This is a genomic window from Nitrospirillum viridazoti CBAmc, from assembly GCF_000730165.1.
Lineage (GTDB): Bacteria > Pseudomonadota > Alphaproteobacteria > Azospirillales > Azospirillaceae > Nitrospirillum > Nitrospirillum viridazoti.
The window spans coordinates 595,172-825,071 of the sequence record NZ_CP022112.1; the positions used below are offsets into that span (position 1 = coordinate 595,172).

At 68.0% G+C, this 229,900-nt stretch carries 197 protein-coding genes (2 of these 197 cut by a window edge); 100 read left to right on the forward strand and 97 right to left on the reverse strand.

Features of this window, described 5'->3' with window-relative positions; all coding sequences use genetic code 11:
* From Y958_RS24470 to Y958_RS24480, 3 genes are all read left to right on the forward strand, one after another.
* On the forward strand, positions 1-1,354 hold the 3' portion of the coding sequence (locus Y958_RS24470; RefSeq protein ID WP_088874530.1) for an NHLP family bacteriocin export ABC transporter peptidase/permease/ATPase subunit. The gene continues 803 nt to the left of window position 1, outside the view; the window shows 1,354 of its 2,157 coding nt (coding positions 804-2,157); its start codon lies beyond the left edge, outside the window; it ends in the stop codon at positions 1,352-1,354.
* Positions 1,351-3,540 (forward strand): NHLP bacteriocin export ABC transporter permease/ATPase subunit, encoded by a 2,190-nt coding sequence (locus Y958_RS24475; RefSeq protein ID WP_088874531.1) that lies wholly within the window; start codon positions 1,351-1,353, stop codon positions 3,538-3,540. Before Y958_RS24470 ends, Y958_RS24475 begins: the two co-directional genes overlap by 4 nt.
* 66 nt (positions 3,541-3,606) lie before the next feature.
* On the forward strand, positions 3,607-4,428 hold the full coding sequence (locus Y958_RS24480; protein WP_088874532.1) for an isocitrate lyase/PEP mutase family protein: 822 nt from the start codon (positions 3,607-3,609) through the stop codon (positions 4,426-4,428).
* 7 nt (positions 4,429-4,435) lie between these two features.
* Here the strand turns inward: Y958_RS24480 and Y958_RS24485 are convergent, their stop codons facing one another.
* Positions 4,436-5,104 carry an O-methyltransferase gene (locus Y958_RS24485; RefSeq protein WP_088874533.1) on the reverse strand — a complete coding sequence of 223 codons (669 nt, stop codon included), beginning with the start codon at positions 5,102-5,104 and terminating at the stop codon, positions 4,436-4,438.
* A gap of 94 nt (positions 5,105-5,198) precedes the next feature.
* Between Y958_RS24485 and Y958_RS24490 the strand changes: the two genes are divergently transcribed.
* The 8 genes from Y958_RS24490 to Y958_RS24525 all read left to right on the forward strand — a co-directional run bounded on the left by Y958_RS24490 (position 5,199) and on the right by Y958_RS24525 (position 12,608).
* Entirely contained in the window at positions 5,199-5,831 is a 633-nt protein-coding gene (locus Y958_RS24490) for a TetR/AcrR family transcriptional regulator (protein WP_088875215.1), read from the forward strand.
* Between the two features lie 268 nt (positions 5,832-6,099).
* Entirely contained in the window at positions 6,100-6,705 is a 606-nt protein-coding gene (locus Y958_RS24495; RefSeq protein WP_088875216.1) for a hypothetical protein, read from the forward strand.
* The gene (locus Y958_RS24500; RefSeq protein ID WP_088874534.1) at positions 6,702-7,787 is read left to right on the forward strand and encodes an XRE family transcriptional regulator; all 1,086 of its coding nucleotides are present in this window, start codon (positions 6,702-6,704) and stop codon (positions 7,785-7,787) included. The genes Y958_RS24495 and Y958_RS24500 overlap by 4 nt, the downstream gene beginning before the upstream one ends.
* Positions 7,788-8,204: 417 nt before the next feature.
* The gene (locus tag Y958_RS24505; protein WP_088874535.1) at positions 8,205-9,668 is read left to right on the forward strand and encodes a capsule assembly Wzi family protein; all 1,464 of its coding nucleotides are present in this window, start codon (positions 8,205-8,207) and stop codon (positions 9,666-9,668) included.
* Positions 9,669-9,758: 90 nt separating this feature from the next.
* On the forward strand, positions 9,759-10,415 hold the full coding sequence (locus tag Y958_RS24510; RefSeq protein WP_186291592.1) for a TetR/AcrR family transcriptional regulator: 657 nt from the start codon (positions 9,759-9,761) through the stop codon (positions 10,413-10,415).
* A 2-nt stretch (positions 10,416-10,417) separates the two neighbouring features.
* Positions 10,418-11,089, forward strand: a complete 672-nt coding sequence (locus Y958_RS24515; protein ID WP_088874537.1) for an exopolysaccharide biosynthesis polyprenyl glycosylphosphotransferase — start codon at positions 10,418-10,420, stop codon at positions 11,087-11,089.
* Between the two features lie 233 nt (positions 11,090-11,322).
* Complete coding sequence (locus tag Y958_RS24520) at positions 11,323-11,868, forward strand: RNA polymerase sigma factor (protein ID WP_244909682.1); 546 nt, start codon at positions 11,323-11,325, stop codon at positions 11,866-11,868.
* A complete protein-coding gene (locus Y958_RS24525; RefSeq protein ID WP_088874538.1) occupies positions 11,865-12,608 on the forward strand; it encodes an anti-sigma factor family protein in 744 nt (247 codons plus the stop codon). Before Y958_RS24520 ends, Y958_RS24525 begins: the two co-directional genes overlap by 4 nt.
* A gap of 3 nt (positions 12,609-12,611) precedes the next feature.
* On the opposite strand, the gene Y958_RS24530 is transcribed toward Y958_RS24525, so the two are convergent.
* Positions 12,612-13,994 carry a DUF1329 domain-containing protein gene (locus Y958_RS24530; protein WP_186291593.1) on the reverse strand — a complete coding sequence of 461 codons (1,383 nt, stop codon included), beginning with the start codon at positions 13,992-13,994 and terminating at the stop codon, positions 12,612-12,614.
* Between the two features lie 206 nt (positions 13,995-14,200).
* Here Y958_RS24530 and Y958_RS24535 point away from each other — a divergent pair, with 206 nt between their 5' ends.
* Complete coding sequence (locus Y958_RS24535) at positions 14,201-15,748, forward strand: DUF1302 domain-containing protein (RefSeq protein WP_186291594.1); 1,548 nt, start codon at positions 14,201-14,203, stop codon at positions 15,746-15,748.
* Here the strand turns inward: Y958_RS24535 and Y958_RS24540 are convergent.
* Positions 15,745-17,784: an NAD(P)-dependent oxidoreductase gene (locus tag Y958_RS24540; protein WP_088874541.1), complete on the reverse strand. Its 2,040-nt coding sequence runs from the start codon at positions 17,782-17,784 to the stop codon at positions 15,745-15,747. The genes Y958_RS24535 and Y958_RS24540 overlap by 4 nt on opposite strands.
* A 119-nt stretch (positions 17,785-17,903) precedes the next feature.
* Here Y958_RS24540 and Y958_RS32885 point away from each other — a divergent pair, with 119 nt between their 5' ends.
* Complete coding sequence (locus Y958_RS32885; RefSeq protein ID WP_088874542.1) at positions 17,904-19,697, forward strand: ATP-binding cassette domain-containing protein; 1,794 nt, start codon at positions 17,904-17,906, stop codon at positions 19,695-19,697.
* On the opposite strand, the gene Y958_RS24550 is transcribed toward Y958_RS32885, so the two are convergent.
* Both Y958_RS24550 and Y958_RS24555 read right to left on the reverse strand, forming a co-directional pair.
* On the reverse strand, positions 19,670-21,154 hold the full coding sequence (locus Y958_RS24550) for a hypothetical protein (RefSeq protein WP_088874543.1): 1,485 nt from the start codon (positions 21,152-21,154) through the stop codon (positions 19,670-19,672). The two genes, Y958_RS32885 and Y958_RS24550, sit on opposite strands and share 28 nt — an antisense overlap.
* Before the next feature lie 6 nt (positions 21,155-21,160).
* Positions 21,161-22,060, reverse strand: coding sequence for a nucleotidyltransferase domain-containing protein (locus Y958_RS24555; protein WP_145727627.1), 900 nt, complete (start codon positions 22,058-22,060; stop codon positions 21,161-21,163).
* A 125-nt stretch (positions 22,061-22,185) separates the two neighbouring features.
* Here Y958_RS24555 and Y958_RS24560 point away from each other — a divergent pair, with 125 nt between their 5' ends.
* Positions 22,186-23,604, forward strand: a complete 1,419-nt coding sequence (locus tag Y958_RS24560; RefSeq protein WP_186291595.1) for a B12-binding domain-containing radical SAM protein — start codon at positions 22,186-22,188, stop codon at positions 23,602-23,604.
* Here Y958_RS24560 and Y958_RS24565 read toward each other — a convergent pair.
* From Y958_RS24565 to Y958_RS24575, 3 genes are all read right to left on the reverse strand, one after another.
* On the reverse strand, positions 23,596-24,873 hold the full coding sequence (locus tag Y958_RS24565; RefSeq protein ID WP_088874546.1) for a glycosyltransferase: 1,278 nt from the start codon (positions 24,871-24,873) through the stop codon (positions 23,596-23,598). The two genes, Y958_RS24560 and Y958_RS24565, sit on opposite strands and share 9 nt — an antisense overlap.
* 63 nt (positions 24,874-24,936) lie before the next feature.
* Positions 24,937-26,379, reverse strand: a complete 1,443-nt coding sequence (locus Y958_RS24570) for an O-antigen ligase family protein (RefSeq protein WP_088874547.1) — start codon at positions 26,377-26,379, stop codon at positions 24,937-24,939.
* A complete protein-coding gene (locus Y958_RS24575; protein ID WP_088874548.1) occupies positions 26,376-27,608 on the reverse strand; it encodes a polysaccharide biosynthesis protein in 1,233 nt (410 codons plus the stop codon). The genes Y958_RS24570 and Y958_RS24575 overlap by 4 nt, the downstream gene beginning before the upstream one ends.
* A gap of 147 nt (positions 27,609-27,755) precedes the next feature.
* On the opposite strand from Y958_RS24575, the gene Y958_RS24580 reads away from it, so the two are divergent.
* The 11 genes from Y958_RS24580 to Y958_RS24630 all read left to right on the forward strand — a co-directional run bounded on the left by Y958_RS24580 (position 27,756) and on the right by Y958_RS24630 (position 40,382).
* Positions 27,756-28,775, forward strand: coding sequence for a GumC domain-containing protein (locus Y958_RS24580; RefSeq protein ID WP_088874549.1), 1,020 nt, complete (start codon positions 27,756-27,758; stop codon positions 28,773-28,775).
* 3 nt (positions 28,776-28,778) lie between these two features.
* Complete coding sequence (locus Y958_RS24585) at positions 28,779-29,720, forward strand: glycosyltransferase family 2 protein (protein WP_088874550.1); 942 nt, start codon at positions 28,779-28,781, stop codon at positions 29,718-29,720.
* Between the two features lie 28 nt (positions 29,721-29,748).
* Positions 29,749-32,706, forward strand: a complete 2,958-nt coding sequence (locus Y958_RS24590; protein ID WP_145727626.1) for an SLBB domain-containing protein — start codon at positions 29,749-29,751, stop codon at positions 32,704-32,706.
* Positions 32,707-32,798: 92 nt separating this feature from the next.
* A complete protein-coding gene (locus tag Y958_RS24595) occupies positions 32,799-34,304 on the forward strand; it encodes a B12-binding domain-containing radical SAM protein (protein WP_088874552.1) in 1,506 nt (501 codons plus the stop codon).
* Complete coding sequence (locus tag Y958_RS24600) at positions 34,301-35,701, forward strand: B12-binding domain-containing radical SAM protein (RefSeq protein WP_186291596.1); 1,401 nt, start codon at positions 34,301-34,303, stop codon at positions 35,699-35,701. Before Y958_RS24595 ends, Y958_RS24600 begins: the two co-directional genes overlap by 4 nt.
* On the forward strand, positions 35,694-36,500 hold the full coding sequence (locus tag Y958_RS24605; protein WP_186291597.1) for a class I SAM-dependent DNA methyltransferase: 807 nt from the start codon (positions 35,694-35,696) through the stop codon (positions 36,498-36,500). The genes Y958_RS24600 and Y958_RS24605 overlap by 8 nt, the downstream gene beginning before the upstream one ends.
* A 15-nt stretch (positions 36,501-36,515) precedes the next feature.
* Positions 36,516-37,988 carry a B12-binding domain-containing radical SAM protein gene (locus Y958_RS24610; RefSeq protein ID WP_088874554.1) on the forward strand — a complete coding sequence of 491 codons (1,473 nt, stop codon included), beginning with the start codon at positions 36,516-36,518 and terminating at the stop codon, positions 37,986-37,988.
* A gap of 1 nt (position 37,989) precedes the next feature.
* Positions 37,990-39,000 (forward strand): radical SAM/SPASM domain-containing protein, encoded by a 1,011-nt coding sequence (locus tag Y958_RS24615; protein WP_088874555.1) that lies wholly within the window; start codon positions 37,990-37,992, stop codon positions 38,998-39,000.
* Positions 39,001-39,008: 8 nt separating this feature from the next.
* A complete protein-coding gene (locus Y958_RS24620; protein ID WP_186291598.1) occupies positions 39,009-39,719 on the forward strand; it encodes a methyltransferase in 711 nt (236 codons plus the stop codon).
* A gap of 73 nt (positions 39,720-39,792) precedes the next feature.
* Entirely contained in the window at positions 39,793-40,065 is a 273-nt protein-coding gene (locus tag Y958_RS24625) for a ribbon-helix-helix domain-containing protein (RefSeq protein ID WP_088874557.1), read from the forward strand.
* Positions 40,062-40,382, forward strand: coding sequence for a type II toxin-antitoxin system RelE/ParE family toxin (locus Y958_RS24630; RefSeq protein ID WP_088874558.1), 321 nt, complete (start codon positions 40,062-40,064; stop codon positions 40,380-40,382). The genes Y958_RS24625 and Y958_RS24630 overlap by 4 nt, the downstream gene beginning before the upstream one ends.
* 14 nt (positions 40,383-40,396) lie before the next feature.
* Here Y958_RS24630 and Y958_RS24635 read toward each other — a convergent pair whose 3' ends face one another.
* Positions 40,397-41,449 carry an amidohydrolase family protein gene (locus Y958_RS24635; protein ID WP_088874559.1) on the reverse strand — a complete coding sequence of 351 codons (1,053 nt, stop codon included), beginning with the start codon at positions 41,447-41,449 and terminating at the stop codon, positions 40,397-40,399.
* Positions 41,449-42,234, reverse strand: coding sequence for a YdcF family protein (locus tag Y958_RS24640; RefSeq protein ID WP_088874560.1), 786 nt, complete (start codon positions 42,232-42,234; stop codon positions 41,449-41,451). The genes Y958_RS24635 and Y958_RS24640 overlap by 1 nt, the downstream gene beginning before the upstream one ends.
* An 80-nt stretch (positions 42,235-42,314) precedes the next feature.
* Between Y958_RS24640 and Y958_RS24645 the strand changes: the two genes are divergently transcribed.
* Complete coding sequence (locus Y958_RS24645; protein WP_088874561.1) at positions 42,315-42,977, forward strand: class I SAM-dependent methyltransferase; 663 nt, start codon at positions 42,315-42,317, stop codon at positions 42,975-42,977.
* A 1-nt stretch (position 42,978) separates the two neighbouring features.
* On the opposite strand, the gene Y958_RS24650 is transcribed toward Y958_RS24645, so the two are convergent.
* From Y958_RS24650 to Y958_RS24665, 4 genes are all read right to left on the reverse strand, one after another.
* The gene (locus Y958_RS24650) at positions 42,979-45,498 is read right to left on the reverse strand and encodes an MtrB/PioB family outer membrane beta-barrel protein (protein ID WP_088874562.1); all 2,520 of its coding nucleotides are present in this window, start codon (positions 45,496-45,498) and stop codon (positions 42,979-42,981) included.
* On the reverse strand, positions 45,495-46,733 hold the full coding sequence (locus Y958_RS24655; protein WP_211098772.1) for a DmsE family decaheme c-type cytochrome: 1,239 nt from the start codon (positions 46,731-46,733) through the stop codon (positions 45,495-45,497). The genes Y958_RS24650 and Y958_RS24655 overlap by 4 nt, the downstream gene beginning before the upstream one ends.
* Positions 46,730-47,149, reverse strand: a complete 420-nt coding sequence (locus tag Y958_RS24660; RefSeq protein ID WP_004272033.1) for a c-type cytochrome — start codon at positions 47,147-47,149, stop codon at positions 46,730-46,732. Before Y958_RS24660 ends, Y958_RS24655 begins: the two co-directional genes overlap by 4 nt.
* 125 nt (positions 47,150-47,274) lie before the next feature.
* A complete protein-coding gene (locus Y958_RS24665) occupies positions 47,275-47,868 on the reverse strand; it encodes an NADH dehydrogenase ubiquinone Fe-S protein 4 (protein WP_088874563.1) in 594 nt (197 codons plus the stop codon).
* Positions 47,869-47,993: 125 nt separating this feature from the next.
* On the opposite strand from Y958_RS24665, the gene Y958_RS24670 reads away from it, so the two are divergent.
* On the forward strand, positions 47,994-48,989 hold the full coding sequence (locus tag Y958_RS24670) for an SDR family oxidoreductase (RefSeq protein ID WP_088874564.1): 996 nt from the start codon (positions 47,994-47,996) through the stop codon (positions 48,987-48,989).
* A 30-nt stretch (positions 48,990-49,019) separates the two neighbouring features.
* On the opposite strand, the gene Y958_RS24675 is transcribed toward Y958_RS24670, so the two are convergent.
* Positions 49,020-49,940: an NADP-dependent oxidoreductase gene (locus Y958_RS24675; protein ID WP_088874565.1), complete on the reverse strand. Its 921-nt coding sequence runs from the start codon at positions 49,938-49,940 to the stop codon at positions 49,020-49,022.
* A gap of 169 nt (positions 49,941-50,109) precedes the next feature.
* Between Y958_RS24675 and paoA the strand changes: the two genes are divergently transcribed.
* Genes paoA through paoC form a run of 3 tightly spaced genes read left to right on the forward strand, consistent with a single transcriptional unit; the run spans position 50,110 to position 53,976 of the window.
* Positions 50,110-50,814: an aldehyde dehydrogenase iron-sulfur subunit PaoA gene (gene paoA, locus Y958_RS24680; RefSeq protein WP_088874566.1), complete on the forward strand. Its 705-nt coding sequence runs from the start codon at positions 50,110-50,112 to the stop codon at positions 50,812-50,814.
* Positions 50,811-51,776, forward strand: coding sequence for an FAD binding domain-containing protein (locus Y958_RS24685; RefSeq protein WP_088874567.1), 966 nt, complete (start codon positions 50,811-50,813; stop codon positions 51,774-51,776). Before paoA ends, Y958_RS24685 begins: the two co-directional genes overlap by 4 nt.
* A gap of 4 nt (positions 51,777-51,780) precedes the next feature.
* On the forward strand, positions 51,781-53,976 hold the full coding sequence (gene paoC / locus Y958_RS24690; RefSeq protein WP_088874568.1) for an aldehyde oxidoreductase molybdenum-binding subunit PaoC: 2,196 nt from the start codon (positions 51,781-51,783) through the stop codon (positions 53,974-53,976).
* 69 nt (positions 53,977-54,045) lie between these two features.
* On the opposite strand, the gene Y958_RS24695 is transcribed toward paoC, so the two are convergent.
* Together Y958_RS24695 and Y958_RS24700 are read right to left on the reverse strand one after the other, a co-directional pair.
* Positions 54,046-54,546, reverse strand: coding sequence for a RidA family protein (locus Y958_RS24695; RefSeq protein WP_088874569.1), 501 nt, complete (start codon positions 54,544-54,546; stop codon positions 54,046-54,048).
* A 95-nt stretch (positions 54,547-54,641) separates the two neighbouring features.
* Positions 54,642-55,391: a creatininase family protein gene (locus Y958_RS24700; RefSeq protein WP_088874570.1), complete on the reverse strand. Its 750-nt coding sequence runs from the start codon at positions 55,389-55,391 to the stop codon at positions 54,642-54,644.
* Between the two features lie 179 nt (positions 55,392-55,570).
* Here Y958_RS24700 and Y958_RS24705 point away from each other — a divergent pair, with 179 nt between their 5' ends.
* The gene (locus Y958_RS24705; protein WP_186291599.1) at positions 55,571-57,484 is read left to right on the forward strand and encodes an AsmA family protein; all 1,914 of its coding nucleotides are present in this window, start codon (positions 55,571-55,573) and stop codon (positions 57,482-57,484) included.
* On the opposite strand, the gene Y958_RS24710 is transcribed toward Y958_RS24705, so the two are convergent.
* Together Y958_RS24710 and Y958_RS24715 are read right to left on the reverse strand one after the other, a co-directional pair.
* Positions 57,481-58,872 (reverse strand): ATP-binding protein, encoded by a 1,392-nt coding sequence (locus Y958_RS24710; protein ID WP_088874572.1) that lies wholly within the window; start codon positions 58,870-58,872, stop codon positions 57,481-57,483. The two genes, Y958_RS24705 and Y958_RS24710, sit on opposite strands and share 4 nt — an antisense overlap.
* Positions 58,859-59,539 (reverse strand): response regulator transcription factor, encoded by a 681-nt coding sequence (locus Y958_RS24715; RefSeq protein ID WP_088874573.1) that lies wholly within the window; start codon positions 59,537-59,539, stop codon positions 58,859-58,861. Before Y958_RS24715 ends, Y958_RS24710 begins: the two co-directional genes overlap by 14 nt.
* 166 nt (positions 59,540-59,705) lie before the next feature.
* Here Y958_RS24715 and Y958_RS24720 point away from each other — a divergent pair, with 166 nt between their 5' ends.
* From Y958_RS24720 to Y958_RS24735, 4 genes are all read left to right on the forward strand, one after another.
* Positions 59,706-60,719, forward strand: a complete 1,014-nt coding sequence (locus Y958_RS24720; RefSeq protein ID WP_145727625.1) for a YncE family protein — start codon at positions 59,706-59,708, stop codon at positions 60,717-60,719.
* Between the two features lie 125 nt (positions 60,720-60,844).
* Entirely contained in the window at positions 60,845-62,245 is a 1,401-nt protein-coding gene (locus Y958_RS24725) for a TolC family protein (RefSeq protein ID WP_088874575.1), read from the forward strand.
* Complete coding sequence (locus Y958_RS24730) at positions 62,242-63,282, forward strand: efflux RND transporter periplasmic adaptor subunit (protein ID WP_088874576.1); 1,041 nt, start codon at positions 62,242-62,244, stop codon at positions 63,280-63,282. Before Y958_RS24725 ends, Y958_RS24730 begins: the two co-directional genes overlap by 4 nt.
* Entirely contained in the window at positions 63,279-66,323 is a 3,045-nt protein-coding gene (locus Y958_RS24735) for an efflux RND transporter permease subunit (protein WP_088874577.1), read from the forward strand. The genes Y958_RS24730 and Y958_RS24735 overlap by 4 nt, the downstream gene beginning before the upstream one ends.
* Here the strand turns inward: Y958_RS24735 and Y958_RS24740 are convergent.
* Positions 66,313-66,861 (reverse strand): inorganic diphosphatase, encoded by a 549-nt coding sequence (locus tag Y958_RS24740; RefSeq protein ID WP_088874578.1) that lies wholly within the window; start codon positions 66,859-66,861, stop codon positions 66,313-66,315. The genes Y958_RS24735 and Y958_RS24740 overlap by 11 nt on opposite strands.
* 10 nt (positions 66,862-66,871) lie before the next feature.
* Positions 66,872-67,057: a hypothetical protein gene (locus tag Y958_RS24745; RefSeq protein WP_088874579.1), complete on the reverse strand. Its 186-nt coding sequence runs from the start codon at positions 67,055-67,057 to the stop codon at positions 66,872-66,874.
* Between the two features lie 302 nt (positions 67,058-67,359).
* Here Y958_RS24745 and Y958_RS24750 point away from each other — a divergent pair, with 302 nt between their 5' ends.
* From Y958_RS24750 to Y958_RS24760, 3 genes are all read left to right on the forward strand, one after another.
* Complete coding sequence (locus Y958_RS24750) at positions 67,360-67,773, forward strand: hypothetical protein (protein WP_088874580.1); 414 nt, start codon at positions 67,360-67,362, stop codon at positions 67,771-67,773.
* Between the two features lie 177 nt (positions 67,774-67,950).
* Positions 67,951-68,580 carry a flavin reductase family protein gene (locus tag Y958_RS24755; RefSeq protein WP_088874581.1) on the forward strand — a complete coding sequence of 210 codons (630 nt, stop codon included), beginning with the start codon at positions 67,951-67,953 and terminating at the stop codon, positions 68,578-68,580.
* A gap of 227 nt (positions 68,581-68,807) precedes the next feature.
* The gene (locus Y958_RS24760) at positions 68,808-69,320 is read left to right on the forward strand and encodes a flavin reductase family protein (protein WP_088874582.1); all 513 of its coding nucleotides are present in this window, start codon (positions 68,808-68,810) and stop codon (positions 69,318-69,320) included.
* Positions 69,321-69,459: 139 nt separating this feature from the next.
* Here the strand turns inward: Y958_RS24760 and Y958_RS24765 are convergent, their stop codons facing one another.
* The 3 genes from Y958_RS24765 to manD form a co-directional block, all read right to left on the reverse strand.
* Entirely contained in the window at positions 69,460-72,336 is a 2,877-nt protein-coding gene (locus tag Y958_RS24765; RefSeq protein WP_088874583.1) for a TonB-dependent receptor, read from the reverse strand.
* 385 nt (positions 72,337-72,721) lie between these two features.
* Positions 72,722-74,041, reverse strand: a complete 1,320-nt coding sequence (locus Y958_RS24770; protein WP_186291600.1) for an MFS transporter — start codon at positions 74,039-74,041, stop codon at positions 72,722-72,724.
* 99 nt (positions 74,042-74,140) lie between these two features.
* Complete coding sequence (gene manD, locus Y958_RS24775; RefSeq protein WP_088874585.1) at positions 74,141-75,346, reverse strand: D-mannonate dehydratase ManD; 1,206 nt, start codon at positions 75,344-75,346, stop codon at positions 74,141-74,143.
* 478 nt (positions 75,347-75,824) lie between these two features.
* Here manD and Y958_RS24780 point away from each other — a divergent pair, with 478 nt between their 5' ends.
* From Y958_RS24780 to Y958_RS24800, 5 genes are all read left to right on the forward strand, one after another.
* A complete protein-coding gene (locus tag Y958_RS24780) occupies positions 75,825-76,544 on the forward strand; it encodes a GntR family transcriptional regulator (protein ID WP_244909683.1) in 720 nt (239 codons plus the stop codon).
* A 138-nt stretch (positions 76,545-76,682) separates the two neighbouring features.
* Positions 76,683-79,073: a glycoside hydrolase family 3 N-terminal domain-containing protein gene (locus Y958_RS24785; protein WP_244909684.1), complete on the forward strand. Its 2,391-nt coding sequence runs from the start codon at positions 76,683-76,685 to the stop codon at positions 79,071-79,073.
* A gap of 5 nt (positions 79,074-79,078) precedes the next feature.
* Entirely contained in the window at positions 79,079-81,964 is a 2,886-nt protein-coding gene (locus Y958_RS24790) for a glycosyl hydrolase 115 family protein (RefSeq protein WP_088874586.1), read from the forward strand.
* Between the two features lie 24 nt (positions 81,965-81,988).
* Positions 81,989-82,945: a polysaccharide deacetylase family protein gene (locus Y958_RS24795; RefSeq protein WP_088874587.1), complete on the forward strand. Its 957-nt coding sequence runs from the start codon at positions 81,989-81,991 to the stop codon at positions 82,943-82,945.
* A gap of 24 nt (positions 82,946-82,969) precedes the next feature.
* A complete protein-coding gene (locus tag Y958_RS24800; protein WP_088874588.1) occupies positions 82,970-84,220 on the forward strand; it encodes an SGNH/GDSL hydrolase family protein in 1,251 nt (416 codons plus the stop codon).
* A gap of 4 nt (positions 84,221-84,224) precedes the next feature.
* Here the strand turns inward: Y958_RS24800 and Y958_RS24805 are convergent, their stop codons facing one another.
* A complete protein-coding gene (locus tag Y958_RS24805) occupies positions 84,225-84,617 on the reverse strand; it encodes a DUF1636 family protein (RefSeq protein ID WP_186291601.1) in 393 nt (130 codons plus the stop codon).
* 145 nt (positions 84,618-84,762) lie between these two features.
* On the opposite strand from Y958_RS24805, the gene Y958_RS24810 reads away from it, so the two are divergent.
* On the forward strand, positions 84,763-85,926 hold the full coding sequence (locus tag Y958_RS24810) for a winged helix-turn-helix domain-containing protein (protein WP_088874590.1): 1,164 nt from the start codon (positions 84,763-84,765) through the stop codon (positions 85,924-85,926).
* On the opposite strand, the gene Y958_RS24815 is transcribed toward Y958_RS24810, so the two are convergent.
* Together Y958_RS24815 and Y958_RS24820 are read right to left on the reverse strand one after the other, a co-directional pair.
* Complete coding sequence (locus Y958_RS24815) at positions 85,909-86,493, reverse strand: DUF4865 family protein (RefSeq protein WP_088874591.1); 585 nt, start codon at positions 86,491-86,493, stop codon at positions 85,909-85,911. The genes Y958_RS24810 and Y958_RS24815 overlap by 18 nt on opposite strands.
* A 101-nt stretch (positions 86,494-86,594) precedes the next feature.
* Positions 86,595-87,509, reverse strand: a complete 915-nt coding sequence (locus Y958_RS24820; protein ID WP_088874592.1) for a LysR family transcriptional regulator — start codon at positions 87,507-87,509, stop codon at positions 86,595-86,597.
* Positions 87,510-87,614: 105 nt separating this feature from the next.
* Here Y958_RS24820 and Y958_RS24825 point away from each other — a divergent pair, with 105 nt between their 5' ends.
* Positions 87,615-88,451 (forward strand): oxidoreductase, encoded by an 837-nt coding sequence (locus Y958_RS24825; protein WP_088874593.1) that lies wholly within the window; start codon positions 87,615-87,617, stop codon positions 88,449-88,451.
* A 19-nt stretch (positions 88,452-88,470) separates the two neighbouring features.
* Here the strand turns inward: Y958_RS24825 and Y958_RS24830 are convergent, their stop codons facing one another.
* On the reverse strand, positions 88,471-89,046 hold the full coding sequence (locus tag Y958_RS24830; protein ID WP_088874594.1) for a helix-turn-helix domain-containing protein: 576 nt from the start codon (positions 89,044-89,046) through the stop codon (positions 88,471-88,473).
* 82 nt (positions 89,047-89,128) lie between these two features.
* On the opposite strand from Y958_RS24830, the gene Y958_RS24835 reads away from it, so the two are divergent.
* The gene (locus Y958_RS24835) at positions 89,129-89,653 is read left to right on the forward strand and encodes a GNAT family N-acetyltransferase (protein WP_088874595.1); all 525 of its coding nucleotides are present in this window, start codon (positions 89,129-89,131) and stop codon (positions 89,651-89,653) included.
* Between the two features lie 26 nt (positions 89,654-89,679).
* Here Y958_RS24835 and Y958_RS24840 read toward each other — a convergent pair whose 3' ends face one another.
* Complete coding sequence (locus tag Y958_RS24840; RefSeq protein WP_088874596.1) at positions 89,680-91,179, reverse strand: CoA-acylating methylmalonate-semialdehyde dehydrogenase; 1,500 nt, start codon at positions 91,177-91,179, stop codon at positions 89,680-89,682.
* A 100-nt stretch (positions 91,180-91,279) separates the two neighbouring features.
* Between Y958_RS24840 and Y958_RS24845 the strand changes: the two genes are divergently transcribed.
* Complete coding sequence (locus Y958_RS24845) at positions 91,280-92,185, forward strand: LysR family transcriptional regulator (RefSeq protein WP_088874597.1); 906 nt, start codon at positions 91,280-91,282, stop codon at positions 92,183-92,185.
* Here the strand turns inward: Y958_RS24845 and Y958_RS24850 are convergent.
* The 7 genes from Y958_RS24850 to Y958_RS24880 all read right to left on the reverse strand — a co-directional run bounded on the left by Y958_RS24850 (position 92,169) and on the right by Y958_RS24880 (position 104,223).
* A complete protein-coding gene (locus Y958_RS24850; protein ID WP_088874598.1) occupies positions 92,169-94,253 on the reverse strand; it encodes a phosphocholine-specific phospholipase C in 2,085 nt (694 codons plus the stop codon). The genes Y958_RS24845 and Y958_RS24850 overlap by 17 nt on opposite strands.
* Positions 94,254-94,279: 26 nt before the next feature.
* Complete coding sequence (locus Y958_RS24855) at positions 94,280-95,527, reverse strand: histidine-type phosphatase (RefSeq protein ID WP_186291602.1); 1,248 nt, start codon at positions 95,525-95,527, stop codon at positions 94,280-94,282.
* A 23-nt stretch (positions 95,528-95,550) separates the two neighbouring features.
* On the reverse strand, positions 95,551-96,699 hold the full coding sequence (locus tag Y958_RS24860) for a hypothetical protein (protein WP_088874600.1): 1,149 nt from the start codon (positions 96,697-96,699) through the stop codon (positions 95,551-95,553).
* Positions 96,699-99,653, reverse strand: coding sequence for a TonB-dependent receptor (locus Y958_RS24865; protein WP_186291603.1), 2,955 nt, complete (start codon positions 99,651-99,653; stop codon positions 96,699-96,701). The genes Y958_RS24860 and Y958_RS24865 overlap by 1 nt, the downstream gene beginning before the upstream one ends.
* 46 nt (positions 99,654-99,699) lie before the next feature.
* Positions 99,700-100,707 (reverse strand): FecR family protein, encoded by a 1,008-nt coding sequence (locus tag Y958_RS24870; RefSeq protein WP_088874602.1) that lies wholly within the window; start codon positions 100,705-100,707, stop codon positions 99,700-99,702.
* Positions 100,704-101,252, reverse strand: a complete 549-nt coding sequence (locus tag Y958_RS24875) for an RNA polymerase sigma factor (protein WP_186291604.1) — start codon at positions 101,250-101,252, stop codon at positions 100,704-100,706. The genes Y958_RS24870 and Y958_RS24875 overlap by 4 nt, the downstream gene beginning before the upstream one ends.
* A gap of 160 nt (positions 101,253-101,412) precedes the next feature.
* On the reverse strand, positions 101,413-104,223 hold the full coding sequence (locus Y958_RS24880; RefSeq protein WP_244909685.1) for a TonB-dependent receptor: 2,811 nt from the start codon (positions 104,221-104,223) through the stop codon (positions 101,413-101,415).
* Positions 104,224-104,456: 233 nt separating this feature from the next.
* Here Y958_RS24880 and Y958_RS24885 point away from each other — a divergent pair, with 233 nt between their 5' ends.
* Together Y958_RS24885 and Y958_RS24890 are read left to right on the forward strand one after the other, a co-directional pair.
* On the forward strand, positions 104,457-104,687 hold the full coding sequence (locus tag Y958_RS24885) for a DUF4160 domain-containing protein (protein ID WP_088874605.1): 231 nt from the start codon (positions 104,457-104,459) through the stop codon (positions 104,685-104,687).
* A complete protein-coding gene (locus Y958_RS24890) occupies positions 104,680-105,108 on the forward strand; it encodes a DUF2442 domain-containing protein (RefSeq protein WP_088874606.1) in 429 nt (142 codons plus the stop codon). The genes Y958_RS24885 and Y958_RS24890 overlap by 8 nt, the downstream gene beginning before the upstream one ends.
* A gap of 22 nt (positions 105,109-105,130) precedes the next feature.
* Here Y958_RS24890 and Y958_RS24895 read toward each other — a convergent pair whose 3' ends face one another.
* The 6 genes from Y958_RS24895 to Y958_RS24920 all read right to left on the reverse strand — a co-directional run bounded on the left by Y958_RS24895 (position 105,131) and on the right by Y958_RS24920 (position 113,958).
* The gene (locus Y958_RS24895; RefSeq protein ID WP_211098774.1) at positions 105,131-105,592 is read right to left on the reverse strand and encodes a hypothetical protein; all 462 of its coding nucleotides are present in this window, start codon (positions 105,590-105,592) and stop codon (positions 105,131-105,133) included.
* A 108-nt stretch (positions 105,593-105,700) separates the two neighbouring features.
* Positions 105,701-107,749 (reverse strand): hypothetical protein, encoded by a 2,049-nt coding sequence (locus tag Y958_RS24900; protein WP_088874607.1) that lies wholly within the window; start codon positions 107,747-107,749, stop codon positions 105,701-105,703.
* Between the two features lie 89 nt (positions 107,750-107,838).
* Complete coding sequence (locus Y958_RS24905) at positions 107,839-109,344, reverse strand: tryptophan halogenase family protein (protein WP_088874608.1); 1,506 nt, start codon at positions 109,342-109,344, stop codon at positions 107,839-107,841.
* Between the two features lie 84 nt (positions 109,345-109,428).
* Positions 109,429-112,242, reverse strand: coding sequence for a TonB-dependent receptor (locus Y958_RS24910; protein WP_088874609.1), 2,814 nt, complete (start codon positions 112,240-112,242; stop codon positions 109,429-109,431).
* 208 nt (positions 112,243-112,450) lie between these two features.
* Complete coding sequence (locus Y958_RS24915) at positions 112,451-113,425, reverse strand: FecR family protein (RefSeq protein ID WP_088874610.1); 975 nt, start codon at positions 113,423-113,425, stop codon at positions 112,451-112,453.
* Positions 113,422-113,958 carry an RNA polymerase sigma factor gene (locus tag Y958_RS24920; RefSeq protein WP_211098775.1) on the reverse strand — a complete coding sequence of 179 codons (537 nt, stop codon included), beginning with the start codon at positions 113,956-113,958 and terminating at the stop codon, positions 113,422-113,424. The genes Y958_RS24915 and Y958_RS24920 overlap by 4 nt, the downstream gene beginning before the upstream one ends.
* A gap of 269 nt (positions 113,959-114,227) precedes the next feature.
* Here Y958_RS24920 and Y958_RS24925 point away from each other — a divergent pair, with 269 nt between their 5' ends.
* Entirely contained in the window at positions 114,228-115,850 is a 1,623-nt protein-coding gene (locus Y958_RS24925) for an ABC-F family ATP-binding cassette domain-containing protein (RefSeq protein WP_088874612.1), read from the forward strand.
* Here the strand turns inward: Y958_RS24925 and Y958_RS24930 are convergent, their stop codons facing one another.
* The 13 genes from Y958_RS24930 to kynU form a co-directional block, all read right to left on the reverse strand.
* The gene (locus Y958_RS24930; RefSeq protein ID WP_088874613.1) at positions 115,851-116,849 is read right to left on the reverse strand and encodes an FAD:protein FMN transferase; all 999 of its coding nucleotides are present in this window, start codon (positions 116,847-116,849) and stop codon (positions 115,851-115,853) included.
* Positions 116,846-117,367 carry a nitrous oxide reductase accessory protein NosL gene (locus tag Y958_RS24935; RefSeq protein WP_088874614.1) on the reverse strand — a complete coding sequence of 174 codons (522 nt, stop codon included), beginning with the start codon at positions 117,365-117,367 and terminating at the stop codon, positions 116,846-116,848. Before Y958_RS24935 ends, Y958_RS24930 begins: the two co-directional genes overlap by 4 nt.
* Positions 117,367-118,197: an ABC transporter permease gene (locus tag Y958_RS24940; protein ID WP_088874615.1), complete on the reverse strand. Its 831-nt coding sequence runs from the start codon at positions 118,195-118,197 to the stop codon at positions 117,367-117,369. Before Y958_RS24940 ends, Y958_RS24935 begins: the two co-directional genes overlap by 1 nt.
* Entirely contained in the window at positions 118,194-119,117 is a 924-nt protein-coding gene (locus tag Y958_RS24945) for an ABC transporter ATP-binding protein (protein ID WP_088875223.1), read from the reverse strand. The genes Y958_RS24940 and Y958_RS24945 overlap by 4 nt, the downstream gene beginning before the upstream one ends.
* Before the next feature lie 11 nt (positions 119,118-119,128).
* Positions 119,129-120,496 (reverse strand): nitrous oxide reductase family maturation protein NosD, encoded by a 1,368-nt coding sequence (locus Y958_RS24950; RefSeq protein WP_088874616.1) that lies wholly within the window; start codon positions 120,494-120,496, stop codon positions 119,129-119,131.
* Positions 120,497-120,501: 5 nt separating this feature from the next.
* Positions 120,502-122,466, reverse strand: a complete 1,965-nt coding sequence (nosZ, locus tag Y958_RS24955; protein WP_088874617.1) for a TAT-dependent nitrous-oxide reductase — start codon at positions 122,464-122,466, stop codon at positions 120,502-120,504.
* A 45-nt stretch (positions 122,467-122,511) separates the two neighbouring features.
* The gene (locus Y958_RS24960) at positions 122,512-124,686 is read right to left on the reverse strand and encodes a NosR/NirI family protein (protein WP_088874618.1); all 2,175 of its coding nucleotides are present in this window, start codon (positions 124,684-124,686) and stop codon (positions 122,512-122,514) included.
* A gap of 260 nt (positions 124,687-124,946) precedes the next feature.
* A complete protein-coding gene (locus tag Y958_RS24965; protein WP_088874619.1) occupies positions 124,947-125,693 on the reverse strand; it encodes a ferritin family protein in 747 nt (248 codons plus the stop codon).
* A 66-nt stretch (positions 125,694-125,759) separates the two neighbouring features.
* Positions 125,760-125,996, reverse strand: coding sequence for a hypothetical protein (locus Y958_RS24970; RefSeq protein ID WP_145727622.1), 237 nt, complete (start codon positions 125,994-125,996; stop codon positions 125,760-125,762).
* Between the two features lie 65 nt (positions 125,997-126,061).
* Entirely contained in the window at positions 126,062-126,232 is a 171-nt protein-coding gene (locus Y958_RS24975) for a twin-arginine translocase TatA/TatE family subunit (RefSeq protein ID WP_004274227.1), read from the reverse strand.
* A gap of 273 nt (positions 126,233-126,505) precedes the next feature.
* Complete coding sequence (gene kynB / locus Y958_RS24980; RefSeq protein ID WP_088874621.1) at positions 126,506-127,150, reverse strand: arylformamidase; 645 nt, start codon at positions 127,148-127,150, stop codon at positions 126,506-126,508.
* Complete coding sequence (gene kynA, locus Y958_RS24985) at positions 127,147-127,998, reverse strand: tryptophan 2,3-dioxygenase (protein WP_244909686.1); 852 nt, start codon at positions 127,996-127,998, stop codon at positions 127,147-127,149. Before kynA ends, kynB begins: the two co-directional genes overlap by 4 nt.
* Entirely contained in the window at positions 127,995-129,230 is a 1,236-nt protein-coding gene (kynU, locus tag Y958_RS24990; RefSeq protein ID WP_088874622.1) for a kynureninase, read from the reverse strand. Before kynU ends, kynA begins: the two co-directional genes overlap by 4 nt.
* A gap of 132 nt (positions 129,231-129,362) precedes the next feature.
* Here kynU and Y958_RS24995 point away from each other — a divergent pair, with 132 nt between their 5' ends.
* From Y958_RS24995 to Y958_RS25025, 7 genes are all read left to right on the forward strand, one after another.
* Positions 129,363-129,824 carry an Lrp/AsnC family transcriptional regulator gene (locus tag Y958_RS24995; protein WP_088874623.1) on the forward strand — a complete coding sequence of 154 codons (462 nt, stop codon included), beginning with the start codon at positions 129,363-129,365 and terminating at the stop codon, positions 129,822-129,824.
* Between the two features lie 117 nt (positions 129,825-129,941).
* Positions 129,942-130,253 (forward strand): hypothetical protein, encoded by a 312-nt coding sequence (locus tag Y958_RS25000; protein ID WP_088875225.1) that lies wholly within the window; start codon positions 129,942-129,944, stop codon positions 130,251-130,253.
* Entirely contained in the window at positions 130,250-132,628 is a 2,379-nt protein-coding gene (locus Y958_RS25005) for a membrane-bound PQQ-dependent dehydrogenase, glucose/quinate/shikimate family (RefSeq protein ID WP_088874624.1), read from the forward strand. Before Y958_RS25000 ends, Y958_RS25005 begins: the two co-directional genes overlap by 4 nt.
* A 187-nt stretch (positions 132,629-132,815) precedes the next feature.
* Complete coding sequence (locus tag Y958_RS25010; RefSeq protein ID WP_088875226.1) at positions 132,816-136,304, forward strand: chemotaxis protein CheB; 3,489 nt, start codon at positions 132,816-132,818, stop codon at positions 136,302-136,304.
* A complete protein-coding gene (locus Y958_RS25015; protein WP_088874625.1) occupies positions 136,288-136,686 on the forward strand; it encodes a response regulator in 399 nt (132 codons plus the stop codon). Before Y958_RS25010 ends, Y958_RS25015 begins: the two co-directional genes overlap by 17 nt.
* 159 nt (positions 136,687-136,845) lie before the next feature.
* Complete coding sequence (locus Y958_RS25020) at positions 136,846-138,015, forward strand: zinc-dependent alcohol dehydrogenase (RefSeq protein WP_040850348.1); 1,170 nt, start codon at positions 136,846-136,848, stop codon at positions 138,013-138,015.
* A gap of 37 nt (positions 138,016-138,052) precedes the next feature.
* A complete protein-coding gene (locus Y958_RS25025; protein ID WP_244909687.1) occupies positions 138,053-138,859 on the forward strand; it encodes an SDR family NAD(P)-dependent oxidoreductase in 807 nt (268 codons plus the stop codon).
* A gap of 8 nt (positions 138,860-138,867) precedes the next feature.
* Here the strand turns inward: Y958_RS25025 and Y958_RS25030 are convergent, their stop codons facing one another.
* From Y958_RS25030 to Y958_RS25085, 12 genes are read right to left on the reverse strand one after another with little or no spacing between them, the layout of a single operon-like run.
* Positions 138,868-139,131 (reverse strand): cytochrome C oxidase subunit IV family protein, encoded by a 264-nt coding sequence (locus tag Y958_RS25030; RefSeq protein WP_088874627.1) that lies wholly within the window; start codon positions 139,129-139,131, stop codon positions 138,868-138,870.
* 1 nt (position 139,132) lies between these two features.
* On the reverse strand, positions 139,133-139,744 hold the full coding sequence (locus tag Y958_RS25035) for a cytochrome c oxidase subunit 3 (RefSeq protein WP_088874628.1): 612 nt from the start codon (positions 139,742-139,744) through the stop codon (positions 139,133-139,135).
* Positions 139,737-141,350 carry a cytochrome c oxidase subunit I gene (gene ctaD, locus Y958_RS25040; RefSeq protein ID WP_088874629.1) on the reverse strand — a complete coding sequence of 538 codons (1,614 nt, stop codon included), beginning with the start codon at positions 141,348-141,350 and terminating at the stop codon, positions 139,737-139,739. The genes Y958_RS25035 and ctaD overlap by 8 nt, the downstream gene beginning before the upstream one ends.
* Positions 141,347-142,318 carry a cytochrome c oxidase subunit II gene (gene coxB, locus Y958_RS25045; RefSeq protein ID WP_088874630.1) on the reverse strand — a complete coding sequence of 324 codons (972 nt, stop codon included), beginning with the start codon at positions 142,316-142,318 and terminating at the stop codon, positions 141,347-141,349. The genes ctaD and coxB overlap by 4 nt, the downstream gene beginning before the upstream one ends.
* Positions 142,315-143,085, reverse strand: a complete 771-nt coding sequence (locus Y958_RS25050; RefSeq protein WP_088874631.1) for an SCO family protein — start codon at positions 143,083-143,085, stop codon at positions 142,315-142,317. The genes coxB and Y958_RS25050 overlap by 4 nt, the downstream gene beginning before the upstream one ends.
* Complete coding sequence (locus Y958_RS25055) at positions 143,082-143,459, reverse strand: hypothetical protein (protein ID WP_088874632.1); 378 nt, start codon at positions 143,457-143,459, stop codon at positions 143,082-143,084. The genes Y958_RS25050 and Y958_RS25055 overlap by 4 nt, the downstream gene beginning before the upstream one ends.
* Entirely contained in the window at positions 143,456-144,460 is a 1,005-nt protein-coding gene (locus Y958_RS25060) for a hypothetical protein (protein ID WP_088874633.1), read from the reverse strand. Before Y958_RS25060 ends, Y958_RS25055 begins: the two co-directional genes overlap by 4 nt.
* Positions 144,457-145,029 carry a c-type cytochrome gene (locus Y958_RS25065; RefSeq protein WP_088874634.1) on the reverse strand — a complete coding sequence of 191 codons (573 nt, stop codon included), beginning with the start codon at positions 145,027-145,029 and terminating at the stop codon, positions 144,457-144,459. Before Y958_RS25065 ends, Y958_RS25060 begins: the two co-directional genes overlap by 4 nt.
* Complete coding sequence (locus Y958_RS25070; RefSeq protein ID WP_088875227.1) at positions 145,026-145,580, reverse strand: DUF3341 domain-containing protein; 555 nt, start codon at positions 145,578-145,580, stop codon at positions 145,026-145,028. Before Y958_RS25070 ends, Y958_RS25065 begins: the two co-directional genes overlap by 4 nt.
* Positions 145,567-146,931: an NrfD/PsrC family molybdoenzyme membrane anchor subunit gene (nrfD, locus tag Y958_RS25075; RefSeq protein ID WP_088874635.1), complete on the reverse strand. Its 1,365-nt coding sequence runs from the start codon at positions 146,929-146,931 to the stop codon at positions 145,567-145,569. The genes Y958_RS25070 and nrfD overlap by 14 nt, the downstream gene beginning before the upstream one ends.
* On the reverse strand, positions 146,928-149,837 hold the full coding sequence (locus Y958_RS25080; RefSeq protein WP_088875228.1) for a TAT-variant-translocated molybdopterin oxidoreductase: 2,910 nt from the start codon (positions 149,835-149,837) through the stop codon (positions 146,928-146,930). Before Y958_RS25080 ends, nrfD begins: the two co-directional genes overlap by 4 nt.
* A gap of 5 nt (positions 149,838-149,842) precedes the next feature.
* Positions 149,843-150,505 carry a cytochrome c3 family protein gene (locus Y958_RS25085; RefSeq protein WP_088874636.1) on the reverse strand — a complete coding sequence of 221 codons (663 nt, stop codon included), beginning with the start codon at positions 150,503-150,505 and terminating at the stop codon, positions 149,843-149,845.
* Between the two features lie 302 nt (positions 150,506-150,807).
* Between Y958_RS25085 and Y958_RS32945 the strand changes: the two genes are divergently transcribed.
* From Y958_RS32945 to Y958_RS25095, 3 genes are all read left to right on the forward strand, one after another.
* A complete protein-coding gene (locus tag Y958_RS32945; protein WP_246136754.1) occupies positions 150,808-151,461 on the forward strand; it encodes a flavodoxin family protein in 654 nt (217 codons plus the stop codon).
* A 5-nt stretch (positions 151,462-151,466) separates the two neighbouring features.
* Positions 151,467-151,889, forward strand: coding sequence for a flavodoxin family protein (locus tag Y958_RS32950; RefSeq protein ID WP_246136753.1), 423 nt, complete (start codon positions 151,467-151,469; stop codon positions 151,887-151,889).
* A 176-nt stretch (positions 151,890-152,065) separates the two neighbouring features.
* Positions 152,066-154,138 carry a methyl-accepting chemotaxis protein gene (locus Y958_RS25095; RefSeq protein WP_088874637.1) on the forward strand — a complete coding sequence of 691 codons (2,073 nt, stop codon included), beginning with the start codon at positions 152,066-152,068 and terminating at the stop codon, positions 154,136-154,138.
* Here the strand turns inward: Y958_RS25095 and Y958_RS25100 are convergent.
* The 3 genes from Y958_RS25100 to Y958_RS25110 are packed head-to-tail and all read right to left on the reverse strand — an operon-like array spanning position 154,125 to position 156,653.
* Positions 154,125-154,565 (reverse strand): hypothetical protein, encoded by a 441-nt coding sequence (locus Y958_RS25100; RefSeq protein ID WP_088874638.1) that lies wholly within the window; start codon positions 154,563-154,565, stop codon positions 154,125-154,127. The two genes, Y958_RS25095 and Y958_RS25100, sit on opposite strands and share 14 nt — an antisense overlap.
* A gap of 56 nt (positions 154,566-154,621) precedes the next feature.
* Positions 154,622-155,239: a response regulator gene (locus Y958_RS25105; protein WP_088874639.1), complete on the reverse strand. Its 618-nt coding sequence runs from the start codon at positions 155,237-155,239 to the stop codon at positions 154,622-154,624.
* A 31-nt stretch (positions 155,240-155,270) separates the two neighbouring features.
* On the reverse strand, positions 155,271-156,653 hold the full coding sequence (locus tag Y958_RS25110) for a histidine kinase (protein WP_088874640.1): 1,383 nt from the start codon (positions 156,651-156,653) through the stop codon (positions 155,271-155,273).
* Positions 156,654-156,883: 230 nt separating this feature from the next.
* Between Y958_RS25110 and Y958_RS25115 the strand changes: the two genes are divergently transcribed.
* Positions 156,884-159,301: a TonB-dependent receptor gene (locus Y958_RS25115; protein WP_088874641.1), complete on the forward strand. Its 2,418-nt coding sequence runs from the start codon at positions 156,884-156,886 to the stop codon at positions 159,299-159,301.
* A 91-nt stretch (positions 159,302-159,392) separates the two neighbouring features.
* On the opposite strand, the gene Y958_RS25120 is transcribed toward Y958_RS25115, so the two are convergent.
* The 3 genes from Y958_RS25120 to Y958_RS25130 form a co-directional block, all read right to left on the reverse strand.
* Positions 159,393-160,394, reverse strand: a complete 1,002-nt coding sequence (locus Y958_RS25120; RefSeq protein ID WP_088874642.1) for an Ldh family oxidoreductase — start codon at positions 160,392-160,394, stop codon at positions 159,393-159,395.
* Between the two features lie 96 nt (positions 160,395-160,490).
* On the reverse strand, positions 160,491-161,816 hold the full coding sequence (locus tag Y958_RS25125) for a PQQ-dependent sugar dehydrogenase (protein ID WP_088874643.1): 1,326 nt from the start codon (positions 161,814-161,816) through the stop codon (positions 160,491-160,493).
* Entirely contained in the window at positions 161,813-162,313 is a 501-nt protein-coding gene (locus Y958_RS25130; RefSeq protein ID WP_211098777.1) for a DUF2231 domain-containing protein, read from the reverse strand. The genes Y958_RS25125 and Y958_RS25130 overlap by 4 nt, the downstream gene beginning before the upstream one ends.
* Positions 162,314-162,573: 260 nt before the next feature.
* On the opposite strand from Y958_RS25130, the gene Y958_RS25135 reads away from it, so the two are divergent.
* The 4 genes from Y958_RS25135 to Y958_RS25150 all read left to right on the forward strand — a co-directional run bounded on the left by Y958_RS25135 (position 162,574) and on the right by Y958_RS25150 (position 168,112).
* Positions 162,574-164,277, forward strand: a complete 1,704-nt coding sequence (locus tag Y958_RS25135; RefSeq protein ID WP_186291605.1) for a tyrosinase family protein — start codon at positions 162,574-162,576, stop codon at positions 164,275-164,277.
* A gap of 188 nt (positions 164,278-164,465) precedes the next feature.
* Positions 164,466-165,845, forward strand: a complete 1,380-nt coding sequence (locus Y958_RS25140; protein WP_425600694.1) for an ISNCY family transposase — start codon at positions 164,466-164,468, stop codon at positions 165,843-165,845.
* 124 nt (positions 165,846-165,969) lie between these two features.
* Positions 165,970-166,335, forward strand: coding sequence for a helix-turn-helix domain-containing protein (locus Y958_RS25145; protein ID WP_088874645.1), 366 nt, complete (start codon positions 165,970-165,972; stop codon positions 166,333-166,335).
* Between the two features lie 52 nt (positions 166,336-166,387).
* Positions 166,388-168,112, forward strand: coding sequence for a M61 family metallopeptidase (locus tag Y958_RS25150; RefSeq protein WP_186291606.1), 1,725 nt, complete (start codon positions 166,388-166,390; stop codon positions 168,110-168,112).
* Positions 168,113-168,280: 168 nt separating this feature from the next.
* On the opposite strand, the gene Y958_RS25155 is transcribed toward Y958_RS25150, so the two are convergent.
* The 3 genes from Y958_RS25155 to Y958_RS25165 all read right to left on the reverse strand — a co-directional run bounded on the left by Y958_RS25155 (position 168,281) and on the right by Y958_RS25165 (position 171,376).
* Positions 168,281-169,429 (reverse strand): S41 family peptidase, encoded by a 1,149-nt coding sequence (locus Y958_RS25155; RefSeq protein ID WP_088874647.1) that lies wholly within the window; start codon positions 169,427-169,429, stop codon positions 168,281-168,283.
* Positions 169,430-169,738: 309 nt separating this feature from the next.
* Positions 169,739-170,224: a TspO/MBR family protein gene (locus Y958_RS25160; RefSeq protein WP_088874648.1), complete on the reverse strand. Its 486-nt coding sequence runs from the start codon at positions 170,222-170,224 to the stop codon at positions 169,739-169,741.
* Between the two features lie 96 nt (positions 170,225-170,320).
* Positions 170,321-171,376 carry a DUF5700 domain-containing putative Zn-dependent protease gene (locus tag Y958_RS25165; RefSeq protein ID WP_145727621.1) on the reverse strand — a complete coding sequence of 352 codons (1,056 nt, stop codon included), beginning with the start codon at positions 171,374-171,376 and terminating at the stop codon, positions 170,321-170,323.
* 241 nt (positions 171,377-171,617) lie between these two features.
* Between Y958_RS25165 and Y958_RS25170 the strand changes: the two genes are divergently transcribed.
* Genes Y958_RS25170 through Y958_RS25180 form a run of 3 tightly spaced genes read left to right on the forward strand, consistent with a single transcriptional unit; the run spans position 171,618 to position 174,612 of the window.
* Positions 171,618-172,928, forward strand: a complete 1,311-nt coding sequence (locus Y958_RS25170; RefSeq protein WP_244909691.1) for an ethanolamine ammonia-lyase subunit EutB — start codon at positions 171,618-171,620, stop codon at positions 172,926-172,928.
* Positions 172,929-172,933: 5 nt separating this feature from the next.
* Positions 172,934-173,719 (forward strand): ethanolamine ammonia-lyase subunit EutC, encoded by a 786-nt coding sequence (eutC, locus tag Y958_RS25175; protein ID WP_088874651.1) that lies wholly within the window; start codon positions 172,934-172,936, stop codon positions 173,717-173,719.
* Positions 173,720-173,733: 14 nt separating this feature from the next.
* The gene (locus Y958_RS25180) at positions 173,734-174,612 is read left to right on the forward strand and encodes a carboxylesterase family protein (RefSeq protein WP_145727620.1); all 879 of its coding nucleotides are present in this window, start codon (positions 173,734-173,736) and stop codon (positions 174,610-174,612) included.
* Here Y958_RS25180 and Y958_RS25185 read toward each other — a convergent pair.
* Positions 174,584-175,231: a TetR/AcrR family transcriptional regulator gene (locus Y958_RS25185; protein ID WP_088875230.1), complete on the reverse strand. Its 648-nt coding sequence runs from the start codon at positions 175,229-175,231 to the stop codon at positions 174,584-174,586. The two genes, Y958_RS25180 and Y958_RS25185, sit on opposite strands and share 29 nt — an antisense overlap.
* A 95-nt stretch (positions 175,232-175,326) precedes the next feature.
* Entirely contained in the window at positions 175,327-176,367 is a 1,041-nt protein-coding gene (locus Y958_RS25190) for an LLM class flavin-dependent oxidoreductase (protein ID WP_211098779.1), read from the reverse strand.
* Between the two features lie 373 nt (positions 176,368-176,740).
* Between Y958_RS25190 and Y958_RS25195 the strand changes: the two genes are divergently transcribed.
* The 4 genes from Y958_RS25195 to Y958_RS25210 all read left to right on the forward strand — a co-directional run bounded on the left by Y958_RS25195 (position 176,741) and on the right by Y958_RS25210 (position 181,817).
* Entirely contained in the window at positions 176,741-179,119 is a 2,379-nt protein-coding gene (locus Y958_RS25195) for a TonB-dependent receptor (RefSeq protein ID WP_088874654.1), read from the forward strand.
* A gap of 13 nt (positions 179,120-179,132) precedes the next feature.
* Positions 179,133-180,422, forward strand: coding sequence for an MFS transporter (locus Y958_RS25200; RefSeq protein ID WP_088874655.1), 1,290 nt, complete (start codon positions 179,133-179,135; stop codon positions 180,420-180,422).
* Positions 180,423-180,590: 168 nt separating this feature from the next.
* Positions 180,591-181,367 (forward strand): cyclase family protein, encoded by a 777-nt coding sequence (locus Y958_RS25205; protein WP_040850271.1) that lies wholly within the window; start codon positions 180,591-180,593, stop codon positions 181,365-181,367.
* A gap of 186 nt (positions 181,368-181,553) precedes the next feature.
* The gene (locus tag Y958_RS25210) at positions 181,554-181,817 is read left to right on the forward strand and encodes a hypothetical protein (RefSeq protein ID WP_040850272.1); all 264 of its coding nucleotides are present in this window, start codon (positions 181,554-181,556) and stop codon (positions 181,815-181,817) included.
* A gap of 65 nt (positions 181,818-181,882) precedes the next feature.
* On the opposite strand, the gene Y958_RS25215 is transcribed toward Y958_RS25210, so the two are convergent.
* Complete coding sequence (locus Y958_RS25215; RefSeq protein WP_088874656.1) at positions 181,883-182,686, reverse strand: AraC family transcriptional regulator; 804 nt, start codon at positions 182,684-182,686, stop codon at positions 181,883-181,885.
* A 172-nt stretch (positions 182,687-182,858) separates the two neighbouring features.
* Here Y958_RS25215 and Y958_RS25220 point away from each other — a divergent pair, with 172 nt between their 5' ends.
* The 3 genes from Y958_RS25220 to Y958_RS25230 all read left to right on the forward strand — a co-directional run bounded on the left by Y958_RS25220 (position 182,859) and on the right by Y958_RS25230 (position 184,887).
* The gene (locus Y958_RS25220; protein WP_338039515.1) at positions 182,859-184,124 is read left to right on the forward strand and encodes an MFS transporter; all 1,266 of its coding nucleotides are present in this window, start codon (positions 182,859-182,861) and stop codon (positions 184,122-184,124) included.
* A gap of 89 nt (positions 184,125-184,213) precedes the next feature.
* Positions 184,214-184,501: a type II toxin-antitoxin system ParD family antitoxin gene (locus Y958_RS25225; RefSeq protein WP_088874657.1), complete on the forward strand. Its 288-nt coding sequence runs from the start codon at positions 184,214-184,216 to the stop codon at positions 184,499-184,501.
* Positions 184,498-184,887: a type II toxin-antitoxin system RelE/ParE family toxin gene (locus Y958_RS25230; protein WP_186291607.1), complete on the forward strand. Its 390-nt coding sequence runs from the start codon at positions 184,498-184,500 to the stop codon at positions 184,885-184,887. Before Y958_RS25225 ends, Y958_RS25230 begins: the two co-directional genes overlap by 4 nt.
* A gap of 70 nt (positions 184,888-184,957) precedes the next feature.
* Here the strand turns inward: Y958_RS25230 and Y958_RS25235 are convergent, their stop codons facing one another.
* Positions 184,958-187,054: a S9 family peptidase gene (locus Y958_RS25235; RefSeq protein WP_088874659.1), complete on the reverse strand. Its 2,097-nt coding sequence runs from the start codon at positions 187,052-187,054 to the stop codon at positions 184,958-184,960.
* Positions 187,055-187,427: 373 nt separating this feature from the next.
* On the opposite strand from Y958_RS25235, the gene Y958_RS25240 reads away from it, so the two are divergent.
* The 6 genes from Y958_RS25240 (at position 187,428) to Y958_RS25265 (ending at position 194,077) form a co-directional block, all read left to right on the forward strand.
* Entirely contained in the window at positions 187,428-188,423 is a 996-nt protein-coding gene (locus Y958_RS25240) for an ABC transporter substrate-binding protein (protein WP_088874660.1), read from the forward strand.
* 74 nt (positions 188,424-188,497) lie between these two features.
* Positions 188,498-189,319 (forward strand): ABC transporter permease, encoded by an 822-nt coding sequence (locus Y958_RS25245; protein ID WP_040850280.1) that lies wholly within the window; start codon positions 188,498-188,500, stop codon positions 189,317-189,319.
* Positions 189,320-189,322: 3 nt separating this feature from the next.
* Positions 189,323-190,114, forward strand: a complete 792-nt coding sequence (locus tag Y958_RS25250) for an ABC transporter ATP-binding protein (RefSeq protein WP_088874661.1) — start codon at positions 189,323-189,325, stop codon at positions 190,112-190,114.
* Positions 190,077-191,909, forward strand: a complete 1,833-nt coding sequence (locus Y958_RS25255; RefSeq protein WP_088874662.1) for an ATP-binding protein — start codon at positions 190,077-190,079, stop codon at positions 191,907-191,909. The genes Y958_RS25250 and Y958_RS25255 overlap by 38 nt, the downstream gene beginning before the upstream one ends.
* Positions 191,893-193,227, forward strand: a complete 1,335-nt coding sequence (locus Y958_RS25260) for a sigma-54-dependent transcriptional regulator (RefSeq protein WP_004271838.1) — start codon at positions 191,893-191,895, stop codon at positions 193,225-193,227. Before Y958_RS25255 ends, Y958_RS25260 begins: the two co-directional genes overlap by 17 nt.
* Before the next feature lie 13 nt (positions 193,228-193,240).
* A complete protein-coding gene (locus Y958_RS25265; protein WP_088874663.1) occupies positions 193,241-194,077 on the forward strand; it encodes a beta-keto acid cleavage family enzyme in 837 nt (278 codons plus the stop codon).
* Between the two features lie 9 nt (positions 194,078-194,086).
* On the opposite strand, the gene Y958_RS25270 is transcribed toward Y958_RS25265, so the two are convergent.
* The gene (locus tag Y958_RS25270; protein ID WP_088874664.1) at positions 194,087-194,281 is read right to left on the reverse strand and encodes a helix-turn-helix domain-containing protein; all 195 of its coding nucleotides are present in this window, start codon (positions 194,279-194,281) and stop codon (positions 194,087-194,089) included.
* A gap of 141 nt (positions 194,282-194,422) precedes the next feature.
* Between Y958_RS25270 and Y958_RS25275 the strand changes: the two genes are divergently transcribed.
* The 8 genes from Y958_RS25275 (at position 194,423) to Y958_RS25310 (ending at position 203,515) form a co-directional block, all read left to right on the forward strand.
* On the forward strand, positions 194,423-195,070 hold the full coding sequence (locus tag Y958_RS25275) for an XRE family transcriptional regulator (RefSeq protein ID WP_186291608.1): 648 nt from the start codon (positions 194,423-194,425) through the stop codon (positions 195,068-195,070).
* 157 nt (positions 195,071-195,227) lie between these two features.
* The gene (locus tag Y958_RS25280; RefSeq protein ID WP_145727619.1) at positions 195,228-195,533 is read left to right on the forward strand and encodes a hypothetical protein; all 306 of its coding nucleotides are present in this window, start codon (positions 195,228-195,230) and stop codon (positions 195,531-195,533) included.
* Positions 195,534-195,826: 293 nt separating this feature from the next.
* Positions 195,827-196,318: a MarR family winged helix-turn-helix transcriptional regulator gene (locus Y958_RS25285; RefSeq protein ID WP_088874667.1), complete on the forward strand. Its 492-nt coding sequence runs from the start codon at positions 195,827-195,829 to the stop codon at positions 196,316-196,318.
* Positions 196,315-198,402 (forward strand): FUSC family protein, encoded by a 2,088-nt coding sequence (locus Y958_RS25290; RefSeq protein ID WP_145727618.1) that lies wholly within the window; start codon positions 196,315-196,317, stop codon positions 198,400-198,402. Before Y958_RS25285 ends, Y958_RS25290 begins: the two co-directional genes overlap by 4 nt.
* On the forward strand, positions 198,399-198,614 hold the full coding sequence (locus Y958_RS25295) for a DUF1656 domain-containing protein (protein WP_088874669.1): 216 nt from the start codon (positions 198,399-198,401) through the stop codon (positions 198,612-198,614). The genes Y958_RS25290 and Y958_RS25295 overlap by 4 nt, the downstream gene beginning before the upstream one ends.
* Before the next feature lie 19 nt (positions 198,615-198,633).
* On the forward strand, positions 198,634-199,635 hold the full coding sequence (locus Y958_RS25300) for an efflux RND transporter periplasmic adaptor subunit (protein WP_186291609.1): 1,002 nt from the start codon (positions 198,634-198,636) through the stop codon (positions 199,633-199,635).
* A 164-nt stretch (positions 199,636-199,799) separates the two neighbouring features.
* On the forward strand, positions 199,800-201,290 hold the full coding sequence (locus Y958_RS25305; RefSeq protein ID WP_088874671.1) for a tetratricopeptide repeat protein: 1,491 nt from the start codon (positions 199,800-199,802) through the stop codon (positions 201,288-201,290).
* Positions 201,287-203,515 (forward strand): tetratricopeptide repeat protein, encoded by a 2,229-nt coding sequence (locus Y958_RS25310; protein ID WP_088874672.1) that lies wholly within the window; start codon positions 201,287-201,289, stop codon positions 203,513-203,515. The genes Y958_RS25305 and Y958_RS25310 overlap by 4 nt, the downstream gene beginning before the upstream one ends.
* A 266-nt stretch (positions 203,516-203,781) precedes the next feature.
* Here the strand turns inward: Y958_RS25310 and folD are convergent, their stop codons facing one another.
* The gene (gene folD / locus Y958_RS25315; RefSeq protein WP_088875232.1) at positions 203,782-204,690 is read right to left on the reverse strand and encodes a bifunctional methylenetetrahydrofolate dehydrogenase/methenyltetrahydrofolate cyclohydrolase FolD; all 909 of its coding nucleotides are present in this window, start codon (positions 204,688-204,690) and stop codon (positions 203,782-203,784) included.
* Positions 204,691-204,928: 238 nt separating this feature from the next.
* Here folD and fucP point away from each other — a divergent pair, with 238 nt between their 5' ends.
* Both fucP and Y958_RS25325 read left to right on the forward strand, forming a co-directional pair.
* Positions 204,929-206,260, forward strand: coding sequence for an L-fucose:H+ symporter permease (fucP, locus tag Y958_RS25320; RefSeq protein WP_088874673.1), 1,332 nt, complete (start codon positions 204,929-204,931; stop codon positions 206,258-206,260).
* 11 nt (positions 206,261-206,271) lie between these two features.
* The gene (locus Y958_RS25325) at positions 206,272-207,081 is read left to right on the forward strand and encodes an amidohydrolase family protein (RefSeq protein WP_088874674.1); all 810 of its coding nucleotides are present in this window, start codon (positions 206,272-206,274) and stop codon (positions 207,079-207,081) included.
* Here the strand turns inward: Y958_RS25325 and Y958_RS25330 are convergent.
* The 5 genes from Y958_RS25330 to Y958_RS25350 form a co-directional block, all read right to left on the reverse strand.
* Positions 207,078-208,409: a phospholipase D-like domain-containing protein gene (locus Y958_RS25330; protein WP_186291487.1), complete on the reverse strand. Its 1,332-nt coding sequence runs from the start codon at positions 208,407-208,409 to the stop codon at positions 207,078-207,080. The genes Y958_RS25325 and Y958_RS25330 overlap by 4 nt on opposite strands.
* Before the next feature lie 92 nt (positions 208,410-208,501).
* Positions 208,502-209,230, reverse strand: a complete 729-nt coding sequence (locus Y958_RS25335) for an SDR family oxidoreductase (protein WP_088874676.1) — start codon at positions 209,228-209,230, stop codon at positions 208,502-208,504.
* Between the two features lie 135 nt (positions 209,231-209,365).
* A complete protein-coding gene (locus Y958_RS25340; protein ID WP_088874677.1) occupies positions 209,366-210,571 on the reverse strand; it encodes a UxaA family hydrolase in 1,206 nt (401 codons plus the stop codon).
* Position 210,572: 1 nt separating this feature from the next.
* Positions 210,573-210,890, reverse strand: coding sequence for a UxaA family hydrolase (locus Y958_RS25345; protein WP_088874678.1), 318 nt, complete (start codon positions 210,888-210,890; stop codon positions 210,573-210,575).
* The gene (locus Y958_RS25350; RefSeq protein ID WP_088874679.1) at positions 210,887-211,930 is read right to left on the reverse strand and encodes an aldo/keto reductase; all 1,044 of its coding nucleotides are present in this window, start codon (positions 211,928-211,930) and stop codon (positions 210,887-210,889) included. The genes Y958_RS25345 and Y958_RS25350 overlap by 4 nt, the downstream gene beginning before the upstream one ends.
* 180 nt (positions 211,931-212,110) lie before the next feature.
* Between Y958_RS25350 and Y958_RS25355 the strand changes: the two genes are divergently transcribed.
* Together Y958_RS25355 and purU are read left to right on the forward strand one after the other, a co-directional pair.
* Positions 212,111-212,941, forward strand: a complete 831-nt coding sequence (locus Y958_RS25355; protein WP_088874680.1) for an IclR family transcriptional regulator — start codon at positions 212,111-212,113, stop codon at positions 212,939-212,941.
* 121 nt (positions 212,942-213,062) lie between these two features.
* Positions 213,063-213,941 (forward strand): formyltetrahydrofolate deformylase, encoded by an 879-nt coding sequence (purU, locus tag Y958_RS25360; RefSeq protein ID WP_088874681.1) that lies wholly within the window; start codon positions 213,063-213,065, stop codon positions 213,939-213,941.
* 61 nt (positions 213,942-214,002) lie between these two features.
* Here purU and Y958_RS32890 read toward each other — a convergent pair whose 3' ends face one another.
* The 4 genes from Y958_RS32890 to Y958_RS25380 form a co-directional block, all read right to left on the reverse strand.
* Complete coding sequence (locus Y958_RS32890; RefSeq protein ID WP_088874682.1) at positions 214,003-214,662, reverse strand: hypothetical protein; 660 nt, start codon at positions 214,660-214,662, stop codon at positions 214,003-214,005.
* 318 nt (positions 214,663-214,980) lie between these two features.
* Positions 214,981-215,400, reverse strand: coding sequence for a hypothetical protein (locus Y958_RS25370; protein WP_088874683.1), 420 nt, complete (start codon positions 215,398-215,400; stop codon positions 214,981-214,983).
* 281 nt (positions 215,401-215,681) lie between these two features.
* A complete protein-coding gene (locus tag Y958_RS25375) occupies positions 215,682-216,095 on the reverse strand; it encodes a hypothetical protein (RefSeq protein ID WP_088874684.1) in 414 nt (137 codons plus the stop codon).
* 224 nt (positions 216,096-216,319) lie between these two features.
* Complete coding sequence (locus tag Y958_RS25380; protein ID WP_088874685.1) at positions 216,320-216,766, reverse strand: MaoC family dehydratase; 447 nt, start codon at positions 216,764-216,766, stop codon at positions 216,320-216,322.
* A 191-nt stretch (positions 216,767-216,957) separates the two neighbouring features.
* On the opposite strand from Y958_RS25380, the gene Y958_RS25385 reads away from it, so the two are divergent.
* The 4 genes from Y958_RS25385 to Y958_RS31585 all read left to right on the forward strand — a co-directional run bounded on the left by Y958_RS25385 (position 216,958) and on the right by Y958_RS31585 (position 219,456).
* Positions 216,958-217,731: an AzlC family ABC transporter permease gene (locus Y958_RS25385; protein WP_186291488.1), complete on the forward strand. Its 774-nt coding sequence runs from the start codon at positions 216,958-216,960 to the stop codon at positions 217,729-217,731.
* Complete coding sequence (locus tag Y958_RS25390) at positions 217,728-218,048, forward strand: AzlD family protein (protein ID WP_088874687.1); 321 nt, start codon at positions 217,728-217,730, stop codon at positions 218,046-218,048. The genes Y958_RS25385 and Y958_RS25390 overlap by 4 nt, the downstream gene beginning before the upstream one ends.
* 84 nt (positions 218,049-218,132) lie before the next feature.
* Complete coding sequence (locus Y958_RS25395) at positions 218,133-218,996, forward strand: pirin family protein (protein ID WP_088875233.1); 864 nt, start codon at positions 218,133-218,135, stop codon at positions 218,994-218,996.
* Between the two features lie 4 nt (positions 218,997-219,000).
* Positions 219,001-219,456 carry a hypothetical protein gene (locus Y958_RS31585; protein ID WP_145727617.1) on the forward strand — a complete coding sequence of 152 codons (456 nt, stop codon included), beginning with the start codon at positions 219,001-219,003 and terminating at the stop codon, positions 219,454-219,456.
* A gap of 10 nt (positions 219,457-219,466) precedes the next feature.
* On the opposite strand, the gene rraA is transcribed toward Y958_RS31585, so the two are convergent.
* A complete protein-coding gene (gene rraA / locus Y958_RS25400; protein ID WP_088874688.1) occupies positions 219,467-219,943 on the reverse strand; it encodes a ribonuclease E activity regulator RraA in 477 nt (158 codons plus the stop codon).
* 190 nt (positions 219,944-220,133) lie between these two features.
* Between rraA and Y958_RS25405 the strand changes: the two genes are divergently transcribed.
* Positions 220,134-221,474, forward strand: coding sequence for an MFS transporter (locus Y958_RS25405; protein ID WP_244909599.1), 1,341 nt, complete (start codon positions 220,134-220,136; stop codon positions 221,472-221,474).
* Positions 221,475-221,570: 96 nt separating this feature from the next.
* Positions 221,571-221,948, forward strand: a complete 378-nt coding sequence (locus Y958_RS25410; protein ID WP_088874689.1) for an SRPBCC family protein — start codon at positions 221,571-221,573, stop codon at positions 221,946-221,948.
* 137 nt (positions 221,949-222,085) lie between these two features.
* Here Y958_RS25410 and Y958_RS25415 read toward each other — a convergent pair whose 3' ends face one another.
* The 3 genes from Y958_RS25415 to Y958_RS25425 all read right to left on the reverse strand — a co-directional run bounded on the left by Y958_RS25415 (position 222,086) and on the right by Y958_RS25425 (position 226,572).
* Entirely contained in the window at positions 222,086-223,951 is a 1,866-nt protein-coding gene (locus Y958_RS25415; protein ID WP_244909600.1) for a phosphoenolpyruvate carboxykinase (GTP), read from the reverse strand.
* 543 nt (positions 223,952-224,494) lie between these two features.
* Complete coding sequence (tcuC, locus tag Y958_RS25420) at positions 224,495-225,793, reverse strand: MFS transporter (RefSeq protein ID WP_088874690.1); 1,299 nt, start codon at positions 225,791-225,793, stop codon at positions 224,495-224,497.
* Positions 225,794-225,804: 11 nt separating this feature from the next.
* Positions 225,805-226,572 (reverse strand): substrate-binding domain-containing protein, encoded by a 768-nt coding sequence (locus tag Y958_RS25425; RefSeq protein ID WP_244909601.1) that lies wholly within the window; start codon positions 226,570-226,572, stop codon positions 225,805-225,807.
* Between the two features lie 149 nt (positions 226,573-226,721).
* On the opposite strand from Y958_RS25425, the gene Y958_RS25430 reads away from it, so the two are divergent.
* A complete protein-coding gene (locus Y958_RS25430) occupies positions 226,722-227,618 on the forward strand; it encodes a LysR family transcriptional regulator (RefSeq protein WP_088874692.1) in 897 nt (298 codons plus the stop codon).
* A 7-nt stretch (positions 227,619-227,625) separates the two neighbouring features.
* Here the strand turns inward: Y958_RS25430 and Y958_RS25435 are convergent, their stop codons facing one another.
* Both Y958_RS25435 and Y958_RS25440 read right to left on the reverse strand, forming a co-directional pair.
* Positions 227,626-228,528 (reverse strand): hydroxymethylglutaryl-CoA lyase, encoded by a 903-nt coding sequence (locus tag Y958_RS25435; RefSeq protein ID WP_088874693.1) that lies wholly within the window; start codon positions 228,526-228,528, stop codon positions 227,626-227,628.
* A protein-coding gene (locus tag Y958_RS25440; RefSeq protein WP_088874694.1) for an acetyl/propionyl/methylcrotonyl-CoA carboxylase subunit alpha crosses the window boundary here: on the reverse strand, positions 228,525-229,900 show its 3' portion. The gene runs 673 nt beyond the window's last position; only the last 1,376 of its 2,049 coding nucleotides appear in the window; its start codon lies off the right edge, out of view — the gene reads right to left on this strand; it ends in the stop codon at positions 228,525-228,527. The genes Y958_RS25435 and Y958_RS25440 overlap by 4 nt, the downstream gene beginning before the upstream one ends.

The window sequence follows — 229,900 nt, forward strand, 5'->3', positions numbered from 1 at the left end:
CGCCAACGACCGCGTGGCCCATTTGCTGGCGGGTGATCTCGCCACCAACGCTGTCAACGTCCTGTCCGTCCTGTTCTACGCCGCCATCATGGCCACCTACGACGTGGGCCTGACCCTGGCCGGCATCGCCATCACGGCGCTGAACCTGCTGGTCCTCAGGGCCATCGCCCGCAAGCGGCGGGATGACAATCTGCGGCTGCTGCAGGACCGGGGCAAGCTGATGGCCGTCACCATGGGGGGCGTCGAGACCATCGAGACCCTGAAGGCCACGGGCGGCGAGGGGGATTTCTTCGCCCGCTGGTCCGGCCATCTGGCCAAGGTCATCAATGGCGAACAGCGGCTGGAACTGAACACCCGCCTGCTGGCCGTGCTGCCCAACCTGCTGAACGCGCTGGTTTCCGTCGCCATCCTGGGGCTGGGGGGCCTGCGGGTGATCGACGGGCGCATGTCCATCGGCATGCTGGTGGCCTTCCAGGGCCTGATGGCCAGCTTCACCCAGCCGGTGACCAACCTGATGGGCCTGGCCGGCAAGCTGCAGGAGGCGCAGGGCGACATGGCCCGCCTGGACGATGTCCTCAACTTCCCCGCCGCTGTTGGCGGGTCTGTTGGCGGCGCGCCGGAGGGTGGGGCGTTGGTGGGGCGGCTGGAACTGCGCAACCTGCGCTTCGGCTACAGCCGGCTGGAGGCGCCCTTGATCGAGGATTTCAGCCTGACGCTGGAACCCGGCCGCCGCATCGCCCTGGTGGGCGGCTCGGGCAGCGGCAAGTCCACCGTGGCCCGCCTGGTCACCGGCGTGTTGAAACCATGGGAGGGGCAGGTGCTGCTGGATGGCATTCCACGCGATCAGATCGCCCGCGACCGGCTGCATGCCACCCTGGGCAGCGTCGACCAGGACGTCTACCTGTTCGCCGGCACCATCCGCGACAATCTCAGCCTGTGGGACGGCACCCTGCCGCCGGAGGAGATGGTCAGCGCCGCCCGCGACGCCGCCATCCACGACGTCATCGCGGCCCGGACCGGCGGCTATGACGCGCCGGTGGAGGAGGCGGGGGCCAACTTCAGCGGCGGGGAGCGCCAGCGGCTGGAGATCGCCCGCGCCCTGGCCGGGCGGCCGCGCGTGTTGGTGCTGGATGAGGCGACCTCCGCCCTGGATCCGGTGACCGAGAAGGCCATCGACGGCAATCTGCGCCGCCGTGGCTGCGCCTGCCTGATCGTGGCCCACCGCCTGTCCACCATCCGCGACTGTGACGAGATCATCGTCATGGATCGCGGGCGCATCGCCGAACGGGGCAGCCATGACACGCTCATGGCCCTGGGCGGCCGTTACAGCACCCTGATCGCGACCGACCAATGACCGATATGCCCCTCGATCAACGGCTACAGGACAAGGCCCGCGCCGACGGCCGCATGTTCGCCTCCTCCATCGGCGACCTGGCCCAGGTGCTGGCCGGGCAGGCGGCGGATTCCGCCGTCCTGCTGGGCACGGGCGACGCGCTGGTCGACGCCTGCCGCCAAGTCTTCCGCGCCGCCGGCATCACGCCGGCCGTGTCGGCCCCCGCCGCCGATGACCCCATCCAGCGCCTGGAAAGCCTGGCCCGCCAGGCCGGTGCCGCCTGGCGTGTCGTCGCCCTGACCGGCCGCGACTGGTGGCGGGACGGCGCCATGCCCCTGCTGGCCTTCCGCAAGGACGGCGGGCCCGTGGCCCTGCTGCCGGTCGCGCGCGGTGACGGGCTGTGGCTTTGGGACCCCGCTGCCGGCACGCGGGTGCGTCTGGATGCCCAGCAGGCGGCCGGGCTGGAGACCCAGGCCTTCGTCTTCTACCGGCCCCTGCCGGATGAGCGGATCACGCTCTGGGACCTGGCACGTTTCGCCCTGCGCGGCAGCGGCCGCGACATCGCCCGCCTGCTGCTGCTGGGCGCGCTGGGCGGCGTGCTGGGCCTGGGCGTGCCCGTGGCCACCGGCGCCCTAATCAACACCGTCATCCCGGCGGGGGAGCCGGGGCGGCTGGGACAGTTCATCCTGTTGTTGCTGACCGCCACCCTGGGTGTCAGCGCCTTTGAGCTGACCCGCGCCATCGCCCTGCTGCGGGTGGACGCGCGGGCGGCCATCGGCGTCCAGGCGGCGGTGATGCAGCGCGTGCTGCGCCTGCCGGCCCCCTTTTTTCGGACTTATGCGGCGGGCGACCTGACGCAGCGCATCTTCGGCGCCACGCAGATCCTGCACAGCATCAGCGAAAGCGCCCAGTCGGCCCTGACCAGCTGGATCTTCAGCCTGGCCAGCTTCGCCTTCCTGTTCACCATAGACTGGCGGCTGGGCCTGCTGGTGGCGGTGCTGGCCGGCATCGCCATGGCGGCGGCGGTGGGCATCAACCTGCTGCGCCTGCGGCTGGAGCGGCGCATGATCGCCGTGCAGGGCGACCTGGCCTCCCGCGTTTTCCAATTGCTGACCGGCATGGCCAAGCTGCGCGCCAACGGCGCGGAGAAGCGCGCCTTCGCCCTGTGGGCGACGCGCTTCGCCCAACAGAAGACGCTCAGCTTCGGTGTGCAGCGCCTGGGCAACAGGCTGGAGGTGTTCAACGCCGGCTACGTCGTCCTGGCCTCCCTCTGCCTGTTCGCGGCGGTGGAGGCTGCGACGCCGCTCAGCACCGGAGCCTTCGCCGCCTTCAACGCCGCCTTCAGCCAGTTCTTCGCCGCCACCCTGGCCATGACCATGGCACTGACCAACGCGCTGAGCGCGGCCCCCCTCTATGAACGCCTGCGCCCCCTGCTGCAGGCGATGCCCGAACCCAACCGGGTGCAGGCCGCCCCGCGGCCCTTCACGGGCGCCATCGACATCAGCCATGTCAGCTTTCGCTACAGCGCCGACGGCCCGCTGATCCTGGACGACGTGTCGATCAGCATCCGCCCGGGGGAATTCGTGGCCATCGTCGGCGCGTCCGGGTCCGGCAAGTCCACCCTGTTCCGCCTGCTGCTGGGGTTCGAGCGGCCGCAGGGGGGCGCCATCTATTACGACGGCCAGGATTTGGCGGGCCTGGATCTGGGCGCGGTGCGCCAGCAGCTGGGCGTGGTGCTGCAGAACGGCAAGCTGATCCCCGGGCCGCTGTCGTCCAACATCATCGGCGCCTCCACCCGCCTGACGGTGGACGACGCATGGGAGGCGGCGCGCCTAGCCGGCCTGGACCAGGATATCCGCGCCATGCCCATGGGCATGCACACGGTGATTGCGGAGGGGGGCGGCGTCATCTCCGGCGGGCAGAAGCAGCGGCTGATGATCGCCCGCGCCATCGCCGGCCGGCCGCGCATCCTGCTGTTCGATGAGGCCACCAGCGCCCTGGACAATGCCACCCAGGCCATCGTGACGCACAGCGTGCGCGCGTTGCAGGCCACCCGCGTGGTCATCGCCCACCGCCTGTCCACCATCATCGAGGCCGACCGCATCTTCGTCATGGACCAGGGGCGCCTGGTAGAAAATGGCAGCTATGCTGACCTTATTGCCCAGGGCGGCGTTTTTGCCGATTTGGCGCGGCGCCAGATGGTGTGATCGTCATCCTTGCCGACAGGGCGGCGGCGGACGGACAGTCCGCCCCCAACGGGAGGGAAACGGACCATGACACGCACCATCACGGAAAAGCGCGCGGCCTTCCGCGCCCTGCATCAGGACGGCTGCTTCCTGCTGCCCAACCCCTGGGACGTGGGCAGCGCCCGGATGCTGCAGCACTTGGGCTTCCAGGCCCTGGCCACCACCAGTTCCGGCTATGCCTGGACGCAGGGCCGGCCGGATTACGGCGTGACGCGCGACGACGTGCTGGCGCACCTGCGCGCCCTGGTGCCGGCCACCGACCTGCCGGTCAATGCGGACTATGAGTCCGGCTTCGCCCATGAAATCAGCGATCTCGCGGCCAATGTTCGCATGGCGGTTGAGGCTGGTGTCGCCGGCCTGTCGATCGAGGACATCCGCGCTGACGGCCAGCCCGGCCATTACGACACCGCCACGGCGGTGGAGCGTATCCGCGCGGCGCGGAAGGCCATCGACCAGGTCGACGCGCAGGCCGTGCTGGTCGCCCGCACTGAGATCCTGTTGAGCGACCCATCCCGCGTGGCGGAGGCCATCGACAAGATGGTGGCCTTGGCCGACGCGGGCGCCGATTGCCTCTACGCCCCCGGCCTGGTCGAGAAGGCCGACGTCATGGCCCTGGTCCGCGCCGTGGCGCCCAAGCCGGTAAACCTGCTGGTCATGCGCCCCGGCCCCAGCCTGGCGGAAATCGCCGACTGGGGCGTGCGCCGGGTCAGCGTCGGCGGCGGATTGGCGCGCGCCGCCTGGGGCGGCTTCCTGCGCGCGGCGGAGGGGCTCCAGGCCGGCTCCTTCGACGGCTTGGCCGCCGGCGCTTCCGGCAAGCAACTCAACGAGATCTTCGCCAATTTCACCTGACGGGGCTTCAGCGGAGCTTGAGCGATAGCTCAACATCCTCGCCGAAGGGCAGGGAGAGATAGCCGTTGGCGGGGTCGCGCACCCGAGCCAGATAATCCGGGCTGTGGTCGGCGTTGTCGGCCAGGATGTAGGCGCCGGGTCGCAGGCGGCCTTCCACCAGATCCAGGATCTCCGGATACAGGGCCTTGGCGCCATCGAGCAGCAACAGATCTATGGTCTGCGGCAGGTCGGTGGCCAGGGTCTGCAGGGCGTCGCCCTCACGGATTTCCACCAGGTCGATCAGGCAGCCTTCCGTCAGATTTTCCCGCGCGCGGGCGACCTTGGATGGCTCGAACTCCGTGGTGATCAGCCGGCCGCCGCCATTGTCGCGCAGGGCCGCCGCCAGATGCAGGGTGGACAGGCCGAAGGAGGTGCCGAACTCCACGATCGTGCGTGCGTTCGAGCCGCGTGCCAGCATGTACAGCAGCGTTCCCGCCTCACGCGACACCGCCAGGGGCATGTCCTTCAGGGCGCTGTAGAACCTGCGGTACTCGGTCTTGCTGCGCATCAGGTGGGTATGGTCGCCGCGCGCCATCATGTCGGCCACGCCGGGAATGGAGGAGGGCGTGATCCGGGCGGCCTCCGCGAACAGGCGGTCCAGCAAGGATGCCACGGGGGCGGTGGTCAGGGTGCTCATGGGGATAAATCCGGGTTGACGCGGCGCGGTCTTGCGCCGCCCTCAAAATACGACTAATTCGTCATGTTCCCTATTCGCATTGCCCCGGCCCGCCATGCCCGACCGCGCCAGCCCCCGCATTTCCTCACGAAAGCAGCCGCAGCAGGCCCGCTCCGCCGGGCTGGTCGCCACCATCCTGGAGGCGGCGGTTCAGGTTTTGGCGAAGGAGGGGGCGGCCCGCTTCACCACCGCCCGTGTGGCGGAAAAGGCGGGCGTCAGCGTCGGGTCGCTGTACCAGTATTTTCCCAACAAGGCCGCCATCCTGTTCCGCCTGCAAAGCGACGAATGGCGGCAGACCGCCGACATGCTGCGCGCCATCCTGGAGGATCGCGCCCGGCCGCCGCTGGACCGGCTGCGCGCTCTGGTCCACGCCTTCCTGAAGTCGGAGTGTGAGGAGGCGGCGATGCGGGGCGCCCTGGCCGATGCCGCCCCCCTCTACCGCGACGCGCCGGAGGCCAAGGAGGCGCGGGGATCGGCCGACGATGTCGTCGCGACCTTCATGCGTGAGGCCTTGCCCAACGCCAGCGACGCCGTGCGCGCCATGGCGGGCGATCTGATCAAGACGACCGTGAGCCAAGTGGGCAAGGACTATTCCGAAACCCCGCGCACGGATGCGGAGATATCGACCTATGCCGACGCCATGGCCGACATGTTCTGCGCCTATCTCCGCAGCTTGGATCGGGGCTGAGCGGACCCGTAGACTGAGAAAGTTTGGCCCATAGCATGAGAATTGGGGGGCTCACCTTATGGGCCAGCGCGTCCTTGGGTCTGGGCGGGTTAGGGGAGTGGCGGCTATGGAGCCGGAAGCGGATGGTCGACTGTCGGATGTGCCATTCTGGCCTTCCTTGATCTCTTGCCCTAGCCAAGTTGACGAAAATTAAAAAATGCACAGAAAATCGGTTGACGAATTTCCGCTTTTGCACAATTATAATGGCCTTATTACGCGGAGTATCAGCATGAGCCATCCCTTGCCTTCGGTCTTTCACCCAAGCTTGACCACGGTCCGCCTTGAGCAGGTCGCGCGCTGGCTTTTGGATGAACTGTATGCGACTGAGGATGATCTCACCCGCGACACGGACAACGGCTACACGCGTGGCTGCACCACTTTCGGTCGCCAAAAGAATCGCGTCGTGAAGGAATGGCGCTCCCGCCAGTTTGAGTGGCTTGGTGTGCTCAACTCCAATAACGATCTGGTTTTTACTATTGGTGACGTACCTTGCCGCTTCAGCAATGATGATGCCAGCAACCCCTCAAAGGATGCCGTGCTAACGGCTAATCGCCATCAGTTGGATTTTTTTACTGAGGCTGATAAGGGGAAGCCTGCACGTTTCTGCTTCGTGATTGATCGCACTCGCGGTCATGACGATAGCGTTGATCCCCGCGTCGAGTTTCTCGGCTTTGCGGCAAGCGGCGAGATTGTATGTCGCTGGATTTCCAGCGAAGTGCGTGTCTTCCGCATTGAAGGTCAGGCTGAACTGCCGTCGGCGGTCGAAGTCAATAAGCCGCAGGTTACGCCGAAGCGGCGTGATGAGGGTGATGTGAACGCTTCTGTCACAAAATGACCCAGTTTGTCGGTGCAAATCTGCGGTTACTCCGCTTGTTCCATGACCTTTCCCTCGCCGAGTTGGGGCAGAAGGTCGATGTTTCGAAGCAGTTCCTGAGCCGGGTAGAAAGCGGGGCCGAAGCTGTTTCTGAGCAGCTTCGCATGGCGCTTGCCGATGAGCTTGACGTTCTTCCGGATTTTTTTTCGCACCCTGACCTTGATCCGATTTCTGAGGAGCAGTGCCACTTCCGTCGACAACTGACGACCAAAGTTGCGCTACGACAAAGTGCCAGGGCAAAGGGCGAGATGCTTAAGCGGGTAGTCAGCTATCTCGATGAACATGTGGATTTGCCACCTTTTAAGGTCATGGAAGCAGACCCCACATCGCCCGAATCAATTGAGCGTGGTGCTGAGAAATTCCGATCGCTGTTCAGTCTTGGCTTAGGCCCTCTCAGCAACGTGACTAGGATTGCGGAGAACGCCGGTGCAGTAGTCATGAAGATCGACGGTTTAGCAGCAGAAATTGACGCTATTTCATTTTCTACTAAGCATCCGCTAATCGCGCTGAATAAACATGGTCGCTCTGTCTGCCGTGAGAGATTCGGAATTGCTCATGAACTAGGACATTTTTCTTTACACATTGGAATTTTGACCGGGGATAGGTTGACTGAAACGCAAGCGAACAGGTTCGCGAGCGCGTTGTTGATGCCTAGGTCTACGTTCGCTACTGAATGCCAGAGCGCAATCCGTGGTTCACGGCTTAACTGGCCGCGTCTAGCTGAATTAAAGATGCGCTGGGGGGTGTCTAAGGCGGCGATCCTATTTCGAGGGCGAGAACTGGGTGTGTTTTCAGATGATCAGGCGAGGGCCGGGTATATCGGGCTTAATCGGCACGGTGAAGCCATACAGGAGTATGAGGATAACGTCATGGCGCCGGAGAGTCCTGAAGTTCTCACAGAAAGTCTGGACTTAATAAGCGGTCAGATGGGAATTCCAATTCCTGCGATTTCTAGATCCCTATTTATCAAACCCCGGTTGCTGGATAGAATTTTGGGTCGAGATCCAGTGCCGCAGCCTAACAACGTAACCAGTATTTTTTAGTGTGGGAAGGTTTGCATTTTTACATCTGTAAGAACATGCCCTTATTTGATCAAATCCTCCTGCACAAAATTCCTTGTCGCCGAATGTAGAGGTTAACGAACGGCCGCTTTCGGGAAACGCCCTGAGTCCCGAGAACGACTATTATGGAGCGCGAAGCGGACAGAAGCGGTTTTCTCAAACTACAGCGTCAGGACGGCCAGATTTTGCATCGGTGGGGTCAGGCTTTGTTCAGGAGATGCAGCAACATTGCCTGAGCTTTGGCGGTCCGCCTCGCCGCCATTCTCATGGTATGGGTCAGCCCACACCGGGGCCGGGTCCGTATACGAAGTTACGTCCTATCCCGCCGTTTTCCCTTGGTTTTAAGGTGGCGCGCGGCCCCGCTGGCGGGGCCGGGTTCGGCCATGTGGGACCCTGAGGATGCGGACCGGGGCGATGGGCCGGCGGCTGGCCGGCGCGCTGTTTCTTTTGCTGGGCACGACGGGTTTGGCCGGCGCCTCGCCTTGGGGCGAGGTGGGCGATAACCCGTTGCGGGGCGATATCGAAATGCTGGCGGCGGCCGGCCTGATCGATGGCGTCACCACGCAATGGCCCTTACCCTGGACGGCCATCGTGCCGGCGCTGAAGGCCGCCGATCTGGACGCCCAGCCGGATGCGGTGCAGGCGGCGGCGCTGCGCGTGCTGGGCCGCGCCACGCGGGAGAACCGGCCGGGTTTCAGCACCAGCGCCAGCCTGGACCTGACCAATGCACCGGCGCTGGTCCACGGCTTCGACAGTCTGGGCCGGGGGGAGGGACAGACCCAGGTGGCGCTGTCCTACAGTTCCAACACCGTGGCCGCCCGGCTGGCCGTGGGCAGCTACACCCAGGACTTCAAGAACGGCGCCACCAAGCTGGCGCTGGATGACAGCTATCTGGCGGTGAAGGCGGGCGACGCCCTGGTCTACGGCGGCTGGCTGACCCACTGGTGGGGACCGGGCTGGATCTCGGCCCTGACCCTGTCCAACAACGCCCGGCCGATGCCCCAGGTGGGCATCCAGCGCCTGGACACCTCCCCCTCGACCTGGCCGGTGCTGGAATGGCTGGGGCCGTGGCAGGCGGAGTTCTTCCTGGGCCTTCTCGACGGCCCGCGCCTGCAGAAGAACACGGTGTTCGACGCCCTGCGCGTCACCGTCAACCCGGCCCCGGGCTTGGAGATCGGCCTGGCGCGCACGGGGGAAATCTGCGGCCAGGGGCACCCCTGCGACCCGGCGGAGTATTTCCAGCTGAACAACTCCCCCACCGACGTCAACCGGACCAATGACGAGGGCGTGGTGGACATCAAGTACAGCCATGACCTGTGGGGTGTGCCGGTCCAGGCCTATATGCAGCTGATGAACGAGGACAGCTCCCCCATTACCCATTCCGGCACCAGCCATTTGTTCGGCGCCACCGCCTTCATACCCCTGGCGGGCCGCCCCCTGCGGCTGACGGCGGAGTATGCCGACAGCATCTCCACCACCGACATCTTCAGCTTCGCCAGCCGCATCTACGGCTTCTCCTACACCAACGGCGGCTACCCCGATGGCATGCGCTATCGCGGCCGCACCATCGGCTTCAGCCTGGACGACGACTCTCGCCTCTTGTCCCTGCAGGGCAGTTGGACCGATGCCGATGGCTGGACCTATGAGATGACGCTGCACCACGCCGTCATCGGCACGGCGCAGTCGGCCGGCGCCAACATCGTCAGCCCCGCCCCCGTCAAGGTGAACATCCTGGAAGGACGCCTCAGCCTGCCGTTCCGCCACTTCACCCTGGACCTGCGCGGCAGCGTCCAGGACGACCAGGCGCGGCCGGACCATGGCGTCCTGCCGGCGGTGGAGGCGGCGCTGCGTATTGCGCTGTGAAAATAGCGCCGGCTCATGGGAATAAACCCGCGGTCCGTATCCGTCATGGGAATGAGGGGAGACATCCCCACGTTGCCTGTCGGAGGATCCATGCCGTCCATCGTCGCCTGCGCCAAGACCACCACCCCGCGCGATCGCGTCCGCGATGTCGCCGCCGGCCTCTTCGCCGACCGGGGGTTAGACGGGTTCAAGATGCGGGACCTGGCGCAGCGCCTGGGCGTCAGCGTCATGACGCCCTACCGCTATTTCGAGAATAAGGAGGCCATCCTGGCCTGCGTCCGCGCCCACGGCTTCGCCTGCCTGGCCGACGCGCTGGACCAGGCGCGGGGCGGCGGCACGCTGGAGGAGCGGGTGGCCGGCCTGGCCACGGCCTACGGCGCCTTCGCGACGGCCGAGCCCGCGCGCTATCGCCTGATGTTCGCCCTGGCGCCGGCCCAGGTGCCCGGGGTGGCGGAAGTGCGGCGCCAGGAACGCCGGGTGGAGGATGCCTTCGCCGCCCACGCCGCCGGCTTCGCGGTGGTGGGGCCGTCGTGTGCCGATCCGGTCGCCGATCCGGTCGCCCTGGGCCGCCTGCTGTGGTCCACCCTGCACGGCGTGGCCGTCCTGCACCTGGGCGGCCAGCTGCCGCAGGCGGACCTGACCGACGCCCTGTGCCAAGCCGCCCGGGCGCTGGTCATCGCTTGTGCCGGGACCGGCCCTGCCGTTATCACACCCGCCGGGACCACATTTGCCGGGACCGCCGCGTGACCATGACGGCGCCCCAGCCGTTGCGGATGCCGGAGCCGGCGCCGCGGGCCGAAGTGGTCGAGGTGCCGCCGCGCCGCGCCCGGCGGCACCTGACGCCCAAGCGCGCGCTGGACATGGCGCTCAGCCTGGCGCTGTTGCTGGCTTGCCTGCCGCTGCTGGGCCTGATCGCCCTGCTGATCCGCCTGGACAGCCGGGGGCCCATCCTGTTCCGCCAGCAGCGCATCGGCCTGGCGGGCCAACCCTTCCACATCGTGAAGTTCCGCACCATGCACGTGCTGGAGGATGGCGCCGACGTGGTGCAGGCCACCGAGGGCGACCCCCGCGTCACCCGGGTGGGCGGCGTCCTGCGGGTGACCAGCCTGGACGAGCTGCCGCAACTGCTGAACGTGCTGTCGGGGGAGATGTCGCTGGTGGGGCCGCGGCCCCATGCCGCCGCCCATGACGACTATTACCGCGCCCGCATTCCCAATTATCTCTACCGCCAGAACGTGCGGCCCGGCATCACCGGCTGGGCCCAGGTCAACGGCGCGCGCGGGGCGACGCCCCAGGTGGCGGACATGCAGGCGCGGGTGGACCTGGACGCCTGGTACGTGGACAACGCGAGCCTGACCCTGGACCTCAAGATCCTGGCGCGCACGCCCCTGGTGGTCCTGAGCCGGCGCAAGGCGTGCTGACGAAGCCCGGCACTATTTCGCCGACACTATTTCGAACGCATAGCGGTTGCCTCGGGGAATAAACGCGGAAGGCCATCCGTCTTAGGGATGAGAGGACCGTGATCCACCGGGGAATTGGCCCCTGGGATGCCGGTGAAGATGGACGTAAGCTGATGCGGCGTAGGCACGGGCGCGAGGTTTCCCATTGGTTCGACATGGCCCGTGTCTGGCCCCGCGTCGGAGAGCCCTAAGCCGTGCCCCAGCAATTCGCGAACGCCCTGGTCATGCAGTTGCCGGCGCTGAGGCGATATGCCTTGGCGCTGGTGGGCAATGCCGCGCTGGCGGATGATCTGGTCCAGGATTGTGTGGAACGCGCGCTGCGCCAATCAGCGCAATTGCGGGAGTTGCCCCGCATCTCCGGCTGGCTGCGGCGTATCTTGCGGAACCTGTACACCGACGAGATCCGCCGCGGCAACAGCCGGGGGGAGGAGCAGGACATCACCGAGTTGGCCGACCATGTGGAACTGAGCGCGCCGCCGACCGACGTCGGGGCCGCGCGGGACTTCGTGAAGGCCGTCAGCCGGCTGACGCCGGAGCATCGGGAAATCCTGCTGCTGTCCAGTGTCGAGGAACTGAACTATCGCGAGATCGCGGAGGAGTTGGGCATCCCGGTGGGTACCGTGATGTCGCGCCTGGCGCGAGCCCGTGAGCGGTTGCGTAGCGTGATGCAAGGCGAGGGCGCGGAAATCATCCCGCTGCCCCTGGGCCAACAGCACCCAGTATCGAAAGACCGAAAGTGAGCGACCATACCCCCAACCATCCCTCCATCGCGGAGGTCGACCTGCACGCCTTCCTGGATGGCGAGTTGCCGGAAGACCGCGCCCGCGTTGTCGAGGCCGCCCTGCTGGCCGACCCCGCCCTGGCCGAGCGCCTGGCCGGGTACGAGGCCGACAAGGCCATGATGAAGCGGCTGTACAGCCCGCTGATCGACCGGCCGGTGCCGCAGCACCTGGTCGACCTGGCGCAATCTGCCGCCAATGGGCACGCCGCCCGGCCCTGGGCCGACTGGCGCCGCCTGGGCGCCGTGGCCGCCGTCGTGCTGCTGCTGGTGGGCGGTGGCACCTATCTGGCGGGCCGCCCGGCAGGCGGGCCGGCCGGCGATGTCGTGCAGATGGCGCTGGCGGCACGCGATGTGCCGGCGGCTGTGCCCAGCGACCTCGCCCCCTACAACGCGGCGCTCAGCCGCGTCGTGGCCCTGAACATCAAGGTGCCTGACCTGACCCGCGCCGGCTATCGCCTGGCCGGCGTGAAGGTGGAGGGGCAGGCGGCCACCGTGGCCTACCGCGACGCCGACGACCGGCTGTTCACCATCTACCTGCGCCATTCCGACGGCACGGTGCGCTTCGACCAGTTCAAGCGCGACAAGCTGCGCGTCTGCATCTGGCAGGACGACCAGCTGAGCATGGTCATGGCCGGGGAGATGTCGGCCGCCGTGATGCAGAAGCTGGCCAGCATGGCCTATGTCGGGCTGACGGCGTGAGGATTAGCGCACCGATCTTGCCGAGAGGCTATCCGGGCTGAACAGCGTGGCGGGGTGCGGGGCGGTGACGGTGTAGGGCCTCGCCTCGCCATTGAAGGCGAAGGTGTAGGCGTAGCCGCCCAGTTCGAAGTCATGGATGAACTGGCTGCCGATCACCACCGCCGGCACGTCCGGCATGAGGTACATGGTGGCCTGCCCGAACTTCCACAGCTTGCCTTGCTCGTCCCAGGAATCCCCGTAAACCGCCATCCAGGTGTCTTCGTCGAGGTAGAGCCGCCGATGCGGGACAACGTCATGCGCGCCAGCGGCCAGGGTGCCGTCCACCACCCAGACGCGGTGCAGCTCATAGCGCAGCGCGTCGGGGTTGGGGTGGGTGCGGCCCAGCACCTCGCCCACCGGCTTGGCGTACAAGCGGTTGTTGTTGTAGGGCACGAACATCTCGGCCTTGCCCACCAGCTTGAAGTCATAGTGGTCCAGGCCGCCGAAGAAGATGTAGTACTCGTCCTCGCTCATATAGCCGGCGGCGTCGGTGTCCGGCACGTCGTAGGAGATGGCCGGCGCCTTGCGCACGCGGTGTTCCCCCGGCAGCAGGCGCCAGGCGGCGAAGTCGTGGCGCTTGATGTTGATGGGCTGCCAGTTGAGGTAACCTTCGCCCGCGCGGGAGGCCGGGGCCACGGCCAGATGCAGCGTCTTGAAGTAATAGCCGCCGTAACTGTCGGGCGTGGCGTCGCGGTAGTAATAGGGGAAGTCGGCGACTTCCTTGTAGCCGCTGGCCTTTTCCACCACCCCGTCCGCCGGCACGACATAGGTGCTGACCGTCACCTCGCGCGCGGGGCCCCAGTATGCCAGCAGGTGGTTCCACATGGCCTGGAACCCATCCTTGGGGATGGGGAAGGGGATGCCGCCCACGGCCCCCTCCACCCCATAGGCGATGCCTTCCGGCGCCGGCCGGGCGCGCGTGGCGTTCAGCCGGATGTTCTCATAGACCCAGTCGGGGGCGGCGGCCGTGCGGTGGCTGGGATAGATGTCCATGCGATAGTCGGCGTCGCGCTCGAACAGGTGCTTGGCCCCCTCCGGCAACCGGTCGGCGTAATCGCGGAAGTTCTTGGCGGTGATGGAGAACAGCGGTTTTTCCGCCGCGAACGGGTCCGGGCGCGGGCCGGCAGGCGCAGGGCCCGGCGCGCTCAATCCGCCCGTCCAGGCCGGAATGCTGCCGTCCGCGTTGCCCGCCCGCTCCGCGCCCACCGGGGTCAGTCGGGACTTCAGCTGTGCCGCCTCCTGCTCCGTCACCTGGGCGCGGGTGCTGGTGGGCTGGCAGGCCAGCGCCAGCGTGGCCAGCAGCACGGCGGCCAGCGATATGGGGGACGGGACGGCAGTAGATCGCATGGGCTCGCGTACGGCGCCTGGTGGTGTAAGGGGCTGCGCGCCGGCGTGCCGGGATTTCCCGTGTTTCGGCCGGCGCCGGCGATGGGTGCCGGGGATCATGGCGTGCGGCCCTTGGCGACACAAGCGGGATGTGGCGCTGGCGCATCCTGTCGCGGGGTATGGTAGTGTCGATGCGGCAAGCCTTTGATGGATTGAGCCAAAGCGCAATGGCGTCCCGCGTTCTCGGCCTATTGGTCTTCCCCGTCCTGTGCCTGGCCGCTCCTGTCCGCGCGGCGGATCTCTATTCCGGCGACGGACTGGATCTGCGCTGGGACAACACGGTGCGCTACACGATGGCGGATCGCATCGGCCCTCGTAAGGGGGCTTTGCTGACCAACACCAACTGGGATGACGGCGACCGCAATTTCGGCCCCGGCCTGGTCTCCAACCGGCTGGATCTGCTGTCGGCCCTGGACCTGGGCTGGGGCGACTGGGGCGTGCACGCCAGTGCCGCCGCCTGGTACGACACCGCCTATCAGGGCCGGACGGATGACGCGGACCCGCAGGCCATCAACGCCTCCACCGCCACGCCCGGCCACTTCGCCCCGGCGGTGCGCGACCTGCAGGGCCAGCACGCCGAAATGCGCGAGGCCTTCGCCCATGGCGCTTTCACCCTGGCCGGCATGCCGGTGTCGGTGCGCGTGGGCCGGCAGGCCCTGGTGTGGGGTGAAAGCCTGTTCTACGACACCAATTCCATCGCCGCCGCCATGGCGCCGGCGGACTACAGCCGGGCCGTGGGCGGGCCCAGCGCCTATACCAGCGACATCTACCGGCCGGTGGGGCAGGCGGCGGTGACGGTCCAGCCCTGGCCCGAGGTGGCCCTGTCCTTCTATGACCAGTTCGAATGGCGGCCGACGCGCCAGGCCGGCAGCGGCAGCTATTTCAGTTACCTGGACTATCTGGGCGCCGGCGCCGACCGCCTCTATGTCGGGCCCGGCCGCTACCTGGCCCGCCAAGGCGACCGCACGCCCGGTGCCGATGGCCAATTCGGCGTGTCGCTGCACGCCACCGTGGACGGGGTGGATTACGGTCTCTACGCCCTGCGCTACAATGCAATGGACCCGCAGTATGTCGTCGGTCCCGACGGCGACGCCTCGGCCCCTGGCGCGGCCGGCTATTACCGCCTGGTCTATCCCGGCAGCGTCCACCTCTATGGCGCCAGCTTCAGCGCGTCCCTGGGAGACAACACCGTGACGGGCGAGGTCTCCGCCCGGCACAACATGCCGCTGGTGCTGCCGCCGCCCTTCGTGAGCGGGTCGGTGACGGAACGCTATGCCGCGTACGTCCGGGGTGACATGGTGCACGGCCAACTGTCGCTGACCACGGCCCTGGGCCGGTCCAGCCTGTGGGACAGCGCCGACGTGAATGCCGAGGCGGCGGTGGACGACGTGGTGGGTGTCGTGCGCGACGATGACGGCAACCAGTGGCACCAGGTCGCCACCAAGGCCCGCGTGCTGTTCGAACCGCACTACTTCCAGGTCCTGCCCAACCTGGACCTGACGGTGCCGTTGGGCCTGGGCTACAACATCACGGGCCACAGCCTCAGCTACTACGCCCAGAACGCCGGTGCCGGCGACCTGACGGTGGGGGTGACGGCGACCTACCGCAGCGTGTGGAAGGCCAACCTGACCCTGACCCATTATATCGGCGCCCCTAGCCAGCAACTGCTGGCGGATCGCGATTTCGTGGCCCTGGGTCTGGAACGGACGTTCTAGCTCATGCTGCGCAGGCGCGCGGGCGTCAGGATGTCGGTCGCCCCGCCATCCAGCAGGCGCGCCACCTTGGCCACCACCTCATCCGCCGCCCGGGCCTGCATGTCGGCGCTGCCGCCGGCGATGTGGGGCGTCAGGAAGACATTGGGCAGGCGCCGCAAGGGGTGGCGGGGCGGCAGCGGCTCTTCCTCAAAGGTGTCCAGGCAGGCGAAGATGTCGCCCCGGCGCAGGCGGTCCAGCAGGGCCGTGGGCTCGATCAGGCCCCCCCGCGCCACGTTGATCAAGACGGCACCGGGGCGCAGGCGGGTCAGTTCGGCCGCCCCCAGGGTATGCCGGGTGGCGGGCGTCAGGCCCCGGTGCAGGCTGACGATATCGGCCGCCAGTACTTGATCCAGGGCGGCGGCGCTGGCGCCCGCCTGGCGGATGTCCGCTTCGGCGGCGTTCTCGGACCACACCAGCACTCGGGCGCCGCAGGCGGTTAGGCGCCGAGCGAAAGCGTAAGCGTTGGAGCCCCAGCCGACCAGGCCCACCGTGGCGCCGGTCAGGTCGCGGGCTTGCGGCGGCCGGCCGCGCCCGTCGCCGCCCAGGCGCGCCTTCATTTTCTGCGCCAGGGGCAATAGGCCCAGGCGCGTTAGCGTGGGCTTCAGCCGCCGGGCCAGGCCGCGCAGACCTCGGAGCGGTGGCACCACTCCCCAGCCGCCATCACGCATGACCGCATCACCCTGGAAGGCACGTCGGCGGCCCAGGATGGCCAGGCCCAGCGCGAACTCCGCCACGCTGTCGGCATGGGCGTCGCTGGCGTTGACCACGGCCACGCCCCGGGCCAGCAGGTCGTCGGCGCCGAAACGCGCCACCGACAGGCCGGCGACGCCCACCACCGCCAGATTGGGCAGGCGGGCGAGCAGGTCCGGCGCCAGTGGCAGGGCGCCCCGGCCCAGCAAGGCGGCCACCACGTCCGACCGCGTTTCCGTCATGTCGCCCGGGGTGACCAGGCGATAGCCAGCCAGCAGGGGCGACAGGGCGGCCCCCCAATGTCCATCCACCAGGATGGTGCGTTCCGCGGGCGCGGGCGCCGTGGTCGCCGCCGCCAAGAACGGGGGGACGGCGCCGATGTGCCCGCGCTCGATCAGGTCGCACAGGTGCAGGGATGGGACCAGGGCGGCCAGGCTGTGCGGCGGCTCCGTCCCCGTGCGGATGGCGTCCAGGAAAGCGTCGTGCTCCAGGGCGAAGCTGGTCATGCCGCCGGGGAAGGCGGTGGTGAGGGGGCGGCCATCCGTCTGCACGGTCAGCGCCGTCTCGGTGACAGCACAGCTTTCGCCGGCGGCATGGAAGGCGTAGTCCTCGCGCCGGCACCCGGCGGCGTTGTCGCAAAGGAAGGCGGCCTGGGCGCCGCCCGGCCAGCGCATCAGGGCGCTGAATGTCTCACCCGAGGCATGGGCCGTCAGATGGTCCGGCAGGCCCCCCATCATCCACAGCAGGGCGTCCAGGGCATGGATGCCGTTGGCACCCAGCCAACTGGTGGCGCCGAAGCCCGGCGGCTGGCCTGCCAGGGGCTTGTGGAACACGGCCTCCGCCTGGCGCCACCCGGCCAGGCCGGCGCGCGCCCGGGCGGCGCGCAGCGAGGGGTAGAAGCGGCGGTTGTGGCCACCCGCCGCCACAACTCCCCGGGCACGGGCCAAGTCGGCCATGGCCTGGGCCTGGGCGGCGCCGGGCGCCACTGGCTTTTCCACAAACAGATGTTTGCCCTGGCTCAAGGCCCTCATTCCATATTCGTAATGAAGCTGGGCGCTGGCGTAGATGTGGACGGCGTCGATATCGTCGCGGGCCAGGGCCGCACCTGCATCCCCGGTGCTAGCGCCAAAGCCGAAGGTGGCCGCCGCCGCGTCCGCCCGTGCCCTGTCCAGGTCGCAGACCAGGGCGAGGTCCATCAGCCCCCGGTCGCGCAGGGCGGCCAGCACGGGCATGTGGACCTGGGTTGCCATCGGGCCGGCGCCGATGACCAGGACCCTCAGGGGTGGGATGGGGATCGCGGAAGACATCACCCTTGAAGACGGATGGCGGCGCCTGCTTATTCCCCACCCGGTGAAATATATAGTTGCGGTGTCCGACCCCGATTTGTGCCAAGAAATCAGCGCGTAACCAGGGATTCCTCATCATCATGGACAAGCGTGGCGCAGGGCGTGAGCTGGCCCGGTCGGCCTGGGACTTCTTCCGGGATTTCCGGGTCCACGCCGGCGGCGACGGGCTGAAGGCCGCCATCCTGATCATGCTGGGCGCGGGACTTGAGGGCGTGGGCCTGGTGCTGCTGGTCCCCCTGCTGGATCTGGTGGTGGGGGGCGACCGTGGGGGTTGGGCAGCGGCGCTGGCGGGGCGTTTGCCGTGGCGGTCCGCCGGCGACGACCCCCTGGCCCGGCTGCTGCCGCTGCTGGCCTGCTTCGCCCTGCTGGTGGGCCTGAGGGCGGTTGTGCTGTGGCACCGGGATGTACTGCTGGCCACCCTGCGCATCGGCTTTGTCGAGGCGCAGCGCACGCGGCTGGTGGCCCGGCTGGTCGCGGCACCCTGGACGCGGCTGTCGACCCTGCCGCATGCCCGGGTTAACCACCTGCTCAGCAGCGACATCATCCTGACCGGCGCCTGTGCCCACTTCATGCTTCAGGGCGCCACCTCCCTCTTCCTGCTGCTGGTGCAGTGGGGGCTGGCCTGCCTGTTCTCTGTCCCCCTGGCGGCCGTCACCGGTGCACTGTTGGCGGTGGCCACCCTGGCCCTGCTGCCACAGCTGGCGCGGTCGCGCCGCCTGGGGCGCGAGGTGGCCGACGCCAATCTGCACCTGGCCACCAGCGGCGCCCAATTCCTGGGGGGGCTCAAGCTGGCGCTCAGCCAGAATATGCAGCAGCGCTTCGCCGATGAGTTCAACGGCACCCTGGGTCGGCTGATGGGCCGCCAGGTCGCCCTGACCCGGGAACAGACCAAGGCGCAGTTGGCCTTCACCACGCTGGCGTCCCTGGCGGGCGCCGCCGCCATAATGGTGGGGGTCTGGGCGCTGGACGTGCCGCCGGCGGTGCTGATTGTCTTCGTGCTGGTGCTGGCGCGGATGAGCGCGCCGGCCGCCCAGTTGCAGCAGGGCGCGCAGCAGTTCGCCAACTTCCTGCCGTCGTACGAGAAGATCCGGGCGCTGGAGGCGGAGTTGGCCGGCGCCGCGCCGGCGGCGGCGGCCGAGATCGGGGCCGGCGGCGCATTCGCCGGCCCGCAGCCCATCCGCTTCCACCAGGTCAGCTACCGCCACCCCGGCGGCGACCGGGGTGTGTCCGGCCTGGACTTGACCCTTGAGGCCGGCAGCTTCGTGGGGGTGACGGGCGCCTCCGGTGCCGGCAAGACCACCTTCGCCGATCTGCTGGTCGGCCTGACGGTGCCCGATACCGGCACCATCACCGTGGGCGACCGGACCCTGGCCGGTGCCGCGCGGCGGCAATGGGCGGCCGCCATCGCCTATGCCCCGCAGGATACCTTCCTGTTCCACGACAGCATCCGCGCCAACCTGGCCTGGGCCAACCCCTCGGCCAGCGAAGCCAACATGCGCGCCGCCCTTGGCCTGGTGGGCGCCAGCGCCCTGGTGGACCGCCTGGACCAGGGGCTGGACACGGTCGTGGGCGCCCAGGGTGGCCTGCTGTCGGGCGGGGAACGCCAGCGCCTGGCCCTGGCCCGCGCGCTGATGCGTGAGCCGCCTTTGCTGGTGCTGGACGAAAGCACCGGCGCCATCGACATCGCGGGCGAGCGCGCCCTGCTGGCCGGCCTGGCGACGCTGCCGTGGCGGCCCACCATTGTGCTGATCGCCCACCGGCGGGAAAGCCTGATGCTGTGCGACCGCGTCCTGGAATTCGCCGAGGGCCGTGTCGTCGCCGACCGCCGAATGGGCACGCCCGCCGCTCAGGCGTCGGCCCACAGGGCGCGGTAGCTGGCGGCGATCGCCTCCAGCCGCCGCAGGCCGACGGCCAGGTTCGGGATTTGGGCGGCACGGCGCGATCGTGCCTTGGGCAGGGCGGCCAGCGTGGGGATCAGGGCATCCAGGTCCGCCACCACCCGGGCATGTCCCGCCTCCGCGAGGTGGCCGAAGGGGCCGGTGGCGTCGGCGCTGAGGAACAAGGCCGGCACACCGAAGGGTACCGCCTCCGCCGCCACGCCGGAGGCCAGCGACACCACGGCGTCCATATGGCGTAGCAGGGCTGGCAGCGGCAGGGCCGAGGCGGATTCCATGCGGATGTTCGGGCCGCGCAGCGCCAGCAACCGGGCATGGCGCCGGTCGTCCCTGGGGGCGGCGGCGGGGTGCCGGCGGATCCACCAGCGCCATTCCGGCGGGCCCGCGGCGATGCGATCGGCCACCGCATCCCAAATCGCGGACGGACCGGTGGTTTGCAAGGCCACCAGGATATCGCGCTGGGCGTCGCCGCCGGCGGCCTGGCGGAACCTCTCATCCCAAGCCTGGGTGCGCGGATCGGCATCGTCGAGAAAGGGGCCCAGGCGGGGATGGCCCCCGGCCAGGGCCTGATGCCAATGCCCGTCCGTCCAGGTGCTGATGTGGGCGGCATCGGCCGGGTCCCAGGTCCAGAACAGCGCGGGCAGGGTGGTATAGCCTTGCGCTGGCACGCCCGCCCAGCCATAGGCCTTGTGCCGTCCGCCTTGGGGGCAATGCTGCACATCCACCGACAGGATGCCACGCCGCCGGCAGGCGAGCGCCAGGGCGGATCCCAAGCCGGCATACCAGGTGGTGGTGAAGGCCAGGCGCGGCCGGGCGATGTCCAGCACCAGGCCCAAGGCCTGGGCCCGGGCGCGCAGCCCCATGGCACGCCGCGCCAGGCGTTCCGGCCGCAAGGAGGGCGCCGGCACGCCCTGGCGGGCCAGGAAGTCCACCACTTCAGCATGCTGCGGCAGATCCAGCGGCGCGCGAACCAGCGGGGCCAGCGCGCGGGCGGCGCTTGCGATCAAGTCGATCTTCAGGGTGGGCCGGCGCCAGGGCGTGCGCCGGCCGGGTTGCAGGTGCAGGCAGCGGGCCCCGTCGCCCTCCAGCACCGCCATGAGGGGTTCGCCATAGCGATCCTCCCAGGCGCCGTCGATGCGCTCCACCGATACGCCGTCGCCCAGGAACAGGATGTCGGCCCGGTGGGGCCGGAGGATGACGTTGTCCCGGCGCCCCAGCGTCGCCAGCGGCTGGGCCAGAGTGCGCAAGCCGCGCGCGACCCGGGATGGCCGGCCGGCCTGAGGGTCGGCCACATGCTGGCGGTAGAGGTCCAGGTACAGGTCCATGCGCGCCAACGGCCACAGATGGGCGTCGCCGCTGGTCCAGCGGCTGACGGCAAAGCGTGTCTCGATCTCCGCCACCAGGGCCAGGTACTGGGTGTGGAAGGGCGTCGCCATGGCCGCCTACCGGGCCGCCAGTTCATCCATGCGCGCCTGCCACGCCGCCTCGATCTTCAAGCGCATCTCATCCCACATGCTGTGGGATTCCCGGGTGGAGCGGGTCCAGGCGCCCTTCAGCCGGTCGGTTTCATTGAAGCGGTGGATCTTGCGCCGCGCCTCCAGTCCCTCCAGCGCGCGGCCCAGGGGGCTGGCCAGCAGCCATTCCCCGGCGCGCTTCAGGGCGGTGGTGTAAGGGACGCAGTTCAGGCTGCCTAATGGCGCCCCCACGGCGTTGGGCAGCCAGTCGGCTGTCCAGGCGTTGGCCTCCCGCACCGTCTCATACACGTCCGGGCCATACAGCGGGATCATCTGGCACAGCTCCTGCGCGTCATAGAGGCTGCGGCGCGCCAGGGGCAGGGCCGCCAGCGACAGGAAGGTGTTGGGGCAGAACAGGCCGTTCGCCAGCTTGGCGTCGGCCAGGGCCAGCAGGCGGCAGAAGGCGCGCGTGCGCCACATGGTGCCGGCGTCGGTCACCAGCAGGAAGTCGATGTCGCCGTCGGGGGGGAAGTTGCCGGCGGCCAGCGAGCCCGTCATCGCCACCATGCGCACGTTGGGCAGGCTGGCCAGGAAGCGGGCATAGCGTCGCGCGGTCGGCCATTGCCGGCGCGACAGCTCCCGCCGGGTACGGCGGATGGCGAACAGGTCGGCCCGGCCGCGCAGAGCGTGATAGGTGCCGTCCGTTTCCAGGTGGCGGGCCAGGGCCGGGCCGCCCAGCGCGTGCTGCACGTCGCCGGGCGTGCAGCGGATGCCATGCAGGTAGCGGTGGATTTCAGGCACAGACACCGGGAAATGGAAAATATCCCGGTAGGCGATCGTCGAGTAAATCGCCGTTTCCAATTTATTCATCGTAAGGACGACGGTCATGAAATCCCCTGTCGGCCGATCAATATCGGCGTCCGCACATTCAGATTATTTATTTTAAAAGGCGCATTGTTTATTTTATTTATGCTGGATATGCTGCGCCATCGATGTTTGATTTTTGGTGGATCATGGCCATCCGACACAAGGTCGTCCTTTACAACCCGGCGGCTGTCTTCCACACCATGCCGTTGGGCTTGTTGGCCATCGGTTCCAACCTTGATTCCGCGCGCTTCGACGTGCGCATCGTCGACGCGCGGATCGAGGCGGACCCCTTGGGCGCAGTGCTGCGGGCCATCGACGGCGCATTGTGCTTTGGCGTTACCATGCTGACCGGCCGGCCGCTGGGCGACGCGCTGGCCGTGCTGCGGGCGGTGAAGCGGGCGCGGCCCGACCTCACCACCGTGGCCGGCGGCTGGCATCCCTCCCTGTTCCCGGTGGAGACGCTGGACGAGCCCAGCATCGACATCACAGTGGCGGGGCAGGGCGAGCGCACCTTCGCGGAGATCATGGATCGTCTGGCCGAGGGCGATGATGTTGAGGGCATCGCCGGCGTCGCCTACCGTGACGGTGACCGCGTGGTGCGCACCAAGGCGCGGCATCTGGAAAGCCTGGACGCCTTCGCCCCGCCCAACTTCGACCTGATCCCGGTCGAGCGGTACTTCGAGCTTAAGGGCCGGCGGCAGCTGGACTACATCGGCTCCATCGGCTGCAACTTCCGCTGCGCCTTCTGTGCCGACCCCTTCGTCTATGGCCGCGACTGGAAGGCGACCTCGGCCAGCCGCATGGGGGTGGAGATCGAAGCGCTGTGGCGCCGCTATCGCTTCACCGACCTGAATTTCCAGGACGAAACCTACTTCACCCACCGCCACCGCGTGGCCGACATCTGTGAGGAATTCTTGCGGCGAGGGCTGGACTTCACGTGGGCTGGCACCATGCGCGCCGACCAGGGCGTGCGCCTGCCGGACGAGATCTGGCGCCTCTGCGTCCGGTCCGGCCTGCGCCGCGTGCTGGTGGGGGTGGAGACCGGGTCGCACGAGATGATGAAGCGCATCAAGAAGGACACCACCATCGATGCCATCCTGGAAACGGCAGCCAAGTGCCGGCAGCACGACGTTGCCGTCATCTTCTCCTTCATCGTGGGCTTCCCGGAGGAGACGGAAGCGCAGGTCGAGGCGACGCTGGGCCTGATCAAGACCCTGCGGGCCATGAGCCCCAAGTTCGAAACACCGCTGTTCTACTACAAGCCCTATCCCGGCTCGGCCCTGGCCGCCGCCGTGGCGGACCAGACCCCGCGCACCTTGGACGACTGGGCACGGTTCGACTATGTGGCGGGTCCGGCCGGCACCTGGGTGCCGCCGCATCTCTACCGCCGCATCGAGCGCTTCAAGTTCTACAATAAGTACGCTGCCGGGCCGGTGGCCACTGGCCAGGGGGCCGGCCGGCTGCTGCGCCGGGTGGCGCGCTGGCGCATCGACCATGACGTCTACGCGGCACCGGTTGAGAAGTTCCTGGTCCAGCATCTGCGCCCCGAACCCTCCTTATCCTGAGGCTTGTTCCGCGTCGATTAAGGAGGCGCCGGCCGGTGCCTCCCGCGTCGCGGACTTGGGCCGCAGGGCCATTTCCCAGGCGCGCTCGAACCCCGCCGGCGACAGGGCGCGGCGCACGAACGCGGCCCCCTTGCGCGCGGCGTCGGCCCACAGGTCGGCATAGGCCTCAGGCTGCGTTAGGTAGGGATCCCATTGGTCCTCGGACAGCGTCAGGGGATATCCGGGGGCCCGCAGCCCCTCCATGGCCGTGCGGTTGCCCAGCACGGGGCAGCCCCAGGCCCAGGCCTCCGCCACCTTGGTCTTGATGCCGCCGGCCACCAGCGCCGGCACCAGGGCGATGCTGCCTGGCCGGTAAACCTGGGCCAGGTCGTCGGCATAGCCGTGCCAGTGCACGCCGGGCACATTGGCCAGGGGGCGGGTCTGGCGGCCGTGGATGTGCAGCGGCGTGGCCGGCTTCAGGCGCCGCCATTGATCCAGCAGGAAATCTATAGCCGTGCGGTTCTGCAGCTGCCGATCACTGCCGATGAAGACGAAGCGAAGGGGCGCATGGCCGTGCCCCCAAGGCTCCGCCCGCAGGGGCACGCCGGGCGGGATGGCGCGCACCACCGGCGGCCCGTCCTTGGACTGTGCCTCCGGGGGCGCGTACCGGCACAGCATCTGCCGTTCCACCGGCGACAGCAGCACCGTGGCGCTGGAGGCCAGCATCACCTCCCGCTCCGCCGCCGGCAGGGTGCGGGCCTCATAGGCCGTCACCAGGCGGGCCAGCGGTCCTTCCGCCAGGCGGCGCGCCCAGCGGGGAAAGTGCGGGCCGACATGGCCGGTCAGCAAGGGCAGGCGGTGATGGCGCAGATAGGTCATGCGCCGCGACATCAGGTCGTCGAAGTCGGTGACGATGTGCAGGTCGGGCAGGGCGCGCCGCAGGGTGCGCAGCAGGGTCTGGCAGCGCACGGTGTCGAGGTAGACGGCATCGAACGCCCCCGCCGCGATGCGCGCCGCCACCCGCTCCGCCTCCCCCGGGCCGGCGTACAGCAGGCATTGCAGGGGTGGCGGCCGCCCGCTCGCCAGGCCCGCCAGCCAGGCGGCGGCGGCGCCCAGGCGGTCGGCCCTGCCGCCCTGCAGCACGGAATGCAGGGTGATCACCTCCACCGTATGCTGGCGGCGCAGGGCCACCAGGATGTGACCCATGATGGGGGTGCGGCCGTTGCGCTGGGCCAGGTCGCGGGTCGTCACGAAGGCGATCCGCAAGGCGGGTCTGGAATGGCTGTCCATGGGTCTACCTGAGGCGGGCGCATCCCATGTGCGCCTATCCCCAGGACGGATGGCGGTGCCGGTCTATTCCCTGACTTGAGGCAAATGATTCATGGCGCAGCAGAGGGCCAGCGGAATCCACAGGCCGGCGTCGACGAAGGTGTCCTGGTTCAGGAAGCTGAATCCTAAGGCCGCGGCGCTGGCCAGGCGGAAATAGCGGTGGAAGGCGTCGTGCGGCCGGCCGCGGAACAGCTGGCGCCAGAAGAAGACGATGAACAGGGCGAAGCCCACCACCCCGGTTTCCGACAGCAGGCGCAGGAACAGGTTCTTGGCATTGCCCTTTTCCGGCGAATTGGGGTCCAGCCAGCCGATGCCTTCCTTGGCCCCCTGGGTGAACAGCTGGGTGGTGAAGGCCCAGTCGGGGGCGTATTCGCCGAAATAGCGGTAGTTGTTGCCCAGGGACACGCCGAAGACGGGATGGTCCAGCCAGGTCAGGCCGGCGGCCTCCGCCGCGGCGAAGCGGCCGGCCAGGGCCAGGGCGTCGGTGACGCCGGTGGCGACATCCCCGCCGGCCAGGCTGTTGAGGTCGGCGGACTCCGTCAGGTAGGCGACCGGCCCCATGACATAGGTGGCCCCCGCCCCGGCGCCCAGGCCGCTCATGGCCACCACCGCCCCGCCGCCCGCCACCAGCACGCCCAGAAAGGTGGCCGCCGCCAGGATGCGGCCGCGCAGCGCGGCGAAGAAGACGCTGAGCCCCAGCATGGCGACGATGCAGGCCAGACCGAAGCGGGAGCCGGAGAACAGCAGGCCGCCGATGGCGACGGCGAAGCCGCCGGCCAGGCGCAGGGCGTGGCCGGGCAGGGCCGGCAGCCCCACCCCCTCCTGCCGCGCCATGGCGCGGGCGATCAGGGCCGGGATCAGCAGCACGATGATCTGGGTGGCCAGCCACGACGGTTCGAACGTCATGCCCTGGGCACGGTTGACCAGGCCGTCATAGCGCACGGCGATCAGGTCGGTGAGGGCCTGGACGACGCGCAGCAGCTCCCCATGCTGGGCCATGGCCACCACCTGCACGCCAGCGAAGGCGATGGAGACGCCCATGCCGATGAACAGGAAGCGCAGGGTCATGCGGATGTCGGCGGCGTTGCGGATCTGCAGCCGGGCCACGACGTAGAAGGCCAGGCCCACGCCCCAGGTCAGCAGGGCGCGGACCAGGCTGTCCAGCGGGGTCTGGCCCTTGAAGGCGTCCGGTGGCTGGACCATCACGACGCCCAGGCCGCTGACGACGATGTAGAGGGTGAACAGGCCCAGCGCCGCGAAACCGTCGCCTGCCAGACGGGGCCGCTGATTCAGCACCACCAGGCGGTAGGCGGCCAGGGTCAGCAGCAATGTTGCCGGCACGATGGCCAAGGGCCGGGCCAGCGTGCCGTTGCCGAAGGGCAGCAGCGGCGTGGCCGAAACCGGCACGCACAACAGCAGCGCCTGCCATAGGCGTCGTTCGATGGGCTGTAGCGGATCGGCCGTCATGATGACGCCAGGGCGGGCCGCGCCACGGTCAGGGGGCGCAGGCGCAGCAGATAGATGAGGCCGACGGCGGCCCGCAGGGCGCCGGCGGCCACCGAGGCGACGCAGGCGCCGCCCAGTCCCAAGCGCCAGGTGAGCCAGCTGCCCACCGTCAGGCCGAACAGGGCGGGGTAGAACTGCATGCGGAAGACGGCGCCGCTGGCACGATAGCCGCGCAAGGCGGCGCTGAACAGCGTCGCCGCCAGATAGCAGGCGTAGGCCAGCGCCAGTAGGCGCAGCTCCCCCGGATGCGCGGCGTAGGCGCTGTCGCGGCCATAGAACAACCGGGCGGCCCAGGTGGGCGCGGCCAGGATGACCAGGAACAGCGGCCCGACCAGGCCGGCCGCCACCAATCCGCGCCGACCCACCAGGCGCAGCAGGTCCGGGAAGCTCAAGGTGTCGCGGGCGCGCGCCACCTCCGGCACCAGGACGTTCTCCATGCCGAAGATGACGGGGCTGGCCACGGCTACGACGTTGGCCAGCGCCACCAGGGCGGCGGCTCCGGGCGCATCGTCGTGCCAGGCCAGCAGCCACAGGAACCATTGCGTGGACAGGGCCGCCAGCAGGTTGGCGCCCAGCACCGGCGCGCCCAGGCGCCAGTGGTCCGCCATCTCGGTCCGCAATCCGCTGGCGGCGGCTTGCCCATTCCGTTCCAGGTGCCGGGCCGCCGGCAACGCCGCCAAGGCCGAGGCGGCGGCGACCAGCAGGAACACCCCCTCGATGGCGAGGTTGGCGCGCAGGGCCCACACCGCTACCAGCGGCCCCAGGTAGCGCAGGGCGTCCAAGGCGATCAGGGGTATGTGCCGGCTCTCCGCCAGCAGGGCGCGCCGCACCACCTCTTGCAATTGCCAGCAGACCAGGGCGGCCCCGGCGGCCGGCAGCAGGCCCAGGTGGCCGACACTGGCCGTGGCGACGCCCAGGAGGGGCAGGAAGGCCAGGGCGCAGAGGGGCGTCAGCAGCAGGGCCACCGCCAGGGGCCGGCCGCCGGGGGCCGGGCGCACCGACAAGGGGTAGGTCACCAGCGCCTGGTGCAGGGTGTTCAGCACCAGGATGAAGGACAGCACCACGGAATAGGCGCCGTATTCCGCCGCCGGCAGGCTGCGGGCCAGCGTCACGTTCAGCGCGAAATTGCCGAAGCTGACGATGGCCTGATCGGCCAGCCCGCCGGCAAGTCCCAGCCCCGTCCTTTTCACTGATGCACCCGATGCGGTGAAGACCTTCGAAGTGGGGGCAGAGTGGTCCGGCCGCGCCTCGCGGGAAAGCACTATATTTTTCCGGAATTGGGGAATATCGGCCGACCGCCATCCGTCGTTCTGCCAGGTTTCAGGCGATCGGGGGCGATGACGGTGGGTGTGGATACTCCAGATTTGGCATGGGCCGGCCGCACCGTCCCCGATGGCGCGTCCGATGGCGCCTGGGTGCCGCGCGGCCAGGGGGGCGATGGGCTTGGGGGCGACGGGCTGGGGGGCGACGGGCTGGGGGGCGATGGCCTGGGCCTGTTCCTGGGCCGCCTGCGCCGCCACTGGTTTCTGGCCGCCTTCCTGTTCCTGGCCAGCGTCGGCGCCTCCGTCGCGGCCGCCTTCCTGCTGCCCTCCTACTGGCGGGTGGAGGTGCTGGTGATGCCGGTATCCAAGAGTGGTGCCGGCTTCGGCAACCTGGATCTGGGCAGCGCCTCCGGCCTGTTGGGCGGTCTGGGTGGGCTGGGCGGCGTCGCCGGCCTGCTGGGCAAGTCATCCTCCTCCAACGAGGATGAGGCCATGGCCGTGCTCGGCTCCCGCGAGCTGTTCGACACCTATGCCGCCCAGCAGGACCTGCTGCCCATCCTGTTCGCCAGCAAGTGGGACGCGGCGGCCAAGCAATGGAAGGTGCCGGCGGACGAGGTTCCCACCCTGCGCCGGGGTTTCAAGCTGTTCAACCGCAGCATCCGCGACATCACCCTTGACCGGCGCAGCGGCATCGTCACGCTGGCCATCACCTGGAAGGACCGCGACCTGGCGGTGCGCTGGGCGCGCGACCTGATCGCGCTAACCAACGCCCAATTGCGGGACCGCGCCTTGGCCGACGCCAACCGCAACCTGGCCTATCTGCGCACCGCCATGGCCAACGCCCAGAAGGAAGGCAACAGCAACGCCCTGAACGCCGCCCTGGTCAGCGCCTACGAACGCACGCTGCAGAATTACATGTACGCGACGGGGCAGACGGAATTCGCCTTCCGCATCATCGATCCGCCCACCGTGCCCGACGTGCGCGAACGGGTGTGGCCCAACCGGCCCCTGTTCCTGGCCCTGGGCGTCATCCTGGGCGCCCTGCTGGCCGCCGGGGCGGCGCACTTGCGTGGCCGGGCTGTGGAGCGCCGCTGACGAATGCGCGCGTCCAAGATCGCCATCCTGGTCCCCAGCTACAACGGCGGCGCCCTGCTGGCCGAGACGGTGGCCTCCGCCGCCCAGGCCGGCGTGCCGCCAGACTGCTATGAGATCGTGGTCTGCGACAACGCTTCCACCGACGGCAGCGCCGACGCCTTGCCGGCTCGCGATGCGCAAGGGGCGGCCATCACCGTGCGCCGCAATGCCCAAAATCTTGGCCGTGTCGCCAACTGGAACCTCGCCGTCGAGGTGGCGGAGGAAATGGGCTTCGGCTTCGCCCTGTTCCTGATGGTGGGCGACCTGGTGCATGGGACGGGCCTCACCAAGTTGCGCGACCGCATGGTGGCCGCCGGCGCCTGCCTGGGGATCGGCAGCTACGAGATCGTGGATGAGACCTTGCGGCCCCAGCGGGTAGCTCGCCGCATCGTGTGGCGGGGCGCCACGGGCCTTACGGCGCAGGCCTTCCTGGCCCAGTCGCTGGCCAGGGGCGCCATGCTTTACGGTCCCCTGGGCGCCAATCTCTATTGGCTTGGGGGCGGCGCGCATCTGCGCTTCGACCCGTCGGACGAAAGCCACACAGACCAGTTGGCCACCGCCGTCTTCACCCGCGTGGCCGGGGGTGGGGTGGTCTATCTGGACCAGCCCATTTCCCGCTGGCGGGCGCGGCCCGGCCGCTTCCACAGCGGCATGGAACCCCGGGGGCGGCTGGCCAGCGACGTGCGGGTCATGGAATGGGCCTGCCAGGCCGCCCGGGTGGCGCCTGACTATCCCAAGATCCGGGCCAGCCTGCTGCTGCGCGGCGCCTGGCTGACCCGGGGCGACCTCAGGGCCGCCTGGGCCTGGTCCGGCGCCCTGGTGCCGGCCGCCCCCTCCTGGACTTGGTTATTCCGCCTGCTGTGCCGGCAGGCGTTCCACAAGACACCCTGGCTGGTGAAGGCCTGAAACGATGACGAAAATGAATGGGGCGACGATGAGCTCAGGCCGGAAATGGGCCCGCCACGCCATGCTGCTGGCGGCGTTGGCCTCCAGCGTGACGCCGGGCCTGGCGCAGGCGCAGGGGCTGTCGCAGCTGCTGGGCGGCGGCAACGGCAACGACCTGACCGGCGACCTGCTGCGCACGGTGCAGCAGCGCCTGACCGGCCAGTCCACCATACCCTCGCTGCAGCCCGACGTTCAGGTGCAGAACCCGGCCGTTCAGCAGGGCCCCCAGGCCTATGGCCCGCCCTCGGCCATCGAACGGCTGATGAGCGCCCGCGCCGGCCAGCCCATCCGCCAGTACGGCTATGAGGTCTTCGGCCGGGGCGCCCCGGTGGTGGTCAGGCAGAGCGGCGCCCTGCAGGACGGCTACATTCTGGGCGAGGGGGATGAGATCGTGCTGACCCTGCGCGGGCAGCAGAACGCCAGCTACCGCACCCGGGTGGACCGCGACGGCCGGGTGGTGTTCCCCGGCTTGCCGCCCGTCGCGGCGGCCGGCCGGTCATTCGGCGGCTTCCGCGAGGATCTGGAGGATGCGGCCGGGCGCGCCCTGACGGGGACGGAGGTGCTGGTGTCCGTCGGCGCGGTGCGCCAGATTGCCGTGCGCGTGACGGGGGAGGTCAACGCCCCCGGCCTGTTCAACCTATCCGGCCTGGCCACCGCCATGGATGCCCTGTCCCTGGCGGGCGGTATCAAGAACACGGGCTCCCTGCGCGACGTGCAGGTGGTGCGGGGCGGCCGCAGCTTCCGCCTGGATCTGTACACCCTGCTGATGGGGGACGCCGCCGGCCGCGACATTCCGCTGGCGGAAGGGGACCGCATCGTCGTGCCCTTGCAGACCAGCGCCGTGGCCGTTGTCGGCCAGGTGAAGCGCCCCGCCATCTATGAACTGCCGGCCGGGCAGCAGGCCACGCCGCTGTCCTCCCTCATGGCCATGGCGGGGGGCACGGAGGTACGCGGCAGCTACCGCTACTCCATCCTGCGTACCCGCGACGATGGCAAGCGGGAGATGGTGCAGGTGGGTGCCGGCGGCGGCGCCACGGTCCATGACGGCGACGTGGTGTTCGTGGCGCCCACGGCCGACATCTCGCTGGCCAAGGTGGAGTTGCGCGGCGCGACCACCCTGAACGGCAGCTATCCCCTGGAAACGGTGCGCTCCCTGCGCGGCCTGCTGGCCTCCAGCGACATGTTCGCGCCCGCGGTGGGGCGGCCCTTGCCCTATCTGCTGGCCGACGCCGTCATCCGCCTGGATCCGGCGACCCTGCAGCGCACGGTCATCCCCTTCGCCGTGTCCGACGTGCTGGAGGGCAAGGCCGACATGGCCCTGCAGTCCAACGACGTCGTCTACATCACCAACGTGGCGGAGATGCGCTACATCGCCCACAAGGCGGGGGACCTGCAGCGCAACCCGACCCGCAAGGTGAACGACCATCCCGACCCGGTGCCGCCGCCGCCGGTGCCTGATGCCAACGCCGCCCTGCAAGTCCAGGCGTTGCCGCCCGGCCTGGCGGCGGATCCGCGCCTGGCGCAGCTGGCGGCCATACAGGGCATCCAGCTGCCGGCCGGCCAGTCGGGCGGGGCCGGGCAGGGTGCCGCCCTGCTGGCCGCCAACCCGACCTATGCCGCCTACGCCGCCAACCAGCTGGGCCAGCAGAACCCGGCGCTTCAGGACCAGGGCCCGCCCAAGCCGGAGGAGGAGCGGCTGAACCCTGGCATTGTGGCGCCGCCGGATATTCTCACCGCCCAGGACGGCAGCACCGCCCGGGCGGATGACGATCAGGACCAGACGATGACCCTGCCGGCCGGTGCCGGGCCCCTGAGTGCCAGCCAACTGGGTGTCAGCCAGGCCCAGCATTCCCGCCGGCCGCCCCTGCGCCTGTTCGTCGGTCTGGATGACGATACCCGCCGCCTGCTGGTCGGCACCCTGACCAACTACCACGTCACGGTGGTGGGCGAGGTCAACAGCCCCGGCGATTTCCTGGTCATGCCCGGCGCCACGCTGGACAAGCTGGTGCAGGCGGCGGGCGGCCTGACGCCCAAGGTGGATCTGCACGCCTTCGAGGTCACCTCCGCCGATATCGACAATGCGTCCGGCCTGTCGCGCACCGTGCGCCACAGCTATGGCCTGCCGGTGGCGCAGTTCGCGCAGGTGGCGCTGAAGCCCTTCGATCGCGTGCGCTTCAACCCCGTTTTCTCCGACCGCGACACGGGCGACGTCACCCTGTCGGGCGAGGTCAAGTTCCCCGGCGGGTATGAGATCTTGCGCGGCGAGCATCTGTCGTCCGTCCTGGCGCGGGCTGGCGGCTTCACGGACGCCGCCTACCCGGCCGGCGTGGTGTTCCTGCGCCAGTCGGTGGCGGAATCCCAGCGCGACACCCTGCAGAAGGAGGCGGATGCGCTGGAGCGCCAAATCATCTCCATCGTCGGCAATGTCAGCGGCAAGGTGCAGGTGACGGATGGGGAAATCGCCTACGTCACCCAGATGATCGGCCGTCTGCGCCAGGGCATCGGCCCCGCCAGCGGCCGGGTGGCGGTGCATGTCGACCCGAGGGAGATTGCGGCCCATCCGGAACTGGACCTGGTGATGGAGCCGGGCGACCAGCTGGTGGTGCCGCGCCAGCCCAGCGCCGTGGTGGTCTCGGGTGAGGTCATGGCCCCGGGCGGCATCCAGTTCCGCAGCGACCGCAGCGTGGACGACTACATCGCCATGGCCGGCGGCATGACGGAAATCGCGGACGACGACCATGTCTTCGTGGTGCAGCCAGACGGTTCCGCCATCCAGGTGGACGGTGGCGGCTGGCTATCCAGCCCGCCGAAGCTGGCGCCCGGCTCGGTCATCGTCGTGCCGCGCAAGCTGCGCCACTTCACCTGGGACAGCATCCTGATGGACATCATCCAGGTCACCAGCCAGCTGGCCATCACCGGCGCCTCGCTGGCCGTGATCTCAAAGTAAGCCTGCGGGGAATAAAGGGCCCCCGGTTTCCGTCCTTGGGTTAAGGGCGGGCCGGGGGCCCGTTCCATTCTTCCTCCGCGATGGGATGGCGGATGCCTCGCATATTAGTCGGCAGTGTTTATTTCCTGCGCCTGGATCCGGCGCGGTGGGCGGAACATCAGCCGTTCCCGCCGCTGGGCACCCTCTATGCCGCCGGCACGCTGCAGGCGGCCGGGCATGAGGTGCATTTCTTTGACGCCATGATCGCCCAGGCCGTGACGGAGTGGTCGGCGCGGGTGGCGGAAGTGCGGCCGGAGGTCGCCGTCCTCTATGACGACAATTTCAACTACCTGTCCAAGATGTGCCTGTCGGCCATGCGGCTGGCGGCGCTGGAGATGATCGCCGCCGCCACGGCTGTGGGGGCCAAGGTCGCCATCTGCAGTGCCGACGCCGCCGACCATCCCGACCTCTACCTCGACGCCGGTGCCGGCGCCGTCATCGTGGGCGAGGGGGAGTTAACCTTGGCGGAGCTGACGGCCGCCTGGCGCGATGGTGCCGATGACCTGTCCGCTGTCAAGGGCCTGGCCTGGCGCAAGGGCGCGGAAACCGTACGTAATCCCAAGCGTGAGGTGCTGCGCGATCTGGACGCCCTGCCGCCGCCGGCCTGGGAACTGGTGGACATGGATGCCTACCGCCAGGTCTGGCGCCGGCACCACGGCTTCTTCGCCCTCAACCTGGTCACCTCGCGCGGCTGTCCCTATTCCTGCAATTGGTGCGCGAAGCCCATCTGGGGCCAAGGCTACGCCGTGCGCGGTGCCCGGGCTGTGGCGGAGGAATTGGCGCGCCTGGTCTGCCTGGCAGCACCCGACTACATCTGGTTCATGGACGACATCATGGGGCTGAAGCCCCGCTGGTGGGGGGAGTTCGCCGCCGCCATCGACGATCTGGGCGTCAAGGTACCGTTCAAATGCCTCAGCCGCGCCGACCTCGTGCTGCGCGAGGGCGCAGTCGACGACCTGAAGCGCGCCGGCTGCGACATCGTCTGGCTGGGGGCGGAGTCCGGCAGCCAGAAGATCCTGGACGCCATGGACAAGGACCTGTCGACCGGGGAGATCGCGGAGGCGACGGCGAAGCTGAAGGCCGCGGGCATCCGCGTCGGCCACTTCCTGCAATTCGGCTATCCCGGCGAGGGCATGGCCGAAATCGGCCAGACCCTGGCCATGCTGCGCGCCACCCGGCCGGATGAGATGGGCATTTCCGTCTCCTACCCCCTGCCCGGGACGGTGTTTTATGAGCGGGTGCAAAGCCAGCTGCGGGACAAGCGGCATTGGGACGTGTCGTCCGACATGGCCATGCTGTACCGGGGCCCCTACACCACCGCCTTTTACCGCCACCTGCACACTTACGTGCATCGTGACTTCCGTGTGCGCCGGGCGGTGGCGCAGTTGCGGGAGGCCGTGAGGGGCCGGGCCGAGGGCGGCGATCATCTGCGGGCCCTGGCCTTCGTCGCCTATTGCGGCGTGGCCATCCCGTTGTCCTGGGCGCGGCTGCAGCTGCTGCGCCTGATGCCCCATCCGGCGGCCCCCCGGGTGATGACCGCAGGCAGGGCGGCGCCGTGACCGACATCCTGCTGACCCACGGCTATTTCCTGATGGCGGATCCGGCGGAGCGGGCGGTGATGAAGCCCTATCCGCCGCTGGGCCTGCTCTACATCTCCTCCCACCTCAAGGCCCAGGGCTTCGGGGTGGAGGTGATGGACACCACTTTCATGGACATGGCCGCCGCCCAGGCCACCTTGGCGGCGAAGCGGCCGGCGGTGGTGGGCATCTACGTCAATCTCATGACGCGCGGCAACGCCCTGCGTCTGGCGGCGGCGGCCAAGGCAGCGGGCGCCACCGTCATTTTCGGGGGGCCGGAGCCCGCCAACTACGCCGAGGAATACCTGGCGCGCGGTGGCGACATCGTCGTGTCGGGGGAGGGGGAGCTGACCCTGGCGGAGCTGATCCCCCATCTGGCCCGCCACGGTCTGACGGAACTGGAGCAGGTTCACGGCATCGCCTATCGCGGCGAGGACGGCGGCGTGTGCTGTACCCCGGCGCGCAAGCAGATCGCTGACCTGGACGCCCAGCCCTTCCCCGACCGGGGCGCCATCGATCTGGAGCGTTATCTGCAGACCTGGAAGACGCACCACGGCGTGCGCTCCGTCTCCCTGATCGTGGCGCGGGGCTGCCCCTACACCTGCAACTGGTGCAGCCATTCCGTCTTCGGGCACAGCCACCGCCGCCGATCCCCCCAGAACGTGGCGGATGAGATCGAGTTCATTCGCGACACCTATGCCCCGGACCAGCTGTGGTTCGCCGATGACGTTTTCACCATCAACCAGAAATGGCTGGAACAGTTCGCGGCCGAAATGAAGCGCCGGGGCCTGCGCTACCCGTTCGAGACCATCACGCGTGAGGACAGGCTGAACGAGCGGGTGGCCGACCTGTTGGCGGAACTGGGCTGCTACCGCATCTGGATCGGGGCGGAAAGCGGCTCACAGCGCATCCTGGACGCCATGCAGCGCCGGACCAACGCCGTGCGCATGCGCGAGATGATCGCCCTGGTGCAGGATCGGGGCATCCGCGCCGGCACCTTCATCATGCTGGGCTACGATGGCGAGACCTGGCAGGACATTGACGAGACGGCCCGCCACCTGCGCCTGTCGGCGCCCGATGACGTGCTGACCACCATCAGTTATCCCATCAAGGGCACGCCCTATTACGACAAGGTGGCGGACCGCATAGCCGGCGGCGGCGCCTGGCAGGAGAGCAGCGACCGCGCCCTGACGGTGGTGGGGCGCAAGTCGCGCCGCTTCTACCGCCATGCCCAGCACTGGCTTGCGGCGGAAAGCCGCCTGGGCCGGCTGGAGGCCGCGCCCCGCCGCGACCTGCTGCGGCATGCCAAGGCGCGCGCCTCCTCCGCGCTCAGCCGCCTTGCCATGTACGCCACCCGGCATGAGGTGGAACATGGCTGAGGCCCTGTTGCAGCCGGCGGCCTTCGACCGCTTCGCCGACGATTACGACGCCGGCTTTGCCCACAGCATTCCCGGCCGCTGGCTGCGCCATGCCGTGTGGCGGCAGGTCGGCGCCCACCTCCGGCCGGGCATGCGCGCCCTGGACCTGGGCTGCGGCACGGGGGAGGACGCCCTGTGGCTGGCCCATGCCGGCACCCAGGTGACGGCGGCCGACGGGTCCCCCGCCATGCTGCGGGTGACGGCCGATAAGGCGGCGCGCCTGGGCATGGCCGACAGGGTCGTCACGCGCCGGATCGACCTCAACGCCCCCGCCGACCTTTCTCCGGCGGATGGTGGCGGCCCCTATGACCTGGTGCTATCCAACTTCGGCGCCTTGAACTGCGCTATTGACCTGGCGCCCTTGGCCGACGCCCTGCGCCGGGCGGTGGCACCGGGCGGGGTGGTGGCCCTGGTGGTCATGGGACGCTTCTGCGCCTGGGAAACCCTGTGGTACGGGGCGCGCCTGCGCCGTACCGCTGTGCGCCGCTGGTCTGGCCGCTCCACCGCCGACATTGGCGGCGCCACCATCCCCATCCGCTATTGGACCCCAGGCGACATCGCCCGCGCTTTCGCGCCGGCGTTCCAGCCGGTCTCCGTCCATCCGGTGGGGGTGTTCCTGCCGCCATCCGACCTGTTCGCCGGGCTGGAGCGTCATCCCCGCCACCTGACTCGCCTGATGCGCTGGGAGACCCGGGTGGTCGGCCGTTCGTGGCTGGCTGGGCTGGCCGACCATCATCTGACCTTGCTGCGGCATGTTTAAGGAAGCGACCGCGCCATGATCCTGTTCTACAACCCCGTCAGCTCCGCCTCCAAGAAGCCGGTCCTGCCCATGTCGTTGCTGGCCATCGGCGCCATGCTGGAGGGGGTGGAGGAGTATCGCATCGTCGATGGCAACCTGGTGCCGGATGGCTTGACGGCCTTGCGCCAGGCGCTGGTCGAGACCAAGGCCGACATCCTGTGCGTGACGGTGATGCCGGGGCCGCAGCTGTCCAACGCCTCCCCCATCTGCCGGGCGCTGAAGGCGGAGTTTCCTCACGTCACCATACTCTGGGGCGGCTATTTCCCCACCCTGCACGGCCAGATCGTGATGCAGGAGGCTTACGTCGATTATGTCTTCCGAGGCCATTGCGAACTGGCCTTTGGCGAGTTCGTCGCCAAGGTGCGGGCGGGGGAGGATGTGACCGGCCTGCCGGGCCTGGGCTGGCGCGATGCCGAGGGCAAGGTGCACCTGAACCAGAAGCCGCCGGTGCCCGACATCAACGCGCTGCCGGACTTCCCCTATCACCGGGTGGATATGGACGCATACGTCCGCTCCTCCTTCTTAGGATCCCGCACCATCGCTCACCACGCCAGCTACGGCTGCCCCTTCCAGTGCAATTTCTGCGCGGTGGTGCACAAGGTGAACGGCCGCTATTCCGCCCAGACGGCGGAGCGCACGGCCGCCGTGGTGGAAAAGCTGGTGCGCGAGCACGGCGCCACGGCGGTGGAATTCTACGACAGCAACTTCTTCGTCCATGAGGCCCGCTGCGCCGAGTTCGCGGAGCGCATCACCCACCTGGACATCGGCTGGTGGGGCTTCGGCCGCGCCGACACCATGCTGAAGTTCAGCGACGCGACCTGGGCCAAGATGCGCAAGAGCGGCCTGAAGATGGTGTTCATGGGGGCGGAATCCGGCGACCTGGAAACCCTGAAGCGCATGAACAAGGGCGGCAAGCAGGACGGCAACGCCATCCTGGCGGTGGCGGAAAAGATGCGCCGCCATGACGTGGTGCCGGAGATGTCCTTCATCATCGGCAACCCGCCGGACCCGGCGAAGGATGCCGAAAACACTATCCAGTTCATACGGATGCTGAAGAAAGTTAATCCGGCGACGGAGATCGTGTTCTACATCTACAGCCCCGTGCCGGTGGAGGGCGCCATGCTGCAGGAGGCGCAGGCAGCCGGCTTCGAATACCCCAAGGACGTGGCGACCTGGACCGAGGCGAAGTGGGAGAAGTTCGCCCAGCACCTGTCGTCCAACCTGCCGTGGATGAACGACGACATCCGCCGCAAGATCGGCAATTTCCAGCGGGTGCTGCACGCCCGCTACCCCACCATGACCGACACCCGCCTGACCCGCACGGGGCGCTTCGCCCTGCGCACCATGGCGGCTTGGCGCTACAAGACGCAGTTCTACGACTTCCCCATCGAACTGCGCCTGCTGGACAAGGTGTTCCCCTACCAGCGTCCCGAAATCCAGGGATTCTAGGATGGGCGCCCTTCCCCTAGCGCGCGCCTGGCGGGGCCGGCGCCTGGCCCGGGTGCCGGTGGTCACCCTGATGCCGCACAGCCGCTGCAACTGCCGTTGTGTCATGTGCGACATCTGGAAGGCCAACCGCAACGGCACCAGCCTGGAACAGGCGGCGATGGACCGTCTGGTGGAGGATTTCAGCGCCCTGGGCGTGCGCTGGGTGGTGCTCTCGGGCGGGGAGGCGCTGATGCACCCCAACCTGTGGGGCCTGTGCGCGGCGCTGAAGACCCTGCCGCTGAAGATCACCCTGCTCAGCAGCGGGCTGCTGCTGGAACGGCACGCCGCCGACATCGTGGACTGGTGTGACGAGGTTATCGTGTCGCTGGACGGGCCCGAGGCCACGCATAACCGCATCCGCGGCATCAAGGGCGCCTACGCCTCCCTGGCCGCCGGCGTGGACGCGTTGCGCCGTCGCCGTGCCGATTATCCTGTGGCGGCGCGCTGCGTCATCCAGCGCGGTAATTTCCATGAGCTGCCCGCCATCGTCGATGCCGCCAAGGCCATCGGCCTGGACAGCATTTCCTTCCTGGGCGCTGACCTCACCTCCACCGCCTTCAACCGGCCGCAGGCCTGGGCGGAGGGCCGGGTGGAGGAGGTGGGCCTGGCACCTGCGGAATGCGACGCCCTGGATGTCGCCATCGATCAGTTGGCCGCCAGCCATGGCGGCGACTTCGCCGGCCGCTACATCCAGGAAAGCCCGGCCCGTCTGCGCCGCATCAGCGCCCGGTACCGTGCGGCCCATGGCATGACGCCGCCGCCACCCGTGCGCTGCAACGCGCCTTGGGTCTCCACGGTGGTGGAGGCCGACGGCACGGTGCGGCCCTGCTTCTTCCATGACCCCATCGGCAGCCTGCGCGACGGCACCCTGCCGGAAATCCTGAACGGCCCTGTGGCGCGCTCCTTCCGCGCCGCGTTGGACGTGGACAGCAATCCCGTCTGTCAGCGCTGCGTCTGCAGCCTCAAGCTATGAGTACCGCCATGGCCATTCCCCAGCCGGCCCCGCCGCCCCCGCCCGTTTCCACCGCCACCCGCCTGTTGTGGACGCCCTGGACGGCGGCCAAGCGCGCGGTGCTGCGCCGCCGCCTGGGCCGGGCGGTGTTCGAGAAGATCCGGGGCCGCTCCTTCGTTGTCTGGCCGGGGGTGTTCAACCCGGTAGTCTTCCGCACCGGCCGCTTCCTGGCGGAATTCATCGCCACCAGCCAGCTGCTGGAACCGGCGGAGGGGGCGACGGCGCTGGACATGGGCACCGGCTGCGGCGTGTTAGGAATCTTTGCGGCCTTGCGCGGCTATCAGGTGACGGCGGTCGACGTGGTGCCCGAGGCGGTGTCCTGCGCCCGGGCCAACGCCATCCTGAACCGGGTGGCGGTGGAACTGCACCAAGGCGACCTGTTCGCCCCCGTGGCTGGCCGCACCTTCGACGTCGTGCTGTTCTCCTTGCCGAAGTTCCGGGGCACGCCCACCACGACGTTCGAACAGTCCTGGCGCAGCCCCGACGTCATCGACCGCCTGGCCGCCGAACTGCCCGCTATGCTGAAGCCGGGTGGCCGGGCCTACTTCGTGCTCACCAGCCACGGCGACTGCGCCGGCATGCTGAACGGCCTGGCCCAAGCCGGGTTGGTGGTGGAACGGGTTCTGTGGCGGCACTTCGGGGTGGAAACGCTGGCGATCTATTCCGCGACGCTGCCCTAAGTTCAGGCGGCGGCTGGACGGCGAGTGGCCATTGGAATAGGATTAAATCATATTCCGGCCAAGGAGCCAGCACATGCGGACCACCCAGCAACTGAGCATCACACTGCCCAACGAAATGGCGGAGGCGGTAAAGGCCAAGGTGCAGGCCGGCGAATACGCCAGTGAAAGCGAAGTAATCCGTGATGGACTCCGGGCGCTGATGGCGCGAGATCGGGCTGTGGAAAACTGGCTGCACAGTGAGGTTGGTCCCGCCTATGACGCGCTGAAGGCTGATCCGTCCCGAGCCGTCACTGTCGATCAAGTGCGCGCCCGCTTGGCAGCTGAACATGCGAAAAGGACGCGATGATCTATCGCGTTATCTTTAGCCTTCAAGCCCAGGAACAGCTGGCTGCGCTGTATCGCTATATAGCGGACGCAGCGTCACCGGACATCGCGGCCCAGTATACCGAAGCAATCGTAAGTTACTGTGAACGCCTTTGTGCTCATCCATATCGCGGCACCATGCGTGACGATGTGCGACCCGGCCTGCGCATCACCAATTACAGAAAGCGCGTGGTGATCGCTTTCGGCATAGAAGCGGACTTGGTGTCTATTGTTGGCGTTTTCTATGGCGGTCGGAATTACGAAGCCATACTGCGGGATGACGCTGACGATGGTGGATAACATTGACTGGTCCGTCAGATAACCGATAGGTCACCGCAGCCGAACCGTGACAACAGCGCCGTCGTGTCCAACTGAGGCCGCAGCGCCGCCAGCAGATCCGTGACGTTCATGCGCACGTGCTTGGCCTCGCCGCCCACCACCAGGCGGCCGAAGCCCGGCGGGGCGCCCAGGCTGTCATCCACCAGCACCGGCTGTCCGGCGCGGACCACCAGCAGGATGTCGGCGGGTGTGAGGGCGAAGAAGGCATCCCACGGGTCGTCGGCGGTGCGCCGGGCAATGACCAGATCGTCGGGGGCGGCGTGCCGCCAGAAGCGGGCGGCGCGGAAGGTCAGGCTGGCGAACAGCTCCGCATCCGCCACGCGGCCCCGGGCCAGGCGCAAATGATCCCATAGGGTGCCGGGGGCGGAGATGGTGGCGTCCGTGCCGAACAGCAGCTGCGTGTGGCGCAGGGCCGCCGCCGCGTCCGCCGTGCGGCCGAACAGGAACAGGTTGCTGGCGGGGCACCACACCAGCGCGGCCAGCCGCTGGAAATCCTCACCCTCCAGGCTCACGCCGTGCACGCCGGCGACGGCGCGGCGGAACAGGTTCTCTTTCAGGAAGGCCAGGGCGCGGCGGCGGCTGTCGGCCGTCACGCCTTCCGCCAGGTGCGTCACCGCCGGTCCCAGCCCGGCCATCCAGCGCCAGGGGCTGGCCAGTTCCGGCGAATGCAGGTCCTGAAAGGATGCCAGCACGCGGATGGGCCCGTCGACCGGGGCGCCACCATGGTCGGCCACGGCCGTTACGCCCCATAACAGATTCTTCAGCAGGCCGACCTGGACGCGCAGGCGGGCGGGGATGGCTTCGATGCGGGTGACCAGCGCACGGTTCGCCTGCACGTCTTGGCTCCAGCCCAGGAAGTCGTCGTAGGGCGGGGAACCGGTGGGGGGATAGCAGTTGAAGGCCAGGTGGTCGTGGGAATTGACCAACCCGGGAAAGGCGATGCAGTCGCCCAGCCGCCGGCCGTAGGTCGCCGCCAGATCCGCCAGGCTGGCCGGGGGCGCGGTGGGCCCCATCCAGTGCGGCGGCATCACGGTGTCTCCGGCCCGGCATGGGACAGGCGATAGGCCAGCAGGCCCAGCGCCTCATGCGCCGCCAGATCCAGGTGCGCCAGGTTGGCGGCCAGGGACAGATGGGTTTCCGGCCCCCGGGCCGTGGTCAGATAGTCGGACGGCCAGGGCGTTACCCGCCAGCCCACGCGGGATGCCGACAGCATGGCGCGTGGCATGTGATAGGCCGACGCCACCAGCAGCCAGGTTTGCCCCGGCGCCGGTTGCGCCATCCGCTTGGCCAGCACCAGATTTTCCAGGGTGGTGCGCGACTGCGCCTCATAGCTCACCCGCGTGTCGTCCAGGCCCAGGTCAGCCAGCACGTGGCGCGCCACCTCGGCCTCCGGCAAGCCAGCCGTGCCCAACTCACCCGATCCGCCGCTGAAGACTACGCGCGCCTCCGGATGGCGCCGCGCCAGGGCGGCGGTGGCCAGCAGGGTGCCGCCGTCCGGACCCACGCCCGGCACCCCCCGGTCGCGCAGCACCTCGCCATTCAGGCCTTCGCCCAACACCAGGATGCCATCGATGGCGGTCGGCTCCGCCGGCCGGGGGTACAAGCTCTCCAAGGGCCGCAGGGCCCAATTTCCCACCGGGCAGGTCAGCAGGACCAGCAGCGTCAGGGCGCAGGCCGTGGCCGGCACCACGGCCGCCCCATGGCGCCGGGCCGCCAGCACGGCGGCGGCGAGGGCGGTCCATACCAGCACGTGGCTGGGCGCCACCAGGTACCAGCCGATCTTGGAGACGGTGAAGAATTCCAGCGGCGTCATCCTGGTACACCGCCCATCAAGTATTTGAGTTTACACCGTATAGTCCTACGCTTTCGCCTCAAGTTTAAGGGGTGCCGGCCATGACGATGACGGATGTGATGAGGACGCCGATGCGCCTGCTGCGCGGCCTGGGGCCGTGGCGCCGCTCGCCCCGGCGCTTCCAGCCCTTCAGCTACACGGCCCCCGACCGCTATCCCTGGCTGTTTACCTTCGTGCGCGATCGGCTGGGCGACGGACCAGATCGCCGCCTGCTGTCCTTCGGCTGTTCGGTGGGGCAGGAGGTTGCCAGCCTGCGCCGGCTGTTCCCGCAGGCGCGGCTGAAGGGCATCGACATCGATCCCCGTAACATCGCCGAGGCCCGCGCTCTGCGGCTGCCAGGCGTGGGCTTCGCCGTGGGCGACAGCACGGCAGGGGAGGATGACGGCGCCTATGACGCCATCTTCTGCCTGGCGGTGTTGTGCAACGGCCGGCTGACCGTCAACGGGGCCGAGCGCTGTGACCCCGTGCTGCATTTCGCGACCTTCCAGGCCATGGTGGCGGACTTCGCCCGCTGCCTGAAGCCGGGTGGCCTGCTGTGCCTGGTCACCACCAACTTCCGCTTCCGTGATACCGAGGTGGCCGCCGGCTTCAACGTGGCCCTGACCATCACCCCCGACCAGTTGGCGCCCGACGTCATATTCGGGCCGGACAACCGCCTGATGCCGGGGGAGCGCTACACCGACGTCGTCTTCGTCAAGCGTTGAGCTAGAAGACATACTGGACCAGCAGGCCGATGGTCTGGACCGTGTAGGTCTCGGGAACGACGCCCAGGTAGGTGTTGTTGTTGATGGCGCCGGCCGTCAGGCCCGTGTAGTGGAAATCCACCACCCGCTCATAATTGAAGCGATAATACAGGCGGTAGGACAGCTCCTCCGACATCTGCCAGCGCACATCGGTTTGCAGGGCGTGGCTGTCGTAGGTGATGTCGGGGAAGCTGCTGCCGGCCTGCGCCGGCGTCAGGCTGTTGAAGAAGGCGCCGGTGCTGGCGAAGGCGTAGTCAATTGCCGTTCTGGCGCGGGTGAAGGTGTAGTCCGCGTTCAGTGAGATGACGCCCCAACTGTGGTGGGCGTTCAGGCCCACCGTGTAATTGTCCGACCCCACCGTTTCCGTCCAGCCGTTGGCCAGGGGATAGCCCGCGCTGCCGGCACTGCCGCTGGTGCCGCTGCCGGTGGCATTGATGTTGGCCACGCCCCGGTCCTGGTTCTGATAGGTGAAATAGCCCGTCAGCGTGGTCGCCGCCGACATCTGGTAGGTATAGGCGGCGGTGACATCATAGGCGTGGGTGGCCTGCAGGCCGTAGGCGGCGTCGTACTCGTCAACCTTGACGCTGCCGGTCAGCTGCAGGTCGCTGCGCGGGGACAGGATGTAGTTGGCTTGGCCGCGCAGCACATGCTCTGTCCGGTTGGCCACGTCGAACTTGCGCAGGTCCGCCAGGGCGAAGGCCGGGTCGCCCGCCGGTGTCGCCGGGATGTAGCCGGGCAGGGCGGAGGAATAATAGGGCGTGTAGGGGTTGGACTGGTAATCGCTGCCGATGCGGCGCGCGAACTCATAGGACAGGCGGGCGGTGCCCCACTCATAGCCCGTGGTGCTGACCTGCAGCCGGGCGATGTTGTCGTGGGCGTCCGCGATCTCGCGCACCGTGTGGTCTATGGTGTCGTTCTCGTAACTGAGGTCCAGCTTCCAATGCGTGTCCAGGCGGTAGGCCGCCTTGACCGTCGCCTGCAACTCATTGTTGGCGAAGGGCATGTTGCGGATTTGGACCAGGCTGCCCGGGGTGTTGGCCTGGTAGATGCCGCTCAAGGACGGGATGAAGGGCGCCAGCCCGCCGTCGATGGCGATGTAGCCGTACTGCCCCGTCTGCGGGTTGTAGGCGACGTAGTTGGTGCGGTTGGCCTCATCCCGGTCGCGCACCTCCACCGTCAGGCCCAGGTCTGGGCTGACGGTGTAATGGTACTGCGCCACCGCGTTCAGGATGTTGATGGCGGCGTTGGCCGTGGGCTGGCTCAGCGCCGAGGCGCTGTTCCATTGGCCGAGGTTGATGGTGTTGGCACCGCTGGTGATCAGGCCGGCGCCCGTGCTGGGCGCCTGCAACTCATCATCCTGGCGCATCAGGCTGTAGGACAGGCTGGCGGTGAAGCGGGAGGCCGGCGACAGCTGCACCGCCAGATCGCCCTTCACCGTGTGATAGTCGTTGTTGGGCGCCAGGCTCAGCCGGCCGGTCTGCGGGATATAGGCGCCGGGCGTGGTGTTCGACGTTAGCCCCGGGTTCTGCCAGGTAAGGTCCAGGATGTCGTTGCGGAAGAAGGACCCGGCATAGGCCAGGTTGGCCTGGAAGTTCTGTTCCTTGTAGCGGACACCGCCGGTGACATCGACGGTCTGGTAATGGATGGGCTGGATCAGCTGGGTGGCGCCGTTCTGGAACGGATAGCCGAAGGTGGCGCTGATGGGCTGGGTGCCGTTGCGCTGTTCGTCCGAAATCTTCAGGAACAGCTCGGTATGCTCATCCGCCGTATAGGTCAGGGAACTGCCGGCCTTTTCCCGCAGGATGCGCAGCGTGCTGGGCCCCACCGCCGCCGCCACGGCGTTGACCTGCGCCGGGGTGGAGCCGCCGGGCGTCAGGCCGCCGCGCAGGGTGAGGTTGCCGGTGCCCGCCCCGTCCCACAGCGACTTGGCGGTGGTGGAGAAGGTGTGCGGGATGCTGTCGAAATAGGCCTGCAGGTCGAACACGCCATAGCGGCCGACATCCACCTGATAATACTGGTCGGTACGACCCAGGTTCTGGCCGTAGGCGGAGGCGTGCAGGGCGGTCTTGCGGTTCTCCGCCGAGAAGCCCAAGCCGGTTACGGTGAAGCCGTTCTTCCAGTCGCCGTATTCGTTCAGCGCGGCCGAGCGGCTGTCCTGGCCGAAGGTGCCCATGATGCCGGCCTCGAACCAGCCCTGGGTCCACCAGTCGGGGTCGCTCTGGCTCTGCGTCATGTCCGGCGTGCGGAAGGGCACGGGGTACATCAGGCCCGTGGGCGTGCGCGTCACGTCGTCGATGATGGACAGGCCGTCGTTGTCCCGCGCCCGGTTCATCACCTGGGCCGTGGGGTTGAGGACGTTGCCCGGGCCGCCATAGCCGGTGGTGCCGCTGTCGGCCTGAGCCGCCGTCACGGCCAAGGGGGCCGCCAAGGGGGCGGTGGCCGCCAGCAGCCAGCGGGTGGGGGTTTTCAGACGAGGTCTCATCGTTCGAACCGTGCGCCGGAGGGACTGTTGGACCCGTGGATGTTCACGTGGCAGGTCTGGCAGCTGGTGGCGATCAGGCGCGGGTCGGGCATGGGGCCGCGCGCCATGTTGCCGGCCGTCAGCAGGCTGCCGGGATGGCCGTCTTGCGAGTGACACTGCTGGCACAGCACCGGGCGCGGCGCGTTCAGCAGGTTCTCGAAGTTGGATCCGTGCGGCGAATGGCAGTTCAGGCAGCTTTCGCGCACCGGCGCATGCTCGAACAGGAAGGGCCCGCGCTTGTCGGCATGGCAGGTGAAGCAGACCTCGTTCACGCTGTCGGCCTTCAGCAGGGGGGCGGTGGTCGAGCCGTGGGGGTTGTGGCAGTCGGTGCAGCTGAGCTTGCCCTCCAGCAGGGGCATGTGCGACCGGCGGGCGAATTCCGCGTGCTGGGCCTTGTGGCATTGGAAGCAGGTCTCGTTGATGCTTTCCCGGGCGGTCAGGCCGCGCGCGCCGAAGGTGGTCATGGGGTTGTGGCAATCGGCACAGCCCAGCTGATTGCTGTCATGGATGCTGTCATGCCAGAAGATGCGCTGGCCGCCGGCGTGGCAGGTCAGGCATTGGCCGTTCTGTTCCGCCACCGGTGTTTTGCTTTTCTTGGAAAAGCTGATGATGGTCGTCAGGTCCGAGGGATCCTCGACATGGGCCGAGCCGGGACCATGGCAGGCCTCGCAATTCTGCGCCTGCAACTCCGTGCGGGGGTTCTGCTGGAACACCTTGGCGTGGATGGTGTGGGCCCAGTTGGTCGCCTCCTGCTGGTGGCAGCTCTCGCACGTTTCGCGCCCGACATAGGTGCGCTGCGGCTTGGCCTCCGCCTTTGGCGCGTCGGGCTTGGAGACTTCGGCCTTGGGCGTGTCAGCTTTCGGAGTGTCAGCCCTGGGACTATCAGGGGCGTAGCTGGCCAGGCGGGTCCATTTGGACGTGGGCGGCTGGGCCGCTGGAGCAGGCGTGAACTGGGTGGCCTTCAGGCTAGGGTAGGGCGCGCCCGTCGCCATGCCCATGTGCGCGGCGCCCGCAGGCATGGCGGCGATGTCGCTGTCGATGCGCTGCAGGGCGTCGGCATCGACATGGCCCGCATGGATGCGCGCCATCTCATCCCGCAGGGCCGCCTGATCAGGCGGCAGCACAGGCGTTTCCGCCTGGGCCAGGCCCGCCAGGCCGCAGGCCAGCAGCAGGGCCAGGACGATGGCGCGCCTCATTGCGGCGCCAGGGATTTGAGGTAGGCGACCACGTCCCGGCGCTGCTGCTCATCCGCCAGGCTGAAGGGCATCTTGTTCGGGACGGATGGATCGCCGACGAAATCGCCCAGGTATTTGTGCGGGTTGGCCAGGTAGGCGACGATATTGTCCTCGCTCCACACCAGGCCCTTGGCCGCCGCCTGCTGCACGGCTGGGGAATAGCTGTAGCCGCTGATGCTGCCGGCCGGGCGGCCGACCACGCCGAACAGGCTGGGACCCACCTTGTTCACGCCCTGCTCCGCCGAATGGCAGGCGGCGCATTTCTTGAAGATGGTGGCGCCGTTGGCGGCATCGCCCGCGGCGTGGGCCGTGCCGGCACCCCCCACGGCCAAGGCCACCACCAGTGCGGCGGAAAACAGGTTTTGCTTCGGCGTCATACAGCGGCTCCCTCAGTCCCTGTCCCCTCAGACGGGTGGGACCGGCGGGATATTCCCCTGCCGCCTCGAAAAAGAGTGATTTGGGGAAAAGTGATTAGGAAAGGTTTGGGGCCGGTGGGTGGCTATCAGACGGTCTTCTTGGCCTCCCCCGTCACCGGCGTCCAGGATGGCGGGTCGCTGGCGGGGAAAGAGTCCTCGCTGGCGTCCTCCACCGCGTCGCGATCCGGCACATAGGGCGGTGGGGCGTTGGCCCTGTCGATCAGCGCCTTCTGGCCATCGGCCATGGCCTGGGGCACCACGGGGCCCGGCGTCGTGACCACGGTCTGATGGCCCCGAATGCTCGGATCCTCCTGACGGGCCGGCGCCATGGTGGGGCCGCTCAACACCTGGCGCATCTGGTGCGTCTGCGGCCGGGGCAGGGGGCGCGGTCGCTCTTCCGGATCGCTGATCTCATAGGGCAGGTTGTGGCGCTCGGCATAGTCCACCGCCTCCTGCAGCTTGTCGAAGGCGAGGTACACGTCCTGCTGCGGATCGCCGCCGCCCTTCCAGCCCATCAGCGGATCGGTTTCATGGGTGGGCTTGGCCTCATAGGTCAGGATCCAGGAGGTTTTGCGGCCCGGCGCGTTCTGCATCGCGGCGGGCGAGGGCCGGCGGATATAGACGCGGAGGGGGACGGGAATGCCCAGGGGATCGCCCGGGGATCGAAGCGGCTTGGTCATCTATCACCTCCAACAAAGGAAACACCGCTTCAAGCGCCACTGAACGGCTTCGTTCCCCCGGTCCGAAACGGAACCGGCCGCCCTTGCGTCTGTTGACGCCGCATACCCCTTGCGGAGACAGGATCATGAGCGAAGAAGGCAACGGCACCTCCCGCCGCACCGTCATCGGCGGCTTGGCGGCGGGCACGGCGATGGCGGGTTTCACGGCGGTCCCCGCCCGGGCGGCGCCCGCGACCGCCGGCGGCAAGCGCGCGACGCCCGAATATCCCAGCCCGCCTTTCCCCAAGCAGGAACAGCAGGAACCGCCGGGCCTGGCCAGCCGCATGAACCCAAGGCCGGACCATGGCGAGGAAAGCTACAAAGGGTCCGGCCGCCTGGCGGGGCGGAAGGCGCTGATCACGGGAGGCGACAGCGGCATCGGCCGCGCCGCCGCCATCGCCTTCGCCCGCGAGGGGGCGGACGTGGCCTTCGGCTACCTGCCGGTGGAGGAACCGGACGCGAAGGAGGTGGTGACACTGATCCAGGACGCAGGCCGCAAGGCCGTGCCCCTTCCGGGCGACATCCGGAACGAGGCCTTCTGCCAGAAGCTGGTGGCCGACGCGGCGCGCGAACTGGGGGGACTGGACATCCTGGTCAACAACGCCGCCCGGCAGCATTCGGTGGACAGCCTCACCGACATCAGCAGCGAGCAGTTCGACGACACCTTCAAGACCAACGTCTACGCCATGTTCTGGATCACCAAGGCGGCCATGGCGCACCTGGGCAAAGGGGCGGCCATCATCAACACCGCCTCGGTCAACGCCTACGATCCGTCGCCCAACATTCTGGATTATTCGGCGACCAAGGGCGCCATCATGATTTTTACCAAAGGCCTGGCCAAGCAGTTGGCCAAGAAGGGCATCCGGGTGAATGCCGTGGCGCCCGGCCCGGTGTGGACGCCCCTGCAGCCCAGCGGCGGCCAGCCGCCGGAAAAACTGGTGACCTTCGGGTCGGATACGCCCCTGGGCCGGCCGGGGCAGCCGGCGGAGCTGGCGGCGCTCTACGTGCTGCTGGCCAGCAACGAGGACACCTTCTCCACCGGCCAGGTCTTCGGCGCCACGGGCGGTCACGGCGGGCCATGAGGCCCGCCGCCACGCCGCCCCCGGGGGAGCTCAAGCGACCTTGAGCACCACTTTGCCCCGCACATGCTCATCCTCCAGCACGTGCTCCGCCTCCGCCGCCTCTTCCAGGGCGAAGACCTTGTCGACTTGTACCCGCACCTGCCCGGCGTCGATGAGGCGGCCGATTTCCGCCAGCTGGCGGCCATCGGGGTGCGCGGTGTAGCGCGTGCCCTCGGCGCCATGCTCCCTGGCCTTGTCGGCCGAGGGCTCGGTCAGGGTGGAAATCAGGATGCCGCCCTGTTTCAGCACCGACCAGGATCGGTCTTGGGTCTCACCCGCCACCAGGTCATAGACCAGGTCGACCTCCGGCACCTCATCCTCGAAGCGCTGGTTCTTGTAGTCGATGGCCTTGTCCACGCCCAGGGATCGCACCCACTCCAGATCTCCCTCGGAACAGGTGGCGTAGACGGTGGCGCCGTAGGCCTTGGCAAACTGCACGGCGAAGTGACCCACGCCGCCGGCAGCACCGTGAACCAGCACCCGCTGCCCGCCCTTCAGGCGGCCATGGTCGAACAGGCCCTGCCAGGCCGTCAGGGCCGCCAGCGGGACGGCTGCGGCCTGGATGGGGTCCAGCCGTTCCGGCTTGGGCGCGCAATGGGCGACGTTGGCGACCACGTACTCGGCATAGCCGCCCCGGTCGGTGGGCAGCATGGCGAAGACCGCGTCCCCTTCGGTGTAGCCGGTGACGGCGCGGCCGCATTTCTCGACCGTGCCGCACATGTCGCGGCCCAGGGTCAGCGGCAGCTGGTCGGCCGGGAGGTATTTGCCATTGCGGATCTTGTAGTCGACAGGGTTCACACTGGCCGCCTGCACCCGCACCAGCACCTCATAGTCACCGGGCTCGGGCTTGGGCACATCTTCCAGCGTCAGAACCTCGGTTCCGCCAAAGCTGTGGATACGCACCGCCTGCATCGGAGCCTCCTCTCTCGCATGGGAATGATGGAGGCAGCAAAACCCGCCATCACGGTCATGGTTCCGCATTTGCGATGGGAATGAGGGGCGATGGGAACCAAGCAGGCCCTGCCGGGTTCAGGAGCGGTACCTTGGCGTTGCCACGTTGGCGGTTGGCAGAGGGGACGACATGCGAAATCATGGGAACGCCGACGTCAGTCGGCGCGGACTGTTGCTGGGGGCGGCGGCGTCCGCCGCCTTGACGGCGACGCCGCGGCACGGCCAGGCTATGCCCGCCGACGCCGATGAGCCGCCGGCCCCCCATCCCGGTCCGGTGCCTCTCATGAACCCTGTGATGACCCGCGTGTCTCTTACCGTGAACGGCACGGCGCAGACGCTGGAGGTGGACACCCGCACCACCCTGCTGGACGCGCTACGCGAGCATCTGCACCTGACTGGCACCAAGAAGGGCTGCGACCATGGCCAGTGCGGCGCCTGCACCGTCATCGTCGACGGCCGGCGCATCAATTCCTGCCTTACCCTGGCCGTCATGCATGAGGGCGGAAGCGTCACGACGGTGGAGGGGCTGGGCACGCCGGCCAAGCTGCACCCTATGCAGGCAGCTTTCGTGAAGCATGACGGGTACCAATGCGGTTACTGCACGCCGGGTCAAATCTGCTCCGCCGTTGCCGTGCTGGATGAGATCAAGGCCGGCATCCCCAGCCATGTCACCGGCAGCCTGACGGACGCGCCCCAGGCCACCAACGTGGAGATGCGGGAACGCATGAGCGGCAACATCTGCCGTTGCGGCGCCTATTCCAACATCCTGGACGCCATGACCGAGGTGGCCGGCCAGAGGACGGCGGGCCAACAAAATGGGAGGGATCCGGCATGAAGCCCTTCACGTATGAACGCGCCACGTCCCCGGCCGATGCCGCGGCCAAGGCGGCCAGCATACCCGGCGCCCGCTTCATCGCCGGCGGTACCAATCTCCTGGACCTGATGAAGCTGCAGATCGAAACGCCGGCCCATCTGATCGACGTGAATGGCCTGGGCCTGGACAAGATCGAGGAGACGCCGGACGGCGGCTTGCGCATCGGCGCCCTGGTGCGTAACACCGACCTGGCGGCCGACATTCGGGTGCGCCGGCACTATGGCGTGCTGAGCCGAGCCCTGGTGGCCGGCGCCTCGGGCCAATTGCGCAACGTCGCCACCACGGCCGGCAACCTGCTGCAACGGACCCGCTGCCCCTATTTTTACGACCCCAACCAGCCCTGCAACAAGCGCCAGCCCGGCAGCGGCTGCTCCGCCATCGGCGGTATCAGCCGCCAACTGGGCGTCGTCGGCACCAGCGAGGCCTGCATCGCCACCCACCCCAGCGATATGGCGGTGGCCATGCGGGTTCTGGACGCGATGGTGGAAACGGTGCGGCCCGGCGGCGCTACCCGCGCAATCCCCATCGCGGACTTGCACCGCTTGCCCGGCGATACGCCGCATGTGGAAACGACGCTGGAGCAAGGGGAACTGATCACGGCCGTGACCTTGCCCAAGCCGGTGGGCGGCGTGCAGCTGTATCACAAGGTGCGCGACCGTGCCTCCTACGCCTTCGCGCTGGTTTCCGTCGCCGCCATCGTGCAGCCCGGCGGCACCAACGGGATCGCATGGGGCCGGGTGGCGCTGGGCGGCGTGGCGCCCAAGCCCTGGCGGGTGGAGGCGGCGGAGGCGCACATGAAGCAAGGCGCCAAGGCGGTCACCGCCGGCCTGCTGGCCGATGCGCGTCCGACGGCCGACAACCGGTTCAAGATCAAGTTGGCCGAGCGCACGTTGGCCGCCGTCCTGACCGAGGCGAGGGGGTGAGGCCATGAAGTTCGACACACCCGCCGCCACCAACCCCATCGACCAGCTGAAGGTGGTGGGAAAGGCCACCGACCGCATCGACGGGCCGCTGAAGACAACCGGCACGGCCCCCTATGCCTATGAGCGGCACGACGTGGTGGCCAACCAGGCCTACGGTTTCATTGTCGGATCCGCCATCGCCAAGGGCCGCATCAGCCGCATGGACGTTGCCGCCGCCAAGGCCGCCCCCGGCGTCATCGCCGTCGTGACGGCAGAGAACGCGGGCACGCTGGGCAAGGGCAAGTGGAACACCGCCGTCCTGCTGGGCGGGCCGGAAATCCAGCACTACCACCAGGCCGTGGCCCTGGTGGTGGCCGAGACGTTCGAGCAGGCGCGCGACGCCGCCAGCCTGATCAGGGTGGACTATCAGGCGGAGGCTGGGGCCTATGACCTGGCGGCCGCCCGGGACGGGGCGGCGGTGGCCAAGGGTGAACCGGACAGCACGGTGGGCGATTTCACCGGCGCCTACGCCGCGGCGCCGGTGCAACTGGACGCCACCTACACCACGCCCGACCAGGGCCACGCGATGATGGAGCCGCATGCCACCATTGCCGCCTGGAATGGTGACAAGCTGACCCTGTGGACTGCCAACCAGATGATCAACTGGGGTGTCAAGGACGTCTCGCAAACCCTTAACATACCAGTAGAAAACATCCGGCTGATCTCGCCTTATATCGGTGGTGGCTTCGGCGGCAAGCTGTTCGTGCGCAGCGATGCGCTGATGGCGGCCCTGGGCGCGAAGGTGGCGGGGCGGCCGGTGAAGGTGGCGCTGACCCGACCGCTGATGTTCAACAACACCACCCATCGTCCGGCCACCATCCAGCGCATCCGCATCGGCGCCACGCGTGAGGGCAGGATCACCGCCATCGGCCATGAAAGCTGGTCCGGCGATCTGCCCGGCGGCAAGCCGGAGACGGCGGTGCAGCAGACCCGCCTGCTGTATGCCGGGGCCAACCGTCTGACCGCCATGCGCCTGGCCGTGCTGGACCTGCCGGAAGGCAATGCCATGCGTGCCCCCGGCGAGGCGCCGGGCCTGATGGCGCTGGAGATCGCCATGGATGAGATGGCGGAAAAGCTGGGCATGGATCCCATCCAGTTCCGCATCCTGAACGACACGCAGGAGGATCCGGAAAAGCCGGGCCGCCCCTACTCGCAACGCCAGCTGGCGGAATGCCTGCGGCAGGGGGCCGAGCGCTTCGGATGGGCCAAGCGCAACCCAAAGCCCGCCAGTATGCGTGAGGGGCGCTGGCTGGTGGGCATGGGCGTGGCGGCGGGCTTCCGCAACAACCTGGTGACCAAATCCGCCGCCCGCGTGCGGCTGGACGGCCAGGGCATGGTGACGGTGGAAACGGACATGACCGACATCGGCACCGGCACCTACACCATCATCGCCCAGACGGCGGCGGAAACCATGGGCGTGCCGCTGGACAAGGTGGCGGTGCGCTTAGGCGACAGCAGCTTCCCCGTCTCCTGCGGCTCCGGCGGGCAGTGGGGGGCCAACAATTCGACGGCGGGCGTTTATGCCGCCTGCATGAAGCTGCGCCAGGCCGTGGCGCGCAAGCTGGGCTTCAACGCTGCCGAACCGCAATTCGCCGATGGCCATGTCTCATCCGGCGGGCACACCATGCCGCTGGCCCAGGCAGCCAAGGATGGGGAACTGGTGGCGGAAGACCTGATCGAATACGGCGACCTGGACAAGAAGTACCAGCAATCCACCTTCGCCGGCCATTTCGTGGAGGTAGTGGTGGACAGCGCCACGGGTGAGATCCGGCTGCGCCGCATGCTGGCGGTCTGTGCCGCCGGACGCATCCTGAACCCCAAGTCGGCCCGCAGCCAGGTCATCGGCGCCATGACCATGGGGGCGGGGGCGGCCCTGATGGAGGAACTGGCGGTGGACAAGCGCCGGGGCTTCTTCGTCAACCATGACCTGGCGGGATACGAGGTGCCGGTGCACGCCGACATCCCGCACCAGGAGGTGGTCTTCCTGGATGAGGTCGATCCCATCTCCTCCCCCATGAAGGCCAAGGGCGTGGGCGAGTTGGGGATCTGCGGCGTGGGGGCGGCGGTGGCCAACGCCGTCTACAACGCCATCGGCGTGCGGGTGCGCGACTATCCCATCACCCTGGACAAGGTTCTGGACCATCTGCCGGAGATGACCTGAGGAGAAGGCCCGCGTCCCTGGCCTGGGTGGCGCTGTGGCTGGACGACACAGCGCCATAATAAGCCTGGGTCAGTGCTTCACCTTGGCGGCGGTCACCTCGATCTCCACCAGGGCGCCGGGCAGCACCAGGGCCGCCACCTTCACCGTGCTGCGCGCCGGCTTGTTGGGCTGCGCCGCCGTGCCGAAGTACTGCGTCCAGGCGGCCTGCAGGCCGGCGAAATCGATGTCGCCGCCCTTGTTGGGATCGCCCGCCAGAAAGACGTGGGCCTGCACCACATCGCCCATGCCATAGCCCAGGCCTTCCAGCGTGGCCTTCAGCTTGCCCAGCACGCTCAGCACCTGCGCCTGGGTATCGCCGTAGGCCTGGACGCTGCCCTTGGGGGCGTTGGGATCGATGACCGAGGCCAGCGCGCCGCTGAGGTACACCGTCTCCGCCCCGGCGGGCACGGTGACGGCGGCGGCGATGGGGCTGTCCGCGTTGGGGCCCTGGGTGCGGACGATGCCGGTTTCAGCGAAGGCGGCGGGGGCGGCCAGCAGGGCCAGGGCGGACAGCAGGATGGACAGGCGCATCTTCTTGGGTCTCCTTCCGAGTGTTGGCTATACCGCGCCGGGTGGGGCCTTGCGACGTCGCAAGGCCCCTTTGACGTTCTAAACGGTGGCTCGCTTCAGACGGCGGGCTCGTTGCCGAAAGCCGCGACCTCGGCCACCAGGCCGGTCACCGCCAGCCGCACCAGCTGGCCGCCTTTCTCCGGCGTGGCCAGCGCGGGATCGGAACCCATGCGGCCGTCCGGGTGCCGGGCGCGGAAGTCCAGCGCCTCCCGGATGGGGCCGGAGCCGGCGATCTTGGGCGTGTACTCGGCGGATTTGATGGCGTCGGGATAGGCCCATTGCGTCACCGCGATTTCCGACGGGGTGGCGTGGCTGCCGTGGCCGGCGGGAAACAGCTGCTGCGCCAGGGCGTTGACGCCGGGCAGATCCCACCAGTTGCGCAGCTTGAGGGCGAAGCCGGCACGGCGCTTGGCGAAACTGGCCTCGGCATACAATTCGGAGAAGGCGGCCTCGATGGTGGCGATGTTGCCGCCATGGCCGTTCAGGAAATAGATCCGCTGAAAGCCGTGCACGGCCAGGGACCGCACCCAGTCGCCGATCGCCGCCATGAAGGTGGAGGGGCGCAGGCTGATGGTGCCGGGGAAGCCCAGATGGTGCTGGGCCATGCCGATGTTGAAGGTGGGGCCCACTAGGATGTCGGCGCCGCCCTTGTGCGCCTCGTGCGCAATGATCTCCGGGCACAGCCAGTCCGTCCCCAGCAGGCCGGTGGGGCCGTGCTGCTCATTGGAGCCGATGGGGATGACGATGGTCTTGGAGCGTTCCAGATGGCGCTCGGTCTCCGACCAGGTGGACAGGTGCAACAGCATGGGTTCGTTCCTCAAAGCCTTATTGGCCGCCACCATAGGGGGGACCGCCGGTAAAGGCATCCCAAAAGCACCCAAAGGAACCGCGGCACCACCTTGGCGGTTGGCAGGGGATGGGGGATGAACGCTGGGCTTGCCGGATGAGGCCTTGCCGGACGGAACCTGCTTTACGGATTTGGGCCATGCGACGGGCATTCAAGATAATCGGCTGGTCCCTGGGTGTGCTGGTGGTGCTGGTGCTGCTGGCCGGAACGGGGGTCTATTTCTTCGTCACCTCCGACTATGTGCGCGCCCAGCTGGAAAACCGGGCCGACGCCTTTTCCGGGCGCAAGACCAAGATCGGCAAGATCTCCGTCCACTGGGGCTGGGTCACCCACATCCTGCTGGACGACGTGCAGGTCTCCAACACCGGTTGGGGCCAGGCGCCGCACCTGTTTACCGCCAAGCAGATCGAGCTGGATATCGAGCTCAAACCCCTGCTGCTGCACCGCGACCTGGTGTTCCCCCAGCTGGTCCTGCGTCAGCCGGTGGTGGCGCTGGAAAAGAATGAGCAGGAACAATGGAACTGGAGCCCGGGGGAAAGTCCCGTGGCCAGTGGCACGGTGAACCAGCTGAAACCCGAAAGCCGGGATGAGGTGCCGTTGATCGGCCGGCTGGAGATCGATGACGGCCGCGTCAGTTATCGCGACGCGAAGCGCAAGCTGAACCTCGACGGCACGGTGCAGACGGCCACCGGCCAGGCGCCCGCCGAACCCAAGGCCGAGCTGGACCTGAAGGGCAGCATCGAAAACCAGCCCCTGACCGTGCACTTCATCGGCGGCAGCGTGCTGATGCTGCGCGACACGGACCAGCCCTATCCCGTGGACTTGAAGGTCGATTACGGGGCCACCAAGCTGACGGTGAACGGCACCTTGGAGGATCCCTTCCAATTCACCGGATCCAACGTGCAGGTGGCACTGTCCGGCCCCAACCTCTCGGACATCTTTCCCCTGCTGGGCATTCCGGGCCCGCCCACGCCGCCGTACCGCATCACTGGCAAGCTGACGCATGAGCCAGGTGTCTGGCGGGTGGTGGACATGGCCTGGCATGCGGGCGACAGCGACCTGGCCGGGGACATCGCCATCGATCACCATGCCAAGCCCTCTTTCCTCACGGCGCATCTCACATCCGACCATCTGGCCTTCGCCGACCTGGCCCCCCTGGTGGGTGCCACGCCCGGCGCCAAGGGCAACGTTTCGGCGGAGCAGAAGAAGACCCAGGCCCAGCTGGAGGCGACGGGGGACCTGTTCCCCAACGTACCGCTGAAAATGGAACGGCTGCGCGCTATGAACATGGATGTGAGCCTGGACGCGCGCCGCGTGGTGGCGCCGGACTACCTGCCGGTGACGGCCCTGAACTTCCGTGTCCGCGTCCGGGACGGGCAGGCAATGGTGGACCCGTTGCGGATGAGCGTGGGCGGCGGCACCCTGGCCGGCACCCTGGCGCTGGACGCCCGCAGCGACAACCCGCAGACCCGCGCCAACCTGTCCTATCAGGACGTGGACCTGAAGACTTTCTTCCGTGGCTCTGACTATTTCGACACCACCACGGGCAAGCTGCGGGGCCGGGTGCAACTGGTGGGTAACGGCCATTCCCTGGCGGAGGTCATGGGGTCGGCCACCGGCAACGTCGTCGTCACCATGTCCGGCGGCACCATCAGTTCCCTGATGGTCAGCCTGGCTGGCCTGCAGATCGCCGACGCCCTGGTGCTGTATATCACCGGCGACGACCAGATCCCCATCCGCTGCGCCCTGGGGCGCCTGAATTTCAACCACGGCCAGGTGGCCTTCGACCGCACCATGATGGACACCCGCAAATCGGTGGTCCACGTCAACGGCGAGGTGCGGTTGAAGACCCAGGAGGTGGATACCGAGGTCACGGCCGATACCAAGAAGTTCGACCTTCTGGACCTGCACGCCCCCGTGGTGGTCAGGGGCAAGATCCGCTCCCCCCGCATCACCATCGGCCGCCTGATCCCCATCCCGCTGCCCGACTTCGGTGGTGCCGACGACGTGGATTGCGACGGCCTGACGCGGCAATTGCTGGCCGCTGATTAGCCCAGCCTGACCCGCATGATGCAGCCCGGCTGGCCGTCCCCGACGTCCAGGTGGAAGCCGTGCAGTTGCACCACGGCGGCCACCAGGCTGAGGCCCAGGCCGTTGCCCGGTGTGTGGCGGGCGTCATCGCCGCGGGTGAAGCGGCGGAACATCATGTTTTGCTGTTCGGGCGTGATGCCGGGCCCGGTGTCGCGGACGATGAGCTCCGGCGCCTGTCCCGTCTCCTGCCGCAGGGTCAGGCTGACGGCGCCGCCCGCCCCGCCATATTTGATGGCCGTGAACTTGATGGCGTTGTCCAGCAGGTTGCCCAGCGCCTCGAACAGCAGGTCGGCGTCGCCGGTGACGGATCCGACCGGGTGGATGTCGGCGGCGAAGGCCAAGCCCTGGGCGGTGGCCAGCGGTTCATACAGCTCGGCGGCGGCGGTGGCCAGGGCCGCGGGATCGACGGGGGCGAAGGCGGCGCGGCGGCGGCCATCCTCCACCTCCGCGATGCGCAGCAGGGCGCGGAAGGTCGCCAGGATCTGGTCGGCGTCGCTGATGGCGTCTTCCATGGCGGCGCGATGGGTCTCGACATCGCCGCCCCGGCGCAGGGCCCCCTCCAGCCGGGTGCGCAGGCGGGTGAGGGGGGTGCGCAGATCGTGGGCGATGTTGTCGCCCGCCGCCTTCACGTCGCCGATCAGCCCTTCGATCTTGCCCAGCATGGCGTTGACGATGGCGGCCAGCTTGTCGAAGTCGTCGCTGGAGCCGCGCGTGGGCAGGCGCTGCGACAGGTCGCCGGCCATGATGGTGGCGCTGGCGCGATGGATGGCCTCGATGCGGCGCAGGGTGCCGAAGCTCAGCACCAGACCGCCCGCCAGGGCCAGGCCGACACTGCCCACCAGGCCGGCCGCCATGGCGCGCAGGATCAGCTCGCGCACCTCGTGAACCTCATCGGTGCGCAGGGCCAGCACCAGGACGCCCCCTTCCGGCAGGCGGTGGGCCAGCCCGCGTGCCCTGTGGTGGTGCTCCGGCGTCGGGCCGGCGCCATGGGGCAGGGCGTGGACCTTGCCGTCGGCGTCCTTCAATTCCGGCGGCAACGCCGGCAGGTTGCCGGCCAGGACGTGACCGTCGGGGGCCAGCAGCAGGGCCTTCCAATACCCCCGGCCGTCGCTGTCAACCAGGCTGTCGATGTGGGCGGATTGCTCCGGTACCGAGGTGCGCAGGAATTCCTCCGTCTCGCGCACCAGGGTGTCGTCCAGCCGGCGGGTCAGGAACACGCCGGTGCGCCAGTAGACGAAGCCCAGCACCAGCAGCACGGCGGTGATCATCAGCACGCCGAACAGCAGGGTCATGCGGAAGGCGGTGGTGCGGGGCAGGTCCGCCAGGCGGAACCGTTCAATCCGGGGCATGCAGGCGCCAGCCCCCGCCGCGCACGGTGCGGATCATCGGGTCCTCGTTATCCCAGTCCACCTTGCGGCGCAGGCGGCCGATATGGACGTCGATGACGTTGGTGCCGGGATCGAAGCTGTACTCCCATACGGCCTGGTACAACATGCTACGGGTCAGGGTCTGTTCCGCGTTGCGCACAAAGTATTCCAGCAAGCGGAATTCGCGCGGTGTCAGGTCCAGATCCCGCGCCCCGCGCGTGGCCCGCCGATTCATCAGGTCCATGACCAGGGGGCCCGCTTGCAGCAGGGTGCCGGCCGGCTTGTCCGCCCGGCGGCGGGCCAGGGCCATGACCCGCGCCACCAGTTCCGCCAGGGCGAAGGGCTTGGTCAGGTAATCGTCACCGCCGGCGCGCAGGCCGCGCACCTTGTCATCCACCCCGTCCAGGGCGCTGACCACCAGCACGGGCGTGGTCACCCCTTCCCGCCGCAGGTCGGCCAGCAAGGTCAGCCCGTCCAGGCCCGGCAGCAGGCGGTCCAGGGTGATGGCGTCGTAATGGCCGCCGCGTGCCGCCGCTAGGCCGGCGGGGCCATCGGCGCGAAGGTCGACGGCATAGCCTTCGGCTTTCAGCGCGTCGACGATCTCCCGCGCCGTCCGCTCCTCATCCTCGATCACCAATATCCTGGGCATGGGCGGGCAACTCTGGCTGGGCATTATTAGGGTATCTCGGCGCACGATAGCGGCCTTGCCGCCGTGGGGCACCAGGGCAGACGGGGCCTTAACGCAAAAGTTAGCGGTCCCCACGGCCGGGTTGCGGTTATTGAGCAGGGGGGTTCACCGCTTGGACGTGCCGATCATGGCCTGCCGACTCTTCTGCGCCGCCATCGCCCTTCTGTCCGCCGGCCTCGCCTCCGCGGGGACGGCCGGGGCCGCCGACGCGCCTTACCGCCAGGGCGCCAGCATTGCCGCCGCCGATGGGCCGTGGGACTACGCCAGCGTGGATGCCGATGCCCGCCGGCTGTACGTGGCCCGGGGCGACGGCGTGCTGGCGCTGGACCTGGACAGCGGTCGGCTGACGCCCACTTTGGTGCCGGGCCAGCGAGTGCACGGCGTGTTGCCGCTGGGCGGCGGGCTGGCCGTCAGCACCAACGGCGACAGCAACACCGCCACCCTGTTCAATACGGCCGACGGCGCGGTCCTGGCCAGCCTGCCCACCGGGACCAAGCCGGACGCCGTGGTCCGGGCCGGCAAGCTGGTCGCGGTGATGGACGGCAAGCAGGGCGACATCACCCTGATCGATCCGGCCGCCCGCGCCGTCGTCGGCCATATTGCCGTGGGCGGGGCGCTGGAATTCGCGGCGGCGGACGCGCAGGGTCATCTCTACGTCAACGTGGAGGACAGGAACGAACTGGTGGTGGTCGACCTGCCCGGCCATGCCGTGCTGGCGCGACGGCCGCTGGCGGATTGCGACGGTCCCACCGGGCTTGCCTTGGACCCGGCCACGGGTATCCTGGTCACAGCCTGTTCCAGCGGCCGGGCCGTGGCCATGAATGCCGCCGACGGCCATGTCCTGGCCAGCCTGTCCATAGGCCAGGGAGCCGACGCGGTCATCCTGGACGCCAGGAATCACCGTTTCCTGATTCCTTGCGGCCATGACGGCGTGCTGACGGTGCTGAGCCAGGATGCCAGCGGCGTGCCCGCCGTCACTGCCATGGTGCCGACGGAGAAGGGCGCCCGCACCGGCGCCTTGGATCCGGTGACGGGTCGCGTCTATCTGCCAACGGCGACCTTCGAGGCCGCCAGGGCCGGGGGCCGTCCGTCCATGGTGCCGGGCAGCTTCCATGTGCTGGTGCTTGAACCGGCCCAATGAAGCCGCTGCCGTTTATGACAAATGCGTGAGTGTCGAAGACTAACTGAAAAGTCAATGGAGGGTTATCCCGTCTTCTGGCGTCGTGCGTCCATGATTTCGCGACCTCTTCCTCCAGAACCTGCCGCATGATCCCACGCATATTGACATCAAGGGGCTTGGGCGGCCTGCTGGCCCTGTCCTGCCTGGCCGGCTGCGCCAGCTACAGCCCGGCCCCCCTGGCTGATGCGCCCGACCTGGCACAGGGCTTGGCCGGCATCACCGTCGACCCGGCGGCCATGCCCCTGCCGGCCCTGCGCCGGCACATGGTCGACCCCGCCCGCCCGCTGGACGTCGACGCGGTGGCCATGGTGGCCGTGGCCCGCAATCCTGAGCTGAAGGCCGCGCGGGCCCAGCATGGCGTGGCGGTGGCGGAGGCGTTCACGGCGGGGCTGCTGCCCAACCCGCAGCTGTCGGTGGACTACGGCTTCCTCACCTCGGGCCCCGCGGTGATGGACGCCTTCACCATCGGCCTGATGCAGGACGTCATGCCTTTCCTCACCCGATCCTCCCGCAAGGACGCGGCGGCGGCCACCTTGCGGGGGGCGGAGCTGGACCTGCTGTGGCAGGAATGGCAGGTGGTGTCCCAGGCGCGGCTGCTGGTGGTGCGGGCCCAGGCTTTCGAGCGCCAGCGCGCCGTGCTGGAGGCCAATCGCGCCCTGTTCGCCGACCGCTACCGCCGCACCAGCACGGCCATGGGCCGGGGGGACGAAACCCTGCCCAACGTCGTCAGCGACCTGGCGGCGCTGAACGGCGTGGAAGCCCAGCTGCATGACCTGGAGCAGCAGGCCTTGCGCAACCGCATGGACCTGAACGCGCTGCTGGGCTTGACGCCCACCGCCCCCCTGGCCCTGGCGCCCTTGACGGCCGGCGATCTGCCCCTGCCGCCGGTCGACCGCATCCGGGCCGATCTGCCGCAATTGGCCGGCCGCCGGCCCGACCTGTTGGCGCTGAAGGCCGGCTACCAGGCGCAGGAGCAGGCGGTGTGGCAGGCGGTGCTGGGCCAGTTCCCGGCCCTCAGCATCGGCAGCAACCGCGCCCGCGACACCTCCAACGTCAAGACGCAGAGCCTGGCCCTGTCCATCAGCCTGCCGCTTTTCGATGGCAACCAGGGGGCCATCGCCGTGCAGCGCGCAACGCGGGAGCAACTGCGCCAGGACTATCAGGCGCGCCTGGACGCCGCGGTGGGCGGCGTCGGCCAGGGCCTGCTGGCCCTGGACCAACTGGAGGCCCAGGCGCGGGCGACCGCCGACAGCATCACCACCCTGGAACGGGCGGCGGCCGACGCCGATGCCGCTTTCCGCGCCGGCAGCCTGGATGAGCGCACCTTCGTCGACCTGCAGGGCGCCCTGCTGTCCCGCCGGCTGGAAGCGCTGAAGCTGGACCAGGCGGTGCAGGAACAGCGCGTCGACCTCATGACCCTGATCGGCGGCGATGTGCCGGAAAACCTGGGCACGGCCCCAGACGCGATCGAGAAAGCGACCCCATGACCACGTCCGCCCTGCGCGCCACGCTGCTGGCCGCGATCCTGCTGGCCGGTGGCGCCCATGCCGCCGAAGAGCCGGCCCCCGTCGTCACTGTGCGCACCGCGCCCCTGGCCCGCCAGGCGGTCAGCGTCACCGTCGGCGGTTATGGCACCCTGACGCCGGACAGCGACGCCCTGGTCAACGTCAGCTTCCAGCGGGCAGGGCAGGTGGCCCGCGTGCTGGTGCGGCCTGGCCAGCCGGTGGCCAAGGGTACCCCCCTGGTGGACCTGGCGACGGACCCCACGGCCGCCGCCGGCTATGCCAAGGCGCGCTCGGCCCTGACCTTCGCCACGGGTGAGCTGGAGCGGGCGCGCGCCCTGCGCGACCAGCACCTCGCGACCAATTCCCAGGTGGCGGCGGCGGAGCAGGCCGAACGGGACGCGCGCAGCGCCCTGGAGGCGGAGCAGCGCCTGGGCACCGATCACACCACCGAAACCCTGACCGCCCCCTTCGACGGCTATGTCGACAGCATCCCCGTGGCGCTGGGTGACCGCATCCAGCCGGGCGCGCCCGTGGTGCGGCTGGGCCAGGGCGCGGGTGTGCGCGTGGTGGCGGGCGTGGACCCGGCCGAGGTCGCCACGGTGAAGGTGGGCCAGCCGGTAGCCGTGACGCCGCTGGTGGGGGCCAGCACTACTCTCACCGGCACGGTGGCCGGCATCGCCGGCATGCTGAACCCGACCACTCGATGGGTGGACGTGACCGTCATCCTGCAGGCGGGCGGCGGCGCGCTGCCCGGCACCCCGGCCCGCATCGCCATCACCACCGACCGGCACGACGGCTATGTCGTGCCCCGGCAGGCGGTGCTGACGGATGAGGACGGCACCTACCTGTTCCAGTTGTCGGGGGCTAAGGCCCGGCGCGTGGGTATTGAGACCGGCGTGGAGGGCCCCGCCGGCACGGAGGTCAGCGGCGACAAGCTGGACCCCACGCTGCCGGTCATCGTCCTGGGCAATTACGGCCTGGAGGATGGCGCCGCCGTCAAGGTCGAGGCCGCCCGATGACCGGCTTCACCGCCTGGGTGGTCACCCATCGCCGCTCGCTGTTGTGCCTGCTGGCCCTGCCGGTGCTGGCGGGCCTGATCGCGGCGGGCCGCTTGCCCGTCACCCTGTTTCCCGCCGTGACCTTTCCCCGGGTGCGCGTCTCGCTGGATGCCGGCGACCGGCCGGCGCCGCAGATGCTGCTGCTGGCCACCCGGCCGCTGGAACAGGCGGTGCACCGGGTGCCCGGGGTCACGGACGTGCGCTCCACCACCAGCCGGGGCAGTGCGGAACTGTCCATCACCTTCGCCTGGGGCACCGATATGACCACGGCGGAGCTGCAGGTGAACGCGGCGGTAGGACAGGTGCTGCCCACCCTGCCAGCGGGCTCCACCGCCACCGTGCGTCGCATGGAACCGACGGTCTTCCCCATCATCGCCTACAGCTTGACCTCCGACACCCTGTCGCCCACGCGGCTGCGCGACCTGGCGCAGTACCAGCTGCGTCCCCTGCTGGCCAGCATCGAGGGCGTTGCCGAGGTGGGTGTCGCCGGCGGGGCGGAGCAGGAATTCCAGGTCATCGCCGATCCCGACCGCCTGCTGGCCCATGGCCTGGCGTTCGAGGACGTGGTCAAGGCGGTGGGCAATGCCAGCCTGGTGCAGGCCGTGGGCCGCATCGAGGACCATTACAAGCTGTTCCTGGTGGTGTCAGACAACAGCCTGGGCGGCCTGGACGCCGTGCGCCACGTCGTCCTGTCCAGCGGTGCCGGCGGTGTCGTGACGGTGGGCGACGTGGCCCAGGTGGTGGACGGCACCGTGCCGCAATGGACGCGGGTGACGGCCGGTGGCCGCGATGCCGTGCTGCTGAACGTCTATCAGCAGCGCGACGGCAACAGCGTGCGCATCGCGGCGGCTGTACGCGACCGCTTGGCGGCCGCCAGCCTGCCCAAGGGCGTCACGGTCAGCAACTGGTACGACCAGAGCCAGCTGGTGCTGGCCTCCGCCGCCAGCGTGCGCGACGCCGTGCTGATCGGCATCGTGCTGGCGGCCCTGGTGCTGTGGCTGGTCCTGCGCGACCTGCGCATCACCTTGATCGCCGCCCTGGTGGTGCCGGCGGCCTTGGCGGCCACGGTGGCGCTGCTGAGCGTCCTGCGCCTCAGCTTCAACATCATGACCCTGGGCGGCATGGCGGCGGCGGTGGGCCTGATCATCGACGACGCCATCGTCATGGTGGAACACATCGTGCGCCGCCTGCGCGAAGGGCATGGTAATGGCGGCGGCGTGTTGGCCGCTGCGCGGGAATTCACGCGGCCCCTGGCCGGATCCAGCGCCGCCACCCTGGTCATCTTCGTGCCCCTGGCCTTCCTGGACGGCGTCACCGGCGCCTTTTTCCAGGCGCTGTCGCTGACCATGGCCTCCGGCCTGGCCTTTTCCTTCATCATCACCTGGCTGGCGGTGCCCCTGGCGGTGGAACGGCTGGGGGACATCCATAAGCCGCACGGCGCGGGCAGGGTGCAGGCTTGGGTGGATGACCGCTACGGCCGCTTGTCGGCGCGCCTTCTGGTCCGGCCGTGGTTGGCGCTGGCCGGCTTGCTTCCCTTGATCGTCCTGGGTGGCCTGGCTTACCGCGCCGTGGGTTCAGGCTTCATGCCCGACATGGATGAGGGCGGCTTCGTCCTGGACTACCGCAGCGCCCCGGGCACGGCGATCAGCGAGACCGCCCGCCTGCTGCACCAGGTCGACGTCATCCTGGCCGACACGCCCGACGTCGCGACCTGGTCATGGCGCATCGGCGCCGGTCTGGGCGGCGAGTTGAACGAGCCTAACCGGGGCGATTATTTCGTGCGCCTGAAACCGACCGGCCGCCGCGATATCGATGAGGTCATCGCCGAGGTGCGGGCCCGCCTTGCCCATGAGGTGCCGGGCCTTGAGGTGGAGATCGCCCAGCAGATGGAGGATCTGATCGGCGACCTGACGGCCGTGCCGCAGCCCATCGAGGTCAAGATCTTCGGCGACGATCCCGCCACCGTGCTGCCCACGGCCCGCGCCGTGGCGGCGGCCCTGGCCAAGGTGGACGGCGTGGTCGACATCAAGGACGGCGTCAACCCGGCGGGCGACGCCCTGGACATTCGCGTGGACGCCGCCCGGGCGGCGGTGGAGGGCATGGACGTGGCCGGCGTCACCGCGGCGGTGGCTGATTACCTGCAGGGAGCCGTGGCGACGCAGCTGCCGCTGCAGACGGCGCTGGCCACGAAGCAGGTGGGGGTGCGCGTCTGGGTGCCGGCGGCGGTGCGCACCACCGACACCGACGTAGCCAACCTGCGCCTGCGCGCGCCTGACGGTCATATGTTTCCCTTGAAGCGGGTGGCGGCGGTGGTGCCGGTGAGCGGGGAGCCGGAGATCGGGCAGGAAAACCTGCAGGGCATGGTGGCCGTCACCGCCCGCATCGAGGGGCGCGACATGGGCTCCGTCGCCGCTGACGTCACCGCCCTGCTGGACAGCCAGCACCTGGTGAAGGCGCCCTTGCGCTATGAACTCGGCGGGCTTTATCAGCAGCAGCGCATCGCCTTCCGCGGCCTGCTGACCGTGTTCGCCGCCGCCGTGGCGGCCGTCTTCGTCCTGCTGCTGTTCCTGTACGAAAGCTTCATCACCGCCCTGGTGATCCTGGTCATGCCCTTGCTGGCGGCGGGGGCGGTGTTCGTGGGGCTGTGGCTGACACGGACGGAGCTGAACATCACCGCCATGATGGGCATGACCATGGTCGTCGGCATCGTAACGGAGGTGGCGATCTTCTTCTTCTCGGAATTCGAGAGCCTGCCGGCGGGCATGCCGCTGGTGGAGCGGCTGTCCCAGGCGGGGCGCAACCGCTTCCGCCCCATCGCCATGACGACACTGGCCGCCATGCTGACCCTGCTGCCGCTCGCCTTCGGCCTGGGCGAAGGGGCGGGCATGCAGCAGCCGCTGGCCATCGCCATCCTGTCCGGATTAGCGGTGCAACTGCCGCTGGTGTTGCTGGTCATGCCCTGCCTGTACCGCCTGGCCGTGCGCGGTGGTGTCACGACTTGACCACACCCGCCTCCAGGATGGCGCGGGCGTCATCGGCGTCGCCCACGCCCAGGGGGCGGAAGTGCCGGCCGCGCCGGCGATTATAGTCGATGAAGAAGGCCTCGATGTCCTTCAGCATCTGGCGGGACAGGACAGGCACGGGATCGTCGGCGATAGGCTCGCGCGCCTGGTCGGGCACGCCCAGCAAGCGATCGTTGCGCACCGTCTTGCCGTTCTGGTCCGTCTGCTCCGCCATGATCACGCCCAACAGGCGCGTCTGGACCAGCAAGCCGGTGGGCAGGGGCATGTCCAATATCAACAGCACATCCAGGGGATCGCCGTCCTGCCCTTCCGTTCCTGGGATGAAGCCGAAATTATGGGGGAAGACCTGGCCCGGGGGCAGCAGGTAACTGAGCGTGAACAAGCCCAGCCCGGGCTCATACTTCAGCTTGCCCGGACATCCCTTGGGCGTCTCCAGCACCGTGTTGACCAGGCCGCTTTCCGGATCGAAGGCGGGCAGGTGGTCTATGGCCGGAACAGGGCAGGGGGCCTGGTCCATGGTCCCTCGCTCAGCCAAGGAAGGTCCCGGCCTTGGGCACGGCGTCCTCGGGCAGTTCGGTGACGATGTACAACGCCTCCTCCGCCTCCACGATGTCGATGACAGCTGCGTCGATGGCGGTGGCCGGGGTGGGGGCGGCTGGGCAGCCCAGGGCCCGGGCGATGGTGGTGCCGTGGTCGATGGAATAGCGGGCCATGCCGGGCGCTCCGTCGATGATGGCTGTTCATGGGTTCAAGAGCCGGGGCGGCCTTTCCGTTCCCGGAACGGCACCGAAAACAATGCGCCGTGGGGGCTGACGGGGGATGGGGCTGCCGGGCGGCATGTGCTATGCTGGCACCGCCACTCCATCCAGCGGGGGACCCGGTACCGTCTGCCTTGAGCCTATCTCAGGGGAAGGCCGGTGCGGGGCCGCCATGCTCGCTTCGTTCGTCTCGCCCGCGGCACCGGGGCCTTGCCCGTGCCACCCGTGCCGGGGATCGCAACAGAGGGGAGGACGCCATGCCTGACGCCGTCAAAGCACCGTTTCCACCGCACGACCGGACCAACCAAGCCCTCTTCGGCACCATGCTGTCCGACAACGCCGCCTGGCTGGGTGACATCCAGCAGGTCTATGGCCGCATGGCCCATGGGGGCATGGCCTTCTTCCAGGAAGTGAGCCGCTTCTGGGAACTGCGCATGCACGAGGACAGGGAGGCCTGCGCTGAGCTGATGGCCTGTCGCACGCCGCAGGAGCTGCAGGAATGCGGCCAGCGCTTCGCCCTGAAGGCCAGCCAGGATTATGCCGAGGGCATCAGCCGCCTGCTGCAAGCCAGCATCGGCGCGTTGGAGGACGGGCCCATTGGCAAGGGCGATGGGGCGAAGGGGGAGGACGTCGGAGGCGGTGCCGCCGCGGCGCCCAAGCAAGTCGCCTGACAGCCCGCGCCCTTGCCTGTCACGCAACAGATGCCGGTCGCGCAACAGACCTGTGCGTCGACGCCGCGTTCAAAGCGCGCGCCGGGGCCATTATGTTCAGGCGGTTAGCAATTCGGGCGGCCGCCCCACCGCCGGTAGACGCCAGCGGCGGCCGCCCCACCGCCGGGACAGGACCTTATGCGCCAGCACCATGACCTTTATTCCTATGAGCCGGCCAAGGGCCATGGGTTGCCGCACGACCCGCTGAACTCCATGGTGGGCCCTCGTCCCATCGGCTGGATCTCCAGCCGGGGGCGGGACGGCAGCGTCAACCTGGCGCCCTACAGCTTCTTCAACCTTTTCAACTACCGCCCGCCTATCGTGGGCTTCTGCAGCACCAGCGCCAAGGACAGCCTGCGCAACGCCCAGGAAACGGGCGTCTTCGTCTGGAACCTGGCCACGCGCGACCTGGCGGAACAGATGAACGCCACCAGCGCCCCCCTGCCGTACGGGACCAACGAATTCGAGGCCGCCGGCCTGACCCAACTGCCGGCGGTGCACATAGACGTGCCGCGCGTGGCCGAAAGCCCCGTCCATTTCGAATGCCGGGTGACGGACATCCACCGCCTGCGCCGCCATGACGGCACGGCCGTGGATTCCTGGCTGGTGATGGGCGAGGCCGTCGCCATCCATATTGCCCGTCCCCTGATCGTCGACGGCGTCTTCGACACCTTCGGTGCCGGCATCATTCTGCGCGGTGGCGGCCCCTCGGCCTATGCCGCCATCACACCCGACACCCGTTTCGACATGGACAGGCCCCGTGGGTGATGATTGGACGCCGGCAAATGGCTGTTGAGAACTATTCAATTACGGCGTGGTGGGCCGATGTGGTACCGCAGCGCACGGTTCTTTGACTAAGCGTTGATCCGCCTTGTCATCCCGGATGAAGCGGTGTCCTATGCCCGCCGCTTGGGTCCTGTGCCGAAACATTGGGCTGGCAACACCATCACCGACAGGTAAGGTGTGCCCGCTCCCGCGCTGTCTATTGAGGCCTCATGTCCACGTCCTCCGCTCTTCCACCGCTCGATGACGCCGCCAGCATCATGGATGGCCTGCGCCAAGCCATGCGCCGCTTGGCGGCCTCGGTCTCTGTGGTGACGCTGCGGGATGCGAACGGGGCGGCGGGCGCCACGGTCAGCGCCCTGTGCTCCTTGAGCTTCGAGCCACCCTCGGTCCTGATCGCGCTGAACCAGTCCGGCAGCATGCACGACCGCATCCTGGCGGTGGACACCTACGCCATCAACATCCTCTATGCCGACCAGGAAGAGGTCTCGAAGACCTTCGGCGCCCCCAACCGGACGGCCGACTGCTTCAAGCCCGACGTGTGGGAGGACATCATGGGCGCCCCCTGCCTGATCGGCGCCCAATCCACCCTGATCTGTCGCCGCGCCGCCGAGCTGCCCCACGGCAGTCACCGCGTCATCGTGGGGGAGGTGCTGTGGACCCGCAGCCGGCCCGAGGTCAACCCGCTGCTCTACGCCGACGGCGGTTACCGCCGGCTGGGGTGAAGGCCGGTAAAGTCGCCAAAGGAAATCCCCGGGGGACGGGCGCCCCCCGGGGATTTTTATTTTCAACTGCCAAAACTCGAGTTTGGACGGCCCCAGGGAAGGGAGGCCCCTGGGACCGTCGGGGGGACTGAACTGGGTCTTAGAACTTGGCGCGGGCGCCAAAGATCACCTGCACGCCGGGGTAATAGATGCTGTAGGGCGAGTTGGAGTGGCCGAAGTCCGTCACCAGCGGCTCGTTGGTGACGTTCAGGGCGTCGACGGTCAGGCGGACGCTGTCGTTGAAGAAGGGCAGCTGATAGCCCATGGACAGGTCCAACTGGCCGCGCGCCTCGGAAATCAGCGCCTCGTTGATGTTGCTCTGCGGGGCGTTGGCGGCGGTGGAGGAGTCGTTCCAGACGTAGTTCACGCTGACCGACACGCCATGGCCTTCATAATAGGCCTGCAGGTTATAGCTGTAGGGCGAAATGCCGGTGGCGAACAGCCCGCTGCTGGAACTCTGCTCGATATGCGTGCCGTTGGCGGAGAAGCCCAGGCCCTCGACGATGAAGTCCAGCGGCTGCACCCAGGTCAGTTCAATGCCCTGCAGCAGCAGCTTGCTGAGGTTCACGGGCTGGGTCAGCGTCACGGTGGCCACGTTCGGGCCGCCGCGCAGGAGCAGGGCCTGCTGCTGGCTGGTCTGCAGGTCGCTGAAGTTGATGCCCAGGGAGGTGAAGGGAACCGTGCTTTGCGTGGTGACGGTGAAGCCGTCGATGTCCTTGCGGAACAGCGCCGCGCCGATATAGCCCAGGCCGCCCGTGTACCACTCACCGCCGATGTCGATGTTGTTGGAGGTGTAGGGCTTCAGGTTCGGGTTGCCCGCGCTGGCCACCTGCGCCGAGATGTCGGAGAAGGTGGTGCCGGGCAGCAGCTGGCTGGCGTCGGCGCGGGTGATGCTGCGCGAGGCGGATGCGCGCAGCTTGATGTCGTCCGTCAGGCTGTAGACCACGTTGGCAGAGGGCAGCACGTCGCTGTAGCCGGTGTTCAGCGTCTGGTCGATCAGCGCGCCGGACGCGGTCTGCAGCGGGCTGGTCACCGTCTGGTCGGTGTGGAAGTAGCGCAGGCCCATGTTGATGGCCACATCATGGCCCAGCAGCGTGTCCTTGGCGTTCGCCTCGGCATAGCCGCCGAAGGTCTTTTCCGAGATGTTGCCGACGGAGCCGCCGGTCACGGCGCTGCGGGTCTGCGGCGCCGTCTGCTTGTAGTAGTCGTAATTGGTGGCCTTCTCTAGCGCCGACAGGTTGGTCATGATCCACTGGGTGTAGCCGACGTTGCCGCCGGCCAGGTGACCGAAGTCGCTGATGTTCATGGGCTGCAGGTATTGGCCGATCTGGGAATTGGGCACCGAACCCGACAGCCCGTCGCAGGTGGCGCCGCAGACGGAGGTCTGGAAGGCCGTGCTGTTGTCGTAGGCGCGGATGATGCGGCTGGCCATGTCATAGGCGCCGCCCACCTTCAGGTTGACGTTGTCGTCGCCGTACTGGGTGTCGATGTGGGCGCCGCGGGTCGTGGTCTCGCGGTACACGTTCTGCACGTTCACGCGGTACCACTTCCAACCCAGGTTCGGGTCGTTCAGGTCGCGGTTGGGCATGATGATGGGCTGGCCGTTGGCGCCATTGGCCTGGTAGTTGACCACCAGGCCGGACTGGGCCGGCGTCTGCACGTCGAACTGCGGCTGCTCACGGAAGAAGGTGCTGTGGCCGTAGTTGACCTGGGCATCGACCTTGAAGTCCTTGGACGGCTTCCAGGTCAGGGTGGGGTTGATGTTGTAGAACTCGGTATGCTGGTTGAAGATGTCGTTTTCCAGGAAGAAGCTGGAATTGGCGAAGGTGCCCTGGGTCACGACGTTGTTGCTGTCGACGGTCAGGTTGAAGGGGACCATGCCGCCGGTTGAGGTGGGGCTGGTGCCGGGGCCGGAGTTGCGGACGTACCAGTTCATGTTCAGGCGCTGATAATCGCGGTCGGACTGGGCCCACAGGCCGTCGATGGCGAAGTGCCATTCGTCGCTGGGACGGTATTCCAGGGACAGCAGGCTGGACACGCGCGAGCGGTCGCCGAAGGTATAGCTGTTGCGGCCCAGGCGCGGGATCTGCGCGCTGCCCAACTGCGGCAGGGTCAGGCCCGACGTCTGCGCCAGGTTCACCGGCTGGCCGGCGGTCAGGCCGGCGACGTTGCGGGGGGCGGTGCTGGCATAGACGAAACCGTTGCCGGTGCCGACGTCGCCGCTGCCGGCCGGCAGGTTGCCGTCGGTCCAGCCGATGGTCTCGAAGCCGTCGATGCGGGTCGTGGTCTTCACGCCGGACACGCCGACCAGGATGCCGAAGGGGCCCCAGGTATGGCTGGCCACCATGGCGCCGCGCGGGCTGACCTCGCCGTCGGCGTTGGTGTACTGGCCCTGGCCGATCAGGGTGACGTGGGTGCCCTCGTTATCGAAGGGGCGGGCGCTATGCAGGTTCACGGTGCCGGCGATGCCGCCTTCCAGGGTGGAGGAGACCGGCGTCTTCTCCACGTCCAGGCGGGTGAACAGCTCGGACGGGAACAAGTCCAGGTCGACTTCGCGGTTGGCGTTGCCGCCGTTGGTGCCGCCGTCCGACGCCACCGCGATCTGGGTGTTGTTCAGCAGCACCTTGGAGAAGCTGGGGCCCAGGCCGCGGATGGAGACCTGAACGCCTTCGCCGTCGATGTCGCGGTTCAGGTTCACGCCGGGGATGCGGTTCAGCGTCTCGGCCAGGTTGGTGGCCGGCAGTTTGCCGATGTCCTCGGCGAAGATGCTGTCGCCAAAGGCGACGGAATTGCGCTTCTGTTCGGTGGCATCCAACAGGCTGCGCCGGATGCCGGTGACGGTGATTTCCTCCAGCGCGGGGTCGTCGCCCGCCGAGGCCGTCTGGGCGTAGGCCTGCATCGACATCATGCCCAGCAGCGCGGAGCCGGCCAGGGCGGTGGTCGTCAGCAATGCCTTCCAGTTCTTCGAATACGCCATTTCTTTCCTCCCCGATCGCCCGCGGCTCCCTCTCCGGATTGGGCGGTCTGTTGTTAAGGTTCTGGTTTTGCGCGGGTTTTCCCCGCGCGGGTACGGGTCAGCGGTAGCGGTAAGGTGTCAGCGTCAACCGCCGGGTGTCTGTGTGCCGGCCAATGGCCGAATGCAGGCGTCCCATTCCGCTCCCCTCCCTCAAGCAGCGCGTTCTAGGCGCTTTTAAATGGTAGCGTTACCATTTCCAGGAAACCGCAATATTGTCAATATATTTTTTGAACAATATTGACGTTATTTTGGCATTTTATTTTAAAAAACAAACGAATACGACGTCGCCTTCAAAAATAAGGCGATCGTCTTAACGAAAATTACTTAAGGAGATTTCTATACGCCTTTAGAATGCGGCACCTCCACTCTCCGGTATGGCGGGCCGCAGCTGGGGGCTCAATGTCTGAAGGGCCAGCAGCGCCAGGGGATAGGCCAGGGCCGCCGTCAGGAAGATGGGGCCATAGCCGCCTGTGGTCTGCAAAATCCACCCCGTGAACTTGGACATCACCATGCCGCCCACGGCCCCCGCCGTGCCGCCCAGGCCCACCACGGTGGCGACGGCGGAAGGCGGGAACAGGTCGGAGGGCAGGGTCATCAGGTTGGCGGAGAAACCCTGATGGCCGGCGGTCGCCAAGCCTATGATCAGGACCGCCGCCACCAGCCCGCCGACCCAGGGCGCCACCAGCACGGGGACGACGCAGACGGCGCACGCCAGCATGGCGACCTTGCGCGACCGGTTGGCGCCCAAACCCCGCCGCATCAGGCGCGACGACAGCCAGCCGCCAGTCACACTGCCGACGTCGGACATCAGGTAGATCGCCACCAGGGGCGGGCCGAAGCTGGACAGGTCCAGACCGAAGCGGCGGCCCAGGAAGTCCGGCAGCCAGAACAGGAACACCCACCAGATGGGGTCGGTCAGGAACTTGGCCAGCACATAGGCCCAGGTCTGCCGCTGACGCAGCACCCAGCGCAGGCGCGGGCCTTCCACGGCAATGGTGGGGGAGATGGCGTCAGAGCGGATGTGGGCCAGCTCTGCCCCGGTCAGATGCCGGTCCTCCTCGGGACGGCGATAGAACGCCAGCCAGGCGGCCAGCCATCCGAAACTGATGACACCGGTTACCACAAAAGCGGTGCGCCAATCGGCTATGGCGACGATGACGGGCACCACCAAGGGGGTGACGACCGCGCCGACGTTGGAGCCGGCGTTGAAGATGCCCACGGCCAGGGCGCGCTCGCGCCGGGGGAACCATTCCGCCACGCTCTTCAGGCCTGCGGGGAAATTGCCGGCCTCCCCGGCGCCCAGGGCTACGCGCGCCAGGGTGAACTGCACAAGACCGCCGGCCAGGCCGTGGGCCATGTGGGCCAGGTTCCAGATGACGAAGGTCAGGGCGTAGCCCCAGCGGGCGCCCACCCGGTCGATGACACGGCCGAACACCAGGTAGGCGACCGCGTACGAGGCTTGGAACCAGAAGATGATGTCGGCGTAGTCGGTATCGGACCAGCGGAATTCCTGCGACAGCAGGGGCTTCAGCAAGCCCAGCATCTGGCGGTCGACGTAGTTGATGACGGTGGCGGCGAACAGCAGGGCCACGACGATCCAGCGCCGCCGGCCTAGCCTGGCCGGCGGTGGGATTGGTGCACCTGTGGCTTCCGCGGGCCACGCCATGAACGTCTCTCTCCCATTCGTCACCGGCGGCTTTGACGCCCGCACGGCGCTGTTCTTATGCAAGGGCGCGTTCAGGGCCGCGCCCGGTCCCCAACCAACTCACCAGTTCCAGAGTGTGCCGTCCGTCAAACGGGCCACCGGCAGGTAGGCGGGCTGGTAGGGGTACTTGGCGGCCTCCGCCTCATCGATGTCGACGCCGTGGCCCGGTGCCTCGCCCGGGTGCATGTAACCCTGGTCGAAGCTGTAGGCATGGGGGAAGACGCTCTCGGTCACGTCTTCATGCACCATGCGTTCCTGGATGCCGAAGTTGGGCACCCACAGGTCGAAGTGGAGGGCGGCGCCCATGCACACCGGCGACAGGTCGGTGGCGCCATGGCTGCCGGTGCGGATCTGGTACAGCTCCGCCAAGTTGGCGATGCGGCGCAGGTGGGTGATGCCGCCCGCATGCACCACCGTGGTGCGGATGTAATCGATCAACTGGTTCTGGATCAGATCCTTGGCATCCCAGATGGTGTTGAACACCTCACCCACCGCCAGGGGCGTCGTGGTGTGCTGGCGGATCAGGCGGAAGGATTCCTGGTTTTCCGCCGGGGTGGGGTCTTCCATCCAGAACAGGCGGTAGGGTTCCAGCGCCTTGCCCAGCCGTGCCGCCTCGATGGGGGTCAGGCGGTGGTGCACGTCGTGCAGCAGATGCAGGTCCCAGCCGAAACGGTCGCGGGCGGCGGCGAACAGGGTGGGGGCGAAATCCAGATAGGCCTCCGTGGACCAGGCCGATTCCGCCGGCAGGCCGCGTGTGGCCGGCTCGTAATTGATGCCTTTGGCCACGCCGTACACGCCCTTCAGGCCGGGTACGCCCGCCTGGATGCGGATGGCCTTGTAGCCCTGATCGACATAGTGCTGCACCTGGTTCATGGCGTCGTCGACGGTTTGGCCGTTGGCATGGGCGTAGACCATGACGCCGTTGCGGCTCTTGCCGCCCAGCAGCTGGTACAGCGGCAGGCCGGCCACCTTGGCCTTGATGTCCCATAGGGCGGTGTCCACCGCGGCGATGGCCGACATGGTGACGGGACCGCGGCGCCAATAGGCGCCCTTGTACAGGTACTGCCAGATGTCCTCGATATCGTGGGGATCACGGCCGATCAGGCAGGGGATGACATGGTCGGTCAGGTAGGACGCGACCGCCAGTTCACGCCCGTTCAGGGTGGCGTCGCCGATGCCATAGACACCTTCGTCCGTGCGGATCTTCAGGGTGACGAAGTTCCGCGCCGGGCAGGTGACGATGACGTAGGCGTCCGTGATCTTCATACTTTCAGCTCCGAAGGCGGGTCCAGATGGGCGCGGGGCCGGCCAGGAACGGGCGGCGGATCCGGCGATGGTCTTCGATTAAGGCCCCCCAAGTCGCCATGAGGTCTTGGGGGCTGCGTTCTCTCCCTGCGCGAAGCGGCTCACGCCGTTCGTCGGTTACCATTCATGTATACTACCATACCAGTGCGGTCAACAGGGCACTGCGCGATCATCGGGAGGGGCAGCGCTGCCGTGTGAAACGCGCCCCTCCCACTCTTAGACCGACATCGTGGCCTTGTTTGTCGTCTAGTATGGTAGTATGTATGGATTGTGAGAGCAACGGCGTTCGACAAAAACGCATTTTCTTGGGGCGAAGCCCTCTGGAAGACGCGAGCCGAATGTCGCAGGGTGGAAATGGGGATGGGCGGTGTGCCGTGAGGGTGCTCCATGCCGGGACCATTTCGGCCCGGGCCCGTGCGACTCTAATGGGGTGCATCTGGTGTTGGCGGAAAATGACCGTGTCGTCCTGAACCGTATCCAGGCGGACAGTGCGGAGCCTGTGGCCCGCCGTGTGTTCCGGGAACTGCGGGGCGCCATCGTCGCCATGAAGTTCCGCCCCGGCCAAGCCATCTCCGAACAGGATATCGCCGACCAGCTGGGCGTCAGCCGCCAGCCGGTGCGTGAGGCCTTCATCAAGCTGAGCGAGGCGGGGCTGCTGTCCATCCGTCCGCAGCGCGGTTCCTTCATCGTCAAGATTTCCGTGCGCCAGGTGTTCGACGCCCGCTTCGTGCGCGAGGCGGTGGAATTGGCGGTGGTGCGCCGCGCCGTGGCGGAGATGAAGGCGCGCGATATCGACCTGCTGCGCGACAACCTGCGCGCCCAGGCCAACGCCGCCGAAGACCGCGACCACGCCGGCTTCCTGGACCTGGACGAGCGCTTCCACCGTGACATCGCGCTGCATGTCGGCTGCGAATACGCCTGGCGGGTGGTTGAGGAAACCAAGGCGCAGATGGACCGCGTGCGCTATCTCAGCATGCCGGAGGCGACGCCGTTTTCCCTGCTGATCACGCAGCACCATGCCATCGTCGACGCCATCGCCGACCGCGACGCGGACAGGGCGGAGGCGGCGATGCGCCAGCACCTGCAGGAAATCCTGACCTCTCTTCCCCAGTTGGCCACCCGGTTCCCGGACCTGTTCGCCGACGACGCGCCCTTATAACGATTTGGCTGTTTGGTAGGGCCGGCCCCGGCCGGCTTAAGGTTTTGTGGCCATGGTAACGGTACCATGGCGCCCTGACAGGGCGGGGTGTCCGGGGTCCCGGATGCCTTGAAAGAATAACGATAGGGAGAAGCCAGCGTGCGTATACGCCATGACTCCATCCATCATCGGATCGGCCATCGGATCGGCCGCCGCCTGATCCTGGTCGGCGTCGCCGCCGTGGCCATCAGTGCTGCTGCCCATGCGGCCGACAAGCCCGCGATCTACAGGGACGCGAGCGCGCCGGTGGCTGCCCGGGTCGACGACCTGCTGGCGCGCATGACGCTGGATGAGAAGGTGGCCCAATTGATCGCCGTGTGGGATCACAAGCCCGCCATCTTCGACGCGGGCATGAACTTCGACCCGGCCAAGGCCAGCGGCGTCTACCCCAACGGCCTGGGCCAGTTCACGCGTCCCAATGACGAAAAGGGCTCCGGCTCCCTGCGGACCCAGCATTGGCGCGACACAAGGGGCACGGTCGCCATGGTGAATGCCGTCCAGCATTGGGCGGTAGAGAAGACGCGGCTGGGCATCCCCGTGCTGTTCCATGAGGAAGGCCTGCACGGCTACCCCGCCATCGGCCCAACCAGCTTCCCCCAGGCCATCGCCCAGGCCAGCAGCTGGGACCCGGACCTGATCCGCGAGGTCGACAGCGTCGTCGCCCGCGAGATCCGCGTGCGCGGCGTCAGCCTGGTGCTGTCGCCCGTGGTGGACGTGGCGCGCGACCCGCGCTGGGGGCGCATCGAGGAGACCTTCGGCGAGGATCCCTACCTGGCGGGGGAGATGGGCGTGGCCGCCGTCCAGGGACTGCAGGGCGACAGCCTGCCCCTTGCCGACGGCAAGGTCTTCGCCACGCTGAAGCACCTGACCGGCCACGGCCAGCCGGAAAGCGGCACCAACGTCGGCCCGGCCTCGGTCGGAGAGCGCACGCTGCGGGAGATGTTCTTCCCCCCGTTCGAGCAGGTCATCCACCGCACCAACGTGCGCGCGGTCATGGCCTCCTATAATGAGATCGACGGCGTGCCCAGCCACGTGAACACGTGGCTGCTGCACGACATCCTGCGCGGGGAATGGGGCTATAAGGGTTCCATCATCAGCGACTATTCCGCCATCGACCAGTTGGTCAGCATCCATCACGTGGTGCCGGACCTGCCGTCGGCCGCCATCCGCGCCATCCAGGCCGGGGTGGACGCCGACCTGCCGGACGGCGAGTCCTATGCCAGCCTGGCCGATAGCGTGCGCGCTGGAAAGATCAAGGAAGAGGTGATCGACCGCGCCGTCCGCCGCATCCTGGAACTGAAGTTCCAGGCCGGCCTGTTCGAACACCCCTATGCCGACGCGGACAAGGCCGAGGCCCTGACGGCGAACGGCGAGGCGCGAGCCGTGGCGCTGAAGGCGGCGCAAAAGTCGGTGGTGCTGCTGAAGAACGACGGCGTGCTGCCGCTGGACATGGCCAAGGTGAAGACCCTGGCCGTCATCGGCCCCAACGCCGCCAAGGCGCACCTGGGCGGCTACTCCGGAGAGCCCAAGCAGACCGTCAGCATCCTGGATGGCATCAGGGCCAAGGTGGGCTCACGCGTGAAGGTGACCTATGCCGAGGGCGTGCGCATCACCAAGGATGACGACTGGTACGGCGACACCGTCGAGCTGGCCGATCCGGCGGAAAACGCCCGGCTGATCCAGCAGGCCGTCGCCGTGGCCAAAACCGCCGATCATATCGTGCTGGTCATCGGCGACAATGAACAGACCAGCCGCGAGGGCTGGGCCAACAACCATTTGGGCGACCGCGACAGCCTGGACCTGGTGGGGCAGCAGAGCGATCTGGCCAAGGCGCTGTTCGCGCTGGGCAAGCCGGTGGTCGTAGTGCTGCAGAATGGCCGACCGCTGTCGGTGGTGGATGTGGCCGCCAAGTCCAACGCCCTGGTGGAAGGCTGGTACCTGGGGCAGGAGGGGGGCACCGCCATGGCCGACGTGCTGTTCGGCGATGTGAACCCGGGCGGCAAGCTGCCGGTGACCGTCCCGCGCTCCGTCGGGCAACTGCCCATGTTCTACAACAAGAAGCCCAGCGCCCGGCGCGGCTATCTGTTCGACACTACCGACCCGCTGTTTCCCTTCGGCTACGGCCTCAGCTACACGGCCTTCGACGTGGGCGCCCCCCGGCTGTCCACGCCCACCATCGCCAAGGATGGCGCCGTGACCGTGTCGGTGGACGTGAGGAACACCGGCAAGCGGGCGGGGGATGAGGTGGTGCAGCTGTACCTGCACCAGCAGGTCGCCTCCGTTACCCGGCCGGTGAAGGAACTGAAGGGCTTTCAGCGCATCACGCTGGCGCCGGGCGAGAGCCGCACGGTGACCTTCACCGTCGACGGCAAGGCATTGGCCCTATGGAACCAGGACATGAAGCGGGTCGTCGAGCCCGGCGCCTTCGACATCATGGTCGGCGACAATTCCGTCGACCTGAAGACCGCCGTCCTGACGGTCACGGAGTGAGGACCATGAAGCGTTTCATCCGTTCCCTTCTGCTGGCCACCGCCACGGTCGCGCTGGCCCCCCAGGCTTGGGCCCTGGGCCAGCCCCGGTATGTTGAGGCGCAGGCTACGCCCGGCGGCTTCGCCATCGTACAGGGCGGTGTCGCCGCCCGCCTACATGTCGACGCCCAGGACTATGCCGGCGTGCAGCGCGCCGCGCGGGACTTGGCGGCCGACATCGGCAAGGTCACCGGCGTCACGCCCGTGCTCGGCCAGGACACGGATCTGGGCGCGCTGCCCATTCTGGTAGGCACCCTGGGCCACAGTCCGACCATCGACAAGCTGGCGGCGGAGGGCAAGATCGACGCCGGCGTCCTCAAGGGCAAATGGGAGGCGTTCCGCATCCAGGTGGTGGCTAACCCGGCACCCGGCATCGCCAGCGCCCTGGTCATCGCCGGCAGCGACAAGCGCGGCACCATCTACGGCCTGTACGACGTTTCGGAACAGATCGGCGTGTCGCCCTGGGCATGGTGGGCGGATGTGCCGGTGCGGCACCGCGACAGCCTTTATGTGAAGGCTGGCACCTATGGCGAGGATCCGGCACCGGTCAAGTATCGCGGCATCTTCCTGAATGACGAGGCGCCGGCCCTGACCGGCTGGGCCAGGGAGAAGTTCGGCGGCCTGAACCACCAGTTCTACGAACATGTGTTCGAGCTGATCCTGCGGCTGAAGGGCAACTACCTGTGGCCCGCCATGTGGGGCAACGCCTTCAATGAGGATGATCCGCTGAACCCCAAGATCGCCGACGAGTACGGCGTGGTCATGGGCAATTCCCATCATGAACCCATGCTGCGGTCGCAGCAGGAATGGAAGCGCCATGGCAGCGGCCCCTGGGACTATGCACAGAACGGCGGGGTGCTGCGCCAGTTCTGGTCAGAGGGTGTCCGCCGCAACAAGGACTTTGAGAGCATCGTCACCATCGGCATGCGCGGCGATGGTGACATGCCCATGACCGGCGACGCGGCGGCGGCCAACACGGCGCTGCTGGAAAAGATCGTGGCCGATCAGCGCCAAATCCTGGCCAAGGAGGTCAACCCCGACGTCACCCAGATCCCGCAGATCTGGGCGCTCTATAAGGAAGTGCAGGAGTATTACGAGAAGGGCATGCGTGTGCCCGACGACGTGACCTTGCTGTGGTGCGACGACAACTGGGGCGACGTCCGCCGCCTGCCCACGGCGGAGGAGCGCAAGCGCTCCGGCGGGGCCGGCATGTACTACCACTTCGATTATGTCGGTGATCCCCGGAACTACAAGTGGATCAACACCAACTCTATTCCCAAGGTCTGGGAACAGATGAACCTGACCCTGGAATACGGCGCGGATCGGGTGTGGATCGTGAACGTGGGCGACCTGAAGCCCATGGAATTGCCCATCGAGTTCTTCCTGGATTACGCCAGGGACCCAAAGCGCTGGCCCAAGGAGAAACTGCCGGAGTTCATGGCCGCCTGGGCCGAGCGCGAATTCGGATCCGAGCACGCCGCCGACATCGCGACCCTGGTGACCCGCTACGGCATGTTGGTCAGCCGCCGCAAGCCGGAGCTGCTGGACGCCAACACCTTCAGCCTGACCGATTACCGCGAGGCCGAGCGGGTGGTGGCCGACTACCGGGACCTTGTGGCGAAGGCGGAAGCCATCCAACAGGCCCTGCCGGCCGACGCCCGCGATGCCTTCTTCCAGCTGGTGCTGCATCCGGCCAAGGCGGCGGCGCAGGTGACGGAGCTGTACGTCGCCGTCGGCCGCAACCGCCTGTATGCCGACCAGGGGCGCGCGTCGGCGAACGCCGAAGCCGCCAAGGCGCGGGCCCTGTTCCAGGCCGATGCCGACCTGACGAAGCAGTATCACGCGCTGAACGGCGGGAAGTGGGACCACATGATGGACCAGACCCACATCGGCTACGCCTCCTGGCGGGAACCGCTTGTCAACATCATGCCGGAGACGCGGGAGCTGGCCCTGCCGGCCGAGGCGAAGCTGGGCGTGGCGGTGGAGGGGAGCCGGCAGGCCTGGCCCGCCCTGGACGGTAAGCCCGTCAAGGACGCCGCCGTTCTGCCGGACCTGGATGTGGCCAATAAACCAAGCCGTTACATCGATGTCTTCAACCGGGGATCGAAGCCCTTCGCCTACACCGCCAAGGCCAGCGCGCCCTGGATCATCCTCAGCCAGGCCAAGGGCACGGTGACGCAGGAGACCCGCCTGCAGGTGGCGGTGGACTGGGCCAAGGCGCCGGCCGGGGTCAGCACCGGCAGCGTCACCATCACGGGGGCCGGGGGCAGCGTCACCGTGCATCTGCGGGCCGTGAACACTCCCGTTCCGGCGGATGGCCAGCCGGCCTTCATCGCCGCCGACGGTTATGTGTCGATGGAGGCGGAGCACTATACCGCCAAGGCCGATGCCGGCGGGGCCGCCTGGCAGAAGATTCCGGACTATGGCCGCACCCTGTCGGGCCTGGCGCCTTTCCCGGTGACCTCGGCCAGCTTCGCGGCCGGGCAGGGGCCGCGTCTGGACTACCGCGTGTACCTGCCGGCGGCGGGCCCGCTGACGGTGCAGGCCATCGTCGGCCCCACCCTGAACTTCGTGCCCGGGCGCGGCCTGCGCTATGCCGTCGCCATCGATGACGAGGCGCCGCAGGTGGTGGACATCCTGGCATTGAATGGGGTCGCCGACTGGTCCAAGTCGGTTGAGGATAACGCGCGCAAGCCCACCAGCCACCACACCGTGGCCAGTGCCGGCTACCATACCCTCCACATCTGGATGGTGGATCCGGCGGTGGTGCTGACCAAGCTGGTGGTGGATCTGGGTGGGGTGAAGCCCAGCTACCTGGGCCCGCCGGAAAGCGCCCGCTTGGCCGCGCGATAAGAAGAGGGTGGGGAAGGAAACGTCATGCGCCTGAAACGACTGTTGGCCCTGGCTGCCGGCCTGATGCTGACCGCGGCCCCTGTGCTGGCGCAGCAGGCGCCCCCGCAGGCCGCCCAGATGCAAGTGGCCCTGACCATGGACGACCTGCCGGTGCACGGCCCCCTGCCACCCGGCCTGACCCGGGCGGAGGTGGCGCACCGCGTGCTGGCGGCCTTCAAGGGTGCCGGCGTGGCGGAGGTCTACGGCTTCGTCAACGCCAAGGGCCTGGCGGACGAGGGCGACGATGCCGCCCAGGTGCTGGCCCTGTGGCGCCAGGCCGGTTACCCGCTGGGCAACCATGTCTACGCCCATGACGACCTGCATGGTCACGACGTGGCCGCCTTCACCGCCGCCGTCACGGCGGATGAAGCGGCGCTCAAGCAGTACATGGATCCAGGAAGTGGAAAGAACACCGATTGGCACTGGCTGCGCTTCCCCTACCTCCACATCGGCGAGACGCCGGAAAAGCGGCGGGAGGTCGCGGCCTTCCTCAAGGACCATGGCTATCGCGTGGCCGAGGTGACCCTCAGCTTCAACGACTACATCTACAACGCGCCCTATGCCCGCTGCATGGCCAAGGGTGATCAGGCGGCGGTGGCGCAGTTGCGCAAAAGCTACCTGGACCGGGCGGCGGAATCGCTGACCATCGGGCGCCAGCAGGCCCAGGCCTTGTACGGCCGCGACGCGCCCCACGTCATGCTGCTGCATATCGGCGGGTTCGAGACGGTGATGCTGCCGGAACTGCTGTCGCTGATGAAGGCCAAGGGCGTGGCCTTCGTGCCGCTGGCCAAGGCGGAGGCGGACCCCATCTATGCCACCAACCCCGGCACGCCATCCAATGGCACGGGCAGCCTGCTGGACCGGGAAATGGCGGCCCGCACCCTGCCGCAGCCGGCGCACAGCGCCGACCCGTCCACCTGGCTGGACGGCCTGTGCCGCTGACCCTCTAGATTCAGGAAATGCCTCATGCGCCTCCGTTCCCTATTCCTGGCTGGTGCCTTGTTGGTCCCGACCATCGTCCCCGGAGCGGTTCATGCCGCCCCCCAGGATGTTGACCAGTTCACCACGCAGTGGGTGGGCAGCTGGATGGCGTCCGCCCAGGCGGGCGGCGCCGATTCCACGCCGCCCGCGCCCGGGTTCACCGACGCCACCCTGCGCCAGGTGGTGCACCTGACCTTAGGCGGTGCGCGCGTACGCTTCCGCTTGTCCAATGCCTTCGGCACAGCGCCGCTGACCATCCCCGGCGCCCATGTCGCCCTGTCGGCGAAGGAGGGAAAGACGCCCAGCGCCGCCATCCGCGCCGGCAGCGACCACGCCCTGACCTTCAACGGCCAGGCGTCCGTCACCATTCCGGCCGGCGGCATGGTCTGGTCCGACCCGGTGGACCTGACCGTGCCCGACATGGCGGACCTGGCCGTCAGTCTGCGTCTGAAGGACGTGCCGGCCACGGTCACCGGGCATCCGGGGTCCCGCGCCACCAGCTACATCGCCACCGGTGATGCCCTGGACGCCGCCGACCTGCCCGGCGCCGCGACGGTCACCCACTGGTACATCCTCACCGGCGTGGACGTGCAGGCGCCGGCGACGGCCAATGCCGTGGTGGTGCTGGGCGACAGCATCACCGACGGACGCGACAGCACCACCGACGGCAACGGCCGCTGGACGGACGCGCTGGCCCGGAACCTGCTGCGGGGCAAAAGCCCCGTGGGCGTGCTGAACGCCGGCATCGGCGGCAACCGCCTGCTGCTGGACGGCATCGGCCCCCGCGCGCTGGATCGGCTGGACCGTGATGTGCTGGACCAGACGGCCGTGCGCTGGGTCATCGTGCTGGAGGGCATCAACGACCTGGCGACGGCCCTGAAGGCGGCGGAACGCAAGGAGGTGGGGGCGACGCCGGAGGCCATCATCGACGCCTACCGCCAGATCATCGCCCGCGCCCATGCGCGCGGTCTGCTGGTCTATGGCGCCACCATCCTGCCCTGCCAGGGCATCGGCTATTGTGATCCGGCCATGGAGCCCAATCGCCAGAAGGTGAACGCCTGGATGCGCGGCAGCGGCGCTTTCGATGCCGTCATCGACCTGGACCGCACGCTCCAGGATCCCAAGAATCCCGGCCATCTGTTGCCGGAGGCCGATGGCGGCGACCATCTGCATCCGGGCGACACCGGCTATCGTCTGATGGCGGAAGGCACGGACCTGGCGCTGTTCGCGAGGTGAGCGCTTACAAGCCCGGCGGGATCTTGGCCAGGATGCCGGAGCGGAAGGGGCCGGGGCGGTCGCCGCGCATGAGCACGCCGGTGTCGCTGGCGGCGTACTGTGCCGCCAGGTCCAGGGCGGCGGCGGCGGTTTCGGGCGTCGGCGCCTTGTCGCAGAACAGGTAGCTGGGCTTGCCCCGGCCGGACAGGGCCACGGTGCAGGCGCGGTCGCAGCCGCTCATGCATTCCACCCCGTTCAGGGCCACCTGGTCGCGGCCCGGCCAGTCGGCGTGCAGGGCGGCCACGGCTTCGTACAGCACGCGGCCGTCGCGCACGGCCTCCGGCGGGGCGCCCTTGGGCCGGCAGGTGACGCAGATGTGCAGGGTGTGGGCAGGGACGGTCGGGGACGCTTCGCTCACCGGGGACTTCCTCAAGGCTTGAACGCGGGCGACTATGGGCCCGGCCAGGCGGCGGGCGTCAAGGGGATACGCCGTACATTCATCACAGGCGCGGCGAGCGTTGATGGTTATAAGACGGCTTCCACGCCCCCGAGGATTCGGCCTGATGCCCAGCACGCCTGTCGAGATTTCCGCGTCCCGCGCCCGTCACCTGTGGCTGGCAGCCCAGCGTCTGCTGGAACCGGCCTCGTTCGGCGCGGGCCCCCAAGCCGTGAAATTGGCGACCGAGCACCTGGGTTATGTCCAGATCGACACCATCAACGTCATCGAGCGCAGCCACCACCACATCCTGCAGACACGCATCCCTGACTACGCCCGGGCGGACCTGGCGGCGGCGCAGTCGGTGGACAAGTCGGTCTTCGAATACTGGGCGCACGCCCTGGCCTATATCCCCACGGCCGACTATCGCTATTTCGCGCCGGACATGCGCCAGATGCGCGACAACCCGCCGGCCAGCTACGCCGCCATCAACCGGCGCGATTACAACGCCCTGCTGCGCCGCATCGGGGAGGATGGCGCGCTCAGCATCCGCGATATCGACGACGAGGTGCTGGTGGAGAAAGAGCACCTGTGGGCCAGCCGCAAGCCGTCCAAGCGCCTGCTGAACTTCGGCTTCTACAATGGGGACCTCACCATCTCCCGCCGCGACGGCATGCTGAAGGCCTATGAGCTGACCGACCGTCATTTCGGCTGGGAGCGGCGGCCCCGCCCGGCGACGCCGGGGCAGGTGGCCGACTATCTGCTGAACCGCGCACTGCGCAGCCAAGGCGTCGTCAGCCTGGAGTCCATCTGCTACGGCAATCTGGGCCTGAAGGCCCAGATCTTGCCCCTGATCGAGAAGGCGGTACGCGCCCGCCGCCTGATTCAGGTGACCATCACCGGCGCGGAGAAGGTGCCCCACTGGGCCGAGGCCGCGGCCCTGGAGAGCGCGCTGCCGCCCGTGCCGGCCGGCCTGGTGCACATCCTGTCGCCCTTCGACCCCCTGGTCATCCAGCGCAAGCGGCTGGAGGCCATCTTCGGCTATGTCCATCGGTTCGAGGCCTATGTGCCGGCGGCCAAGCGGGTGCTGGGTTATTTCGCCCTGCCGGTGCTGGTGGGGGATGAGATCGTGGCGGCCCTGGACCTGAAGACCGACCGCCAGGCCGGCCGCCTGCTGGTGCAACGCTGGACCTGGATGGTGCCGGAACGGCCGGACCTCAAGGCCGCCATCGAGGAAGCGCTGGGCCGGTTCCAGCGCTTCCAGCTGGCGCCGTCACTCCTGCCGGCTTGAGGGCAGCGTTTCCAGCAGCGGCCGGACCAACTGCAGCACCTGATAGGTCACGGCCGTGGCCGGCGGGTTCCGGGGCGCCTCCGTAGCCAGGCGAACCCGGGTCAGGGTCCAGGTGCGGGTGTCCACCCCCACGGCGGCGGCCACGATGTCGTCCCCCTCCGCCACTTCACGGTTCAGCGCGATTTCATCGGCCCACAGCCCGCCCAGGGCGGTGTCCACTGAGATGGGGGCATTGTCCACCACGGCGTAGCGGGCGTCGCGGGCGCGACCCTTGCGCGCGTCCAGCGCCACCCGCACATCGATATCCGCCCGGCCGAAGGTGTCGGTGACGGCCTTGTAGCGGTTGTGCACCAGGAAATCGCGGAAGGCCGCGTCCTGCCGCCACAGGTACAGGGAGGAATAGGCGTTGGCGATTGCGCCGTGCCTGCCAGCCTCCCGCAGCAGGAAACCCTTGAAGTACAGCTCGGGCATGGCGGCCCAGCGGGCGGCGTTGGTCTCGGCCCGCTTGCGCAGGATGTCCAGGTCGTAGTCGGCCGTCAGGCGGTGGCTGTAGTGCGCGATCAGCATCGGTTGTCACTCCCATGGTGGCGATGTCCGGGAGGATAGCGGTGCCTTGACGATCACATAATCACATGAATTTCTATTTCAGTAATTGCGGTTTGAAATGATTAGGCGGTCGGCTCCTGCGCCGTGCGCCGCAGGAAATCCACCAGCGCCCGCACCGCCGGCGGGGTGTGGCGCTGCTTGGGATAGTACAAATACCAACCGGGGAAGGGGGGCGAGTACTCCTGCAACAGCGGCACCAGGGCGCCCCGGTCGATCAGCGGCTTCATCCACCGGTCCGACCAATAGGCGAAGGCGATGCCCACCCCCTGCGCGGCGGCGGCCAAGGCCGTGTCGCGATGGGACACCACCAGCGGCCCCTCCACCGCCACGGCGAACCAGCGGCCGTCGGCCTGGAATTCCCAGTTGTATAGCTTGCCGCTGCCGGGCTTGCGCCAATTGATGCAGCGATGGGCGTGCAGGTCGGCAGGCGTCCTGGGCTGGCCATGGCGGGCGATATAGTTGGGCGAGGCCACGGCCACCTGATGCAGATCGGGGCCCAGCTTTACCGCCACCATGTCCTTGGCCAGCAATTCGCCCAGGGTGATGCCCACGTCGAACCCGGATTCCACGATGTCCACCACCGCATCGTCGATGGCCAGTTCCAGGACCATGTCCGGATATGTCTCGTGGAAGCGGCCCAGCACCGGCTCCACCAACGTGGCCGCCGCCAGCCGGGGCAAATGCAGGCGCACCGTGCCGGTGGCCATGCCGCGCAGATTGCCGACCTCCGCCACCGCCGCCTCCATCTGTTCCAGGGCCGGCTTGAACCCCGCCAGCAGCCGCGCGCCGGCTTCCGTCAGGGCGGTGCTGCGGGTGGTGCGGTTGAACAGGGCGACGCCCAGCCGTTCCTCCAACCCGCGAATGGTCTGGCTGAGGGCTGACGGCGTGACCCGCAATTGGGCCGCGGCGCGGGAGAAGTTCCCCTGTTCCGCGATCATGGCGAAGGCCCGCAGGTCGGCGAATTCACTGCCGCGCATTCTGTCTCCCCAGCTAATAGGCGCATCGAGTTTATGTAGCATATCGCAGATCCGGCGGCTGTGGCCCACTCCCGCGCATTCTCAAACCAGTGCTGGGGTGTCCCCATGGTCAAATCGAAGATTTTCCTGATCACCGGCGTCAGCAGCGGCTTCGGACGCGCCTTCGCGGAAGCGGCGCTGGCGGCTGGCCATACCGTCGTGGGCACCGTTCGGCGCCCGGCGGACGCCCGGGCCTTCACCGCCCTACACGATACCCGCGCCCACGCCATCCCTCTGGACATCACCGATACCGACGCCATTGCGCCAGCCGTGGCGGGGGTGGAGCGGGATATCGGCCCCATCGCCGTCCTGGTCAACAACGCCGGCTATGGCCACGAAGGCATCCTGGAGGAATCCCCACTGGCGGAGATGCGCCGGCAGTTCGACGTCAACGTCTTCGGCGCTGTGGCCATGATCCAGGCGGTGCTGCCGTTCATGCGCCGGCGGCGGGCCGGGCACATCGTCAACATCACCTCCATGGGTGGTTTCATCACCATGCCTGGCCTCGCCTACTATTGCGGCAGCAAGTTCGCGCTGGAAGGCGTCAGCGAGGTGCTGGCGAAGGAGGTGCGCGACCTGGGCATCCGGGTGACGGCGGTGGCGCCGGGTTCCTTCCGGACCGATTGGGCCGGCCGCTCCATGGTCCGTTCGGCCCGCGCCATCGCGGACTACGACTGCCTGTTCGATCCCGTGCGCCAGGCGCGGGAGGAGAAGAGTGGCCGCCAGGCTGGCGATCCCGCCAAGGCGGCGCAGGCGCTGCTGACCCTCGTGGAGGCCGAGGCCCCGCCGACCCACCTGCTGCTGGGCACCGACGCCCTGGCCCTGGTGCGCGACAAGCTGGCGGCGCTGGAGGCCGAGATCGCCGCATGGGAGAAGCTGACGCGGTCGACGGACTTCGCTTGAGGCCCCGTCAAGGCTGCCGTCAAGGCTGAAGGATCAGCACCAGATAGGTGCAGGGCCGGTCGCCCCGGTTCTCGAACACGCAGTCGGCCGGCGGGCCCAGTTCCAGGCTGTCGCCGGCCGCCAGGCGGTGCTCGATGTCGCCCTCGGTGAAGGTCAACTCGTTGGTCAGCACATGGATGATGTGGCGGGTGAACGCGTAGGCCGAGGCGGGGAAGGGCACGCGCGCACCGGCCGGGAGGTCGATATGCACCAGTTCCAGGGGCATGTCGGACCCCGGTGGCGGCGCCACCAGGCGGCGGACATAGCCGGTGGCGGGGTCGCGCCAACTGCGCTGCTCCTCGGCGCGCAACAGGCGGCGGCGGCCGTCATCCTCCGCCCGGGCCAAAAGGGCCGACAGGGTCAGGCCGAAGGCGCCCGACAGCCGGCCGAGCAGAGAGGCGGTGGGGCTGCTTTCCGCCCGTTCGATCTTGTTGATCATGGCGCGCGACACGCCGGCGCGATCCGACAGGTCGGTCAGCGACCAGCCGCGGGCCTCACGCTCCACCCGGATGCGGGCGCCCAGCCGCGCGTCCAGCTCATCACCGTTTCCCGTCATATGCCTACCGAACCCCCCTTGCCGACATCGGCATCGTATCACATAGTGGACGCGATGAAACTATAGTGAACGGATCGCCATCATGACCCAGACCGTTACCATCCGCCCGGCCACCCTGGACGATCTGGAAGGCATCCGCGTCATCTATAACCACGCGGTGGTACATACGACAGCCATCTGGAACGACATGCAGGTGGATCTGGAGAACCGCCGCCAGTGGTTCGAGGCGCGCATGGCCCGGAACTTCCCGGTGCTGGTGGCGGTGGCAGAGGGGGAGGGGCAGGTGGTGGGCTACGCCGCCTATGGCGACTGGCGCCCCTTCGACGGCTTTCGCCACTCGGTGGAGAATTCCGTCTATGTGGCGCCCCAGGCCCAGGGACGCGGCGTGGGGGAGGCACTGCTGCGCGCCCTGGTGGCCTGCGCGCGGGAACGCGGCGTCCACCGCATGATCGCGGCCATCGCCAGCGAGAACGCCATCTCCATCGCGCTGCACGCCAAGGTCGGCTTTCGCACCGCCGGGGTCTTCTCCGAGGCCGGCACCAAATTCGGGCGCTGGCTGGACCTGACCTTCATGGAACTGTTGGTCGGCGGGGGCCAGCCGACCTGAGGCCGGCCCCCATCCTTGCATAAGCCTCAGCTCATCGTCGGGATCACGAAGCTGGCGCCTTCCTTGGTGCCGGAGGGCCAGCGCGACGTGACCGTCTTGGTCTTGGTGTAGAAGCGGACGCTGTCCGGACCGTGCTGGTTCAGGTCGCCGAAGCCGGAGCGCTTCCAGCCGCCGAAGGTGTGATAGGCCAGCGGCACGGGGATGGGCACGTTCACGCCCACCATGCCCACGTTCACCCGGTTGGTGAAGTCGCGCGCGGTGTCGCCGTCGCGGGTGAAGATGGCGACACCGTTGCCGTAGGCATGCTCGTTGGGCAGGCGCAGGGCCTGCTCATAGCTGTCGGCCCGCGCCACGGACAACACCGGGCCGAAAATCTCGTCCTGGTAAATCCTCATGTCCGTCGTGACGTGGTCGAACAGGCTGCCGCCGATGAAATAGCCGTTCTCGTGCCCCTGCATCTTGAAGCCGCGCCCGTCGACCAGCAGCTTGGCCCCCTCCTTGACGCCGGTATCGATGTAGCCGCGCACCCGCTCCAGCGCGTCGCGCGTCACCAGGGGGCCGTAGTCGGCGCCCTCATCGGTGGACAGGCCGACGCGCAGGGATTCCACGCGCGGCACCAGGCGTTCCACCAGGGCCTCGGCCGTGGCCCGACCCACCGGCACGGCCACGGAAATGGCCATGCAGCGCTCACCCGCCGAGCCGTAGCCGGCGCCGATCAGCGCGTCCACCGCCTGGTCCAGGTCGGCATCGGGCATGATGATCATGTGGTTCTTGGCGCCGCCGAAGCACTGGGCGCGTTTCCCATGCTCCGCCGCCGTGGCGTAGATGTAGTTGGCGATGGCGCTGCTGCCGACGAAGCCTACGGCCTGGATGCGCGGATCGGTCAGCAGCGTGTCCACCGCTTCCTTGTCGCCGTTCACCACGTTGAAGACGCCATCGGGCAGTCCCGCCTCCAGGAACAGTTCCGCCAGGCGCAGCGGCACCGACGGGTCGCGCTCCGACGGCTTCAGCACGAAGGCGTTGCCGCAGGCGATGGCGGGGGCGGCCTTCCACAGCGGGATCATGGCCGGGAAATTGAAGGGCGTGATGCCGGCGACCACGCCCAGGGGCTGGCGCATGGAATAGACGTCGATGCCGGGGCCGGCGCTGTCGGTGTACTCCCCCTTCAGCAGGTGGGGGATGCCGATGGCGAACTCCGCCACCTCCAGCCCACGCTGGATGTCGCCCTTGGCGTCGGCGATGGTCTTGCCATGTTCGGAGGACAGCAGCCGCGCCAGGCTGTTCATGTCGCGGTTCACCAGGTCCACGAACTTCATCAGCACGCGGGCGCGGCGCTGCGGGTTGGTGGCTGCCCAGGCCGGCTGGGCCGTCTCGGCGGCGGCTATCGCGGCCTCCACCTCGCTTTTCGAGGCCAGAGGCACCTTGGCCTGCACCTCGCCGGTGTTGGGATCGTAGACGTCGCCGAAGCGGCCGGACGTACCCGGCACAGGACGGCCGTTGACGAAATGGGTCAGTTCCCGGGTCATGCGCGTTCCTCCTGCTGTGGTTGTTTTGCGCCAGTTAAGCATTCATATTCCTGCACGTACAGGGTGCTGATTTCGCCCTCGGCTGTGCGGGAATTCCCATATGGAAAGCTCATTTGACTGGGACGCCCTGCAGTCCTTCCTGGCGGTGGTGCGGGCAGGCAAGCTGACGGCGGCGGCCCGGCGCCTGGGCGTGGACCATTCCACCCTCAGCCGCCGCATCGCCGACCTGGAACGCACCCTGCAGACCCAGCTGTTCACCCGCAGCGTCCAGGGCTATGCCCTGACACCCCAGGGGGAGAAGCTGTTGGCCTCGGCCCAGGCCATGGAGTCCGTGGCGCTGGGCATCCTGGGGGAGGTGGCGGGATCCAGCCTCAAGGTGGCGGGCAGCGTGCGCATCGGCGCGCCCGACGGCTTCGGCACCGTGTTCCTGGCGCCGCGCCTGGGCGATCTGGGGGCGGCCCATCCGGATTTGCTGGTGGAACTGGTGACCACGCCCCGGCTGTTCAGCCTGACCAAGCGCGAGGCCGACATCGCCATCGGCCTGGCCCCGCCGCGCGAGGGCCGGTTGCACGCCCGCAAGCTGACGGACTATCAGCTGGGCCTGTACGCGGCGCAGGACTACCTCGACCGGCGGGGGGCGCCGCAGCGGCGGACCGACCTGCGCGACCATCGCCTGATCGGCTATATCGGCGAGCTGATCTACGCGCCGGAGCTGGACTACGTGCCCCTGATCGAAAAGGATCTGGCGCCCAGCATCACCAGTTCAAACCTGCTGGCCCAATACCAGATGACCCTGGCGGGGCAGGGGTTGTGCGTCCTGCCCTGCTTCATGGCGGGGCAGGAGCCGCGCTTGCGCCGGGTTTTGCCTGAGACGGTATCCTTGACCCGGTCGTTTTGGCTGATCGTCCATTCCGACCTGCGCGCGTTGGCGCGGGTGCGCATCACCTCCGACTTCATTGTCGAGGCGGTGAAGGCCGCCCGCGCGATGTTCATGCCGGACGCGTAGATCCGACGGCCGGGTCGGTGCTGGCCGGCCAGTCGCCGTCGGCGCGGCCGGCCAAGCGGCGTTGGACATGGTCGCCGGTGATGACCAGGTCGTACCAACCGCCCGTGGGGCGCAGGGGCCAGCGCATGACGCCGCCCTCCGGTCCCGGCGTCCAGGGCCGGTGGTGGTCGAGATAGGCCCCGGGCTGGACGCTCACGCCCGTGCCGGGGGCCACGGTGATGCGCAGGGCGTCGCCCTCCACCGCCCAGCTGATCCCGGCGGTGCCCGCGCGGGTGCCGGTGAAGGCGCGGTGGAAGCCGTTGGGGCCCCGCACCCACAGGTCATAGGCGCCGTCGGGCCCGGTCAGGTGCCAATCCCCCGACAGCGCGCGGCCGGCCTCCACCGTATAGCGGCGGGGGATGGCGTCCAGCCGCAGCCGGTCATAGACATGGAACACCGCGCCCTGGCCCGCGCCGGCCTCGAAATCCAGGCGGATCGTGCCGGCGGCGGAGTCCACATGGTCGGTCACCTCCAGCGCGTAGCGCAGCCGGCGTGACGGCCGGGTCCCGGCTTCCTGTGCCGGATGGGGCGGGGCCACCGGTGTTTCCGGCACCGTCTGGCCGACGATGGCGCGGGCGCGGTCGCGGGTGGGCACCGTGTCCGGCAGGGCGGCCAGCTTGGCGTTGGGGGTCTTGAAGTCGAAGGCGGTCAGCAGGTCGCCGCACACCGCCCGCCGCCAGGCGGAGATGTTGGGCTCCATCACGCCGAAGCGCCGCTCCATGAAACGGATGATGGAGGTGTGGTCGGCCACCTCCGAATGCACCCAGCCGCCGCGCGACCAGGGGGACAGGATGTAGCAGGGCACGCGCGGCCCCAGGCCATAGGGCCGGCCGCGCAGGTTCAAATCGTCGCCATCGGCGCCGGGGGCCTTCAGGCGGTGATAATCATCGTCCGTCGCCGCCGAGCTGGCCCCGGCGAAGCCGCCGGGCGCGTCCGGATCGGGCGACGGCGGGGCCGGCGGCGGCACATGGTCGAAGAAGCCGTCATTCTCATCGAAGGTGATGAACAGCACGGTGCGCGCCCACACCTTGGGGTTGGCGGTCAGCGCGTCGATGACCTGGGCGGTGTAGGCAGCCCCCTGCGCCGGGCTGGAGGGGCCGGGATGCTCCGACCCTTCCTCTGTGCCCACGACCCAGGAGATCTGGGGCAGCCGGTCGGCCATCACATCCTCGCGCAGCTTGTCCAGCGCCCGGGTGGACAGGCCCTTTTCCCGCAGCACAGCGCGCGAGCCCGGATCGCTGCGATAGGCGGCGCGGTATTGCAGGAAATTGGCCAGCGGGTTGTCACCGAAATTGTCGGCCATGTCCTGGTAATGGCCCCAGCTGATGCCCGCCGCCTCCAGCCGCTCCGGATAGGTGGTCCAGGAAAAGCGGGGGATGCTGGCCGCGTCCGGCTTTTTCAGATCGTCATCGGGGTTGTCGATGGCCGGCCCGCCGCCCTTGCCGTGCGGATCGTTGGTGCCGGTCCACAGGAACAGGCGGTTGGTGTTGGTGCCGGTGTGCATGGCGCAGTGGTAGGCGTCGCAGATCGTGAACGCCTCCGCCATGGCGAACTGGAAGGGAATGTCCTCCCGCGTGTAATAGCCCATGGCGCGCTGGGTCTTGGCCTCAGGCCAGTGCGCCATGCGGCCGTTATCCCAGGCGGCCTGGGCATTGGCCCATTGGTGCGGCGTGCCCAGCATGCGCATCAGGTCGAAATGCGCCTTGGTGGACAGGTGGAAGGGATTGACCAGGCGCGGGTGCGGGTCGGTGCGGTCGCGCTGATCCCAGACGGTCAGGGCCTGGCCATCAGGGCCCGGTGGCACCGGGATGGGGAAGCGGTCGCCGAAGCCGCACACGCCCGAGAGGGTGCCGAAGTAATGATCGAAGCCCCGGTTTTCCTGCATGAGCACGACGATGTGGGCTACATCCTCGATGGTGCCGGTGCGCACGTCGGCGGGGATGGCGGCGGCGCGGGCCAGGGCGGGCGGCAGGCCGGCCAGGGCGGCACCGCCCAGCGCATGGCGAAGAAGCGAACGGCGATCCATCATGGTGGGCGGTCTTTCCGGGCGGGAGATCAGGGGGCGACCGACAGCTTGTCGGCCACGGTCTTCACGGGGCACAGCGCGCCGCAGCCCGGCAGGGGCAGCACGGCGCTCCAGGGCGGGCTGGTCAGGCTGAGGGGCGCCAGATTGCGCACCTGGTCCGGCGTCTGGGCGACATAGGCGACGCGGACCAGGGCCTGGCCGGCGGCGTCACGCCACAGCTCCAGCCGCAAGCCGCCGCCCACGGGCGGATCATCCTCGCCATAGCCCTGGACCTGGAAGTGCACGCCCAGCAATCCCGCGATGGCGGCGATGTTGTCGTCATGGCCCACCAGCAGGGTGACGGGCGGCTGGCCGGCGCCGGTCAGCGCCTCCGCCAGGCGCGGGGCCAGGGCCACGGCCTTGCGTGGGGCCATGTAAGCGTTGCGGGCGAAGACGTCGAACTGTAGGCCGTGCAGGCGGGAAATCTGCGCTAGCGCGTCGCTGAGGCCCGGGCCCGCGCCGAAGCGGCCCCAGGCTACTTGGTCCGGGGCCATGCCCTCCAGATATTCCAGGATGAAGATTTGGGCGGCACCGGCGGTCAGGGCGACAGGTCCACGCAGGTCGACGCCACGGTTGTCGGCGCTGGGGCTGATGACGGTGCGCTCCTGCACCAGATCGCAGGCCGGCAAGGTCTTGTCGCAGCCCAGGCCGCGTATGGTGAGCGCGATGGCGGGCACCAAGTAGGTGGAGGCGTTGCGGACGTCGCCCATCTCCGGCTCCATGGCCTTCACGGCGGCGGCCGCGTCAACGGTGGCGGCACCGGCCTCGAACGGATCGAACAGCGGGTCCAGCGTGCCTGGCGGCTTGTGCCCCACGGGCAGGGGGCAGTCCGGCGCCAAGCCTTGCGCCATGGCCTCGCCGGTGCGGATGGTCCGTTCCGCCGAATTGGTCCAGATCGCCACCTGGTTCGCGGCGGGGCAGCCCTGGGTCGGCAGCAGGCCGTTGGCAGCCAGCCACTGGCGCTGATAGGCGCCCATCAGCGTCGCGGCGGCGGCGCCATGGGGCGTCAGGTGGCTGGGCACCACCGGCCAGGTGGGCCACGAGCCCTGCGCCAGCCCGGGGGCGGCCTCCGTATCCAGGGGCGCCCGCACGCCATGGCGCACCAGCATGACCACCCGTTCCAGCGTCAGGGGCTGGCCGTTCGCGGCGCGGGGCGCCACGGTGGCGTCGGGTGCCGCTTGGGCCGGGGCGGTCGCCAGCATCAGGCCGGCCAGGAGAAGGGGAAGAAGGCGGGTCACGGGCATCTTTCCAGCAGCAGGGGTCAAAACACGCCTTGGGCGCGCAGTTGGGTCAAGGCTTGAGCGAGGGCGTCCAGTCCGCCCTGGGCTGCCAGCGACTGTACACGGGCCGCCCCCAGGCGGCTCAGCACGGCGTGGCGATAGCCCCAGGTGTAGCGGGCGGGGTCTCTGGCATCCACGCCGAAGCGGGGGGCCAATTGGCGCAGCAGGGCGTCGGCATCCTCCACAGCCGGTTCGGCGTAGACCCAGTTGTGGTCGGATTGCGCGTGGATCAGGCAGGCGGACCACCAGCGCGGCACGGCGCCAGCCTCTGTCATGCCGGCGAGGGTCAGGCCACCCGCCTGTGACGGCGCCAGGTAACCCGCTGCCGCCGGGTCCACCCGGGCGATGATGGCGGCGGCGCGCAGCCAGTGCACCAGCCGATCGGGCTTGCCCCGCTCTGGCGCCTGGTGGGCGCAGGCCTGGACGATGACCAGGTCGGCCGGCAGGCGGCGGGCCATTGCCTCCGCCAGGCCCAGGATGTGGTGGGCGCCGGTGCGGTAGTCGCCATCCGCGCCATGCCCGCCCAGAGATATCTCGGGCGGCAGCCCGCCATCCGGCCGCCAGACGAATAGCAGGGCCTTGGCCCAGTCATGCCACAGCGGCGCGGCGGCGATCAAATCGTCCTGCCCCTCCAGGCCGACGCCGTCGATGGCGCGGTAGGCGGCGGCGAAATCCTTGGCGCTTTGGACATTGAACGCCTCGTGCAGGGGCAGGCCACCGGGCCAGGAATGATGGCTGCCGGCATTGCCGCCGGGGGCGGCGGCGAAGGGTTGGGGCAAATGGGGGCAGGGGCCGCCCTCGCCGGGCAAAGCCGGGAACAGTCCGTCCGCCAGGCCGTCGCCGGGATCGGCCAGGCCCTCGGCCACCAGCCGGTCGATGATGGCCCGCTTGTCCGCCTGGCCCAGGTTGGCGCGATGGGCCACGCAGGTGGCGGGATTGAACAGGGCGTCCTCGGTCGCCGCCTTGATGACCGGATCGCGCATGGCGTCGACATCCGCCCGCAGCCGGGCCAGGGCCTCGCGCGTCAGGGAAGAGGCGCCGGCCAGGGCGTCGGCATCGGCCGCCAGCACGGGCGGGGCCAGCAGCAGCGCGACAGTGATGGCGGCGGTCAGGCGCAAGGGTAGGGTCATCAGAACTCCTGTTGCAGGCTGAGTTCATAGCTGCGGCCGGCGCTGATGGTCTGCACCACGGCGTCGCCGTGACGGCCGACGCTGGTGCGGTAGGCCAGAGCGTCGCCCAGATTGCGCACCGTCAGGCGGGCGCTCAAGCCCCCGCCGGCATCATAGCCGGCGCTGAGGTCAAGCCGGCGCGTGGGATGCACCCAGGTGTCAAGCGCGCTGCCCGCCAGGGTCGTTCCGCCCCCGGAAATAAACGCGATGCCGTAGGACTGCACGTAATCGTCGGCCCAGCGGTAATCCACGGCCAGATGCAGGGCGTCTCGGTCGTAACGCAGTTGCACCCCGGCCAGCCAGCGGGGCGCGTACTGCACTCGTTCCACGGCGTTCAAATCGGGGCTGTTGAGGCGCACCGCGGTGGTCTCCCAGCTGAGGGTGCCCGCGAGATGGAAATCACGCAGGACCTCGGCCACAGGCGCCAGCCCCTGGTCCACCGACAGTTCCGCCCCGGTCAGCCGGGCGGTGCCGCCGTTGGTGGGGATGCTGAGTCGGACTTGCGCGTCACTGGTGGGGGAGCCCACCGCCAGGCCGCCGCCGGCGTCGTAGAGGTAATTTTTTAAGCGCTTGTGGAAGAGCGCCAGTTCCAACCGGCCCTCCTCCCCGGCGATGTCGCCCCAGGTCCAGGCGCCGGACAGGTCGAAATTCAGGCCGTCGACCGCCTTCAGGTCAGGGTTGCCCCGGGTTATGGTGACCACGCCATCACTGTCCTGGGTTGCGGTGGCGTTGCCCGCCAGCTGATAGGGTGACGGCGCGGTCTGGCTGGTCCAAACGGCGGCGCGGTAGGTCCAGCGCTCATCCGGTTGCCAGCGGGCAAGCACGCGGGGCAGCAGGGCGGTGAACCGGCTGCCACTCTCGTTCCAGCCGTAATGGACGCCGCCCGTGGGCACGCCGTTGTTGCCCGAAAGCCAATAGCGGTTGGTCAGGTCGGAGAATTCCGCCCGGAACCCCGGCAACAGGGTGAGGTCATCCCAGGTCAGCCGCGCCTGGGCATAGGCGGCCACCGTGCGCTCCCCACCGCTCAGCGTGTTGCCGTTCCAGGCATCGGCCGTCCAGGTCGCGGTGCCGTCACGCTGGCGGTACAGCTGCGCCAGCCGATCGGGGTCGACCAGGGGGAAGGTGAAATTGTAGATGCCGCTGAGCGGTGCCGTCAGCGTGCCAGCGCGCAGGCCCACGGCCGCCAGCTCGGCGACGGTGGTGCCGGCGTCCACCGCACCCCGCCCGCCGACCAGTTGCCCCTCCTGGTCGCGGCGGTAGCTGTCGCGCTGGCTGTCGGTGATCTTCACCCCCGCCTCCAGCGTGGCATCGGGACCCAAGGCAAGCTTGCCGTCCAGGGCGCCGCCCAGCCTGTCCTGACGGCTGGACAGGCTGGTGATCTGGCCGCGGTTGGACACGGGCAGGCTTTCCACCCCGTCAGCCATCGCCAGAGCGCCGGATGGCGCCGCCACGACGGGATAGCCATCCTGGTGCCCCAAGCTCAGTCCCTGGTTCACCGTGGTGCCGGTAGGATTCCAGAACGACAGCTCGATATGCTGGGGCCGGCCGTTTTCCCCCCAGGTGTAGAACAGGCGGGGCGACAGGGTGAGGGCGCCCGTGTGCCAGTCGGCGCCCAGCTGGGCCGTGCCCAGGGTGGCGGTGTCGGGGTTGGTCTCGAACCAGTAATGCACCTGGGTCTTGACGCTGCGGTTCTCATAAAGGCCGTTGCCCAGGGCGACGCGGGTGATGAAGCTGGGGTCGCGCCCGCCCTGGAAGCCCATCTGGTAGACCTCCTGGTCGGTGTCGGCCGTGGCCACGGTGACATGGGCGAAGGCGCGGAAGGTGTCGTTGGGCTGCCAGTCACCCGCCAGGCTGCCGCCCCAGCGCCGCGTCTCCCCTTCCGAATATTGCACGTTCAGCGAGGTGGCCAGCAGGTTGCGCGCCGGATCCATGCCGGCCGGCGTCTGTCCGTTGGCGTCGACCAGGCGGTATTCGAACTGAGTGGACTGGTAGGACTGTTCCACGCTGGCGAAGCGGTTGCGTCCGTAATAGCCGGTGACGGCCAGGCCCAGGCTATGGTCGCGGCCGAATTGGCGGGCGAGGTCCACGGTGGCGAGGCCCCCGCCCGAGGGCCGGCCCAGGCTGGCGGAGCGTTCGTCCAAATTCCCCTGGACCAACAGGCGGGTATGCTCCCCACCCTCCAGGGCGGACGCCAGGCGCAGGTCGAACTGGCCCGCGGTGGCGTCGCCGTCGTCATGGGCGTCCGGCGTCTTGGTCAGTTCCACCCCGTCCATGGCCAGCGGCGGCAGCAGGCTCAGTTGCACGGCGCGGCTGTAGGGCATGCTCTGCGCCACCGACACGCCGTCCAGGCGGGTGACGGCGTAGGCGCTGTCCAGCCCGCGCACGGCGGCGAACTGGCCTTCGCCCCGCGCCGCCCGGTCAATGCCGCCCAGGTCGCCCTGAAGGGAGGTCACCAGCACGTTGACACCGGCCAACCGGCCCAGGCTTTCCGCCAGGGTGCGATCGGCCCCGTCATGCAGATCCGCCGTGGTCAGGCTGTCGGTCACGGCGGTGGCGGTGATTTCCGCCGGGGGCGTGCCGTGGTAGGGCGCCTTGATGATCAGCACCTCGGGCAACTGGCCGCCGCTGGCCGGTGCCACGGCCGGGGTGGGCGACGCCCGTTCCAACTCAATGGCGCCGCCGTCGCCCAGGCGATAGCGCAGATGGCAACCCGATATCAGGCGGCCCAGCGCCGCCTCGAAATCCGTCACGCCCGCCAGCGGTCCGGCGCGGCAGCCGCGCACCAGTTCCGGCCGGAACAGCACGTCGTGGCCGGACTGGCGCGCCAAGTCTAATAACGCACTGCCCAGGGGTTGTTCCGCAATAATGAAAGCCGTTCCCGCCATCGCGGGCGCCGCCGCCAGCAAAGGCAGCACGGCGCAGGACGCCGCCAGCCGGCGGCGTCCGGGTCGGCGTTGAGGCTTACCGCCGGCGCGCAATCCGGTAATCCCCATTGGCGTCCTGCCGCCAGGTGATGGGATGCAGGCGGGCCAGGGCGGCGAGGAAGCCGGCGACATCGTCGGCGCGGTAGCTGCCGCTGACGCGGATGGCACCCAGGGCGGGGTCGTCCAGGCGCAGGACGATGCCGGTGCGGGCGGCCACCTCCGGCACCACCTGGGCCAGGGGCATGTCGTCGAACAGCATGCGGCCGTCCTGGCGGGCCTTGACCTGGTCGACGTTGGCCTTGCCCAGGCGCAGGGGCCCCCGACCATCCTGGTCCACCTGCTGGCCGGGCACCAGGCTGGCCAGCACCCGGCCGCTGTCGCGGTCGCGGATTTCGGCCGCCCCCTCCAGCAGCACGGCGCGCACCTGTCCGCCGTGCGATGAAACGGTGAAGCGCGTGCCCAGGTCGCGCACCTCCAGCGCCCCGGCCATCACATGGAAGGGGCGCAGCGCCTCGTGCGTCACCTGGAACTCCGCCTCGCCCTGGGCCAGGTCCACGCGGCGCCCCAGCGGGTCGATGCGCACATGCAGGTGGGTGGACCCGCCCAGGCGCATGACGGTGCCGTCGGACAGGGTGACCTGGGCATGGTCGTGGGCGGCGGTGACGTAGTCGGCCTCGCTGACCGCGCCGTTCCACAGCCAGACCAGGGCCAGCGACAGGACGGCAGCCAAGCCGCCCGCCAAGCCGCCCAGGGGGGGCATCCAGGCGATGGGCCGCCAAGAGCGGTGAGGCCGCGTCTTCTCATTGGCCAGGCGCAGACCACGGGCACGGGTCAGGTCCGGCCGCAGCGCGCCCTTGTCATCAATGGCGCCGCTGGCCGTCCAGGCGCGGGTCACCAGATCCATGGCGGCGGCATGCCGGGTGTCGGCCGCCAGCCAGGCGCGGAAGGTCCGCTGACCCTCCGGCCCCAGTTCCCCCGCCTGTATGCGCCGCAGCCAGACGGCGGCCGTTTCCAGCAAGACTTGATCGTGATCGGTGGAGGTCAACGCGCCGGCTCCACCATCGTCCGGGCCAGGTGGGCCAGGACGCGTTCGATTTGACGAGACACCATTTTGACCTCAAGGCCCAGGCGGCCGGCCACTTCCCGGTGGCTTAGCCCATCAACCCGCACCAGCAGAAAGGCATGCCGCGCCAGGGGGTCGACGTCGCGCAGCGCCGCCTCCAGGCTGGCCAGCTCCTGCCGGACCATGACGGTGTGCTCGGGCGTGGCGGCGCCGTCGTCCGCCAGTTCCGCCACCTCGTCCAGGCCGTCGTGGGCGTCCTGGTGGCGGGCGGTGTTGCGACGGAAGCGGTCGACCAGCAGGCTGCTGGCCACGCGCAGCAGGAAGGCGCGCCAGTTGTCCACGCCCCGCGCGGGGGCGGCGGCCAGCGCGCGCAGATAGACGTCCTGGACATAGTCGTCCACGTCCTGCGCCTGGCGCACGCGGCGGGCGAAATAGCCGCGCAGCACGGATTGGTGCGCCTCGAACTCTGCACCGTCGAACGCCGACAGCGCATCGCTCTTGGCCCTGGCATCGGCCTGACTGTCCATCTTTCCCCTCGGCCGACTAATTGGCGCGGACAAGGTCATAGCGACGGCAGGCTGCAGATTTATGATGGAGGGCTGCGCCATGTGCAGGCTCCGGATGACGGGGACGCGGGGGTGGAATGGGGGCAGGGCTTGGCGGCCCCACCCCCGGTAGCGGAACGGATCAGTAGGTATACTTGACGGTCATCAGGGCGGTGGTGCCGCTGTCGACGATGTTCGACAGCGTCAGGCTGTTGTGCCCGATATGCGCCCAGTAGGTGTAGTCACCGGTGAGGTTGGAGACGGAGCCGTCGACCGCAAAGCCGTTGTCGAACTTGTAGCCCACGTGCAGGTCCAGGCGGTTGGTCGGCCGGACCCACATGTTGTCCCAGCTGCCGCCCTGGCCCAGGTAGTCGTAATAGGCCAGGTAGGAACCGGTGTAGTTGTAGCCGAGATCGGCGGAGAAGCCGCCCACGGTGTAGGACAGGGTGGCGTTGGCCAGCCAGCCGGGGGCGTTCTGGATGGGCTGGTCGGCGTCCAGGCCCTTGATGCCGGTGTCGACCACCGACCACTGGCGGGTGACGTTGCCGCCGATGCTGAAGCCGGACAGCCAGCCGGGCAGGATGGTGTCGAACTTCTGCCGGAAGGCCAGTTCGATGCCGTAGACGTCGCCGTCGCCGCCATTCTTGGGCTGGCTGATGCTGACCAGGTTGCTGGTGGTGCTGAACGGGTTCACCAGGGTGGAACCGTTGTCGAACAGGTAGTTCGACAGCCGCTTGTAATAGACGGCGGCCGAGGCCGTACCGCCCTGGCTGTTGTGCCATTCACCCGACATGTCCAGGTTGGTGGACTCGATTGGCTTCAGGTTGGGGTTGCCCTGGGTGATGGTCTTGACACCCGTGTCGGCGCTGATGGACACGGAGGAAGAGGCACCCAGCTGCACCAGGGCGGGCCGGGTGTAGGACTGGCTGACGCTGGCGCGGTAGACCGTGTCGTTGTCCGGGCGCCAGTTCACCAGCACGCTGGGCAGCGGCTCGTTGTAGGTGGTGCTGCTGTTTTCCCAATGGCCCACGGTCTTGCCGTCGCTGTTCAGCTGCCAGAAGGTGTTGTGGATGTCCGTGTGCTCGAACCGGATGCCGGGGATGACCTCCACCTGGCCGAACTGCAGGTTGGCCATGACATAGGCCGACGTCACCTGCTCCCGCCCCTTCAGGGTGTTGCAGTTCATGTTGTCGACGTAGTTGCCGTTGCAGGTGTCGAAGCTGCCGGCCGTCTGCAGCTTGTAGAAATAGTCCAGCAGGGCCTGCTGGCTGACCTTGGGCACCGACCAGCTGTAGCGGCCGGGATAGACCGAGGAATAATAGCCGTTGGCGATACCCAGGCTGGACCAGGTGCTGTTGGGGTAGCCCAGGGCCGAGAAATAGGGGTTGGTCCAGTCGCGGTTGGTGACCGCGCGGTCGCTTTCCACGAACTTCACGCCGGCCTTGATGAAGGACAGCGGGCCGTTGTCGTTCATGTCGTACTGGCCGTCCAGCTTGGCGCCATACTTGTCCTGATGGCTGCCCTGCTGGGTCAGCTGGCCGGCGCGGCGGGCCCACAGCGCGGTGGCGGCGTTGTTCAGGGCATCATACATGCCCGGGCTGAACACCGGCACCGGATAGCCGTCGTTGCTGCCCATGCCGGCGATGCCGCTGGGGAAGCGGGCGCTGCTGCTGTACTGGTCGTTGCGGGCCGAGGCTTCGATATGGTTGGGGCGGTCATTGTTGGCGGCGCTGAAGAACACGGTGGGCGTCAGGGTCAGGGCGCCCAGCTTCTTCTCACCGCCCAGCTGCAGGGTGGACAGGTCGGCGCGCTCCGGGTTGGTCTCATACCAGACGGAGGTGCGGTACTTGTCCACGCTCAGGCCGTATAGGCCGTTGGCCAGGGCGTTCCAGCTCTTGTCCGTGCTGATGATCTGGCTCAGCGTGCTGTTCTGCACCGCGTTCTCGCGGGCGAAGGAGCCACGCAGGAAAACGGCGGTGGTGTCGTCCGGGTGCCAGTCCAGCGACAGGTTGCCGCCATAGCGCTCCGTGCTGCCGTCCGAGACGCCGACGCTGATGCCGGTCTGGCGCAGGTTGGACGCCGGGTCGGTGCCCGCCGGGTTGGTCGACCCGTTCTTGGTGCTGCTGACGGCATAGCCCCAGCCGCCGTCGTTGTGGGCGCTGTCGACGCCCGCCATCTCGCTGTTGGTGAAATAGCGCTTGTCGTAATAGCCGCTGACATAGACGCCGAACTGGCGGTCGCGGCCGAACTGGGTCGCCACCTCGGCGGCGGTGTTGCCGCCCAGGCCGGTCTCGCCATAGTCGCGCGCCCGGCTTTCCAGGCGGGCACCGCCCTGGATGCTGAAGTGCAGCGGGTTGGCGAAGTCGTAGGCGGTGGGGGTGCGGAAGTCGACGGTGCCGGAAATGGCGTCGCCGCTCATGGACGCGTCCAGTGTCTTGTTGACGACGATGGTCTGCAGGCCGGATGGCGGCAGCAGGTCCAGCTGAACGCTACGGCTGTAGGGCAGGCCCTGCGCCACCTCCACGCCGTTCATGAGGTCGACGGCGAATTCGGAGTTCATGCCCCGGATGGCCACCAGCATGCCTTCACCGCGCGAGGCGCCGTCGATGCCGCCGGCCACCGACTGGCCGGTGTTGCTGACGGTCACGCCGGGCAGCAGGCCCAGCGCCTCGGCCACGTTATGGACGGCGGTGTGCTCCAGCTCCGCCGCCGACATGATGTCGACGGTGTTGGATGCGCGGATCTTGGCGGTATCGGCCTGGTCGCGGTTGGCGAAGACCAGGATTTCATCCAGCGTCCCGTCGGTGCTGGCGTCGAGCGCGCCGGCGTCGGCGGCGTTGGGGGCAGGGGTGGCGGGGGCGCTGGCTTCAGCGGCATGGATGGTCGGTGCGGCCAGCAGGGCGCCGGCCATGGCGCCGCACAGCAGGACGTCCTTGAGCATCGTGTGTCGCATAGTCTTCTTTTGGCTCCGTCATGGACGCCCACGACGGGCGCCCTCGGAAGCCAAGACGCGGCACGCGGCCAGATTCCGGGCTGTCACGGAACTTTAGTAATTTTGGTTTCGTTATTCGGCGCGGAGCCGTCCCTTTTGACCTCGACATGTCTGGCAATTGCCGAGAAGCTTGATCGAGGGGCTAACTGACAGAGTACCGTTCCCAAGCGCTTAGGTTTTTGATAAGGTAGGTCATGCCCACGATCCTGCGCATCGATGGCCTGCGCGTCGTCATCTATCCCAACGATCACCCGCCGGCGCATGTCCACGTCCTGGGGCCGGGGCTGGCGGTGGTGATCAACCTGGTGGGGATGGAACTGCGCGAGGCCATTGGCTGCACCGAGCGTGAGGCGCGTCGGATCCTGCAGGTGATCGCCGAACACCAAGAGACCCTGCTAACGGAATGGAGGCGTATCCATGGCTGAACTGACCGCCGCCGCCTTCGAGGAGGCCCAGGCCCGGGGTGAAGAACGCTTGCGCGGCCCTCGAGCGGAGAGCGCTCATTATGATGCCGGCCGCAATCGGGTGATCGTACTGCTGACCACCGGCATCGAGGTGGGCTTCCCCCCTGACGTCGTGGAGGGCTTGGCGGGTGCTGCGGCGGCAGACCTGGCAGAGATCGAGGTGGAGGCGTTCGGCCTGGGGCTGCACTTCCCCCGCCTGGACGCCGACCTCTATGTTCCCGCCCTGCTGGAGGGCATCCTGGGGTCCAAGCGGTGGATGGCAGAACATTCCCCAGCAGCCGTGCTGGGCGCCAAAGGCGGGCAGGCGCGGGGCGGTGCCAAGGCCTCGGCCGCTCGTGAGAATGGCAAGCGTGGCGGCCGGCCGAAGAAGGTCAGCGCTTAGATCTGGGATGCGGATGCTCTACCTATCGCGCCGCCAGTATCGAATCCCACATGCCGAGAGTGGAATTTATTGCCTGAATCAGCGATTCTTTCGTTCCGTCATTCAGTTCGACAGTTATTTCCGCTGCTTCGGCGAAAACCCCGGTTCCGAATGGTGCAGTGAATAATCCTTCAGGGATCGTAACCTGGTCGGATGAGGATAAACTACGGGGCAAGGTTTTATGTTGAAGCAACAATTTGGCGTGTTTGGAGGCGTCCGCAACGTCACGGATCAGTCGAAAATCCGGGCATTTGTCCGCTAGCTCCTTATGAAGCTTCGACAGAGTTTGGCCTCCTACACAGCACTCCACATGCCAGTAGTCGGCCATATGATAGAGCACGATGGCAGCCAAACGCCCCCGGCGAATGTCCAAGGGGTTGGCGAGGAACTCGTCGACTGTTGGCGTCACGATCGAACGAAAGAAGTCTCCAGCCAAGTTGGGCATAGGGGTATTCCACCTATCGGTCAGGGCAGCCATCATAACAGACGGATGGACTGATACGTCATCCTGGCTGTCCCCGCTCCCGCTGAGTGGATAGGGTTTGGTTCTGGCTCAGCGCCCCGCTCCCGGCGGCTGCACGGCCAGAAACACCGTGCTCCACAACTGGGCGGCGTTGGACTCGTCGGCGTCGTTGCCGGCGGCGCCATAGGGGGCGACGACGTAGTGACCGTCGTGATAGTCCCAGGACCACAGTTCGGAATTCTGCACGCCCTTGGCGGCCTCGATGTCCCGCCACAGAGCGGTCTGCATCCGGGTCAGCTTGGTCCGGGTCGTGGCCGGCAGGTCGGTGCGCGTCAGCTGGCGGGCCAGGCCGGCGGCTGTCAGGGCCTGCTGCCAGGACCAGACGACGGTGCCATGATAGGCGGTGCGGGGGAACAGGTCCTGCACCGGGGCGGGCGCATAGGCCGGGTTGGCCACCAGCATGCCGATGCCGGTCATCAGGCCGGCGGGGAAGGGGCGGTCGGCGGCCTCCACCGCGGCGTCCAGCGCCCGGGGGCTGGGGTGGCCGAACAGCATCTCGAACCCTTCATCCGAGTGCAGGACGGGGACGGGGGTGCCGTCGGCGTTGAGCGACAGGGCGTGGAAACGCACCGGGCCCTTGGGCAGGGCCGCCAGCGCCGCGTCGGCCGGCACGCCCGCCTTGGCGGCATAGGCGGCGACATCCCGGCGCGCCTGGGCCGGCGCCACCGTCACGTCGAACAGGGCGGGGGCCTTGGCCCGCCACACCTTGGCGAGGTCCGCCGCCTTGGCCAGGTCGGCACGGGCGGCCGCGTCCAGCCAGGGGTCCAGCAGCTTGGCTTTCAGCAGGGCGTCCGCCGCCTCCAGGGCCGCCGGCACCAGGATGGCGTTGACATCGTAGGGATAGACACCGCCGCCCAGGCCGGTGTTGCTATCGCGCCATTCGCCCACCTGCTGGCCGTGCTTCAGCCGCACCAAGGTGGCGGTGCCGGAGGTTGCGGCGAATGGGACGGCCTGGGCCACCACCTGGCGCAGGTTGCGCACCAGGGCCGCACCCGCCGCCTCGCTCTCCCCATGCCGGCCATCGGGGGCGGCCAGGAATTCGGCGGCCGCCGCCCGGCCGAGCGCGTCGTCCAGCAGCCAGGCCCGCGCCACCGGCGCCAGCAGGAAGTCGCTATCCACCATCTTGTAGTCGTAGACCGGCGCGTCCGACGTGCTGCCGTTGGCCTTCAGATGGTCCAGGATGGCGAACTCACCGACATCCTCCTCATGCGCCACCTCACCGGCCGGCGACAGGCGGGCGAGGACGGAGCGCAGGCCCGCCTGCACCGCGTCCGGCTGCAGGGCCGGCATCAACAGCATGACGGACATCAGGGTGTCGCGCCCGAAATAGGTGTGGAAGCGCCAGGACCCGGCCAGCAGCTTTTCCTGATAGCTGAGGAAGGTGAGGGCGTCGCGGCTGGCCGGCTGGTCGGCGGCACCGGCGGTCAGCAGATGGTCGCCGGCCAGCGGGGTCAGCGGCGCCTCACCGGTCAGCGCCGTGACGCGCAGGCCGATGATGCCGTCGGCACCGGCCTTGAACCCACCATCCGTCAGCCGGCCATGGGTCACCGTCACGGTCAGGCGATAGCCGGCCTTGCCGTCCAGGCGATCGCGGCTCCAGTCCAGCGTGTCGGTCGTGCGGGTGGGCTGCACCTGCACCTGGGCGGGCATGGTGCGCAGGGTTTCATAGTCGCGCAGCACCCGGGTGCTGGACAGCACGCCCTGGCGGGGCACGGCGCTGTCGGCCTTCAGCGCCGCTTCGAACACCACCCCGCGCAAGGGCCGGCCCTGGGCGTCGGTGGTGGTCACCGGCTGGGGCGTGCCGGTCAGCGTCCAACTGGCGGTGTCGGCCGTATCCAGCCACAGGCCCACGCTGCTGTTGCCGGCGGGAAAGGCCACCAGGATGCGCGCGTCCTTGCCGGAGCGCAGCAGCAGGTGGGCCGCCACCTCGCCCTCACGCACAAAGGCGTTGAGGTTGCGCCCCTCCGTCAGGCTGTAGGACAGGGCAGGCTTGGCGGCCGTGTCGGCGAAGGCTGCCGGTGCCCAGGCCAGCGTCAGGGCCAGGATGGAGCTGGAGAGCAGGTGCGAAAGGCGCGGCATGGGCGGGTCCTATGAGGCGGGCATGAACCGGGGGAGCGCCGCCCCCCGGGGACAGGGGGCGGCGGGGTGAACGACGGGAAGGGTCAGGGTCAGGCGGTTCCCATCACGCGGCGAAGATATTCTTCGTGGCTGGGCAGGGTGGCGGCGGCCTTGGCCATCTGGTCGCGCAGGCGCAGCAAATGGGCCAGGTTCTCGTCCGCCGGCATGGTGTCCAGCAGCGGGTTGTAGTCGGTGGCCCGCAACCCCTGGCCCATCAGCACGGCGAACCAGCTGGCTTCGCGGAACAGCTCATCGGTCGAGAGTACGATGCGGCCAGTGCGGGTGAAGTGGCGTTCCTTCAAGGACAGCCCCTCAGGCACCGCCATGGCCTGGCAGTGGCGCCACAGGGGCTCATCCCGTCCCTGGGTGCGGCTGTAGTGCAGCACCAGGAAGTCGCGCACCGATTCAACGTCGGCGCCGTAGACCCGGTTGAACTGGCCCGCCGTCTCCTCCGGACAGTCGCGGGTGGGGAACAGGGACAGGAGCTTGGCGATGCCGCTCTGGATCAGGTGGATGGATGTGGACTCCAAGGGCTCCAGGAAGCCGCTGGACAGGCCGATGGCGACGACATTCTTGATCCAGGATCGCCGCCGCCGCCCGGTTTGGAAGCGGATCAGGCGCGGGTCGGCCAACGCCTTGCCGTCCAGGTTGGCCATCAGGGTGGAGGCCGCCTCATCATCGCCGGCGAACCGGCTGCTGTAGACGATGCCGTTGCCGGTGCGGTGCTGCAGCGGGATGCGCCATTGCCAGCCGAAGGCGTGGGCGGTGGCGCGGGTATAGGGGACGGGGGCGGTGACACGCTCGCACGGCACGGCCAGGGCGCGGTCGCAGGGCAGCCAGTGCGACCAGTCCTCGAACCCGCTGTTCATCACGCCCTCGATCAGCAGGGCGCGGAGGCCCGAGCAGTCGATGAACAGGTCGCCCTCCACCACCTGGCCCCGGTGGGTGGTCAGGCGGGTGACGAAGCCGGTCTCCGGATCCTGCTCGATCCGCTCCACCTTGCCCTCGACACGCTTCACCCCGCGTGCCTCGGACCGGCGGCGCAGATGAGCGGCGTAGAGGCCGGCGTCAAAGTGGTAGGCGTAGCCCAGGGTGGAGAAAAGGGACTTGGGATCGGGGGCGGGCGGGCCGAACTTGTTCGCCATGGCCGCCAGCGTGGCTAGGGAATAATCCTGATGGCCGTGCGGGAAGCCGCCCAGGCTGGCGCGGATCCAGCGGTGGAAGAACATCTGCGCGTCGGCCGGCCCGCCATAGCGGCCGAAGGGGTGGAAATAGCGGCTGTTGCCCCCGTTCCACCCGACGAACTCTATGCCCAGCTTGAAGGTGGCCTTGGTTTCGCGCAGGAATTGCGCCTCATCCAGTTCGACCAGGCGGTTGAACCAGTGGATGGTGGGGATGGTGGCCTCCCCCACGCCGATGATGCCGATGTCATCGGACTCGATCAGCGTCACCTCGAACTGCGGCGGGGTGTTGACCTTGGCCAAGGCGGCGGCCGTCATCCATCCGGCGGTGCCGCCCCCCAGGATGACGACCTTCCGGATCCGGCGATTTGACACGGTTTCGCTCTCCTTCGAAAAAAAAAGCGGGCGGCGGGCCCCGAGACTGATCCGCCGCCCCCAGGGGAGGAAGAGGAAGCCGGATCAGAACTTCGCGGTCAGGGACACCATGGCGTTCGGGCCGACGATGCCACGGCCATAGAAGTAGCCGTTCACGACCTGCTGGGTGAAGCCCTGGCGGGGGTTGCCCTCCGTCAGGCCCAGTTCATCCGTCACATTGTCCACGCTGACGTTCAGCGTCATGGCCGGTGTGATGTTGTAGATGGCGCCGATGGTCACGACGCCGTAGCCGGGCAGCTCCACCTGGTTGCCGTTGTCGGCGAAGATGCGGCCGACATATTTGTAACGCAGGTAAATCTGGCCCTTGTTGTTGGGCAGGTTGTACTCCGGCGTGACGGCGTACAGGATCTTCGGCGTGCGGCCCGGGATCTTGCCATTGTAGAAGGCGGCCACCTGCGGCGCGATGTTGGTGCCGTTGACGTCGATGAAGCCGACCTTGACGTTGCTGAACGTCGGGTCCTGGTAGGTGGCCTGGGCGTGTACGCCGAAGGCGCTCAGCGGCTCGTACTGCGGGCGATAGTACAGGTCGACGTCGACGCCGTTGGTTTCGGAATCGGCGAAGAAGCCCTGGTTCAGATTGGGATCGGCCGGATTGACGCCGCCGCCCCAGGTCTGGTTCTTGAACTCGGTGCGGAAGCCGCGGACGGTGCCGGTCAGGCCATAGTCGGAATAGGTGACGCCGCCTTCATACAGGCTCAGGGCGGCCGCCTGCGGGTTGGTGCCCTGGGTCTGGTAAGCGTGGGCGTAGCGGGCATAGACCGACAGGTTCTGGGCGATGGTGTAGTTGACGCCGGCCGTGACGTGCACCGGCGACTCATGGCCCGAGGTGTAGCTGTAGGTGCCGTTGAACGCGTTCGGGTTCACCTGCACGATGCCGCCCACGCCCGCCGGGATGGGCTGGGGCGAGCTGTTGCCCGCCACGCCGACGGTGTCCTCGCGCTCATAGCGCACGCCGAAGTCGAAGTGCAGGTCCTGGTTCCAGGCGAATTCGTCGTTCACGTAGACCGACTTCGACGTCTGATGGGTGGCGCTGATGCCCGCACCCCAGTTGCCGTAGGAGATCATGCCGTTGTTGCCCAGCGTGCCCAGCACGTTGCCGGCGCTGTTCATGGCCACGATGTCATAGATGTTGGACTGGTTCTTCACGTCGTTGATGACGGTGGAGACGCCCGACTGGTCGTTGGCGATGTCGGTGGCGTAGATCATGCCGCCCACGGTCAGGCTGTTGGTCCAGCCGTCGCCCGAGGTGTCCCACTTGGCGCCGAAATCGCTGCCCCAGTCGCGCAGCTTCACCAGCTGGCGGTTCAGTACGGTCTGCTGCAGCAGACCGTTGCCGTTGAGCGCGTTCAGGGCCGCGGCATTGGACGCCGCGGTGACTTGGCCGTTGGTCAGGTTGCGGATGCCGAACTGCGTGGTGCCCGGGAAAGCGGCCAGGCCGGACTGCAGCAGGTCGTAGATGGGCGAGGCGCTGGTGGGCGTCAGGTAGGTGAGGGCCGACGCCAGGCCGCCGTTGCCGGTGCCGCTGCCGGCGAACACACCGTTGAAGTCCCAATCCGTCTCGGTATAGCGGCCGCGGGCGAAGAGGGAGATGCCGTGGTCGAACTCACGCTCCCCATCCACGCGGAACTGGTGGCCGGTGGCGTGGATGCCGTCCTGCATGCTGAAATTGCGGAAGCACTGGCCGTTGGCGTAGCAGGAGTCCGGCACGCTGACGTTGGCGAAGCCCTTGCCGATGATGTTGCCGAACTGCGTGTCCAGGCCCGGCACGCTTGAAATGGTGCCGTTGTTATAGGCGTAGGGCTGGTCGGCGTAGTAGGGGTCGTGCTCGTCCCAGTCCTTGACGGTGAAGCGGATCCAGCCGTCCTCGAACTTGTGCTCCAGCTGGCCCTTGATGTGATAGGTCTCGTACCGGAAGGGGGAACTGCGCACACCCGGCGTGCTGTCGTAATAGCCCGAGATGGCGAAGGCCGTGTCCTTCAGATCCGGGATGGGGGACGAGAACCATAGGTCGCCGCGCCGGTCGCCATAGGTGGTGCCGGTGATGCGGGCGATGCCGCCGGCCTCGTCGAAGTTCAGCTTGCGCGAGATGAAGTTGATGGAGGCGCCGGCGGCGTTGGGCGTCAGGATGCCCGAGCTGCCGCCCTGCAGCGCCTCGACCCGGTCGATCGAGATGTCGTTCTGAAACACCTCGTCATCGTTCAGGCCGCCATAGATGGCGGGCATGCCGTCCTCGATCAGACGGACGAACTGCTGGGTGCCGCCAGGCAGGCCGCGCACCGAGTAGTTGTTGGACACGGGGCCAGCCGTGCCCTCGACGAAGATGCCGGGGATCATTTCCAGCACGTCGACGGTGCTGCGTGGCGCCTTCTGGGCCAGGTCGGCCTCGTTCACCGCGGTGATGGCGACGGAGGCGTTCAGCAGGTTGCGCTTGGAGCGCAGGCCGGTGACGATGATTTCCTGCAGGTCCGGCGCACCGCCCACCTGCACGGTATCGTCGGCGCCGGCGGTCGTGGCGGGGTTGGCCTGGGCGACCTGGGGCTGGGCGGCGGCACCGTCTGCGGCGGCCCCTTGGGCGGCAGCATTGCGCAGGGCCGGGGTCGCCGTGGCGGCGCGATCGGACTTGCGGCTGACCACGGCGGCGCCCGAAGGGTCGCGGTGCACGGTCAGGCCGGTGTTGGCCAGGATGCTGTCCAGCGCCTGCTGGGCGGACAGGCGGCCCTGGGCGCCCTTGGTGCTGATGCCGGCGACCTCGTCGGCCTTGTAGATCAACTGCGAGCCGGTCTGGCGAATATAGCTTTCCAACGCGGTGCGCAGGTCGCCAGCCGGGATGTCGATCATCGTTTCGGCGACGGATGCCAAAGTGATCGCGCGCGGAGGTTGCGGCGCCGCAATGGATTCAGCGGCTTGCGTTAGTGCTGGCCAGCAGACCGTCGTCAGAAGGGCGGCGGAAAGGGCGTGACGGATATTGGGATTTGGCACGATTTCTCCCTCATTTCTGGATTGTTGTATTCGGCTATGACGAAGGACCGTGCCGGATCCCCTATTCTCAATTTGAAATTCTTATTTCCCTGCCGTCGTCGATTACCTTCAGGCCGAAACCGCTGTGCAGCAGGCGGGCGAAAGCGTCGACATTGGTGGCCTCGAAACTGCCGCCGATGCGGATATCGCCCATGGGCCCCTCAGCCGGCACCACCAGTTGCTTGCGGTTGTAGCGGTTGAACTCGGCCGCCACCTCACGCAAGGGACGGTCGGTGAAGACCAGCGTCCCGTGGCGCCAACCCAGGGCGTCCCGGACTTGTTCCTCGCTGCGCGGGCTTTTCCGGATGGCCTTGGGCTGCGCCACCGCCGCGCTCAACTGCGTCACCAGCGTGGGGGCCACGTCGTTGGGATGGGCCATGTCCTCCACCAGGACAGCACCCTCGGCCACCATCACCTCCAGCCTGTCGCCTTCACGGCGGACGGAGAATTTGGTACCGACATCGACGATGCGCAGGTCGCCGCTGACGACGACGAAGGGGTGCTTGTCGTCGTGCACCACCTCGAAGAACGCCTCGCCCTTGTCCAGCCGCACCTCACGTGTGGTCTGGTCGACGGACGCGCGCAGGCGCGTGTTGGTGTTCAGCTCGATCTGCGATCCGTCCTGCAAGTGGGCGGTATAGCGGTCGCCGACGCCGGTGCTGAACTTCTGCCCGGCGGCGAAGGGCCAGTCCCAGTCATCCAAGGCGGGAACGATGACGACCAGGGCCACCGCCGCGGCAACGGCCACCATGGGCGCCCAGCGGCGCCACGGCCCGCGCGCCACGCCGGCGCGCGGCGGGGGCAGGACGGGGGCCTGGCGGGTGGCGCGCAGCTGGTCGGCCCGCTGCCATGCCGCCTCCAGCCGCAGGTAGGTCACGCGGTGGCGGGTGGAGGTGGCGATCCAGGCGTCGAACCCTGCCTTGGCTGACGCATCCAGCGGGCCGGCATCCTGACGGGCCAGCCAGCGCGCCGCCTGTTCCTCGATGGGATCATGCTCCATCATGGCTGTCCCATCTTGCGCGGCCCCATTTTGCGCGAACGCCGGCCGAAGCGGCCGGTCACGGGTTCGGGGACGATGTCGACCATGGCGTCGGCGATCAGGCGCACGCCCTTGGCCACCTGCTGCTCCACCGTGCTTTCGCTGATGCCCATGCGGCGGGCCACGTCACGCTGGGGCAGGCCATGCACCTTGCGCAGCAGGGTCACCTCGCGGCAGCGCGGCGGCAGGCGGTCGATGGCGGCCTGCAGCAGCCGCATGGCCTCGCGGCCGACGGCGCTCTGTTCCGGGTTGGGCACGGTGTCGGCCACGTCCAGGTCCTCAAGATCGATGACGGTCTCGATGGAGACCACCTGCGCGCGGCGCGCGCGGTCGATCAGCAGGTTGCGGGCGGTCATGAACAGGAAGGGCTTGGTCATCTCAGGGATCGCCACGGTCGCCGCCTCGTAGACGCGGGCGTAGATTTCCTGCCGAAGATCGGGGATCTCGGACGCCTCCCGCCATTTGCGGCGCAGATAGCCGGTCAGCGCCGCTTCCAAGGGTAGGACTTCCTCCACAAACCATAGATCCACCGCACTTCTTTTCACCGGACGTCCTTCCTCCCTCGGTTTTCCGTGCGCACACAGGCGCCCTTTTCTTGGATGACGAACGGGCGCCAAAAATCCGTTATGGGCAATGGGAAAAATTTTCGGGGCCAGGATGTGCCGGGCGCAGTCCCATCGCTGGACCGGTATGCCGATCCGGACACTATCGCGTCGCGCATCCTGTGGCATAAGGGGGCCAACCCCGCCTTTGGAACCTGGTCCCCATGATCCGCCTCGAAAACATCAGCAAGCACAACGGCCACCGCATCCTGTTCATGGAGACGTCCGCGGCCTTGAACCGGGGTGAGAAGGTGGGGCTGGTCGGCCCCAACGGCGCCGGCAAGACCACCCTGTTCCGCATGATCACCGGTGAGGAACTGCCGGACACCGGCCAGGTGTCGGTGGAGAAGCAGATCACCATAGGCTACTTCAACCAGGACGTGGGCGAGATGTCCGGCCGCAGCGCGGTGGCGGAGGTCATGGACGGCGCCGGCCCGGTCAGCGAGGTGGCCAAGGAAATGGCCATCCTGGAGACCGCCATGGCCGACCCCGACCAGGCCGACCGCATGGATGAGATCATCGAGCGCTATGGCGAAGTGCAGGCGCGCTTCGACGAGCTGGGCGGGTATGAGCTGGAGGGACGGGCGCGCGAGGTGCTGGCCGGCCTCAGCTTCAGCCAGGAGATGATGGACAAGGATGTCGGCATGCTGTCCGGCGGCTGGAAGATGCGCGTGGCCCTGGCCCGCATCCTGCTGATGAAGCCCGACGCCATGCTGCTGGATGAACCCAGCAACCACCTGGATCTGGAAAGCCTGATTTGGCTGGAAGGCTTCCTGAAGGGCTACGACGGCGCCCTGCTGATGACCTCGCACGACCGCGAATTCATGAACCGCATCGTCACCAAGATCATCGAGATCGACGGCGGGTCGCTGACCAGCTACTCCGGCGATTATGTGTTCTATGAGCAGCAGCGGGCGCTGAACGAGCGGCAGCAGCAGGCGCAGTTCGAGCGCCAGCAGGCCATGCTGGCCAAGGAGCTGAAGTTCATCGAGCGCTTCAAGGCCCGCGCCTCGCACGCCAGCCAGGTGCAGAGCCGGGTCAAGAAGCTGGACAAGATCGAGCGGATCGAGCCGCCCAAGCGCCGCCAGATCGTGACGTTCGAATTTCCGCCAGCGCCGCGCTCGGGCGATGACGTGGCGGTGCTGAAGAACGTGCACAAGGGTTATGGCAGCCGCACCATCTACAAGGGCTTTGACCTCACCATCCGCCGCAAGGAGCGCTGGTGCGTCATGGGCGTCAACGGCGCGGGCAAGTCCACCCTGCTGAAGCTGATCGCCGGCGCGGACCAGCCGGACTCCGGAACCGTCACGGTTGGCGGCAGCGTCAAGATGGGCTATTTCTCCCAGCACGCCATGGAGCTGCTGGATGGCGAGCAGACGGTGTTCGAGGCCCTGGAGGCCAAGTTCCCCCAGGCGGGCCAGGGCTCGCTGCGGGCGCTGGCCGGCTGCTTCGGTTTCTCCGGCGACGACGTGGAAAAGCGCTGCCGCGTCCTGTCGGGCGGGGAGAAGGCCCGGCTGGTGATGGCCATGATGCTGTACAACCCGCCCAACTTCCTGGTGCTGGACGAGCCGACCAACCATCTGGACCTCGACACGAAGCAGATGCTGATCACCGCCCTGGCGGCGTACGAGGGCACCATGCTGTTCGTGTCGCACGATCGCCACTTCCTGGCCACGCTGTCCAACCGCGTGCTGGAACTGACGCCGGAAGGCATCCACCAGTACGGCGGCGGCTACACCGAATACGTGGCCAGCACCGGGCAGGAGGCGCCCGGCCTGCACAGCTGATCATGCCAGCGCGGCGGTGGCGCCGTTGGCGTGCGCGCGCCAGGCCTGGCAGTCCGGCAACTGCGCCAGCAGCCGTTTGACACCTTCCGGCGGCATGATGCTGAAGGCGGTGGACAGGGCGTCGGCCAGGGTGGCCGTGGGGGCGCGCACGCTGATGCTCATGCTGGGGTCGCTGCACGTCCCCGTGGCCGGGTCGAACAGGTGGTTGCAGCGGCCCGTGGGCTCGAACAGCGTGCCGTAGGCGCCGGAAGTGGACAGGGCCTGGTCCACCAGGGGCAGGGTCAGCAAGGTGCGCTCATCTTCGCCTGGTACTTTGATCCCAGCGGCCCAGGGCCGGCCGGCGGGGTGGTGGCCCACCGCCCGTATCTCCCCCATGTCCACCAGGGTGTGGGCGACACCCCGCGCCTTCAGCAGGGCCACCACCCGGTCGGTGACGTAACCCTGGGCGATGCCGTTCAAGGTCAGCGCCATGCCGGGGCGGTTCAAGGCCACCCGGTCCGCCGTTACCGACACATGGGCATGCCCGACAGAGGCCAGGGCACGGCGCAAGGCCGCCATCGGCGGGCCGGCCGGTTCGGCGCCGGGCTTGCCGAAATGATCGGCGTATAGCGTCCATAGCGGCTGCACCGTGGGGTCGAAGGCGCCATGGGTCAGCCGGGCGATGGACAGCGCCTCCGCCAGCAGGGCCACCAGGTCGGACGGCGGGTCGGCCAGCACGCCGTCGCGGTTCAGTCGGTTCAGCAGGCTGTCCGGCCGATACAGGCTGAACATGCCCTCCAGCCGCGCCACCTCCGCCAGGCTGGCCTGGATCAGGGCATCGGCCTCGGCCGGGTCGGGATGGTTGATGACCAGCTGGGCATCAGCGCCCAGCGCCACGCCGGACCAGCGGCGCAGGGGGAATGGCGTCTCGGCCGCCAGCGTGCCGCGCAGGCCCAGCAGGGGCAGGCCAGCGGTGGCGGCCAGGATGGTCAGGACGCGGCGGCGGGTGGGTATGCTCATGACGCACCACTCCGGTCGCTCTCGTTGAACACCTTGTCCTTGGGGATGTCGGCATAGCGCACGACGGTGCCGTTGTGCGCCGCCGCGAAGGCCCGCGCCGCCGCTTCGCTGCCGAAGGGAAACAGCTCATCACTGCCCATGGCGCCCTGCTCGGCGCTGCCCACCACGTAGAAAGCTGTGCGGGCGTCGATCCAGCTGGCGGCCGGCGGATGGTGCTGGTCGTCGCTCATCAGCTCCATCGCCGTCACGTAGATGGCGGCGATGTCCTTGGGCTCCTCCGGCAGCAGGGTATAGGCCACCGTGTCGCGGACGGAGGCGAACCACACCGGCATGGGATCGCCCTTCAGCAGGACCTGACCTTTGGGGCCGCTGTGTTCCGTCACCGCCATGTTGCAGAAATGGGCGAGGTCGGCGTCGGTCAGGCTGTGCGGTGCGGGGATGGCCGCGACCTCCGCCTTGGGTTTGCAGCTGGCGACGGCCAGGATGGCCAGCACGGCGATCAGGTAGGGGGCGCGCATCAGATTTGCCTCCGGGAAAAGATGAGGGCGGCGGCGCCTAGGGGTAGGGCGGTCCAGCCGGCCAAAACGGCGAGAAGGGTGACGGGGCCCAGGTGGATCTGGCCGGCGATGCCGGCCATGCCGGCGAATTGGCTGACCTGGGCGGTGCCCGTCAGGTTGAACAGGCGGAAGGCGTCGGCCGGGTTGGCCAGCATCAGCCAGTTCAACAGGCCCACGGTGACGGTCTTGCCCTGGTCCGCCACCAGGACGCCCAGCAGGGCCATGTCGAACACCAGCACGAACACCAGCCACAGGCCGATGGCGATGCCGCCGGCAGCACCCCGGTCACGCACCAGGGCGCTGATCAGATAGCCCAGCGCGATGAACACGGCGCCCAGCAGGATGCTGGACCCGATCAGCCCGGCGAAGGCGCGCCAGCCCTCCGGCCCCGTGTCGGCCCCGGTGGCCACCAGGGCAGCCCCGGCCGCGCCATAGCCCACCAGGGTGGCGAAGGCCAGCGAGGCGAGGTGGCCCAGGAACTTGCCCAGCACCACCTGGCCCCGCGACACGGGGTAGGAGAGCAGCAGGCTCATGGTGCCGCGGTCGACCTCACCCACGATGGCATCGAAGGACAGCAGCAGGGCGATCAACGGCACCAGGAAGATGGTCAGGCTGGACAGGCTGACCACCACCACGTCCAGGGCGCCCACGCCCACGGTGCCGGTGGGCACGCTGCCCAGGAAGGTGAGGCTGAGCGCCAAAGTGGCCATCAGCAAGGTGGCGGCGACAACCCAGCGGTTGCGCAGGCCGTCGCGGATTTCCTTGCCGGCGAGAATCAGGGGGATGCTCATGCGGCCTGCTCCCGTCGCAGGAAATGGGCGTAAAGTTCGTCCAGGCTGGGTTCCATCACGGCGATGTCAGCCAGGGGCAGGTTGGTCAGGCGGCGCAGCACGGCCACCTTGTCGCCGCCGGCGCACCGGCATTCCACCGCGTGGCCGTTGGTTGAAACCTGGCCCAGCGTCCCGAGGGCATCCGCCACCGCGCCCGCCGGGGCCCCCGTGGCCTGGATGCGCACCGGCAGATCGGCCAGGTGGCGCAGATCGGCCAGGGTGCCGTCGGCGATCTTGACGCCCCGGTTCATCACGATGATGCGGTCGGTCTGGCCCTCCAGCTCCGTCAGCGCGTGCGAGGACAACAGGACGGTCACACCGGCGGCGCGCAGCTCCTGCACGATCTCGTAGAACACCTGGCGCAGGGCCGGATCCAGGCCGGTGGTCGGCTCATCCAGGAACAGCACCTTGGGCTGCCCCAGCAGTGCTTGGGCCAGGCCCAGGCGCTGGCGCATGCCCTTGGAATAGGTGCCGACGCGGCGCCGCGCCGCCTCCGCCTCCAGCCCGACGCGGGCCAGCAGGTCGGTGTTGCCGGCGCGCGCCACGTTCTTCAGCCGGGCGTAGAAATCCAGCGTCTCTTGTCCGGTGAGGGAGGGGTGGAAGGCCAGGTTTTCCGGCAGGTAGCCCACGGCCCGGCGCAGGCGGGCGGCATGCGCCCCGGCCGGATCCTCGCCCAGCAGGCGCACCTGTCCGTGGGTGGGCCGGATCAGGCCCAGCATCAGTTTGATCAGCGTGCTCTTACCGGCGCCGTTGTGGCCCACCAGGGCCACGCACTGGCCCGGGTCCAGGTGCAGGTTGACCTCGGTCAAGGCGGCGCGGGCGCCGTAGATCTTCGTGACCTGGTCGATGAGGACGGAGGCGTTGGTGGGGAAAGCGTTCATGGGGTGGGCGCTCATGGCTGGGCACTCGCGATGGCGGGGGGCGGCTTCATCAGGGGTGCGCTGTCGACCACCCCGCCGGGATGCAATGCCGGGAACTGGGCCTGGGCCCAGCGGATGACCTGGATGGCCGGGCTGTTCAGCAGCAGTTTGGCGGCGGGGAAGCGCCAGACGACGCGGTCGACCAGGTCGTTCGGGCGATAGGCCTCATCGGCGATGCCGTCGCCGTTCAGGTCGAAGGCGGGGTTGTCGCTCCAGTAATTGCCCCGGCCATGGTCGGACCAATTCAGCGAGCGGGTGCCGACATACATGACCTGAGTGCGGTTGCCGATGAAGGCGTTGCCGGTCAGGGTGTTGCGCTCCGCCCCGGCGGTGAAGTGGATGCCGATGTCGCAGCCGTCGAAGCGGTTGTCGGCGATGCGGTTCTTGTTGGCGTTGTAGACGAAGACGCACTTGGCGGTGCCGGCGCGGAAGCCCCCCTCGCTTCCCGTCACCCGGGGCATCATGGCGCCGTCGCCGGCGTCGCCCCCTGACGGGCGGCCTGACTGCGGCCGCAGGAAGCGCCCCGTCACCCGGTTGCCGATGACGGTGGAGGCGTTGGCGTAGTTCAGCAGCAGGCCGTAGTCATTGTCGCCCATGGACTGGTTGTTCCGCACCTCCAGACGGTCGGAGAACATGAGGGCGAAACCGATGTCGTTGCCCACCGACACGTTGTCCAGGATGCGACTGTCGTTGGTGTACATGTAGTGGATGGCGAAGCGGACGCCGGCCATGCGGTTGCCCTGGAACAGGTCCTGGCGGCTGGCGTTGGCGAAGATGCCGTCACGGCCGCCGGTGATGCGGTTCTGCACGATGCGGGCACCGGGGGCGTTCCACACGGTAATACCGTTGCCGCGCTGGCTCATGGGCAGATCGGTGCGGCCGGTGATGTCATTGCCCTCCACCGTGGCGTCATGGGGACCCTGGACATAGACGCCGTAGAGGTTGCCGGTCAGCCGGTTGTCGATGATGCGTGCGCCCGTGGCTGTGGGTTGCAGCAGCACGCCGGCGTCCATGGTGTGCTGTTCGACGCCCGATCCCGTCAGGGTTAGGCCGCGCACCGTCACCTCCGGCGCCGCTACGATCAGGGCGCTGCCCGTGCCGCCGGCGTCCACGGTGGCGGCATGGCCGGGCGGTCCTTCCAGGGTCAGCGGCTTGTCGATGGTGACACCACCCTGGTGGATGCCCGGCGCCAGGCGCAGGACATCCCCCGGGGCGGCGGCCGCCACCGCGCGGGCCAGCCCGTTCCCGCCGGCGGACACCTCGCGCACATCGGCGTGTGCGATCGGGGCCCACGGGCAGGCCAGCAGCAGGACCAGTATGACGGTGGCGGCTGCGCGCATGGCGGTCAGGCCTTGGCCGGATGGACCAGCATGCGGCCCACCATTTCCATGTGCAGGGCATGGCAGAACCACTGGCAGTAGTACCAGTGCACGCCCGGCCGGTCGGCGGTGAAGGTGACGGAGGCCGTCGCCTGCGGCCCGATCTCCATGGCGATGCCGTGGCCCGACAGGGTGAAACCGTGGGTCAGGTCGTCGACATCGTCCATGTTGGTGATGAAGACGGTGACCTCGTCACCCTGGTTCACTTCGAACTTTTCCAGGCTGTAGGCCGGCGCCACGGAATACATGTAGACGCGGACCTTCTTGCCGTCGCGAATGACGTTCGCGGCGGACTCCAACTCCACCCCATCCTTCTTGGCCCACTGCCGCGCCTCTTCCCACATCGGGTCGTCGCGCTTGTAGACGCTGATGGGGTTCACCTTGGACCGGTGGACGATCATGGCGTCATGCGGCTCGGCAAAGCTGGGGCCGTCATGCACCACCGCCATCTTGTCGCCGGAGATATCGATCAACTGGTCGTTTTCCGGCTTCAGCGGGCCGACGTTCAGGAAGCGGTCCTTGGAGAACTTGTTCAGCGACATCAGCCATTTGCCGTCCGCCTCCTTGGTCTCGCCCATGGAGGAGTGGTTGTGGCCCGGCTGGTACTGCACATCCAGCTTCTGGATGATGGGGTCGACCTTCTCCCCTTTGAAGGCGCGCTTGGCCTTCTCCAGGTCCCACTTCACCAGCTGGCTGTCCAGGAACACGGTGGTGTAGGCGTTGCCCCGGCCGTCGAAGGCGGTGTGCAGGGGCCCCAGGCCCACCTGCGGTTCCGCCACCACCACGTCGCGCGGCTTGATCTTGTCGGCGAACAGATCGTCCAGCTTGCGCACGTCGATGACGGTGACGGTGGGCGACAGTTTGCCGTTGAAGACGACGTGGATACCGTCCGGCGCCACGTTGCAGCCGTGCGGGTTGTTGGGCACGGGGATGTAGCGGGTGTAGCGCGAGCCGTGGCGGCCGTCGACCACCGGCACGCCGTTGATGACCTTGCAGTCGCCCTTCTTCACCGCCTCTTCGATGCGCTTGATGTCGAAGACGACGGCCCAATCCTCGGTGCTGGCGGTCATGTCGGCCAGCGTCGTGCCTTCCTCGGAGTTGTAGCAGGTGGAGAAGGCGTACTTGCCCTGATAGTCGGCGTCGCAATTGTCCAGGTTGCCGTCCACCAGCACCTGCCAGGACACCTTCATGGCGTCGCCGTCGATGGCGGTGAAGACGCAACCGTACTTCTTGGGCTCATCCAGCACGCTGCCGTCGTTCACCAGCGGGGCGCGGTGTTCGCTGTTGGCGAAGACATAGCCGGTGCGCGGGTATTTCTGCGGGCGCAGGCCGTGGATGTCGTGCGCGTTGGGGATCTCGATGATCTTGTCGCACTTCATGATGTCGCAGCGGATGCGGGCGACGCGGGTGTTGGCCTTGTCGTTGATGAAGATGTAGCGGCCGTCGTAGGTGCCGTTGGTGAACGACATGTGCGGGTGATGCGCGTCGCCGTTCTGGTAGAGGCCGCCCCGGTTGGCCAGGAACTTTTTGGTTTCCGGCAGCAGGCCCTCGGTCAGGACTTTCTTGGACTCGTTGGTCAGGCCCCAACCGGTGGCAGAGCAGCGGTTGAAGACCGGGATGCGCATCAGTTCGCGCATCGACGGCATGCCCAGGATCCGGATCTCGCCCGACTGGCCGCCAGAGGCGAAGACGTAATAGTCGTCCAGGTCGCCGGGCTTCACCTCGACCTTGTTCTTGGACGCGGCGGCGGGGGCGGCCTGGCCGGTGCCGGCGCCCACCAGGGCGCCGCCGGTGCCTACAGCACCCACCGCCGCGGCGGCCAGCGCCGCCTTGGCCGATCCACCGATCAGCCCACGGCGGCTGAGGCCCGGCGATGCCTCGCCATTGCTGTTGGCGGCGACCGGGACAGTGTTCAGATCTTCGTTCGACATCTCGCGTCTTCTCTGTTGGGTGATCTGGAAATCAGGGTGGAAAGGTCACTCCGCCGGCGTGCCGCTCTTGAGTGTCGCTTGCGGCGGGGCTTGGGGCGGGGCGGGGGGAAGGGGGCCGGGGGTGGCCATGCCGGCTTGGCGCTCACGCTTCAGGCGGCGCTGGATCATCACCGGGCATTTCTGGTCGTGGTGGTACAGCAGCTGGCAGTGCAGGCACTGGATGCATTCGTTGGGATTGATGTGCCCCTCGGGATGGATGGCCTGTACCGGGCATTCATTGCTGCAGCGCTGGCAGGGGTTGCCGCATTCGCGATAACGGCGCAGCCAATCGAACATGCGCAGCCGTGCGGGGATGGCCAGCGCCGCCCCCAGCGGACACAGGTAGCGGCAGAAGAAGCGCTCGATGAACAAATTGGCCAGCAGCAGCGCCACGGCGAAGACCACGAAGGGCCAGGACCGCCAGAAGATCAGCACGATGGCCGTCTTGAACGGCTCTACCTCCGCCGCCTTTTCCGCCATGGCCAGTTCGTTCAGCGACAGGCCGAACAGGACCAGGAAGATCACGTACTTGATGGGCCACAGGCGCTGGTGGACGCTGAACGGCACCTTGATCTGCTTGACCTTGAAGCGCTTCGCCAGGCGGTTGGTCAGCTCCTGCAGGGCGCCGAAGGGGCATAGCCAGCCGCAGAAGGCGCCGCGGCCCCAGAACAGCAGGGACGCGGCCACGGCGAACCACAGCACGAACAGCAGCGGTTCCATCAGGAAGTAGTCCCAGCTGAAGTCGGTGCGCAACGCATTGAAGAAGGTCAGGATGTTGACCACGGACAATTGCGCGTGCTTCCACCAGCCCAGCCAAAAGAGGGAGGCCGCCAGCACACCCAGGCGCACGCGGTCATACAGGACGGGCCGGCGCACCAGTTCGTGCTGGAAGAAGAAGATGCCGGTGACCACGGCCAGCAGCAGGGCCAGCAGCACCAAGTCCAACCGGTCGCCCGCCCACATGCGGCGCCACAGCTGGCCGCCGGCGGCGGGCATTTCCGTCGCCGTCGCGGCGGGCGCGACCGTCGTGGGCGCCGGCACGCTCAGGTATTTCTGCGGCGGGGTGTAATCCAGGTCGAAGGTGATGAAGGCCTTGTCCAGGCTAGCCACCTGGCGCTGGACCAGCAGGCGCAGGCGCCAGGGCTGGGCGGCGTCGAAGGTGCTGCCGTCGGGAATGGTGAACAGGCCGATATCGGGAAAATCAGGCGCGTCGCCAGCCAGGGCGCCCAGGCGGGTGTGGTTGCGGTCGTGGAAGCGGATGGTGTTCTCGCCCTGGATCAGCTCGATCCGGTCGAAGATGCCGCCGCGCACATAGCCGGAGCCCTTGAAGGAGTAGCGCCCGATACCGGCGACGATGACGGCCTGCTGCCCCGGCTTCAGGGTGCTGGTCAGGCGCTGGTACCCGTCCTCGCCCAGCAGGCTGCGCCCCACCACCGGCAGGGTGGCGACGGTGGCGTACAAATCGATGAAGGTGTCGTCGTCGGGGCCGGGTTCCGGCCGGGCGGCGGCACCGGGGCCGCCGGCCTGGCGAAAGGCCTCGTTGACCTGACCCACCGGCAGCAGCAGGCGGCGGATGGACCCGTCGCCCAGCAGGGTGGTCCAATCGGCGGTGCCCGTCAGGCCGGCGTTGACCACGGGCCGGGCCGACATGGCCGTGGCGTCGTCCTCTTTACCCAGCCCGCCCAGGCCCAGAGTGCGCGCCACCTTGATGGCGGAGCGGGTGATGGTGTCGCCGATGACCATGACGGTCACGGTGGCGCCGGAGACGATGTCCACCGGCGGCTTGCCCCCGGTATCGGCCATCATCTCCGCCACCGTGCGGCCGACATATCCCTGGATGAAATGATCGATCTTGGCCACGGGAATGCCGACCAGCACGATGGGCTCATGATGGTCCACCAGCTTGGCGCCGGTGATGCGGGCGTTGGCGTCGATGCCGATGAGGATGGAAATGGGGCGGCCGGAATAACCGGCGGCGTTGACCACGTCGCTGTTCAGGTAGACGTAGCCCACCACCGTGCCACCAGCCATTGCCGGAACCACCGGTGGCGCGCCCTGTGCCGGGCCGAAATGATCGGCGCCGGGCACCAACGCGGCGGCGTCGGCTTGGCCCAGATAGTCCGTCAGGTGGCTGGTGGTGGGCGACGGCGCCGCATGCCCCACCCCACCCACCACCAGCATCAGGCAAGCCAGCAGCACGGCAAGAAGAGGGGGCAGCGCCCCCCGCCGCCGCGGGCGTCCGGGCGGGAAGCCAGGGACCACGCGGGCAAGCGGGGGCGCGATCGGCCGAGGCCGATTGGGAGGAGCGGGAGATGGCATGTCGTTAAAGGCGGCTCTTCGCGGGCGGTGGAACCAATACGGCTCCGGCTACGGAAAAGCTTTACCGGGGTGGGACAGGCGTAGCTTTGCGCTGTATCAAAAAGAAGCAGAGAAAATGAATGTTATTCAGCGCCGGACGGGGAATGGTTGCCCAGGGACACCAACCGTTCGATGGCGGTTTTCAGCAGGGTTTGCGCCAATGCGACGCCTTCCTCGTCCGCCATCCGATCCAGCGCCAGGGAATAAATGTCCACGGCACGCTCAGCCGCCGCCGCCTTTTGGGCACTGGCGGCCGCCGCCAGCTCCGCCTCCACCATGTCGGCCAGGGCTCGGAGTTCAGCCGCGTCGTCGGCTGTGGGCAGGGGGATGAACGTGCCCCGTTCCTGGTGGTAGGCGTGGCGGCGCGCCCGGCGCAACTGCGCGGCGTGGCGCAACTCCTCCCGCGCCAGCGCTTCAGCTTGGCTGGCCACCGCCGGGGTGGCGGCATGGGCCGCGACATAAGCATAGAAGGCGAAGGCCCGTTCCTCATTCAGCACGGCGATGGACAGGGCCTTGTAGGGGCTGAGGCGGACGCTGGCCTCCACCTCTTCCCAGGAGCGGGCGATGTCCGGCGGCAGGTGCCACTGGACGGGAGCGGCGACCGGCGCGTGCCCCAGCAGACTGTCGGCGCTGCGCAGGACGGCCGCGACGTGGCGACCCTCCTCATCGGCCAGCCCCTGGAACAGGGCAGCAAGGTCAGGGGCGCCCCGCTGCCGCTCCGCCAGCGTCAGATAACGCCGGATAGCCTCTTCCTCCATGGCCAGGGCGATGGCGAGTAAGTCATCCACAGAGGCGATGGTAGCCGCCGGTTCTTGGGACAGCAGGGGCATGGCGCTTTTCCCTGGTTGGAAGGGCCCGGTCGGAAGGGCTTGGTTGCAAGGCAATGAATAGGTCGGTCAGCCGCAGTGGCCGCCACAGCAGGACCCGCGGTGGCGGGCCAGAAGGCGATCGAAGGCCAGGCTGGCTGCGTGGGCGGCCAGGCGGCAATCCCGCGCCAGCGCCAGCACGTCTTCGGCGGTCCAGTCGGCGGGGCAATCGGTGATGGTCAGCACCCCACCATCGGTGGGAACGGCCGGGGTGGTTTGCAGGGTCAGGGTGCCATCGCGCGCGATGATCAGGGCATGGTGGGTCATGGTGTCACTCTGGTAGGACACGGGCGGAAGATGCGGGAGCGGAGCCTGGAGCGCCTTGATGGCAATCAGTCCCGGGGCAGGCGGCCGGGTGTGGCATCCGTTTCCTCCGCCAGACCGGCTTTCAGATTGCGGATGCCGACGCCCAGGTCGCCCAGCATGCGGGGTAGCCGGTTGCCGAACAGCAACAGGGCGATTCCCGCCACGATCAGCCAGTGCCAAATACTGAAGGAGCCCATGGGGCATCTCCTGCTGTGGATCAAGAGGCACCACAGCAGCAGGGGATGGCCGGCGCAGAGTTGCGCTGGCGCAAACGGAAGGGGGAATTTGACATGGCGCAAACGCGCCTGCGACCGCTTACCCCGTAGGCGCCGTTTGGCTAAGCGGCCGCTGGGACCATAAAGAGAATGGGGACCATAAAGAAAATATGCGCCCGCCGGATTTTACCGAGGCAGGCGCATATGGGGGTTTGAGAGGGCGGCCATGAGTCGCCGGGCGCATGGCCGTCCCTGTCAGGCCGTGGTCGCCGCCGGTAGCTCGCGCAGGATGGCGCGCACCGGGGCGGCATCCGCCTGGCTGAGGTTGAGGGGCAGGGCGATCAGCTCGTAATCCCCCGCCGGCACGTCATCCAGCACCAGCCCTTCCAGGATGGCCATGCCGTTGCGGCGCACGGCGTTGTGGGCCAGCAGGTCCTTGGACGTCTCCGGGTCCAGGGAGGGGGCGTCCACCCCGATGAGGCGCACGCCATGGGCGGCCATCAGGTCCATGGTGGCGGCATCCAGGGCACGGAAGTCGCTGACCCAGCGGTCGTGCGGGAAGCGCTGATAGGTGCGCAGCAGGATGCGCGGCGGCGCGCCGGCCAGGCGGTCCGCCACCTCCGCCGGCATGACCGGCCCATCGCCATCCATCACGTGGATAAGACGGCAGGGCCCCAGGTAGGGCGCCAGGTCGACGGCGCCGATGGGCAGGCCGGCGGCGTCATAGTGCAGGGGGGCGTCGGCGTGCGTCCCGGTGTGGGTGGACAGGGTCAACCGGCTGACGTTGACCGGGCACCCCGGCCCCAGGGCCCACACGCGTTCCTCCTGATAGGCGGTGTCGCCGGGCCACACCGGGATGCCGGGGCGGATGGGCTGGGTGATGTCCCAGATGCGGCTCATAGCGCCGTCCTCACGGAAAGCAGTTCGGGGAAGAAGCTGAGGCTCAGCGCCTTGACCAAGTAGCTGACGCCGCCGGTGCCGCCGGTGCCGGGCTTGAAGCCGATGATGCGCTCCACCGTCTTCATGTGGCTGAAGCGCCATTGCTGGAAACGGTATTCCAGATCCACCAGCTTTTCCGCCAGATCGTACAGCTCCCAATGCCGATGCGGGTCCTGGTAGACCACCAGCCAGGCGGCCTGCACCCGGGCGTCCGGCTCGTAGGGCTGGGCGAAATCACGCTCCAGCTTCTCTCGCGGAATGTCGAAGCCGCGCCGGGCCAGCAGGCGCAGGGCCTCATCATACAGGCTGGGGGCGTGCAGGCTCTCTTCCAATGCCGCGAAGATGGCCGGCTCGCCCTGGTGCACCGTCATCATGCCGGCGTTCTTGTTGCCCAGCAGGAATTCCAGGTGGCGATACTGATAGGACTGGAAGCCGCTGCTCTGCCCCAGGTGGGGACGGATCAGGCTGTAGTCCGCCGGCGTCATGGTGGACAGCACCTCCCACGACTGGATCAGCTGCGCCTGGATGCGGCTGACGCGGGCGATCATCTTCAGGGCCGGCCCCAGGTCATCCGCCTGGATCTGGCGCAACGCCGCCCGCAGCTCATGCAGGGACAGCTTCATCCACAGCTCGGACGCCTGGTGGATGATGATGAACAGCAGTTCGTCATGCTGGCCGGACCGGGGATGCTGGGCGGCCAGCAGCTGCTCCAGCCCCAGGTAGCTGCCGTAGCTCATGGGCGGGGCGGTGTGCAGTCCCTCGCCGGACAGGTCGACGGCGGCGGTATGGGGACGGGCGATCTCGGTCACGTCACGGCTCCACGGGTCTGATAGGCGGCATCCTGCCAGGTGCCGCTGTCCATGATGTCCTTCAGGTGGGCCGCCGCGTCATAAACGTCGACATAGCGGACATAGAGCGGGGCGAAGCCGAAGCGGATCACATCCGGGGCGCGGAAGTCGCCGATGACCCCCCGGGCGATCAGCGCCTGCATGATGGCATAGCCTTCGGGATGGCCGAAGCTGACCTGGCTGCCCCGGGCCTGCGCATCGCGGGGGGAATGCAGGATGAACTGCCCCGGGCAGGATTCCTCCACCAGCCGGATGAACAGGTCGCCCAGCGCCATGGACTTGGCGCGCACCGCGTGGCGATCGGCGCGGGCCATGATGCCGACGCCAATCTCCAGGGCGGCCAGGCCCAGGATGGGGGGCGTGCCGCAGAGCATGCGCTCGATACCGGGGGCCGGCGCATAGTCATCGCCGAAGGCGAAGGGCGCCGCGTGGCCCATCCAGCCGGAGAGGGGGGAGCGCAGCTGCGCCTGGTGGCGCCGGGCCGCGTACAGGAAGGCCGGCGCCCCGGGGCCGCCGTTCAGGTATTTGTAGCCGCAGCCGACGGCCAGGTCGGCGCCGGCCGCGTTCAGGTCGACATCGATGGCGCCGGCGCTGTGCGACAGGTCCCACAGCGCCAATGCCCCGGCGGCATGGGCCTTGGCCGTCAGCCGGGCCATGTCATGAATGCGGCCCGTCTTGTAATGCACCTGGGTCAGCAGCAGCAGGGCCGTGTCCGCGTCCAGGGCCTGCTCGATGCGGTCAGGCTCCACCACCCGCAGCTCGACCCGATCGCCCAGCAGGTCGCGCACGCCCTGCAGGATATAGAGATCGGTGGGGAAGTTGCCCGGCTCCGTCACGATCACCCGGCGGCCGGGCCGCAGGGCCAGGGCGGCCGTCGCCAGCTTGAACAGATTGACGGAGGTGGAGTCCGCCGCGATGACCTCATCCGCTTCCGCGCCGATGAGGGAGGCGATGCCGGCGCCGACGCGCTGGGGCAGGGTGATCCAGCCGGCGGTGTTCCAGCCACGGATGAGTTCGTCCCCCCATTCCCGCGCCACCACATCGGCCAGGCGCTGCCTCGTGGCCTTGGGCAGGGCGCCTAGCGAATTCCCGTCCAGGTAGATGACGCCGTCGGCGATCTCGAACGCGTCACGGAATTCGGCCAGCGGATCGTCGCGATCCAGCGCTGCGCAGGCGGCACGGTCCAAGGGCATGTCCCGAGGTCTCCTTGAGGTTTTCTTTCCCCGATCATACCGCCCCCGAAGGGGAACATTGTTACGAAGATGCTTGTGTTGGCGAAGTGTTAAGAACATCGTTCTGCCAAATCGACGAATGGAAGAATGATTATGGATGCGATCGATCAGCGCCTGCTGACTATCCTGGAAACCAACGGCCGCGCGTCCTTCGCCCAGATTGCGGAGACGGTGGGCCTGTCCAAGACGCCGTGCTGGAACCGCGTGCAGGCCCTGGAGGACGGCGGCGTGATCACCGGATATCGGGCGGAGCTTGACCGGTCACGCGTGGGGCTGCCGCTGCTGGCCTTCGTGGATGTAGCCATCGACCTGGGGCGCCACCAGGCGTTCGAGGAGGCCATCGCCCAGGTCCCCGCTGTGCTGGAATGCCATACCACCGCCGGGCCGTTCGATTACGTCCTGCGGGTGGCGCTGCGGGATGTCGAGGCGCTGGACCAACTGCTGCGGACAGAATTGTCGCGCCTGCCGGGCGTCAAGACCTTCTCCACCCGCATTTGCCTGAAGACGGTCTTCCAGGCGCGTCCGCTGATGGCCGCGTCGGGCACCCAGCCGTAAGGGCGGCGGCCCAGGCGGCCCGCCGTTCCGGAACCTTCTCCCGTCGCGGCGGATTGTGGGCCGTGATCCCCGGAGTCACACCGGTGGACGTCGCCCCTAGTGGAGGCTGTGGCCGCCATGGACTATATCGCCCTGTTTTTCGCCGGGGTCTTCCTGTGCAACGGCGTTCCCCATCTGGTTGCCGGCCTGCACGGACGGCCGTTCCCCACGCCCTTCGCCAAGCCGCCCGCCGCCGGCGACAGCCCGCCCCTGGTGAACTTCCTGTGGGGCTTCGCCAACATCATCGCCGGCCTGTTGCTTTGGTCGGTGCGCCCGGTCATGGCGGTGCTGACGCTCGATTTCGCGGTGCTGGCGCTGGGCGCGCTGCTGACGGGCGTCTGGCTGACCCTGCACTTCGCCAAGATCCAGGCCGGGAAGTCCTCTCCATGAGCCCAGCCTGGGGCCGGCGCTTGTCTGTCGCGACGGCGGTGCTGATTGCGGTGTTCGGCCTTTATCTCCTGATCGGCGGTGCCTGGCTGATCCTCCTGCGCGGCAGCCCGTACTACGCCATCGCCGGTGTCACCCTGTTGGCGGTCGCCGCCCTGCTGTGGCGCCGCCGGGCGGCGGCCTTGTGGCTGTATGCCGCCTTGGTGCTGGCCACCATGGCCTGGGCGGTGTGGGAGGTGGGCTTCGATTTCTGGGCCCTGGCCCCGCGCGGCGACGTGTTGGTCCCCCTCGGCGTCTGGCTGATGCTGCCCTTCATCACCCGTGGGCTGCTACCATCGGCCAGTGGTGGAGCGGGCAGGGGACCGATGCTAGTGCTGGGCGGCGTGCTGGTGCTGGCCGTGGTGGTGGTCGGCGTCGCCCTGGCGCACGACCGGCACGCCATCCAGGGAACGGTGCGGCCCATGGGGCTTGAGCCGCCCGCCCCCGACCAGGCTGTGGCCGACTGGCCGGCCTACGGCGGCAGCGGCAGGGGCGACCGCTATTCCGACTTGGCCCAGATCACCCCTGGGAACGTCGGGCGCCTCAAGCTGGCCTGGCAATTCCGCACCGGCGACCTGCCGGGCCCAAACGACCCCGGCGAGATCACCACCGAGGTGACGCCCCTGAAGGTGGGCGACCTGCTTTACACCTGCTCTCCGCACCAGATCGTTTTCGCCCTGGACGCCGCCACGGGCGCGTTGCGCTGGAAGTTTGATCCGCAGGTCCAGCGCAATCCGGGCTTCCAGCACATGACCTGCCGCGGCGTGGCCTTCCACCGCACGCGGCCGGAGGCCACGACGGCGGATGGCGCGCCAGCCCCCGCCGAATGCCCCACCCGCATTTACCTGCCCACCGATGACGGCCGGCTGTTCGCCCTGAACGGGGAAACCGGCAAGCCCTGCGACGGCTTCGGCGACCATGGCCAGATCGACCTGAAGCGCGGCAGCGCGGTGAAGCAGGTGGGCTTTTATCAGGGCACGTCCCCGCCGGCCGTGACGGACAGGGTGCTGGTCATGGGCGGCGCCGTCATCGACAACTACTCCGGCAAGGTGCCGTCCGGCGTCATCCGGGGCTTCGATGTCTACAGCGGCCGGTTGCTCTGGGCCTTCGACGCCGGCAACCCCGACCCGAACGAGATGCCGTCGGCCACCCATCATTTCACCGCCGGCAGCCCCAACTCCTGGATCGTGTCGGCGGTGGACGAGGGGCTGGGCCTGGTCTATGTGCCGCTGGGCTCGGCCTCCCCTGACATCTGGGGCGGCAACCGCACGCCGGCGCAGGAACGCTATGACAGCGCCCTGGTGGCGTTGGACATCGCCACGGGCAAGCTGCGCTGGTCGTATCAGAACGTGCACCATGACGTCTGGGATATGGACGTCCCGGCCCAGCCCAGCCTGGTGGACGTGGCCACGCCGGCCGGACCTGTGCCGGCGATCTATGTCCCGGCCAAGACCGGCAACATCTTCGTGCTGGACCGCCGGGATGGGCACCCGATCGTGCCGGCGCCCGAGGTGCCGGTACCCCAGGGGGCCGCCCCCGGCGACCGGCTGTCCCCGACACAGCCTGCCTCGCAACTGAGCTTCCGCCCCCGGGACAAGCTGACCGGCGCCCAGATGTGGGGCGGCACGATGTTCGACCAACTGGCCTGCCGCATTCTGTTCAAGCGCCTGCGCTATGACGGGCCGTTCACCCCGCCGTCCGTGCAGGGCACGCTGGTCTTCCCAGGTGACCTCGGCATGTTCGAATGGGGCGGCATCGCCATCGACCCGCGGCGGCAGGTGGCCATCGCCAACCCCATGTCCATCCCCTTCGTCTCACGCCTGGTGCCGCGCGGCAAGGACAACCCGGCGGCACCCAACGGCCAGCATCCGCCGGGAACGGAACTGGGCGTGCAGCCCATGTACGGCACGCCCTTCGGCGCCAACCTGGGTGTTTTCCTGTCGCCCCTGGGCATCCCCTGCCTGCAGCCGCCGTGGGGTGAGCTGGCGGCCATCGACCTGCGCACCAACGCCGTGGTCTGGCGCCACCGCGTAGGTACCATCCGCGACATGGCGCCCGTGCCGGTGCCGCTGAAACTGGGGATGCCCATGCTGGGCGGCCCGCTGGTGACGGCGGGCGGCGTGGTGTTTCTGACCTCCACCATGGACTATGCCATCCGGGCCTTCGATGTGACGGACGGCAGGCTGCTGTGGCAGGACCGGCTGCCCGCCGGGGGCCAGTCCACCCCCATGTCCTACGAGCAAGGCGGGCGGCAATACATCGTCACCGTGGACGGCGGCCACGGCTCCTTCGGCACCAAGATCGGCGACTATGTGCGGGCCTATACCCTCGGTGATTGAGGCGCCGGCAATGGGCATAGTTCCTTTGTCATTCTTGCGCGGCACAGCCCGGGCTGCGTTCTTCACAGGGCCCGGGGCGATGGTTCCCGGGGCGCGGTTGTCCATGGTTTCAATGATTTATGACCGCTCTGGTGGAAGGTTGGACTGATCGGCCGGCGTGATGAGGCAAAGGGCGTTGGAGGGGCATGTGGAGTTGCAAACCGATCCGCCGATCGTCGGCATCGGGGCGTCGGCAGGCGGGGTGAAGGCGCTGCAGGCCTTATTCGAGGCATTGCCCGACGAACCCAACGCCGCCTTCGTCGTCGTGATCCATCTGAATCCCGAACGGCGCAGCGAACTGGCCAAGATCCTGGCCACCCGCACCCGCATGCCTGTCTCGCAGGTCACCGACCGCGTGCACCTGCGCAACAACCACGTCTATGTCATCGCCCCGGACAGCGCACTCAACATCGCCGACCACATGATCTCAGCCCTGTCGTTTGACGAGCCGCGGGCTAAGCGGGCACCCATCGATCTGTTCTTCCGGTCGCTGGCGGCACAGCACAGCGACGGTTTCGCCATCATCCTGACGGGTGCCGGGGCGGATGGTGCCGTGGGCGTGCGGGCCATCAAGGAGGTGGGCGGCATCGTTCTGGTGCAGGACCCGGACGAGGCGGAATTCGCCTCCATGCCCCGCAACGCCATCGCCACCGACGCCGCCGACTTCGTCCTGCCCGTGCGCGACCTGGCCCGGCAGTTGGCGGAATTGTTGCGGAACCGGAAGGATGGCGAGGCGCTGACCGCGCCGGACGACGACGAGAATATGATGCGCCGCATCCTGGCCCATGTGCGGGTGCGCGTGGGCCATGATTTCAGCCAATACAAACGTGCCACCATTGCCCGGCGCATCACCCGGCGCATGCAGGTCACGCAGCAGGAAACGCTGAGCCAGTACCACACCTACCTGCGGGAGCATGCGGACGAGGCCCACGCCCTGTTCACCGACTTCCTGATCTCGGTCACCACCTTCTTCCGCGACAAGCGGGCCTTCGATCAGTTGGCGGCCGTGGTGGTTCCCCAGTTGTTCGAAGGGAAGGAGGCGGCCAACACCATCCGCATCTGGGTCCCTGCCTGCGCCACGGGGGAGGAGGCCTACACCATCGGCATCCTCTTGCTGGAGGAGGCGGCGCGACGCGACGTGCGGCCTGAAATCCAGGTCTTCGGGTCCGACCTGGACGCCGATGCGCTGGTTGTGGCCCGCGAGGGGTGCTTTCCCCTGACCATCGAGCAGGACGTGCCCGAGGAGCATTTGCGCCGCTATTTTCAGCGCGAGGGCGACCATTACCGGGTGCGCCGGGAATTGCGCGACACGGTCATGTTCGCCAGCCACAGCATCCTGCGCGACCCGCCCTTTGCCCGGGTGGACATGGTGTCCTGCCGCAACCTGCTGATCTACCTGGACCGGGAACTGCAGCACCAGGTCTGCACCACCTTCCACTACGCGCTGAACCCCGGCGGCTTCCTGTTCCTGGGCGCGTCGGAGAACGCCGACAGTCCACCCGGCCTGTTTCGGGCCCTGGACCGCGATGCGCGCATCTACCGCATGATCCCCAATACTGGGGAACGGCGGACGGCCCTGCCCATCATGCCCAGCGCCCACCATGCGGCACCCAGCCGTGGCGCGCCCGCGTACCGGCCCCTGGGGCCGGGCGGCGACGTGGCCCTGCACCGCCAGATGCTGGAACGCGTGGCGCCGCCCAGCATGCTGGTGGATGAGACGCACCGCGCCATCCACCTGTCCGAGACCGCCGGCCGATTCCTGCAGCCCTCGGGCGGGCCCGTCACCACGGTGGCCACCGACATGGTTCGGCCCGAATTGCGCTTCGACCTCGAAGCGGCGTTGCACCGCGCCTTCGACCGGAAGGAGGCGACGCTGACCCGGCCGCTGGTGGTGAAGTTCGAAGGCCAGCCCCAGCGGGTCTATCTGCAGGTCAAGCCGGTCCTTGAAGAAGGCGATCCCAGCCGCTACGCCCTGGTGCTGTTCATCGAGGGCGAGACGGTGCGGGCGGACGACGACGGGGACGAGGGCGGCCAGAACCGCGAGCCGACCAACGAGACCATCCGCCAGTTGCAGGAGGAATTGCAGCTGGCGCAAAACCGCCTAAGGGCCACGCGGGAGGAGTCGGAGGCCACGAACGAGGAGTTACGGGCGGCCAACGAGGAACTGCAGTCCATCAACGAAGAGTACCGGTCCACCTCGGAGGAGCTGGAGACCAGTAAGGAGGAACTGCAATCCACCAATGAGGAACTGCAGACCGTCAACAATGAGCTGAAGCAGAAGCTGGCCAGCGTGTCCCGCGCGCACAGCGACCTGCAGAACCTGATGGCGGCGGCGGATTTCGGCACCCTGTTCCTGGACCCCTCGCTGCGCATCAAGCGCTTCACGCCCCGCGTGACCGAGCTGTTCAACATCACCGCCACCGACGCCGGCCGGCCCATCACCGACTTCACCCACCAGCTGGATTATGACCAGCTGGCGGACCACGCCCACGCCGTGCTGCGGGAGCTGACGCTGCTGGAGCATGAGGTGCAAAGCCGGGGCGGCGGCTGGTACCTGGTCCGCATCCGGCCCTATCGCACCGTGGACGACCGCATCGACGGCGTGGTGGTGACCTTCTTCGACATCACCGAGCGTCGCCGGGTCGAAGAGGCCCTGCGCGACAGCGAGGCGCGGCTGAAGCAGGAGATGCGCCTGGTCGAATTCTCCCGCGCGCCCATTTTTGTCTGGGAGTACGACGACGGCATTGTCCAGTGGAACCGGGGCAGCGAGGAATTGTACGGCTACTCCCGGGAAGAGGCGAAGGGCCAGGACGTGGCCGAACTGCTGCGGTCGACGCTGGAGGACGGCAGCTTCGACAGTGTGCGCCAAGCCCTGTCGGAAAAAGGCGCCTGGAGCGGCGAGCTGCGGCACACCACCAAGGACGGCCGGGTACTGACCGTCGAAAGCCAGATCGAGATGATCAGCGTCGGCGGCCGGCGGCTGGTGCTGGAAAGCACGCGCGATGTCACCGACCGGAAGAAATGGGAACGGCGCCAGCGCCTGCTGCTGGGCGAACTGCGCCATCGCGTGGGCAATACCCTGGCGGTAGTGCAGTCACTGGCCCGCCAGACCCTGCGCACGGCCGGGTCCAGCGACCGTTTCGTCGATCTGTTCGAAGGCCGCCTGACCGCGCTGGCCCGGGCGCATACCCTGCTGGTCGATTGCCAATGGGAGGGGGCGGAATTGATAGCCCTGGCCCGCATCCAGCTGGCGGCCTACATCAGCGCCGATCCGCAACGCCTGCGCCTGGTGGGCGCCCACGTCCTGCTGCCGCCCCACCTGGCAACCCCCTTTGGCCTGGTGTTGCACGAACTGGCCACCAACGCCGCCAAGTACGGCGCCCTTTCCGTCGCCGGCGGGCGAGTGGAACTGGCGTGGACCCAGGTGACCCGAGAGGGCCGGCCCTTCCTGACGGTGACCTGGCGGGAATTCGACGGCCCCGCCGTCGTTCCGCCGGAACATCACGGCTTCGGCGGAGTTCTGATTGAACGTGGTATGCCCGGCGCCACCGTGACCCGGCTTTTCGAGCCCACGGGCCTGGTGTGCACCATGGAGATCGACCTTGAGGAGGAAGAGCAGGATGGGGACGACAGCTGATCCCGAACTGCCGCTGGCCGGCACGTGCATCCTGGTCGCGGATGACGAGGTGATGATCGCCATCAACCTGGAGGAGACTTTCCGGGACGCGGGTGCCGATATCCTCAGCGCCGCCACCGTGCCGCAGGCGATCGTCGCCGCCCGCAACCCTCGCCTGACCGCCGCCATCCTGGATGTGCGCCTGGGGCGCGAGACCTCCGAAGCCGTGGCCGACATCCTGACCGAACGGGACATTCCCTTCTTCTTCTACAGCGGTCAGATGCTGTCGCCGAGCATGCAGGCCAAATATCCCGGCGTCCCGGTGTTGACCAAGCCGGTGCGGCAGGACGCTTTCATGGCCACCATGCTGGCCCTGGTGGCCAGGCAGAAGGCGCTGGCCTGACCGGAACCGTCCCGCCCGGGTAAATTTCGCGCCATAAGGCGGAACCCCGCCGTGCCGTCCGGATTGATCCCGCACTCGGGGAACCACCCTCGCTTCAAGTCCGCGGCGCCGGAGAGGTCTTCCCGTTCAATCCGTGATCGACCATGGAAGGGATACCTCATGAAAGCGCTGACCTGGCACGGCAAAGGTGATGTTCGATGCGAGCATGTTCCCGATCCGACGATCGAGCATGCGCGCGACTGCATCATCAAGGTGACGGCCTGTGCCATCTGCGGCTCGGATGTGCACCTTTACGACGGCATTATTCCCTCCATGGAAAGCGGTGACGTGCTGGGCCACGAGACCATGGGCGAGGTCGTCGAGGTCGGCAGCGGTGTCAGCAACCTGAAGGTCGGCGACCGGGTGGTGGTACCCTTCACCATCTCCTGCGGCGAGTGCTTCTTCTGCAAACGCGGCTATTACTCCGCCTGCGAGCGTTCCAACCCCGACAAGGCCAAGGCGACCAAGCTGTGGGGCAACTCCCCAGCGGGGCTGTTCGGTTATTCGCACCTGCTGGGCGGGTACAGCGGCGGCCAGGCGGAGTACCTGCGCGTTCCCTACGCGGATGTCGGCCCCCTGAAGGTTCCGGGCGGCCTGACGGATGAGCAGGCGCTGTTCCTGTCCGACATCTTCCCCACCGGCTACATGGCCGCCGACTTCTGCAACATCCAGCCGGGCGATACCATCGCCATCTGGGGCTGCGGCCCGGTGGGCCAGATGGCAATCCGCAGCGCCTATCTGCTGGGGGCGGAGCGGGTCATCGCCATCGATCACGTGCCGGAGCGGCTGGAACTGGCCCGGCAGGGCGGCGCGATGACCCTGGATTTCAAGGAAGAGGACATCTACGACCGCATCATGGACCTGACCCAGGGCCGGGGCGCCGACGCCTGCATCGACGCGGTGGGGACGGAACCCGACATCGGCAGCGGCTTCGACGCCGTGGTCGACCGCATCAAGGTCGCGACCTTCATGGGAACGGACCGGCCTCACGTGTTGCGCCAGGCCATCATGTGCTGCCGGAACTTCGGCACCGTCTCCATCGTCGGCGTCTATGGCGGCCTGCTGGACAAGATCCCCATGGGTTCCGCCATCAACCGGGGCCTGACCTTCCGCATGGCCCAGACGCCGGTCCAGCGCTACCTGCCCCATCTCCTACGGCGCATCGAGGAGGGGGAGATCGACCCCTCCTTCGTCATCACCCACCGCGCATCGCTGGAGGAGGGGCCGGAGCTCTACAAGACCTTCCGCGACAAGCAGGACGGCTGCATCAAGGTCGTGATGAAGCCCTGACCATCCCATAAGTCAGTCCCCAAGAAGGAGAAACGCCATGGCTGCTTCCCGCGCGCCCATGCGCCTGTTGGCCGTCGTCACCGGTGCCTCGACCGGCATCGGCTATGAACTCGCCAAGCTGTGCGCCCAGAACGGCTTCGACCTGGTGGTCGCCGCCGATGAACCCGAAATCCATGACGCCGCCGACACCTTCCGTGCGCTGGGCGCGCATGTCGAGGCGGTGCAGGCCGATCTGGCCACCCTGGACGGCGTCGATACGCTTTATGCCACCATCCAGGCCCAGGGCCGGCCGGTGGACGCCCTGTTCGCCAATGCCGGCCGGGGCCTGGGCAAGGGCTTCCTGGATCAGAACTTCATCAAGGCCAAGCGGGTGATCGATACCAACGTCACCGGTACCGTGTACCTGATCCACCGGGTAGGCCGCGACATGCGGGCGCTGAATTCCGGCCGCATCCTCATCACCGGATCGATCGCCGGCTTCATCCCGGGCAGCTACCAGGCCGTCTACAACGCCAGCAAGGCCTTCCTGGACAACTTCGCCTACGCCTTGCGCAATGAGCTGGAGGGCACGGGCGTCACCGTCTCCTGCCTCATGCCCGGGCCGACGGACACCGATTTCTTCCGCCGCGCCGAGTTGCTGGATACCGAGGTCGGCACGGCCAAGAAGGACGATCCGGCCAAGGTTGCCCGCGACGGCTTCGACGCCCTGATGAAGGGGGAGGCCGACGTGGTCAGCGGCTGGAAGAACAAGCTGCAGGCGACCCTGGCCAACATCATGCCGGCGGGAATGCTGGCGGACCAGCACCGTGGCATGGCCGCGCCCGGAACAGCCCACAAGCACTGACCCGTCGCTCAACGTGTCAGGTAGTCCAGCGCCAGATAGCCCAGCAGGATCAGCAGCCAGAAGGCGGCCCCCAGCGCCATGATGCGCATGAGGCCGCCTTCGCGGCGTAGCTGCATATAGACCCAGGCGATCAGCGCCGCCTTGGCGGATGCGATGCCCAGGCTGGCCACCAAGCTGGGCGTGCCGGTCAGCACCAGGCTGGCGCCCACGGTCATTCCCAGCAGGGCCAGCAAGGCGGCCCAGACGGCGATCAGGGGGGCCACGACCTTCATCTCAGCGCACCAGGTAGAGGATGGGGTAGAGGAAGACCCAGATGACGTCCACCAGGTGCCAGTAGAGGCCCACCACCTCCACGCCTGTGGCGGCGCGCGGCAGGGCCAGGCTGCGGCGGTGGACGCGCCAGGCCAAGCCGGCCAGCAGAGCCACGCCCACCGTCACGTGCACGGCGTGCAGCGCCGTCGCGACCAGATAGAGGTCCATGAACAGGTGGGCCGCCGGGCTGTCGAATGCCTCGGCCGGGGTGAAGGCCGGCAGCAGCTGTTCACGGATTTCCATCCCGTACTCCGCAGCCTTCAGGGCCAGGAAGCCGAGCCCCAGGCCGGCGGCGGCCAGCAGGCCCGCCACGGTGCCCTTGACCTTGCCCATCTCCGCCGCCGCCACGGCCAGGGCCACCGCCAGGCTGGAGGTCAGCAGCAACACGGTGTTGGCCGCCCCGATGCCGTAGTGCAGGCGGCGGGACGCGGCCGCCACCTCCTGCGGGTGCAGCAGGCGCAGGGCCAGCGCCACGGCGAACAGCCCGCCGAACAGCATGATCTCGCTGGCGAGGAACAGGTACATGCCCATCAGCGTGGTGTCGCGCTGCCGGCTGGGGGCGGCGTCAGCCATGGGCGCCCTCCCGCTTGGTGTCCGGCTCCACCGGGTACTGGTAGGGCGGTCCATCCACGGTGGGCAATTCATGGAAGTTGTGCTGGGGCGGGGGCGAGGGCACGGTCCATTCCAGCCCGGTGGCCCCCCAGGGATTGGGCGGCGCCTTTTCCCCATGCCGCAGGGAATAGAGCAGGTAGGTGAAGGGCAGCAGATAGGCCAGGCCCAGCACGCTGGCCCCGGCCGACGACAGGACGTGCAGCGTCTGGAACTCCGCCGGATAGACGTGGTAGCGCCGGGGCATGCCCAGATAGCCCAGGATGAACTGGGGGAAGAAGGTCAGGTTGAAGCCCAGGAAGATGAAGATGGCCGACAGGCGCCCCCACACCAGGGGCAGCCAGCGGCCCATCATCTTGGGCCACCAGTAATGCAGGGCGCCGAAGTAGGCGGACACCGTGCCGCCCACCATGATGTAGTGGAAGTGGGCGATGACGAAATAGGTGTCGTGCACATGCACGTCCACCGCCAGCATGGCCAGGATCAGGCCGGTCATGCCGCCCACCACGAACAGGCCGATGAAGCTCATGGCGAACAGGAAGGGAGGGTCCAGGGCGATGTGGCCCTTATACAGGGTGGCCGTCCAGTTATAGACCTTGATGCCCGAGGGCACCGCCACCGCCAGGCTGAGGAAGCTGAAGACGGCGCTGGCGTACATGGATTGCCCCGCCACGAACATGTGGTGGCCCCAGACCAGGAAGCCGATGATGGCGATGGCGATGGAGGATCCGGCCACGAAGCGGTAACCGAACACCGGCTTGCGCGCCGCCGTGGACACCAGCTCGCTGATCACCCCCAGGGCCGGCAGCACCATGATGTAGACCGCCGGATGGCTGTAGAACCAGAACAGGTGTTGGTACAGCAGCGGGTCGCCGCCCAGCGCCGGGTTGAAGACGCCGACGCCGAACAGCCGCTCCGCCGCGATCAGCACCAGGGTGATGGACAGGACCGGTGTCGCCAGCACCAGGATCAGCGAGGTGGCGTAGATCGACCACACGAACAGCGGCAGCCGGCCCCAGGTCATGCCGGGGCAGCGCAGCCGGTGCACCGTGACGATGAAGTTGAGGCCCGTGAGGATGGAAGAGAACCCCACCACGAAGATGGCGGTGGCGGCCAGGATGACGTTGCCGTTGGCGAACATGGAGGATAGCGGGGTGTAGAAGGTCCAGCCCGTGTCCACCCCACCCAGCACCAGCACCGCCAGGGTGAACAGCCCGCCCAGCATATAGATGTACCAGCTGAGCAGGTTCAGCCGCGGAAAGGCCAGGTCCCGTGCCCCGATCATCAGCGGCACCAGGAAATTACCGAAGGTGTTGGGGATGGACGGGATCAGGAAGAACCACACCATGATGACGCCATGCAGGGTGAAGGCGCGGTTGTAGCCTTCGTTGCTCATCAGGTCGGGCTCGGGCGTCAGCAGATCGATGCGGATCAGCGCCGCCGCCGCCCCACCCACGAAAAAGAAGAAGGTAATGGACAGGAAATAAAGGATGGCGATGCGCTTGTGGTCCGTGGTCAACAGCCAGGACTTCAGGCTGTGGCCATGCTCCAGGTAGCTGAGCTCGGTCATGGCGGTCCCCCGTCGTCGCGATCCTTCGTGGGTGGTGGCGCGTTCGCCAGGGACTTGATGTAGGCCACCAGCTTCAGCACGTCGTCCTCCCCCAGCACGTTCTGGAAGGTGGGCATGATGGCGGGATAGCCCGCCGCCACCTGGGCCTGGGGCAGCAGGATGCTGTCGCGCAGGTATTGCTCGTCCGCTGTCACCACGCTGCCGTCGGCCAGCGGCACCGGCCGCCCGTACAGCCCTTCCAGCGGCGGGGCGTGGACGGTGCTGGCCGCACCATGGCAGCCGCTGCAGCCCCTGGTGCGGAACAGAACGGCCCCTTGCGCCGCCAGCGAACCGTCGGTGCCCATACCCTCCAGCCAGCGGCCATAGTCGGCCGGCGTCTGCACCACCAGCCGGCCGCCCATGACGGCATGGTCGGCGCCGCAGAACTGGGCGCAGACCAGGGCGTAGCTGCCGGGCGTGTCGGCGGTGAACCACAGGCGGGTGTACCGGCCCGGCACCACGTCCTGTTTCAGGCGCAGCGCGGGCACGAACAGGCTGTGGATGACGTCCTGGGAGGCCAGGGTGACCACCACCGGGCGGCCCGCGGGTACGTGCAACTCGTTGATTTCCGCCTGGCCGCCCGGGTGCTGGAACTTCCACATCCACTGCTTGCCCACGGCGTTGATGGCCAGCGCCTCGGCCGGCGGCTGGTAGAGGTCGATGTACAGGCGGGTGGACCAGACATAGAAGGCCAGGGTGGCCAGGAAGGGGATGGCGGCCCACGACACCTCCAGCCAGACGCTGCGGTTCGCGGCATGGGTGCGGTCGGCCGGCTTGCCCCGCCGGTACTTCACTGCGAACCAGGGAATCAGGATGAACACCGGCGCCGACAGCAATACGGCCAGGGTCGCCAACCCCAGGAACAGCGTGTCCACCTGGTGCGCATGGTGTGAGGCCTGGCCGCCCCAGAAGGTCAGCAGCCGGTTCATGACTTCACCAGGCGGCGGTCGCGCCACAGGGACCAGGCGATCCAGCCCCCGCCGCCCAGCGCCACCAGCGCGCCGAGGGTGCGCAGCAGGGTCCAGACCAGGGGCCCGTTACGCCCGGTCATGGGATCGTAGTGGAAGCACAGCAGCAGGATGCGCTGGCCCCAGTCGCCAGCCCGGCCCTGTGCCGCCTCGTCCAGCGCCCGTTCCAGCGCGTCGGGTGCGGGCGACAGGCCATAGAGCCAATGGTTCAGCGTTCCATCAGGACGCAGGACAGCCACCGCCGCTACATGGGCGTACTGCCCGATGCGGTCATCCCAGGCGTAGCGGTAGCCCAGGGCGTCCGTCACCGCCCGGATTTGCTCACGTGTGCCGGTCAGGGCGTGGATGCCGTCGGCGGGCAGCGCCGGGAAGGCGCGGCGCAGGTCGGCCAGGTCGGCGGCGGCCTCGGCCGGCCCCTCGCGCGGGTCGATACCGAAGGCCACCAGGGTGAAGTCGCGGCCGGGGCGCAGCCTCTGCGCCAGGATGGCCTGGGCCAGGCCCGCCAGGGTGACGCCGCAGATGTTGGGACAGCGATGCAGGACCGGGACCAGGACCAGCGGCTTGCCGTCCGCCAGTCCGCCCAGGCTGACCGCCCGGCCGTCGGCCTCGCGGAAGGTGCCATCCAGGGGGATGCGGGCGCCCAGCCGCGGGTCGATGCCCGCCGCCTGGAAGGGGGCGAAAGCCGCCAGCCAGAACGCGGCGGCGATCAGGGCCAGGGTACGCCTCATTCCGGCGCCCCCGTGTCCTTGTCGTCCGGATCCGGCCATCCCTTCCTCGCCAGCAAATCCATGGCCCGATCGATGGGGATGACGGCGCGTCCGGCGTCGCGGTCGGCCCAGCCATAGCGGGTGAGATCGGCCTGGGCCCGCGCCCGTACCCGGGCGCCGCCCAGGTATGGCACTTCATCCAGGGGGGCGCCCGCCACGGGCGGCGGGGCAGTGACTGGCGTCGGCCCCCGGCCGTGGCCCAGCAGATGGACCAGCCCGGCCACGATGCCCAGCGCCACGGCGATGGAGGCCACCAGGCCCGCCGCCGACCACAGCACGACGCGGGGGGACATGTCGCGCGCCTCGGGGGCCCGGGTTTCCGGCGTCCGGCTCATACCCGCACCTCCCGCCAGCGCAGGCCGACCCAACTGAGCAAGCCCATTCCCAGCAACGCCAGAACGCCGGCGACCGCCGCGGGCCCCTGGCCGCGGGGCAGGTCGGGCAGCACCAGCCAGGCCGTTTCCAGCACCTTGCCCAGCAGCACGACGGGCGCCATGCGGGCCAGGGCCAGGCGGCTGTGGCGGATGGGCGGGAAGAACAGCAGGAACAGGGGCAGCAGGCCCAGCACGGCCACGGCGTACTCCACCACGGCCCACGCGCCCTCACCACGCCGCTGGTACCAGCGCACGCCCGGCGCCAGGTCCGTGGACCAGCTGATGAAATAGTGCATGAAGGCGAGGTAGGCCCACAGCAGCAGGGCCGTCAGCCATACCCCCGCCAGCACCCCCGCTGGCGCCGTCTTGTCCGCCATCACCCGCAGGGGAATCAGCACGGCCAGTGCCGTCACCATCTGGATGGACAGGATGTAGAGCCCGAAGCCGGAGGAATGGAATTCCGGATCCAGCGACATCAGCCAGTCGGTGGCCACCAGATCCTGGAAGGGAACCAGCAGGATGAGGGTGAAGATGGCCATCGGCACCGCCGGCCGCCGCCGCATCAGCCCCCAGGCCAGCAGGCCCGCCAGGGCGAAAAACAGCACGCCGCGCAGCCGGAAGGGCCAGGACGACAGGTACCAGCCGCGAAAGCCCGCCATGACCTCATCCGCCCAAGGGTACAGCACACGCGGCGCGATCAGCAGGGGCAGCAGGGCCAGCGCCGCCAAGGCCAGCAGGGGCAGGGCGGCTTCCGCCCCCGGCGCCAGACCCTGGCGCCAGACGCCGGGGATGAGGCGCATCATGGCCAGCAGGATCAGCGCCGCGATGGGCAGCCCGCTCCAGAAGGCGAAGGCCGCCAGCCATCCGCCGAGCGCCACGGCGGGCTCCACCGCCGCATAGGCCAGCACGGCGCCGCATAGGAGCAGGCCGCAGACGGCCGGGAAATAGCGGCGGGCGGTCAAGGCGGCCCCCCATCCAGCTTGGCCCCACCCAGCTTGGCCCCGTAGAGCTTGGCCCTGTCCGTGGCCTCCAGCGCATCCGCCGGCGCGTCGCGGCGGAGTTGCAGGGCGCGGATGTAGGCGGCGATGGCCCAGCGGTCGGCGGGGGCCACCCGGTCGGCGTAGCTGTACATGACGCCGTGGCCGCTGGTGATGACCTCCACGAAATAGCGGGACGGCGCCTGCACCAGGCGCGGCTCATGCAGGCTGGGCGGGGCCGGGAAGCCCCGTGCCGGCACGGCGCCGTGGCCGGTGCCGGCGACGTCATGGCAGGGGCTGCAATAGATGTCATAGCGCTGGCGCCCGCGTGCCAGCAGCGCAGCACTCATGGCCGGGCGCCGGTCCAAGGCGGCGGCGCGGGCGGGGTCGTCCTGCGCCACCGCGCCGGCCGGCGGGGCCTGCATCGCCTTGCCATCGGGGAACAGCCGGCCCGGCCCCGCCGCCTGGTAGCGGGGCTGGTGGGTCATCTCATCACAGCCGACAAGCAGGATGATCAGGACCGCGCACAGGGCCAACAGCAGCAGGTATCTCATTCCGGCCCCTCCGTCTGCGGCACGTCCACCACCCGCACGGGCGCCAGATCGCTGAGGAACCGGGCGGCCTCGCCAAACCGGGCGTCCTCGCCCAGGATCACCAGGAAGAACTTGTCGGTACTGGCCAGGTGGAAATCCGGCACCCCGAACACCGGGTGGTGCAGGCGGGGCAGGCGGTTCAGCACCAGCATGCCAAGGATGGCGCTGAGCACGGCGCCCAGCACCGTCAGCTCGAAGGTGATCAGCAGCGTGGCGGGAGGGGCCACCAGCGGCCGGCCGCCCACGGGAATGGGATAATCCAGGTTGCTCCACACCTGCAGGCCGAAGCCGGCGGCGGCACCCATAACGCCGCCGGCCAGGGTCAGCCAGGGGACGCGGTTGTCCTGGATGCCCAAGGCCTCCGTCAGGTCGGCCACGGGGAAGGGGGTATAGGCGTCCAGCCGACGGAAGCCGGCGTTCCTTGCCCGTTTCACGGCGTCCACCAGGTGTTCAGCGTCGTCGAATTCCGCCATCACGCCGAAGGGCGGCAGGGGGGCCTTACGCTCCGGCATGGCCACCTCCCTTCTCTTCACTTTCCTCGAACATCGCCTCCTTCACCTCGAAGGCGGAGATGACGGGCAGGAACCGGACGAACAGCAGGAAGGGCACCAGGAACACGCCCAGCATGCCGGCGAACAGCGCCACCTCCCAGAAGCTGGGGGTGTAGGGCCGCCAGCTGGATGGGACCCAGCTGTGATGCAGGCTGGTGGCCAGCAGCATGAAGCGTTCGCACCACATGCCCACCATGGCGGAAAAGCCGATGAGGAACAGGGCCAGCGGGTGCCGCCGCACACCCCGCCACCACAACAGCTGCAGCGGAACGAAGTTGGCGATGACGGCGCCCCAATAGCTCCAGGCGAACGGCCCGGTCAGCCGGTCGGCCAGCAGGGACAGCTCCGGCTTTTCCCCGCCATAAAGGGCGTCGAACACTTCCGCCGCGTAGCCGTAGGCGGTCATCAGGCCGGTGGCCAGCAGCAGGCGGCCCAGCATGTCCAGGTGCAGGGGCCGCACCAGATCCTGCAACCCCAGGGCGCCGCGCAGCACCACCGCGATCATCGAGACGACGGCGAAGCCGGAGAAGGCGGCGCCCAGCACGAAATAAGGCGGAAAGACCGTGGAACTCCATCCCGGCACCGGCCCGGCCGCCAGCAACAGCGAGATTTCCGAATGCACGGAAACCACCAGCGGCACTGCGATCGCCGCCGTCAGGCGATAGGCCTGGCCCCAGCGCGCCCAGTGCCGGGCGGACCCGCGCCAGCCCAGGGCGCCCAGCCCGTACAGCACCTGAGCCAGGCGGCTGCGGGCCCTGTCCCGCGTGGCCGCCAGGTCCGGCACGATGCCAATGTACCAGAACAGGGCGGAGACGGTCAGGTAGGTCAGGACGGCGAAGAAGTCCCAGGTCAGCGGGCTTTTGAACTGCGGCCACAGCGTCATGCTGTTGGGATAGGGGGCCACCCAGTAGAACAGCCAGGGCCGGCCCAGATGCATCAGCGGATAAAGGCCGGCGCAGACCACGGCAAACAGGGTCATCGCCTCCGCGAAACGGTTGAGCGAATTGCGCCAGTGGACGTTCAGCAACAACAGCATGGCCGAGATCAGGGTGCCGGCATGGCCAATGCCTAAGAACCAGATGTAGTTGATGATGTCGAAGCCCCAGTTGACGGGGATATTCAGGCCCCACACGCCCACGCCGTTCCACAGCAGGACGCCCAGCGCCGTGAAGAAGAGGGCCAGCAGGCCGCAGGCGGGCAGGAAGCACAGCCACCAGGCGCGTGGCCGGGGATAGTGCAGGGGGATGCCCGTCACCTCCGCCGTCACGTGAGCGTAGGCGGCGGCCCGTCGGGTGTCTGTCGCGTCCCTCATGCGGGGCCCCCGTCCTTATCCATGGGGGCGGGCTCGATGCGGGCGAGGTAGGTGGTGCGCGGCCGCGTCCCGGCCTCGGGCACCAGGCTGTAATTGCGGGGACTGGCCTTTTGGCGGCTGACGGCGGAGTTGGGGTCGGTGACATCCCCGAAGGTGATGGCCTGGGTGGGGCAGGCCTGCTGGCAGGCGGGCACGATGGCGCCGTCCGGGATGGCCTCCCCTTTCAGCTTGGCCTGGATGCGCGCGGCGCTGATGCGCTGGACGCAATAGGTGCACTTTTCCATGACGCCGCGCTGGCGCACGGTTACGTCCGGGTTGCGCTGGGCCTTCACGGACTCAGGCGCGTCGGCGGTATAGTCGTACCAGTTGAAGCGCCGCACCTTGTAAGGGCAGTAGGACGAGCAGGTGCGGGTCCCGATGCAGCGGTTGTAGACCTGCAGGTTCAGGCCATCGTGGCTGTGCACCGCCGCGTTGACGGGGCAGCCCATCTCACACGGTGCCTGTTCGCAGTGCATGCAGGGCACAGGCTGGAAATAGGTGGCAGGCGCCGCCGCGTCGCCCGCGTGGTAGCTGTCGACGCGCAGCCAATGCATCTCCCGCCCCATGGCCACCAGTTCCGCCCCCACCATGGGCACGTTATTCTCCGCCACGCAGGCGACGACGCAGGCGTTGCAGCCGATGCACAGGTCCAGGTCGATGGCCATGCCCCAGGACGGACGCTCACGCGGCGCATCGGGGTAGAAGCTGGGCGTGGGCTCTTCATGCGGCACCACAGGGTGGTCTGCCGGCACCGTGCGCACGAAGTCCTCGCCCTCCATGGCGTGGTGGCGCTGGGTGCTGGCGATGTCCAGCCGCCGGCCCGTGGCCTCCAGCGCCACCGGTTCCGGTATCAGGGGGCCCAGTGCCAGGGGATAGGCGTCGTGGCCCAGGCCATCCGCCGTCTGGCCGGGCAGGCGCCGGCCATAGCCCAGCGTCAGGGTGATGGTCAGCGCCTGTTGCCCCGGCAGGATCCAGGCGGGACCTGTGATGCTGGCGCCGCCCGCCGTCACGCGTACCTCATCGCCATTTCTCAGGCCGCGCTCGGCCGCCAGCTGGGGGCTGATGTGCACGACATTGCCCCAGGTGACCTTGGTCAGCGGTTTGGGCGTTTCCTGCAGCCAGGCGTTGTTGGCGGACGCGCCGTCCCACAGGGTGGGGTCCGGCCGGACCAGCAGAGTCAGGCCGCCTGTTGTTGCCGCATCGGCGGGCGCGGGTAGGTTGGCGGGGAACTCGGCGGGCTGGGGCGTCACCCAAGCCGGGGCGCTGTCGGGAATGAAACCGCGCACCAGCGCGTCAGTCCAGCGCCGCTCAAAGTCATCGCCCCAGGCGGGACGCCAGGTGGCCTGCACCACCTCCCGGTCGGCGGCGTCGCCGCCCATCAGGCCATCCAGCAGGGCGTGGCGCCCACGCACGTCGTAAAACGGGCGCACCAGGGGCTGGATCAGGCTGACGGTGCCGTCCACGGCGCGCGCATCGCCCCAGCTTTCCAGATCATGGGCCAGGGACGCATGCCAGTGGCAGGCCGCGGCGGTTTCGTCCACCAGCGTGCCGGCATGCAGGCTGAAGGGCACCCGGGCCAGGGCGTCACGGAAGGCGGCGGCCTCGCGGGCGGCGTAGGCCGGGTTTGCGTCCAGGACCAGCAGGGCGCGCACCTGGCCTTCGGCCATGTCCCGCAACAGGTCATGCCATGGCGCGGCTGTCGCCACCAGCGGCCCGGTGAAGCGCAGGCAGCCGCCCAGCGCGCCCAGCCGGGTACTGAGGTGCAAGGCCTGGGCCTGCAGCGCCGGATCGTGCCAGGCCCCCACGGTGATCAATGAACGGCCGGGATGGGCCAGCAGCGCCGCCCTGGCCTCATCCGCCCAACGGGCTTCCTGAGGGCTCAAGTCCGCCGCCTCACCGCCCAGGGCCTGCATCAGGGCCGACAGCCGCTGCACCCCGGCCACCAGCCGCAGGTCAGCACGGGCGCCGGTCAGGGTGGGGGTCGGTTCCGCCACGAACAGCCGGCACGGACCCTGGCCGGTCTGGCCTGCCAAGCGCCGTCGCGCCCAGCGCCGGGCCAGCGTGGCCTGGGCGGGGCCCGGACCCAGCGGGTCGTCATCCAGGCACACCACCACGTCCGCCTGATCCAGCAAAGGGTGTGCCTGCAAGGGCTGGCCGAAGGCCAGCCGCGCCGCCTCCAGCCGCGAGGCGTCACCCATCGGGTCCAGCACATGCCAGCGTGCCTGGGGCCAGCGTTGGGCCAAAGCCGTGATCTGGCGGACCAGCGTCGGTGAGGTGGTGGGGCCGGTCAGCAGGCGCAGGCCCTCACCCTGGCTGGCGTCCGCCGCCCGCGCCATCCCGTTCAGCGCGGTATCCAATGCGGCCCAGGTCGTGGGCTGGTTGCTGTGGCGGGGACCCTGCGAGCGGTCGGGATCGTAAAGATCCAGCAGGGCCGCCTGGGTGAACAGGTCGGTGCCGCCGCCGGTGGCGGGGTGGCTGGCGTTGCCCTCCAGCTTCACCGGCCGCCCGCTGTGGGTCTTGCCCAGAACTGGCTGGGCATAACCGCCCAGGCGCACGGCGGTAGCGTAGTGGCGTGCGACGCCCGGCAGGTCGCCCTCCGGTGCCGTGACATAGGGCAGGGCCGTCTCATCCGGCCGGCCGTCGCAGCCCGTCAGGCCCGCCAGCGCCAGGCTGGCGGCCACGGCCTTCAGCGCGGCGCGGCGGTTCAGGCCGGCGGGCGCCAGCGACGGCAACAGGGCCGGGAACTCAGCCGCCAGCAGGTCACGGAAGGCGGCAGTGTCGGCCAGATCCTCCAGGCTGCGCCAGAGGCCGCTGCCGGTACGGCCGCTGAGGGCCTGGATGACGGTGTCTCGCGCCGTGCGGTCCATGGGCATCACCGGTGGCACAGGGTGCAGTCGGTCATGCGCTCGGGCTTGATCCCGAGCAGCGCCGCCTGGTGGGGGCCGTAGTCGGCGTGGCCCTCGCGGTCCCAGGCGCGCCAGTCCATGCGCGTCACCTGGTCGGGCGGGCGCAGGTGCGGTCCGGGGTCGCGGTGGCAGTCCAGGCACCAGCGCATCTGGAAGGGCTGGGCCCGCATCATCAGGGGCATCTGGTCCACCCGCCCGTGGCAGGTGACGCAAGGCACCCCGCGTGCCACATGGATGCTGTGGTTGAAATAGACGTAGTCCGGCAGGCGGGCCACCCGCTGCCAACGGATGGGCGTGCCGGTGGCGAGGCTGTCGCGCACCGGTGCCAGGGCGGGGGCGCTGGTCCACAGCTGGGAATGGCAGGTCATGCAGGTGTGGGTGGCGGGGAACCCTGCATGCGGCCCCGTCTCCACCGTCGTGTGGCAATAGCGGCAGTCGATGCCGACATCGCCCACATGATGTTTGTGGCTGAAAGGTACCGGCTGGTCCCGCACCCACCCCACGGCGGTGATATAGCTGGATCCAATGGCCCCATCCCACAGCAAGCCCGTGACCAAGACGCCCATCGCCGCCAGCAACACGCCGGCGCGCAGCCAGGTATCGGCGGATGCCGTGAAGATCTGGGGCATGGGGCGGGGATCCCCCTTATTCGGGTGTTGGGCTTCGGGACCTGAGCTGAACGAAGGGGAGCTGAACCGAGCCGCCCCCTGAACCGGTGCCCGGCCGGTTTGGTTCCAGACCTGCGGCGTCCTGTCGCGCCCACGGAAGGACGAGGCTTTGGCGCGGCAAGAACAAGCATTGGCCTGCTGGTCCTGGCGCTGCTGTAGTACGCGCATCCCTGCTGCCTGCTTCGCTGCCGGCGGGTGACCTGAGGCCGGAACCGGCCGTCCCCCTCGCCGGTTGTGCGGCTTTCCCCGCTGCGATGGACGCCATGCCGGATCCCACCCAACCTCGCGAAGGTACCCCCAGCCCCAGGCTGGAGGAGGCGGAGTTCCGCCGCCGCTTCCTGGCGCCCTTCCAGGATCCGGCCTTCGACGCCCTGGGCGGGGAGCTGGACCGCATCGCCGCCGCGGCCTGGGACGCCTACAGTCACCAGCGCAAAAGCCCGCGCACCCGCAAGGCCGGCCCCGGCTTCCATGATCCCGGCTATGAGCTGGCGACCGACTGGATCGCGGCCCGTGAGGCAATCGAGGCGGCCCAGGCGCAGCACGACGATGCCACCGGCCCCAACCGCTTCCTGCTGATCAGCGGCTCATCGCGCAGCGAGCACACCTGCCCGGGGGAAATGTCCAAGTCACACCGCCTGGTGGATTTGGCGCGATCGGTGCTGGAGGCAGGCCCGGACACGGTGGTGGAGGTGCTGGAACTGCATCGCCTGGCCGCGGAGTACGGCCGCCGCATCCACCCCTGCAAGGCGTGCTTCTCCACCGCCGCCCCGCTCTGCCACTGGCCCTGTTCCTGCTACCCCAACTATTCCCTCGGGCAGGCCCAGGACTGGATGAACGAGATCTACCCCATGTGGGTGCGGGCCCATGGGGTGATGATCGTGACGCCGGTCAATTGGTACCAGTGTCCTCACCGGTGAAACTCATGATGGACCGCCTGGTTTGCGCCGACGGCGGCAATCCCGACCCGACCCTGACCCAGGGCAAGGACGCCCAGCGGGCCAAGGCGGTGGAGCTGGCGGGTTGGGACTATCCCCGCCACCTGGCCGGCCGTCTGTATTCCGTCATCGTCCATGGCGATGTGGAAGGGGCGGAAAATGTCAGGCGCAGCCTGTCGGACTGGCTGCGCTTCATGCGGCTGGTGCCCGCAGGGCCCCAGGCGGAGCTGGACCGCTACATCGGTTATTGGAAGCCCTACGCCACCAACCACCAGGAGCTGGACGCGGACGAGGCCGTGCAGGAAGAGGTGCGCAACGCCGCCCGCACCCTGGGCGAGGCCGTGAGGGCCACGCGCCAGGGGCATCAGGTCGCCGCCGGCCACGATCTACGCCCCCCGCGTCAGAAGTAGACGGCCCAAAAGCCGACACTGTTGGCGCTTAACCGTTTGTTCAAGGATTTGTCCTAATTCTCACGCTAGGGATTAACCACTACGGCTAGCCATTGCGGGATGGTGGCCGTGGTGCGGGGCGCGGTTTCGTCGGGTGCGGGACCGGACGCCCCTAGGACCGTGAGGGGAGACGTCCGATGACCATACGCAAGTTGATCGCATCATGTCTGGGTGGCGTCGCCGTCCTGATGCTGGTGCTGGGCGCCGTGGTGGCGGTGGAGCAATGGCGGGTGGCGGCCGCGGCGGCGGACGCCCAAGGTCTGGCCCGCGTGATGGCGGCGCTGACCCGCATGACGGAGAACCTGGCGGTCGAGCGTGGCCCCACGCTGGTGGCGCTGGGCAGTGCCGATCCGGCGACGCTGGCCCCGATGAAGGAGCAGCGCGCCAAGTCCGATGCCGTGCGTAAGGCCCTGGCCGATCTGCTGGCCACCGAGAATTTCGATACCAAGGACAGCTTGAAGACGGTCATGTCCACGCTGGACGGCCGGCTGGCCACCCAGCGCGGCATCGTCGACGCCCTGGTGGCCAAGCCGGTGGCGGACCGTCCGGCGGCCGAGGTCGATACCTATGTCAAGGGCATGTTCGCCATCATGGCGGACCTTGGCGCCGAATTGAACGCCACCAGCCGGTCGCTGCTGCAGCGCGCGCCGGAGGCAGGGCACTATGCCAACATTGCCGTGATGGCCTGGTCGTACCGCGACTATGCCGGACGCCAATCCTCCATGCTGTTGCAGGCCCTGAACAGCGGCAAGCCCATGAGCCCGCAGGCCATGCGCGACGTTCAGATCATGCAGGGGCATCTGGACGACCTGGAAGGGCGGCTGGACGGCCAATTGGCCCTGGCCGGCACGCCCGACAGCCTGGTAAAGGCGGCGGAGGCGGCGCGCCAGGGCTACAAGGGCATCTTCGGCGCCATGCGCGCCAAGGTGCTGGAGGCCAGCGCCGCTGGCACACCCTATCCCGTCGACGTCACGGAATACCGCAAGACCAGCGTGCCCCAACTGGCCGGCATCCTGGGCATCCGCGACGCCGCCATCGCCGAGGCGACCCGCCTGGCCGACGAGCAGCATGCCAGCGCCAGCCGGGCCCTGCTGCTGGTCACCCTGCTGCTGCTGGCCGCCGGTGGCGTGCTGGGGGGCATCGTCTGGCTGGTCGGCCGCCGGGTCACCGGCCCGCTGTCGGTGTTGACGCAGGTGGTGATGAAAATTGCCGGCGGCGACCATGACCTGGCCGTCCCCTTGACGGAACGCCGCGATGAGATCGGGGAGATGGCGGGCGCCATCTCGACCTTGCGGGTCAATGCCAAGGAGGCCGACATCCTGGCCGATCGCCAGCGGGAGGAGGAGGCCGCCAAGGAACAGCGCCGCCTGCGCCTGGAGGCGGCGACCCGGGAATTCGCCACCTCCATCGACCAGGTGGTGGAGGGTTTCTCCGGGGCCGAACGCTCGCTGCGCGGGGCGGCGGACAGCCTGACCCTCTCGGCTGGCGACACCATCAGCCTGTCCAATACCGTGGCCGGCGCCGCCGAGGAGACCTCCGCCAACGTGCAGACGGTGGCGGCGGCGGCCGAGGAACTGAACCAGTCCATCAGCGAGATCGCCCGCCAGATGGTGGGTGCCACCACCACCTCCGAGGCGGCGGTGCGCGAGGCCTCGACCACCAAGCAGTCCATTGACGGCCTGGTCGGCGCGGCCCAGCGCATCGGCGACGTGGTGAAACTGATCACCGACATCGCCAGCCAGACCAACCTGCTGGCCCTGAACGCCACCATCGAGGCGGCGCGCGCCGGTGAAGCCGGCAAGGGCTTCGCCGTCGTGGCCAGCGAGGTCAAGGCCCTGGCCAACCAGACGGCCAAGGCGACGGAGGAGATCCAGGCCCAGGTGGGCGCCATTCAGGGAGAGACGGCGCGCGCCGCCGCTGCCATCGACGGCATCACCGCCACCATCGCCAGCATGAGCCAGATCACCACCGGCGTCGCCTCGGCGGTGGAGGAGCAGGGGGCGGCCACACGGGAAATCGCCCGCAACGTTCAGCAGGCCAGTGTCGGTACGCAGGAGGTGTCGTCCAACATCACCGGCGTACGCACCGCCGCCGACGAGACGGGCAGCGCCGCACGCAGCGTGCTCAGCTCCTCCGACGTGCTGGGCCGCGAGGCCGATACCCTGCGCTCGGTGGTCAGCGGCTTCGTCGCCACCATCAAGGCGGCGTGACGGCAGCAGGGGATTGGGCAGGGGCGTCGCCGCCAACCGCGGCGGCCCCCTGTCCAGCCCGCGCCATAAGCAGGGCCGCCGCCAGGCTGAAGCCATAGCCCCAGAGCAGCCAGGCGCCGGCCAGGCGGCTGACGGTATCGTCGGGCCCGTAAACCCGGGGGAACCAGTTCAGGACCAGGCCGTCGGCGACCATGACCACGGCGCCCACCAGACCCACGCCCGCCATCAGCTGTTCCGGTGCCAATCCCGCCAGCCGCCGGATAAGGTACACGGCGGTCCAGGCGACCGAGACGGTACTGGCGAAGTTCAGCGGATTCCAGAAGGGATCGGTCAGAAGCTGGGGCAGGCCGCGCAGGTAGGCCAGCGCCGACAGCCAGAACACACCCCCCAGCACGACCAGAATAGCGGCCTGTCGTCCCGTCAACATCCCATCACCCCCTTACATCACGTGCATTCGCTTGAGAATACGCGCGAGCGGGCCGGTCAGCTCACCCCCATTTCAATGGACAGGCGGATCAGGTCGGCGGTGCGGGCCACGCCCAGCTTGGCCTTGATGGCGGTGCAGGTGTTGGCGATGGTCTTATAACCCACGCCCAACTCGCTGGCGATTTCCGCCAGCGCCCGGCCTTCGCCCAGCAGGCGCAGGATTTCCAGGTCGCGTTCCGTCAGGCGCTGCGCCGGGTGGCTGGCGGGCATGCCGTGCACCGCCAGTTCCTGGGCGATCTCATTCTCCACATAGCGGCCGCCCTCGGCCAGACGGCGGATGGCGGCCAGCAGCTCATCCGGGTCGGCGTTCTTGCTCATGTAACCCTTGGCGCCCGCCGCCAGCGCGCGCGAGGCGTACAGCGCCTCGGCATGCATGCTGAACACCAGGACGCGGGCCGTGGGATCCTCGATCAGCAGGCGCTGCAGCAGCTCCAGCCCGCCCACGCCGGGCAGGTTCAGGTCCAGCAGCACAATGTCCGGCCGGTCCTCGCGATAGCGGGTCAGGGCGTCGCGGCCCGTGGCGGCCTCGGCGATTGTGGTGTCGGGCAGGGGGGCCAGCAGGCGCCGCAGGCCGGAGCGCACGATGGCATGGTCGTCGACAAGCAATAGCTTCATGGGGCCGTCATTCCTGATGCCGTCATCCTGATCACGCCGCTTCCGGGGTCGCCAAGGCCGATATGCCGGTGGCCGAAGGCAGCACGGCGTGGACACGCACGCCACCTTCCGGCCGGTTGGCCACCGTCAGGCTGCCGCCCAGGGCTGCCACCCGTTCCGCCATGCCGCGCAGGCCATAGCCTGTACTGGGCGGCGCGCCCGCCGGCAGTCCGTCACCGTCATCCGCGATGTCGATGGTGATACCGCCGGCGGAGGACGCCACGCCAACGCTGACGGCCCGGGGCCGGCCGTGGCGGATGGCGTTGCTCAGACTTTCCTGCACCACCCGGTAGATCGCGGTGTCCCCCGCCTCACCCAGGTGCGGGCCAGGCGCCACGGTGACGGCGATGGCCACGTCCGGCCGGCGCGCGCGCCAGAAGGCCGCCAGGTTCTCCAGGGCAGCCCTCAGGCCCAGGTCGCTGAGGCCCGGCGGGCGCAGGCGGGCCAGGATGGCCTTCACCTCTTGCTGCACATGGGTCACCGCCTCGCGGGCGGAGCGGGCCTGGTCGCGCATCGCGGCGTCACCCGCCCGTTCCGCCGCCGCCATCAAGGCGGTGACGTCAACATTGATGGCGAAGAGATAGGGGCCGACCTCGTCATGCAGGTCGCGGGCGAGATCCGCGCGCTCCTCCTCCTGGATGGTCTGCAGTTGTTCGTGCAGGCGGCGGTTGCGCGCCTCCGCCGCCGCCAGGCGCTCGATCATGCGGTTGAAGCCCACAGCCAGGCGGCGCAGTTCCGGCGGGCCCGCCTCCGCCACCGGCCGCGCTGTCTCCATGCCAGTTTCCGCCACCTGGGCAAAGGCCTTGGACAGCCGGTCGACGGAGCGCAGGGCCCGGCCCAGCGTCCAATAGACCATGGGCAGGGCAAGCGCGCTGAACAGCATCATCATGACGGCGTCATCGCCCAGTTCGCCCCACACCTCGGACACCTCGCCTGAGGGATCGGTTTCGAGGCGCAGCCACAGGCCCTGGCCGGAAAAGCCGGGCAGGGGCACCTCCGCGCTCAATTGCGGCACGTCCAGCGACCGCACGAACCAGGCGGGGGCCGGATGGTCGGGCACGGCCAGGCGGGAGCTGGCGACCACCCCGCCGCCCGGCTGGCGCAGGCTGACCCTCAGGTGACGGTCGCCGTTGAAGGCGCCAACCAGCCGGGTCAGCATGACCGTGATGTCCTCGTCACTGCGGTCCTGCGGCGCCGGTCGACCGGCCAGATGGGCCAGCGCGCTGCCGACCGTGTGCTGGCCCACGGACAGGGCCGCCTCCATCTCCGTGCGGACGGACCGCTCCGCCCGCAGCCAGGCGGCGGCCCCGCCGGTGGCCAGGCTGACCAGCAACAACAGGGCGATGCTCAGGACCAGTCGGATGCGTAGCGACATGAGGTTGGTTCCCCAGTGCCAGTGGCCGGTACCAGTGGCTAGTAAATGTGTGGCCGCCCACCTTCGGACGACGCCTCCCACCGCTATCTAACAGGCGCTTGGGGGACAGGTGCAACAACCGCCGTGATATCGGGAATTTTTCCCGGGAAAATCGGGAAGGGGGCCTATGGCCGGGCCGGGGCCCAGGGGCTAGCCTAAGGCCAGCTCCATCCCACCGGTGCGCCCCGATAATGAAGAACATCCCGGCCGGCTTGTTGGCTCTGCTCTGCACCACCTGTTCCACCTTGGCCCTGGCGGCCGAGCCCGATCCGGCCCCCGATGGCGCGCCGCCGACCTTGAGCGACATCATCGTCATCGGTGTGACCCCTCTGCCGGGCGCCAACGTGCCGCTGGACAAGGTGCCGGCCGCCGCCAGCACCCTGTCGGCGGATGACTTGGCCCGCCTGCATTCCATGTCCATCCTGGACGGCATGGCCCAGCGGATGCCGGGGCTGGCGCTGTCGGACACCCAAGGTAACGCCCTGTTCCAGGATGTCCGCTACCACGGCTTCACCGTTTCCCCCCTGCAGGGCACGCCCCAGGGCATCGCCGTCTATCAGAATGGCGTGCGCCTGAACGAGGCCTTCGGCGACACGGTGAACTGGGACCTGGCGCCGGAGGTGGCGATCGACCGCCTGACCTTGGCCACCAACAACCCGGCCTATGGGCTGAACGCCCTGGGCGGGGCGGTGACCCTGGAGATGAAGAACGGCTTCACCTTCCAGGGCGCGAACGCCGAGCTGCTGGGCGGCAGCAACGGCCGGATCCAGGGCTCCGCCGAGTTCGGTTGGCAGTCCGGCGGCTTCAGCCTGTACCTGGCGGCGGAGGCGGAAAAGGATGATGGCTGGCGCAAGCAGTCGGCGTCCGACGTCGAGCGCTTTTACGCCGACGGCGGTTGGCGCAGCGAAACGGCGGAGGTGCACCTGATCGCCGCCGCCGCGCGGTCCAGCCTGGGCGTCGTGGGGCCCACGCCGCTGGAAATGATCCAGGCGGACGAGACCGCCGTCTACACCTGGCCGCAGACTACCAAGAACGACAGCGGCATGCTGGCCCTGAACGGCAGGATCGACATCGCCCCGGGCTGGGCCCTGCAGGGCAATGTCTACGGCCGCCATTTCGGGCAGAAGCATGTGGACGGCAACGACAGCGATTTCGAAGGCTGCAGCGCGCGCTCCTCCTACGGCGGCAAGCTATGCCTGGAGGATGACGCCTTCGGCACGCCGGCGGGCGGCAAGACAACCGCGTTCCGCAACCAGTTCGTCATCACCGACCTGGCCGGCCACACCTTCGCTTTCGACCGCGACGCGACCTACGGCACCCTGGATCGCAGCGCCACCGACACCACCGCCGTGGGCGGGTCGCTGCAACTGACCAGCGACCGGCCGCTGATGGGCCTGGGCAACCGCTTCGCCGCCGGCGGTAGCATCGATCACAGCGACATCCGCTTCACCGCCACCAGCACGCTGGGCATCATCAACCCCGACCTCTCGGTGACGACCCAAGGCGGCGACGCTGGCGATATCCCGGGGGCCGGCCTGATCATCCGCACCCTGGGCAACCTGGGCTATGCCCCCGTCTGGCTGTCCGGCACCACCGACTATTACGGCGCCTACGTCACCGACACGCTGGACCTGACGCCGGCCCTGTCACTGACCGCCGGCCTGCGCCTGAACGTGGCCGACATCAGCACCCGCGACCGGGGCGGGGCGGCGCCCGAACTGAACGGCGACAACCGCTACACCCACTGGAACCCGCAGGCCGGGCTGACCTATCAGCTGGGCGGTGGGGTCAGCGTCTATGGCGGCTATTCCCAGTCCAACCGCGCCCCCACGCCGCTGGAGCTGGACTGCGCCGATCCGTTGCGCCCCTGCCTGCTGGAGAACTCCCTGGTGGCGGATCCACCGCTGCGCCAGGTCGTGGCCAACACCTACGAGGCCGGCGTCCGCGGGACCCAGGGCATCCTCACCGGCCGGCTGGACTGGACCGTGGGCCTGTTCCGCACCGATAGCGATAACGACATCGTGGCGCTGGCCAGCAGCATCCAGGGCCGCGGCTATTACACCAACGTGCCCGGAACCCGCCGCCAGGGCGTGGACGCCGGCCTGACCTTCGCCGCCGAGCGCTGGCAGGTCTACCTGAACTACAGCTTCGTCGACGCCACCTATCAGTTCGACGGCGTTCTGGCCTCGCCCAACAACCCGCAGGCGGATGACAACGGCACCATCACCGTGCACAGCGGCGACCGCATCCCCGGCATTCCCCGCCACCAGGTGAAGCTGGGCGGCGACGTGGCAGTGACCGACGCGTGGAGCGTGGGCGGCGCCGTGCAGTACTATGGCAGCCAGTACCTGGTGGGTGATGACGCCAACCAGAATTCCCAGCTGACACCCTATTGGACCATGGACCTGCGCACCTCTTACCAGATCCTGTCCAACATCCAGTTGATAGGCGGCATTAACAACCTTTTCGACCGCCGTTACGCCAGCTACGGCACCTATTTCGACACGGGCGGCGCCAGCGACATCTTGGGCCGCTCGTTGAGCGACGCCCGCACCCTGACCCTGGGTGCGCCGCGCACCTTCTATGGCGGTGTGAAAGTGTCATTCTAAGACGTTGAATTCATGCAGTTCCCTGTGGGCGACGCGATAGTGCCATCAGGGAAGGGGGACCGGTTTCCATCCGCTGCCGGTCCCCCTCTTTTTATCCGCCGGCCGTCAGGGTCTGGAGTTCTTCCAGCAACGCCGCCGGCACCTCCAGCCCACGGGCCTGTGCCTGGGCGCGGGCCGCCAAGCGGCGGTCGCCCGGCAGGCGCGCACCATCCGCGACGATGGCCTGAACCAGCTCTCCCATGCGGCCAGCGAAGTCGGGGCCGCTGAACGCCGTGGGATCGAAGGCGATGATGAGTTGGCCCACGGCGGGGCTGGGCCCCTGGGCATCCAGGAAGGAACTGGCTTGCCAACCGTACCGCCCGCCGGCCAGCGCGCCGCAGAGGATTTCCACCATCAAGGCCAGCGCCGCCCCCTTGGGGCCGCCGATGGGGGCCAGCGCGCCCTTCAGCGCTGCCGCCGGATCGGTGGTGGGATTGCCATCGGCATCCACGGCCCAGTCGGCCGGAATGGGGCGCCCGGCCTTCTGCGCCGCCACGATCTTGGATCGGGCGACCAGGGACAGCGCCATGTCGATGACCAGCGGCGCCCGCCCCGCCACCGGGGCGGCGAAGGCCAGTGGGTTGGTGCCGAGCAGCGCCCGTCGTCCGCCCGCCGTCGCCATGGCGGCCGGGGTGTTGGACATGACCAGGGCCACCATGCCCTGGTCCGCCAGCCGCTCCACCACCAACCCCGCTTGGCCGATGTGGTGGGAGGCGTGGATGCCCGCGCCCGCCGTGCCCATCTGGCGTGCCAGGGCGGCCACGGCATCCACAGCCATATCCACGGCGGGATAGGCGAAGCCGCCGGCGGCGTCCACCCGCAGGCTGGCGGTGGCGGTCTGGATCAGGCGTGGTACAGCCCCGCCGTCGACCTTGCCGGCACGCACCTGGGCGGCATAGGACGGCACACGGGCCAGGCCGTGGCCGGCCTGGCCGTCGGCCTCGGCCGCCACCAAGGCGCGGGCCACGCTGCCGGCGGCGGCAGGCAAGGTGCCGTTGGCGGTCAGCGCCTCGACAGTCAGCGTATAGGCGTCGGTGAGGGAGAGAATGGGCATGGCGGCGGCACAGGTCGGGGGCGGACACGGCTAAGCGATGATCGCCCAGCTATGCCGCCACCCGGTCCATTTGTCGCCGCCAAACTTCAGCCGCGGCTATTGCGCCGTCACCCGCCAGACGGTGTTGCCCACGTCGTCGGCGATCAATAGGGCCCCGGTCTTGTCCACCGCCAGGCCCACCGGGCGGCCGTGGGCCCTGCCGTCCTGGTCCAGGAAGCCGGTGACCACATCCACCGGCTGACCGTTGGGCTGGCCGTTGCTGAACGGTATGAAAATCACCTTGTAGCCATTTGGAATCTTTCGATTCCAACTGCCGTGCTCACCCACGAAGGCGCCACCCTGGTAGCTGCTGGGCAGCGTGCTGCCGGTATAGAAGACCATGCCCAGCGGGGCGACGTGGGTGCTGAGGGCATAGTCCGGCACGATGGCGCGGGCGACCAGATCGGGGCGCTGCGGCTTCACCCGCGGGTCGATGTTCTGACCGTAATAGCTGTAGGGCCACCCGTAGAAGCCGCCATCCTTCACCGAGGTCATGTAGTCCGGCACCAAATTTGGGCCCAACTCGTCGCGCTCGTTCACCACCGTCCACAGGGTGCCGGTCTGCGGTTCCCAACTCAGGCCATTGGGATTGCGCAGGCCATCGGCGTAGATGCGCCAGCGGCCGGTGGCGCGGTCCACCTCCCAGATGGCCGCGCGGTTCTTTTCCGCCTCGATGCCGTTCTCGGTGATGTTGCTGTTGGAACCAACACCGACATAGAGCCGCGTGCCGTCCTGGCTGGCCACCAGGCTCTTGGTCCAATGGTGGTCGATGGGGCCGCCGGGCAGGGGCGTCAGGGTGGTGCCCTCGGCCGTGATCTGGGTGTCGCCCTCGGTATAGGGGTAGCGGATGATGGCGTCGGTGTCGGCCACGTACAGGTCGTTGCCCACCAGGGCCACCCCGAAGGGGGAATTCAGGTGGTCCAGGAAAATGCTCTGGGATTCCGGCACGCCGTCGCCATCCGCGTCGCGCAACAGGGTGATGCGGTTGCTGTCCTTGGTTTCACCGCCGGATGTGGCCAGCGATTCCACCCAATGCATGATCAGGTCCTTGGGACGCTTGATGGGTTCGCCTTTGGGCGCCACGGATTCAACCACCAGCACGTCGCCATTGGGCAGGACGGTGAGGGACCGGGGATGGTGCAGCCCGGTGGCCATGGCCTGGATTTTCAACCCTTGGGCCACGGCCGGCTTTTCCCCATCCTTCCAGCCCACCACCTTGGCCACCTTCATGGGCGGCAACAGGTATTGCTTCTGCTTGGGCAGGGCGGGGTTGGCGCCGATCTGGGCATTGGGGTCCGTGCCCTGGCTGCCGTCGTCGCAGGCGCTCAGGGCGAAGGTGGCCACACCGGCCAGGGCCAGCAGGCGAAGGGCATGCCTCTTCATGGCCGCACCTCCACCACCCGGCGGCGGTAGACCAGCACCGACCAGCCGATCCAGTTGCTGGTCAGCACGACGATCAGCACCAGGGCCGACAGGATCAGCCCCTGCGGCACGACGGAGGTCCAGGCGTCGCGGCTGTGCACGAAACAATTCAGGATGGCCAGGCCCAGCGCCACCAGGTTGCCCAGCACGTGCGGCCAGATGGGCGCCTGGGTGACGACGTAACGGCGCTGCCCCAGGTCCACCAGGCCGGCGACCAGCGCCAGGCACCCCAGCACCACGCCGGCGAACAGCAACCAGGCGGAAAAGTCCGCCCACATCATCTCCGCCGTGCCCCAGTAGGCGAGATCAGTGAAGAAGGCGCCGACGAAGCAGACGCTGGGGAAGGGGACCAGCATGGGATAAAGGGGGTGACGCACAACCTCGGTGGTCGTGCTTTCCACGGTGGTCAGATGCACCGGTGTCCCCTGGACCGTCGATCGCGTGATGTCACTGGGCATGGCCATTCCTCTCCATAATCTTCCCCGCGCCTTCAACCCCTTAGGCGTCGGCGTGGTTCCGGAGGGCGCGTGGCTCCCGCTTTTGGGCACGCGTAAAAAGAGTATATCTTCCGGATTGGCGACAGCCCACAGGCCGCCGCTGTCCGCAGGAACGCTCAGATTTCGGTTGTTTATATACTATTAATACGTGCATATCCCAGATGACAAAGCCCGCGAGCCGCGATATGAGTCGCGCATCGATTTCACCCAGGGGTTGTGAAATGCGCATCATCACATCATCGCGGGCCACCCGTCGTCTGATCGGCACGGCGGCCCTCGCCATCGCCACGGCATTCGCCGTCCCGTCCCTGTCCAATGCCGAGACAAGCGCGGAGGCGGCCAAGGCTCCGGGCGGCATCCGCCTCAGTTGGCAGGACTTCGCCAAGGATCCGGCCAAGGTCGCCAGCCTGCGCAAGGCCGTGGCCGTCATGAAATCCCGCAACAGCGCCGACCACACCAGCGCCGTGTACCGCACCAGCTGGGAGTATTGGGCCAACATCCATGGCTATTTCGGCCCGGATTCGCCTTTCGGCACGGTGGCCGACAACACCCAGGGCCTGCCGCAGCAGTACCTGGTCTATTTCAAGGGCATCCAGGACACGACCCCGCCGGACCAGGTGGCCAAGGACGTGTGGGCGAATTGCCAGCACGGCACGCCCTGGTTTTTCGCCTGGCATCGCCTGTACCTGCTGTATTTCGAGAAGCAGTTGCAGGCGGCCTCGGGCGATCCGACCTTGCGCCTGCCGTATTGGGACTACAGCAACCCGGCCCAACTGGCCATGCCGGCGGCCTTCATCGACAAGACCTACGTCGACGGCTCGGGCAAGACCCAGCCGAACCCGCTGTACGAGGCCCGTCGCGCGCCCGGCTGGCTGACGGGCAAGGCCACGCTGAACGGCAGTTCCACCAACATCAATTCCGCGCTGAAGCTGAAGCAGTTCACCGCCTACCAGAACTATATCGAGGGCAGGGTGCACGGTTATGTCCACTGCACCGTGGGCGTGACCTGCCCGGTGGTGGACATGGGGTCGGTGCCCTATTCCTCCAACGATCCGGTGTTCTGGTCGCATCACGCCAACATCGACCGGATGTGGAGTTGCTGGAGCAACATCGGCGGCCACCAGAACCCGGACACCGACGCCTTCCTGAACCAGCCCTATTCCTTCGTCGACACCAACGGCAAGGAATTCACGGTAACGGTCCGCGACCTGTTCAACGGCACCATCGTCGACTACAAATATGAGCAGGAAACGAACTGCGCCCGTGGCGCTGGCGAGACGCTGGTCGCCAGTGCCGGTTCGACGGTCGCGCTGGCCGCCGCGGCGGTGAAGACCGCCGACCAGCCGCCCAACCCGTTGACGCCCACCCCGTTGACGCCCAATGGGCCGGCCCCTAATGCGCCAGCCACGGAAAGCCTGCTTGCGGAGCCCCAGCCATTGAACGCGCCCTCCCAGCCGCTGGCGCTGACCCAGGCCAAGACCAAGGTGAAGATCACCATGCCCCAAGGCGGTGAGAAGGCGCGGTTGCAGGCGTTCGCGCTGGCCCCGCAAAACGCGGCGGCCACCGAGACCCACCTGATCCTGGAGGGCATCAGCTACAAGGCGCACCCCGGCACCATGTTCGACGTGTTCCTGGAGAACAGCAAGGACCCCAAGAAGCGGGTGCAGGTGGGCACCATCAGCTTCTTCAGCCTGTCGGGTGCTGCGGCCGCCAAGCATGCCGAACACCAAGCGCCCAAGACCGATGACTTCGACGTCACCGACGCCCTGCGCGAGGTCGCTGGTGGCAAGGCCAGCCTGTCCGACGTCACCGTGAGCTTCGAAGCCACCACCGGCCGCGAGGGCACGGGTGAGAAGCCAACGATGAACGCCGACGCCGGCCTGACGATCCAGAAGATCAGCCTGATGGTGCAGCCGGCGCAGTGATCTGGACCGGATGAATTAGGATGCCTGGGAAGGGCCGCTGAAAATGCGGCCCTTCCCAATGGCATAACATAATTTCCATAAGATAGATTATCGGTTTTTCGTATGTAGGCGCAAAGTTAAAATGTCAGGCCTGTGCAAAGTAGAACTGTCAGTCTTCCGGTTGGCTGTGTCCGACGTGGGAGGCTGCGGTGGGCTGGGTCGTGATGAGCGAACGGGATGTTCGTCGGGTTGAGGTGCTGTCGGATGTTGTGGGCGGCCGGCTGACGGTGTCGTCAGCGGCGGCTGTTCTGGGCTTGAGCGAGCGTCAGGTATGGCGGTTGCTGGGCCGGTATCGGTCAGGCGGCGGTGGTGCCATCGTGCACCAGGCGCGAGGGCGGCCGTCGAACCGTCAGTTGGGTGCTGGGTTGCGCGAGTTGGCGCTGGAGCTGGTGCGGCGGCATTACGCGGATTTTGGTCCGACGCTGGCGGCGGAGCAGTTGGCGGAGCGTCATGGCCTGGTGGTGTCGCGGGAGACGCTGCGGGGGTGGATGTCCGCGGCGGGGTTGTGGGTGTCGCGGCATCAGCGACGTCAGTTCCACCGCCCTCGCCTGCGTCGAGAATGCCTGGGGGAACTGATACAGATCGATGGCAGTGAGCACCGGTGGTTTGAGGACCGGGCGGGGCCGTGCAGCTTGCTTGTGTTCATCGATGACGCGAGGGGTCGGCTGATGCAGTTGCGGTTTGTGGCGTCGGAGAGCGCGTTCAGCTACTTCGCGGCATTGGAGGGGTACCTGGTTCGGCACGGTCGGCCCCTGGCGTTTTATTCCAACAAGCACACGGTTTTCCGGGTGGCGAAGACGGAGGCACGGACAGGGCAAGGCCTGACGCAGTTCGGGCGGGCCATGGCGGAACTGGGGATCGAGGTTTTGTGCGCGAACTCCAGCCAGGCGAAGGGCCGGGTTGAGCGGGTGAACCGGACGCTGCAGGATAGGCTGGTGAAGGAACTGCGACTGGCGGGGATCGGCGACATGGCGGCTGGCAATGCTTTCCTGGAAGGGTTCATGGAACGCTTCAATGCCCAGTTTGCCGTGGTCCCTGCGCGGCCGGAGGATGTGCACCGTCCGCTGACGGTGTCGGCTGAGCGGTTGGGGGACATCCTGTGCTGGCGGGAGCGGCGGTATGTGGGGCGGCAGCTGACGCTGTCGTATGAGCGCCGGCGTGTGATGCTGGAAGAGACGGCGGTGACGCGGGGGTTGGTGGGGCAGTATGTGGACAGCTACGCCTTTGCCGACGGGCGGGTGGAGTTCCGCTGGCAGGGCGTTGCCCTGCCCTACACCGAGTTCGACAAGACCCAGCGGGTGAGCCACGCGGCGGTGGTTGAGAATAAGCGGCTGTCGGCGGTGCTGGCCGAGATCCGGGAGACGCAGGACGCGATGCCGGCACCGACGGTCCAGACCAACAGCGAGCGCGTTGGTTACGTCAAGACCGGGGGCAAACCGGGGCGCAAGCGGGGGTTGCCGGGGCGCCTTGCGGGGGTAGGCCGGTCCGCTCCGCCTCCGGCTCCGCTGCCCGCCCTACCCCCGCACTGACAGTTCTACTTTGCGGGATACCCTGACACTTCTATCCGGTTGAAACATCGTATGTAGGCGGGGTGGACTCAAAAACGAAGTGCGACTTTCCAACGTTCTCAGTGAGTTGGACAGGAGGTCGCAAATGGGGTCTCACTACTCTCACCTGGATTTGTCGGAACGTCGGCTGATTGAGGCCGGTCTTATCGCCGGTCTCTCGGTTGCGGCCCTGGCCTCGACACTGGGTCGGCACCGGTCGACGGTCTATCGGGAGATTGCGCGTCACTTCTACCACACGGCGGAGCGAGACCGCTGGGGCCATGGCTATCATGGCTACTATTGCGTGGCGGCGCATCGGGCGGCGGGCCGTCGGCGGCATGGCTGTGCCAAGCTGGCCCGTAATCCGGCGCTGTTGGCACATGTGCTGTCGAAGCTACGTTCAGGCTGGTCACCGGAGCAGATCGCGGTGCGGCTGAAGATGCTCGATAGCGCTTCCCATGATAATCTGTAACATGAAATTCCTTATGGCAGGAGCAGAGCCTATGCGGAGGAAACGAAGGGCGATGGGGTTCAAGCTGTTTCCCAGCTTTATAGGAATCGCGCTCTTCGCTTTGTTGGGGACAAGCAACGCCTCGACGGCAGTGTCCTCTGCCCCTTCAATCACTTATACGATATCTCCGAAAGCCGATGCCGGTCAGTTAACCGGAGTAATAGTAGAGGTCACGTTGCCGATCGGCGCGACGGGTGATGTTGTTCTTATCTTACCTGAAGATTGGGGCGGTACTGACAAGCTCTACCGATATCTTTCACCCATCGACGTGATCGGGGGGGCCATTGTCACGCTGTCGCCAGAGCAACGTAAGGTTGTTGGCTCGCCGGGCGGGAGCGTCACATTGCGCTACGCTGTATCCAGTGCCTATGATCATGAGCCGAATGCGAAGGACGGGATCCTCACGAAGGGACCTATGATCCGCCCGGACTGGTTCACCGGCATGGGCGACCAATTTATCGTCGGCCTCAAGGACCGCGACACCGCGCCGGCAACGGTACACTGGAAAGGTTGGCCGAAAGGTTGGGTGACGGTATCGAGCGAGGATGCCCGCCCCTCAACTGTCGCCGATGTAATCGGCGCCAGCTTCATCGCCGGACGGGAGGTCGTAATACGGAGCCGCCCAATCAGCGGAGGCACGCTTCGCTTCGTAAGTCACGGTTCTTTTGAATGGAATGTTGATGCGTATGCTGATCGCGTAGCGCTAACGATCGATGCCGAGCGCAGATTCTGGGGTGGCATCACGGGCAACTACACAGTGACCATGGTCGGCTTGGCCCCGTCGTTGGGGTTCAGTTCGTCGGGGGGCACAGGTCGAAACCACGGCTTCGTCCAATATGCCTCTCTGGATACGCAGATGCCCGTCCTTGAACGGAATATAGCGCACGAACACATGCACAACTGGATACCGCGCCAAGTCGGAGAGATGCCCGACACGGGTGGCGAGGCATCAGTCTATTGGTTCAGCGAGGGGCTCACTGATTTTTATACAGGAAGGACGCTGTTGCGCTCAGGTCTGTGGTCACCGGAGCAGTTTACGGACAACCTAAACGAAGTTATCACCCGCCTCGCAACGTCGAAGGCCCGCAACTACACCAACGCCCAAGCGGCGAAAGAGGCATGGTCGGATCAGGACGTGCACCAACTCGCCTATGATCGCGGACAGCTGTTTGCGTTCCTGCTTGACCATGCATTGCGGAAGTCTGGAAAGCGCGGACTGGACAGCATCATGCTTCTAATGCGCGACCGCTGGCAGGCTGCGCCCGCAAACGCCAAACCGCCCGTGATCGCGAATCTGCTCTCAGCCGCCGATGCCGCTGCCTTCGATATGCGGCCGATGCTCGCAAAGTACGTCGATGCGGGCGATACGATCATATTACCGGCGGACCTCTTCGCCAGTTGTGCCACGATCGCGGATGTGAAGCTGGCGGAGTTCGACCTTGGCTATGATCGCGTAGCTACGGGGAAAAGCGGCGGCGTGTTTGCCGGGGTTCAGCCGGATGGTCCTGCCTATGCCGCCGGACTGCGCGACGGCATGGTCAGATTGGCAAAGTTGAACGGAACGATGGGCGTCTCGACAAAAGCCTGGAGTGTCCGTGTTCGCGACGGTGACCGTGAGCGCGTCATCACCTACTATCCAAGGGGCAAGAAGCTCGTTGATGGTCAGGAGATGCGCCTAACGGCATCGCGCTCGCCCTCCCAACGCAAGCTGTGCGCGCTATCTATGAGCGGTGCCTGATTGCGTGGATGTGGGTTTCCCGATTGAAAACGACGACGCGACCTACGTGACCTGGCTGGGAGGCGCCCCTGGTCGGCCGGCAAGAGATAAGGCCGCCCGTGCCCGACCGCCCCCTCATCATTGCCCTGCCCCGTCGCCGGGCGTGTGGCTTGGCCGGCGGCGGGGCAGTTACTCCCGCACGCAGTCATAGGCGCTGTCGGAAATGGCCGTGATGTTGTCCACCGTCACCGGCACGCTGCTGCGATAGCCGGCGGGGCAGACGGCCATGATCCGCCAGCCGCCGCGCGGCGTGGCCCGGGTGGCCAGGGTCTGGCCGCTGTCCAACGTGTCCAGGCGCAGTGCGTTCGGGCTGGTGCTGCGGCGCTGTTCCAGGGTGATGGGCTGGGGACAGACGTTGGTCATGAGGCGCACGCCGGCGTCGTCCGGATCAGGCTCGGTATGACGGCAGCGCTCCGCCTGGGGCAGCGTCGCCTGTCCCAGGTCCCAGGGTGTGGCCGTCGCGTCCAGAGGGGGCCGCCGGTCGGGCGGCAGCGTGGTGGTCAAGGCGAAGTTCGGGTTCTGGGACGCCGTGAGCCAGTCGGCGCGGATCAGGTCGTAGGCGGCGGCCTTTTCCTGGCCGGGTTCCGTCACCACGTCGGGCCGCACCCCCACCCCTTCCCAGCCATCGCCGCCATCCGGCGCCCGCAGCAGCTTGGTGGGCAGGAACAGCGACAGGCCGCCGGGCAGATCCTCCAGGTGGCCTGCGATGCCTGCACCCGCCGTCGTCTGGCCCACGATGGTGGCGCGGCCGGCCCGCTGCAGGCCGAAGGCGAAGCCCTCCGCCGCCGAACCGGTGTGGGCGTCGACCAGGATGTAGAGCTTGGCGTCGGCCAGGCGGCGGCCGGGGACATAGCCGTAGGTCCACTCCTGTTCTTCACGGGCCGGATCGCGGTGCACACCCCGGACCAGCAGGCGCTCCTGCCCCACGGGGAAGAAGTATGTCGCCAGGAACACCCCGATCTCGCCATTGCCACCGCCGTTCCCGCGCACGTCGATGATCACGTAGCGCGACCGGGCGGCCAGGGTCATGGCGGCGGCGGCACTGGCGAAGCCGGCCTCATTGGCGGTCCATGGCCCCGGGGAGCGGATGATCGTGACCGGCAGGTCGGGATCGACGGTGACGGCGGCGATGCCGTGATAGGGGCCGGCCACCTCCTCCAGGCCCGGACCGTCGCCGGGCGCGGCGTCGCACCGTACGCTCAGGTGCAGGTCGGCATGTTCGGCCCGCAAATCCTCGGTCAACCTTTTGGCCAGGGGGGCATGGCGCCTGCCCGTCATAGCGCCCGGCCTTCAGCCCGCGGGCCAGCGCCTTTCCGTATCGCGCGGAAATGTCAGGCAAAGGATAGTGGTCGCGCAGCAGGCGGCTGATGGTTGCCACCGCGTCCGCCACCTGCCCATGATCAAGCGGCGCCGGCCCGGCGTCGGCGGCCCCCGCCACCGTACTGATCAGCAGGCAGGCACCGGCAAGAAGCGTCAGGGCGCGTGGCATCGGACGACAGACGATCCAGGTGAGGAAACGCCCCCATCCTATTGATGGTTCAAGATTCGTCACCCCTTATGCGGGCGGTGGCGAATTTGTCGCACATCTCAGTTAAGAAGATAGATCCCGGCGTTCAGTGCCGAGGCGAAGGCGACCCAGGCGGCATAGGGCAGGAACAGCAGGGCGGCGATCCGGTCGTTGCGCCAGGCCGTGGCGATGAAGGCGAGAATGGTGATCAGCAGCAACAGAATGACGGCCAGCGCCAGGCCCGTCAGGTGGGCGGCAAAGAAGATGGGCGACCAGCAGAAGTTCAGCAGCATCTGAATCCACCACAGCCGCATGGGCCGGCTGTCCCTATCCCGCCGCCATACCAGCCAACCGCCGATGGCCACCAGTACGTAGAGGATGGTCCAGGCGGGGGCGAATACCCAGTTGGGCGGCGTAAATCCAGGTTTGGCCAGGCGCAGGTACCACAGGCCGGGCACGGTCAGGTAGCCGATGGCAAGGCCTATGCCCAGGACCAGGACGACGAAGAGGATGAGGGCCCGGGAAACCGACGATGGCGCCGGCGGTTCATCCTCATGGGGCGTCATGGGCGCATTCCCTGAATGGTGTCTACCAAAGCATTGGTACACAATAACTTCGCTACTGTCGCGCCCGTTCCATGCGCCCCGTTCGGTGCCTGGTGGTTAGGCGCCTTGCAGCCGTTTCAGCAAATCCGGCGACCAAGTGGCGAGCCGCGCGCCGTGCGCGTTGGCCTCCTGCGCCACCTGGTTGTAGAGTTCCAGCAGCTTGCGCGGGTCGAGCAGGCAATCGTTGAAGGCCGCGCGGCCGAAACGCTTTTCCACCAGCACGGCCATCTCATAGCCCACGGTGTACCAGGCGCCCTGGGCATCGCCCCAGAAGGGGGCCGCGCGCTTCATGATGTCCGCGTCCTGGATCAGCTTGTCGTCCAGGATGTCCAGCAGCAGTTGCTGGATGGCGTCGAGGTCGGCGGCGAAGCGCTGCATGTCACCGTCCCAGCGGGCGCGGACGGGGGCGTCGTCCTCCCAGTGGGGATGCCGGTCGGCGCCGGCGGCGGCCAGCATGGCCTCCCCCTCCCCGAAGGCGCTGAGCCAGTTCACGGCGCGTTTCACATTGGCGGGCAGCCCCGCCTGCAATTCTTCCTGCCGGGCCGCCAGGCTTTCCAGGCCGATGTGGTGGCATTCATGGGCCACCGTGTTCTCGAACTGGTCCCGCGACTGATGGTTGACGGCCAGGAAGATGGCCGGGCCACCGCCATCATCCGCCGCCGTGGCGGGCTTTTTCCACACGAAGCTGTTGCGCTGCGGCTTGATTTCCGGGAACACCTGGGCGTGGATGCTGGCGCCCGGCGGCAACCATGCCAGGACCCCGGCGCCCAGCCGGGCCATGTCCGCTTGTTTCATGGCGGCCAGGGTCGATGCCCAATCCGACCGCTGCGCCGCCGCTTCCGCCGACAACAGGAAGCGCTGGAAGTCCTCGTCGGAAAGGGGGCGTCCCATCGCCGCCTCCCGGGCCTTCAGCCACTGATAGGGCCGTGTCGCGAACAGGCGGTTCCAATCCGCCGTCGTGACCGGCTCATGCGCCGCGCTCTTGTCCAGGATGCGCAGGGCTTCGTCCGCCTCCGACGTGTCGAGCGCCAGCGACACCGGCCCCTGGGCCATGGCCGTGCCCGCCAGGAAAAGCCACGCCCCGACGGCGGCGGAATACATCGATCCGTTCATGCCCCTGCCCCCCTCCAGTCCATGGCCCAAAATACCAGGACGTGGGCCGGCGCCCCAGGCCGCTTGCCGGTGCCCGGTTGGGGCCACTCGTCGCGCGGCCACCTTCTCCACGCCGGCATTCGATGTCATGATCGGCCCTGCCGTGAATCCTGTGAGGGGAGATGTGGGCTTGGTTGGACGCGCGCCGTACCGCATCGCCTTGGGCGCCCGAACCTGGACATTCACCGATCTCAAGGATCTGATGGCCAAGGCGACGCCCCCCCGATCGGGCGACCGGCTGGCCGGCATCGCCGCCCAGTCGGCCGAGGAAAACGTGGCGGCCAAGATGTGCCTGGCCGACCTGCCGCTGAAGACTTTCCTGACCGAGGCGCTGGTGCCCTATGAGGAGGATGAGGTCACCCGCCTGATCCTGGACCGGCACGATGCCGCGGCCTTCGCCCCGGTGTCGCACCTGACGGTCGGCGGCTTCCGCGACTATCTGCTGTCGGATCAGGCGACGACGGGCGCGCTGGCCGTGCTCGCCCCCGGCCTGACGCCGGAGATGGCGGCGGCCGTGTCCAAGATCATGCGCAACCAGGATCTGATCCTGGCGGCGCGGAAGTGCAGTGTCGTCACCCGCTTCCGCAACACCATCGGCCTGCCCGGCACGCTGGCTGTGCGGCTGCAGCCCAACCACCCGGCGGACGACCCCGCCGGCGTGGCGGCCAGCATCCTGGACGGGCTGCTCTATGGCTGCGGCGACGCCGTGATCGGCCTGAACCCGGTATCGGACAGCCTGTCGGTGCTGGCCGACCTGGCCCGCCTGATCGACGGCGTCATCCAGCGCTTTGCCATTCCCACCCAGGCCTGCATCCTGACCCATGTCACCACCAGCATCGAACTGATGAACCGGGGCGTGCCGCTGGATCTGGTGTTCCAGTCGGTGGCGGGCACCCAGGCGGCCAACCAGGGCTTCGGCGTCAACCTGGCCTTGCTGCGTGAGGGCATGGAGGCGGCCCAGGCGCTGAAGCGCGGCACCGTGGGCGACAACGCCCTATATTTCGAGACCGGCCAGGGCAGCGCCCTGTCCGCCGGCGCCCACCATGGCGTGGACCAGCAGACGCTGGAGGCGCGGGCCTACGCCGTGGCGCGGGAGTTCCGTCCCCTGCTGGTCAACACGGTGGTGGGCTTCATCGGGCCGGAATACCTCTATGACGGCAAGCAGATCATCCGCGCCGGGCTGGAGGACCATTTCTGCGGCAAGCTGCTGGGCCTGCCGCTGGGCTGCGACGTCTGCTACACCAACCATGCCGAGGCCGACCAGGATGACATGGACACGCTGCTGACCCTGCTGGCCACCGCCGGCGTGTCCTACGTCATGGGCGTGCCGGGGGCGGACGACGTCATGCTGAACTACCAGTCCACCTCCTTCCACGACGCCCTTTATGTCCGCCGCCTGCTGGGCCTGAAGCGCGCGCCGGAGTTCGAGGCCTGGCTGGCCGCCATGGGCATCACCGGCGCCGATGGCCGGCCCCTGCCCCAGCCGCCCAGCCAGCCTTTGCTGCGGGGGTGACGCTGATGGACAAGCCGACGGTCATGCCCGACGCCTGGGCGCACCTGGCCGCCGCCACGCCGGCGCGCATCGCCCTGGGCCGCGCGGGCGACAGCCTGCCGACGGCGGAGGTGCTGCGCTTCGCCCTGGCCCACGCCCAGGCGCGCGACGCCGTACACACCCCGTTCGACGCCGCCGGCCTGGTGGAGCAACTGGCGGCCTTGGATCTGGCGCCGGTGGCGGTGCACAGCGCCGCACCCGACCGCGCCACCTACCTCAACCGCCCGGATCTGGGCCGCCTGCTGGATCCGGCGGGCCGGCAGGCGCTGACGGCCTTGCCCCTGACCAGTCCGGACCTGGCCATCATCATCGCCGACGGCCTGTCGGCGACGGCGGTGCATCGCCAGGCCCTGCCCCTGCTGACCGCTTTCCTGCCCTGGGTCCGGCAGGAGGGCTGGCGCCTGGCGCCGGTGGTGGTGGCGTCCCAGGCGCGGGTGGCCCTGGGCGACGCGGTGGGCCAGGCGCTGGGCGCCCGTGCCGTGGCCGTGCTGATTGGCGAGAGACCGGGCCTGTCCGCCCCCGACAGCCTGGGCGTCTACCTCACCCTGAATCCCGCGCCTGGCCGCCTGGATGCCGAACGCAACTGCCTATCCAATATTCGCGACGGCGGCCTGTCCCACGACCTGGCGGCCTTCAAGCTGGCCTGGCTGCTGCGCCAGGCGCTGCGCCGCCAGGTGACGGGTGTGGCCCTGAAGGATGACAGTGACCGCTTGCTGGTCGATGGCCGCGCCCCCATGTTACTGGCGGACTGAGGGAGAGAACGGCCGTGCTGCGGACAGGTTTGGTGGCGTTGTCGATGATGGCGCTGGCGTCAGGAGCCCAGGCGGAGGCCGGCCGCATCGAGGAACGGACCCTGCCCTATGCGCCGCTGCCGGCCGACCTCAAGGCGGTGGACGAGATCATCAAGGCGGCGCTCAGCGACGACTTCGTAGCCAAGACCTATACCGCCCCGGACGGTCGCACCGTGCCCTATCGCCTGCTGGCCCCGGCCACGGTGGTGGCGTCCCAGCCGGCGCTGGCCAAGCTGCCCCTGGTGGTGGTCCTGCACGGCTCCGGCAGCATCGGACAGGACAATGCCGGACAAATGACCGGCTTCGCCAAGGCCTGGGCCCTGCCCGACCTGCGCCGCCGCTTCCCCGCTTATGTAGTGGTGCCGCAGGTGGACGCGCGCAGCGCCGACTACGCCTCCGGCGGCGACGGCCTGTTGGCATCCCGCCCCGGCGCCTCCCTGTCCGCGGTGCTGGCTTTGGTGGACGACCTGGCGGGCCGTCTGCCGGTCGACCCGGCGCGGATCTATGTCATCGGTTTCTCCATGGGGGCGTCGGCGGCGCTGGACGCGCTGGTGGCCAAGCCCGGGCGCTTCGCCGCGGCGGTCGCCTTCTCGTCCGTGCCGCCGGACCGGGCCCAGGCCGCCGGGGTGGCGACCGTGCCCACCCTGCAGGTGCATGGTGACCAGGACACCGAGAACCCTTACGCCCCCGACCATGCCTGGGCGGAGGCGGTGGCCGCGGCCGGCGGTGCGCCCGTCTTCGTGCGTTATCAGGGGATGGCGCACCGGGTGCCGCCAGACATGATTCTAGCGCCCGGCTGGCGGGAGTGGTTGTTCGCCCAGCGGCTCACACCGGCCGTGCCGCCCCGTCCTTGAGGGGCCGGCCGTATCGGGCCAGCAGGGTCCGCACCGCCTCGTCGATCACCCGGCCCACTTCGGCATCGTCCACCACCTGGTCCGCGGCCAGGAAGGTGGGCCAGAAGATCAGGTCGTTGATCATGCCCAGGAACTGGCGCGCCGCCAGGGGCACGTCATGGATGTCCATGGTGCCGGCCGCAATCTCGGACCGCAGGTAGGCATGCAGGCGGTTGAGGTAGGGTGCCTTGCCCCGCAGGAACAGCGCCTGGCCAAGCTCCGGGAAACGCGGCGCCTCCGCGATGATGACGCGGAACAGGGGGCCGGTATCGGGCTGGCGCAGCTTGCCGGCATAATCGTGGCCGATGGCGGTCAGCCCGGCGGTGGGGTTGCCGGCCGGCGGCAGCGGACGCTGCAGCTCCGGATCAACCTCCCACAATTCCTCCATGATGCCTTCGAACAGGGCGGCCTTGGTGGGGAAGTGCTTGAACAGGGTGCCGGTGGAGATACCTGCCTCCCTGGCCACATGCGCCAGGGTGGTGCGGTCGTAGCCGTGCGACAGGAAGGCCCGGCCGGCGGCGGCCAAGGCCGCGGCGCGCTTTTCGGACTTCACACGTTCCCGGTACTTTTCCACAGCCATGGCCGACACATCCCCAATTCCAGCCGCAAGCCGCCTGTATACCGGCGGTTGCGGCTGGGGTTAAGGAAACAGATGTTCCCCTTCAAAGAATGCTTTTAAAGGGGGCCATGGTTCAAATGTGGCAGGACATGGCGGGCGAACAGGTCGCATTCCCGCGCATGGGGATAGCCTGACAGGATGAAGGCCTCGATCCCCGCCGCCTGATAGGCCCGCAGCTTGGCCAGCACTTGGTCCGGATCGCCGACGATGGCAGCGCCGCAGCCGGAGCGGGCGCGGCCGATGCCGGTCCACAGGTTTTCCTCGACATAGCCGTCGGTGTCCGAGGCTTCGCGCAGGCCCGCCTGGCGGCTGACGCCCAGCGAGGCGCTGTCCAGCGACTGCTTGCGGATGCGTTCCCCCTCCGCCGCGTCCAGGTGGGATAGCAGGCGGTCGGCCGCCGCCCGCGCCGCCGCCTCCGTCTCGCGCACCACCACGTGGACGCGGTAGCCGAAGCGCAGCGTACGGCCGTGGCGGGCGGCGCGGGCCGACAGGTCGTCGACGATGGCCTTTACCTCGCCCAGGCGGTCCGGCCACATCAGGTAAACGTCCGCCCCCTTGGCCGCAGCCTCGCGCGCGTCATCCGACAGGCCGCCGAAGTAGAACAGCGGCGCCTTCCCGCTGACGGGCCGCACGCGCGGCGGCTCGACCGCGACCTGATAGAACTCGCCCTTGAAGTCCACCGCCTCTCCATTCAACAGGCTGCGCAGCAGGGCCATCAGTTCCGTCGTGCGGGTGTAGCGGGCGGCGCTGGGCAGTGTCTCGCCCGGCATGTCGCTGGAAATGATGTTGATGCTGAGCCGCCCCTGCAGCATCTGGTCCAGCGTCGCCAATTGGCGCGCCAGCTGCGGCGGCCACATCTCACCACAGCGGATAGCCACCAGCAGCTTCAGCCGGCGCAATAGCGGCGCCATGGCGGCGGCGAAGGCGGTGGTGTCGATGCCCAGGCTGTAGCCGGAGGGTAGAAGGATGTTATCGTATCCTCCCTTTTCCGCCGTCAGCACGATGTTCCGACAGTGCTCGAAACTGGACAGCAGGGCCGGATCGCGCACCCCCAGGAATTCGTAGTCGTCGTCGCAGAGGGCAGAAAACCAGCTCACCTCACAACGGGGGGCGGCCGATAACGACGTCTGGGAGGACGGGGATGCGGTGTTCGACATGGGGGCTCAGGCCTTTCCATCTGGCTGGCATGCCTGGGGACCAGAATGGTTAAGCCCCTGAACATGAAGCGGAATTCGTGACACGAGGCAAGGTCCGGCAAGGCCCCTGCCCAGGCCCGCACACTCTCCACCCCACCGGTTTCCAGTTCAACTGATTTTTTGTGTGGAATGTCCATCACGCATACGGCAATTGTCCGAATTAGCAGTGAAGTTCGTTGACCGCGTTAATTTGTATGCTGAATATGTCCGTGAATAATCTTCAATAAACACATTATATGATGTGAAATAATGCAGCAGAAGGGGAGTTCGAGGGATGAAGATCGCCAACAGGGCCGCCATCGAACAGTCGCGTAAAGTAGGTTTGTCATTCCGTCTGCTGGGAACCGCCGCGCTGGCGCTGTCCCTGGCGGGCGCTGCCCATGCGGCCGAGGCCACGTCCACGGATGACGACGCGCTGACCGAGATCATCGTGACGGCGCAGAAGCGGGGGGAGAACCTGACCTCGGTTCCGGTCGCGATGTCGGTGGTGACGGGCGACGCCCTGGCCCATGCCGGCGTCAGCACTTCGGAATCCCTACCCAACCTGGTGCCGGGCGTGACCTTCCGCAAAGGCACCACCAACAAGAACTCCGCCCTCAACATCCGCGGCATCGGCACCCTGTCGTTCAGCTCGGGTGCCGAGCCCAGCGTGTCCACCGTGGTGGACGGCGTAGTCTACGCCCGTTCCGGCATGGCGGTGACCGACCTGCTGGACATCGACCGGGTGGAGGTGCTGCGGGGACCCCAGGGGACGTTGTTCGGCAAGAACGCGTCGGCCGGCGTCATCAACATCGTGACGGCAGAGCCCAAGCCCAGCTTCGGCGGCTATGCCGAGGCATCCGGCGCCGACAATGGCGAGGTACGGCTGCGCAGCAGCGTCTCCGCCCCCATCAGCAGCGACCTCGTGGCCCAGCTGGCGGCGTTTTATGGTCACGCCGACGGCAACGGCCGCAATGTCCACAACGGCCACGACATCAATGGCTATGACCACAAGGGCGCCCGGGCCAAGCTGCAGTGGACGCCCACCGACGCGGTCAAGGTCACCTTCATCGGCGACTATGCCGAGGCCGACGACAATTGCTGCGCCGAATCCATCCAGATCATCTCCAACAGCGCTGCCAACGTACGCGGCCTGATCCCGGCCTTGTCGCCCGTGTATCCCTCGGCGACCAACAAAGACATCAACAACGACGTCGACCCCCACACCAAGGATCGCAACTTCGGCGCCTCCGTCCAGGTGGACTGGGCGTTGCCGGCGGGGACCTTCACCTCCATCTCCGCCTGGCGCGGCTGGCACAATGTGGAAACCCGGGACGGTGATTTCACCGCCAGCTACCCGGCCTACGTGGGATCGTCCGTGCCCGGCGGCAGCACCAGCCTGACCGACCACGGCTATGTCGACCTGAACCAGTATTCGCAGGAACTGCGCTATGCCTCCGACCTGGGGGGCCGGTTCGATTATGTCGGCGGGTTCTTCTTCTTCCATACCGACACCAAGGAACGCTTCATCCGGTCGGACGTCACCTGCACCGCCTCCACCCTGGCGGCGCTGGGCAACGGCAACATCCCGTGCGCGTCCGGCAGTTCCACCTACGCCCGCGCCTCCGGCACGGCGGTGGACAGCGTGACCACCAACAACGAGGCGCTGTTCGGCCAGGGTACCTATCACATCACCGACGATTTCCGCCTGACCTTCGGCGGCCGCCTGACACATGACGAGCTGGACTACACCTTCCAGCGCGTGGCCACCGCCACCGGTTTCGCCGGCATCGGCGCCAGCTTCGCCAGCGCCAACAACTACAGCCGCAACGACGCGTCGGCCAAGGCGGGCGTGCAGTACGACCTCGGCCCCAACACCATGGCTTACTTCACCTATTCCCAGGGCTACAAGGGGCCGGCCTACAACATCTTCTTCAACATGGCGGCCAACAACACCGGCCGCCTGTCGCCGGAAACCTCCAACGCCTATGAGGTGGGGCTGAAGACCTCCGCCTTGGACAACAAGGTCGTGGCCAGCCTGGCGCTGTTCCGCGACGACATCGACGGCTTCCAGACCAACAGCTTCACCAACATCAATGGCGCCGTGGTCAGCACCTTGGTCAACGCCGGCACGGTCCGCACCCAGGGCGTGGAACTGGATTTCCTGACGCGGCCCCTGCCCGGCCTGACGCTGAACGGGGGTGCCGCCTACACTGACGCCACCATCGTGCAGTTCGCCTGCCCCACCGGCGCGCCGGCCACCTGCTATTACCCCAATGGCAAGGTGCTACCTTATGCGCCCAAATGGAAGCTGACGGCGGACGCGGCCTACAAGCTGCCCCTGCCCGACAGCGTGCCGGTCGGCGTGACCATCGACACCAGCTATTCCTGGCGCTCCAACCAGCAGATGGACATCGGCGAATCCCCGGCCACCATCCAGCAGGCCTACGGCATCTGGAACCTGGGCGTGGACTTCGCAGCGCCGGAGGACCGCTTCGTCGTCCGCCTCTATGCCCAAAACCTGCTGAACCAGTTCTATGCCGTATCCAAGGTGCCCGACAGCGCCACCAGTGTGGTCAACGGTATCGCCGTGCCCTCCACCACCTATGTGCGCCTGGGCGTGCCGCGCGATGCCCAGCGCATCCTGGGCCTGGGCATCCGGACGAAGTTCTGAGTAGGCTGACGGCATGACGACGCAGACCGACACCGGCCCGGACGGTGTGACCGAGGCGCCCGCCGAAGCGCCCGAGCTTGCGGCCCGCCGCCCCCTGGGCTGGGCGCCGTGGCTGGTGCTGGCCTGCGTCTTCGCCGCCACGGCCCTGAACTACGCCGACCGGCAGAGCATGGCCCTGCTGAAGCCCTTGATCGACGCCGATCTGGGCTGGGCGCAGGAGGATTACGGCCTGGTCATGACCGCCTTCCAGGCCGCCGGCATGCTGGCCCTGGTCGGGGCCGGCTGGTTCATCGACCGGGTGGGCCTGCGCTGGGGCTATCCCCTGGCGGTGGCGGCGTGGAGCTTGGCGGCCATGGCCCATGCCGGCGCCCGCACCACCGGGCAGTTCCTGGCCTGCCGCCTGGCCCTGGGCGTGGCGGAGGCCGCCAACACCCCGGCGGCGGCAAAGGCGGTGGCGCGCTGGTTCCCGGCCGATCGCCGCTCCATCGCCATCGGCCTGATGAACGCCGCGCCCAACGTGGGCGCGGTGGCGACCCCCCTGATCCTGCCCTGGCTGGCGCTGGAATGGGGCTGGCACGTCACCTTCTTCCTCACCGGCGCCGCCGGTCTCATCTGGCTGGTGGCCTGGTTCCTGCTGCCCGCGCGGCCCCGGGTTCAGGCCGTGGCCGCACCCGTCGAGGACCAGGCGGCCTGGTCCTGGCGGCGCCTGCTGACCGATCGCCACTGCTGGGCGGTGGCCGGGGCCAAGTTCCTGACCGACCCGGTCTGGTGGTTCATGCTGCTGTGGATGCCGGACTTCTTCCATCAGCGCTTTGATCTCGACATGCGCCATATCGGGGCGCCGGTGGCCACGGTCTACGCCCTGGCCACGGTGGGGGCGCTGCTGGGCGGCATCGTGCCGGCGCGCCTGCTGGCGGCGGGCGTGTCGCCCAGCCGGGTGCGCTGGATCCCCATGGCGGCCTCGGCCGTGCTGGTGCTGCCCCTGCCGCTGGCGCTCTGGGCTGACAGCCCTTGGCCGGCGGTGCTGTTGGTCGGGCTGGTGCTGGCGGCGCACCAGGGGTTCTCCACCAACGTCTTCGCGCTGGCGGCCGACGCCTTCCCCGTGCGCATGGTGGGCACGGCCATCGGTGTCGGCGCCTTCTGTGGCAATCTGGGCGGCGTGCTGATTCTGCAGGCCACCAGCTGGCTGTCGGCCCATGGCGGCTATCACCCGCTGTTCATCTATTGCGCCGTGGCCTATGGCCTGGCCTTTCTGCTGGTGCGGGTCCTGATCCCGCGCGTGCGGGTGGGGGAAGGGGCATGATCTATTTGCCCCGTCGATGGCGACGCATGGGTTTTATCGATTTTCCTTTTACCCTCGCGCCCCGGTCTAATGCGGACCCAAGACGGGAGGAATAAGGACACCAGCGTATCCGGGTCATAAACCCGAGCGGTCCCGTCGTCCGTGGTAGTACAGACAGGAACCGGCAGCATGGCCCGCACCTTCATCGACATCTCCGTCACCCTCGACAACGACGTGGTGGCCGACCCGCCCTTCATGCGCCCACATATCGAGTACCAGACGCATAAGGACACGCTGCATGAGTTGACGGTGTTCTTCCCCGAACTGGATCCCAACGACATGCCGGATGCGGAGTTCGCGGCAGCCGAGACCGTGCGCCTGTCCACTCACAACGGCACCCATCTGGACGCGCCCTGGCACTACGCCTCCACCATGAACAAAGGGGAGCGGGCCATCACCATCGATGAGGTGCCGCTGGAATGGTGCTTCAACCCCGGTGTGAAGCTGGACTTCCGCCACCTGCCCGACGGCCATGTGGTCAGCGCGGCGGAGGTTGAGGCGGAACTGGCCCGCATCGGCCATACCTTGCAGCCGCTGGACATCGTGCTGGTCAACACGCGGGCCGGTTCCCGCTACGGTCACGCCGACTTCCTAGGCGCCGGCTGCGGCATGGGGCGGGAGGCGACGCTATACCTGACGGAACGCGGCGTGCGTGTCACCGGCACCGACGCGTGGAGCTGGGACGCCCCCTTCCCCCACACCGCCAAGAAGTTCGCCCAGACCAAGGACGTGGGCCTGATCTGGGAAGGCCACAAGGCCGGCCGCGACATCGGTTATTGCCACTTGGAAAAGTTGTACAATCTGGAGGCCCTGCCCGCCACCGGCTTCACCGTCAGCTGCTTCCCGGCCAAGATCAAAGGTGCCTCGGCCGGCTGGACCCGGGCGGTCGCCATCATCGATGGGTAAAGCCGGCAGATGCGACGCCATACAACCAAAATAAGAAATTTTTTCGGCTCTACCACTTTTCAAATTGACGATTGGTGCATTGCGGCACACCTTATGCGTGCCCTGTCGCACATGCGAACAATTTAAGGCCGCGCGCTGCGGCACGCATCGTCCTGGGCGTCAACCCTTTGAAAAATGGAGATCGGAATGGCCGGCGTGACTGAATTCACCAACACCCGCATCTCGGGCCACGGCGCCAACATCGCGGGGGGCATCGGCAGCTATGTCTGGGGTGGCCCCTCCCCCAACGTCACCATCTTCGCCGTGACGGGCCAGGGCCTGTCGAAGGGTGAGGAATACATCATCACCGCCACCGTCCTGCTGGGCCCGGCGCTACCCGTTCCCTTTGTCGTCACCTACACGGGCCAAATGGCCGGCGCGCCGGCCATCGCCACCTTCGAGGCGGTCTGACCCTCCGCATGGTCCCTCTGGGATTAAGGGCAGGGCGGCATCCGGTTGGGGGCCGCCCTGTTCGTTCAGGCACGCAGGTAACGGCTGGGTGGCACACCCAGCAGGCGCTTGAACATGCTGGTGAAGGCGGCGGGGCTGTCATAGCCCAGATCCAGCGCCACGGTGGTCACCGGGTCCCCCGCCACCAGCCGGGGCAAGGCCGCGAACAGGCAGGCTTGCTGGCGCCAGGCGGCGAAGCTGAGGCCGGTTTCGCCCCGGAACTGGCGGGTAAAGGACCGGCGGCTCATGCCCAATTCATGGGCCCAGCCATCGATGGTGGCGTGCGGGTCGGGATCGGCCACGAAGGCGCGGCAGCGGGCCGCCAACCGCGCATCGGTGGGCAGCGGCATGGACAACGGCAGCACGGGCAGCGACGCCAGGTCATGCAGCAGCAGGGCCATGATCATGCCGCCACGGCTTTCTGCCGGCACATCATCCACCGGCAGTTCCGCCGCTTCCATCAGCAGGGCATGCACCAGCGGCGTCACGCCCACCACCTGGCAGCGACCGCCGCCAGGGGCCAGGGTGTCGGGCCCGCGCGCAGCCGGCAGCACGGTCGGGTCGATGTATAGGCTGCGCATCGCGGCGGGGCCCACCACCACCGCCACCTCATGCACCACGCCGGCCGGGATCCACACGGCCCGCTCCGCCGGGACCATCCAGGCGCCCTGCGCGGTCGCCACCGTCATGACGCCCCGGATGACATACAGCAGCTGGCAGCGCCGATGCTGGTGCGGCGGCAGCACGTGCCCCGGCGGATAGTCGTTGCCCAGCGCGAAGACCGGCTGCGGCGCCGTCTCGTAAACCTGGGAGCGGACGTCGCGGACCATAAACGTATCTCTCTCCTGGTTGGCCCAGTCCCGGAATAGTTTGGCCTAAAGACGAAAGCAGGCCGCCAGCATGCGCGCTAGCTTGTCCATCGGCCGCCGAAATGCAAGGGGGCTGGTTGGGAAATCGGGAGGTCGCGGCGCCACGCGGCCCCATGGGATGGGAGTGTCACCAGTGAGTCAGGCTGAAAGCGTGGGTGCGTCCGCACCATCCCCCGTGGCGCAGACGGCCATGGGCCAGATTGGGACCAAGGCCGGGGGCACCGTGTTTTCGGTGCTGGGGGCCATCAGCTTCTGTCATCTGTTGAACGACATGATGCAGTCCATGCTGCCGGCCATCTACCCCATCCTGAAGGGCAGCTTCGACCTCAGCTTCAGCCAGGTGGGCCTGGTGACCCTGGTCTACCAGATCACCGCCTCCCTGCTGCAGCCGTTGATCGGCCTTTATACCGACGCCAAGCCCAAGCCCTATTCCCTGTCCATCGGCATGGGGTTCACCCTGGTGGGCCTGGTGCTGCTGGCGACGGCGCCCAGCTTTCCCCTGGTGCTGGCGGCGGCGGCCCTGGTGGGCACAGGCTCATCCGTCTTCCATCCGGAATCGTCCCGCGTGGCCCGCATGGCCTCGGGCGGGCGGCACGGCCTGGCCCAGTCGCTGTTCCAGGTGGGCGGCAACGCCGGTTCCGCCCTGGGGCCGCTGCTGGCTGCCTTCATCATCGTGCCGCACGGCCGGGGCAGCATCGCCTGGTTCTCCCTGGCCGCCTTCCTGGGCATGATCGTCCTGGCCAAGATCGGCCTGTGGTACCAGCGCAACGCCAAGCCCAAGGCCGCCAAGACGGTGAAGGAGGATCTGACGGGCCTGACGCCACGCCAGGTCGGCCTGGCCTTCGCCATCCTGCTGGCGCTGATCTTCTCCAAATATGTCTACCTGGCCAGCATCACCAGTTACTTCACCTTCTATCTCATCCAGACATTCGGCCTGTCGGTGAAGGCGGCTCAGTTGCACCTGTTCATCTTCCTGGGCGCGGCAGCGGTCGGCACCATCGCCGGCGGGCCCATCGGCGACCGCTTCGGACGCAAACATGTCATCTGGTGGTCCATCCTGGGCGTGCTGCCCTTTACCCTGATCCTGCCCTACGCCAACCTGTTCTGGACCAGCGTGCTGAGCGGTGTCATCGGCGTCTGCCTGGCCTCCGCCTTCCCGGCCATCGTCGTCTATGCCCAGGAGCTGATGCCGGGCAAGGTCGGCACCGTGGCCGGCCTGTTCTTCGGCCTGGCCTTTGGTGTCGCTGGTGTGGCGGCGGCGGCCCTGGGCTGGCTGGCGGACCTCACCAGCATCACCACCGTCTATAAAATCTGCGCCTACCTGCCGGCCCTGGGCATCCTGACAGTGTTCCTGCCGGATATCGAAGGGGCGATGAAGCGGGCGCGCCGGGCGGGGTAAGGCCGAACAATGCCCGTTTCGCTTTATTGGCTGGACTACGGCGATGTGGTATCAAACTTTGACAGAAGCACCATGGACAAGGGTGAGCCATGAGCGGACGGAATTTTAGCCTCACACCTCACTTAAGCGGCTTCGTCGACGAGCAAGTATCCTCGGGGCGCCACCAGAACGCCAGCGAGGTCGTTCGCGAAGCTCTCCGTCGTTATGAGAACGATATCCTCATCAACCAGGCGCATGTCGCCGCCTTGGAAAAGGTGGTCGAGGCGGGGGCTACGGATATTGAGCGGGGCGATTACGTCGAAATTTCTGGCGACGACGGATTGCAGGTTCTGCTGGAGGAACTGCATAGCAAGGCGCGAGCGCGAGTATCGAAGTGAGCACATTTCGCCTCACTCGATCTGCCCGTGCTAATCTTGATGATATATTGGTATGGAGTGCTGAAAACTTCGGCCTGGCGGCAGAGCTTCGATATTCGACGCTCATTATCCAAGCCATCAAGGACGTTGCGCAGGTCCCCGGCCATCCCTTGATTGTTTGGGAAAGAGTCGGGCGGCGGGAGGTTGGCTTCTACCACATCAGCCATAGTCGCCGGCATGTGCCCAATCCGGATGATCAGGTCGCCGAGCCGCGGCATTACCTTGTGTTTCGCCATCAGCCGGAAGATGTCATCGAAATTCTGGGCATCATTCACGAACGCATGTTGCGCCGGAAGGCCGTCCGCGAAATCTTCCGAAAAATCGAGAAGGTGGGATTGCGGCCATAAGGCTCCATCAAAAAAGGGGCCGCCCCACGGACGCCCCCCTTCTCCACTCGCTTTCGGCTGACGCCTGGCCTTACTTGGCCTCGGCCGTCCAGGTATTCAGCCAGCCCAGCACCTCCTGGTGCCACTGGACGGAGTTCTGGGGCTTCAGCACCCAGTGGTTCTCATCGGCGAAGTAGACCAGCTTGCTGGGCACACCCTTGCGCTGCAGGGCGGTGAAGGCGCCCAGGCCCTGCTCGAAGGGAATGCGGAAGTCGCGGCCGCCGTGGATGATCAGCTGTGGCTTCACCCACTGGTCGACATGGTTGGCTGGGTTGAACCGCTCGTACCCGGCCGGGTTCTCCCAGACCTTGCCGCCGTTCTCCCACTCGCTGAACCACAGCTCCTCGGTGGAATAGCCCATCATGCGGTTGTCGAAGACGCCGTCATGGTTGACCAGGCACTTCCACGGGCCGTTCCAGTTGCCGGCGATCCAGTTGATCATGAAGCCGCCGTAGCTGGCGCCCAGGGCGCAGGCCCGGTCGCCGTTCAGGAAGGGGTACTTGGCCAGTGCCGCGGCCCAACCCTTCTGCAGGTCTTCCAGCGGGCGGTCGCCCCAATGCTGGCTGATGGCGTCGGTGAAGGCCTGGCCGTAGCCGGTGGAGCCGTGGAAGTCGATCATGACCACGGCATAGCCCGCACCGGTGTAGGCCTGCGGATTCCAGCGGAAGCTCCAGGCGTTGCCGAAGGAGCCCTGAGGGCCGCCGTGGATGATGAAGGCCACCGGGTACTTGTGGCCTTCCTGGTAGTTGGCCGGCTTCACGACATAGCCGTGGACCGTCTCGTTGTTCCAGCCGGGGAAGCTGAACTGTTCATAGGCGCCCAGGGTGACGTTGGCCAGCGTCCCGGCGCCCACATGGGTCAGCTGCTCCGCCTTGCCGCCCTTCAGCGACACCTTGTAGGCCTGCGACGGGCCGGACAGGCTGTCGGCCATATAGACCACGCCCTTGTCCCCGCCCTTCACCAGGTCGATGGCCGTCACATGGCCCTCGCCGGTCAGCGCCTTCACGGCACCCGACTTCACGTCGACGGAGAACAGCTTGGACTGGCCTACGTCGTAGGCCGTGGTCAGCAGGGTGCGGCCATCGGCGGTCCAGGCCAGCGTGTCGGCGGAACGGTCCCAGCTGGGGTCGATCTCGCGCGTCTCGCCGCTCTTCAGGTCGCGCACCATGATGCCGAAGCGGTCGGCCTCGAAGGTCGGCCGCTTCATGGCCCGCCAGGCCATCTTGGACCCGTCGGGGCTGAACACGGGGCCCGTGTCCATGGCGGCGTTGCCGGCCGTCAGGTTGACCGGGGCGGTGCTGCCGTCCATGGGGACCTGCCACAGGTCCAGGTTGGTGCTCCACGGTTCCGTGCGGCCGGCCAGGCGGGCGGTGAAGACCACGGTCTTGCCGTCCGGGCTGATGGTGATTTCGCTGTCGTCGCCGAAAGGCTTGCCCGGCGCGTCGCCGTCGAAGCCCTTCATCAGCGGCACGGGCGCGCCGGTGGCCACTCCCTCGCCGTTCAGCGCCAGGGCGAACAGGTGGTTGCGGGTGCCGTCGGCCCATTCATCCCAATGCCGGACGAAGACCTTGTCGAACACCACGCCGCTGGACTTGGCGATGTCCGCCGGCTTGGCCGGCTTGTCGCCCGTTTCCGTGCCGGGGAACACGGCCATGGAGACGACGATGTGCGTGCCGTCCGGCGCCAGGTTGAAGCTGCCCACGTCCAGCGGCAGGGCGGTCACCTGGGTGGCTTGAGTGCCAGCCGCATCCGTCTTCCACACCTGCTGGCTACCGGAGCGGCCGGACATGAAATAGAGGCTCTTGCCATCGGCCGACCAGCGCGGGGTGCTGGCGCCGCCATCGGAAATGGCCAGGCGATGGCCGTCGCCCTTGCCATCGATCTCTTTCACCCACAGGGAGTGGGCGGCCTTGTTGTTGGCGTAGTCGACGGTGCGGACGTCGAAGGCCAACAGGCGACCATCGGGCGAGACGCGCGCGTCGCTGGCGCGGTCCATCGTCGCCAGTTCCATCGGCGTCAGGCCGTGCGCGGCCTCTGCCGCCATGGCCACAGGCGAAACGGTGACGGCCAGGGCCAACGCCAGAGGCGCGCCCAGGGCGTACCCAAGGGCGTATAGGGAACGGTTCATCCAAGCTCTCCGAAAGGCAGGAACCCCATCGGCCTTGCGGCCGCTTGGACGCCGTCATAGCGCAATTCGCCGCCGTCGCCTACGCCGCTTGACGGCACAAGACCGGCCGCTGCCCGGTCGCGGCGGAAAAGGTGACAGCCCCGTCCCCGCCGTGGCGGAAAAACCGCCAGCGGGGCGTTGCCGCGCCCCTTCCCCGCTTAAGACCCGACCCGCGCACGGTGGCAGGGATGCTGGCGTTTCAAGCCGTTCTCCCTCCCGGTGAGGGTTTGACCCGGCGGTTGGCACAGCTTCTGCTAGTATTGCCGATAGTTCCAAGACGACCAGGAACCGCCGGCGCGGATCGGCGGCCACCAAAGCCCGGGAGGTATTTAAGATGACGCTCAAGAAAGCCCTGCCCCCAAAGACCCTGTTGGCCGCCCTTCTGGCCGCGTCCGCCCTGTCGCTGTCGGCCTTGCCGGCCGCCGCCGAGGATGTGGTGCGCCTGGGCAACCTGAAGCTGGCCCACTTCGGCGCCGTGTCCTATACGCAGATGCTGACCGACTGCGGCATCAAGGTGGAGGAGCGGATTTTCGCCAAGGGCCCCGACATCATGCAGGCCATGGTGGCCGGTGAGCTGGACGTGGGCGCCACCGCGTCGGAGGCCGCCATCTCCGGCCGCGCCGCCGGCGCGCCCATCTACATCGTCGCCGGTTTCGCCAAGGGCGGCGCCCGCCTGGTGGCGGCGCCCGAGGCCAAGGTGACCAAGGTCGCCGACCTGAAGGGCAAGAAGGTGGGCGTCACCCGGGGCGGCATCCAGGAGGTGCTGCTGGCCGCCGAGCTGGCGCAGAACAATCTCACCTGGTCCGACCAGCCGGGCAAGGACGTGCAGATCATCTACCTGAACTATCCGGACCTGAACCAGGCCCTGATGCTGAAGCAGCTGGATGCCATCATGCAGACGGAGCCGCAGGGCTCGCAGGCCGTGAACGGCGGCTTCGGTGTCGAGGTGATGAAACCCTATGACACCGCCATCGGCAGCCCCGTACGCACCCTGGTGATGTCGGAGGAGTTCCACGACAAGCACAAGGCTGTGGCCGAGAAGTTCATGCGCTGCTTCGTGAAGGCCACCAAGACCTTTATCGACAAGCCGGAGGTGGCATCCAAGTACGTGCGCGAGACGCTGTTCAAGAAGCAATTGACCGAGGCCGACTTCAACAGCGCCATGGGCAACGCCCAGTACAGCTATGACATCGACCCGGCCCAGATCCAGATCACGGGCGAGACCATGGCCAAGTATGGCGTGTCCAAGATGGCCAAGGTGCCGACCGCCACCGACTATGTGAAGCTGGACCTGCTGGCCGACGCCAAGAAAGACCTTGACATCCAGTAAGCGCCTGGGCCCGCCGCCGGCCAAGCGGCGGGCCTTTTCCCATCCGCCTTTCCGCCTTTAAGGGGAGTACCCGAATGCGGCGTAACACCTGGTTGGCGGCCCTGCAGGGGGCCGTCGTGCCGCTCGTGCTGCTTGCCATCTGGCAGGCGGCGTCCAGTTCCGGCCTGGTCAACGCGAAGATCCTGCCCTCGCCCGTGGCGGTGGCCGTGCGCTGGTGGGCCTATCTCGCCCCGGCCGAGCCATATGACCCCGCGAACGGCGGCTACATCGCCTGGCTGTTCTCCGGCGAGCTGATCATGGACGCCATGGGCAGCCTGTATCGCGTCGTCATGGGCTTCCTGGTGGGGGCAATCCTGGCCCTGCCGATGGGCCTGGCCATGGGCGCCAGCCGGGCGGCGTTTCGTTGGCTGAACCCCTTGGTGGAGGTGCTGCGGCCCATTCCGCCCATCGCCTACATCCCGCTGTCCATCCTGTGGTTCGGCCTGGGCAACCCACCGGCCATTTTCCTGATCTCGCTGGGCGCCTTCTTCCCCGTGCTGGTGAACACCATCGCCGGGGTGCGCCAGGTAGACGGCATCTATCTACGCGCCGCCCGCAATTTGGGCGCCGGGCCCCTGACCATCTTCCGCCGCGTCATGCTGCCGGCGGCCACGCCCTACATCCTGTCGGGCGTGCGCATCGGCATCGGCACCGCCTTCATCGTCGTGATCGTGTCGGAGATGATCGCCGTGAACAACGGCCTGGGCTTCCGCATCCTGGAGGCGCGGGAGTATTTCTGGTCCGACAAGATCATCGCCGGCATGCTGACCATCGGCCTGCTGGGCCTGGCCATCGACAGCGGCGTCACCCGCATCAACAACCATCTGCTGCGCTGGCACCGCGGGCTGGAGCACTGAACCATGTCCGACATCCTGATCAACCACGTCTACAAGCGCTTCGCCGTCCCGGGGAACGAGGTGGTGGCGCTGAAGGACATCAACCTGGACATCGCGTCGGGGGAGTTCGTCTGCCTGCTGGGCCCCTCCGGCTGCGGCAAGTCCACCCTGCTGAACGCCATCGCCGGCTTCTCCCACCCCACGGAGGGCAGCATCACTGTGGGCGGCCGCCCGGTGGTGGAACCCGGGCCCGACCGGGGCATGGTCTTCCAGGAATACGCCCTGTTCCCCTGGATGACGGTTTTCAAGAACGTCCGCTTCGGGCTGGAGGTCAAGGGCGTAGCCAATGATGTGGCCGACGCCAGGGTGCGCGAGCTGCTGGACATGCTGGGCCTGTCGGAATTCGGCGAGCGCTTCCCCAAGGATCTCTCCGGCGGCATGCGCCAGCGCGTCGCCATCGCGCGCGTCCTGGCGCTAGACAGCCCCGTCCTGCTGATGGATGAGCCCTTCGGCGCGCTGGACGCCCTGACCCGCCGCTCCCTGCAGGATGAACTGCTGAAGATCTGGGCGCGCTTGGGCAAGACCATCGTCTTCGTCACCCATTCCATTGAGGAGGCCATCTACCTGGCTGACCGCATCGTCGTCCTGACCTACCGCCCCGGCACTGTGAAGCGCGATATCAGGGTGGAGATGCCGCGACCGCGCGACGCCGCCTCGCCCGAGTTCAACACGCTGAAGCGCGAACTGTCCCGCCTGGTGTCGGAGGAGCAGCAGCGTCATGAGGCGGCGGAACGCGCCGGCCTCACCACCGACTGATCCCCACTTGGCCGGCCCCTTCCCCTTCACGGCGCGCCTGCGCGGCATGAGCACCGGCGGCGCCCTGGCGCTGCTGCTGGCGGCGGTGGGGGCCGTGGGGATATGGGTGCTGGCCGTAGGCCATGCCGAGCGGCGGGCGGTGGAGGCCGTGGCCGCCGACGCCCGTCATCGGCTGGAGATCTACGCCAACAACTTGGACAGCGCGGTGGAGCGTTTCGACTACCTGCCCACCGTCGCTGCGCGGGATCCAGCGGTGGCGGCGCTGGCGGCGGCCGGCTTCGGCCATACCGACCCGGTTGAGGTCGACCGTGTGAACCGCTATCTGGAAGCGGTGAACGCAAGTGCCGGATCCGCCGTCCTGTACCTCATGGACGCCGAGGGGCGGACCGTGGCGTCCAGCAACTGGAACCGGCCGGATAGCTACGTGGGCGTGGACTTTTCCTACCGGCCCTATTTCAGGGACGCGCGTGACCAGGGCGTGGGCCGTTTCTATGGCGTGGGCACGGTCACCCGGCTGCCCGGCTATTTCATCGCGGCACCGGTGGAGCGGGACGGACGTCGCGTGGGCGTGCTGGCGGTCAAGATCGTGCTGGACGCGCTGGAGGATGGCTGGCGCACCTCTCACGATGCGGTGCTGGTGGCCGACCGTTTCGGTATCGTCTTTTTGTCGTCCAATCCGGAGTGGAAGTTCCGCGCCCGCCGGCCGCTGGACCCGGACACCGTGACGTACCTGAATGAGACCCGTGAATATGTCGGGCTGGACCATCCACCCCTGGTGCTGCCCCGCTCCCTCCGGACCCATCCGGATCTGCTGGTGGAACGGGGGCTCAGCCGTTATGGCTGGACCATCGCGCTGGCCGCAGACGCCCACCCCGTGGCCCAGGCCGCCGCCACGGCCCGCATCGGCCTGGCGCTGCTGTTGCTGCTGGCGCTGGCCATCGGCCTCTATGTACGCCAGCGGGTGAAACGCCTGCGGGAACAGCGGCTGGCCAAAGCGGCCCTGGACCGCGCCTACCAGGACCTGGAACGCCAGGTGGAAGCGCGCACCGCGGACCTGCGCGACGCCCAGGCCGAACTGGTGCAGGCCGCCAAGCTGGCCATGATCGGCCAGGTGGCGGCGGGCGTGACCCATGAACTGAACCAGCCGCTGACGGCCCTGCGCGCCCTGGCCGACAACGCCCGCCTGCTGCTGGACCAGGGCCGGCAGGCGGAGGTCAGCCAGAACCTGACCCACATCGCCGGGCTGGTGGACCGCATGGCCAAGATTTCCAGCCAGCTGCGCAATTTCTCCCGCCGCAGCGAGGGACCGGCCCAGCCTGTTGCCCTGCCCGGCGCGGTGCAGGAGGCGCTGGCCTTGCTGGACCGCCGCCTGAAGGAGGCGCGGGTCCAGGTGACGGTGGACGTGCCGGAGGTGACGGTGGCCTTCGATCCCGTGCGGCTGCAACAGGTGCTGGTCAACCTGATCCGCAACGCGGAGGATGCGACGGCCGGGGTGGCCGAACCCCACATCGCCATCACCGCCGTGCCCGCCCTACTGGACCAGCGCGCCGCCGTGCGGGTGACGGTGGCCGACAACGGCCCGGGCCTGGACCCGGCGGTGCGCGACCGGCTGTTCGACCCCTTCGTCACCACCAAGCCGGGCGGCCAGGGCCTGGGCCTGGGCCTTGCCATCTCCCTGGCCATCGCCCAGGAATATGGCGGGCAGCTGGAGGCCCGCGATGGGGACGACGGCGGGGCCGTCTTCCTGCTGACCCTGCCTTTGATTTCAGTTGAGCATGATGACGCAATCACCTGATATCGCACCTATAGTCCTGTTCGTGGATGATGAGGAGATCATCCGCCTGACCGTGCGCCAGACGCTGGAGCTGGCGGGTTTGGCCGTGACGACCTACCCGACTGCGGAGGCGGCGCTGGCCGATATCTCGGCCGACACGCCCGGCATCTTGGTGACCGACGTGCGCCTGCCGGGGATGAGCGGGCTGGACCTGCTGTCGCGGGTACGGGCGCTGGATGCGGAACTGCCGGTGGTGCTGGTGACCGGCCAGGGCGATGTCTCCATGGCGGTGCGCGCCATGCAGGACGGCGCCTACGACTTCATCGAGAAGCCCTTCGTCACCGACCATTTCGTGGAGGTGATCCGCCGCGCCCTGGAGAAGCGCGCCCTGGTGCGGGAGAACCGGCGCCTGCGCCAGGCCCTGGACCAGAACGCGGCGGTGGAAAACCATCTGCTGGGCCAAAGCCCGGCCCTGGTGCGTACCCGTCGCCTGGTGGCGGATCTGGCCGGCACCGATGTGGACGTGCTGGTGCTGGGCGAGACGGGCTCGGGCAAGGAACAGGTGGCCCGCGCGCTGCATGAGGGCGGGCCCCGGGCCGCATTTCCCTTCGTCGCCGTGAATTGCGGCGCCATCCCCGACAGCATGTTCGAAAGCGAGATGTTCGGGCATGAGGCCGGCGCCTTCACCGGGGCCGCCAAGCGCCGGGTGGGCAAGATCGAATACGCCCATCGCGGCACGCTGTTCCTGGATGAGATCGAGAGCATGCCGCCGGCCCTGCAGGTCAAGCTGCTGCGGGTGTTGCAGGACCGGGCACTGGAACGGCTGGGCGGCAACGACAGGGTGACGGTGGACCTGCGCGTGGTGGCGGCCACCAAGGAAAACCTGCTGGACCTGGCCAACGCCGGCCGGTTCCGCGCCGACCTTTATTACCGGCTGAGCGTCGTCACCCTGACCTTGCCACCTTTGCGCGACCGGCGGGAGGACATCCCCCTGCTGTTCCAGCACTTCGCCCTGCAGGCGGCCGCCCGCTTCCGCCGTCCTTATGCCGAGCCCACGCCCGCCCTGCTGCGCGCCCTGATGCTGAAGGACTGGCCGGGCAATGTGCGCGAACTGCGCAACGCTGCCGACCGTCATGCCCTGGGCCTAGGCGAAGATGAAGGGTCGGGGACCGAGGGCGGCTCCCTGGCCGACATCCTGGACGGGGTGGAGCGCCATCTGATCACCGAGGCTTTGCGCGCCAGTGGCGGCCAGGTGACCCGGGCGGCGGAAACGCTGGGCGTGCCGCGCAAGACGCTGTACGACAAGATGAAACGCCTGAATATTGGCGGCGCAGAATGAATTGGGGCACCGAATGAACGCCGATCCCGTGATTCTGACCGTGGCGCCCAACGGCGCCCGCCGGCTGAAGACCGACCACCCGGCCATCCCCTTGGACCCGGCGGAGATCGCCCAGGATGCCGCCGCCTGCCTGGAGGCGGGCGCCGCCATGATCCACATGCACGTGCGGGATGCCCAGGGCCGCCACCTGCTGGACACCGATGCCTATTCCGCCGCCACGGCAGCCGTGCGCCAGGCCTTGGGCGATCGCTTGGTCATCCAGGTGACGACGGAGGCCGCCGGCATCTACCACCCGCCCCATCAGATGGCCGTCATCCGCGCCCTGAAGCCGGAGGCGGTGTCGCTGGCCATCCGCGAGTTGGCCCCAGACGCCGCGCACGAGAAAGAAGCCGCCGACTTCTTCGCCTGGCTGGCGCGGGAGCGGATCATGGTGCAGACCATCCTCTATTCCCGCGACGATCTGCTGCGTTGGCACGATCTGCGCCGTCGCGGCGTGGTGCCGGAGGTGCCGCACTTCCTGCTGTACGTCCTGGGCCGCTACACCGCTGGTCAAGTCAGCGATCCGCGCGACCTATTGCCCTTCATGGCGCCTGTTGCGGACACGCCCGACGACAACACCGGCGACGTGCCCTGGGCCGTCTGCGCCTTCGGCCGGCGGGAGAACGCCTGCGTGCTGACGGCCGCCGGCCTGGGCGGCCACATCCGCGTGGGCTTCGAGAACAACCTGCACTTGCCGGACGGCACCCTCGCCCCCGACAACGCCGCCCTCGTGGCTGCTGCCGCCCAAGGCAGCCGCCTCATGGGCCGTCCGCTGGCCACGGCGGACGGGGTGCGGGCGCGTTTCGGCTGACCCGCGCCTTTAAGTCGCGGTCCTAAAAAAATCATTCGGCATCACCGCCCCCTCAGTCTCTTCCATGATCGCCCGCATGGCGGCGGCATCCGGATGGCGCTGGCCGGTGCACCACCGGGCGACGGTGGAGCGGCTGCGTCCGATGTGGCGGGCGAATTCGGCAGCGGTGAGGCCGTGCGCCTGGAGGTAGTCGGCGAGCGTCATGGCTGAATGGTGCCGAATAGGCAACTTTCTGTCAACGCGTTGCCCGCATGGCGACTGACGATTGGTAGCCGCTGTGGCAACTTCGCTGTCATGATGGACCGACCTCCCAACCGTATCCGTGAACTTCGTGAAGCCAAAAGGATGACCCAGGAACAGCTGGGCGCCCTGATCGGCACCGACAAGACGGTGATCTCCAAGCTGGAATCCGGCCGCACGCGCCTATCGCAGCAGCGCATGATGGCGATCGCCGCCAGCCTGGGCTGCGGTGTGGCGGAATTGCTGGAGCCGGCAACGGCAGCGGTGGCCCCGTCCGACTGGGAGCAGGACGACGCATCCGTCGAGGTGGCGGAGGTCGATATCTACGGTGACCGGCGTGGCGGCTTCCTGTCCAGTCACCAGGGGGCCAGCCATGGAGGCAAGCCGCAGGGCTTCCGTGAGGATGAGACCATCGCCCCCTGGCGCTTCCCCGCCAGTTACCTTTCCGCCGAATTGCAGGTACGGCCCGCCGCCGTGCGTATCGTGGAGGTGCGGGGTGACGGCATGGAGCCCACCCTGCTGCCCGGCGACCGGGTCATGGTCAACCTGGCGGACCAGTCCCCCTCGCCCCCCGGGATCTTCGCCCTGTGGGATGGACAGGGCGTGGTGATCAAGCGCTTGGAACTGATCATGGGCAGCCACCCGCCTATGGTTGAAATCCGCTCCGACAATCCGCATCACCGTGTCTACGAGCGGGCGGCGGCCGATATCGACATCATTGGCCGTGTCGTCTGGGTGGGCCGGCGCCTCTGAGCGCCACTCGTTTTCGATGCGCAAGTTGCCAACTGAGCAACTTATGAATTGACGGGCGGTTGCCGTTCAGGCACCGTCGGGATATCGGCTGTTCTGCCGATGTTCCCCTTCCCCAAGCGCTGACCGCCTGAGGAGCCCTTTCCCTGTGGAGAGGCTGATGACCCGACTTGAGCGCACGACACAGTTTTACTGGCAATTGGCCCAGTTGGCGCGGCACGACACTTTCCTGGACCTGGTGGTGCGGGGCCTGGACGGGCTGGCCGTGGTGGCGCGCACGGCCCCCAGCCACCGTCTGCGCCGGGCCGCCGCCGCCCATATTGGCGTGGCTGCCCGGGCGCATCGTTTCCTGAATGCGGACCGGCTGGAGCAGGCGGCGTTGACACTGACCGCCGCGCCGCGCTGGCCGGTCCCTTGCGAGTCAGACCCGCCATTCGGGTGTGAAGCCGGCTGTCCGAAAGGGTAGGCGCACCGGAAGGATAAGCAGGCGTCTGGTTCACGAGCAATCATAAGTGGTATGGTGGCGCATACCCTCATCAGTGGCGGGTTCACCTAGCAATGGAAAGCCGGGACGCTGTCCACTGTTTGGCCTGTTGTAACGCGCCTACGGCGGTGACGCCGCTGCCGCCGCGCCCCTCGGTTCTTCCCACTCGTACCCCAACCAACCCGTGTTGCTGGCGGCGCCATCATGCCGGCGCAGATCTGGTACCCGTCTATGAACATTTGAATGCTAATCGTTAGGATTCTAATATTCTGGACATGGAACAAACCGCCCCCCTTCCCATTACCCCCCGGCACCGGGCCTTCGGCCTGACGCTCTGCTATCTCGCCCGATGCTGGCGGCGGGAGGCGGACGCGGCATTGAAGGCCTATGGCCAGTCCGAAGCGACGGCCCTGCCGCTGGTGGTGCTGGCCCGCCTGGGCGACGGCATCCGCCAAGGCCAGTTGGCCGATCATGTGGGCGTGGAAGGCCCCTCGCTGGTGCGGCTGGTGGACATGCTGGAAAGGGACGGTCTGTTGGAACGCCGCAACGACCCGCGCGACCGGCGGGTGAAGACCCTGCACCTGACGGCCGAGGGCCGCGCGTTGGCGGTCCGGTTGGACGACGCGCTGGACGGCATGCGCCAGCGCCTGCTGGCCGAGGTGACGCCGGAACAGCTGGATACCGCGCTGACCGTCTTCGCGGCCGTCGAACGCGCCCTGGGCCGGTCCCCGGGCGCCAAGGACGGCACCGAGGGGGATGCACCGTGACCGCGGCCTGGCTATCATCTCTTTTCCGGGGGGTCTCCAAGGGCGCCGGCGACTGGATGTTCGCCGCCAAGACGGCCGCCGCCGCCCTGGCCGCCTTGTATATTGGATTCAGCCTGGACCTGCCGCGCCCCTATTGGGCGGCGGGAACGGTCTTCATCGTGTCGCAGCCGCTGGCCGGCGCCATGCGGTCGAAAGGCGTGTTCCGCGTGCTGGGCACCGTCATTGGCGCCGTGGCCACGGTGGCCATCATTCCCAACCTGGTGGATGCCCCACCCCTGCTGTGCGTGGCCATGGCGCTGTGGACCATGGCCTGCCTGACCCTGGCCCTGCTGGACCGCACGCCGCGCAGCTACATCTTCATGCTGGCAGCCTACAGCACCGCGCTGATCGGCTTCCCCACCGTCACGGACCCCGGCACCGTGTTCGACGCCGCCCTGGCCCGAGTGGAGGAGATCACCGTCGGCATCCTGTGCGCCACCGTCATCGGCAGCGTCATCTTCCCGCGCGGCATCGGCCCCGTGGTCAGCGATCGCATCGACGCCTTCGCCGCCGATGTCACCCGCTGGGCCCGTGACGCCCTGGCCGGGGCGGAGGAAACGGCGGCCACCCGCTCGGACCGGCGCCGCCTGGCCGCCGACGCGGTCGAACTGCAGATGATGGCCACGCACCTGGATTACGACACCAGCCACCTGCACGGCATGAGCCAGGAGGTGCGCCAGCTGCGCCAGCGCCTGGTCATGCTGCTGCCCATCCTGTCGGGCCTGGGCGACCGCGTCCGCGCCTTGAAAGCCGACGGCCGGCCGCTGCCGGCGGCGCTGGAGGCGTTGCTGGCCGATGTCGGCGACTGGGTGGCGGACCTGGAGGCACCGGCGGACCGCACGGCGGATTTGCGCGCCCGCATCGCGGCGCTGCGCACGGCACCGGCCGACTGGCACGACGTGCTGACCCTGAACCTGCTGACGCGGCTGAAGGACCTGATGGACGCCCTGCAGGATTGCCGCGACCTGCGCCGGTACATCATCAGTGGCGGCCATGGGCCCAAGGTGCGCCGCCGCCGGGGCGGCCGGGCGGGGGCGGAGGTGGCGATGCACCGGGACCTGGGCATGGCCCTGTGGTCCGGCGCCGGCGCCGCCATCACCATCCTGCTGGGCAGCGCCTTCTGGATCGGCACGGAATGGGCGGATGGCGCCATCGCCCTGGAAATGGCGGCCGTCGCCTGCTGCTTCTTCGCCGCGCAGGACAACCCGGTGCCGGCCATCCTGGACTTCGCGCTGTACAACGCCGTGGCCGCGGTGCTGGCCGGCATCTACATCTTCGCCATCATGCCGCACATCGACGGCTTCGTGATGCTGGCCTTCGCCCTGGGGCCCATGTTCCTGCTGCTGGGCCGCGTCATCGCCAATCCGCGCCTGGCCGGCCGGGCACTGGCGGTGGGCGCCACCCTGCCCACGCTGGCGGGCCTGAGCAACACCTACAGCGCCGACTTCGCCTCCTACCTCAACAGCGCCTTGGCGCTGGTGCTGGGCATGGGGTTCGCGGGGCTGGTGACGGCGCTGGTGCGCGCGGTGGGCGCGGAATGGGGCGCCCGGCGCATCCTTCGCGCCTGCTGGTACGACATCCGGGCCGTGGCCGACATGCGCGCCCCCGCCCCCGACGGCGGCCTGCGCCCCGTGTTCGCCGGCAAGCTGCTGGACCGCATGGGCCTGCTGGTGCCGCGCTTGGCCGCCCTGCCCCCAGGATCGGAAATCGCAGCCGCCGATGCCCTGGCCGACATCCGCACGGGCATGAACGTGCTGGAGCTGCGCGGGGTGGAACGGGCCCTGCCCGTGCCGGCGCGGGCGGCGGTGGACGGGACGCTGTCCCTGCTGGCCGACCATTACCGGGCGGTCTGCCGCGCCGGTGCCCCGCGCCCGCCCTCGCCACAGTTGCTGGCCGGCATCGACGCCGCCCTGGCGGCGCTGATGCCCCTGCCTGACCGCAAGCCGCGCCAAGCGTTGCTGGCCTTGGCCGGCATCCGCCGGGCCCTGTCGGACGGTGCGCCCGACCTGCCGCCGCCCACCCCGGAAGAAAGCCTGGCCGCATGATCGGCGAAATGGACATTCACGGCGTCTTCGTCTCCCCCCTGCTGGTCTGGGGCGTGGTCGCCTTCCTCATCTCCATGGCTGTGCGCTGGGTGCTGCGCCTGGTGGGCGCCTATCGCCTGGTCTGGCATCGGCCGCTGTTCGACCTGGCCGTTTACGTCATCGTCCTGGGCGGCGTCGCCGCCGCCTTCACCCACTACACTCCTTATCCTTGACTTGCTGGACGTCGCCGCCATGCGCAGCTTCATCACCGCCCTGACCCGACTGGCCGTCACCCTGGTCGTGGTCGCCATCGCCGCCCTGGTGGGCTGGCGCTTCTGGATCTACTACATGGAAGAGCCATGGACCCGCGACGGCCGGGTGCGCGCCGATATCGTGGGCGTGACGCCCGACGTCTCCGGCCTGGTGGATGAGGTGCTGGTGCATGACAACCAGACTGTCACCAAGGGCCAGGTGCTATTCCGTATCGACCGCGCCCGCTTCACCTTGGCGCTGCAGCAGGCCGACGCCGCCGTGGCCGCCAAGAAGGCCAACTTCGACGAACTGGTGCTGGAGCGCAACCGCTATGAGTCGCTCAGCAGTTCCGCGGTGTCGCGGGAGAAGCAGGAGCAGACGGTGGCGGCCGCCAAGCAGGCCGAGGCCATCTACCTGCAGGCCGTGGCCGACCGCAACGTCGCCAAGCTGAACCTGGACCGGACAGAGGTGATGGCCACCGTGAACGGCTACATCACCAACTTCGACCTGCGCCCCGGCGACTATGTCACCGCCGGCAAGGCCGTGACCGCCCTGGTGGACAGCGACAGCCTGCACGTCCAGGGCTATTTCGAGGAAACCAAGCTGGGCCGCATCCATGTGGGTGATCCGGTGACCGTGCGCCTGATGGGCGACCCGCGCAGCTTCAGTGGCCATGTGGAGAGCGTGGCCGCCGCCATCGAGGACCGGGAGCGCACGGACGGCAGCAACCTGCTGGCCAACGTGAACCCCACCTTCAGCTGGGTGCGCCTGGCCCAGCGCATCCCGGTGCGGGTGGTGCTGGACAACCCGCCGGCCGACCTGCGCCTGATCCCCGGCCGCACCGCCACCGTGGCGGTGGTGGGCTCCGACGCCGTGCTGAAAACGCCCCTGACCAAGCTGCCCCATCCGACGCCGCAGGGCACCCAGCAGCCCCAGGCGTCCCCGCCGGTAGCACCGACACCCCAGCCGGCGGTCCCCGCCACCAAGCCCAAGGCGCGGTGACCAAAACTGTCCGAGGAAGAGCGTGAAAGGGGCGCTGCCGCCCCTCTTCATTCAGGGACATGACGTCGCAGTCCAGCAGGCCCCCGACAGCCAGCGGGCCCCGCCCCGTTTAATGACCCAGGCGCCCCGTGGGCGGGTGCCGGGGCATCGGGGGCGATCGGCATATGGAAGGGGCATCCGGCACGGCGGGCGTGCCCACGGGCAGCATGCCCAGCGCCGAGGCCATCCGGCGGGCGATCCTGCGGCTGGAAGGTGCGGTGGCGGACAGCCCCACATCCATCGATGCGCGCTTTCACCTCGGCGTCCTGTTGCAGGCCGACGGCCGGCGGGACGAGGCGGTGGCGCAGTACCGCCAGGCCTTGGTGCTGAACCCCTTCGACGCCCATTTGCACAACGCCCTGGGCATCGCGCACCACGACGCCGGCGACATGGCCCAGGCCATGAGCTGTTTCGAGGATGCGCTGGCCAGCGATCCGGACGATCCCCAGGCGCACAACAACATGGGCCACCTGCTGCAGGTGGAGAACCGGCTGGACGACGCGCTGGCCTTCTTCGATTGGGCGCTGGCCCTGCGGCCTGACTATCCGGAGGCGCTGAACAACAGCGGCGTGGTCAGGCAGATGCAGGGCCGGCTGGACCAGGCCGTCGCCCTATACCGCCGCGCCGTGGCGCTGCGCCCCGACTATGCCGCCGCGCACAAGAACCTGGGCATGACCCTGCTGGCGGCCGGCCAATATGAGGAAGGCTGGCGGGAGTTCGAATGGCGCTGGCAGGACGCCCAACTGGCCGGTGCCCGCCGCCCCTTTACCTGCCCGCAATGGCGCGGCGAGGAGGCGCCTGGCCGCATCGTGCTGATCCATGGGGAACAAGGCTACGGCGATAGCCTGCAGTTCTGCCGCTACATCCCCCTGGTGGCCGAACGCGGCCTGCGCGTGGTGGTGGAAGTGCCCCAGCCCCTGGTCCGGCTGATGCGCCGTCTGCCGGGGGTGGAGCAGGTGGTGGCCCATGGCCAGGCCCTGCCGCCGTTCGACCTGCATTGCCCGATGATGAGCCTGCCGCTGGCCTTCGGCACCACCCTCGCCACCATCCCGGGGCCCCTCCCTTATCTGGCGGCCGATCCGGCGGAGGTGGAGATTTGGCGACGGCGCCTGGTGCTGGCAGCGCCGGGTGACAACCGGCCCTTGGTGGGATTGGTTTGGGCGGGGGCAGCCCGCGCCGGTACGCCCGACGTGGCGGTGGCCGATCGCCGCCGGTCCATGGGCCTGGCCGCCCTCATGCCCCTGTTGGATGATGACCGCGTGCGTTTCATCAGTCTGCAAAAGGACGCGGCGGAGACGGAGGTGCCACCCGGCCTGGGCGGCCTGATCGACAGCGCTGTGGATTTCGCCGACACCGCCGCCCTGGTCAGCAACCTGGATCTGGTGATCAGCGTCGACACCGCCGTGGCCCATCTGGCGGCCGCCATGGGCGTCAGCGTCTGGCTGCTGAACCGTTTCGACAGCTGCTGGCGCTGGCTGCGCGGCCGGGATGACAGTCCCTGGTATCCCACGACCCTGCGTCAGTTCCGGCAAGCGCGCCTGGGTGACTGGGGAGACGTCGTTAAATCCGTACGCGCGGCCCTGGCCGCCACCTTCACCTCTGGAAACCGCCCATGACCGCCCGCCCCGCCGCCGTTCCCAAACCGCCCCTGCCGCCGGCGCAGAAGGCCTTCGCCGCCGCTGTGGTACAACACAAGGCCGGTCGGTTGGAGGCGGCGGCGGTGCTGTACCGCAAGGCGCTGTCGCTGATGCCCCGCCACCCGGAAAGCCTGCACCTGCTGGGCGTCGTCGCCTTCCAGCAGAAGCGCATGGATGAGGCGATGGCGTTGATCACCCAGGCCCTGGCCTTGAGGCCGGCCTTCCCCGAGGCGCTGAACAACCTGGGCACGGTGCGGGAGGCGCAGGGCGACATCGATGCCGCCGCCGATTGCTTCCAGCGCGCCGTGGCGCTGAAACCAGACTTCGCCGAAGGATACAACAACCTGGGCAATGCCTTGAAGGCTCAGGGAAAGTTGGAGGAAGCCCTGGCGGCGTTGGGCCGGGCGCTGGAGCTCCGCCCCGCCTATGCGGAGGCGCACAACAACCGGGGTGTCGTCCACCGCCTGCAAAGCCGCTGGGCGGAGGCTGAAGCCGGCTTTCGCCAGGCACTGGCGGCCAAACCCGCCTATGTCAACGCACTCTACAACCTGGGCCTGGTGCTGCGCTTGACTGGCCGGCTGGCGGAGGCCCTGCCCTGGCTGGAGCAGGCGGTGGACCGGGCGCCCGACCATGCCGAAGCCTGCTTCAACCTGGGCCTCGCCTTGCAGGACCTGGACAGGCACGACGACGCCCTGCCGCACCTGCGCCGGGCGGCAGCCCTGCGCCCCGACGATCCCGTGCCCCACAGCAGCCTGGGCACCACCCTGCAGACCCTGGGGCACGCGCCGGAGGCACTGCTGTGCTACCAGCGGGCGCTGTCGTTGAATCCTGATTTCGCCGACGCCCACAACAATATGGGCCTCATCCTCTACGTCCACGGCCGCTATGCCGAGGCGGAGTCTTGTTTTGCCCGCGCCATCGCGCTGTTGCCCGGTAATCCCAAGACCCACAATAACTTAGGGCTCGCCCTTCTGGCGCAGAGTAAGGGCGCGGCGGCGGCGCGAGCCTTCGACCTGGCCATTGACGCCCAGCCGGACTATGCCGAGCCACACAACAATCTCGGCATGGCCCTGCATGCGGAGGGGCAGATGGATCTGGCGCAGGCCAGCATCCAGGCGGCCTTGGCCCTGAATCCGGATTATCCGGAGGCACACAACAACTTGGGCGCCGTTTTTCAGGCGAAAGGTGAGCTGGACATGGCCGCCGCCTGCTTCCGCCGCGCCATCGCGCTGAAGCCGGACTACGGCGCCTGCCACAACAATCTGGGCATGTCGCTGCTGGCCGCTGGGCAGTACGCCGAAGGCTGGCGGGAATATGAATGGCGCTGGCGCACCCGCCAGATGACGCCCTATGCCCGTCAGTTTCCCCAGCCGCAATGGCGGGGTGAGGACGCCGCCGGCAAGACCATCCTGATCCACGCCGAACAGGGCCTGGGCGATACCCTTCAGTTCAGCCGCTACCTACCCCTGGTGGCGGCGCGGGGCCTGCGCATCACGCTGGCCGTCCAGCCGCAAGTGGCCCGCCTGCTGCGCCCCCTGCCCGGCGTGACCCACATCCTGGTGGAGGGGGAGCCCCTGCCGCCCTTCGACCTGCAGTGTCCGATGATGAGCCTGCCGCTGGCCTTTGGCACCACGGTGGAAACCATCCCGGCGGAGGTGCCCTACCTGGCCGCCGACGCGGGGGACGTGGCCGTCTGGCGTGATCGCCTGGCGGGCGACGGCGCGGGCTTGCGCGTCGGCCTGGCCTGGGCCGGCAATCCCCGGCGCGACCGGCCGGAATTGGCGGCGGTCGACCGACGCCGCTCCGTGGCGCCGGAGTTGCTGATGCCGCTGAGCACCGTGCCCGGCATGCGCCTCTACAGCCTGCAGAAGGACGACACGCCGCCGGCCGCCTTCCCCATGGTCGATCCTATGGCCGAGGTGGCGGACTTCGCCGACACCGCCGCCCTGATCGCCAACCTGGACCTGGTGATCAGCGCCGACACCTCGGTCGTCCATCTCGCCGGCGCGCTGGGCAAGCCGGTGTGGGTGATGAACCGCCACGACAGCTGCTGGCGATGGTTCCGGGGCCGGAACGACAGCCCCTGGTATCCTACCCTGCGCCTGTTCAACCAGGCGGCACCGGGGGACTGGGATGGCGTGGTGGCCGAGGTGCGGGCGGCGCTGATGGAGTTGCATCATACAGCAGCCGAGTGGCCGCAATGAATCCAGCCACCAGCATTACCGAACCATACACCAGCCACGGGGTACGGGAGATCACGGCCACCGTCAGCAACGCCAGGAATGTGGGGAAGAACCCGACATAGAGCGCCCACCCCTTCCAGCCCGAGGGGCTGACTTTGAGGCCCTTGATCGTAAAGGCGCCACGCTGAGGCCCAAACCACCCCTTGCGCCACTCATTGCTCATGAAGAACCCCTGACTGATTTCACATTGCAAAATCAGACCGGGGTTTTGATGAAGCAAGCGCTTGTTACGCGAACTCCGCCAGTTCCGCCTCCAGCCCACGGCTGCGGCAGGCGGCGGTCAGGGTGTTCAGCAGCAGCACGGCGATGGTCATGGGGCCCACGCCGCCCGGCACGGGGGTGATGGCGCCGGCCACGGCGGCCGCCTCGTCATAGGCGACATCGCCCACCAGGCGGGTCTTGCCGGCGGCCGCCGCCTCGGGATCGCGGGCGGGCACGCGGTTGATGCCCACGTCGATGACCACGGCGCCGGGCTTCACCCAATCGCCTTTCACCATCTCAGGCCGGCCGACGGCGGCGACCAGGATGTCGGCGGTGCGGCACAGCGCGGGCAGATCGGCGGTGCGGCTGTGGGCGATGGTGACGGTGCAGTCGGCCTGCAGCAGCAGTTGGGCCATGGGCTTGCCCACGATGTTGGACCGGCCCACCACCACAGCGTGCTTGCCCGTCAGGCTGCCCAGATGGTCCTTCAGCAGCATCAGGCAGCCCAGCGGGGTGCAGGGAACCATGCCGGGCAGGCCCACCGCCAGGCGTCCGGCGTTGACGACGTGGAAGCCGTCCACGTCCTTGTTGGGGTCGATGGCGGCCAGCACGGCGTTGCTGTCGATATGGGCCGGCAGGGGCAACTGCACCAGGATGCCGTGGATGGCGGGATCGGCGTTCAGGCTATGTACCAGGGCCAGCAGGTCTTCCTGCGTGGTGCTGGCCTCCAGCCGGTGGGTGACGGAGTGCATGCCGGCGGCGTGGGTCTGTTCGCCCTTGTTGCGGACATAGACCTGGCTGGCCGGATCCTCGCCCACCAGCACCACGGCCAGACCGGGCTTCAGCCCGTGACGGGTGATGAGGTCGGCGACCTTGGCGCCGATGCGTTCCCGCAAGGCCGCAGCGAATGCCTTACCATCGATGATGTGCGCCATGACTTCCTCCGCCAGCGAAACCTGAGAATTGCGCGGGGACATTAGCCGCAGCGCACGGTGCCGCCAATCCCTTGGGCTCAAAAGCCTTCCGAACCCTGCCATGCGGCGCCGTCGGTCCCCTCGGCACCGTGACAAGGCTATTGCCAGGCGTTTTTATATTTGACGTATAAATTCATATTTGATGTGCTGATTACCAGCCGGGCCGCACGCCGGCACAAAGAACACCCTGGGAGGGGACATGTCGGACGGCCGCGCGCATCCGCATCAGCACCAAGCCGCACAGCCGAAATGGGCGATTCCCATCGCCCTGATCGTCAGCCTGTTTTTCCTGTGGGGCGTGGCCAACAATCTGAACGACGTGTTGATCGCGCAGTTCCGCAAGGCCTTCGACCTTCAGGATTGGCAGTCCGGTCTGGTGCAGTCCGCCTTCTACCTGGGCTATTTCTTCTGCGCCATGCCGGCAGCCCTGTTCGCCCGGCGCTACGGTTACAAGGCCGCCATTGTACTTGGCCTGGCGCTCTACGGCATCGGCGCGCTGCTGTTCTATCCGGCGGCCGAACTGCGGGCCTACAGCGCCTTCCTGGGCGCCCTTTTTGTCATCGCCAGCGGCCTCGCCTTTCTGGAAACCTCCGCCAACCCGCTGATGACCGTGCTGGGCGACCCGGCGGGGGCGGAGCGGCGGCTGAACCTGGCCCAGGCCTTCAATCCCCTGGGCTCGGTCGCGGGCGTCCTGGTGGGGCGGCAGTTCATCCTGTCCGGCGTGGAATACACGCCCGAGCAGTTGGCCACCCTGTCGCCGGAGGCGCTGGCCCGGTTCCGGGATACGGAGGCCATGGCGGCCCAATCCTCCTACCTGGTGCTGGGCGTGTTGGTCCTGCTGTGGGCGGTGGTGGTGTTCACCGTGCGTTTCCCCACCCTGACCGACGGGCCGGAGGAGGAGACGAATGAGGCCGTGCCCGCCGAGGGCGGCTTCCGCCGCCTGCTGCGCCATCGCCATTTCCTGTTCGGCGTGGTGGCGCAGTTCTTCTACGTGGGCGCCCAGGTGGGGGTGTGGAGCTTCCTGATCCGCTATTCCCAGCACGCCCTGCCCGGCACGGGGGAGAAGACGGCCGCCGCCTACCTCACCCTTTCCCTGGTGGCCTTCATGGCCGGGCGCTTCGCGGGAACGGCCCTGATGGGCCGCGTGTCGGCGGAACGGCTGATGGGCGTGTTCGCCGCCATCAACGTCGCGCTGTGCCTGGTCGGGGCGTTTGGCGGCGGCTGGCTGGGCCTGGGCGCCATGATCGCCACCAGCTTCTTCATGTCCATCATGTTCCCCACCATCTTCGCCCTGTCGCTCCGCGGCCTGGGGCCGCTGACCAAGCTGGGATCGTCCTGGCTGGTCATGGCCATCATCGGCGGCGCCGCCATCCCCGTGGTCATGGGCCGTGTGTCGGACATGGCCAGCATCGCCGTCGCCATGGTGGTGCCGGGGGTGTGCTTCGCCGTCGTCAGCGCCTTCAGCCTGGCGGGGCGCGCGGCGCCGGTGGGCGAGCGCGATGAGCGCCTGAAGATCGTGGCCACGCACTGAGGGCGACCGGCATGATCGATGCCCACCAGCATATCTGGCGCCTGGGCCGGCACGGGCACAGTTGGCCCACCCCCGACCTGGCGGTCATCCACCGCGACCATGAGGTGGCGGACCTGGAAGCCCTGGCCGCCCCCCTGGGCATCACCGGCAGCGTGCTGGTGCAATCCCAGCCCTGTGATGAGGACACCGATTTCCTGCTGCATGAGGCGGCGCGCCAGCCCTTCGTCCGGGGTGTGGTGGGCTGGGCGGACATGAAGGCACCGGACGCGCCCGCGCGCATCGCTGCCCTGGCCGCCCGCCCCAAGATGCGGGGCCTGCGTCCCATGCTGCAGTCCCTGCCCGTGGACTGGATCGCCGATCCATCCATCGACGCCGCTGCGCGCGCCCTGGTGGCGCATGGCTTGAGCTTCGACGCCCTGGTCCTGCCGCCCCACCTGCCCGCCTTGCTGGACTTCGCCCGCCGGCACCCGGATTTGGCCATGGTGATCGACCACGGCGCCAAGCCCCCTATCGCCCGGCGCGAGATCGACGACTGGGCCGCCAGCATGCGTGACCTGGCCGCCTTGCCCCAGGTCCACGCCAAGCTGTCCGGCCTGCTGACGGAGGCTGGCGACCGAACGTCGGCCGACGCCCTGAAACCCTACGTGGACATCCTGCTGGACGCCTTCGGCCCCGACCGCCTGATGTGGGGCAGCGACTGGCCGGTGCTGAACCTGGCGGGCGATTACGCCGGCTGGCTGGCCATGGCGTGCGATCTGGTGCCGGCCGAGGTGCACCCGGCGGTGTTCGACGGTACGGCGCAGCGCTTCTACCGTCTCTAAAGCACCTCCTCCACCAGCCGCGCACCCCATTCGCCCAAGCGCTCGTCCAGGCCGCGATGGCGCCAGGCCTCGGGCTCTATGGCCCGGGCGTGGGTCAGGTCATGCTGGAACATGGCCTCCATCTCCTGTCCGAAGCCGGCGCCCAGGACCACGGCGTTGATCTCGTTGTTGAAGGCGACGCTGCGCCAATCGAGGTTGGAGGAACCGACGGTGGACCAGTCGCCGTCGATGACGGCGGTCTTGGCATGCAGGATGGCGTCCGCATATTCGTAAATATGCACGCCGGCAGCCAGTAGGTCGCTGTAATAGCCGCGCCCCGCCATAACCGACAGGGGGCTGTCGCTGGGCCCCGGCACCAGCACGGTGACATCCACGCCCCGCCCCGCCGCCTGCCTCAATGCCCGGGCCAGATCCGGCGTCGGCACGAAATAGCCGGTGGTCAGGTGGATGGACTTGCGGGCCAGGGTGATGGCCACCAATAGGCTGCGGTAAATCAGCGGCCGGCCCTCCGTCGGCGCGCCGCTCAGGGCCTGAAGGACGATATCGCCGGGGCGGGTCCGCGGCACCGGTGGCGGCGCGTTCAGGGCCGGGGTAGCGTCCGGCCCCTGGGCCTGGCGCTGCTGTTCCCAGGTCTCGGCGTACAGGCGCTGGAACTCCGCCACCACCGGGCCGGCGATGCGCACGTCGGTGTCGCGCCAGGGGCGCTGTTCCGGATCCTGATTCTCAGCGCCCGCGCCGGCGTGATGGCGGCGATCATACACCTCACTGATGTTCACGCCGCCCACGATGGCGACGGCGTCGTCCACGATCAGCAGCTTGCGATGGTCGCGGCGGTTGACGTCCAGGGTCAGCAGGGTGGCCGGGTCGACCGGGTTGAACACCAGCAGGTTCACCCCACCCTGGCGCAGACGGTCGAACACCTCCTTGGGCGTGTCCTGCGAGCCCCAGGCGTCATAGATCAGGTTGACCTCGACGCCTTGCGCCCGCTTGGCCACCAGCTTCTCCGCGAAGCGGGATCCCTCCACCCCATCGAACTCATAGCTTTCCATGTCGATGCGGGTGCGGGCGCCGTCGATGGCGGCGTCCATGGCGGCATAGGTCTCGGTGCCGCTGCGCAGCAGGGTGACGCTGTTGCCGCCGACGAAGGGCGCGCCGCCGATGATCTCCCCCTGCCGGCGCAGCAGATCCAGCCGGCTGGTCGCGTCCGCCGTGGCCAGCGCCCGGGCGATGTCGGGGTCGGCCGAGGGCAGCGTGGCGCAGCCGGCGAGGCCGCTAACCAGGGCAAGGGCGATGAGGGCGGTTTTGACGAAGCTTAGGCGGGGCGGCATGGCCGGATCGTGCCACCGCCACCGCCGGCCGGCCATTGCGACCAGCGGCGGGGCGGACCCGATTTCCGGCTTATGCGGGTGAGTACACCGGCTTATGCCGTCCAGCCACCGTCGATCACATGGATGGCGCCGGTGGTGAAGGATGAGGCGTCGCTGGCCAGATACAGCGCCAGTTCCGCGATCTCCTCCGGCCGGCCCAGGCGGCCCATGGGCTGGCGGGCGACGAAGGCGACCTGCGCGGCGGCATAGTCGCCGGTGGCGGCCAGGCGTTCATCCAGCGAGGGGGTCTGCACCGTACCGGGGCAGATGGCATTGCAGCGCACGCCCCGGCCCACGAAGTCAGCCGCCACCGCCTTGGTCAGGCCGATGACGGCGGCCTTGGTGGCACCGTAGGCGAAGCGGTTGGGCACGCCCTTGATGGAGCTGGCGACCGACGACATGTTGACGATGCTGCCCCTGCCCGCCTCAAGCATGCTGGGCAGGAAGGCGCGGATGGTGCGAACCATGGCCGTGACGTTCAGGTCCCAGGAGAAATCCCAGGAAGCCGCATCGCACTCCAGGATGGTGCCGGCGTGGACGAAACCGGCGCAGTTGAACAGCACGTCGATGGGGCCGACCTCGGCCGCGATCGCGGCCACATCCGCGTCACTGCGCACGTCCAGCCGGTGGGGACGGCAGCCCGCCACCTCGGCCAGCTTGTCGGTGTTGATGTCGGTGGCATGGACGGTGGCCCCCTCGCGCGCGAACAGTTCCGCCGCCGCCCGGCCGATGCCTTGTGCCGCCGCCGTCACCAGCGCCGTTTTGCCTTCAAGACGTCCCATGTGAGTCTTCCCTTGTTCCTCAAGCGCCGGCGGGGCATCCGCCCCTTGGCTATCCTCGTTCCGCCCTGCGGTACTCACTTCGGGGCCCGCAGTCGCGGGCCACCAGCGGGGGTGAGACTAGCCCACCCCGCTGGCTTACGCAGCCCGCGTGGGCAGGCAGGCGGGGCCCACCGGCTCGAACGATTTGTAGGTCAGGATGAATTCCTGATGGCCCAGGGCCTCGGACACGGTGCGGTCGCCCGCCGCCGCCGCCTCGACCAGGCCCAGGATTTCAGCCCCCACCTCATCCAGCGTGGCCTTACCTTCCAGGATGCGGCCGGCATTCACGTCCATGTCCTCCGACAGCCGGGAGTAGGTCTCCGGATTGGCGCAGACCTTGATAACGGGGGAGATGGCGGAACCGACGACGGAGCCGCGGCCGGTGGTGAACAGGATGAGGTGGCTGCCCGACGCGATCAGTTCCACGATCTCCGCGTTGTCGGAAATGTTGGGGAAACCGAAGCGCGGCTCCCCATCCGGCACCACGTCCATCAGGTACAGGCCGCCCGACGGGGGGATGTCGCCCGGCTTGATCAGGCCGCTGATGGGGGAGGAGCCGGACTTGGAATAGGCGCCCATGGACTTCTCTTCCTGGGTGGTCAGGCCGCCCTCGGCATTGCCCGGGGCGAAGCTGCCGAAGCCCATAATGGTGTAGTAGCGCTCCGCCTTCTGTACGCAGGCCTCGATCTCGGCGCCCAGTTCCGGCGTCACGGCGCGGTCGGACATGATGCGCTCACAGCCTACCAGTTCGCCCGTCTCCTCGAAGATGCAGGTGGCACCGGCCTCGACCAGCCAGTCGAAGCAGCGTCCCACAGCCGGGTTGGCGGTGATTCCGCTGGTGCCGTCGGACCCGCCGCAGATGGTGCCCACCACCAGCTCATGCCGGGCCATGGGCACCACCGGCGTCTGGTCGGCGATGGCCTTCAGGCGGGCCACGGCGGCGCGCCCGGCCTCAATGGTGGCCTTGGTGCCGCCGGCCTGCTGGATGACCAGGGTTTCCACCGGCCGGCCGCTGGCCGCCACCGCCTGGCGCAGGGCCTCACGGTTGAAGCTTTCGCAGCCCAGCGATAGCAGCAGCACGCCGCCCACGTTGGGGTGGGTGCACAGCTTGGTCATGATCTGAAAGGCGTAGCTGTTGGGATAACAGCCGGGGAAGCCGATCAGGTGCACGTCCATGTCGTCGCAGAGCGTGACGATGCGGCGGGCCACATGGTGGGCGCATTCCACCAGATAGGCGACCACGATGACGTTGCGGATGCCCTTGCGCCCGTCGCTTCTCAGAAATCCACGCATCTCAGCCATATCAGTGGCCCCCTTCGCTGCCGCCGACCACCTGTCGTGTATGGCTGGCGATGTAATCGCTTTTCATGTTGTGCATGTGGACATGGCCGCCGACGTCCACAGTGGCGGTCATGGAGCCGATGGGCGCGCCGTATTTCAGCACCTTGTCGCCGGCGGCCAAGGCTCGGCGGGCCAGCTTATGGCCCACGGTCACGTCCTGGGTGGCGGTGACCCGGGCGCCGTCGATGTCCAGGGCGTCGCCGGCACGGATGGCGGCGCGGACCACCAGCACGTTGTCATCCGGATGCAGCAGGATGAGGGGGGAGATGGGCGTGCTCATGCGGCTTTCGTTGTATTGGGGGTGGGAACGGGGGCGTCCGGATGCAGCAAGCCATCGGCGCGCAGGGCCTGCCACAACTCCGGCGGAATGACGGTGTCCATCAAGGCCCGGGTTTGGGCCACCTGGGCCGCATCCGCCATGCCCGGGATGACGCTGGCCACCACCGGATGGGCCAGGGGAAACTGCAAGGCCGCCGCCGCCAAAGGCACGTCGAAGCGGTCGCAGGCCGCCTCCAGCCGGCGCACGCGATCGATGATGGCGGCGGGTGCCGGCTCGTAATTGTAGTACAGCGGCGCGGCCCCCCGGGTGCCGTTCACCAGGATGCCGGAATTGTAGGGGCCGCCGACGATGACCCTCACCCCGCGGGCGGCGCAGGCGGGAAAGAAGGCGTCCAGCGCCGTCTGCTCCAGCAGGGTGTAGCGGCCGGCCAGCAGCACGACATCGAAGTCGGCATGGCCCATCGCCTCCAGGCACACCTGCCACTCATTGACGCCCAGGCCGATGGCGCGCACCGCCCCTTGGTCCCGCAATTCCCGCATGGCGCGGTAGCCGCCGTCCAAGAAACGGCGGAAATGAGCAGTGTGGTCGTCACCGTGGGTGGCAGTGCCCAGGTCATGGGCCAACAACAGATCGATGCGCTTCCGCCCCAGCCGCCGCCGGCTTTCAGCATAGGAGCGCATGACGCCGTCATAGCTGTAGTCGAACACCGGCTCATACGGTGCGGCGTCAGCAAAGCCGTGCCTCATCGGGCTCGCGCCCGCGTCGACCGGGACCAGCACCCGCCCCACCTTGGTGGAGACCAGCAGCTCTTCACCGGGGTCCAGCTCCGCCAGCACAGCACCGAGGCGGCTCTCGCTGAGACCGAAGCCGTAATGGGGGGCCGTGTCCAGATAGCGGATGCCGGCGGTCACCGCCGCCGTTACGGCGGCGCGGGCCGACGCCTCCGTCACCGGCTGGTACAGGTTGCCGATGGCCGCGGCGCCGAAGCCCAGTGGGGGCAAGGGCGGACATGTCGGGCTGAAGGAAGAAGATGAGTCCATCGGGGGCCTTCCCAGGGCGGGGCGACTTTCCATTCATATACGAAATCACCTTCCGCATATAAAATCGCCGTCCGCATTCCGTAAGTCAAGGCGCCTCACGCCATCTCTTGCCCGGCGGGCAGCCTGATGGCATAGCCGGAGAGCCGCAAACCCAGCCCTCAGGCCCAGGCCGGATTATCCATGACCACCCTTCCTGATGATACCGTGCCCGACCTCGACGCCACCGACGGGTTGACCGGCGACGGCGCGGCGGAAGCCGTGCGCAAATACCGGGCGCCCGCCTTGGAGAAGGGCCTGGACATCCTGGAGCTGATGGCCAGCCACGGCGCGCCCATGACGCCGTCGCAGATTTCCGCCCGGCTGGGCCGCTCGGTCAGCGAGCTGTTCCGCATGATCCAGGTGCTGGAATTCCGGGGCTATATCGCGCCGGCGGCAGCGGCCGATGGCTATGAGCTGACCAACAAGTTGTTCACCCTGGGCATGGCGCGGGCGTCGGTGCGCACCCTGCTGGAGGCGGCCCTGCCCCTGATGCGCGAGCTGGCGCTGGCCATCGGCCAGTCCTGCCACCTGGCGGTGGCCTCCGACGACCAGATGGTGGTGGTGGCGCGCGTCGAGAACCCTGGCCACCTGGGCTTCTCCGTCCGTCCCGGCTATCACCGCAGCCTGGTGGAGGCCACGTCCGGCATGGTGCTGTACGCCTTCCAGCCGCCGCACACCCAGGCCCTGTGGCACGCCATGTTGGAACGCGCCGTAGGGCCTGACCGGGTGGCCTCTTTCGCCGCCCGCGCCGACGCCGTGCGCGCCCAGGGCTATGCCCAGGCCGCCAGCGACTACGCCCTGGGTGTCATGGACCTGTCCGCCCCCGTCATCGGCGGCACCGGGGCGGCGGTGGCGGCACTGACCGTGCCCTTCATGCAGCATACGCCCCTGGTCCGTTCCTTGGCGGAAGCCATAGGCATGGTGCAAGCCACCGCCCGGCAGATCGCCCAGGACCTCACGGAACGGGCGTGAACCGGCCCGCACGGGATGGCCGGCATGCACGCGCCCAGGGCTGTGACAGGGCCATGGTTTATGCTAGACCCGGGCAACTTCCTTCCAAATAACACCCGCATGCCTTGAGGAATCGTTCGCCGTGACGTCGCAGCCGACCCCCGCCCCCCATAGCCCCTACGTCCTGGTCCTGACCTGCCCCGACGTGAAGGGTGTGGTGGCCGCCGTCTCCAGCTATCTGGCCGACAACGACGCCTCCATCACCGAATCCAACCATTTCAACGACCAGCTGACCAACAGCTTTTCCATGCGCACGGCCTTCCGGCCGGACGGCCCGGGATTCCCAGACCTGGACAGCCTGCGCCAAGGCTTTCAGTTGATCGCCCGCCGCTTCCGCATGGACTGGCAGCTGGTGGACATGACGGTGAAGCCCAAGGTGGTGATCGCCGTGTCCAAGTTCGGCCATTGCCTCTACGACCTGCTGCACCGCGCCCGCTCCGGCTCCCTGCCCATCGACATCCCGGCCGTCATCTCCAACCATGACGACATGCGGTCCTTCGTGGAATGGAGCGGCATTCCCTACCACCACCTGCCGGTGAAGGGGGACAAGGCAGCGCAGGAGGCCGCGTTCATGGACGTGGTGAACCAGGCCGGTGCCGATCTGGTGGTGCTGGCCCGCTACATGCAGATCCTGTCGGCCGACCTCTGCGGCCAGTTGGCAGGCCGCTGCATCAACATCCATCACTCCTTCCTGCCCAGCTTCAAGGGCGCCAAGCCCTACCACCAGGCCCACGCCCGTGGCGTGAAGCTGATCGGCGCCACCGCCCACTATGTGACGACCGACCTGGACGAAGGTCCCATCATCGAACAGGGTATCGAGCGGGTGGACCACACCCAGACGCCGGAAGACCTGGTGGATATTGGCCGTGACATCGAATGCGCCGTGCTGGCCCGCGCGGTGCGCTGGCATATTGAACGCCGCATCCTGGTGACGGGGCAGAAGACCATCGTGTTCAGCTGAACGAAAAGGGCGGGACAGCCAGTTGGCCGTCCCGCCCCTCATCTTCCAGCGCCACTACGAATTAGCGGGGCGTCACGCTGGTGCTGGTCGAGGTGCCGCCCGAGGCGTTCACCTTGGCCGAGGCGCCCCCGGCGGACACACTGTCCTGGGTCTGGATCCTGGCCTGATCGTTGGCGGACACGCCGGACCTGCCGGCCGAGACGCCGGCGCCGCCGGTGGTGCCGGTGGAGATGTCGGCGCCACCGTTCAGCGGGCTCGGAGCCTTGGCGGCGCCTACGGCCGTGGTGCTGGTGCTGCCAGTGGTCTGGGTCGTACCGGCGGCGGTACCGTTGGTCACGCCCATGGCGCCGGCGGTGGTGCCGTTCTCGACCTCCTGGGTGGTGGCTGCGGCGCTGGCGGCGGTGTTGCCGGCGGCGTTGGCGTTTGCCTTGGCGGCATCGGTCGCGGCGTTGGTGGTGTCCTGCGCCGTTACGGCGGCGCTGTCCTTCACCCGGCCGGTGGCGGCGGCGGTGCCGCTGGCGGCGCGGGGGGCGGCCTGGGCGTTCAAGCCGGCCATTGCATTCTGCTGGGCCCCCAGGTTGACGCCGGTGGCGGTGTTCAGGGTGCTGTTGGCGCCACCGGTCACGGCACCGGCGGCGTGGCCGCCGATCAACTGCGCGTTGGCGGCGCCGGCCAGCAGGGCGGCGACAGCCACGCCGCTCAGGAGAAGACGGGTATTCATGGTGTTCCTCCGTATCGCAGTGCGGCAAGCGCCTTCAAGTTTTCCGCGCCTGCCCTTGCTACGGATGCCAGTTCATTACCCAATGATGGCGGCAATTTGGCAAGGGAATGGATTCTATTAGCCTAGTGTGAAGGCCATAACGGCCGTTCATTCAAAATATTCGCGCGCTATTAAAAATGAAGTTGGGCCAGAGTCGGTCTCCACACCTACCGACCTTACGCGAATTTTCAAGAGCGTAGCTATGAGAAAGGACGGGACGTCCCGGGGACATCCCGCCCTGCTTTCGCCGGCCACAAGGACTGGTCACACCAACGGCGCTCAGCGCGGCGTGCTGGTAGTGGTGGTCGTGGTGCTGGTGTTGCCGTACCCGTCCGTCTGGGTGGACCGGCGTTCCACCACGCTACCGTCCGGCGTCTCCACCTTGCTGCCGCTGCGCGTGACCTTGGTGCCATCCGGATAGGTCGTGGTGGTGGTGCGGGATTTGGTGACACGATCGTCATCGGAGCCGGTGACCGAGCTGTAGGAGGTCTCGGTCGATTGGGTGGTGCCGGGCGCCATCATGTCGGGCGCGGGCGGCTGTACCGTGGTGGTTTCGGTGGTGGTGGTGGTGCGGGATTGGGCCACCGGCACCGCGCTGGTGGTGACGGTGCGGGTCGTGGTCGTTTCGGACTGGGCGCAGGCCGCGCTAGCCAGAAGACTGGCCAGGGCCGCGCCGCTCAGAAGAAGACGGGTGTTCATGATTATTCCTCCATTGCGTTATGGCGGGCATTGCCTTATGGCGAGCGTCATTCATTGAAATCATCGCGCCCGCCTTACTACGGATTTAAATTCTATCTTTGAATATGACCAGATTCTGGCAGATAATTGGAATAAATTTGCTGCTATATTATTATAGCCACATATGTTCAGGGCATATTCAAATATCAATAAATAAAAAAAAGGCAGGACATCCGCCGGGACGTCCTACCCTTCTTTACCCAGGACACTATTCTGGAGGATACATCACACCGTGACGGGCGTCAGCGCGGCGTGCTGGTCGTCGTGGTGGTGCTGGTGGAATTGCCGTTGCCATCGGTCTGGGTCGATTGGTGCTCCACCGTGCTGCCGTCCGGGGTCTCCACCTTGCTCTTGCTGCGGGTGGACTTGCTGCCGTCCGGATAGGTGGTGGTCGTGGTCTTCGACTTGGCCGTGCGATCATCGTCCGAACCAGACTGGGAGCTGTAGGTCTCCGTCGACTGGGTGGTGCCGGGCATGGCCGCATCCGGGGCCGGGGGCTGCTGCGTGGTGGTTTCCGTGGTGGTGGTGCGCGACTGGGCCACAGGAACGGCCGTGGTCGTCGTGGTGCGCGTGGTGGTGGTATCGGACTGGGCGCATGCCGCACCGGCCAGAAGGCTGGCGAAAGCCACGCTGCTCAGAAGAAGACGGGTATTCATGATTATTCCTCCGTATCTGCGTACGGCGGGCATCACATGAAACGATGCGCCTGCCTGTTACCGACCAGAGTTCATCCTCGTAATATGGCCGGAATTTGGCAATAATCATGGTTCTATTTGCTTAACCCCTTCGCGGACGCAGGGGTATTTTAAAATGGATAGGAGAATCGATGGGCGGCATATACTCCTCATGCCGCCCGAATGATGAATTGATCACTTAGCCATCAGGGATAGACGGCGGTCAGCCATTCGGCCAGCAGCGCCGGCTTTTCCTGACCTTCGATTTCAATGGTGACGGTGCGGGTCAACACCCAGCCGCCGCCCTTTTCCTCAACCGAGTCCACGGTCTGGCGACTGCGCAGGCGCGACCCGGCCGGCACCGGGGCCAGGAAGCGGATCTTGTTGAAGCCATAGTTCACGCCCTTGCCGGCGTCGCGCACCACCAGCGTCTGGTCGCTGAAGACGGCCAGCAACGACAGGGTGAGGAAGCCATGGGCGATGGTGCCGCCCAGCGCCGCCGTGGCACGCGGCACGTCGACATGGATCCATTGATGGTCGCCGGTGGCGTCGGCGAAACCGTTGATGCGGTCCTGAGCGATCACCACCCAGTCGGAGTAGCCCAGGTCCCGCCCCACCAAGGCGGGCAGGTCGGCCATGTCCACGGTCAGCATTCTGTTTCCCTCATCGTTGTTGGCGCGCCAAGGGTATCCCGTGACAACGGGGGTGCCGCGCGCGGTGGCAGGATGCCAAATTGGCGGGGCAAGGGCACGGACTATGCAATTCCGCACGCGCACCGTTCGCCTACCATGTGCATTCTCCTTTGTGGCCCCGCCTTTGGCCCGCCCCGACCAACGGACCATCCATGACCGCAACCGCCTTGCCCGACGATATCGCCCCGGACGAGCGAGAGCCCAGCCGGTCGGTGTGGGCAGAGTTCCGCCGGGGTTTGGCTGCCATGGCGCCCATCCTGCTGGGCGTGACGCCCTTCGCCCTGGTGCTGGGCTCCCAGGCGGCGATGAAGGGCCTGAGCCCGCTTGAAGTGGCGTTGATGTGCGGCCTGAACTTCGCCGGCGGGTCGGAATTCGTGGCCATCGAGCTGTGGCGCAGCCCGCCGCAAATCGCGCTGATCGCCGGCATGACCCTGCTGGTCAACTGCCGCCACCTGCTGATGGGGGCGTCATTCGCCCCACATCTGCGGCGCCTGCGCCCTTGGCAGGCGGCGCTGGTGCTGTTCGTCATGGCCGATGAGACCTGGGCGCTGGGCATGGACGACGCCCGCCGCCGCATGGCCGTCACCGGCCGGCCGGGCATCAGCCTGCCTTACTATGCCGGCCTCGCCGTCTCCCTCTACATCGCCTGGGTGGCGGTGACGGTGCTGGGCGCCGTGGTAGGGCCGGTGCTGGGCAACCCGCACGCCTATGGCTTCGACATGGCCTTCACCGCCGTCTTCCTGGTGCTGATCCGCGGCATGTGGAAGGGCTGGCGCCGCGCCCTGCCCTGGCCGGTCAGCCTGGGCGTGGCTGCTGTCACCCATCTGGCGGTGCCGGGCGCCTGGTATGTGCCGGCCGGCACGCTGGCCGGCCTGGCTGTCGCCTATTTCGTTGCCGGCACTGAAACCCGGGAGGCCGCGCCGTGAGCGACTTCGCCCGCTATTTCGCCCTGGACGTCCCGTCGCTGCTGGCCATCCTGGCCATGATGGCGGTGACCTATGCCACCCGCGTCACGGGATACCTGGTGCTGCGCAACCGTACCCTCAGCCCCCGCGCCACCGCGGTGCTGGAAGCGGTACCGGGTGCCGTGCTGATCTCCGTCATCGCGCCGGCCTTCACCACCACCAATCCGGCGGACCTGCTGGGCCTGGCGGTGACCCTGGCCATGGCCTGCCGCTTCCCCATGCTGCCCACGGTGATCGTCGGCGTGGCCGTCACCGCCCTGTTGCGCCATATGCTATGAAGTGGGGCGGCCGTCGCTAAACGGTTGAACCCCAACCGCGTCGTTGGCATCCTTCCCGCCCAAGGCCTATGGGGGAAAAGCATCATGATCGAACTCGTCATCGACCAGCGGCGGCGCGACTTGGGCGGGTTCGAGGTCGGGCGCATCCTGCCCGTGGCCCAGCGCCGCCATGTCGGCCCCTTCGTCTTCTTCGACCACATGGGCCCGGTGGACTTCCCCAAGGGCATCCCGCTGGAGCGGGACGTGCGCCCGCACCCGCACATCGGCCTGTCCACCGTCACCTACCTGTTTGATGGTGAGATCATGCACCGCGACAGCGTGGGCTCCGAACAGGCCATCCGCCCGGGCGAGGTCAACTGGATGACCGCCGGCAGCGGCATCACCCATTCCGAACGGTTCGAGAAGGCGCGGGCCGAGGGCGGCGCGCTGCACGGCATCCAGGCCTGGGTGGCCCTGCCGGAAGCGGATGAGGAGACCGACCCCAGCTTCCATCATTACGGTGCGGACGACCTACCCACCTATGAGCATGGCGGGCTGTGGGCCCGGCTGGTGGCGGGTGAGGCCTTCGGCGCCAAGGCCGGGGTCAAGACCCACTCCCCCCTGTTCTATGTGCACTGGGTGCTTCAGCCCGGCACCAAGGCGCAGTTGCCGGCCGAGTATCCGGAGCGCGCGGCCTATGTCGCCGTCGGCTCGGTGGAGGTGGAAGGCAGAACGGTGGAGGCCGGCCACATGCTGGTGTTCGCCCCCGGCCAGCCGGTGCTGTTCACCGCCGTCACCCCCGCCGTGGTCATGCTGCTGGGCGGGGAGCCGCTGGGCGACCGCTACATCGACTGGAACTTCGTCTCCTCGCGCAAGGAGCGGATCGAGCAGGCCAAGGCCGACTGGCGCGCCGGCCGCATGAAGCTACCGGACCTGGACGACAAGGAATTCATTCCGCTGCCGGGGTGATGAATTGAGCGACACCGTAGCGATTTTGTGGCCGGTACTTAGCAGCTCACTACTTTCAGGGTTAGGTGCTGGCTGGCTTACTTATCTCTTTACCTTGCGCCGCGAGCGGGAGGCCGATTGGCGCAAGATGAAATTCGAACAATATCAGGAATTTACCTTAGCCTTCTCAGGTATAATAGAAGGAAGGAATGGAGACTCTGCGGTACTGGCAGCGGCCCTTCGGCGATATGCAGACGCATATAATTCCATGCAGATAATAGCCAGTCCGCGCGTGTTGGAAGCGATGATCGCGCTACAGTCAGAAATTTCCGAGAAGAACGCCAATCGAGACTATGATAATGAATATCAGCTAGTCGATCGCCTATTTAAGGCAATGCGCTCAGATATTCATCCCAAATTAGCCAAAGCAGATATGAAGCTGCTAGGTGTTATTGGAACGCCTAAATCTGACCCAACATAAACAATAACAGCTAAATCCGCACGGCACTGACGACGATGCCGTCCTCATCGGCATAGAGCCAGGCGCCGGGCGTGAACTGCGCACCGCCGAAGGACAAGGGCACGTCCACCTGGCCGGCGCCGGTCTTGGTGCTTTTCTTCGGGTTGGTGCCCAGCGCCTTGATGCCCAGGTCGATGTGGGCCAGGGCCACGCTGTCGCGCACGGCGCCCCACAGCACCAGGCCGGCCCAGCCGTGCTTGAACGCCAGGCCGGCGATGACGTCACCCACCAGGGCGGTGCGCAGCGAGCCATGGCCGTCCACCACCAGGACGGCACCCTCGCCCGCTTCGGACAGCGTATGCTTCAGCAGGGCGTTGTCCTCATGGCAGCGCACGGTCCGGATGGGCCCGTGGAAGGACGCCCGCGCCCCAAAGGAGCGGAACTGAATCTCACAGCTTTGCAGGCTGTCCTCATAGGCATCGACCAAGTCGGCGGTGCGATGGGTCATACCGCCCCTCCCTTCCCTGCCAAGGTTTCTCCTTATCCTAGCGCATTTTGGCCGTCACGGCAGCGGCGAGGATGGAACCGCGACCACACTCTTAAGTGACTACATGGATGTGTATACTGCAGCGGTAAGGTCTGGTGCCGGATTGGGGAAATCAAGGCCGGCGTTGGACCAGGAACGGTGGGGAATTCCCGTGGCTTATTCCGTCTATGTCTTGGTGGTGCTGGTGCTGGCCTATGTGCTGGCCTTCATTGACCGCCAGATCTTGACCCTGCTGGCGGTGCCGATGAAGGCCGATCTGGGCCTCAGCGACCTGCAGCTCAGCCTGCTGCAGGGCCTGTCCTTCGCCTTGTTCCTGGCCGTTGGCGGCCTGCCCATCGGCCGCCTGGTGGATCGGCGGCGGCGCACGGCGGTGCTGGCCGCCGGCGTCGCGGCTTGGAGCCTGTTCACCGCGGCCTGCGGCTTGGCGCGATCCTTTCCAGCCCTGTTCCTGGCGCGCGTGGGCGTGGGCTTCGGCGAGGCGACCATGGTCCCGTCGGCCTACTCCCTGATCGGCGACCTGTTCCACGGCCGCCGGCTTGGTCTGGCCATCGGCCTGTACAACATGGGCCCTTATGTGGGGGCCGGGCTGGCCCTGATCCTGGGCGGACTGGTGCTGCACCATCTGCCGCCGGATGTCGTGCTTCCCCTGCTGGGCAACCTGCGCGGCTGGCAGGTGGTGTTCCTGCTGCTGGGGCCCGTGGGCCTGCTGATGGCGCTGTGGGTCGCCACCGTGCGGGAACCGGAGAGGACGGGCGCCGGGGCGCGCACCGCCCCCAACTGGGCCGAGGTGCGGGCCTACTACCGCGTCCATGGCGTCAACGCCCTGCTGGTCAACCTGGCCGGCACCTTCGCCGCCATGGCGCTGTACAGCCTGGGCGCTTGGCTGCCGCATCTGCTGGCCCGCATCCACCACATGAAGCCGCTGGACATCGGCCAGGGCATGGGCTGGCGCCTGATGGTGTTCGGCGCCGGCGGCGCCTTGCTGGCCGGCATCTTGGGTGACCTCCTGCGCCGGCGGGGCTTGGTCCAGGGACGCCTGGTCGTGATGATCGCCGGCGCCGCCGCGTCTTGCCTGCTGCTTTACCCCGCCCTGCGCGCGCCAGACGGCGCCGGCGCGCTGGCATGGCTGGGGCCGTTGATCGGCTGCATGACCTTGGCCATCGGCTCCAGCCCCCCGGCCTTGCAGGAGATCACCCCCAACCGCCTGCGCGGGTTCCAGCACGCCGTGGCGGCGCTGATCGCCACCCTGCTGGGCCTGGGCGCGGGCCCGTCGGTGGTGGCGCTGGTGACGGACAAGGTGCTGCGCGACGAAAGCCGGCTGGACCTGTCGCTGCTGCTGACCCTGCCCGCCATGCTGGGCGCCTGCATCGTGCTGGCGCTGATCGCGTGCCGCCGCTACGCCACCAGCCTGGCGGCCATGGCGTCAACCGATGAAACGGTGCCAGCGGCCGGCCTTTCCCTTTCAGGGGCAAGCGGAAACGCCACAACCTGAGAAATCTATTTTTGTGGGAAACTCCCGCAAAAAGATGTATGAGGAGGGACATCTTTTATGCGCGCATAGGTTGTCGCGCCAGCCCTGGAGAAGAGCATGTACAACACCGCCACCTTCCCTGTGCCGGACGGCACCACCATCAAGATCAACGGTTTCACCAATTCCGCCTATTGGGCCCAGCGCATCGTGATCGAGGTCACGGGCCAGGCGCCCATCACCTGGAACGGCACCGGCGCCCAGAACAACAAGCTGGTGGGCCAGGTGGTGATCCCGCCCGGCAACGGCCGGCAGGTCAGCATCACCATGTCCTATGATCCGGGCGGCGGCTTCGCCCCCTCCACCGTCGTGAAGATCCCCTTCGACGACCCCAGCCTGACCGGCTTCGTCATCGGCGGCCAGGATGCCGGCGGCCGCCCCAATGGCCCGGCCAGCTGGAACACGGTGGCCTTCGTCTACTGGGCCAAGGGTTACTGAGTCGTTGATATGCAAAACCCCGGATGGCGAACCATCCGGGGTTTTTAGTGCTGCCTCAACGCCGGGTGCCGCCGTCCGGCGGACGCAGTCGCGTCCTACAGCGACATGAGGTGTGCCCCATGTCGCTGCCAAAGGTATCAGGCCGCTTCGCGGTTCTGCGCCAGGCGGTCCAGCAGCGCGTCCTGCTGGTCGATCAGTTCCTGTGGCGTGTCGCCGCCGAAGCGGCCGAACAGCTCGGACTGGTCACGCAGTTCCGTTTCGGCCTCAACCTCGTCCACCGCCATGACGACGTCGAACTGGTCGCGACCGAAGTCCAGGCCGTGCCAGGTCAGGTCTTCATAACGCGGCGTCAGGCCGAACAGGTTCTCTTCCGTCTCCACGACGCGGCCGCGCACCCGGTCCACGATCCACTTCAGCACCCGCATGTTATCGCCGAAGCCCGGCCAGGCGAACTTGCCGTCCTGGTCCTTGCGGAACCAGTTGACGCGGTAGATGCGCGGCAGGTCATTGATCTTGTTGCCCATGTCCAGCCAGTGGCGCCAGTACTCCGCCATGTTGTAGCCGCAGAAGGGCAGCATGGCGAAGGGATCGCGGCGGATGGCGGCCTGGCCCACGGCGGCGGCGGTCGCCTCCGACCCCAGGGTCGCCGCCCAGTACACGCCCTCGTTCCAGCCGCGGGTCTCGAACACCAGCGGGAAGGTGCGCGACAGGCGACCACCGAAGATGAAGGCGCTGATGGGCACGCCGGCGGGGTCCTCCCAGGCCGGATCGATGCTGGGGCATTGGCTGGCCGGGGCGGTGAAGCGGGCGTTGGGGTGCGCCGCCTTGCGGCCGCTGGCGGGCGTCCAGTCCTTGCCCTCCCAGTCGATCAGGTGGGCTGGCGGCGTCTCGGTCAGGCCCTCCCACCACACGTCGCCGTCATCGGTCAGGGCGCAGTTGGTGAAGATGACGTTGGCGTGCAGGGTCAGCAGGGCGTTGGGGTTGGACTTCAGGCTGGTGCCGGGCGCCACACCGAAGAATCCCGCCTCCGGATTGATGGCGCGCAGGGTGCCGTCCGGCGCCGGCTTGATCCAGGCGATGTCGTCGCCGATGGTGCGCACCTTCCAGCCGTCGAAGGCGGCGGGCGGCACCATCATGGCGAAGTTGGTCTTGCCGCAGGCCGAGGGGAAGGCGGCGGCGACATAGGTCTTCTCGCCCTCCGGGCTTTCCACGCCCAGGATCAGCATATGCTCGGCCAGCCAGCCCTCCTCGCGCCCCAGGGATGACGCGATGCGCAGCGCGAAGCATTTCTTGCCCAGCAGCGCATTGCCGCCATAGCCGGAGCCATAGCTGATGATCTCATGCGTCTCGGGGAAGTGGACAATGTACTTGTGCCGGGCGTTGCAGGGCCAGGCCACGTCCTTCTGGCCGGCGGCCAAGGGCGCGCCCACGGAGTGCAGGCACTTCACGAAACCGCCGTCACCCAGCTGGCGCAGCACCGCCTCGCCCATGCGGGTCATGATGCGCATGTTCACGGCGACATAGGGGCTGTCGGACAGTTGCACGCCGATGTGGGAGATGGGGGAGCCCAGGGGTCCCATGCTAAAGGGCACCACGTACAGGGTACGGCCGCGCATGCTGCCCTTGAACAGGCCCTGCAGCGTCTGGCGCATCTCGGCGGGATCGGCCCAGTTGTTGGTCGGGCCGGCCTCTTCCGCCGTCGGGGTGCAGATGAAGGTGCGGTCCTCCACCCGGGCCACGTCGCCGGCATCGGACCGGCAGAGGAAGGAATTGGGCCGCTTGGCCGGGTTCAGGCGGATGAAGGTGCCTTGGGCCACCATCTCTTCGCACAGCCGGTCATATTCCTCCTGGCTGCCGTCGCACCAATGGACCGCCGCCGGCTGGCAATGGGCGACGACCTCATCAACCCAGTCCAGCAGGGCCCGGTTGGTGGTGGGCGCGCCGGTGGAGCCGGCCAGGGGGGAGCCGGTCAGGGCGGAGGACCTCGTGACGGAGCTGCTCATGGAAATATTCTACCTTTCGATCCGCGAAACCGCTGGCGGTTGGCCCGGCGCCGTCCCGGCCTGCCTGGCCCGGAAGGGGCGCCGGCCATCGACGGAAGCGTCAGGTTCGCAGCATCGTTCCCGGGGGCCGGCAGGGTGTGGGCACAGCCGATGGCAAATGATGCCGCGCCGCTTCCATCGGCGCAGACGGTCATGATTGGTGTGGGGCGTTGAAGGGCGCGACGGCCGACCGTTGATAGGTCAACTATATGCGCATGCCTCCCTGGCACCGGACAGGCCGGGTGCGGCAGGGGGATCGCCCCGCGGACGGGATCGTCGATGGATTCCGTGGGTGAAGGTCATTGTGCGCTACTCCCCGAAGTTGAGTACAGGTGGGCCGGTCTTTGCCGCCAGCTCCACCCTCAGAATATGGCCGGCCCTGTCGCCGGGCGCGTGCCTGATCCATCTTCTACCGCCGCGCCACCGGATGTCCAGTGGCTTGGCTGTGTCAACGGCGGCCACGCCGGCTGGGAAGTCTGGCCGCCTTTATCCAAGGTATTAACATCATGGCGTATCCGCCAGCATCCGCACAGTCGCCGGGTCACGCCGATAGACCATGAGGACGGACAGCAAACCGCAGAAGGCGGCGGCGGCCATCCACAGGCCGGGCGCGGCCCTGTCGTCCGTCAAATCGATCAGCCAGGTCGACACCAGCGGCGTAAAGCCGCCGAACAGCGCCGTGGCCAGGCTGTAGGCCAGGGAAAACCCAACCGTCCGCACCTCCGGGGGCATCACCTCCGTCAGGGCCACCAGGGCCGCCGCATTGTAACTGGCGTAGAGGAAGGACAACCACAGCTCGGCCACCAGCATGGTGCCGAAGCTGACGTCATGGACCAGCCAGTTCAGCACCGGATACGCCGTCAGCATGGCCAGGATGGTAAAGGCCATCAGCAGGGGCCGGCGGCCCACCTTGTCGGACAGCGCCCCCATCACCGGCAGCCAGATGAAATTGGACAGGCCGACGCAGAAGGTAAGCAGCAGGCTTTCCCCGGCATCGAGCTTCAGCACGCTTTTGCCATAGGTCGGCGCGTAGACGGTGATGAGGTAGAAGGACACCGTCGTCATCACCACCATCATCATGCCGGCCAGCACCAGCCGCCAGTTCGCGGCGATGGACCGGACGATCTCCCGAAAGGTGGGACGATGCCGCCGGTGCTGGAATTCCGCCGTCTCCTCCAGCGAGCGGCGGATGACGAAGATCACCGGCACGATCAGGCAGCCGATGAAGAAGGGTATGCGCCAGGCCCAGTCGTGGATTTGCTGCGGCGTCAAAAACCGGCTCAGCCCATAGCCAATGAGGGCGGCGGCCATGATGGCCGCCTGCTGGCTGGCGGATTGCCAGCTGACGTAAAAGCCCTTGCGGCCCGGTGTGGCCATTTCCGACAGGTAGACCGAGACACCGCCCATCTCCACCCCGGCGGAAAAGCCCTGCAGCAGTCGGCCGATCAGCACCAAGGCGGGGGCCAGCAGCCCGATGCTGGCGTACCCGGGCACGAAGGCGATCAGCACCGTGCCCAGCGCCATGATGGCCAACGTCACCACTAGGCCCTTGCGGCGCCCGATCCTGTCGATGTAGCTGCCCAGGATGACGGCACCCACCGGCCGCATCAGGAATCCGGCGCCAAAGGTGGCAAAGGTCAGCATCAGCGACGCGGTGTCGTCGCCGCTGGGGAAGAAGGTGCTCGCGATGTAGGGCGCGTAGAAACCGTAAAGGAAGAAATCGAACATCTCCAGGAAGTTGCCACTGGTGACGCGCAGCACCGTGGCCAGCCGGGACGGCTGCTTGGCATTGGAACTCGGCATAGGGGCGATCCTCAGCGGGGGGCTGCGGTGGCGGGCACCAGCCCGGATTTGGTGATCAGCGACGCCGCGTCGGGCGAGGACAGAAATGCGATCAAGTCCTCGGCCGCCTGCGTTTCGCGCGTTCCGGCGACGATGCCGATGGAAAACGGCGTCACCTTCTGCGCCTCATCGGGCAACGGCCCGACGATGTCGATGCCGGACAGCGGCAATAATTCGCTGATCTGCTGGAAGCCGATCTCCGCCTCGCCGCGGGCGACGACGTTGCCGACCGGCTCCGCCGGGATCATCCGCGCCTTGCCTTTCATGGCGTCGGCGATGCCCAGGCGCTTGAAGAGGACCGTCGATAGGAAGACACCGCTGGCGCTGTCGGAATAGGCAACGGACTTGGCGTCCAGCAGCACCTTCTTCAATGACGCCACGGTCGAGATGTCCGGATGGGGCGCGCCGGCCTTCACGGCCAGGCCGATCTTGGACAGGGCCAGGACCCTGTGGTCCAAATCCATCACCTGCCCCGCCCGCACCAGCGTTTCAAGGCTGTCGCCCACCATGATGACGACATCGATATCCTGATGCTGCCGCAGCCGATTGGGGATGGCTTCCGGCGTGTCGCCCATGGACGGGCCCCATACGGACACCAGCGTATTCCCGGTGCGCTTCTCGAACTCAGGCGCCAAGGCCTTGTACGCGGCGGCGAAACCACCGGAACTGGCGACGTGCAGTTCCGCGGCGCTGGCCGGCAGCGGCGACAACGCCAGCAGCAGGGCGAACGCACGCGACATGACGCCGCCCGCGGAACGCGGGACACTTCCAGTCATCACCGTCTCCTCCGGTTTTCATATCGCCGCCATTGTGGAATGCCGGGAACCGGACAGGAATTGCATTTATCTTCTCAATTAATAATTATTACGCATCAATTGGAGTGTATGGCATGCGGCTGGATTTCGAGTTCGGGGAGGTGCTGGCCTTCGTCACGGTGGCGCAAACGCTGAACTTCCGCGCGGCGGCGGACAGGCTGCACCTGTCCCAGCCCGCGCTGAGCCGGCGGGTGGAGAAGCTGGAGGCGGCGCTGGAAATGCGCCTGCTGGAGCGCACGACGCGCAAGGTGGAACTGACAGAGGCCGGCCGCCAATTCCTGAACCACGCCGTCGTCATCCTGGAGGAGTTGGAATTAGCGCGCGCAAGCATGGTGGCGCGCGCCAGCCGGGCCAAGCAGCTGGTGACGGTGGCCTGCGTGCCCTCCGTGGCCAACCACGTATTGCCCGACATCCTGCGCCTTTACGCACAAACCCATCCGGGGGTCCGGATCCGCATCATCGATGAAAGCGCCGGCAAGGTGCTGGATGCCGTGATGGAGGGCGAGGCCGATATCGGGATCAGTTTCCTGGGCGCCCAGAACGCGGAGGTGGATTTCATCCCCATCCGCAGCGAACCCTATGTGCTGGCGGTGCGCCGGGACCATCCCCTGGCGGCTGCTGCGGCAGCCCGCTGGGACAGCCTGGAGGCCGAACGCCTGATCGCCGTCTCGCTGAACAGCGGCAACCGCATCCTGATCGAAAACGTGCTGGCCGGCCTGCCGCGGCGACCCACCATCCATTATGAGGCCAACCATGTCGCCGGGGCGCTGGGCCTCGTGTCGGCCGGACTGGGGGTGGCGGTGCTGCCCGGCCTGGCCCTGGCCAATAACGCCTACCCGGCGCTGGTGGGCATACCGATGCGGGATCCTGAGCTCAGCCGCACCCTGGGCCTGGTCACCCGCGCCGGGACGCGGCTAAGCCAGCCCGCGTCCGCCCTTCACGACCTGATCTTGCGAAAGATCGGCGAATAGCCGCCCCTCAGCCCGCCTTGGCCAGCAGGGCGCGGCCGGCGCGGCTGGCGTTGGGGCGGCCGATGGCGTCCGAAATCCAGCCGCCGATGGCGGACAGGGCATCCAGGTCCACACCGGTGGACAGGCCCTGCCCTTCCAGCATGTAGACCACGTCCTCCGTCGCCACGTTGCCGGTGGCGCCCTTGGCGTAAGGGCAGCCGCCGAGACCGGCGACGGAGCTGTCGATGACCCGGATGCCCTCGTCCAGGCAGGCCAGCAGGTTGGCCAGGGCCTGGCCGTAGGTGTCGTGGAAATGCGCGGCCAGCCGCGACACCGGAACCTCTTCGGCCACGCGGCGGATCAGGGCGGCCGCCTTGGCCGGCGTGCCCACGCCGATGGTGTCGCCCAGGGAGATTTCGGCGCAGCCCAGCTCCACCAGGCGGGCTGACACCTCCGCCACCTTGGCGGGGTCGATCGCGCCCTCATAGGGGCACCCCAGCACGCAGGAGACATAGCCGCGCACGGCGACGCCGTTGTCCCGCGCCAGGCGGGTCACGGGGGCGAACCGGTCCAGGCTCTCGGCGATGGAACAGTTGATGTTGCGCTGGGAAAAGGCCTCCGACGCGGCGGCGAAGACGGCGATTTCCGTCACGCCCGCCGCCAGGGCCTGGGTGAGGCCCCGTTCATTGGGCACCAGCACGGGGTAGCCGACGCCCGGCCGCCGCTGGATGCGGGCCAGCACGTCAGCGGTATCGGCCATCTGCGGCACCCATTTGGGCGAGACGAAGGCCCCCGCCTCCACCACCGGGAGGCCGGTGGCCGACAGGCGGTCGATCAGGGCCACCTTGGTGTCGGTGGGCACCAGCGCCGCCTCGTTCTGCAGGCCGTCGCGGGGGCCGACTTCGACGATGCGAATGGCAGGACCACTCATGCCTCATCCCCCTTCACGATGATCAGTTCGGCACCGTCCGGCACCTGGTCGCCCACGGTATAGCGCACGGTTTCCACCGTGCCGGGCCCTTGCGCCTTGATGGTGTGCTCCATCTTCATGGCCTCCAGCACCACCAGGCCCTGGCCCTTCTCCACCCGGTCCCCGGCCGCCACCAGCACGGCAATGACCTTGCCCGGCATGGGCGCCACCAGGCGTCCGCCGCCGCCGGCATCGACCGCGCCCACGTCCAGCGGATCGACCAGGGTCAAGCGGTGATGCTGGCCGGGACGGAACAGGTCCAGCTCCCGCCCCCGGCGCGACCACCCGGCCGTCAGGCGACGCCCGCCGACCTCGGCCACCAGGCGGCCGCCCCCATGAGCGTTATCGGGCTCGAAGCGGGCATTACCTGTCAGTTCCTGGCCACTGGGCAGGGTGATGTCGAAGCCGCCATCGCGCCGGCGGCAGGCCCGCACCTCCTGCGGCTCGCCATTCTCGCGCCCATCGGTGAAGGTCAGGATTTCCGGCACGGCGTCGTTCAGGCGCCAACTGTCCGCTGTGGCCCAGGGGCTCCACGGATCGTTGGTCCGGGCCGCCGCGGCCACCGTCTCCGCCTTGCGCTCCAGCAGCACACCCAAGGCGGCCAGCGCCAGCACATCATCGTCCGGACCAGCCGGCTGGGGCAGCAGGTCGGCCTGGTACCGCTCGATGAAACGGGTATCCAGGTCGGCCTCCAGGAAGGCCGCATGGCCGGCGATGGACGCCAGGAAGGGGATATTGGCGGCCAGGCCGCCCACTTCCGTACCCGCCAGGGCCTGGCGCAGGCGGCGCACGGCGGCGGGGCGGTCCACGTCCCAGACGATCAGCTTGGCGATCATGGGATCATAGTGGATGGAAATGGCGTCGCCCTGGCGCACGCCCGTGTCCACACGGATGTGCGGACCGGCCTCGGGGAAGCGCAGGTGCGACAGGGTGCCGGTCTGCGGCAGGAAGCCCTTATCCGGATCCTCAGCGTAGAGGCGCACCTCGATGGCGTGGCCGTTCATCGCCAGCTGGTCCTGGCTCAGCGGCAGGGTACCGCCGGCCGCCACCCGCAGCTGCCACTCCACCAGATCCTGGCCGGTGATGTACTCCGTCACCGGATGTTCCACCTGCAGGCGGGTGTTCATCTCCATGAAATAGAAACGGCCGTCGCCGCCCGTCTCTACCGGATCCAGCAGGAATTCCACTGTGCCGGCGCCGACATAGCCGATGGCCTTGGCCGCCGCCACGGCCGCCGCCCCCATCTCCTGCCGCAGGTCCAGCGGCAGGTTGGGCGCGGGCGCCTCCTCCACCACCTTCTGGTGGCGGCGCTGGATGGAGCAGTCACGCTCGA

Bases quoted from the DNA above. Each gene is read 5' to 3' on its own strand.
- Y958_RS24475 (WP_088874531.1), top strand. From the start codon at position 1,351: ATGACCGATATGCCCCTCGATCAACGGCTACAGGACAAGGCCCGCGCC.
- Y958_RS24480 (WP_088874532.1), top strand. From the start codon at position 3,607: ATGACACGCACCATCACGGAAAAGCGCGCGGCCTTCCGCGCCCTGCAT.
- Y958_RS24485 (WP_088874533.1), bottom strand. From the start codon at position 5,104: ATGAGCACCCTGACCACCGCCCCCGTGGCATCCTTGCTGGACCGCCTG.
- Y958_RS24490 (WP_088875215.1), top strand. From the start codon at position 5,199: ATGCCCGACCGCGCCAGCCCCCGCATTTCCTCACGAAAGCAGCCGCAG.
- Y958_RS24495 (WP_088875216.1), top strand. From the start codon at position 6,100: ATGAGCCATCCCTTGCCTTCGGTCTTTCACCCAAGCTTGACCACGGTC.
- Y958_RS24500 (WP_088874534.1), top strand. From the start codon at position 6,702: ATGACCCAGTTTGTCGGTGCAAATCTGCGGTTACTCCGCTTGTTCCAT.
- Y958_RS24505 (WP_088874535.1), top strand. From the start codon at position 8,205: ATGCGGACCGGGGCGATGGGCCGGCGGCTGGCCGGCGCGCTGTTTCTT.
- Y958_RS24510 (WP_186291592.1), top strand. From the start codon at position 9,759: ATGCCGTCCATCGTCGCCTGCGCCAAGACCACCACCCCGCGCGATCGC.
- Y958_RS24515 (WP_088874537.1), top strand. From the start codon at position 10,418: ATGACGGCGCCCCAGCCGTTGCGGATGCCGGAGCCGGCGCCGCGGGCC.
- Y958_RS24530 (WP_186291593.1), bottom strand. From the start codon at position 13,994: ATGCGATCTACTGCCGTCCCGTCCCCCATATCGCTGGCCGCCGTGCTG.
- Y958_RS24535 (WP_186291594.1), top strand. From the start codon at position 14,201: ATGGCGTCCCGCGTTCTCGGCCTATTGGTCTTCCCCGTCCTGTGCCTG.
- Y958_RS24540 (WP_088874541.1), bottom strand. From the start codon at position 17,784: ATGTCTTCCGCGATCCCCATCCCACCCCTGAGGGTCCTGGTCATCGGC.
- Y958_RS32885 (WP_088874542.1), top strand. From the start codon at position 17,904: ATGGACAAGCGTGGCGCAGGGCGTGAGCTGGCCCGGTCGGCCTGGGAC.
- Y958_RS24550 (WP_088874543.1), bottom strand. From the start codon at position 21,154: ATGGCGACGCCCTTCCACACCCAGTACCTGGCCCTGGTGGCGGAGATC.
- Y958_RS24555 (WP_145727627.1), bottom strand. From the start codon at position 22,060: ATGACCGTCGTCCTTACGATGAATAAATTGGAAACGGCGATTTACTCG.
- Y958_RS24560 (WP_186291595.1), top strand. From the start codon at position 22,186: ATGGCCATCCGACACAAGGTCGTCCTTTACAACCCGGCGGCTGTCTTC.
- Y958_RS24565 (WP_088874546.1), bottom strand. From the start codon at position 24,873: ATGGACAGCCATTCCAGACCCGCCTTGCGGATCGCCTTCGTGACGACC.
- Y958_RS24570 (WP_088874547.1), bottom strand. From the start codon at position 26,379: ATGACGGCCGATCCGCTACAGCCCATCGAACGACGCCTATGGCAGGCG.
- Y958_RS24580 (WP_088874549.1), top strand. From the start codon at position 27,756: ATGACGGTGGGTGTGGATACTCCAGATTTGGCATGGGCCGGCCGCACC.
- Y958_RS24585 (WP_088874550.1), top strand. From the start codon at position 28,779: ATGCGCGCGTCCAAGATCGCCATCCTGGTCCCCAGCTACAACGGCGGC.
- Y958_RS24590 (WP_145727626.1), top strand. From the start codon at position 29,749: ATGAGCTCAGGCCGGAAATGGGCCCGCCACGCCATGCTGCTGGCGGCG.
- Y958_RS24595 (WP_088874552.1), top strand. From the start codon at position 32,799: ATGCCTCGCATATTAGTCGGCAGTGTTTATTTCCTGCGCCTGGATCCG.
- Y958_RS24605 (WP_186291597.1), top strand. From the start codon at position 35,694: ATGGCTGAGGCCCTGTTGCAGCCGGCGGCCTTCGACCGCTTCGCCGAC.
- Y958_RS24610 (WP_088874554.1), top strand. From the start codon at position 36,516: ATGATCCTGTTCTACAACCCCGTCAGCTCCGCCTCCAAGAAGCCGGTC.
- Y958_RS24615 (WP_088874555.1), top strand. From the start codon at position 37,990: ATGGGCGCCCTTCCCCTAGCGCGCGCCTGGCGGGGCCGGCGCCTGGCC.
- Y958_RS24620 (WP_186291598.1), top strand. From the start codon at position 39,009: ATGGCCATTCCCCAGCCGGCCCCGCCGCCCCCGCCCGTTTCCACCGCC.
- Y958_RS24625 (WP_088874557.1), top strand. From the start codon at position 39,793: ATGCGGACCACCCAGCAACTGAGCATCACACTGCCCAACGAAATGGCG.
- Y958_RS24630 (WP_088874558.1), top strand. From the start codon at position 40,062: ATGATCTATCGCGTTATCTTTAGCCTTCAAGCCCAGGAACAGCTGGCT.
- Y958_RS24635 (WP_088874559.1), bottom strand. From the start codon at position 41,449: ATGCCGCCGCACTGGATGGGGCCCACCGCGCCCCCGGCCAGCCTGGCG.
- Y958_RS24640 (WP_088874560.1), bottom strand. From the start codon at position 42,234: ATGACGCCGCTGGAATTCTTCACCGTCTCCAAGATCGGCTGGTACCTG.
- Y958_RS24645 (WP_088874561.1), top strand. From the start codon at position 42,315: ATGACGATGACGGATGTGATGAGGACGCCGATGCGCCTGCTGCGCGGC.
- Y958_RS24650 (WP_088874562.1), bottom strand. From the start codon at position 45,498: ATGAGACCTCGTCTGAAAACCCCCACCCGCTGGCTGCTGGCGGCCACC.
- Y958_RS24655 (WP_211098772.1), bottom strand. From the start codon at position 46,733: ATGAGGCGCGCCATCGTCCTGGCCCTGCTGCTGGCCTGCGGCCTGGCG.
- Y958_RS24660 (WP_004272033.1), bottom strand. From the start codon at position 47,149: ATGACGCCGAAGCAAAACCTGTTTTCCGCCGCACTGGTGGTGGCCTTG.
- Y958_RS24665 (WP_088874563.1), bottom strand. From the start codon at position 47,868: ATGACCAAGCCGCTTCGATCCCCGGGCGATCCCCTGGGCATTCCCGTC.
- Y958_RS24670 (WP_088874564.1), top strand. From the start codon at position 47,994: ATGAGCGAAGAAGGCAACGGCACCTCCCGCCGCACCGTCATCGGCGGC.
- Y958_RS24675 (WP_088874565.1), bottom strand. From the start codon at position 49,940: ATGCAGGCGGTGCGTATCCACAGCTTTGGCGGAACCGAGGTTCTGACG.
- paoA (WP_088874566.1), top strand. From the start codon at position 50,110: ATGCGAAATCATGGGAACGCCGACGTCAGTCGGCGCGGACTGTTGCTG.
- Y958_RS24685 (WP_088874567.1), top strand. From the start codon at position 50,811: ATGAAGCCCTTCACGTATGAACGCGCCACGTCCCCGGCCGATGCCGCG.
- paoC (WP_088874568.1), top strand. From the start codon at position 51,781: ATGAAGTTCGACACACCCGCCGCCACCAACCCCATCGACCAGCTGAAG.
- Y958_RS24695 (WP_088874569.1), bottom strand. From the start codon at position 54,546: ATGCGCCTGTCCATCCTGCTGTCCGCCCTGGCCCTGCTGGCCGCCCCC.
- Y958_RS24700 (WP_088874570.1), bottom strand. From the start codon at position 55,391: ATGCTGTTGCACCTGTCCACCTGGTCGGAGACCGAGCGCCATCTGGAA.
- Y958_RS24705 (WP_186291599.1), top strand. From the start codon at position 55,571: ATGCGACGGGCATTCAAGATAATCGGCTGGTCCCTGGGTGTGCTGGTG.
- Y958_RS24710 (WP_088874572.1), bottom strand. From the start codon at position 58,872: ATGCCCCGGATTGAACGGTTCCGCCTGGCGGACCTGCCCCGCACCACC.
- Y958_RS24715 (WP_088874573.1), bottom strand. From the start codon at position 59,539: ATGCCCAGGATATTGGTGATCGAGGATGAGGAGCGGACGGCGCGGGAG.
- Y958_RS24720 (WP_145727625.1), top strand. From the start codon at position 59,706: ATGGCCTGCCGACTCTTCTGCGCCGCCATCGCCCTTCTGTCCGCCGGC.
- Y958_RS24725 (WP_088874575.1), top strand. From the start codon at position 60,845: ATGATCCCACGCATATTGACATCAAGGGGCTTGGGCGGCCTGCTGGCC.
- Y958_RS24730 (WP_088874576.1), top strand. From the start codon at position 62,242: ATGACCACGTCCGCCCTGCGCGCCACGCTGCTGGCCGCGATCCTGCTG.
- Y958_RS24735 (WP_088874577.1), top strand. From the start codon at position 63,279: ATGACCGGCTTCACCGCCTGGGTGGTCACCCATCGCCGCTCGCTGTTG.
- Y958_RS24740 (WP_088874578.1), bottom strand. From the start codon at position 66,861: ATGGACCAGGCCCCCTGCCCTGTTCCGGCCATAGACCACCTGCCCGCC.
- Y958_RS24745 (WP_088874579.1), bottom strand. From the start codon at position 67,057: ATGGCCCGCTATTCCATCGACCACGGCACCACCATCGCCCGGGCCCTG.
- Y958_RS24750 (WP_088874580.1), top strand. From the start codon at position 67,360: ATGCCTGACGCCGTCAAAGCACCGTTTCCACCGCACGACCGGACCAAC.
- Y958_RS24755 (WP_088874581.1), top strand. From the start codon at position 67,951: ATGCGCCAGCACCATGACCTTTATTCCTATGAGCCGGCCAAGGGCCAT.
- Y958_RS24760 (WP_088874582.1), top strand. From the start codon at position 68,808: ATGTCCACGTCCTCCGCTCTTCCACCGCTCGATGACGCCGCCAGCATC.
- Y958_RS24765 (WP_088874583.1), bottom strand. From the start codon at position 72,336: ATGGCGTATTCGAAGAACTGGAAGGCATTGCTGACGACCACCGCCCTG.
- Y958_RS24770 (WP_186291600.1), bottom strand. From the start codon at position 74,041: ATGGCGTGGCCCGCGGAAGCCACAGGTGCACCAATCCCACCGCCGGCC.
- manD (WP_088874585.1), bottom strand. From the start codon at position 75,346: ATGAAGATCACGGACGCCTACGTCATCGTCACCTGCCCGGCGCGGAAC.
- Y958_RS24790 (WP_088874586.1), top strand. From the start codon at position 79,079: ATGAAGCGTTTCATCCGTTCCCTTCTGCTGGCCACCGCCACGGTCGCG.
- Y958_RS24795 (WP_088874587.1), top strand. From the start codon at position 81,989: ATGCGCCTGAAACGACTGTTGGCCCTGGCTGCCGGCCTGATGCTGACC.
- Y958_RS24800 (WP_088874588.1), top strand. From the start codon at position 82,970: ATGCGCCTCCGTTCCCTATTCCTGGCTGGTGCCTTGTTGGTCCCGACC.
- Y958_RS24810 (WP_088874590.1), top strand. From the start codon at position 84,763: ATGCCCAGCACGCCTGTCGAGATTTCCGCGTCCCGCGCCCGTCACCTG.
- Y958_RS24815 (WP_088874591.1), bottom strand. From the start codon at position 86,493: ATGCTGATCGCGCACTACAGCCACCGCCTGACGGCCGACTACGACCTG.
- Y958_RS24820 (WP_088874592.1), bottom strand. From the start codon at position 87,509: ATGCGCGGCAGTGAATTCGCCGACCTGCGGGCCTTCGCCATGATCGCG.
- Y958_RS24825 (WP_088874593.1), top strand. From the start codon at position 87,615: ATGGTCAAATCGAAGATTTTCCTGATCACCGGCGTCAGCAGCGGCTTC.
- Y958_RS24830 (WP_088874594.1), bottom strand. From the start codon at position 89,046: ATGACGGGAAACGGTGATGAGCTGGACGCGCGGCTGGGCGCCCGCATC.
- Y958_RS24835 (WP_088874595.1), top strand. From the start codon at position 89,129: ATGACCCAGACCGTTACCATCCGCCCGGCCACCCTGGACGATCTGGAA.
- Y958_RS24840 (WP_088874596.1), bottom strand. From the start codon at position 91,179: ATGACCCGGGAACTGACCCATTTCGTCAACGGCCGTCCTGTGCCGGGT.
- Y958_RS24845 (WP_088874597.1), top strand. From the start codon at position 91,280: ATGGAAAGCTCATTTGACTGGGACGCCCTGCAGTCCTTCCTGGCGGTG.
- Y958_RS24850 (WP_088874598.1), bottom strand. From the start codon at position 94,253: ATGATGGATCGCCGTTCGCTTCTTCGCCATGCGCTGGGCGGTGCCGCC.
- Y958_RS24860 (WP_088874600.1), bottom strand. From the start codon at position 96,699: ATGACCCTACCCTTGCGCCTGACCGCCGCCATCACTGTCGCGCTGCTG.
- Y958_RS24875 (WP_186291604.1), bottom strand. From the start codon at position 101,252: ATGGACAGTCAGGCCGATGCCAGGGCCAAGAGCGATGCGCTGTCGGCG.
- Y958_RS24880 (WP_244909685.1), bottom strand. From the start codon at position 104,223: ATGCGACACACGATGCTCAAGGACGTCCTGCTGTGCGGCGCCATGGCC.
- Y958_RS24885 (WP_088874605.1), top strand. From the start codon at position 104,457: ATGCCCACGATCCTGCGCATCGATGGCCTGCGCGTCGTCATCTATCCC.
- Y958_RS24890 (WP_088874606.1), top strand. From the start codon at position 104,680: ATGGCTGAACTGACCGCCGCCGCCTTCGAGGAGGCCCAGGCCCGGGGT.
- Y958_RS24895 (WP_211098774.1), bottom strand. From the start codon at position 105,592: ATGCCCAACTTGGCTGGAGACTTCTTTCGTTCGATCGTGACGCCAACA.
- Y958_RS24900 (WP_088874607.1), bottom strand. From the start codon at position 107,749: ATGCCGCGCCTTTCGCACCTGCTCTCCAGCTCCATCCTGGCCCTGACG.
- Y958_RS24910 (WP_088874609.1), bottom strand. From the start codon at position 112,242: ATGATCGACATCCCGGCTGGCGACCTGCGCACCGCGTTGGAAAGCTAT.
- Y958_RS24915 (WP_088874610.1), bottom strand. From the start codon at position 113,425: ATGATGGAGCATGATCCCATCGAGGAACAGGCGGCGCGCTGGCTGGCC.
- Y958_RS24925 (WP_088874612.1), top strand. From the start codon at position 114,228: ATGATCCGCCTCGAAAACATCAGCAAGCACAACGGCCACCGCATCCTG.
- Y958_RS24930 (WP_088874613.1), bottom strand. From the start codon at position 116,849: ATGAGCATACCCACCCGCCGCCGCGTCCTGACCATCCTGGCCGCCACC.
- Y958_RS24935 (WP_088874614.1), bottom strand. From the start codon at position 117,367: ATGCGCGCCCCCTACCTGATCGCCGTGCTGGCCATCCTGGCCGTCGCC.
- Y958_RS24940 (WP_088874615.1), bottom strand. From the start codon at position 118,197: ATGAGCATCCCCCTGATTCTCGCCGGCAAGGAAATCCGCGACGGCCTG.
- Y958_RS24945 (WP_088875223.1), bottom strand. From the start codon at position 119,117: ATGAACGCTTTCCCCACCAACGCCTCCGTCCTCATCGACCAGGTCACG.
- Y958_RS24950 (WP_088874616.1), bottom strand. From the start codon at position 120,496: ATGCGCGCAGCCGCCACCGTCATACTGGTCCTGCTGCTGGCCTGCCCG.
- nosZ (WP_088874617.1), bottom strand. From the start codon at position 122,466: ATGTCGAACGAAGATCTGAACACTGTCCCGGTCGCCGCCAACAGCAAT.
- Y958_RS24960 (WP_088874618.1), bottom strand. From the start codon at position 124,686: ATGCTGGTGGTGGGTGGGGTGGGGCATGCGGCGCCGTCGCCCACCACC.
- Y958_RS24965 (WP_088874619.1), bottom strand. From the start codon at position 125,693: ATGCCCCTGCTGTCCCAAGAACCGGCGGCTACCATCGCCTCTGTGGAT.
- Y958_RS24970 (WP_145727622.1), bottom strand. From the start codon at position 125,996: ATGACCCACCATGCCCTGATCATCGCGCGCGATGGCACCCTGACCCTG.
- Y958_RS24975 (WP_004274227.1), bottom strand. From the start codon at position 126,232: ATGGGCTCCTTCAGTATTTGGCACTGGCTGATCGTGGCGGGAATCGCC.
- kynB (WP_088874621.1), bottom strand. From the start codon at position 127,150: ATGAGCCGCATCTGGGACATCACCCAGCCCATCCGCCCCGGCATCCCG.
- kynU (WP_088874622.1), bottom strand. From the start codon at position 129,230: ATGCCCTTGGACCGTGCCGCCTGCGCAGCGCTGGATCGCGACGATCCG.
- Y958_RS24995 (WP_088874623.1), top strand. From the start codon at position 129,363: ATGGATGCGATCGATCAGCGCCTGCTGACTATCCTGGAAACCAACGGC.
- Y958_RS25000 (WP_088875225.1), top strand. From the start codon at position 129,942: ATGGACTATATCGCCCTGTTTTTCGCCGGGGTCTTCCTGTGCAACGGC.
- Y958_RS25005 (WP_088874624.1), top strand. From the start codon at position 130,250: ATGAGCCCAGCCTGGGGCCGGCGCTTGTCTGTCGCGACGGCGGTGCTG.
- Y958_RS25015 (WP_088874625.1), top strand. From the start codon at position 136,288: ATGGGGACGACAGCTGATCCCGAACTGCCGCTGGCCGGCACGTGCATC.
- Y958_RS25020 (WP_040850348.1), top strand. From the start codon at position 136,846: ATGAAAGCGCTGACCTGGCACGGCAAAGGTGATGTTCGATGCGAGCAT.
- Y958_RS25025 (WP_244909687.1), top strand. From the start codon at position 138,053: ATGGCTGCTTCCCGCGCGCCCATGCGCCTGTTGGCCGTCGTCACCGGT.
- Y958_RS25030 (WP_088874627.1), bottom strand. From the start codon at position 139,131: ATGAAGGTCGTGGCCCCCCTGATCGCCGTCTGGGCCGCCTTGCTGGCC.
- Y958_RS25035 (WP_088874628.1), bottom strand. From the start codon at position 139,744: ATGGCTGACGCCGCCCCCAGCCGGCAGCGCGACACCACGCTGATGGGC.
- ctaD (WP_088874629.1), bottom strand. From the start codon at position 141,350: ATGACCGAGCTCAGCTACCTGGAGCATGGCCACAGCCTGAAGTCCTGG.
- coxB (WP_088874630.1), bottom strand. From the start codon at position 142,318: ATGAACCGGCTGCTGACCTTCTGGGGCGGCCAGGCCTCACACCATGCG.
- Y958_RS25050 (WP_088874631.1), bottom strand. From the start codon at position 143,085: ATGAGGCGTACCCTGGCCCTGATCGCCGCCGCGTTCTGGCTGGCGGCT.
- Y958_RS25055 (WP_088874632.1), bottom strand. From the start codon at position 143,459: ATGAGCCGGACGCCGGAAACCCGGGCCCCCGAGGCGCGCGACATGTCC.
- Y958_RS25065 (WP_088874634.1), bottom strand. From the start codon at position 145,029: ATGAGATACCTGCTGCTGTTGGCCCTGTGCGCGGTCCTGATCATCCTG.
- Y958_RS25070 (WP_088875227.1), bottom strand. From the start codon at position 145,580: ATGCCGGAGCGTAAGGCCCCCCTGCCGCCCTTCGGCGTGATGGCGGAA.
- nrfD (WP_088874635.1), bottom strand. From the start codon at position 146,931: ATGAGGGACGCGACAGACACCCGACGGGCCGCCGCCTACGCTCACGTG.
- Y958_RS25080 (WP_088875228.1), bottom strand. From the start codon at position 149,837: ATGGACCGCACGGCGCGAGACACCGTCATCCAGGCCCTCAGCGGCCGT.
- Y958_RS25085 (WP_088874636.1), bottom strand. From the start codon at position 150,505: ATGCCCCAGATCTTCACGGCATCCGCCGATACCTGGCTGCGCGCCGGC.
- Y958_RS32945 (WP_246136754.1), top strand. From the start codon at position 150,808: ATGCCGGATCCCACCCAACCTCGCGAAGGTACCCCCAGCCCCAGGCTG.
- Y958_RS32950 (WP_246136753.1), top strand. From the start codon at position 151,467: ATGATGGACCGCCTGGTTTGCGCCGACGGCGGCAATCCCGACCCGACC.
- Y958_RS25095 (WP_088874637.1), top strand. From the start codon at position 152,066: ATGACCATACGCAAGTTGATCGCATCATGTCTGGGTGGCGTCGCCGTC.
- Y958_RS25100 (WP_088874638.1), bottom strand. From the start codon at position 154,565: ATGTTGACGGGACGACAGGCCGCTATTCTGGTCGTGCTGGGGGGTGTG.
- Y958_RS25105 (WP_088874639.1), bottom strand. From the start codon at position 155,239: ATGAAGCTATTGCTTGTCGACGACCATGCCATCGTGCGCTCCGGCCTG.
- Y958_RS25110 (WP_088874640.1), bottom strand. From the start codon at position 156,653: ATGTCGCTACGCATCCGACTGGTCCTGAGCATCGCCCTGTTGTTGCTG.
- Y958_RS25115 (WP_088874641.1), top strand. From the start codon at position 156,884: ATGAAGAACATCCCGGCCGGCTTGTTGGCTCTGCTCTGCACCACCTGT.
- Y958_RS25120 (WP_088874642.1), bottom strand. From the start codon at position 160,394: ATGCCCATTCTCTCCCTCACCGACGCCTATACGCTGACTGTCGAGGCG.
- Y958_RS25125 (WP_088874643.1), bottom strand. From the start codon at position 161,816: ATGAAGAGGCATGCCCTTCGCCTGCTGGCCCTGGCCGGTGTGGCCACC.
- Y958_RS25130 (WP_211098777.1), bottom strand. From the start codon at position 162,313: ATGCCCAGTGACATCACGCGATCGACGGTCCAGGGGACACCGGTGCAT.
- Y958_RS25135 (WP_186291605.1), top strand. From the start codon at position 162,574: ATGCGCATCATCACATCATCGCGGGCCACCCGTCGTCTGATCGGCACG.
- Y958_RS25145 (WP_088874645.1), top strand. From the start codon at position 165,970: ATGGGGTCTCACTACTCTCACCTGGATTTGTCGGAACGTCGGCTGATT.
- Y958_RS25150 (WP_186291606.1), top strand. From the start codon at position 166,388: ATGGGGTTCAAGCTGTTTCCCAGCTTTATAGGAATCGCGCTCTTCGCT.
- Y958_RS25155 (WP_088874647.1), bottom strand. From the start codon at position 169,429: ATGACGGGCAGGCGCCATGCCCCCCTGGCCAAAAGGTTGACCGAGGAT.
- Y958_RS25160 (WP_088874648.1), bottom strand. From the start codon at position 170,224: ATGACGCCCCATGAGGATGAACCGCCGGCGCCATCGTCGGTTTCCCGG.
- Y958_RS25165 (WP_145727621.1), bottom strand. From the start codon at position 171,376: ATGAACGGATCGATGTATTCCGCCGCCGTCGGGGCGTGGCTTTTCCTG.
- Y958_RS25170 (WP_244909691.1), top strand. From the start codon at position 171,618: ATGGCCAAGGCGACGCCCCCCCGATCGGGCGACCGGCTGGCCGGCATC.
- eutC (WP_088874651.1), top strand. From the start codon at position 172,934: ATGGACAAGCCGACGGTCATGCCCGACGCCTGGGCGCACCTGGCCGCC.
- Y958_RS25185 (WP_088875230.1), bottom strand. From the start codon at position 175,231: ATGGCTGTGGAAAAGTACCGGGAACGTGTGAAGTCCGAAAAGCGCGCC.
- Y958_RS25195 (WP_088874654.1), top strand. From the start codon at position 176,741: ATGAAGATCGCCAACAGGGCCGCCATCGAACAGTCGCGTAAAGTAGGT.
- Y958_RS25200 (WP_088874655.1), top strand. From the start codon at position 179,133: ATGACGACGCAGACCGACACCGGCCCGGACGGTGTGACCGAGGCGCCC.
- Y958_RS25205 (WP_040850271.1), top strand. From the start codon at position 180,591: ATGGCCCGCACCTTCATCGACATCTCCGTCACCCTCGACAACGACGTG.
- Y958_RS25210 (WP_040850272.1), top strand. From the start codon at position 181,554: ATGGCCGGCGTGACTGAATTCACCAACACCCGCATCTCGGGCCACGGC.
- Y958_RS25215 (WP_088874656.1), bottom strand. From the start codon at position 182,686: ATGGTCCGCGACGTCCGCTCCCAGGTTTACGAGACGGCGCCGCAGCCG.
- Y958_RS25225 (WP_088874657.1), top strand. From the start codon at position 184,214: ATGAGCGGACGGAATTTTAGCCTCACACCTCACTTAAGCGGCTTCGTC.
- Y958_RS25235 (WP_088874659.1), bottom strand. From the start codon at position 187,054: ATGAACCGTTCCCTATACGCCCTTGGGTACGCCCTGGGCGCGCCTCTG.
- Y958_RS25240 (WP_088874660.1), top strand. From the start codon at position 187,428: ATGACGCTCAAGAAAGCCCTGCCCCCAAAGACCCTGTTGGCCGCCCTT.
- Y958_RS25245 (WP_040850280.1), top strand. From the start codon at position 188,498: ATGCGGCGTAACACCTGGTTGGCGGCCCTGCAGGGGGCCGTCGTGCCG.
- Y958_RS25250 (WP_088874661.1), top strand. From the start codon at position 189,323: ATGTCCGACATCCTGATCAACCACGTCTACAAGCGCTTCGCCGTCCCG.
- Y958_RS25255 (WP_088874662.1), top strand. From the start codon at position 190,077: ATGAGGCGGCGGAACGCGCCGGCCTCACCACCGACTGATCCCCACTTG.
- Y958_RS25260 (WP_004271838.1), top strand. From the start codon at position 191,893: ATGACGCAATCACCTGATATCGCACCTATAGTCCTGTTCGTGGATGAT.
- Y958_RS25265 (WP_088874663.1), top strand. From the start codon at position 193,241: ATGAACGCCGATCCCGTGATTCTGACCGTGGCGCCCAACGGCGCCCGC.
- Y958_RS25270 (WP_088874664.1), bottom strand. From the start codon at position 194,281: ATGACGCTCGCCGACTACCTCCAGGCGCACGGCCTCACCGCTGCCGAA.
- Y958_RS25275 (WP_186291608.1), top strand. From the start codon at position 194,423: ATGACCCAGGAACAGCTGGGCGCCCTGATCGGCACCGACAAGACGGTG.
- Y958_RS25280 (WP_145727619.1), top strand. From the start codon at position 195,228: ATGACCCGACTTGAGCGCACGACACAGTTTTACTGGCAATTGGCCCAG.
- Y958_RS25285 (WP_088874667.1), top strand. From the start codon at position 195,827: ATGGAACAAACCGCCCCCCTTCCCATTACCCCCCGGCACCGGGCCTTC.
- Y958_RS25295 (WP_088874669.1), top strand. From the start codon at position 198,399: ATGATCGGCGAAATGGACATTCACGGCGTCTTCGTCTCCCCCCTGCTG.
- Y958_RS25300 (WP_186291609.1), top strand. From the start codon at position 198,634: ATGCGCAGCTTCATCACCGCCCTGACCCGACTGGCCGTCACCCTGGTC.
- Y958_RS25305 (WP_088874671.1), top strand. From the start codon at position 199,800: ATGGAAGGGGCATCCGGCACGGCGGGCGTGCCCACGGGCAGCATGCCC.
- Y958_RS25310 (WP_088874672.1), top strand. From the start codon at position 201,287: ATGACCGCCCGCCCCGCCGCCGTTCCCAAACCGCCCCTGCCGCCGGCG.
- folD (WP_088875232.1), bottom strand. From the start codon at position 204,690: ATGGCGCACATCATCGATGGTAAGGCATTCGCTGCGGCCTTGCGGGAA.
- fucP (WP_088874673.1), top strand. From the start codon at position 204,929: ATGTCGGACGGCCGCGCGCATCCGCATCAGCACCAAGCCGCACAGCCG.
- Y958_RS25325 (WP_088874674.1), top strand. From the start codon at position 206,272: ATGATCGATGCCCACCAGCATATCTGGCGCCTGGGCCGGCACGGGCAC.
- Y958_RS25330 (WP_186291487.1), bottom strand. From the start codon at position 208,409: ATGCCGCCCCGCCTAAGCTTCGTCAAAACCGCCCTCATCGCCCTTGCC.
- Y958_RS25335 (WP_088874676.1), bottom strand. From the start codon at position 209,230: ATGGGACGTCTTGAAGGCAAAACGGCGCTGGTGACGGCGGCGGCACAA.
- Y958_RS25340 (WP_088874677.1), bottom strand. From the start codon at position 210,571: ATGGCTGAGATGCGTGGATTTCTGAGAAGCGACGGGCGCAAGGGCATC.
- Y958_RS25345 (WP_088874678.1), bottom strand. From the start codon at position 210,890: ATGAGCACGCCCATCTCCCCCCTCATCCTGCTGCATCCGGATGACAAC.
- Y958_RS25350 (WP_088874679.1), bottom strand. From the start codon at position 211,930: ATGGACTCATCTTCTTCCTTCAGCCCGACATGTCCGCCCTTGCCCCCA.
- Y958_RS25355 (WP_088874680.1), top strand. From the start codon at position 212,111: ATGACCACCCTTCCTGATGATACCGTGCCCGACCTCGACGCCACCGAC.
- Y958_RS32890 (WP_088874682.1), bottom strand. From the start codon at position 214,662: ATGAATACCCGTCTTCTCCTGAGCGGCGTGGCTGTCGCCGCCCTGCTG.
- Y958_RS25370 (WP_088874683.1), bottom strand. From the start codon at position 215,400: ATGAACACCCGTCTTCTTCTGAGCGGCGCGGCCCTGGCCAGTCTTCTG.
- Y958_RS25375 (WP_088874684.1), bottom strand. From the start codon at position 216,095: ATGAATACCCGTCTTCTTCTGAGCAGCGTGGCTTTCGCCAGCCTTCTG.
- Y958_RS25380 (WP_088874685.1), bottom strand. From the start codon at position 216,766: ATGCTGACCGTGGACATGGCCGACCTGCCCGCCTTGGTGGGGCGGGAC.
- Y958_RS25385 (WP_186291488.1), top strand. From the start codon at position 216,958: ATGACCGCAACCGCCTTGCCCGACGATATCGCCCCGGACGAGCGAGAG.
- Y958_RS25395 (WP_088875233.1), top strand. From the start codon at position 218,133: ATGATCGAACTCGTCATCGACCAGCGGCGGCGCGACTTGGGCGGGTTC.
- rraA (WP_088874688.1), bottom strand. From the start codon at position 219,943: ATGACCCATCGCACCGCCGACTTGGTCGATGCCTATGAGGACAGCCTG.
- Y958_RS25410 (WP_088874689.1), top strand. From the start codon at position 221,571: ATGTACAACACCGCCACCTTCCCTGTGCCGGACGGCACCACCATCAAG.
- Y958_RS25415 (WP_244909600.1), bottom strand. From the start codon at position 223,951: ATGAGCAGCTCCGTCACGAGGTCCTCCGCCCTGACCGGCTCCCCCCTG.
- tcuC (WP_088874690.1), bottom strand. From the start codon at position 225,793: ATGCCGAGTTCCAATGCCAAGCAGCCGTCCCGGCTGGCCACGGTGCTG.
- Y958_RS25425 (WP_244909601.1), bottom strand. From the start codon at position 226,572: ATGTCGCGTGCGTTCGCCCTGCTGCTGGCGTTGTCGCCGCTGCCGGCC.
- Y958_RS25430 (WP_088874692.1), top strand. From the start codon at position 226,722: ATGCGGCTGGATTTCGAGTTCGGGGAGGTGCTGGCCTTCGTCACGGTG.
- Y958_RS25435 (WP_088874693.1), bottom strand. From the start codon at position 228,528: ATGAGTGGTCCTGCCATTCGCATCGTCGAAGTCGGCCCCCGCGACGGC.